The sequence below is a fragment of the Rhizobium sp. RHZ02 genome (assembly GCF_014851575.1).
Classification (GTDB): Bacteria; Pseudomonadota; Alphaproteobacteria; order Rhizobiales; family Rhizobiaceae; genus Rhizobium; species Rhizobium altiplani.
Genome location: NZ_JACUZX010000005.1, coordinates 1 through 228488 on the forward strand (window position 1 = coordinate 1; position 228488 = coordinate 228488).

Below are 228488 nucleotides of genomic sequence, written 5' to 3' on the forward strand. Positions count from 1 at the left end.
ACGCCTTGAACTCGCCGAAGTACTTCGTGATCGCTGCCGTCAGAGACGTCTTGCCGTGGTCAACGTGGCCGATCGTGCCGATGTTAACGTGCGGCTTGTTGCGCTCAAACTTACTCTTTGCCATTTGAATGCTTCCTGTGAACGAAATGGATGACCCCGGCGAACCGGTTTAGTGCCGCCGTTTAAGGCTTTCGGGGAAATTGCGCAAGACCTATTTGCGGACCGTATTCCTAGCCTGCGGGCGCATATGGGAAGGAAGCGCCCGATCGGCAATATCCACCGGAGATGGCAGCGAAGATATATTCGCGAAGAACGGGCGCGACGGCGCCAAGGATATGATAGTACATCGTTTGCAGCCCTTACGCGGAAGCACTGCTCGGAGACACCGCAATGGAACCAAAGGAAATTGCAAAACGATCCGCAGGCAACTTTCTGATCTTTGCCGCTTGCGCATTCATATTGTGGGTTCTTGCCGCTGCGATCGACTGGGTCGCGCAGCTTGCACGCCTCTCCTCGCCCGAGCGGCTCCCGGCTCTGGCGACATCGATCGTCAGCTCTTCGACGCTGCAAGCGATCGTCGCAATATGGCTGCTCACAGCGGCATTTGCCATCGCCTTCCCAAAGATGCTGACGCCACTTTCGGCCACCACGACGCTGATGTTCGACGTGGGATACGGTATTCTCGGCGCCCTCACCGGCTTCGGCATCGCGATCGGTCTCTTCGGTGGCGGCTGGTCGATCCTGTTGCGCGCCGTGATCTACAGCGCCCTCATCGCCATCGGCTTCGTTGCTGTCCGCATATGGCTGTCGAGAGAGGATCTCAGCACCAACACCCAAAAGCGATGGACGATCGCCGGCATCATCGCGCTGGCCTCGCCTTTCGTGCTGCTCTGGGGCTAGAGGTACGCATAGCGACCCGGCTCGCGCAAAGCGTTACAGCAACAACAGGACACTGCGAAAATTTGGAGCGGGTAGCGGGAATCGAACCCGCGTATTCAGCTTGGAAGGCTGCTGCTCTACCATTGAGCTATACCCGCGGGGTGGTATCCGATCCAATGACGAATGGTGGAGAGAGTTGGATTTGAACCAACGTAGGCTGAGCCAACGGATTTACAGTCCGTCCCCTTTAACCACTCGGGCATCTCTCCAGTCTTTTCGTCCGGATCGTGAGACCAAGCTCGTCAGACTTTCGAAGCGTTGCCGCCCCTCGGTCTGCGCCGCGTATATGACCGGACGATTTACGCATGTCAACACGATGACGACGGAAAAAATGTGAAAAATTTCATCGACCGTGGAAAGCCGGGGTCCTGAAAGAAATCCTATGCGGAAAGAAGCACGCTCGCTATAAAGCCGCATGAGCAAAGACAAGAAAACCGGTGGCAAGCCCACTGACGAAAAATCCGCCAAGGACACGCATTACGCAACCCTGCGCCGCGCGCATCGTGATAGCAAACGCGAACGCGGTGAGATTCCGACACCGCCGCCACAGAAGCGCCGGCGCGGTGCCGAGGACTGGAAGCCTCCTGCACTCGCGCCCGAGCAGGTCTATCTCTACGGCCTTCATACGGTTCGTGCCGCGCTTGACAACAAGGAGCGCCGGAACGTCAAGTTGTCGGTGACCCAGAACGCGCTTGCGCGTCTGGAGATCGCTGCCGACGCGCTCGGCATTCCGGTCGAAATCGTCGCTCCGCACGATATCGACAAGGTCCTCGGCCCGGATGCCATCCATCAGGGTGTCATGCTGGAAACGCGCCCCCTGCCCGTCCGCCGGCTGGAAGCACTGAAGGACAGCCCACTGCTTCTCGTGCTCGACCAGGTAACCGATCCGCACAATGTCGGCGCCATCATGCGTTCCGCCGTGGCCTTCAATGCAGGTGCCGTCATTACCACACAGCGCCACAGCCCGACCGAATCAGGCGTGCTGGCGAAATCAGCCTCAGGTGCACTGGAACTCATCCCCTATATCCAGATCACGAATCTTGCCGACGCTCTTGGAGAACTGCACAAGCTCGGCTTCTTCACGATCGGCCTCGATTCGGAAGGACCGGCGCCACTCGAGGGCACATTCTCGGGTGACAAGGTGGCGCTCGTGCTGGGTTCCGAAGGTAAGGGGCTACGCCAGAAGACGCGCGAAACTGTCAGCGCGCTTGCCAGGCTAGACATGCCGGGTGCGATCAAGTCACTCAATGTATCTAATGCTGCGGCGATCGCTCTTTATGCGGCGAGGCAGCATTTGAAAATTTGATGGAGTTGGGGGATCGCGGCGAAAGGCGCGATCTTGCTCTTCCATATGCGGGATGATAGCAGCGCCGCAAAGCAACTAGGAAGCCAGCAAACTGCTGCTCGTCTCGGTTTTGACTCTGCTCTTTTCCATGCTGCCCCGCATTCGAACAGGAGGAACATATTTCCATATGGCCATCCGCTCCCTCGTCATCGGCACTCTGTTCGTCGGCGTATTTGTTGCCATCATTCTCAGCATCGTCTGGATCGACAAGTCGCAGCCGATTCACGAACTCGCTCCGCTGGCGCCCGCCCCTGAACGCCCTATTCCAGCACCCGTACAGTAGATCGTGTAGCTATCATCAGGGGAACCGACGGTCGGCCCCGCGCGTTGGCTTCGCACGATTTAGGAGAGAAATGTGCGGGTAATGATCGCTATTATCGTTTTCATGGTTGCTTCGGTGCTGAGCATTGCAATCATGTCGCCGTTGGGTGCCGGAGAGACCGGTGACGCCTTGCAAACGAGCGTGCGGCAGACTGCGCCTCGGAACTAGCAAAGTCGGGTCTGCGGCGTTCGCAACGCAAACTCCGATGCAAGGTCGGACGAACGAAATCACGATCGCGCGGATTTCTTCTTTACAGGACGGCAGAATCTGGTACTTGGCAGGCATCGCCCTTGTAGCTCAGTTGGTAGAGCACCTGATTTGTAATCAGGGGGTCGCGGGTTCGAACCCTGCCGGGGGCACCACTAATTTTGCACGAAATCAGTGACTTGATAACTAATTCGCCTCAGTTGGCGCGTTTTTTTCATGTGACCTCAACCCGTCACGGCTCCCTCGTTCGCTGGTCGGACCAAGGCCGCAAACTTGGCGAGGACGCCGTGCCTGTAGCGCGGCGGAGGCTGGCTCCAAAGGCTTCGGCGTCTCGCAATCTCTTCATCTGGGACGTCGAGCTGCAGAAGTAGCTGATGGGCGTCGATGGTGATTTGGTCGCCGTCCTTGACAAGTGCGATTGCCCCCCCCTCGAAGGCTTCGGGCGTGACATGCCCGACCACCATACCCCATGTGCCGCCGGAGAACCGCCCATCTGTGATGAGACCGACGCTCTCTCCAAGGCCACGTCCGATGATAGCGGAGGTCGGGGCAAGCATTTCCGGCATTCCCGGACCACCCTTCGGCCCGAGGTAACGCAGGACCAGAATGTCGCCGGCCTTGATTTTGTCCGAGAGAATAGCATCCATTGCGGATTGCTCGTCTTCGAAGACGCGCGCCGGGCCAGCAATCACCGGGCTCTTGAGCCCGCTGATCTTTGCCACCGCCCCACCCTCTGCCAGATTGCCTGTGAGTATGGCGAGATGTCCCTCGCGATACAGTGGCGCTGAGAGCGACCGGATAACGTCCTGGTCCGCACGAGGCTCGTCGGGCACGGCCGAGAGTTCGTCAGCGATCGTCTTGCCGGTGATCGTGAGACAATCGCCGTGCAGAAGGCCCGCATTCAACAGTAGCTTTAGGACTTGAGGAATGCCGCCGGCAGCGTGGAGATCAACAGCCATATAACGGCCGGATGGCTTGAGATCGCAGATTACTGGTACCCTACGGCGTATCCGCTCGAAATCCTCCAGCGTCCATTCCACCTCGGCCGCATGCGCAATGGCGAGATAGTGCAGCACCGCATTCGTTGAACCTCCAGTGGCCATGATGAGCGCCACGGCATTTTCAATCGACTTCCGCGTGACGATGTCGCGTGGTCGAATGCCGGCCTTCACCGCTTCCACCAAAACGCGCGCGGACTCGACCGTGCTATCGATCTTTTCTCGGTCGGGATTGGCCATGTTGGAGGAGTAGAGCAGCGACATGCCGACCGCCTCGAAGGACGAACTCATGGTGTTCGCGGTGTACATGCCGCCGCAAGAGCCGGTCGTCGGGCAGGCATTGCGCTCAATGCCCTCGAAATCCTCAGCGCTCATCTTTCCGGCCATGTAAGCGCCGACGGCCTCGAACGCGGACACGATGGAGAGGCTCTCGCCCTTCCATCGACCCGGCTTGATGGTGCCGCCATAGACATAGACGGCCGGAACGTTAGCGCGGAGAATGCCGATCATACCGCCCGGCATGTTCTTGTCGCACCCGCCGAGCACTAGAACGCCATCCATCCATTGGCCCTGCACCGAGGTCTCCACACAATCGGCGATAACCTCGCGCGAGACGAGAGAATATTTCATGCCCTCCGTTCCCATGGCCATGCCGTCCGAGATGGTAGGCGTGCCGAATATCTGCGGATTGGCTCCGGCCGCCTTGATGGCGGCTATCGCCGCGTCGGCAAGCGGCTGGAGGCCGGCATTACATGGCGTGATCGTCGAGTGCCCGTTGGCGATGCCGATCATCGGCTTGTCGAAGTCCCCTTTGGTATAGCCCAACGCATAGTACATCGCGCGATTGGGCGAGCGAGCAATGCCTTGGGTGATATGCCGTGAACGGTCGTTGTGAGCCATAAGCGCCTCCCGCTAGCCAAACGGAACCATACTCTATTGGAAACCAAATACGCTGTGAAATATGCTTTTTGCCTCCAACTAAGTCGCCGCACATATCAAAGAATGCCGATGGAACTGAGACAGATCTGCCAAATTTGTCGCCGTCGACGAGAAGCTGCAATTTCCTCGGCGTCTTGGACTCGGTCAACAACCGCCGGTCTTCCGCTTCGCCAGAGTCGCCATCAGGTCCGCGTTCATCGCGCCAGGCGGTCCAGTTTCGTCACTAGCACCGTATCGCCCTCACGTGCATAGTAGAGGCACCTTCTCAGTTCCTTTCGCTTCCCGGTCAAGCCGGTTTCGTAAGTGAACGAGTGACGTCATGCGGCCGGATGCATGATGGTTCAGACCCACGAGGAGAGCGACATGGCATTCTTTGCTAAGGGAGTTTTGCTTGCTGCGGCGGGCGCCATCGCCTTCTGCCTTCTGGCGTGCGTTGCGCAGGCGGCATCGTGCGGCAAAAGCGCTGCCGGGTTTGAACAGTGGAAAGTAGAGTTTGCCGAGACGGCAAAGGCTGCAGGCGTCAAGGGGAAGGGTCTTGCAGCGCTTGCCGGTGCGAAATACGCCGTAGGAACCATTCAGGCCGACCGCTCCGTCAACAAGGCTTTCAGCGGCTCGGTCGCCGACTTTATGAGACGACGCGGTGGGTCCGCGATTATTTCCAAGGGCCGTTCGCTTAAGACGGCGAATGCAGCGCTCTTCGACAGCATCGAGCGCAACTACGGCGTGCCCGCCGGCGTGCTTCTCGCCATCTGGGGTATGGAGACCAACTTCGGCGCCTCTATGGGCAACCAGAACACAGTTTCGGCAATCGTCACGCTCGCGTACGATTGTCGCCGCCCGCAATTCTTCGCGCCCCATGCTATCGCGGCGCTCAAGCTAGTCGACAGCGGCGTGCTGAGTGCCGGCTCGGTCGGCGCCATGCACGGCGAGATCGGCCACACAGGGTTCCTGCCTGGGAATGTCCTGAAATACGGCGTCGGAAACAGGAACATGCGCGACAAGAGCACGGCGCTGATGTCCACGGCCAACTTCCTCAGGGCGCACGGCTGGGGCGCCGGCGGGGACTATCAGGGCAATATCGGCGCCATCGCCGGCTGGAACTCCGCGAGTGTGTATCAGCAGGCGATCGCCCGCATCGGCGAGGCGATCGACGGCGGTTAGATCCTGCCTCCAGTTACAAAGCCGCCATGCGCCGAGTCAGAATGTTATTTGCGTGGAAGGGGTGCGGAGGACGAGAATGCTCGGTGTGTGGCTAATCTCTCAGGCTACCAGCGACTCGGTTGGGCTCGTGTAATGGGCACGTGATCGCCGATACAGTCGATTGGCTTCCTCCGTCAAAGGGTGCGCAGACATTGCGGAAACCTCGAGGGCCGAGGCGTTGTCACTAAAGGGCCACGACCCGACCGGAGACATCGTCCGTGTAGATGCAGTAGAATAGGTGGGCAGATGCAGACGCAGTCGGTAGTTCGCGAGGCTCAAGCGAGCCGATCTCCCACCAGTCCAAGTGTCTCTGCAAAAGTGACCACGCGTGCAGGCGCTCCTCGTGCCAGACATCATCGTCCGGCAGTTCCTGGAAGTGGCCGTTCAGCACGACGCTCCTCCATCCGCCCTTCCCCCACTGCTCCTCCACCTGGAGACAGACTCTTGGATTCAGCCGCATCCACTCCACTTTTCGTCCTGGCATCGAAAAACTGTAGGCTACTCGTGATTGGAACGCAAAGTAGATTGGGACCACGTACGGCCGGCCTTCGTTACTGCAAGCCAGATGACCAAAATGCGCCCGTTCCAGCATTTCCAAGCATTCTACATGGCTCATACTCCTGAGTGTCGTTGACATGTCTGTCTCTCCCATTCCTCCGAGGAATACTCGACGGGCCGCAAAACGAGGACACCGCTTACATAAATCATCCTCCTTTTTTGCTGGATCTGCATTGTGCTGGATCAATTTCCAATCCTGAAACGTGTACGGATAGGGCAGAGGATATCGCTCGGCGCACTGCAAAACGGATGGTACCGAAACGCGTCTTCGACCGATGTTCTAAATGTGCGTTCTCCGGCGGACGGTTCGACCGATACTGCGTTAGACTGAGTCCGCGCGCCAATTAATTTCCTGTGTTCTTGACATTGATCAAAGTCACTTGCCCACCCGCGTGCTTTAATGACTGCGCTCGATGTCGAGCGAAACGCAATGATTAGATCCGGCTTCCGGACCTCTTGGCCAACAGGAGATGATCATGCCCGATATGTTCCCCATTAAGAAAGAACAGAAGACCACGACGCCGGCTCCCGGCGGGATGTGGTCTCCATTCGACTCACTTCGTACCGAAATCGACCGGCTGTTCGACGACTTCGGCCCTTCCTCATGGCGTCCGCTCTCAGGTCAGCTCCTCGGACGCACGACTTCTGCTGCCGACTGGGTCGTGTCTCCCGCGGTGGATGTCGTCGAGAAAGACAACGCATTCGAGATCACCGCGGAAGTTCCCGGCCTCGACGAGAGCAACATAGACATCAGGCTTTCGAACGGCGTGCTGACCATTCGGGGCGAAAAGACGGAGGAAAAGGAATCGAAGGACGAGGCCTACCACCTTTCGGAGCGCCGATACGGCTCCTTCCAGCGCTCGTTTCGGCTTCCTGACTACATCGAGGCAGATAAGATCGCCGCCGCTTTCGCGAAAGGCGTCCTGAAGGTCACGCTTCCAAAGGCTGCCAACACCGGGACGAACGACCGCAAGATCGAGGTCAAAGCCACATAGCCTTGGAGCGTGCGAAGGGGCGGCTGTCGACCCTGGGCGGCCCCTCTGGCGTATTTCTTCATCGTTTCGTCGATCAAGGCCATGGGAGGTTTGTCATGCTGTCGCCCGATAGAGATTTCAAACCCGGCGGTGAGCGTTTTGCCATTCCAACGCAGGGAGAAGTCGAAGGCAAGCTGCTGGTTTCAGAGATCGTAGCAGTGGCTTGTCTCCAGGAGCTCATGAAGCTCAAGAATACTGCCGCGATTGCAAGGGTTCACCGACGCGTCCTGCACGAACTCAAGGAGAAATGCCAAGTCCTGAAGTTATGTGTCACCGACGAAAGAGCCGTCGTCGAATATGCGGAGCAGGTGTTAAAGTGCGCTGTGGCAGAAGCAGGCGGCTGTCGCTAACGCCTCCAGATACGAGCCTCGATACATGCGTGGCACGCTACCGCAAAGAAGGGCGGTTATAGACGCCAACTTGGCATTGGAGCACGTTTCAAAACGTTCTGTATCCATTGTCACTACGAATGCCTCGGCAAGCCTGCGCGTACGGTCTCGCTATCGACGGAGAGTACGCAGTGCCGCCCCACGCCAGGATTGACGCCATCTGCCTTGTCGACGAAAGATGATCCGAGGCTTGCCCGGCTCGAGTTCCGGGCCTTCCACAGCATACGCCTGAAATCGAGCAGCGAAGAATTGACGATGGCTCCAGCCGGCGCTGCAGATGCACTTGACAAAATCGGCTTTTATTGGCGCCTAGACGCCAAGACTATGTTATCGTTCGTTGAATACGTAAAAGGAATTATATGGGCCGTTCGTTTCAGACGCTTTCCTTCCTTGCCTCCTCGGCGACAGAGGCGCTGGCGGCTCGGGAAGAGTTGATAGGCATTTATGGTGACGTGCCCCCTGAAGAGGCCGACGTGATCGTCGCCCTCGGCGGCGACGGTTTCATGCTGCAGACGCTGCATGGCACGATGAACTCGGGCAAGCTGGTCTACGGCATGAATCGCGGCTCCATCGGCTTCCTCATGAACGACTATCGAACGGAAGATCTGCAGGATCGAATCTGCACAGCAGTCGAAAATGCCTTTCACCCTTTGCAGATGACAACGGCGAATTCCGACGGCACGAATTCGACAGCACTTGCCATCAACGAAGTCTCGCTGTTCCGGCAATCCTATCAAGCCGCCAAACTGCGGGTCGAAGTGGACGGTGTCGTGCGACTCGACGAGCTTATCTGCGACGGCCTGATGGTGGCCACGCCCGCGGGTTCGACGGCCTATAACCTCTCCGCGCATGGACCGATCCTGCCGCTTGACGCCCCTCTGTTGGCGATGACTCCGGTCAGCGCGTTCCGGCCGCGGCGCTGGCGCGGCGCCCTGCTGCCCAACAAGGTGACGGTCGATATACACATACTCGAGGCGGAGAAGCGGCCGGTCAACGCGGTCGCTGACAACACGGAAGTGAAATCGGTGCTGCATATTCGCATCGCGCAATCGGAACTTACGACCGCGCGCATTCTCTCCGATCCCGATCGATCATGGTCCGATCGTATTCTTGCGGAGCAGTTCGAGGACTGAGACATGAGCTTGCGACGAACGACGCTTTGTACCTTGCTGCTAGCCGCGTCCACCCTCTGCGCGCGAGGCGTTGAGGCAGAAGACGCGATCCTACCGGCTTCAGTCATCTTCGCGACCAGCACCGGTTACTGGGAAGACGACGGTGCGGCGCCGGCCATTCAACGATCACCTTCGGCGCCCCAAACTGCGGCTGCCGTTCCCGCTCCCGCAAAACCGCGCCACGGCTACTACAAGCTGTTTGCCGTCAGGCAGGCGGACCGCACCGCCAAGATATATTTGCAGCAAATCGAGCAGAGCGACGCTGAGCCGTCCATCACCTCGACGGTGGAGTTGCAGGAACTCAGCGATCTGAAGCCGTATGTCACCGACATCAGGCCCGAAAACTCCTCCGGCATGCTCAAGGAGCCCGGCCTTTTTGCAATGGTCTACCTGAAGACCGATCCGGATGCGGAATCGGAGACTTGGACTGTCGTCATCGACGAATTTGGTGAGGTTACCGTCGGCAAAGCCAGCAACTAGTCGAAGCCGTTGATTTGTCGCTGGAGAACTTCCGGTTTTCCCGCTTGAATCGAAAAGGCCCCGTTCGGGGCCTTCTCTATGTTCATACGTTTGAGCGGTTACTCGACGTCGTCGACGACAGCGTCCGGCTTGCCGCTGATGCGGTGAGCGAGAGCGGCTTCCATGAACTCGTTGAGCTCGCCATCCAGCACGTCGCCCGGCGCCGTGCTCGCCACGCCCGTCCGCAGGTCCTTGACCAGCTGGTAGGGCTGCAGCACGTAGGAGCGAATCTGGTGACCCCAGCCGATGTCGGTCTTCGAGGCTGCCTCGGCGTTCGCCGCTTCTTCGCGCTTCTTCAACTCGGCTTCGTACATACGAGCACGCAGCATGTCCCAAGCCTTGGCCCGGTTCTTGTGCTGCGAGCGTTCCTGCTGGCAGGAAACCACGATGCCGGTCGGGATATGCGTGATGCGCACGGCCGAGTCGGTCGTGTTGATGTGCTGACCGCCCGCTCCCGAGGCGCGGTAGGTGTCGATGCGGCAGTCGCTCTCGTTGACCTCGATGTTGATCGAGTCGTCGACCACGGGATAGACCCAGATCGAGGAGAACGAGGTGTGGCGCCGCGCGTTGCTGTCGTAGGGCGAAATACGCACCAGGCGATGCACGCCCGACTCCGTCTTCAGCCAGCCATAGGCGTTGTGGCCTTTGACCAGCAGGGTTGCCGACTTGATGCCTGCTTCTTCACCATCGTGCACTTCAAGAAGCTCTACCTTGAAGCGCTGACGCTCCGCCCAGCGGGTATACATGCGCAGCAGCATGTTGGCCCAGTCCTGGCTTTCCGTTCCGCCTGCGCCGGAGTGGACTTCGAGATAGGTATCGTTGCTGTCGGCCTCGCCCGATAGCATCGCCTCCACCTGGCGGCGGGCGGCTTCAGCCTTCAGGCTCTTGAGCGCGTCTTCGGCGTCCTTGACGACACTCTCGTCGCCCTCTTCCTCGCCCATCTCGATCAGTTCGACGTTGTCGTTGAGCTGCTGCTCGAGCTGCTTCACGCCGTTGATGCCGTCATCTAGCTGCTGACGCTCGCGCATCAGCTTCTGTGCTTCCGAAGCATCGTTCCAGAGGGTCGGATCCTCTGCCTTGTTGTTCAACCAGTCCAGTCGTCTTATCGCCTGGTCCCAGTCAAAGATGCCTCCTCAGCAGGGTGATAGCCTGCTTGGTTTCATCGACTACGTTCTGGATTTCCGCTCGCATTTTCCTGCTTCTTCGCGTTGCTTGAAAAGTTGCCCGTCAAATAATTGTGGCGGCTGCGGATGTAAAGGGCCGCAACCGCCACAACGGGTCAGGGAAAAGGTTAGTAGAGGCCGCCGGCGCCGGACTGGACGGCCTGGTTGGCCTGCGGCGACGTCCGCAGAATTTCTTCGGGCGCCATCGCATTGTCCATGCCGATAACAGAGAGGCTGTCGGCAGGACCGGTACCTGGCTTGAAGGCCTCGATAATCGTGTTCGGGTCGCCCTGAACCGCAGCCATGCCGGTCTTGCGGTCGATCGGAATGAGGTTCATGCCCGCCGGAATGACAAACTTAGATTCCGGCATGTCCTTCACAGCAACCTGCATAAACTCGTTAAAGATCGGCGCAGAAAGCGAGCCGCCTGTGCCGCCGCGTCCAAGCGTCGACGGCGAGTCGAAGCCGATGTAAAGGCCGGCGACAAGATCTGGCGTGAAGCCGACGAACCACGCATCTTTTTCATCGTTGGTCGTACCCGTCTTGCCAGCAACGTCACGCCCGCCGAGATCGACCTTGCCGGCGGCCGTGCCGCGCTGGATGACCCCCTGCAGCATCGAGGTGATCTGGTAGGAGGTCATCGGGTCGAGAACGGTTTCGCGATTGTCGACGACGTTGGGCTCGTCCTGGTTATGCCAGTCGCTCGCATTGCAGCCCTCGCAGACGCGCTCCTCGTGCTTGAAGATCGTACGGCCATAGCGGTCCTGGATCCGGTCAACCAGGGTCGGCTTGATCTGCTTGCCGCCATTGGCGATGACCGAATAAGCCGATACCATGCGCAAGACCGTGGTTTCGCCGGAACCGAGCGACATGGCGAGAACCGGCATCATGTGATCGTAGATCCCGAAGCGTTCTGCATATTCGGCGACGACATTCATGCCGAGATCGTTGGCAAGGCGCACCGTCATGCGGTTGCGCGAGTGCTCGATCGCGAAGCGAAGCGTGTTGGCGCCACCACCCTCGCCTTCATAGTTATCCGGTGCCCATACCTGGCCATTGCCCGTCTGGATCGACAGCGGATCGTCGCTGACAACCGACGCCGGCGTATATCCATTGTCCATGGCCGCCGCATAGACGAACGGCTTGAAGGACGAACCCGGCTGGCGCATCGCCTGGGTCGCACGGTTGAATTCCGACTGCGCGTAGGAGAAGCCGCCGACCATCGCAAGCACGCGACCGGTCTTCGGGTCCATCGCGACGAGACCGCCTTCGACCTTCGGCGGCTGGCGAAGCCGGTAGGACTTGGAACCTTCGTCCCCCAACCGCTCGACGTAGACGACATCCCCGGCTGACAGAACGCCGTCGGGCGACTTTGCTGTCTTCCGGCCGGAAGCCGAGCGATATGCCCACTGCATATTCTTGGCCTCGATGGCTCCACGCTCGCGCTCGGAAGGGATCTTGCCCGCGCCATCCTTCGGGGGCTGCAGCCCGATGTCGACGCCGTCGGCCGATACGGCCAGCACGACAGCCAGTCGCCATTCTGGCACGTCCGTCAAAGCCGGAATATCGGCCAGCGCCTTGCCCCAGTCAGCAGCCGTGTCGATCTGCTTGATCGGACCGTGGAAGCCACGACGCTCATCGTAGTTGGTCAGACCATCCTGAAGGGCCTTGCGCGCAAAGACCTGCAACGCGGGGTCAAAAGAGGTACGAACGGACAATCCGCCTTCGTACAGCATCTTCTCGCCGTACTGGTCGATCAACTGACGGCGGACCGCCTCGGCGAAATAGCCGGATGCAAAAAGCGAGGGCCCGCTGCTGCGACCGGTGACACCGAGCGGCTGTTTCTTGGCCTCGGCACCATCGGACTGACTGACATAGCCATTCTCGACCATGCGATCGATGACCCAATTGCGGCGGGTGATCGCTGCTTCGGGATGGCGGAAGGGATGATAGTTGGCGGGACCCTTCGGCAGGGAGGCAAGATAGGCAGCGTCGGCGACCGTCAGTTCGTTCACCGACTTGTTGAAATAGGTGAGCGAGGCGCTCGCGATACCGTAGGAATTCAGGCCGAAGAAGATCTCGTTCAGGTACAGCTCAAGGATCTTGTCCTTGCTGTAGGCTTGTTCGATACGGAAGGAAAGGATCGCTTCCTTCGCCTTGCGCTCCATCGTCTGTTCGCTGGAAAGCAGGAAGTTCTTGGCAACCTGCTGCGTGATCGTCGAACCGCCCTGCGTCGGACCGCCGGTCAGATAAGCAACCAGTGCGCGCGCAAAGCCGGTAACATCGATGCCGGGGTGCTGATAAAAGTTCTTGTCTTCAGCAGACAGGAAGGCCGCCTTGACGCGGTCGGGAACAGCCTGGATCGGCAGGAAAAGTCTGCGTTCCTTTGCATACTCCGCCATTAGCGCACCGTTGCCTGCATGAACGCGGGTCGTCACCGGCGGCTCGTAGCTGTTCAGCACTGCGTAGTCCGGAAGGTCCTTCGTGACGGTTGCCAAGTAAACGGCAACAACAGCCGCCACGCCCAAGAACAGGACGCAAGCCACTCCGAAGAAATATCCAAGAAGTCTAATCATATTTAAGCTACCGGTATCTCAATCATCGATCAGCGCGATATAACAATCGCAGGATCGGGGCATCTTGCATGTTGGGCGACTTACTCCATGAGCGTTTTCGCCACAAGCCGATTCCGTTTCATCTATGGAAACACAAGGCTGAGTAACGGCGTGAATGTGAGTAAAATAGGGCCTTGAAGCGCTATTCCCACATTGCGATCGTGTTACACCAGAAAGTGTCACATCTGCGCCACGGCTGCAATCAGCCCCCATTTGCAACCATCGCCGTGCGGTAGTGCTTGACGGCCTCCGTCAGCAGGTCGGCCATCCTTCCCCGCCATCCGTCATCAAGCAGGAGCTTTTCGTCGTCCTTGTTGGAAAGGAAGCCCAGTTCCAACAGGATAGACGGCACATCCGGTGCCTGCAGAACGCGGAAGCCCGCATGGCGGTGTGGATTGTTGATCGTCCCTACCTGATCCTTGAAGGATGTAAGCACGCTTTCAGCAAGCGAAATAGAAAAAGCCTGCGTTTCGCGGCGCGTCAGGTCGAGCAGAATATCGGCGACTTCGGGAGGCTCAGCCACGGTCTCCTTGCCGGCAATCTGGTCGGAGAGGTTTTCGCGGTCGGCGAGATCGGCGGCGAGCTTGTCGGAGGCCCTGTCGGAAATCGTGTAGACTGTCGCGCCGCGAATATCCTTTTGCTTCAGGGTGTCCGCATGCATCGAAATGAAGAGGCCCGCATGGTTCTGGCGGGCAATCTCCACACGCTCGGAGAGCGACAGGAACGAGTCATCCTTTCGCGTCAGGAACGCCTTGATGCCGGACTCGCGGTTGAGGCGATCGGCGAGCGCCTTGGCGAAGGCGAGCGTTACGTCCTTCTCCTGCGTCTTGGTATCGACGCCGATCGCACCCGTGTCGATCCCGCCGTGACCAGCATCGACAGCGATGATGAAATCTCCATCAGCCGGTTTCTCCGGCGCAGGAATGGCGCTCGTCGTCTGTTGGGACGAAGGATCGCTCCAGGACTGGGCCTTGACCAGTTCGGCAAACTTCTCGTTGTCCGTCATTGCCGCATCCAGGACGAGACGGTGCCCCTTGCCGTCCTCATCTTCCTGGACCTTGGCGACTTCCATCTTCACCGGCTTCTTGGCGGTCAGCACGATACGGGCGCTGTCCTCGTCCATCTTGCCGTAGCGTATGTCCTTGAAGAGACCCCTCGCCGCGAGATCCGCAGCTGGGAAGCCGAAGGCTGTCGCAGGCAGGTCGACGACGATGCGTTCGGGATTGGCGATATAGTGGACGGAAAAATCGGGAGCCCGATCGAAGTCGATGACAATGCGCGTACGTGCATCGTCGCCGATGATTCGGGCGCTATAAGCGAGCAAGGGGTCGGCCTTCGCTGCTTCGTCTGCTCGCACCTCAGGAAGAAATGCAAAAGCCGTCGCGGCCGCGGCAACGGCCACCACGCCGGTAAACCTTATTTTCCGCCATCCGGATATCACCGTCGCGGGTCGTACCCTCTTAAACAATCGACCGCCACACCTTAAATATCATTCCGATCAACTTCTCCCGGCAAACGCGAGATCGCCGGTATCAGCGAGGTTCGCGGCCACGGAGCCGAATCGGCGCCCTTAATCCCCGACTTTGTATGCCTTCCAAAATCCATCAATATTATGGCACATTTGGCTTTTCCCTTGCTATTGTGACAGAGAAAACATACAAGGATTTTTAGGGTAGAAGTGCTGACGGGATAGAGTCGCCTGCACGGCAGCCAAACCGCAAGGGAACTGGCGCCACAACCGGCAATCGTCCGCCGTCTTATGTGTTTCCACTCGAAATTGGATCCTGAATTTTCCGGCGTATGCGGGAACTTCATCGGTGGATAGCCACCAACCGCTCTTTACAGAGAGAGCAAACTCATCGGACCTGAACAAGGTCTTAGTTTTGTCGATCTCGCTTGGTCTTTGATGGTGTCGCAGCAGGTTTTATCTGAAGTCTACAGGCCCCGGGAGAACATCTCCCCCGCTGCTGTCTGGCTGCTGCCTTCCACACCGCACCAATCGCGACTTTCATTATCCGGCGCTGCAACGACGAGCCGCCTCTCCTCTGTCTCTTCGACACAAGGGGATGCCGACGTTCGGCCGCGCCGAGGAGCACAGCTTACATGGCAGACAAGATGCTTATCGACGCGTCTCACGAGGAAGAGACGCGCGTTGTTGTCGTTCGCGGAAACCGCATAGAAGAATTTGACTTCGAGTCACAGCACAAGAAGCAGATCCGCGGCAACATCTACCTCGCAAAGGTAACGAGGGTTGAACCCTCGCTGCAGGCCGCGTTCGTTGATTACGGCGGCAACCGGCACGGCTTTTTGGCCTTTGCCGAAATTCACCCCGACTACTACCAGATCCCGCTTGCCGATCGTCAGGCCCTGCTTCGCGCCGAAGCTGAAGAGCATCGCCGCGACGACGACGTCGAACACGTCGAGACGGCGCCGGTCGATCTCTCCACCCAGGAACAGCCCGAGGTTGGCGTAGCCGCAACTGCCGAAGCGCCGGCAGCGGAAGCCGCTCCCGAAGAAGACGGTGCCGTAGCAACCGAAACGGTCGAGGCCGTTGCGGAAGTCGCCGAGGAAGCACCCGCCAAGAAGGCAAAGCCCCGCCGCAGCCGCAAGAAGGTGGCGCCGGCTGCTGAAGCGCCTGCCAGCGACGAGGCTGCCAGCGAAGCCACCGCCGACAACGACGATGAAGGCTCGTCGGGCAACGAGATGGCCGCAATGGTCGAGACCGACTCGATCTCCGAAGAGGTCGACGCCCGCCGCCGCAGCGATGACGACGATGACGACGATCACGACCACGAAGAGGAAGTGATCGAATCCGTCGGCGCCGAAGACGCCATGGAGGAGGTTCCCGATCGCGTCCAGCGCAAGCCGCGCAAGCAATATCGTATCCAGGAAGTCATCAAGCGCCGCCAGATCCTGCTGGTGCAGGTGGCAAAGGAAGAGCGTGGCAACAAGGGCGCTGCCCTGACGACCTATCTTTCGCTGGCCGGTCGCTACTCCGTCCTCATGCCGAACACGGCGCGTGGCGGCGGCATCTCCCGCAAGATCACCAATCCGCAGGACCGCAAGCGCCTGAAGGAAATCGCGCGTATGCTCGAAGTCCCGCAGGGCATGGGCGTCATCCTGCGCACCGCCGGCGCGAATCGAACCAAGGTCGAGGTCAAGCGCGACTTCGAATATCTGATGCGCCTGTGGGAGAACGTCCGCACGCTGACGCTGCAGTCGACCGCTCCCTGCCTCGTGTATGAGGAAGGCTCGCTCATCAAGCGCTCGATCCGTGACCTCTACAACAAGGATATCGGCGAGATCATCGTTGCCGGCGAGGAAGGCTATCGTGAAGCGAAAGACTTCATGAAGATGTTGATGCCGAGCCACGCCAAGGTGGTTCAGCCCTATCGCGACATCCACCCGATCTTCTCGCGCTCCGGCATTGAGGCTCAGCTCGACCGCATGCTGCAGCCGCAGGTAACGCTGAAGTCGGGCGGCTACCTGATCATGAACCAGACCGAAGCGCTGGTTTCGATTGACGTCAACTCCGGCCGCTCGACGCGCGAGCACTCGATCGAGGACACTGCTCTGCAGACCAACCTCGAAGCGGCGGAAGAAATCGCTCGCCAGCTTCGTCTGCGCGACCTTGCCGGCCTGATCGTCATCGACTTCATCGACATGGAAGAAAAGCGCAACAACCGCGCTGTCGAGAAGAAGCTGAAGGAATGCCTGAAGAACGATCGCGCGCGCATTCAGGTCGGCCGTATCTCGCATTTCGGTCTTCTGGAAATGTCGCGCCAGCGCATCCGCGCATCCGTTCTTGAATCGACGACGCAGGTCTGCTCGCATTGCGGCGGTACCGGCCACGTCCGTTCGCAGTCCTCCGTTGCTCTGCATGTCCTGCGCGGCATCGAGGAGTACCTGCTCAAGAACACCACGCACAACATCACGGTTCGCACGACGCCTGATATTGCGCTGTACCTGCTCAACCACAAGCGGCAGACGATCGTCGACTACGAAGCCCGCTTCGGTGTGTCGATCATTATCGACGCGGATGGCTCGGTCGGCTCGCAGCACTTTGCGATCGACCGCGGCGAGCCGGTCGAGAACCCGGTCAAGATCGAGACCCTGTTCAACTTTGCTGCCATCCCCGATGACGAAGACGACGATATCGTGGTCGAAGTCGACGAGGAGGAAGAAGAGGAACTGGGGGCCAAGCCGGCCGCAGCCGAACGTCCGGCTCAGCGCGCCGAAGGCGATGGCGAGGGCCGCAAGCGCAAGCGTCGCCGTCGTCGTCGCGGCCGCAACGGCAATGGCGAGGCGGTTGCTCCCGACAGCGTTTCGGCTGATGCGGTGGAAGGCGACCAGATCGACAGCGATGACGAGGAAGAAGGTGACGAAGGCGTTGCCGCCACCTCGGAAACGCGTGACGAAGGTGATGAGAGCCAGCGCCGCAAGCGCCGCCGTCGCGGCAAGCGCGGCGGCCGCCGCAACCGCGAGGAAGGCGGCGAGCAGGAGGCTTCTGCAGCGGAAGCGGCAGATGACGATGCCGAAGATGGTGAGACGGAAGTGACCACCGTCGAGGTGATCGAAGCCGCCGCCGAGGAAGCAGTCGAAGCTCAGCCGGCGATGGCCGCTGTTGAAACGGGCGCCTCGGTTACGGAAGACGTAAAGCCGAAGCGTGCACGTCGCAGCCGCAAGGCATCGCCGGTCGAAGAGCCTGTCGTCGAAGAAGCATCGACGGAGGCAGCACCGGCCGCGGAAGCCGAAGTCGAGGCTGTATCCGCAGACCTGGCTACGCCCGCAGTCGAAGAATCGAAGCCTGTGCGCGCCAACAGGGAGTCGAACATCTCCTCGTCTGAACCAACGGTTAAATCGACGCGCAGCGATGCTGCCGAGACCGAAGGTGACGGCAAGCCGAAAAAAGCTGGCTGGTGGCAGCGCCGCGGTTTTTTCTAAGACTGATTTTCGGCGATAAGTAACAGGATCCGACTGCGGTGACGCAGCCGGATTTTTTTATGCTTTTGGCGATGGCTGTTTCACCCGGATACGGAGCGGCTTGCCTTCGACAGTGTTCATGTCGAACCCGTTCGTCTTCTTGACGAGGTCGCTTAGCTTCCGGAAGCCATATGTCCGAGGATCGAAGTCCGACGCCAGATTTGCGAGCTGCGCTCCAACCGCACCGAGCGATACCCATCCATCTTCACTCTCCATCTGAGCGATGACCTTCTTGATGACGGGCGTCGCTGCGCTCGGCTGGCGTAGGGAGGGCGCTTGCGTAACCTCGCTGCCGTTTGATTTGACCGTGGGCACCAGGTTTTCGGTATAGATGAATCGACGGCATGCCTGCCGGAAACTCTCCGGTGTCTTCTGCTCGCCAAATCCGAAAACATCGATGCCCTGCTCACGGATTCGCGAGGCAAGTCGCGTAAAATCGCTGTCCGAGGATACAAGACAAAAGCCGTCGAAACGGCCACTGTGCAGCAGGTCCATGGCATCAATGACAAGAGTGATGTCGGAAGCATTCTTGCCGGTCGTGTACGCGAATTGCTGCTGAGGGACTATCGCGTGTCGCGCCAGCACGTCGTTCCATGCTTTTGAACAGGAACTGGTGAAGTCGCCATAAATGCGCCGAACGCTTGCCTCGCCGATCTTGGCTATCTCCTCGAATAAGCCAGCAGCGATTCTTGCGGAAGTGTTGTCAGCATCGATAAGTACGGCCAGTCGTGGCGAGCGGGGTTCGGGCATTCAACGGCTCCAGTCCCTCTTGATAGACCCAACGTCCACCATCAACGAACCGACCATTTCTTGCAACCAGTAGTAATAAAACCGGGATCGTGTCCACTGCAGTGGTGTAACTGGACGGCTCTGGTCCCATGCTCTCCGGCGTGAGCCGGACTGATCAACGTGCCACTGCCGGCAAGCTGATCAGAGGATCATCGCTCATCTGGCCGATGGTTTCTAGGGTCATGTAACGAGCCCGCTGCACGGCCCACTCGTCATTTTGTTCGAGCAGCAATGCGCCAACGAGGCGGACGATGGCGTCGTCGTTGGGGAAGATGCCGACGACCTCTGTGCGTCGCTTGATTTCGCCGTTGAGCCTCTCAAGGGAATTGATCGAATGGAGCTTGACGCGGTGCTCCTTTGGAAAGCTCATATAGGCGAGGACGTCGTGTTCGGCCTCATCCATGATGGCGGCGAGCTTCGGTACCTTCGGGCGGATTTGGTCGGCGACGGCGCGCCACTGCAGGCTTGCAGCCTCTGCCGTCTCCTGGGCAAAGGCGGTGGCGATGAATGCCGACACGACGCGGCGGCCACTCTTTCCGGCATGCGCCAGCACGTTGCGGGCAAAATGAACCCTGCAGCGCTGCCAGGTCGCGCTGAGAACCTTGGAGGTTGCCGCCTTGATCCCTTCGTGGGCATCGGAGACGACGAGCCTGACGCCGCGCAGGCCGCGCCTTGTCAGCTTGCGCAGGAACTCCGTCCAGATCGGCTCGGCTTCCGAGGTGCCGACCTCCATGCCCAGAACCTCGCGCCGACCATCGGTGTTGACGCCGACGGCGATGATGACTGCAACGGAAACGATCCGGCCGCCACGGCGCACCTTGAGGTAAGTCGCATCGACCCAGAGGTATGGCCAGTCGCCTTCGATCGGTCGGTCCAGGAAAGCCTTCACTTTGCCGTCGATCTCCTCACACAGTCGACTGACCTGGCTCTTGGAGACACCGCTCATGCCCATTGCCTTAACCAGGTCGTCGACCGAGCGGGTCGAGATGCCCTGGATGTAGGCCTCCTGAATGACGGCTGTCAGCGCCTTCTAGCCATGCGCCGTGGCTCCAGGAACGAAGGGTAATAGGTGCCCCTCCTGAGTTTGGGAATGCGCAGTTCGACGGTCCCGGCCCGCGTCTCCCAGTCCCGGTCGCGATACCCGTTGCGCTGGGCCATGCGCAACGGGTTCTTCTCGCCATAAGCGGCACCGGCGGAGGCCCCCACCTCCATCTCCATTAATCGCTCGGCGGCGAAGCCGATCATCTCCCGCAAAATATCGGCGGCGGGGGTCTTCTCTACGAGCGTGCGCAGGTTCATCATGACATCGGTCATCGGTGGTTCCTTCCAATCAGGTTGGTGTCAGCAACCCGACTTTACCGGAGAACTTCGATGACCGCCGCTCGCTCGCTACAGCGCTGATGAGGGCGCGCTCCCGAGCGGCTTCTCTACCGCCGAACTACACCACTCGGCGGGACACGACCAAAACCGGTAAACAACACGTCGACGGCCTCAAATGAGGCTGGCGGCATTTGCCATATGATGCTTGACGTTCGAACGGGACTTTCGCTGATCCCAGCGACGCGCCTTAGTCCCGCTCGGCAATCATGGTCTCGCGCGGATACTCTCCATAGAACCCCCGCCAATTGGCGATGGCGAAGCCAAAGACCACCAGCGCTCCCGCCTGATGCAGCAGCCCCCAATGAAGAGGGACCTGCAGCAGCAAGGTCGCGATACCAATCGCCGCCTGTATTGTCACCAGAACAAACAGGACGACGGCGCGCCGGGCATGCGTCGTGGAGGGCGCTGCAGTCAGAGCTATGATCATGTTGATCAGCGTCAGCGCAAAAAGGGTGTAGGCGCCCAGCCGATGAACGAACTGCACGGTCTTGGGGTTCTCGAAGAAATTGATCCAGGCCGGTTGCTGGATCAGCAGATCCGAGGGCACGACGGCGCCATCCATCAATGGCCAGGTATTATAGGTGAAGCCGGCGTCGAGGCCTGCGACGAGCGCTCCGAGGTAGATCTGGAAAAGCGCAAACGCCGCGATTGCGCCCGCCCAGACATGCGAGCCTTGTGTGGGCGCCTTGTCATCGGAGTGAGGGGAAAGCCCTCGCATGATCCACATGCAGGACGCGAAGATAAGACAGGCCATGATCAGGTGCGTTGCCAACCTGTATTGGCTGACGTCGGTTCGGACGGAGAGTCCTGACGACACCATCCACCAGCCGATCGCACCCTGCAGTCCACCCAGCATGAGAATTCCGAAGAGCGGCCAACGCAACCGTCTCTCCACCTTTCCCGCCAACCAGAAATAGAGCAGCGGCAGCGCGAAGATGACACCAATGCCACGTGCGATCAGGCGATGGGCCCATTCCCACCAAAAGATGCCCTTGAACTCGTCGACCGTCATTCCGCTGTTCATCTGCTGATATTCGGGAATGCGCTGATAGAGCCTGAACTCCTCGTCCCACTGCGCGGCGCTGAGAGGCGGAATGACACCATGGATCGGCTTCCATTCGGTGATCGAAAGCCCCGAATTCGTGAGCCGGGTGGCTCCGCCGATGATCACAAGACAGAACAGCGCCAGGAGCACAAAGCCCAGCCAGATGCGAACGGCCCGGCGATTGCCATCCTGCCGGCGTATCTCACGCAGTATTTGCTGTTCGGTGGTCAAGTTCGCGATCGCCATGGCTGCTCCTTACGTACGGTAGTTGATTTGCCTGAGCGGCTCATGCAAAACAAGCCCCGAACCTTTGCGGCATGCCGTCGCGGCAATCGGAACACCAGTTTGAAAGATATTTGATGCCTGTCCGCCTCCGCAAATTCATCGGTACGATCCTGATCGTCGTGCTCGTGCTCGCCTATGCGCTGCTCGCAAACACGATTGCGGTCGCCACGCTCGGTGACGCGCCATGGTGGGGCCAGCTGCTGTACTTTTTATTGACCGGCCTGCTGTGGGTGCTGCCCGCGATGGTCATCATCAAATGGATGGCCGGGCCGAAGCAGCAGTGATCCGTTAACGACGGGATAACCGTGATCGATGGAAAGCAAGGTTTAGCGCCGCTCATAAACCAAATGGACGTTCCGTTGGACTATTCTTCGCGCCTGCAAGTCAGTCCGGAGAAAATCAGTGCAGGCGCAGAAGCTTCCTGTTTCAGATAGGGCACACCATTCAACGGAACCCGACGCCGGTATTTCCGAATGGCTGGCGCCGGATGCGCAGCTTGGGGCGGCAGAACTCGACATCGCCGTCCTGGATAGCTTGGCGCCGCTGGAGACCGTTTGGCGCGCGCTCGATTGCGACAACCTGAATTCTCTTCACCAAGGCTATGACTGGTGCATGGCGTGGACCAAGGCCTTCGGACACCAACTGTCGATCGTCTGGGGCAGGATTGGCGGAGAGACTGCATTCATTCTACCGCTAGAGATAACCAGCTTTCATGGCTTCCGGACCGCCAGATTTATCGGCGCCGATCACAGCAACATCAACACCGGCCTCCTCTCAACGCGCTTCATTGAACTTGCCGACAATCTGGAGCCTCAAAAGCTTGCGATGTCTCTGCGCCGTGCTCTGGCCGGACGCGCCGATCTTCTGCTGCTGCAGAATGTTCCGTTGGAATGGCGCGGCCGACGCAATCCCCTGGCATTATTGCCGATGGTCCAGAACCAGAATCACGCCTACCAGCTTCCACTTCTCGACAAGATGGAGTCGACGCTTCAACAGGTGAATGCCAAGGGCCGACGCAAGAGGTTCCGGGCGCAGCTGCGGCGTTTTGAGGCGCTCGGTGGCTTCGACTACATCTCCAGCGGCACCCCGGATGAACAACACCAGTTGCTCGATCGCTTCTTCGAACAGAAACGTGAGCGTCTCAAGGCGCTCGGGTCGCCTGACGTATTTGCAGACCCGGAGACCAAAGCGTTCCTGCACGGCGCCATCGACATCCGCGACCGCGACCGCGACCGCGGGATGGTGGGACTGGAAATGCACGCAATCCGCCTGAAGGGCGAACATGACGGCCGCATCGCCGCGCTCGCCGGTCTTTCTCGCAAAGGCGACCACATCATCTGCCAGTTCACCGCCTTCGATGAAAGCGCGGCGCCGGAGACGAGCCCTGGCGAATTTCTGTTTTGGCAGATGGTAGCCGGCCAGCACGGCAAGGGCGTAAGACTGTTCGATTTCGGCCTTGGCGACCAGCGATACAAACGCTCATGGGCGCCTGTAGAGACTGAGCATCATGACGTCGTTCTGCCGCTTTCGCTCCGCGGCACCGTGGGTGCCGCAATGCACCGGGCCATCACGCGCGGCAAAGGCTTCATCAAGTCTCAACAGAGGCTCTACGCCGTGGCCCAGCGCCTGCGCCGCGTTATCGGCGTTTGATTACGCGGCACGCCGCGAGATTGGGTTCTCGATGGACTCGTTGCTATCGGACATCAGAACGACGCGTTCATAACCGGCGGCTTCGAACTCGGTCATGACAGTCACGAACTCCTGCTCGACGATCTCAGGCATCGAGAGAATGATCTCGACATCCTTGCTTTGGGTCAGCCTGGAAACGCCGGCCACGTCGGCGGCGCCGCATTCCACCATCACCAAATCATAGGCCGAGATCAAAGCGTCCAGCAGCAGAGACAAGCGATCGGCACCGCGCATTGCCCGGCGCGGATCGCTGATGCCCTGCGGAATGAAATGCGCGTCTGAGCGGCTGTCGCCGTGGATCGTATCGCCAAAGGCTGCATCGCCGCAGAGCAGATCGGTTATGCCGAGCATCTTGCGGTTCTCAGCCATGAGGTTTGTCGGCAGACCGGAACCGGTCATGTCGACCAGAATGACCCGCGAGCCGTCCTCAGCCAACTTGCGCACAAGGGACACGGTCGCCGCCGAGCCGTCGTCGCCGGTTGGAGAAATGGCGATAGCCAGAGGCGCCCTGCTACCTCGAAGGTAGTCCGAGACGGATGCAATCGAGAATTCGTTTGTTTCAACGATTTTCTCGTCCTCAGCCTGTTCGGCCACCGGCTCGTCGTCTGCGGGCGTGGCCAACAGGCTCGGTGTGCCCACGCGATTGACGGAGCCGGTGGTCGCTGATTGAGGTTCCCCATCCTCGCGCTCTTCCTCTTCGCTTAGCCCAACCGGGCGGAGCGCCCGGCCGCTGAAGAGTTCGGCGAGCATGATCACAATGGACGTCATGATGAAAGTTGCGAAGGCCGCAACGATGACGATCGGCAGAACCTTCGGGAAATAGGGATCGACGGGCTGTATGGCCTTCGACACGATGCGGGCGTCGGCCGGGCTTGAGTTCTTGTCGGCGCGCGAGGCGGCCTCCCGGTAGCGAGAGAGATAGGTCTCCAGAAGCTGGCGCTGCGCGGTCGCTTCACGCGTCAAGGCGTTGAGGCCAACCTCGTCCTCGCCGGCCTGGGCGCTGTTCGCCTTCAGACTGTCGACCTGCTGCTCCAGTTCCTTTTGGCGAACAGCAGCGACCTTCGCTTCGTTTTCGATGCTTGCAAGGATCTTCTGCGTCTCCTGGCGAATCTGGACCTTGATATCCGAAAGCTGCGCGCGGAGGCTTTTGAGGCGGGGATGGTTGTTGAGCAACGACGTCTGCAGGTCGGATATCTGCGACTGCAGCCCCGACTCCGTGCTCTTCAGTCGCTGGATCGACTGAGACGACATGATGTCCTGCAGCGTGTCGGACGGCTCACCTGACGAGAGAGCATTGCGGACGGACTGGGCACGCGCCTCGGCGTTTGCGCGATCTCCCCGGACCCGGGTGAGCTCAGCCGAAATGTCGTTCAATTGCTGTGTCGCGAAATTCGAGCCGCCGTTGGTCGGAAGCAGTCCGTGCTCAGCACGGTATTCCGCCACCTTCTGCTCGGCGTCATTGACCTTCTGGCGGAGGTTTTCGATCTCGGGCTCCAGCCAGCGCGTTGCCTCGGAATTCGAGTCCAGCTTGGCGCCGCTCTGCGTGGCGAGATAGACCGCCGCCATCGCGTTCGGGATTGTCGCCGCGAGCTTGGGATCCTTCGACGTAAAGGTAATGCCGATCACCCGCGATCCCGGCACCTGATAGACTTGCAGCCGCTCGGTGAAAGCGTCGATCACGCGCTCTTCGGGGGGATTTTCATATGGATTCTTCTTGAGGTGAAGGGCGACCAGGATGTCGGTGAGCGCCGAGCCATTCGCGGCAGCGTCGAATTCCGGCAAATCGTAGAGCTTCTGGCCGTTGATGACCTGCTTGATGAGATCCGCGGACTGCAGCAGCTGCACCTGGCTTGCAATGTTGAGCTCGTCCAGCAACGGACCAGCATTGGTGTCGTTCACCTGCGCATTGGCGAAAGCAGGAGCACGCGGCTCGATCAGGATGCGCGTTTCGCTTCGGTATTTGGGGGAGATCATCTTGGCGCCCGTGAAGGCGACCCCTGCCCCCAACGCAATAATCGCCAGAGCCTTTAGCCGGCGCGCCCAGACGGCGCGGACCAATTGTCCGAGATCGATGTCCACATCCTGATTACCCGATACGCCGGACATGCTGGTACTCCGAGAACAAACGTGGCCGCGAGGGTAAATGACTATAGTAACCCAACGGTTAATGCTTGCTCGGGCAATCCCGACGACATGTCGACTGGCCGAAGCCAAAAAAAATCGGCGCTTTTTACCGACCATTAACCCTAACGGATTGATAACGGCTGAGACCTATTTCGTTTTCCGATGAGCAGACGCGATGCCTTTCGCACAGCCCAAGTTCTTGATGGCTCTGAGCCTCGCCGCCATGACTGCGGGCGTGAGCGGCTGCAATAGCTACAAGCCTGCCCCCCAGGCTTTCAATCAGGCGACGATCCAGCCCTATTCGCTTGATAGCGGCGACCGGCTGCGCATCACCGTGTTCGACCAGCCAAGCATGACCAACACTTATACGATCGACCAGGCCGGCTATATCGCCTTCCCGCTCATCGGGCAGGTGCCGGCTCGTGGACGGACGCTGCAGCAGTTGTCGGGCCAGATCGCGCAGAAGCTGAGACAGGGCTACCTGCGGGACCCTGATGTCACGATCGATGTCGACCGCTATCGCTCGATCTTCGTCATGGGCGAAGTCGGTCAATCCGGCCAATACGCCTACGTTCCGGGAATGACGGTGCAGAATGCCGTTGCCATTGCCGGCGGCTTTACGTCGCGCGCCAACCAGGGCGCTGTCGACGTAACCCGGAAGGTCAATGGGCAAGTGATCACAGGTCGCGTCAACATCTCTTCGGCGATCGTCGCCGGCGACACGATCTACGTTCGCGAACGACTGTTCTGATCCTCGATGACCGAACAGCCCCCCCTCCGCATCCTCCATTGCTTCAGATCACCGGTCGGCGGAATTTTCCGCCATGTCCGCGATCTGGTGTTGGAGCACAGCAAGGCGGGGCACGAAGTCGGCATTCTTTGCGACAGCTCAACGGGCGGCGAGCATGAAGACCGCTTGTTCGACGAGATTCGTCCCTACCTGGCGATGGGATTGACCCGCATGCCCATGCGGCGGCACGTCAGCCTCTCCGACATCGGAGTGATCTGGGATACGTACAAGAATATTAAAAGTTTGCGGCCGGATGTGCTGCACGGTCACGGCGCCAAAGGCGGTGTGCTCGCGCGGCTTGCCGGCTCGGCCTTGCGGGTAAACAGGTATCGCGTAGCCCGCCTCTATACTGCGCATGGTGGAAGCCTGCATTATTCTCCGAGGTCGCTCGTAGGGCAATTCGTGCTCCGCATGGAGCGTCTGCAGGAGTACTTCACGGACGCCCTCGTCTTCATCTGCGAGTACGAGCGCGAAGCCTATACGAGGAAGGTCGGGCGGCCGCGAACGGAAACGCGGCTGATCTACAATGGCCTTGCGGAGCGCGATTTCGAGCTCATCCCAACGCGTTCGGATGCCGTGCATTACATCTACGTCGGCATGCTGCGGGACCTAAAGGGTCCCGATCTCTTTGTGGAGGCCTTCGCGAAGGCGGAGCGCATTCTCGGACGCCCACTTTCGGCCGTGATGGTCGGCGACGGGCCCGAGCGCGAAGCATGCTGATGCGCTTGCCCAAACCACGCTCGATTGCCGGCGATGCGCGTTCAGCAGGCGTTCGCGATGTCACAGAACCTGGTCGTTCCGTCGCGCGCTGAAGCCATGCCATACATCGTGCTCGAGGGTCTCGGCGCCGGGAAGACCATCATCGCAACTCGCGTCGGCGGAATTCCAGAGGCGCTGGGCAAAGACAGCCCTGCACAACCCCGAGGATACCGACGATCTCGCACGCGCCATGGCGGACGCGATCCGCATCCCAACGATGTCCTGAAATTGTACCACGACCTCCTGGATCCCCAATCGAAGCAAGCTATTGCTCTTGCTTCGTAAAAGTTTTCTTAGGGGCTTTCTGTTATTGCCGGCGTGATAACCAGCGGCGGTAGCCACATGAACAAGGCAGAGAAAAGCGAGCAGTTTGACCTGGAAGCGCTGCGGAAGCAGGTTTCCGACATCCATCGACGCGACGAAGGCGCGGATGGAACGGTTCAACCGGAGCCGATCAACGCCTATGCCCGTCAGATCGCCGAGCAATTCAGCACCGGAAACCGCTCGCCGGCCATCATTATCGGTCAGTTCCGACTTTTTGAATTCGCCTCACAGTTTCTCGTCGGGTTGCTTGCATTCCTCTTCTGGCCCGGGAGCGGGGGCGAAACCCTTGCAGGGCGGGCGATCGCTGCCACCGTTGTTGCGGCACTCCTCGTCAGTGCGCTCCAGACGGCCGACACCTACTCCATCCCAGCGCTCCGCGCCCGCATGCGCCTGCTGCCGCGAGTCCTTGCCGTGTGGGCATCCGTCTTCCTGATTGTCACGGCTGCAAGCGTACTCTCCGGCAACATCGGCCGGGCACAGCCGCAAGCACATTTTGCGTGGTTCATTGCCGGCGCAATCGTCCTCCTCGCCGCTCGCTTGTTGACGGCCTACGGTATCCGCAACTGGTCACGCAATGGCATCATGGAGCGCCGCGCGGTGATCGTCGGTGGCGGGGCACCGGCCAAGGAGTTGATCCGCATTCTCGAACAGCAACCCGACAACGACATCCGGATCTGTGGCATTTTCGACGACCGCGGCGAGAAACGGTCGCCGATCATGGTCGCCGGCTATCCGAAGCTCGGAACGGTCGCCGAACTGGTCGAGTTTGTACGCATTACCCGTATCGATATGCTGATCATTTCCCTGCCGCTTAGCGCGGAGGCCCGCATCCTGCAGCTGCTGAAGAAGCTTTGGGTGCTGCCGGTCGACATTCGCCTTGCCGCGCACGCAAATCGCCTGCGCTTTCGCCCGCGTGCCTATTCGCACATCGGGTCTGTCCCGATGCTCGATATCTTCAACAAGCCGATCAGGGACTGGGACTCGGTTGCCAAGCGCTGTTTCGACATTGTCTTTACGCTGCTCGCCCTGGCGCTCCTCTGGCCGATCATGCTTGCAACGGCAATCGCCATCAAGGTCACCTCGAAGGGGCCGGTCTTCTTCATGCAGAACCGTCATGGCTTCAACAACGAGATCATCAGGATCTTCAAGTTTCGCTCAATGTATGCCGACAAGGGTGACCCCACCGGACGTGCCGCGGTCACCAAAGGCGATCCACGCGTCACACCCGTCGGACGCTTCATCCGCAAGAGTTCGATCGATGAACTGCCGCAGCTTTTCAACGTGTTGAAGGGTGACATTTCGCTGGTTGGCCCGCGCCCACATGCCATTCTGGCCCAGGCGAAGGACCGCCTCTTCGGCGACGTCGTGGAAGGCTATTTCGCGCGTCACCGCGTGAAGCCCGGGGTGACGGGTTGGGCGCAGATCAACGGCTGGCGCGGCGAGGTCGATCACGACGACAAAATCAAGTTCCGGACCGCCTACGATCTCTACTATATCGAGAACTGGTCGCTCTGGTTCGATCTGAAAATCCTGTTCCTCACGCCCTTCCGGTTGTTCAATACGGAAAACGCCTATTGAACGCGGCCTCGGCGACACATCTTCGCGTTGCTCAACCGCAACGAGCAACGGTGCGGCTGATCGGTTCGGCGATGGTTGCCTTTGGTGTCTTTCTCTCCGGCTTCGTTATCGATGAGCCGGCGCCCTACGAGCTGTGGATGGCCGCCCTTCTCGGCATCTGGTTCATCCTCGGTCTCAGGATTTCACGCTTCACAGCGCCGCTGCTTGCCCTGCTGCTTGCCTTCAACATCGGCGGCATGCTCTCGCTGACCCAGATGACGGACCTCGGGACCGGGCCAATGTATGTCGCGGTCTCGACGTTCCTCGCATTGACTGCGATCTTCTATGCCGCGATCGTCGAGGACAGCCCTCGGCGCCTGCCGCTCATCTTCAATGCCTGGGCGTTCGCCGCCGTTATCACCTCCCTGCTCGGGATACTCGGCTATTTTCACGCCTTCCCCGGCGCAGAGGTCTTCACGCTCTACGATCGTGCCAAAGGCGCCTTCCAGGACCCGAACGTATTTGGCCCATTCCTGATCCCGCCATCGCTCTACCTTGTCCACGGCATTCTTGTCGGCAATCTGAGGACGTCGCCGATCAAAGCGGTAGCGCTCTTGATCCTGGCACTGGGCGTTTTCTTGTCGTTCTCGCGTGCGGCCTGGGGCCTCTTTGCCGCCGGGATTCTCCTGCTGATCTTCTGCATGCTACTCAAGGAACGCAGCGGCGCGTTTCGACTGCGCATCCTGATTCTGTCGCTTGCGGCGATCATGTTGCTGGTTGCGTCGCTGGTCGTCGCGTTGCAGTTCCCGAAGGTCAGTGCGCTCTTTTCGACGCGCGCCCAGCTCGTGCAGCAGTATGACGGTGAGCACCTCGGTCGCTTCGAGCGCCACCGCATCGGCTTCACGATGATGATGGAACGACCGCTCGGAATCGGTCCGCTGGTCTTCGGCACGATGTTTCCGGAGGATGAGCACAATGTCTGGCTGAAGTCGCTGACGAGCTACGGCTGGCTTGGCTTTGTCAGTTACGTCACCATGCTCTGCTGGACAATCTATCTCGGGTTCAGGAACCTGCTGAAGGATCGGCCTTGGCAGCCCTATCTGATGATCGCGTGGATCGGAGTGCTAGGGCATGTGGCAATCGGAAACGTCATCGACATCGATCACTGGCGACATGTCTATCTGCTTTTCGGTGTGGTCTGGGGCTGCGCCGCGCTGGAACAGCGCCATAGACGCAATGGCGCTTCACATCGGGCTTGCGAACGAGCGCCGACGCGCTAGTCTTTGATTCATGATCACAGCGACACAAATGCGCGGCGCCCGCGCGATGACCGGAATGAGCATCGAGCAACTGGCAACCGCCTCAGGTCTGCCCGCTGCCACCATCGAAATAATGGAGCGCGATGAGCGGGAAGGCGAGCCGCATGCGCTGCTCGCGGTCAAACAAGCGCTGGAGGCGGCGGGCATCATCTTCATCGCCAGCGGCAACCATGACGAAGGCGGACCGGGCGTCAGGCTGCGAGCACGTACCGGGATCGACGAAGGGATCCGCCCGGAAAATCTCAACGCGGCAAACGACGACTAGTCGGGCGCTCTTCAGGTTCCGAAATTACAAATAAGCCCTTGCGAGGGCGGCAAGCTTGCCCTTGTCCCTAACGCCCTGTCGGTAGAGCTGGATCAGGAGCGCGCCGATGACTTCGGCAGCCGGTGTATCGCGCGCAAGTCCCCTGTCCCGGCAGACATCGTCAAGTACTCCGGACAGGAGGTCTAGATCATCCGAGAAAAGTGGCAGGTCACGTGGAAGAACTGGGGATTTAAGCATCACGCCACAGGTTCCATGAGGGCTAATGACACCACTAGCATTGACGTCGACCGCCCATCCATAGCCGACGATGCGGGCACTATGCGCCCGAGCCGGTGATTTATCAACCGAACATTTCCAACGGAAACATATATGTGAACGGCGTGTTTCAGGCCGGTCTGATGGGCGACTTCCGCCTCAATTTTTCAGCCGCTCAAAGGCAAGCTGCGAATAGATTGAGTCCTCGATGATGACCGTTGCGCCGACCTTGACCAGATAGGTCTCGGCGAGGTCCGTCAGTGCCAGTGCGACTTCCTGTTCCGACCAGCCCGACGATATGGCCTTCTCGACCAGAGCCTCGAAGGACTCCGCCAGAGCTTCCCGGCATGTTTCGCTTGCCTCGCGGTTGGCCATAGGTCGTCCACCAACAGTTGTCGAACATATATTACATGAAACTAATAATTATTCGAGTGATTAAGAAATTTTTCTATCAGCGATATATCCGTGCTGCCCCGACATCAGAAACACTGACAGGAAAAGGGCAACTGCGTCGCAGTTGATTTTCGGCAAGGCTAGCCATGAGAGAGAGATCACCATCGGCTGCTGGGGGTGCCGAAGGTTACTATGTAAATGGTCGGGGCGACTGGACTCGAACCAGCGACCCCTTGACCCCCAGTCAAGTGCGCTACCGGGCTGCGCTACGCCCCGACCTGCCGAAACGGCCTGATCCTGTTAGTATTTTGGAATTTCCGGCGCAAGGGAAAAATCATGCATGAGGAATAAAAAGGAACGAAAGCCGGGGATAGGTGGGCTTGCAACAGAAGTTCCACGGCAGTTCCGCTGCCGTCCGTGAGACCTGCGTCTCACAGCAAATCAGGCCAGCGAGCGTCTTTTGCATGTCGGCAATCAAATATGTGCGGTCCCTCCGATAAAAGATGCGCGCACTCAGAGTGGCGATCGCAATCGAAACGCTTGCCGGCAGTGACGAAAGGCTTTGAACGCGAGGCTTGACTAGAGGCAAAGAGAGTCACAAACTTCTGAATTGTAAGTAGCCTGTTTCGGACCCCGGCTCATAGTTCCCATCGAGATACGTCGAAGTACTGGCTTGATTTAGCAACTGCTAGAAGAGATTTTCTTGGCGGGGGGCCTGTCGTTTGACGCCCTCATGGGGGAGCACATGAAGAGAATCATGATCGCCGGCCTTTTGTTGCTTAGTTCCTGCGGAAGCGTCACTCAGCAGACAATCCCGTATACCCTCTCGGAGGGCGAGGTTTCTGCCATTCAGAACACAGTTCGAAGCTACCTCAAAGATCCCTCCAGTGCGACGTTCAAGAGCATGATGGCGGCACAGAGACAGCCCGGGATCGTCTATGTTTGCGGCATAGTGGACTCCAAGAACAAGGGCGGTGCCTTCACTGGCGGAGAGCCCTTCGCCGGTGTTTTGAGAAACACAAGTGCGACGGGAAGAGCGGCCTTTTCGTTTACCCTGACGGCCCAAGGCAGCGCACAAACAAACTTCAACAATATGTGCCGGCAGAATGGGGTCGTCAGCTGACGCTTGTCCTCTGAGCGTCTCCTGACATCACCCAGCTGGCCAGCTCGTTGGAATCTACATTTCGGCTCGACATCGAAAATCGAGGCGTCATGCCCGTTTATGGTTGCCTGGATCGTTTGCTTTGTGTCTGCTCAGGCCCGCCAAAGGCGAATTCTTGCCAAGATGGAAAATCCGACAATGAAGACGCTACAGACAATAGCAATTGTGGTTCTGAGTTCGGCATGCATTAGCGCAGCGCAACCACCAACGATGACAGGCGATTTTGGCTCCCAGACGCTCGCTCTCATCAATTCGTATAGGGCGAGCCGTGGCCTGTCTCCCCTCGCCGCAAATCGCACTTTGAAAGCCCTGGCGCAGCAGCATAGCCGCTACCAGGCAGCTCGGCGAAGCATGAGCCACTATGGTTTCCGCCAGAGATCGGCTCAAGCCAGAGCCGCTGGGCTCAGTGTGGTATGTTCAGAGAATGTCGCGATGGGGTATACGACACCGCAGCAGCTTTTTGCTGGCTGGAGGCGCTCCTGGGGCCATAACACGAATCTGCTTCGACCTAATCTGCGATACGCGGGAGTGGCCACTGTCGGAGGCTACTCGACTTTCTTCGCTTGCCAGTAGCATCATCTCGATTTTGATTTTTGCCAACGCCGGGAAGTGTCAGTGCTCGGTCGTGGTCGAAAACGCTTGCTCGATCGGCCCTCCGCGAATAAGAAACCTCGGAAACGCGAGACTTTGGATAAGACCATGCAGATTGAGATCCCCTGCCCCAAATGCAGGAACACCCGAATGAAATTCGAGCGGCCCGAACCGCTCGACACCGATATCCTTACCTGCTTCACCTGCGGACATGAATTGGGAACGCTGGGTTCGGTAAAGGCAAAAATGATTGCTGCTTTCGAGCGCATGAAGAAGCAGGCGCAGCAACAGCGCAAGCACTAGCGCGCTATCTGACCAGCGCAACGCGCCCGTCTGGGCCGGTGTCGACACGCCACTCCCGATAGTCGGAGATCGAAAAGTGCGGCGTTGCGAACGGCGTCGTATGCGTCTCTGTGATGACTGTCACATCCGCGCCCGCCGCTTCGCCTGCGAGAATTCCGGCAACGGCATCTTCGAACACCAGGCATTTCGTCGGATCGACTCCGAGGCGCTTGGCCCCCAGCAGGTAGCACTCCGGGCTCGGTTTCCCGGCTACCACTTCTTCACCGCTCACCATCGCCACGGGCGTCGGAATGCCTGCGGCGGCCATGCGCCGCCGGGCGAGTTCGATCGGTGCCGAGGTTACGATCGCCCACTTTGCCGGTGGAATGCTGTTCAGGAAATCGATCGCGCCGGGGATCGAGACGATACCTCCAACGTCCTCCATCTCCTCCTTCAGTAGCTGCTTTGCCTCATACTCCGGATCGACGCCTGGCAACGCCAGCTGGCGAATGACGTCGGAGGCGCGAATGCCATGGATCGTCTTGAGGAAAACCTCTGGCTCGAGGCCATGCCGCATAGCCCATTCCGTCCAGACGCGTTCGACCACCGCGATCGAGTTCAAGAGCGTGCCATCCATATCGAACAGGAAGGCGTCATAGAATTTGCCGGGAACGGAATGAGACGCGGTCACGAAGGTTTCCTTGGTACTGACTGGGATTACGCTCGCCGCCGACTACGATGCGTTTGGCAGAGGCCGTCCGAACGCGCGGGCGATGCTTCACTAACTAAGCCATCGAGGCGCTCCGGTAAATTGGATCAGCGAACTTGATCCAACAGGCGCTTGCATTCGAGGAGATCGTAGAGTGCTTCCTGAAGCAGCGCTCGATCCTCCTTGCCGACGCTCGACTTGCCGATCGAGATTTCCGGGGATTCTTCATCGCCACCGCCGAAATTGAAGAAGCGGCGTGTGATCGGCGGCTTCGCGCGGCCAACCACCTGATCCTCCTCAGACATTCCGACCCGTGGCTCGGCCGCATCACCGCCCTCCGGCGGGCCGCCCGTCAGCGCCTGGACGCTGGCGAGATCGCCATGCCCGATGGAGATGACAAACTTGTTGCCGTTGGTCTTCAGAAGTTTCTGCACACCCTTGATGGTGTAGCCGTGATCATAGAGCAGGTGGCGAATGCCCTTCAGAAGATCAATATCCTCGGGCCTGTAGTAGCGGCGGCCGCCGCCGCGTTTCATCGGTTTGATCTGAGGAAACCGAGTCTCCCAGAAGCGCAGGACATGCTGTGGAAGGTCTAGGTCGTCCGCCACCTCGCTGATGGTGCGGAACGCATCGGGGCTCTTATCCAACATCCTTACTCCCTACGCGGTCTCGGGGTGCGCCGCGCGTCTGTTCGGCTGACAAGGCGCAGCTGTGTCTCACGAACGTCAGAACCGAGCCGCGACTCATCATATTTCAACGGTTTGACGCCGCGAATTCAAGTCACCTCTTGAATACCGCACAGATCGTTCAGGGAAGATTGCAGGTTGTTGTCGTCGAGCGAGAGGGACCTCCCTCTCCTCAGCCCAATCAGGAAGCCGGATTTGCGGCCTTCTGCTTGGTCTTGCGCAGAGTATGCGCCTTGAGGATCCGCGTCTTCAAGACATTGGAGGCCTTGAAGGTCATGACGCGTCGGGGAGAAATCGGTACTTCCTCGCCAGTCTTCGGATTGCGGCCGATGCGCTCATTCTTGTCGCGCACCTGGAACGTCGCAAAAGACGAGAGCTTGACGGTTTCGCCGCGAACAATCGCGTTACAAATCTCGTCAATGACAGTTTCCACGAGCTCAGCAGATTCGGTTCTTGAAAGACCGACCTTACGAAAAACTGATTCCGCCAGGTCTGCTCGCGTCACTGTCTTTCCGGTCATGGTTTCCCCGCCCATTTGCCAATTATATTATGAAAGCGGACAAAGAGTATTTGTCTTGCGCCTCACGGTCAAGCTCTTGTTCGTCGGTAGTTTTTTGGATTTTCGGGTTACCAGCGCAGGAGTGCTGCGCCCCAGGTGAAGCCGCCGCCCATCGCTTCCAACATCACCAGATCGCCTTCCTTGATCCGGCCGTCGCCAGCGGCCGTGGCCAGCGCGAGCGGAATCGACGCGGCAGACGTGTTGCCGTGGAGATCAACCGTAATGACTACTTTCTCAGGTGCAATATGCAACTTCTTGGCGGAACCGTCGATGATACGGCGATTGGCCTGGTGTGGCACGAGCCAGTCGAGATCGTCGGCGGTCGTTCCCGTGGCGTCGAAGGCGGCCTGAATGACGTCAGTGATCATGCCGACTGCATATTTGAAGACTTCGCGGCCCTCCATGCGCAGCTTCCCAACCGTGCCAGTCGTCGAGGGACCGCCATCCACATAGAGCTTCTCCTTGTGGGAGCCATCGGAACGCAGGTGCGCCGTCAGCACGCCACGATCAGCGGTCGTGCCCTTGCCCTCGGCAGCCTCCAGCACGATCGCCCCGGCGCCATCGCCAAAGAGGACACAGGTCGTGCGATCGTTCCAGTCGAGAATGCGCGAGAAGGTCTCGGCGCCGATTACCAGCACGCGCCTGGCGAGACCGCCCCTGATAAAGGCGTCGGCCGTTGTCACAGCATAGACGAAGCCTGTGCAGACGGCCTGTACGTCGAACGCAAAGCCATGGTGCATGCCCAGGCGGTTCTGGATATTGACGGCAGTCGCCGGGAATGTGTTGTCGGGCGTCGAGGTGGCACAGATGATAAGATCGATATCAGCTGGCGTCAGGCTTGCCTTGTCGAGCGCAGCACGCGCCGCAGCTTCGCCGAGCGACGATGTCGTCTCGCCCTCGCCCGCGATGTAGCGTTGGCGAATGCCCGTACGCTGGACAATCCATTCGTCCGATGTGTCCACGACATCTTCCATGTCGCGATTGGTCATAACGCGTTTCGGAAGTGCGGCTCCGAACCCGCGAACAACTGAACGGATCATATTGCTTAAACCCCGTCGCTCATGCGGCTTCCGGCCCGATCGGGGGCAGCCGCTTGGCATGATACTTTTGAAGATCGTTTTCTATTTTCTGATTGAGGCCATTCTTGGCCATGTCGTAGCCGACCTCGATGGCGGCAGCGATGCCTTCGGCATTGGCGCCGCCATGGCTCTTGATGACGACGCCGTTGAGGCCGAGGAAGACGCCGCCGTTCACACGGCTCGGATCCATCTTTTCGCGCAGCATGTCGAAGGCGCCCTTGGCGAAGAAGTAGCCGATCTTGGCAAGCAGCGTGCGCGACATTGCAGCGCGCAGATACTCACCGATCTGCCGCGCTGTACCTTCGGCCGCCTTCAAAGCAATATTGCCAGAGAAGCCTTCGGTCACGACGACGTCGACGGTACCCTTCCCCAGGTCGTTGCCTTCGACGAAGCCATAGTACTCGAGCGAGTCGATGTTAGCCTCACGGAGCAGGCGCCCCGCTTCCTTCACCTCTTCCTGGCCCTTGATCTCTTCGACCCCGACATTCAGCAGGCCAATCGACGGACGCTCGATCTCGAACAGCGCACGGGCCATTGCCCCGCCCATGAGCGCGAAATCCATCAACTGCTGCGAATCCGCGCCGATCGTCGCGCCCACGTCGAGAACGATGCTCTCGCCCTTCAAGGTGGGCCAGATGGCAGCGATCGCCGGCCGCTCGATATTGGCCATCGTACGCAGACAGAACTTGGCCATCGCCATGAGCGCGCCGGTATTGCCGGCCGACACCGCGACGTCGGCTTCCTTCGTCTTCACCGCTTCGATCGTCCGCCACATGGTGGAGATATAGCGACCGCGACGGAGCGCCTGGCTCGGCTTCTCGTCCATGCGGACGGCCAGCTCGCAGTCGTGGAAAACGGTCTTTTCCTTGAGCTTCGGAAACCTGTCGAGAACCGGCTCGCACTGTTCCTTCAATCCATACATCACGAAGAAAATATCGGGATGTCTTTCCAGTGCCTTGGCGGCGCCGGGGATGACAACCTGGGGACCAAAGTCGCCACCCATGAGGTCGATAGAAATTCTGATCACGCGTCCCTGATCCTTGTTTTTCGCCTCCGGCGGGCGAAATTTCGGCCAAAATACCGGTTTTCCCGTCGCTTACAACTGAATTGTGTCAAATCCCCAACGGGGTTCAGTCCTTTTTCCAATCCTTCAGCACGGCGAAGGCAGACGGCTTTTTATCGTTCTCTCCAGTGTCTTCTATGTGACCGGAGAACTCCACACCGGGCTTGCGCGGATAGGGATCGATCGCAAGAGCTGCGAATTCCGTAACCACCTCACCTGCGTCAATCGTATCGCCGGTGAAGCTTTCGGGAAGGTCCGGGCCATCGGGGTCCAGCACCATTTCGCCGGCATCATTGGCGGGCCGGCGCGCAAGCTTGGAATTCTCCGGCACGAAGATCTGCTCGAAGCTCTCGTCGATCTCCGATGGGACCGGATCGAGGGTCACGACGCAGGACTGGACGATGTTGGCACGCACCCTGCCCTTGATGCGCACACCATCCCGCTTCCACCGACCGATCTGGAGGTCAGCACCAAAGCTGTCCACCGATAGGACACTCCAACTGTCCGCAAGGGCCGCCAATTCGCGCTTGTCGGCCTCCAGATGCACCTCGACAGGATTGGCCGATATATGACCTACATTTACGAGGTAGGAGAACGGAACGTCGTCTCTTTTGTTTTTCATCGTCTCTTCCTCACGCTACCTTCGGAAGTGTCGCCGAGCCTGTCGCTATGACGTCCTCCGACTGAGACAAAAGATGGTCTTCGGCAACAAACATCCAGTCCGCGAGACCGCGCATATCCACCGGCTCATTCGCCTTCGGATGAATGTTTCGCACGAGCGCCGCAGCGAGTCCTTCGGCATCCCTGGTGTCCATCGCCTTGGCGTAGGCCTCCAGTCGGCCATAGAACATGCCGGCCAGCTTCTTCATGCGTTTGGGAACCGTGTTGTCACCGATCCCCAATTCACGGATGGAGTAGTCGATATCCTGGAAGAAGGCGTCGACGATTTCCTGCGCGATCTCCTGGCCGCTCGTCCCGGAGGTTCGTGTGCGCCGGAAGAAGAGGATCATCACCGCCGAAAGCATCTCGAAACGCCCCATCACCGTATCCGGGACATTCAAGCGCTCATAGAATTCCGGCATCCGTGCGGCCGACGTCAGTGCCTGATATTGCCGATCTACGATTACCTGGTTGTTGTTTTTCTTGCCAAAGAGCCCGAAGATCATCGTTTTTTCCGGAAAGGCCTCATTCTGAGCGCCAAGCGGCGTCCGGCCTTGTTGCATGATTTCGAAAGCTGGTTTACCGAAGCAGGCGCGAATTGCAATGCCGAAGGTGGCCACTTTCGGGACAGCACCCCTTCTGTCCGCATGAGCCAACGGGATGTCTCTCCCCGGAATGGCCACAATGGTTTTGCATCAGCGATCTGAGGCCGGTGGCTGCCATTCATAATTTTAGGGAGTAGATGTCGTTGACGAAACGGTATTTCAAGTCTGACAAAAAATTCCTCAGCAATGCCGCTATTGCCATCATGATCGCCTCCGCCGGACTTTCAGGCTGCCAGACACAAACCGTCCTCAACGGTGGATATGTCGCCGACGAGCAGTCGCTGAATCTCGTCCCAGTAGGATCGAGCCGCGAGCAGGTTCTCCTATCCCTCGGCACCCCGTCCACGACGGCGACGTTCGATGGCGAAGTCTTCTACTACATCTCGCAGCGCCGCGAGCGCTCCATGGCCTTCCAGAAGCTGAAGGTGGTCGATCAGAGCGTGCTGGCGATCTATTTCGACAAGGACGGCATCGTTACGCGCCGTGCGAACTACACCCTCAAGGACGGCAAGATTTTCGATACGATTACCCGCGTCACCCCGACGGGCGGCAAGGACTTCACCTTCCTACAACAGCTGCTATCGGGCGGCAGCGCGGCGAACGCTGCGAAGGGCCTCTTCGGTGGCGGCACCTCGCAGCCGGCCTCGCCGCAGAACCCGGCCAGCCTCCGCTAAAGCGGGAGCGAACTCTCAAAGAAAAACCCGCCGGATCGCTCCGGCGGGTTTTTTGTTTCGGCGATGTGCCTCAAGCCAGGACGGCGAGAAGCAGAAGAGCGACGATGTTGGTGATCTTGATAGCCGGGTTAACGGCAGGACCAGCCGTATCCTTGTAGGGGTCGCCGACCGTGTCGCCGGTCACCGATGCCTTATGCGCGTCGGAGCCCTTCATATGGCGAACGCCGTCCTTGTCGACGAAGCCGTCCTCGAAGGATTTCTTGGCATTGTCCCACGCGCCACCACCCGAGGTCATCGAGATCGCGACGAACAGGCCGTTGATAATAACACCGAGCAGCGATGCGCCCAGCGCCGCGAAAGCGGAAGCCTTCGAGCCCGAGATGATCAATACGCCAAAGTAGACGACGATCGGGGCAAGAACCGGCAGAAGCGAAGGAATGACCATCTCGCGGATGGCTGCCTTGGTCAGCAGGTCAACCGCCCTGCCATAGTCTGGACGCTCGGTCCCTGCCATAATGCCGGGCTTCTGCTTGAATTGACGGCGAACCTCTTCGACAATTGCGCCGGCCGCGCGGCCGACGGCGGTCATCGCGATGCCACCGAAGAGATAAGGAATGAGACCACCGAAGATCAGTCCGGCAACGACGTAAGGATTGGAAAGATCGAAGGAGATGTCGCCAATACCTGCAAAATACGGGTACTTGTCACCGTTGGCGGCAAAGTATTTTAGGTCGTAGGAATAGGCCGCAAACAGAACCAGGGCGCCGAGGCCAGCGGAACCGATCGCATAGCCCTTGGTAACGGCCTTCGTCGTATTGCCGACTGCGTCGAGCGCGTCGGTCGACTTGCGTACTTCCGGCGGCAGGTGGGACATTTCCGCAATGCCACCGGCATTGTCCGTCACCGGACCGAAAGCGTCGAGAGCAACGATCATGCCGGCAATGCCGAGCATGGCGGTAACCGCGATGCCGGTGCCGAAAAGGCCGCCGAGCTGATAAGTCGCCAGGATGCCACCGACGATGACAATCGCCGGGAGGGCTGTCGATTCCAGCGACACCGCAAGACCCTGGATGACGTTCGTGCCATGGCCGGTCACAGAGGCCTGGGCGATCGAATTGACTGGGCGCTTGTTGGTGCCGGTGTAATATTCGGTGATGACAACAATCAGCGCTGTGACGAGCAGGCCGATCAGACCGCAGACAAAGAGATGCGTGCCGGTAATGTCCTCGCCACCGACCGAGCCAATCGAACCCCAGCCGATGGTCAGTGATGTCGCTGCGCCAAGGCCGATGATCGACAGCAGGCCGGTGACGATGAGCCCCTTGTAAAGGGCGCCCATGATCGAGCCATTGCTGCCGAGCTTGACAAAGAACGTACCAATGATCGAGGTGATGATGCAGGCGCCGCAGATCGCAAGCGGGTAGAGCATCGCCGATTCAAGAACGGGTGCGCCGGCAAAGAAGATTGCGGCGAGAACCATGGTCGCGACGACGGATACGGCGTAGGTTTCGAAAAGGTCAGCTGCCATGCCAGCGCAATCTCCGACGTTGTCGCCGACGTTATCGGCAATTGTCGCGGGGTTGCGCGGATCATCTTCCGGGATACCCGCTTCGACCTTGCCGACGAGGTCACCGCCGACGTCAGCGCCCTTGGTGAAGATGCCACCGCCGAGACGGGCGAAGATCGAAATCAGCGACGCACCGAAGCCAAGCGCGACGAGGGAATCGATGACTTCGCGAGAGCTGCCTTCGTGCCCAAGCACGACAGTCAGCACGTAGTAGTAGATCGACACGCCAAGGAGCGCGAGACCGGCCACCAGAAGCCCGGTGATGGCACCCGACTTGAATGCAATCTCAAGTCCGGCGGCCAGGCTCTGGGATGCCGCCTGCGCCGTGCGAACATTGGCGCGCACCGAGACATGCATACCGATGAAGCCAGCAGCGCCAGACAGAACAGCGCCGATGAGGAAGCCGATTGCAGCCGTGCCGGAGAGCAGCAGCCAGGCTGCAATGAAAACGACGATGCCGACGATTGCGATGGTCTTATACTGGCGCGTCAGATAGGCCTGCGCACCCTCACGAATATAGCCTGCAATTTCCTGCATGCGCTTGTTACCCTGATCGGCGGCAAGCACCGACCGGGTTGCCCAGATGGCATAGACCACCGAGAGCAGACCGCATGCTATTACCCATAAAAGAATGCTCATTTCGCTCTTTCCTCCAAAAGAGCCGGAGCTCACTCCCTCTCCGGCTGCGAATACGCCGACTCGATTTCCTCCCACAGAAATGCTGCAACGCCGGGCGGAGATTGCGTGGAGGAAAACGGCGCGTCAAGCCCGTAAGAGCCAAAAGCCCTTGCAGCACAATGGGAACGGAGGATTCTTGGAGGTCGGGCCTGCCGACCCGGCAGAACGCTACTTCTTGGCTTCGCCGCGCACCTGCTTTGCGATGCGGTCAAGCACGGCGTTGACGAGCTTCGGCTCATCGTCGCTGAAGAAGGCCTGAGCGATTTCGACGTATTCCGTCACGATGACCGCAACGGGAACATCCTTGCGTTCGAGAATCTCGAAGACGCCGGCACGGAGGATCGCGCGGACCGTGCTATCGAGACGCGACAGCGCCCAGTCGTCCTGTAAGGCGGACGCAATCATTGGGTCAAGGCGACGCTGCTCCCGCACGACGCCTGATACGATCGAGCGGAACCAGGAGGGGTCGGCCTTCAAATAGGTCTCACCGTCAAGTTCCTGGCCCAGGCGATGCGCCTCGTATTCAGCCACGATCTCCAGCACGCCGGTGCCGCCAATATCCATCTGGTAGAGCGCCTGAACGGCAGCAAGGCGCGCAGCACCTCGCTGGTTTGCAGCCTTGACCGGACGCTCCGAGTTCTCGTTGTTCATTCGTTATGCACCCAACTTCTTCTTCAGCTCTATCATCGTAAGAGCTGCGCGGGCGGCAAATCCGCCCTTGTCCTTGTCCGAACGGCGGGCGCGAGCCCAGGCCTGATCGTCATTCTCAACAGTCAGAATGCCATTACCAATGGCAAGGGATTCGCTCACGGCCAGATCCATCAGCGCGCGAGAGGATTCGTTCGACACGATATCGAAATGGTAGGTCTCGCCGCGGATGACCATACCGAGGGCGACGTACCCATCATACTGCGTGCCCTCATTATCTGCTCCGTCGAGCGCCATGGCAATCGCCGCCGGAATCTCGAGAGCGCCCGGAACGGTGACGACCTCATAGGTCGCGCCCGCCTCTTTCAAGGCGAAGGTCGCGCCTTCAAGCAGGGCATCGGCCATGTCGTCGTAGAAGCGTGCTTCGACGATCAAAATGTGGGGAGCGGTTTCTCGCGCCATGCTTCACCTTCAGTAGCTAGAGGACTTCACCATTCGGCAGGCCGCGGTCAAAACACGCCGCGACCCGAATGGCAAGCAAATTCCGACCATGGTTGGATGCCGAATCCGGAATCCCGGCAACGGCGGAGCGGGCAATTCTTGCGTCATTTTGTGCCGGCGTCGGACCGGCGCCTCGAAGATGGCAAATGAAGGGCAATTCGCATGAACAATATGTGACTAAATTCCAGATACTTATGAATTGAAGGCGGATGATCCGATTACCAATTTCATCTGCGTAACGCTGACGATCCACTGCCGACGGTCGATCGTCAGAGCAGATGAAAGGATACCCCATGAATCGCGTTGCAGCCATCGCCTCCGCGGTCGCTACCCTTGCCTTTGCAGATGCCAGCCGTGCCGAAAGTCTCGACATGACGACCCCGTCGGGCATCGAACGAACGCTCCGCAGCTTCAGCGGCGCAAATCTCGATATTCGGCAGGTGGCCGACCACGGCAGTTCGAAAAATATCGGAGCGCCCAATTCATTTGCCGCACACAGTGTCCACGACATCCAAGTGATCCGTGCGGCCATTGCCGTCAACAAACCCCTTATGCATCAGCTCAACGCCAGAGGTGTGCTGCTCGGGAACATCGTCAACGCTGATCAGGCCGCGGACGGCGGTATCACGGTCTACTATCGATAAGGTCAAGGGCGACAGCGGAAGACTGTCGCCCGTCACGATGCTTTGCGGGTTGTATTTTCTCGCAGGATGATGCCTTTTCTCCGGAAACAGGAGAAGACAATGTCCGGCGTATCGAAGCCCGTCATCAACGTCGCTGATTTGAAGCTTGAGCACTGGAAGCAAGGGGATCTGTACGAAGGGACGGATGTCTCATTCGGCTCGCTTCTCGGCCTTGCAGGTCTCGGCATAAGCTACAACGAGGTCCCGCCCGGCAAATCCAGCTGTCCATTCCACAACCATCACGTGGAGGATGAGCTGTTTTTCGTCATCGAAGGCACCGGCGAATATCGTTTCGGTCCTGATCGCTATCCGATCCGGAAGGGTGACACGCTCGGCGCTCCAGCCGGGGGACAAGAGACCGCCCACCAGATCATCAACACTGGTTCGACGCCTCTGATCTACCTCGGCATTTCGACAATGGCGAAAACCGAGATTGTCGAATATCCCGATTCCGGAAAGTTTCTCGCCAAGACCAATCGCGACGAGGGACAAGCGAACCGGTTTCGCTTTATCGGCAGCGAGCATGGCAAGCTGGACTACTGGGACGGCGAGCCGGGTGCTTGACCTCCATCCGAGGGAACACTTCAAGATGACCAGCATTCCTACCATCGAGACAGCGCGACTGCTGCTACGTCCGCACACCGTTGACGATTTTTCTGACTATATGACGATGTGGAGCGACGAAGCGGTGGTGCGCTTCATCGGAGGTGTCCCCTCCACCCGCGAACAGGCCTGGGCGCGCATGCTGCGTGTCGCCGGCATGTGGCATCACATGGGTTTCGGATTTCTGGCGATCGAGGAAAAGCAGTCAGGGCGTTTCATCGGGGAAGCAGGCTTCCTCGACATGAAACGGGATATGCACCCCGCTTCCACGGAAGGCACTCTGGAGACCGGTTGGGGACTGATGCCCTTCGCGCAAGGGCACGGCTACGCCAGCGAAGCGCTCACGGCGCTGATCGCCTGGGCGGAAGAGCGGTTCCCCTCCAAGCCAATGACCTGCATTATCGACCCGGGGAACGACCCCTCGCTGCGCCTGGCGCACAAGCTCGGCTTTCGCGAAGTCCAGCGATGCAACTATAATGGAGAGGTTATTCTGCTTTCGCGGTCGGGAACTCCGCCAGCCTAGCGGCATAGCGCGCCATGGTATCGACTTCGAAATTGACGAAGTCGCCTGCCTTGCGTTCGCCCCAGGTCGTGACCTCAAGCGTGTGACGGATCAGCAGGACGTCGAAATCGGTACCGTCCACCGCGTTGACGGTGAGCGACGTGCCATCCAGAGCGATGGAGCCCTTAGGTGCAACGAACTTGGCGAGATGTTCAGGCGCACGCAGGCGAAAGCGCGTCGCATCGCCCTCTTCCGTCACCGAGAGGATCTCGGCCTTGCCATCAACATGACCGGAAACGATGTGGCCGCCGAGTTCGTCGCCGATCTTCAGCGAGCGCTCGAGATTGATGCGGGTACCTTCCTTCCACGTCCCGATCGTCGTCAGGCGCAGAGCCTCTTCCCAAGCTTCGACCTCGAACCAGCGGCCGTTGCTGCCCTCGCCGGGCAGGCCGGTCACCGTCAGGCAGATACCGGAGTGCGAGATCGAGGCGCCCATGTCGATGGTCGCCGGATCATAGGCAGTGGCGACACGCAGCTTGATGCCTTCCTTCAATGGGGAAACAGATTCGATCTTGCCGACGTCGGTGACAATTCCGGTAAACATCAAAGCTCTCTTTCGTATTCGTCCAGGCGATCGTCGCCAAACATGAAGGTGCCCCTGTGCAGGAAGCCCGATGGCATATCGGTCTTCTGGACCGGCGATTCAATACCGTCCTGCCCGATCACCGCAGGGCCTTGATAGAGGAGGATGCGGTCGATGTAACCGGCATCCAGGAAAAGCTTCGCCGTCCGCGCGCCGCCTTCGATGACAAGCGAAGAAATTCCGCGCGATGCTAGTGCAGGCAGCAGTTGGTCGGGCCGGTAGGGACTGCATTGGACCACTTCGACGCCAGCCTGATCCAAAGCGTCTCGTCGTGCGAGAAAGGCCTCGTCCTCGCTATTGTCGAAGCGGGGCGGTTCGGCCGCGACGACGATCAATGGCACCTGCTTGGCCGTAGCGACCAGCTTGCTGTCCAAGGGCAAAGAGAGATCTTCATCGAGCACGACACGAACCGGTGAGCGGGCCTCAAGTCCAGGCGTGCGAACGGTGAGCAAGGGATCATCGGCGATCGCAGTCCCGATCCCAACCAGAATCGCATCGGTTTCGGCGCGCAGCTTCTGCACCTCTACCCGTGCCGCAGGCCCAGTGATCGCAATTTGCCCCTCGCCCTTTTTTCCGATCATGCCGTCAGCGGAAACCGCAAGCTTGAGAGTCACATAGGGCCGGTTCTTCGTCTGCCGTGTGAGGTAAGCAGCAAGCGAACGCTTGCCTTCCTTTTCGAGAATTCCTGACTCGACCTCGATCCCCGCATCGCGCAGCATGGCAATGCCCCTGCCCGAGACACGCGGATCCGGATCGGTGACGCTTATCACCACACGACCAATGCCGTAGGCAATCAGCGCCTCCGCGCAGGGTGGTGTCTTGCCGTAATGCGAGCAGGGTTCGAGCGTGACATAGGCGGTGGCGCCGCGCGCCAGTTCGCCGGCTTCGGCCAGGGCCTGCGGTTCGGCATGGGGACGCCCGCCGACTGCCGTCACTGCACGGCCGACGATCTGACCGTCACGCACGATCACGCAGCCGACGGAAGGATTGGTAGATGTCTGGCCGAGATGCAGGAGACCCAGGCGGATCGCCTCTTCCATGAAACGCGCGTCGTCTTCCGAAGCGCTCATGAGCTAGTTGTCCAGGGGATCGCGGGCGATCTTGGCGTTGATCTCGGAAATGACTTTCTCGAAATCCTCGGCATGCGAAAAATCCCGATAGACAGAGGCATAGCGAACGAAGCCAACATCATCCAGGCTCTTCAATGCTTCCAACACCTGAAGGCCGATCTGCTCGGAGCTGATCTCGACTTCGCCGGAGCTTTCAAGCCGTCGAACGATGCCGGATACCGCACGTTCGATGCGGTCGCGGTCGACGGGACGCTTGCGCAGTGCGATCTCGAAAGATCGCACCAACTTGTCGCGGTCGAACGGTACCTTGCGGCCGGTCTTCTTCGACACCATCAGCTCGCGCAGCTGCACGCGCTCGAAGGTCGTGAAACGACCGCCGCAATCGGGACAAATACGCCTGCGGCGGATGGACGTATTGTCCTCCGCCGGGCGTGAATCCTTGACCTGTGTGTCTTCCGATCCGCAGAATGGGCAGCGCATGCGCTATCCTTAGCCCATGTAATCATACATTGGGAAGCGGTTGGTCAGCTCGACCACCTTGCCGCGAACGGCTGCTTCCACGGCTGCGTTCCCCTCGTCGGAGTTGGCGACCTTCAAGCCGTCGAGAACCTCAACGATGAGGTTGCCGATTTCCTTGAATTCCGCTTCCTTGAAGCCACGCGTCGTGCCGGCTGGCGCGCCGAGGCGCACACCCGAAGTGACGAATGGCTTCTCAGGGTCGAACGGGATGCCGTTCTTGTTGCAGGTGATGTAGGCGCGGCCGAGGGCTGCTTCGGCACGCTTGCCGGTCGCGTTCTTCTTGCGAAGATCGACGAGCATCAGGTGGTTGTCGGTGCCGCCGGAGACGACATCGAGGCCGCCGGCGATCAGGGTTTCCGCAAGCGCCTTGGCGTTCTTGACGACCTGCGCGGCGTAGTCCTTGAACTCCGGCTCCAGCGCTTCACCGAAGGCGACGGCCTTGGCGGCGATGATGTGCATCAGCGGACCACCCTGCAGACCGGGGAAGACGGCCGAGTTGAACTTCTTCGCCAGATCTTCGTCGTTCGTCAGGATCACGCCACCGCGGGGACCACGCAGCGATTTGTGGGTCGTCGTCGTGGCAACGTGGCAGTGCGGGAACGGCGACGGATGCTGGCCACCGGCGACGAGACCGGCGATGTGCGCCATGTCGACCATCAGGTAGGCGCCGACCGAGTCAGCGATCTCGCGGAAGCGCTTCCAGTCCCAGATGCGGGAGTAAGCGGTGCCGCCGGCGATGATCAGCTTCGGCTTATGCTCTTCGGCCTTGCGGGCAACTTCGTCCATGTCGAGCAGGTTGTCGCCTTCGCGCACGCCATAGGACACGACGTTGAACCACTTGCCGGACATGTTGACCGGGGAACCGTGCGTCAGGTGACCGCCCGAGTTGAGGTCGAGGCCCATGAAGGTGTCGCCCGGCTGCAGCAGTGCAAGGAACACGGCCTGGTTCATCTGCGAACCGGAGTTCGGCTGAACGTTGGCGAAGTTGACACCGAAGAGCTTCTTGGCGCGTTCGATCGCCAGTTCTTCAGCGATATCGACGAACTGGCAGCCGCCATAGTAGCGCTTGCCCGGATAGCCTTCGGCATACTTGTTCGTCATGATGGAGCCCTGGGCTTCCAGCACCGCGCGGGAAACGATGTTTTCCGAGGCGATGAGTTCGATCTCGTGCCGCTGGCGGCCGAGTTCCTTGCCAATCGCGCTGAAGATTTCCGGATCGGTATCGGCAAGCGAGCGATTGAAGAAGGTCTGGGTGGAGGCATTGGTCATGAGCGGGCTCCTCAACTGGAATGCGCGAAGGTATTAGCGCCCCGCCCTTTCAAGGGCAATACGGAGAACGACATTTGCTAGGCAATCTACGCGCCGCGCGTTCTATGCCCGACAGGACAACAAAAAACCGCGCCAGAGAGGCGCGGTTTCTTCAAAATCAAACGCGATCCAATTGACTTATTGAACCGGCTGCTCCGTGGTTGCGGTCGTGTCGAGCGCAAGCTCGGCGTTGCCGTCGAGCTGATAGATATCGTCGCGGAACTGCACGACGCCATCCGGCATGCCCCAGGCGGAAATGTAGACGAAGTAAACCGGCACTTCTTCGGCGAGCTTGATCGGCGTGTTGACGCGGGTCGTGATGACCTGCTCCATCTGCTGACGCGACCACGGCGGGGTCTCGCGCAGCAGCCACGTCGTCAGATCGCGAACGTTCTGGACGCGAACACAGCCCGAGGACTCAAAGCGCATCAGCTTGTTGAAGAGACCCTGCTGCGGCGTGTCATGCATATACTCGCCGTTCTTGTTGTAGAAGTTGATCTTCGTGGACGCCATGGCGTTGATCTTGCCCGGGTCCTGACGGAACATGAAATTCGGAGCCTTCTCGGCATTCCAGTCCACCGTTTCCGGCGCCACCTCGTTGCCCTTTCCGTCGATCAGGCGAATGGCATTCTTCTCGAGATAGGTCGGGTCCTTGCGCATCAGCGGTACGATGTCTTTTTCGACGATCGAGCGCGGTGCCGTCCAATAAGGATTGAGGATAACTTCGTAGATCTTCGAGTTGACGAGATGCGTCGGACGGCTGAGACGGCCAACGACCGCAGCGTGGCGCGTCGCAACGCTGCCGTCTTCCACGGCCTCGACGTAGGCGGCCGGAATGTTAACCATCACGTGGCGGCGTCCGAGCTCTTCCGGGAAGGTCTGGATGCGGATGAGGTTGGTGTTCAGCTGCTGCAGACGAACATCGGCCGGAATGTTCATGGCCTTCAAGGTGAACTCGCCGATGACGCCGTCGGCCGGAAGGCCGTGGCGCGCCTGGAAGCGCTTGACGGCGCCGTCGACATAGGAATCAAACGCCGAAGACATGCCAGCCTCGCGCGGTAGGTCGCCTGTGATGGCAAGACGCTGGCGAAGGCTCTGGACGGCCGGGTCGGTCACGCCGATCTGCAAGCGCTGCTGGCTTGGGCTGACTTCGGGCCAACCGCCAGCCGAAGCGATCTGCTGATACTGGGCGATTGCCTGCTGGATGCTCGGCACCGACTGCGGCCCGAGAATCGGCGTGTTGGAAACGACAGCCGTTGCGGTGCGGGACGCAGCCTTCGCATCGAACTGATCGTCCCAATCGCCGCGTTGTGGAGCATTAATGAGCGAGTCGATCGCCGATTGCGCGAGTGCGGGGGCCGCCAATGCGCCCGCGCCAACCATTGCCGCAGACGTCAGAAACGCCCGACGAGAGAAAGCTTCAGTACCGATTTTCTTCGACATTCATCCCAACCACTAAATTGCCGCCGCTTGAGAGACCGGCAGCCTTCGCTATCCCTGCGAGAACGCAGATCTCTCTATCAACCCGTCGCTACGGCGCATCGCACAATCTCTCTGCCGGCGATCACATGATTGCGAGCAGGGAGCGCGAGGTTGTCAGACCTCAATTTGGGAAGCGCCCTTTGCCGTGTATTTCCGCTGACATGCTAATATGGCCAATTCGTGTCGCCCTGCACCACGCTCAACCGTCGGTCGCGGGCGATGCGCAAAGAACCATATCCATCCACAGAAATGTGGCGGTTAATAGCGGCTAAAAAACGGCTTGAATACAGTCGATTATGCTTGCCTGCCATGCGTTGCAAAGATGTCACGACCTCGCAGACAAGGCGCGGATTACGCGCGTCCGGTCCGCCCACTGCCTGCAACAAATAGAGCTGACGTCGCGACGACGTCGCGTGATTCCCGGGAAACCCCAAGCCCGTCGCGGAGGTCATTGTCCAAGTCGGCGACCGAGTACGCAGCCCGGCAGCGAGACGCTGCTAACGGCGAAAAGGCGCTACGGAATACCGTTGCGCCCTTTCGTGCCTTGGAGGTCCGATAAGCCAGCAGGGAAGTTGGCTTACGAGATTACAGGCGATAGAGGATCTGGTCGTTCCAGAAGCGGTCCAGACGGGTAAGCAGCTTGTTCATCTGCGTGAATTCGTCGGAGCCGATGCCGCCAACCTTGTCGATCGAGCCGACGTGACGTTCATAGAGCTTGGCGACGGTTTCAGCGATGTCCTGACCCGCTTCCGTCAGGCTGATGCGGACCGAGCGACGGTCGATGCGCGAGCGCTGATGGTTGATGAAGCCGAGATCGACAAGCTTCTTGACGTTGTAGGAAACGTTGGAACCCAGGTAGTAACCGCGGGAGCGAAGTTCGCCGGCGGTGAGCTCGGAGTTGCCAATGTTGAAGAGAAGAAGTGCCTGGACGGCATTGACGTCGCTGCGACCCTGGCGGTCGAACTCGTCCTTGATGACGTCGAGGAGACGGCGGTGAAGACGTTCAACAAGATGAAGGGATTCCATGTAAAGATCACGGATGCCTTGTTCCTGCTGGTCACGGAAGTTCGATACCGCCTGCGGCTTGATTTTCGTGTTCATGATGACTGCCTCACTGTTTTGTTTGGCGGTGTTGGTTCTCTTCCCGCCTTGAGACAGACCCTATCGAATACAAATAAAATTCTACTTAAACCGCAGGCTTAACAGTGCCTTACCGGAAACCCTAGATGTATCAGGGTAAATCAACGCTTACCTGCTGGCGCCGCTTGCGCTTTTCGTACCAGAGCGCAACACGGAATCCCAGGTAGACCAGGACGACCGCGGCATGCAGCAAAACGATCAGCCGGTTGGACCCGAAAACCTCCGGCATGAAGCCGTACATGATGATCTGTCCGCCTGCCGCGAGCACCCAGATAACCGGCCCCCAGGAGACGGCCAGCCATAGACCGAGAGAGGCGACGGGGAAGAGAACGGCGAGGCTGGTGCTTGCGACCTTCCACGGAAGGCTGAGCAGATCGAAGCGCCCTGCCCCGACCAGCGAATAGCCGACGAGCATCGCCCAATACTGCAATCCGAACCAGAAGCAGGAAACGGCGACAAGCCGCAGGAACAGGATGAAGAGAACGCTGGTCAGCGTCCGCTTAGGTATCGTCGGAGAATCAGCGTCCATGTCTCAAACAATAGGGTTGCCGTTGCGACTTCGCCAGCGCCTCCTCCATTGCGGCCAATCGTCCGGTTTGGATTTCGGCCACGCCATGATAATGAGCGCTTCGACAATTGGAATGGCAGAAAGCTGGAAACCACCATGCAGGACAAGACCCATCTCGTCGACGAGATTACCGGCCATCGGCGCATGCGCCGCAATCGCAAGGCCGATTGGACGCGGCGCCTCGTGCAGGAGAACCGCCTGACGGTCGACGACCTGATCTGGCCGGTTTTCGTCGTTCCCGGCACGGGCATCGTCGAAGCGATCCCGGCGATGCCCGGCGTCAACCGCATGAGCGTGGATAGGCTGGTCGAAGCCACCAAGGAAGCGGCCGATCTCGGCATCCCTGCGATCGCGACCTTCCCGAACATCGAAATGGAACTGCGCGACGAAACAGGCTCGAACAGTCTTGAAACCAACAATCTGATCAACCAAGCGACAATCGCAATCAAGAAGGCGGTGCCCAATATCGGTGTCATCACCGACGTCGCGCTTGACCCCTTCACGAGCCATGGCCACGACGGGATCCTGCGACAGGGCGAGATCGTCAACGACGAGACGGTCGATCAGGTTGCGCGCGCGGCCGTCATGCAGGCCGATGCCGGCTCTGACATCATTTCGCCGTCGGAGATGATGGACGGCAGAATCGGCGCCATCCGCCGCGCCCTTGACGCTGCCGGGCACCAGAATGTTGGTATTATGAGCTACGCCACCAAATTCGCCTCGGCATTCTATGGCCCCTACCGCGAGGCGATCTCCACCGGCGGTCTGCTCAAGGGTGACAAGAAGACTTACTACATTGATCCGGCAAACGGCACCGAAGCCATCCGCGACGCCGCGCTTGACGTGGAGGAAGGTGCCGACATGCTGATGGTCAAGCCGGGCCTGCCCTATCTCGACATCTGCTGGCGCATGAAGGAAGCCTTCGGTCTGCCTACCTTCGCCTATCAGGTTTCGGGGGAGTACACGCAGATCAAGGCGGCCGCGATGAACGGCTGGATCGACGGCGAGCGCGCCATGCTGGAAACCCTGCTCTCGTTCAAGCGTGCGGGCTGCGACGGAGTCCTCACCTACTTTGCAGTCGAGGTGGCAAGAATCCTAGCCAGGCGCTGATTGCGCGCCAATATTGCATTTGAGGGAAGCGATACCATATCAGCGGCATCGCTTTCTCGAAAGGAGACCGTAACGATGACGCTCACGCCCAATCCGCTCTATGCTGCACCGGACGACTGGCGCGCCTATAGCGGCACGCTGAGCCGTCGTGTCTTCGCATTCATCCTCGACTACGTGATCATTCTGCTGCTCTGCATACCGGCGGCGGTCATTCTTTTCTTCCTGTCGATCGTCACACTGGGGCTCGGATTCTTTCTCTATCCGGCGCTGTTCGTGATCGTTGCAGGCCTGTATTTCGGCTTTACGGTGGGCGGTTCCCAGCAGGCCTCATTCGGCATGCGCGCAATGGGCATTGCCATTATCCGCGTCGACGGGCAGCCGATGGACTTCCTGACGGCCATCGTTCACCTGGCGCTTTTCTGGATCCTGAACTCAGTCCTGACGCCGCTGATTCTGCTGGTTGGCCTGTTCACCGAACGCAGCCGGTTGATCCACGATTTTCTGGTTGGCACCGTCACGGTACGCACCGCCTGATCAGGCTCGCCACAAGCTAAAATAAACGCTGCTCCCGACCTTTGCCGGGAGCCTCTCGACGCCATATCCAAAAGTATGACGCGCGACATCGGGCAGGAGAACGGCCCCGCTGTTGACGTTTTTTATTCTTAAGTCATCCTGTCAGATAAGCAGCGAACCAAAGGAAATCTCCGCAACAGATGAATACGCAGACGACGCCATCACCGCAGTTCTACCTGACTGCTCCGGCTGCGTGCCCCTATCTGGCCAACGAGATGGAACGTAAGGTCTTCACGCATCTCGTCGGTCCCCGCGCAGCGGAGATGAACGATATCCTGACACAGGGCGGCTTTCGCCGGTCGCAGAACATCGCCTATCGTCCGGCCTGCGAGGCCTGCCGCGCCTGCATTTCCGTGCGCATCCTCGCACAGGAATTCCTGCCGACGAAGTCGATGAAGCGCGTGCTGGCAACGAACGCCGACATCATCTCCACGGAATTCCCTGCCCAACCGTCCAGCGAACAATATTCGCTGTTCCGACGCTATCTCGATTTTCGCCACCAGCAGGGCGGAATGTCCGACATGACGGTGCTCGACTATGCCATCATGGTCGAAGACACCCATGTGAACACCAAAATCATCGAGTATCGGCTTCGAAAGGAAGGGACGGGCCTGGAAGAGCGCCCGACCGGCGAGCTCTTGGCCGCCGCCCTGACCGATACCATGAGCGATGGCCTGTCCATGGTTTATTCCTACTTCAACCCTGACATGGATCGCCGCTCCCTTGGCACGTTCATGATCCTTGATCACATCAGGCGCACAAAGGCCTTGGGTCTTCCACACGTCTACCTCGGCTACTGGGTTCAAGGGTCGAGGAAAATGGACTACAAGACTCGCTTCCAGCCGCAGGAGCATCTGACTTCGCGCGGCTGGGAACGCTTCGATCCCTCCGTATTGCCCGAAAGCCCGCGCTACTAAATGCTCCTCCCCTCCCTTTCCGATCATCGGAAAGGCCTGCTGCTGACGGCAATCGGCGGCTTGGCTCTTTCCATGGACATTCCACTGGTGCGGCTTGCTCACGGCGACATGTGGTCGATCCTGGGCATGCGCAGCATCACGACGGTCGCCGCCGCGCTGCTGGTGATCTGTCTTATCAGATACGCCAAGGGAGCATGGCCCGTGCTCGTGCCCGGCAGGCACGGCCTTGCGACGGGACTGCTCTACGGCTGCTCGACGCTGACCTTCCTGCTTGCCGTCTTCAACACGGCGACGGCCAATGTGGTTTTTATCGTCGCGTTCAATCCGATGTTCGGCGCTCTCTTGTCATGGATTTTTCTCAAGGAACGTCCCACGGCATCCACGCTCGTCACCATGGCGGTCATGGTGTTCGGTGTTGGCCTGATCGTGCATGATGGATTGGCCGGCGGCCATCTCTTCGGCGATGCCATGGCACTTCTCAGCGCCTTTATCCTCGCATCGGCGATAACCATTGCCCGGGCGTCGCGTCGGGAAATGGGCTTCGTGCCCTTGCTTGCCGCCGCCCTGCCGGCGGCCCTCGGCTTTGCAAAGGCCCTGCCGGTCGGGCTAGCCATAGAGCATCCAGCCTGGATCATCCTCAACGGTACGCTTCTGATGCCGGTCGCCTTTTGGTGCCTAGCTACCGGACCACGCTATCTCTCCGCGCCCGAAGTCGGCATGTTCTATCTGCTCGAAACCATCCTGGCTCCGATCTGGATATGGCTGATCTTCGCGGAAGCCCCACCGACGATGACGCTCGTCGGCGGCACGATCCTGGTCTGCGCGATTATGCTGCACTCGCTTTGGATGGTTCGGCGGAAGCCTGCGCGACAATCTCTGGCACACTGACCACCTGCATCGCATCGAGTTCGCGCTCGAGCCCCTGCATGACGTGGACCCAGCCCTTCCGCGTCTCTTCTTCGAACTGGCCCCATTGGGCGCACATTTCGTGCGAGAGCGTCAACCGCGTGCCTTCGGCGAGCGGTTCGATGTCGATCTGTATTCGATCCGCATTGTGATCATGCTCGGCTGCCGAGAAGCAGAAGACCATCCGCCGCGGTCGGCGCAATTCGAGAAATACGCCGTAATGCACCGCATCGCCTGTCGGACGTCGGTCGATGACGAGAAAATGTCCGCCGACCTTTGGATCGATGTCGGCTCGGATAACGCGTCCTTCGTCGCTTGCGAAAAGGAAGCGTTTGGCGATCTGAGGGTTCAGCCATGCGTCGTAGACGGCGCAGGGCGAGGCATTGAATATATGCGCAACGTTCAAGGTGATGGTATTGCAAGCACTCATCAACAATCCTCCGTGATCGGACATGGCACTCTCCAGGAGCACCACACTCGATCATTCCGTCCGCCTGCGGAATGACGTCTGTCCATGTTGTGATTACAGGCCAGAAGTAGAGGAGTTGCTCCGCTCGCCAAGAGCGAGGCGCAGAATTATTTTCGCTTAGCCGGCAAACTTGCCGCTGCGCGGGAAGCCTTTCGGAACGGTCCGACCAGCGGTGGCGCGATCGCCAAGCCATTCGGCAAGCTCGTCCTTGTTCTTCGTGAAGGTGCGGCCCGCGCTGTCTTCCCAGACGAGGCCGTCTGATATTGCGAAACAGCGTACGTCGGAAATGCCGCCATCCTTGTAGCGCTGCAGGCGGACGCCCTTGCCGCGACCCATTTCCGGGACCTGCGACAGCGGGAAGACGAGCAGTTTGCGATTGTCGCCGACGACAGCGACATAGTCGCCACTGACGGGAACGATCAGCTTCGTCTCATCAGGCATGGAGACATTCATGATCTGCTTGCCCTTGCGGGTATTGGCGACCATGTCGGTCTCGGCAACAACGAAGCCGTTGCCCGCCGTCGAGACGATCATCTGCTTGCGGGCAGGATCGTGAACGAAGGCGGTCAAGACGTCCTGATCGTTGTCCATATCGATCATGATGCGCAGCGGTTCGCCATGACCTCGACCGCCGGGCAGCTTGTCGCCGCCAAGTGTGTAGGCCTTGCCACCGGTGGTGATGATCAGGATCTTGTCGGTCGTCTGCGCAGGGAAGGCAACCTTCAGCGCGTCGCCTTCCTTGAAGGTCAGGGTCGCGGTGTCGGAGATGTGCCCCTTCAGAGCGCGTATCCAGCCCTTTTCGGAGACGACGACGGTGATCGGCTCCTTCTCGATCATCGCCTGCTGGATAGCCTGCTCGTCGGCTTCCGGCGCGTCGGCGAACTGGGTGCGGCGACGGCCGAGCTCGGTCGCCTTGGCGAACTTCTTCTTCACTTCGCCGATTTCCCAGGCGACGGTCTGCCACTGCTTTTCTTCCGATGCCAGCAGTGCCTCGATCTCGCCCTTCTCCTTGGTGAGTTCGTCGAACTCGGTGCGAATCTCGAACTCCTCGAGCTTGCGCAACGACCGCAGCCGCATGTTGAGGATCGCTTCGACCTGATTGTCGGTCAGGGACCAGCGCGCGATCATCACCGGCTTCGGCTCGTCCTCTTCGCGGATGATGCGAATGACCTCATCGATGTTGAGGTAGGCGATCAGCAAGCCGCCGAGGATTTCCAAGCGGCGGTCAATGGCCGCCAGGCGGAAGCGCGAGCGGCGCTGCAGCACTTCGCGGAGATGGTCGAGCCACTCCTTCAGGACCTCGTTCAACGCCATGACGCGCGGGATGCGGCCCATGGAGAGAACGTTCATGTTCAGCGGGAAGCGGCTTTCCAGTTCCGTCAGCTTGAACATCGATTCCATGAGGATCGTCGGATCGACCGTCCGGTTCTTCGGCACCAGCACGACGCGGACATCTTCGGCGGACTCGTCGCGAATGTCCTCGAGCAAGGGCAGCTTGCGCGCCAAGAGAAGTTCGGCGATCTTTTCGATCAGGCGGGACTTCTGTACCTGGAACGGGATTTCTGTGACGACGATCTGATAACCGCCGCGGCCAAGATCCTCGGTCTCCCACTTGGCGCGTGTACGGAAACCGCCACGGCCAGTCTTATAGGCCTCGATGATGCTTTCACGGCCATCGATGATGATGCCGCCGGTCGGGAAATCCGGACCGGGAATAAACTCGACCAGCTTCTCGACGGTAGCATCGGGATGCTTGATGAGATGGAGGGCCGCGTCGCAGAGTTCGTGGACATTGTGCGACGGAATGGACGTCGCCATGCCGACTGCAATGCCCGACGAGCCATTCGCCAGCAGGTTCGGAAAGGCGCCCGGCAGGACGACCGGTTCTTCGTCTTCCTCGTTGTAGGTCGGGCGGAAATCGACCGCGTCCTGATCGATACCCTCAAGCAAGAGGCCGGCCACATCCGTCATGCGCGCTTCGGTGTATCGATAGGCGGCAGCGCTGTCGCCGTCGATATTGCCGAAATTTCCCTGCCCGTCGACGACAGGGTAACGCTGTGAGAAATCCTGCGCGAGACGCACGAGCGCATCGTAGACAGACTGGTCGCCATGCGGATGGAACTTACCGATGACATCGCCGACGATACGAGCACATTTCTTGAACGCGGAATTGGGCCGAATGCCCATTTCGCTCATGGCGTGAATGATGCGGCGATGCACCGGCTTCAGGCCGTCGCGCACGTCAGGGAGCGCACGATGCATGATCGTCGATAGCGCATAGGCCAAGTAACGCTCTTCAAGCGCCGCCTTCAAATCGACCGGAAGGATACTGTCGTCGTCTCCGCCAGAGGGCGGCAAAATCTCTTGTCCCATATGTCCTGACTAGCCGAGATGGTTGTTTTGAGCAAGGAATCCGGGCATTCCGGCTGTGGATGAAGTCTTGGCGTACGAGAAAAGAATGACCCGAGACGCTTTGCCTGAATTTCGTCGTTGTTTCGTTTTCCCTTCAACACAAATTTAGAAATCCGCAAATATAAACCACGACCGAACCACAATAGACCGATGGCGAATTCTCGCTCGCCGCACAACGCCGCCACCAGAGGACCCAAATGACTTTTTACCGGACGACACGGCTGATGCTTTCGAGCGTCGCCTTTCTTTCTCTCGCCGGCTCGGCTTTCGCGCTCGACGGCCAGGATCTGCTGAAGAAGATCAACGCAGCCTATAGCCAGCAAGGCGGTACGATCGTTGCCGACGGCGTCGATGTCAACGGAACCACCGTGACGCTGAAGAAGGCAAGCTTCAAACCAAACAGCGGCGAAGCGGTGTCCATCGGCGACATCACCATGACCGGCGTAGAAGCAGACGAGGATGGCAGCTACTATGTCGAGGAAGCATCCTTCCCGAACGTCAGCGCCACGAGTGAAGGCTCCACCTTCACGGCATCCGACCTGACCCTGAGCGGCATATCGATCCCCGCGGATCCGAAGGGCGAAGGGCTCGACGCAATGCTCCTCTACGAAAATGCCCACAGCGGCCCCGTGAAGGTTGTCCAGAATGGAGAGGAATTGTTCTCTCTCGCCGAAAGCGACCTCAATCTGACGCTTCGCGAAGATGACTCCGGCTTCGATTTCGATGGTGCCTTCAAGGGCTTGAAGGCCGATCTCAGCAAGGCAAGCGACGCACAGAGCAAGGAAGCAATCGAGAAGCTTGCCCTCCAGCATATCCAGGGCGACATCACGATGAAGGGCGCCTGGGACCTGACGCCCGGCACGATCGACGTTTCCGAGTTCGCCTTCGACTTCAACAACGTCGGCAAGCTGAACCTGGCCTTCAAGATCTCCGGCTATACGATGCCCTTCGTGAAGTCTCTGCAGGAAGCCGCCAAGCAGGCCGAAGCGAACCAGAACAAGGAAGAGGCGCAGCAGGCCCTCGGTCTCTCGATGCTCGGGCTAATGCAGCAGCTGTCGTTCGAGAGCGCCCAGATCCGCTTCGACGACGCTTCCATCACCAAGCGTGCGCTCGACTACGCCGGTGGCCAGCAGAACATTTCCGGCCAGCAGATGGCTGACTCGCTGAAGGCAATGACGCCGATCATGCTGGCACAGCTCAACATTCCGGAGCTGCAGAACGCCATATCGGCAGCCGTCAACACCTTCCTCGACAACCCGAAGAGCCTGACGCTTGCCGCCGCACCGGCGAAGCCCGTTCCGTTCCCGATGATCATGGGCGCTGCCATGGGCGCACCGAACACGCTGCCGCAGGTGCTTGGGGTCAAGGTTTCGGCGAACGACTGATGCGCCGAGCTCGAGTTTTTGAAACCCGGCGTGCAGTTGCCCGCCGGGTTTCTTTGTTTTTGCAAGGTGGTCGCTGCCGGTTAGGCGGCGTAGCGGCGTAGCTCGTTCATAGCGTGCCCGACCATCTCCAGCAGTTCTGCAGTCGTGGCACCGTCACGCGCCTGTACCGACATGCCCTGGACGATCGCACCGAGGAAGCGCGCAAGCGATCCGGCGTTCGCATCCTGCCTGATATCCCCTTCCTTCATGCCGCGCTCGATGCGAGCGGTGAACAGGCCAAGCGTCTGCAATCGCAACGACGAGACGTGGTGCGCAATGTCCCCGCTCTCGGAAGCACAGTTCAGAACTGCAGTGGAGATCATGCACCCCTTGGGATGTTCCGGGGCGGTGAATAGGGCAGCCGATGTCTCGAGGAAGCGCCTGAACGTCGACACCGTATCGATCTTTTCTTCAAACGGATTGCCGGGATTCGGCCGCGGCATGCGCCGGTACTGATTCAACGCCTCGCGATAGAGTTCCGCCTTCGAGCGGAACGCCGCATAGAGGCTTTGCGGGGTGATCCCCATCGAGGCGGTCAGATCGGCAATCGAGCTGCCGTCATAGCCGTGCTCCCAGAAGACGTCGCGCGCGGCCGAAAGAACCGTTTCGCGATCGAAGGCGGGCGGGCGGCCGCGCTTTCTTTGTCCGCTATCTTGTGTGCCGTCATTATTTTTCACAATGGTCACTTTAGAAATATTTCTCGATCCGGTTTATTCAGGAACGGTCATTGTGATTATAGGAGGTTCGATCCGATGAGTCTTCCCCTTGAACCCCAGGATGCACAGCAGACAGTCGGCTTCGCGAACGCGCTCGATGCGGTGATCGACCGCACCATCGCCGCAAAGCGCCTCGTCGGTGCGGTGGTCCTGATCGCCCAAGACGGTGATATCGTCTATAGCCGCACCGCCGGCCTGGCCGACCGCGAAAGGGGACAGGCCATGGCCGAGGACACGATCTTCCGGCTCGCCTCGATCACCAAGCCGATCGTCACGATCGCCGCCATGCGGCTTGTCGAGGAAGGCCGCATCGGCCTCGACGACCCAGTGACGAAATGGCTGCCGGATTTCCGCCCGCGTCTTGCCGACGGCACGGAATCGGTCATTGTCATCCAGCATCTGCTCACCCATACATCCGGCCTCAGCTATGGCTTCACCGAGGAAGACGGCCCCTATGCCCGGGCCGGCATTTCCGACGGCCTCGATCAGCCCGGCCTGCCGATTGCCGAAAACCTGAAGCGGCTTGCGAGCGCCCCTCTTCTCTTCGCGCCCGGTTCGAACTGGCAATATTCGCTCGCCATCGATGTCATCGGCGGCGTCATCGAGAAAGAGACCGGCAGTTCGCTCGGCGAGGCGGTGGCAAGACTGGTGACCGAGCCACTCGGCCTGGCTGACACCGCCTTTGCGGTGCGCGACCGGGATCGGCTGGCCGCCGCCTATATGAGTGCCTCGCCGCAGCCGGAGCGGATGGGCAAGGAAGCGTCCGTGCGGGCGCTGACCGGTTTCGTGCGTTTCGCGCCGGACCGCATCTTCGATCCGAACTCCTATCATTCCGGCGGCGCCGGCATGGCGGGAACGGCAGGCGAGGTGTTGGCGGTTCTGGAGACGATCCGCAAGGGTGGCGCGCCGCTTCTCTCGTCCGAGACGGTCAAGACCATGATGGCGGATCAGGCGAACGGCGTGCGCCAGCCTCTCGATCCGGGCGTCGGCTTCGGCTTCGGCTGGGCGGTGGTGACCGATCCGGTCGCCGCACAGGTGCCGTGGTCGAAGGGGACGATCCGCTGGGGCGGCGCCTACGGCCACAGCTGGTTTGTCGATCCCACAAAGAACCTGAGTGTCGTGGCGCTGACGAATACGGCACTGGAGGGGATGTGGGGGCAGTTTACGGTGGATCTGCGCGACGCGATCTACACAGCGCTCTGAAGCCAGAAACAAAAGAAGCCCGACGCGCGCCGGGCTTCTTTTCAATCATGTACTCTGCCTCAGTCCTTCTTGACCGGCGGGATCGGGCGGATCGCAAGTTCGCGCAGCTGCGTCGGCGTTGCCGGGGTCGGCGCGCCCATCAGAAGGTCCTGCGCCTGCTGGTTCATCGGGAACAGCGAGATCTCGCGCAGGTTCTTGGCGCCGACGAGCAGCATGACGATGCGATCGATGCCGAAAGCGGCACCACCGTGCGGAGGCGCACCGTACTGGAAGGCGCGGTAGAGGCCGCCGAAACGATCTTCCACGTCCTGCTGGCTGAGGCCGATCTTTTCGAAGGCGGCGACCATAGTTTCCGGCGACTGGTTACGGATCGAGCCCGAAGCGATTTCGAAGCCGTTGCAGACCGCGTCGTACTGATAGGCCTTGATGCCAAGCGGATCCTGGTTCATCAGCGCGTCGAGGCCGCCCTGCGGCATCGAGAACGGGTTGTGGGCGAAGTCGATCTTCTTTTCTTCCTCGTTGTATTCGAAGAACGGGAAGTCGACGATCCAGCACAGCTCGAAGCGGTCGCGGTCGATGAGGTTCAGCTCGTCGGCGGCGCGGGTACGGGCTTCGCCTGCAAACTTGTAGAACTTGGACGGCTCGCCGGCGACGAAGAAGCAGGCGTCGCCCGCATCAAGGCCAAGCTGCGTGCGGATCGCTTCGGTGCGTTCCTCGCCGATGTTCTTGGCGAGCGGGCCGGAGCCGCCGATCTTACCGTCTTCTTCCTTCCAGAAGATGTAGCCAAGGCCGGGCTGGCCCTGGCTCTGCGCCCAGGCGTTCATGCGGTCGCAGAATGCGCGCGAGCCGCCGGTCTTTGCCGGGATCGCCCAGATCTCGACCTTCGGGTTCGAGGCGATCATGCCCGCGAAGACCTTGAAGCCAGAGCCGGCGAAGTGATCGGTGACGGCTTCCATGACGATCGGGTTGCGCAGATCCGGCTTGTCGGAACCGTACTTGCGGATCGCTTCGTCGTAAGGAATACGCGGCCATTCCTTGGTGACTGGCTTGCCTTCGGCAAATTCCTCGAAGATCGAGGTCATCATCGGACCCATGGTGTTCCAGATGTCTTCCTGCTCGACGAAGCTCATTTCGAGGTCGAGCTGGTAGAACTCGCCCGGCAGGCGGTCGGCGCGCGGGTCTTCGTCACGGAAGCACGGCGCGATCTGGAAGTAGCGGTCGAAGCCGGCAACCATCAGCAGCTGCTTGTACTGCTGCGGCGCCTGCGGCAGGGCATAGAAGGTGCCGGGATGAATGCGTGATGGCACCAAGAAGTCGCGCGCACCTTCCGGCGAGGAGGCCGTCAGGATCGGCGTCGTGTATTCGGTGAAGCCGATATTGCCCATCTCGCGACGCATGGCAGAGATCACCTGCGTGCGCTTGACGATGTTCTTGTGCAGCGTTTCGCGGCGCAGGTCGAGGAAACGGTACTTCAGGCGCACGTCTTCGGGATAATCAGGCTCGCCGAAAACGGGCAGCGGCAGTTCCTTGGCGGCGGAGAGAACTTCGATCTCCTGCGCATAGAGTTCGATCTCACCGGTTGCCATGTTCTTGTTGACGGTGTCTTCGGTGCGCGCCTTCACGAGACCGTCGATGCGGATGACCCACTCGCCACGAACCAGTTCAGCCTGCCTGAAGGCCGGAGAGTCCGGATCGGCGACGACCTGTGTAATGCCGTAGTGGTCGCGAAGATCGATGAAGAGAACGCCGCCATGGTCGCGAACACGATGGACCCAGCCGGAAATCCGGACGTTCGCGCCGACATCCGACTTGCGGAGGGCTGCACATGTGTGGCTGCGATAGCGATGCATAATCTCAATTCCCGGTATTTGGCTTAAGACGGCAGCAAGGGGCTCTGATGGCTCTCCCGTACCGACAAGAAAATCGGGCGGAAAAGCGCATGGACGGTCTGATTTGTCAAGGGTTGGCGCACCGAGCCTGCGCTTTGCGAGCGGTTATAGCGTGGTGCAACCCCGTGCTGGTGAACAGCCGTGCGGCAGTTTAGCAGCCTCGCACCATATTGCTGAAACTCTCGGTCAACTTTAAAGAGGAGCGATATCGTTCGTGTGGAGCCTCGAAATGCCTCTTCTCACTCGCCGCAATCTGCTGAAAACGTCTGCAGTCGCAGGTGCCTACGGCGTAGGGATCGGGATCGCGGGCAAGTTCGGGCTGGCGGAGGCTGCACCCGCGCCGCAGGTGCTGAAGGCCGTGAGGACGACCGCTGGTATCACCGACGCAGGCATCACGAAGGACATCCTGACCTGGGGCGATGGCGGCATGCCGCCCATCTTGCGAATGACGAAGGGGAAGCCTTTTGCTGCCAGGCTCACGAATACGCTCGACGAGCCGACTACGATCCACTGGCACGGTCTGAGAATCGCCAACAAGATGGACGGGGTGCCCTTCCTGACACAGCCCTACGTCTATACCGGCGACAGCTTCGACTACGCCTTCACCCCGCCGGATGCCGGCACCTTCTGGTACCACCCGCATTGCAACACGCTGACGCAAATGGGTCACGGCATGACAGGCCTTCTCGTGGTGGAGGATCCTGACGACCCCAAATTCGACGCAGAGGTCTTGCTCAACTTGCGCGACTGGCGCCTCGGCGGCGATGGCCAGTTCATTGCGGCTTTCCGCCCGCGCGACGCGGCAAAGAGCGGCACCTACGGCACTGTCAGGACAGCCAATTGGCGTCAGGAGCCCCAGTATGATGCGCCCGCCGGCGGCCTCGTTCGGCTGCGGATCGCCGCGACCGACGTCACCCGCATCTTTTCGTTGAGGATGCAAGGGGCCGAGGCGACGATCATCGCGATCGACGGCAATCCGGTGCCAAAACGTTTCTCGCTCGATCTGCTGCTGATCGGCCCCGGCCAGCGTCTCGATCTCGCCGTGCGGATGCCGGATAGCGAAGGCGCCATTGCCGCGCTTGAAGACATCCGCGGTACAACACCGAAGACGATCGCCAAGCTTCGAGCCGTCGGAACATCGCTGAAGCGCAATGTCGGCGATCTCGCCGCGCTCGGCGAGAACCCTGTGGCCAAAGCCGACCTGTCTTCCGCAGAGAAGATCCCGCTCGTCCTCAGCGCCACGGCAGAAAGCGGAGCGGCCGACAGCATCTGTGGCACGCTGGGCTACAACTTCTGGGCCATCAACAAAGTGCCGTGGCCGGGTGACGGGCCAGACCCGACTGCGCCCCTGGCAGAACTGAAACTTGGCAAAAGCTACATCCTGCAGCTCGAAAACGTGACGCCGCACACGCACCCCATCCACCTGCACGGCATGAGTTTTACGGTTCTGTCGTCATCGACGCGGGATGTCACGCCCCTTGTCAGCGACACTTATCTCGTCCAGCCTGACGAAAAGGTGCAGCTCGCCTTCGTGGCCGACAATCTCGGCGACTGGGTGCTGCATTGCCACATCATCGAACATCAAAAGACCGGTATGACCAGTTATGTTAGAGTTGTTTGATAGGTCTTTGCGGGTTCTAGTTGACATATCCGGCCGAAAGGAGAAGGAAGGTTCAACTATGTCTATCCTGCGAATGAATTGAGATGATCGAAACTACCGCCGATTTGGAGGCGGCCTGCAAAGAGCTGGCCAAGTCAGAATTCATTACCATCGACACCGAGTTTCTCCGAGAGACGACGTTCTGGCCGGAACTCTGCCTGATCCAGATGGCAAGCCCGACGACCGAGGTGCTGGTCGACCCGCTCGCCAAGGGTCTCGACCTCCGACCGTTCTTCGAGTTGATGGCCAATCCGGCCGTCCTAAAGGTCTTCCATGCCGCGCGCCAGGATATCGAAATCATCTACAACCGCGGCGGACTGATCCCGCATCCGATCTTCGATACGCAGGTTGCCGCGATGGTATGTGGCTTCGGCGACTCGGTCTCCTATGATCAGCTGGTCAGCCGCACCAAGGGCGTTCAGATCGACAAGTCTTCGCGCTTCACCGACTGGAGCCGCCGGCCGCTTTCTGAAAAGCAGCTGGACTATGCGCTTGCCGACGTGACGCATCTGCGCGACGTCTACCGCTATCTCAAAGCCGAGCTGGAACGCGAAGGCCGCTCCTCCTGGCTGCGGGAGGAGATGGATATCCTTGAGGCCCGCGAGACCTATGACATGCATCCTGATGATGCGTGGCAGCGCCTGAAAATGCGCCTGCGCAAGCCGCAGGAGCTTGCCATCCTGAAATATGTCGCCGCCTGGCGCGAGCGCGAGGCCCGCTCCCGCAACGTGCCGCGCTCACGCGTATTGAAGGATGACGCGATTTACGAGATCGCCCAGCAGCAGCCGAAGGACGCCGAAGGGCTCGGTCGCTTGCGAACGATCCCCAAGGGTTGGGAGCGATCGGCTGCCGGCGTAGCTGTCATCGACGCCGTCAATGCGGCCCTTGCCTTGCCAAAGGCCGACATGCCGCACGCCCCGCGGCAGACGCAGCAGCCGGAAGGTGCTGCCGCTGCCGCCGAACTTCTGAAGGTCCTTTTGAAGCTGATCTCGGAAAAACATGGCGTCGCGCCGAAGGTCATTGCCAACAGCGAGGATCTCGACAGGATCGCAGCGGAAGGCGAAATGGCAGAAGTCGCGGCGCTGCACGGCTGGCGCCGGGAGCTTTTCGGCGAGCCGGCGCTGCAGCTTATCCAGGGCCAGGTCGCTCTTCGCTTCGTCGGCAAGAAAGTGGAGACGGTGGCGCTCTAAGCGCCATCAAGCGGACTTTTTTCGCGCATAGTCATCGCCAGATCGATTTGATCCAAGAACGCCGGCTTGGCGCGCCTTTCGGAAGCGCAGTAGTGTTCCTATATGGCTTGAGCACCGCCGGCGAAGCGACCGCGAAAAGGACGACATGAGGGAAATATCTCCAGTTCAGAACTGGTTGTTGATCGCGCTTGTTATCGCTGCGAGCGGCGTTCTCTACGACATGCGCTTCTATGGCGGCCATCCCTTCGTGGGCGCAACCTTTGCGCTGTTCATCGGCATGCCGATCATGGCCTTTGAGCGCAAGGTGATCCTGCGTGGTCTTTACCGGCGCATGCAGGCGTTGCCGACGGTAACGTTCTTCCTCGCCAAGATCTTCGCCTACGAAATCCTGATGAGCATCGGGTTCGCGATCGCCGGCCTCTCCATGTGGTGGCTCGGCGTCTTTAGTCCGGCATCTTGGGTCAATGCCGTTGTCCTGCCTTTCGATGCCTTCCTCTATGCACTTGCGGTGTGTGCGCTTATCATCTTCGTGCTGCGCATCCGCGAATTGCTGGGCCGAGACATCTTCACGAGCATGCTTTTCAGCCGCTACAGGAAGCCAATCAGTGAGGAGCGGGTTTTCCTGTTCATCGACCTGGTGGATTCGACGTCCTTCGCCGAGAAGCATGGCGATCTCCGCGCGCAACAGATGCTGAGCTCGCTGTTTGCCACCTTTGCGGAGCCGGTGAGAAAGTACAGGGGCACCATCGACGACTACGTGGGCGACGCCGCCATCATCAGCTGGCCATTGGAGCGCGGGATCAAGTTCGCGCGATGCGTGAACTGCATCTTCGACATCATCGGATCGATAGAGGCGGATGCCGAGAACTGGCTGAAGACATACGGCCAAGTCCCTCGCCTGCGCGCCGCTCTCCACGGCGGTACGGTGATCACCGCCGAAATCGGGGTCGACCACCATAAGATCACCTATTTCGGCGACACCGTAAACACCGCCTCCCGACTTGAATCGCTCTCCAAGACGCTGAACCGATCAGTCCTGATCTCGAGCGACCTTGCCCAGCGGATCAAGATGCCGGAGACCGTCTCGGTCGAGGACCTTGGAAGCCACGCCGTCAAGGGCCGGGGCCAGAGCCTCGGTGTCATCGCGCTCGCCAAAGCGGACAACCACAAGACGTCACCAAAGCTTCATGCAAGCGTCAACGCACCGACATGAAAGCCTTGCTATTCGAGACCCGCATTCCAATCCCTGGGGGTTTCGATGAAAAATACTCTTCTTGCTTCTGTTTCATTTCTTTTTTTGATCGCCGGTTCAGCCGCCGCTGACCAGCAGGAATTTCCGGCAAAGCTTGCAAGCCAGGCCATCCTACCCGCCAACACGCTCGTGGCGGCTCCCGCCGATGCGCCAGAGTTCCTCAAGCATTCCGGCAAATTCACCACTGCTGACCGCAAGCGCACCGAAGCGCTCAACAGCGTTCCCGGCAAGGACGGCGCACGCGTCACCGATCTGAAACTGCCCTTCGATGGGCAGCCGATCCAGGGCTTCTCCGGCATCAAGAGCATGCCGGACGGCACGTTCTGGACGCTCTCGGATAACGGCTTCGGCGCCAAGGCCAACTCCAGCGACGCGATGCTCTCCCTGCATCAGGTCAAGTTCGACTGGCAGGCCGGCAAGGTCGATGTCGTCAAGAACCTCTTCCTCTCCGATCCGGACAAGAAGGCACCCTTCCCGATCGTGCTCGAAGGCGCCGAAAACCGCTATCTTACGGGTGCGGACTTCGACATCGAATCCGTGCAGCCCGTCGCAGACGGCTTCTGGATCGGCGAAGAATTCGGACCGTACCTTCTCAAGTTCGACACCGAAGGCCGCCTGACCGACGTTACTGCGACCACGGTCGATGGTAAGCCGGTCATGTCGCCCGACAATCCGGTGCTTTCCATCCAGGCAAACCCGACCGCGAAGACGCCGATCTTCAACCTGAAGCGCTCGGGCGGCTTTGAAGGTCTTGCTATGTCCAAGGACGGCAGCAAGCTCTATGGCCTGCTGGAAGGCGCGCTTTATCAGGACGACGGCAAGATGGAATCGGTTGACGGCCACACCGCCATCCGCGTCATCGAATTTGACACTGCTTCCAAAAGTTGGACCGGTCGTACGTGGTTCTACCCCTTCGAAGACAAGGGCGTTTCGATCGGCGACTTCAACATGCTCGATGGCTCGACCGCACTCGTGATCGAGCGCGACAACGGCGCCGGCACCAAGGACAAAGCCTGCGCCGATTCCAAGCAGCCGAAGCCGGATTGCTTTGAAGCCCCAGCCGAACTCAAGCGCATCTACAAGATCGAATTCAACGACGCCAACGTCGGCAAGGCTGTTCGCAAGATCGGCTACATCGACCTCCTGAACATCAAGGACCCCGACAACAAGAAGAAAGCTGGCAGCAAGGATGGCGTCTACGACATGCCGTTCGTGACGATTGAGAACGTCGATCGCGTCGATGCCACGCACATCATCGTCGGCAACGACAACAACCTGCCCTTCTCGGCCGGCCGCGCCGTCGATAAGGCCGACAACAACGAGTTCAGCCTGCTTGAAGTCGGCGAACTTCTGAACGCGAAGTAAGTCTCGGGCTTCGCCAAGAAGCCCCGCTCGGAAGAGCGGGGCTTCTTTGACTGGAATGCTCGATCTACGGACGTTCGAAAGTTCGGCTCAGCGCTCGGTCGCGCCCTTTCCGGCAATAATGTGATCGCGAAACTTCACAATGCGTGACGTGCGCGTAACGGACGTCTTCGCCCCGTTGAGATTGATCACGTAACTCTTCTGTCGCCCGGGCGTCAATTCGTGAAAGGCTTCTGCAAGTTCAGGGTCGGAGTCCAATGCCTCGACCAACTCGTCAGGCAATTCGAGTTCGCTTTCTTCCTTTGGCGGTTTAATGCCTGCCTCTGCATATCCCATCGCCTCCTTAAGGTAGGACAGGATGACAGGTTCCATCTTTGCCACTAGGGCGTTGTCCACAAAGCGGATCATGTCGGGATGCCGGGTATTCGGCCCCTGCTTCTCGAGAACGCCTTCGGAATCCTTCATGAGCGCTGCGTTGAAGAACGTGGCGCGAAAGTCGCTGCGAAAGGCACCGAGGATCACGATATTGCGGCCTTCGTGCATGTAGCAGGGATGCGCCCATTTCACCGTCTCGACGAGCCCGGCCTCGAGGCAAATTCGGCGAAGGTCGTTCAGGCCGTCGATCCATTGCCGCGTCGAACAGTCCGGAGTCGCAAAGCGCTCGCAGCGTCCGCATCCCTTCGTGAAGAAGTCCTCGATATCTGTGATCATGTCTCTGCCCGCATTTCGTTTGTGTCATTGGCCAGTTGAAGCATGTCAAACAGATACGTCAACCTCGCCGATAGCCGCCGGACTGCGCTACGCTGCATGCATCGGCAATATTGGCGGGCCAGGCATCGGGGCATGCGGTCTCCCGCTATCCGCAGCGCCAGCCTTCGGATCACCGGACGTCGATGGGCCATCCGTTGGTCGGCTTTCGCGGAACGTCAGTTCCGCGCCGAGTGCTATTCGAAGCGGAAAGCCAGACGCTTGTCCGCCAGCTTGGCAAGCTGCTGCAGCCGGCCATCGAGACGCTCACCTGCAAAGTCGTGATATTCCGCCGGCACTACGAACTCCAGGTCGAGATCGGGTTTGGACGATTTCTGGAAGGTGAGATTGCGCACGACGCCGGGCATCGATGCCGAAAAGAGATAGACGACACGCAGCAGGCCGCCGAGGAGCTTGGCGCGCTCGATAAATCGCGGCGTTGCGATCGTACCAAGAGGCCCCGTGGCGCCGTCGTCATAAGGCCCTTCGAACCTGTAGTAGTTCGTCAGCGCAATGAAGGCGCGGCCAGGATGGCTGATGCCGACAAAGGATGAGTGAGCGATAATGTTCAGCGCCTGCAGGCCGCGGTAATCGGGATGCGCGCGCCAGCTGATGTCGGCAAGCAGACACGCAGCCTGGCGATAGCGCGCCTCTTCTTCCGTCTCCGTGATGCCGAAATAGGGCATCATGCGGCCTGTCCAGTCCGCCAGCTCCCTGGCGTGTTCCGGCGAACGGGCGCGCAGAATGGCGAGTTCGCCAGCGGCCGCCAGCAGTGGATCGCTGCGGCGCTCGCTCTCGGAGAGCAATGAATAGAGGTAGCCTTCGCGCACGCCCTGCCCCGAGAACGAGATGACAGAGGGTTTCATCGCGCTCAGGACTTCCTTCATGGCAACCGCGCCGAAGGGAAGCAGCGCGCGGCGATGCTTCGAAACGGCCATCCACGCAGGATCCTTCGAGTCCTTGGCAATCTCCACCTGATCGAGGAATTGCATCATCGCATCGAACGGAACCTCATAACCCTGCATCATGTGCAGCGGATATTCCGTCATTTCCATGTGCAGCTTCGCGATGTTTCGCCAGGTACCGCCAACGGCATAGAAAGTGCGCCCAGCCCCCTTCGCCAGCAGCTTGGAACTTGTTTTCACATGCTTGCGAGCAAACGTCCTGGCCTTCTCCATCGAGCCGCCGGCATATTCGGACAGACGAAGCCCACCGAGCGGCAAGGTAACCCCCTTGCCGACTTCCTTGCCCTTGATGTCAATCAATTCCAACGAACCGCCGCCGAGGTCACCGGCAATACCGTCTGGCGCATAGAAGCCGCTGACAATGCCGAGGGCGGAGAATTTCGCCTCTTCCTCGCCGGAGAGAACGCGGACCTTGCGCTGAAGAATGGTCTCGGCCTGATGGATGAAGTCGGGGCCGTTCGATGCTTCGCGGGCAGCCGCGGTCGCGAGAACGTACATGGTGGCAGCGCGCGCCTGATCGGACAAAGCCTTGAACCGGTGCAAAGCCGCCAGAGCGCGCTCGACGCTTGCCTCGTCCATCTTTCCGGTCAGCGCGATGCCCCGTCCGAGGCCGCACAACACCTTTTCGTTGAAAAGGATCGTCGGCGATCGGGACATGCCTTCATAGATGACCACACGGATCGAGTTCGACCCGATGTCGACGACGGAGACCGGGGCAATACCGGGAAGGCGCCCCTGGGCTTCTGATTCAACCATGCAGGTCCAATATTACTTGTTGTTTCGGCCAGAAAGCAGACCGGCGATCAGCTTGGGTGCACTGGATTTCAAGGCTTCGCCACGGCCGGACAGGCTGGGGTTGGTCATGAAATACTGCTGCGCATTGAACGGCTCTTCGCCCTTGCGCACTTCCATGCGCCTTGACGTTCCGTCGGGCAATATCTCGTAGCTTTGCTGGTTGTCAATGATATTGCCGAGCATAATCTGTGACAGGACCTGCTCGTGAACCGTCGGATTCTTCAAGGGTACCAGAGTTTCGACCCGGCGATCGAGGTTACGCGGCATCATGTCGGCCGAGCCGATATAGACCAGCGCCTTGTCCGACGGCAGCCCGTGACCATTGCCGAAGCAGAAGATGCGGCTATGCTCCAGGAAACGGCCTACGATCGATTTCACGCGGATATTTTCAGAGAGACCGGCAACTTGTGGACGCAGGCAGCAGATGCCGCGGATCACGAGATCGATCTCAACGCCGGCGCGGCTTGCCGTGTAGAGCGCGTCGATGATCTCCGGGTCGACAAGCGAATTCATCTTCATCCAGATCGCCGCCGGCGCACCACCCTTGGCGTGTTTGATCTCCTCGTCGATGTGACGAAGGATTCGGGTGCGTAGCGTGTAAGGCGAGACCGCAAGCTTCATGCTTTCTTCCGGTTCGCCATAGCCGGTAATGAAGTTGAAGATGTTCGCCATGTCGTGGGCGACCACCGGATTGCACGTGAAGAACGACAGGTCGGTATAGATCTTCGCGGTGACCGGATGATAGTTACCGGTGCCGAGATGGCAGTAGCTGCGCAGCTTGCCCTCTTCCCGCCGGACGATCAGCGACATCTTGGCGTGGGTCTTGAGCTCGATGAAACCGAAAACGACCTGTACGCCGGCGCGCTCCAGATCGCGGGCCCAGCGAATATTTGCCTCTTCGTCGAACCGTGCCTTCAGCTCCACCAGAGCGGTGACAGACTTCCCGGATTCGGCCGCGTCGATCAGCGCACGCACAATCGGGCTGTCGTTCGACGTGCGGTAGAGCGTCTGCTTTATCGCCAGGACGTCAGGATCGCGCGCAGCCTGGAGCAGGAACTGGACCACCACGTCGAAAGACTCGTAGGGATGGTGAACCACCATGTCCTTTTCACGGATGGCAGCGAAGCAGTCGCCGGCGTGCTCGCGGACGCGTTCGGGAAATCGCGCATTGTAGGGGGGAAATCGAAGGTCGTCGCGCGGTGCCTTGGTGATCTCGGAGAGAGTGTTCAACGCAAGGAGGCCCGGCAAAACCGCGACGCGATTGTCGGGAACGTTCAGCGCCTGCACGACGAACTGGCGCAACGACGTCGGCATTTCGGAATCGGTCTCGATGCGGATCACCGATCCACGGCGGCGGCGCTTCAGCGCGGTTTCGAAGAAGCGCACGAGGTCTTCGGCCTCTTCCTCGACTTCGATATCGCTGTCGCGGATGATCCGGAACGTACCCGAGCCCTGCACTTCGTAGCCGGGATAGAGCCGGTGAATGAAGACGTTCGTCACGTCCTCAAGCGTGACGTAGCGGATCGTATTGCGATCATCCGGCAGGCGAACGAAGCGGTCGAGAGCCGGAGGCAGGCGCAGCAGCGCTGTCATCGGTTCGCGGCCGCTCTTGCTGACAAGCTGCAGGCCGATCGAGAAGCCGAGGTTCGGGATGAAGGGGAACGGATGCGCCGGGTCGATGGACAGCGGCGTCAACACCGGGAAGATCGCCTGCTCGAATTCTGTCGCGAGCCACGCGCGATCGGATTCGCTGAGAGCTCCCGGACGCACGATCAGGATGTCTTCCTTGGCGAGGTACTGCTGGAGCACGGCAAGCGATGCCTGCTGCTCCATCTGCAGATTGTCGATCTCCTGGAGGATAGCATCGAGCTGTTCGGCCGGCGTCTTGCCGTCCGGCGAGCGCATCATAATATTCTGACGTACCTGCCCTTCCAGACCGGCAACGCGCACCATGAAGAATTCGTCGAGGTTTGCGGCCGAGATCGACAGGAAGCGGACCCGCTCGAGCAGGGGATGCTCAGTGTTCAGCGTTTCCTCGAGAACACGGCGATTGAACTGCAACCATGAGAACTCGCGGTTGATGAAGCGCTCGGGGCTAGCCAGCAGTTCTTCTAGCGAAGGCGCAGTCTCATCGGTTTCCGGAGTGGGTTCGTGATGCTCCGTGACTGCGCTGTCCATGGTCTGATTGTCCCGTTTCATTCGGCCAAGCGAATTATATCAGTTTCACGACGGAACTGTGACAGTCAATCCGACGGTTCCGAATTACCCAATTCATTCAACACTTCAGCGGCCAGAGCTCGGGTAATCTTTGTGCCGCGAGAGAGGGCGAGCCGGTCCAGCCTGTCGACGATCGTCTGAGCCGTATTCAGCGATCGTTCCATCCTGACAACGATATAGAGGACCAGTTTGTCATCAATATAAAGCTGGCGGTCTGCAAACAACTTTACCATGACCTGCGACAGCAGTTCCTCGTCCGGCTCGCCAATCTCGACGACGGTCGCGGCCTTGAGGCGCGAGCGCAAATCCGGCAGCTCCACCGGCCACGACATGGGCCAGAGGCGGCTTGTCATCAGAAGGCTGTGGCCGTTCTCCCGCACGCTGTTGATGACATGGAAGAGTTCGTTGTCATCGAACCCTACCCGATCGACATCCTCGAAAAGCACGGGACCGTTCGCCGCATCAATAGCCGCGTTGGCGCCGGCCTTCGGATGGATCTCTACGGCGCCGCTATGGTCCTTCCAGATATTCGCGAGATGCGATTTTCCCGAGCCCACCGGACCGGCGAGGATCACCACGGGAGAAGGCCAATTCGGCCAGGCATCAACGATGGAGACCGCAGCGGCAAGCCGTTCCGAGATCAAGAGATCATCGCGCCCGGTCGCAGCATCGTGCGAAAAAGCCAAGGGAAGCTGCTCGACGGCGGTGCGCCTTGGACCAGCGTTTTTCACATCAGTCATTGGGATCAGCTTTTGTCTTGCCGACCTGGCCCTCTTTCGAGTGGCCGGCATAAAGATCGCTCTGAAGGTAGCGCGAAAGGGCAAAGCGGACAAGCACGCCAACGGCCGCTGCCGCCGGGACGGCAACCAGCAGACCGACAAAGCCGAACAGCGCACCAAAGGCAAACAGGGCGAACATCAGCCACACCGGATGCAGCCCGACACTGTGGCCTACCAGCTTCGGCTGCAGGATGTTGCCTTCCATGAATTGGCCACTGAAGAAGACCGCGAGCACCGCGCCGACCCAGATGTAGTCCGGCCAGAACTGAACGATGGCAACGCCGACGGCAAGAACAAGCCCCACCAAGGAGCCCACATAGGGAATGAAGCTGATCATGCCCGCAAACAGGCCGATCAACAGGCCGAAGTTCAAACCGACCAACGACAGGCCAACCGCATACCAGACGCCCAGGATCAGGCAGAGCGAGCCCTGCCCGCGGATGAACCCGGCGATCGCCTGATCGATTTCACGCATGATCTGGTGGACGTTCGCCACGTAGTCGCGGGGAATGTACTGATCGACCTTGGCGATCATGCGGTCCCAATCAAGCAGCATGTAGAAGGCCACGACGGGCGTAACGATCATCAGCGAGATCACGTTGACGACGGCAAGGCCGGAACTCCAGACCTGGCCGAAGAGACCGGTGAGCAATCCAAATCCCTGCGACAGGATTTCGGAGAAGTTGTTCTTGATCGTCCCGAGCTGGTTCCTCACCCAATCCGGCATGAGGGAGTTCTGCGAGTTCGTGATAAATGTCTGCAACTGCTCGATGTAGCCCGGCAGGCGACCGGCAAAGTCGCTGAACTGGCTCGCCAAGACCGGTATCAAAATCATCAGGGCCAGCACGATCATGATGATGAAGGCGATCAGTATGACGATCGTCGACATGAGGCGGCTCAGCCCAAGGCGTTCCAACCGGTCCGCGACCGGATCGAGGAAATAGGCCAGTGCCATCCCGGCCAGGAACGGCAACAAGATCGAGCTGAAGATGAAAAGGAAGCCGATGAAGAAGGCAAGAACGATCAGCCAGAAGATCACCTGGCGCTTCAGACCTGCCCCGCTAACCTGCTGTGGCATCACATTCCCCGCTGATCGACTGTCTCGATCTTTCGCATCATACAGATGCAACCTTTCGAGCACATAGGATGTGGCCGAGAGAATGGTCAACCCCGGCGCTAAAAATCCAGAGGGCCTGCGTCAAAAGAGCGGGAAATTGGGGCTTTTTCCATGCAATCCCTTGCATGTAGGCCCGTGTCATGCAATGGCGACCCAAATATTGAGGCGGTGACATTTCCCGCCCCCGCGCAGCCATCGGAGAGCAGTATGAGCCAGTCTGGAAAAAACGGCCTGACCTATAGCGACGCAGGCGTCGACATCGATGCCGGAAACCTTCTGGTGGAGAAGATCAAGCCGGCTGTGCGCTCGACGCGCCGTCCGGGCGCGGACGGCGAGATCGGCGGCTTCGGCGGTTTGTTCGACCTCAAGGCTGCCGGCTTCACGGATCCGGTTCTCGTTGCCGCCAATGACGGCGTCGGCACCAAGCTGAAGATCGCCATCGACGCCGATTATCATGATACCGTCGGCATCGATCTTGTCGCCATGTGCGTCAACGATCTTGTGGTCCAGGGCGCAGAGCCGCTGTTCTTCCTCGACTACTTTGCGACAGGCAAGCTCGATCCCGACCAGGGTGCGGCGATCGTCGAGGGCATTGCTGCCGGCTGCCGCGACGCGGGTTGCGCGTTGATCGGCGGCGAGACTGCCGAAATGCCGGGCATGTACTCCTCCGGCGACTACGACCTTGCAGGCTTTGCCGTCGGCGCTGCCGAGCGTGGCCAGCTGCTGCCGTCAGGCGACATCGCCGAAGGCGATGTGATCCTCGGCCTTGCCTCCTCAGGCGTTCACTCCAACGGCTTTTCGCTGGTGCGCAAGATCGTCGGGATTTCGGGCCTCGCCTGGGATGCCCCGGCTCCGTTCGCGGAAGACAAGAGCCTCGGCGAAGCGCTGCTGACGCCGACCCGCATCTATGTAAAGCCGCTGCTGAAGGCGATCCGCGAAACCAAGGCCATCAAGGCACTGGCGCACATCACCGGCGGCGGCTTCCCGGAGAATATTCCGCGCGTCCTGCCGAAGCACCTTGCAGCCGAGATCGACCTTACGGCCGTGAAAGTTCCGGCCGTCTTCTCCTGGCTGTCGAAGACCGGCGGCGTTGAAGCCAATGAAATGCTGCGCACCTTCAACTGCGGCGTCGGCATGATCGCAGTCGTTTCGGCTGAGAACGTCGCAACCGTCACTGCCGCTCTTGAAGCTGAAGGCGAGACGGTCGTAACGCTCGGCCGGATGATTGCCCGCGCCGAGGGCGCGGCCGGCACGCTCTACAAGGGTACGCTCGCCATATGACGACGTCACGCAAACGCGCCGTCGTCTTCATCTCCGGCGGCGGTTCCAACATGATGGCGCTGGTCACCGCTGCCAAGGCTGCCGACTATCCGGCGGAAATCGTCGGGGTGATCTCCGACAGGGCCGATGCCGGAGGGCTTGCCAAGGCGGCAGCCGAGGGCATTCCGAGCTTTGCCTTCGTTCGCAAGGATTATGCCAGCAAGGAAGCGCACGAAGGAGCGATCTTTGCCGCGCTCGATGAGCTATCGCCTGACATCCTCTGCCTTGCGGGATATATGCGGCTTCTGAGCGGCACCTTCATCCAGCGCTACGAGGGCCGGATGATAAATATCCACCCTTCCCTGCTGCCGCTGTTCACGGGTCTGCATACCCACCAGCGAGCGATCGACGCCGGCATGCGGATCGCCGGCTGCACCGTGCACTTCGTGACCGAAGGCATGGACGAGGGCCCGGTTATCGGCCAGGCCGCCGTTCCGATCCTCTCCAACGACAGTGCAGAAAGCTTGGCCGCCCGTGTGCTCACCGTGGAGCATCAACTCTACCCGCAAGCGCTGCGGCTCCTTGCCCACGGCAAGGTGAAGATGGAGGGCGGCAAGGCCGTCAGCACCGGCGCTGCGGCAGCGCCGGCGGAACGTAGCAGCGTTATCTCGCTGATCGGCGAAGGGGCCTAAAGCACGGCGCGATCTTTTGGTTTCGCTTGCCCTACCTTAGTTTTTTGCTTTCACGCATGTGTTTGTCCTGAAAGCGGTTCCCACTTTCGGAGACATGCTCTTGGCCTCAGGCGGCAAGCGCCCGAGGCTGGTGCAGGGTGCCGTCGCTGTAAACGAAACGGCCTTTGCGGAACGTCGCGCGGATGCGGTGCACGTCGCCGGCTTCAACAACCACGAGATCCGCCTGCTGCCCAACGGCGATCTCGCCGCGATCCAGAAGACCTGCGGAACGCGCCGCATTACGGGTCGCCATGGCAACGGCGTAAGGCAGGCTCGTGCGGTCGGCAATCTTGAAGATGCCGGGCACGAAGGCCGCGGGATGATAATCGGCAGCGATGACGGTCAGCAGGCCAGCGGCTGCTGCATCGATCGCACTGAGATTGCCGGACATGGACTGGCCGCGCAGGGCGTTCGGAGCCCCCATCAGCGTCCAGAGACCGCGATGCCGCGCTTCTTCCGCCGCCGGAAGCGTCACCGGAAATTCGCTGATCGTGACACCGAGATCGTGCATTTGCGCGACTTTCTCGGCGCTATCGTCATCGTGGGAGGCGAGCGACAGCTTGTGTTTCAGGGCGAGATCGACGACCTGTTTCAGCTTGATCTCGATCTCCGGATTGTTGCGCATCTCGATGCGCTTGGCGACCATCTCGGCGGCCATCTCCTCGGAAATGGCCCGGCGCTCGGCAATGCTCAGGATGTAGCTCTGGATGTTGTTATACTGCCCCTGCCCCGGTGTATGGTCGGTCAGCGAGACCATGTCGACGTGGCCGGCTTCAAGCAGCTTCTCGAGCGCCGGCGCGGCACCGAGGTTGGTGATCTCATAGCGCGCATGGACGCGGTGATCGATAAGCAAATCATCCTGGAGTCGGTTGATACCCTCGATGACGGCCGAGGTGGTCTCAAGCGAGCGGACATGGCCGTAGACGCTTTCCGTTGCGAAGGAGACGGCGGCAAACGCCGTCGTGACGCCTGCAGCGGCCAGCTTCTTATCCAGTTCATGGATGCTGAAATCGATCGGCATCGGCGCATTCGGGCGCGGCGCGATCTCGCGCTCCACCATGTCGCCGTGAAGGTCCACGAAGCCCGGCATCAGCAAGCGCCCACCACCATCGATTGCGGTGTTGGCGACCGGTTCCGGCCTGATTTCAGCGATTACGCCGTCCTCGACGCGCACCGAGCCGCGGCTCACGATCTCATCTGGAAGGACGAGAGTAAAATTGCTGAGCCACATCGGTTTTTCTCCAAGCGCGTATTTATGACAAGGCGGAGCGCATAGCGCTGATTCATGACATCGGTGTGAACGACGAACCGCGCATGATTGAACCTGCGGCTATCGCAGCGACCCGCGGTTCAATGTGGCCCATTGCAGCAACGCAATCGTCTTCAGATCAACAATTTCCCCACGCTCGATCATCGCCATCGCCTTGTCGAGCTGCACTTCCAGAACTTCGATATCTTCGTGCTCGTGAGCAAGGCCGCCGCCATCCGATACCCGATCGGTGGTGTCGAACGTCGCGGCGAAGAAATGCAGCAGTTCCATGCTCGAGCCCGGCGAACTGTAGGCCTTGAAAAGGAAGCGCACATCGCGGACGCGAAAGCCGGTTTCTTCTTCAGCTTCGCGGCGGATCGCCACTTCCGGGGCATCACCATCCAACAGCCCTGCCGGGGCTTCGATGACCCAGGCCGGCTCACCATGCAGGAAGACCGGCAGCCGGAACTGCCGCACGAGGACAACGGTGTCTCGCTTCGGATCGTATAGCAGGATCGTCGCCGCCGGCGTGCGATGGTAGACCTCGCGCTGCAACCGATGCGTCTCGCCGTCGGAATCCGTATAGTCGATCTGGAAGTCGCTCAGGCGCGTCCAGCCGTTCGAGAGCGTCTTTTCATTAACGATCTCGGCTTTTGCCTTGTCAAATTTCGTCATGCAACATCCCTGCGGAGCCAGACCTTGTTGTCGTGGACCGCCGCGCCGCCATAGGGCGCGACCGGATCGGCGCCGGTCAGCACGTTGATCCCTTCACCGTCGATATGCGCCTTGTTCGGCCAGAGGCCTTCGGCAATCAACACGCCCGGCTTGACCTCCTCGGTGACGCGCACATGGATCCGAAGGTCGCCACGGTTGTTTCCGATCCGCACGAGGTCGCCATGCTCGATGCCGCCTGCCGTCGCATCGGCGGGGTTCATCATCAGTTCCGGCCGCCCTTCCTTCTGGCGCGAGGTCTTCGTCTCGGAGAAGCTGGAATTCAGGAAGTTGCGCGCCGGCGACGTTGCCAAGCGGAACGGATGCTCGCTATCGGCAAGCTCGATAACATCGACCTGATCCGGAAACGCCGGCAGCTGCTTGTATGGTCCGAGAGCACCGACAGCGGCCGGCGGCTTGTTCGGCGCAGGGCCGTCGACCCAGTCCGGGCGGAAATGGAACTTGCCGTCAGGATGCGCGAAGCCCTTGAGGAAATGCGCATCCTCGAAATCCGGCTGACGGTCGAACCATTTGTGTTCGAGGAAATGGTCGTATCCCGGCAGGTTGCTGGCTTCGAGAAGCCGATCGATCATTTCGCGGGCCGTGAAACCGAAACCGGGGCGATCGGCGACACCGAGACGCTTTGCCAGTTCTTCGATCACGAACAGGTTCGTCCGGACGGTCTCCGGCGGCTCAACCAGCTTAGGGCCGAGCAAAATGTGGTTCTGGCCCCCGGCGCGATAGATATCGTCATGCTCGACGAACATCGTTGCTGGAATGACGATGTCGGCCATCTCGGCCGTCTCCGTCATGAACTGCTCGTGCACCGCGACGAAGAGGTCCTCGCGAGCGAAGCCGCGTTTCACCAGCCGTTGTTCGGGGGCGATGTTCACCGGATTGGTGTTCTGGATCAGCATTGCCGTCACCGGGCCGCGATGGCGGAGCGCCACGGCATCGCCAGTCAACGCGCGGCCGATCTGCGACTGGTCGATCATGCGGATATCCGCATCCTTCATCGCCTTGCCGGTCAGTTCCGCATTGTTCATGCGGAAGATATCGCTGTTGGAATGGAAGGCACCGCCGCCTTCGTATTGCCAGGAGCCGAGCACCGTCGCGATCGAGGCCGCCGCATGCATGGCAACCGCGCCATTGCGCTGGCGGGTAAAGCCGTAGCCGAGGCGGAAATAGGTCTTCTTCGTTATGCCGACGAGGCGCGCGAAGGCTTCGATCTCATCAACGGAAAGGCCGGTGATGGCGGCGGCCCACTCGGGCGTCTTCGTCCTCAGATGCGCTTCAAGGCCGGCAGGATCGTCGGCATACTTTGCCATGTACTCGCGATCGGCATAGCCGTCGCGGAAGGCGATGTGCATGACGGCGCATGCCAGCGCGGCATCCGTACCCGGCTTGACGATCAGCGCCATGTCGGCCTGCTTCATCGTCGGATTGTCGTAGATGTCGACCACGACGATCTTGGCGCCGCGCTCCTTGCGGGACTTGATCGCGTGGGTCATCACGTTGACCTGGGTGGACACCGCATTCGTGCCCCAGATCACGACGCAATCGGTGCCGCCCATCTCACGCGGGTCGGGTCCGCGCAGCGTTCCCGTCGCCATGGTGAAACCGGTCCAGGCCGGGTTGGTGCAGATCGACGAGAAGAAGCCGGAATAGCGCTTGGCGTGGCGCAGGCGCTCGATCGAGTCGCGCTGAACCCAGCCCATCGTTCCGGCGTAGAAATAGGGCCAGATCGCTTCGCTGCCGTCCCTGGCTTCCGCCTTGACGAAGGCTTCGGCGATTTCATCCAGCGCATCGTCCCAGGAAATCTGCTGCCACTGCCCTGCCCCCTTGGCGCCTGTTCGGCGCAGCGGGTGCATCAGCCGGTCCGGATGATAGAGGCGCTCGGCGTAGCGCGCGACCTTCGCGCAGATCACTCCCGAGGTGTAGCTGTGATTGTTTGCTCCGCGCACACGGCCCATGCGGCCATCGTCGCCGATCTCCACCTCCAGCGCGCAAGTGGAGGGACAGTCGTGCGGACAGGCGGTGTGACCGAGCCTAACATTCGACTTGGCGGATTTGGCGTGAATGGGGGTCGCAATGTTCATGGCTTTTCTATATTCGAACCGGAAACCGGCCAAAAGCCACAAATGTCGTCGATCAGGTGAATTCATCACGGGCATCAGCGAAAATGAACTACCGCCATATCTACCACGCGGGCAATTTTGCCGATGTGCTCAAGCACGCCGTCCTGGCGCGACTGATCCGCTACATGCAGAAGAAGGATGCGGCCTTTCGCGTGCTCGACACGCATGCCGGCATCGGGCTTTACGACCTCTCCTCCGAGGAGGCTCAAAAGACCGGTGAATGGAGCGAGGGCATCGGCAAGCTCCTGGACACAGAGCTTGCTCCACAGGTCGCCGAGTTGCTGGAGCCCTATCTATCCGCCGTGCGTGAGCTAAACGCGGAGGGCGGCATCCGCCTTTATCCCGGCTCTCCAAAGCTCGCCCGCATGCTGTTTCGACCGCAGGACCGGCTCTCCGCGATGGAATTGCATCCGGAGGACTTTGCCCGGCTGCATCGGCTTTTCGAGGGCGATCATCAGGTGCGGATCACCGAGCTCAACGGCTGGCTCTCGCTCGGCGCACACCTGCCGCCGAAGGAGAAACGCGGCATCGTCCTGGTCGATCCGCCGTTCGAGGAAGATGGCGAATACGAACGCCTTGTGGATGGTTTGGCGAAAGCCTATCGCCGCTTCCCCGGCGGCACCTATTGCCTGTGGTATCCGCTGAAGAAGGGGGCGCCGATCAAGGAATTCCACGAGGCGCTGCAGGCCCTCGACATTCCGAAGATTCTCTGCGCCGAGCTCATCGTCCGCAGCGACCGGGGGATCAACGGATTGACCGGCTCCGGCCTGATCATCGTCAATCCGCCCTTCACGCTGAAGGACGAGTTGCATGCGCTTCTACCCGCGCTCAAGGACCATCTTGCACAGGATCGCTACGCGTCGCATCGAGCGTTTTGGCTGCGCGGCGAAACCAAGGCGGCAAAGGACGATTGACCGACTCTAGCTGGCGCGAAATAGTCGCGCCAAGACATGACCGTATGGAAGAATGACCATGAAGATCCTTTGCGCACCGACGTCTCCCTATTCCAGCAAGGTGCGCATGGCGGCGCGCTATCTGGAGCTCGACGCCATCGAAATCCGAGTGGATACCAATGCCGGCCCGGCGATCCTGGTCGATAACAATCCGCTCGGCAAAATCCCGACACTGCTAACCGACGATGGGCTGTCAATCTTCGACAGCGTCGCGATCATGCACTTTTTCGACCGGCTGAAAGGCAAGAAGCTCTACCCTGCCAAGAACGGCAAGCGGACCGAGGCGGAAATCCTCGAGGCACTATGCGACGGTATCTGCGATTGCCTGCTGGCGATCGTTTATGAGCGGCGCTTCCGCGACGAGGAAAAGGTCCACCAGCCGTGGATCGACCGGCAGTGGAAGAAGGCCGTCAGCGGCTTGAACCATCTCAGTGTGCACCTGCCAAAGATCGGCAAGCGGCTGCACGGCGGCCACTTCGCGCTTGCCGCCACGCTCGGGTATCTCGATCTGCGCTTCAAGGAACAATGGGAAGCCGATCACGCCGAACTGATCGGCTGGGGCCGCGAATTCGAAAAGAAGTTTGCCGCCTACGGCGAACTGAAACCTCAGACCTGAGACGTTCCCTTGTCGGCCCTGACGAAATCGATGAAGGCCCGGAGCGCCGTCGGCAATTGCCGGCGGCTCGGATAATAGAGGAAGAAGCCCGGATAGAAAGGGCACCAATCTTCCAGCACGCGTATCAGCCTGCCCTCTGCGATCGCCGCTTGCGCCTGCTCTTCGAAAAGGTATCCGAGACCGCAACCGCGCAGCACGGCATCCTGGATAATGTCCTGATCGCCCAATGTCAGGGGACCACTGACTTCGATCTCCAGTTCGATGCCGCCGCGCTCGAACTCCCATCGATAGAAGGCGCCACCGGCAAAGCGGTAGCGCACGCATTCGTGGTCACGCAGATCGTGCGGCGTCAACGGACGGTTCCGGCTCTCGAAGTAGCTCGGCGCGGCAACTACCGCAAAACGGTGGCGCGGACCGATCGGCACCGCAATCATATCGGCCTCGATGCTTTCGCCAAAGCGCACACCGGCATCGAAGCCCGATGACACCATATCGATCAGTCCGTCATCGATGACAATCTCGACCTCGACGGATGGATAGGCCTTCAGGAAACGAGAGACGATCGGCAACAGCACAAGCTTGGTGGAGACCCGCGCCGCATTGATGCGCAGCTTGCCATGCGGTTGGCCGCGGAAGCTGTTGAGATCGTCGAGGGCTGCATCGATGTCGAGGAATGCCGGTCGGATGCGGTCGTACAGTCGCTCGCCGGCCTCGGTCAGAGCTACGCCACGGGTCGTCCGGTTGACGAGGCGGACTGCCAACCGTTCCTCGATTGCCCGCAGCGCGTGACTGAGGGCAGACGCCGTGACACCCAGTTCGACCGATGCCTTCCTGAAGCTTCGGTGGTTGGCGATCGCCAGGAAAATCGCAAGATCGGTCGAACGGACACGTTTCATTGATGAATTTTTCTCAGCACCCTATGAAACACAACGTAAATTCTCTCAGTTATGCCAATACGCTACCTTCACTCCGTAAGCAAATCGCAGCGCAACGGACAAAGGAGATCGTCATGCGTGTCTGGTTCATTACAGGGGCATCGCGTGGTTTCGGCGCCCTCATCGCCCAGGAAGCTCTCAATGCCGGCGACGCCGTTGTCGCTACGGCGCGTAACCCGAAGGGTCTTGAAGAGAAATTCGGCAATCATCCCAATCTGCTCGCCGTGTCGCTTGACGTGACGGACGAAGCCTCGGCGCACAAGGCAACTGAAGCAGCCGTCAAGCGCTTCGGCAAGATCGACATCCTGCTCAACAATGCCGGTTTCGGCCTGCTCGGCGCCGTGGAAGAAGCAACCACTGAGGAGATCGAAAAGCTCTACGCAACAAACGTCTTCGGCCTGCTGAAGGTCACCCGCGCGGTCCTGCCGCACATGCGTCGCCAGCGCTCGGGGCAGGTGCTGAATATCTCGTCCATCGGCGGCTACGAGTCGCATGCCGGCTGGGGTATCTATTGCTCGACCAAGTTCGCGGTCGAAGGTATCTCCGAGGCTCTCGCTGCTGAAGTGGCCCCACTCGGCATCAAGGTGACGGTCGTCGAGCCCGGCTTCTTCCGCACCGACTTCCTCGACGAGAGCTCACTGGCCGTTAGTCCCAGCTCGATTGCCGACTACAAGGAGACGCCGGTCGGCGCGATGCGCGAATTCGCAGCCGGCCATAACCACCAGCAGCCCGGCGACCCTGCTCGATTTGCCAAGGCGATGGTCACGCTGGCGCATTCGGACAATCCTCCGCTGCGCATGCCCTTCGGGAGCGATACCGTGGCGGTGATCGAAGCCAAGAACGCCCATGTCGCCAAAGAACTCGCTGCATGGCGTGAGCTTGCCGTCTCGACTGACTTTCCCAAATAGGCCGCAAGCAGTTCATCGCAGAAACAAAAAAGCCGGGATGGGAACCCGGCTTTTCCGCATTCGATGTTCGGCTTAGAACTTGACGCCGATACCGACCTTGACGCTGTGCTCGTCGTAGCCACGCGAAATGTTCGCGCCGCCGACGTGGAAGTCGCTGTCAGCGTAGTTGGTGTAGCGGTACTCGACACGGGCCGTGATGTTGTTGGTGACGAAGGTTTCCGCTCCTGCACCAACCGTGTAGCCGAGCGACGTGTCAGTGTCGGAGCCAGCGGCGTTGCTGAACTTGTTCTTGGTCGCAGCGAGACCGGCCGTGCCGTACAGCAGGAACGGATTCAGGTCGTAGCCGATACGGCCGCGGATCGAGCCGTTGACTTCGTTCTTGCCTTCGCCGCCGCCAGCAGCGCCGTCAGCACCGGAATAGCCGATGTCGGCTTCGGCACCGTAAACGATCTGGCCAGCCTGCCAGTTGTAGCCGGTGTAGACTTGGCCGCCGAGCGCACGCGCGTTGTACTTGTTGCCAAAGCCGCCCATGTTGTAGGTGCCGGCACCACCGAGGTAGAAGCCCTGCCAGTTGGCAGCGGGAGCCGGCTCATTCTGTGCAACCGGAGCTTCCGGGATCTGATCAACGGCATCGGCTGCATAAGCGGCGGAAAACCCACCAAGGGCAACGGTCGAAACCAACAGGCTAGCAATAAACGTACGCATACTCGTCTCCTTTCAGACCCGCGCCCCTTCGTCAACTGTCCTACAGCGAAGCATTCGCGGGTTATTACAAATGTCCCTTGCGGTTCGGAAGGGAAATTGATGCCCAATTGAGGATTTGAAAGAGCCAAATTGTGATTTGATTGTGGCGCGGGGGCGGCTGAAATTCGATGTTGCTTTGCCGCAACAGACTATTTGTTAACCATAATGAATAGTTAAATCATGAATACTTATTTTACGGAATTATATTCTTAAATAATACATACAGTAATTCCGGCAACATCGCAATGAAAACGGCTATTTATCTCATCTTCTCCCGCGCCTATATAAGCAGCGAACACAGTTGCGCGGCGAAAAGGCATTATTTTGAACAAGAAAAGACTTCGAACGGCGCTGGTGACGGGGGCGGCGAAAAGAATAGGCCGGGCAATCGCTGTGGATTTGGCTGCGAATGGCTTTGCGGTCGCAATCCATGCCAGCCGCTCGATTGAGGAGGCCGAGAATTTCGCGGCGGAATTGCGGCAAAACGGTTCCCGGGCGATTGCCGTAAGGGCAGACCTTACGGAAGTTGGCGAGACGAGCGACCTGATAAAAAGGGCATCGGAAGCGATCGGGCCAATCGATCTCCTCGTCAACAACGCCTCTGTTTTCCACGAGGACTCCGTCCGCCACATCGATGCCGACGCCTGGGACGAGCACTTCGCGGTCCATGTTCGCGCCCCCTCGATTCTGTCGGCCGGCTTTGCGGCGCAATTGCCCGACGAGACGGATGGTCTCGTCGTCAACATCATCGACCAGCGCGTTTGGGCGCTGCGGCCGAGCTTCTATTCCTACACACTGTCTAAGTCCGCCCTGTGGACGGCGACGCAGACCATGGCGCAGGCGCTCGCGCCGCGTATCCGTGTCAATGCGATCGGTCCCGGCCCCTCGATGCCGAGCGAGCGACAGTCGCAAGAAGACTTCCAAGCGCAGGTTTCAGCGCTTATCCTCAAACGAGGGCCGCAGCTCGGGGAATTCGGCAAAACGATTCGCTTCCTCTACGAAACGCCCTCGATCACCGGTCAAATGATTGCCCTGGATGGTGGCCAGCATCTTGCCTGGCAGACGCCCGATGTGGCGGAGATTACGGAATGAATTCAAGAAAGCTGCCGGATGGCGGCGTTCTTTACGACGAAACGGACGACGCAGACGACGAAATCGAAGTGGAGAGCGACGTCTCCGCTGCGCCCACCACGACTGCGATCGATTGGAACGAAGGCGGGGTGAACGAAACCGGCCTCGTCGGCGCCGACCTGATCGCCGAATTCGTCAAGCGACTGCCCAACAGCCCTGGCGTCTACCGCATGTTCAACGAAGCCGGCGACGTGCTTTACGTCGGCAAGGCCCGCAGCCTGAAGAAGCGCGTCAGCAACTACGCGCTCGGGCGCGTGCACTCCAACCGGATCGCCCAGATGGTACGGCTGACGGCGAACATGGAGTTCGTGACGACCCGCACCGAGACGGAAGCGCTGCTGCTTGAAGCGAATCTTATCAAGCGCTTGCGGCCTCGTTTTAATGTGCTCTTACGTGACGATAAGTCGTTTCCCTACATTCTGATCACGGGGGACCACCGCGCCCCGGCCATCTTCAAGCACCGCGGCGCCCGCGCTCGCAAGGGCGACTATTTCGGTCCCTTCGCGTCAGCCGGCGCCGTCGGTCGGACGATCAACTCGCTGCAGCGCGCCTTCCTCATCAGGACTTGTACCGACAGCGTCTTCGAGACGCGCACCCGCCCCTGCCTTCTCTACCAGATCAAGCGCTGTTCGGCGCCATGCACGCATGAGATCAGTGACGAGGGCTACGCCGAGCTCGTGCAGGAGGCCAAGGATTTCCTCTCCGGCAAGAGCCAGAAAATCAAGGAGCATATGGCCGAGGCGATGAATGTCGCTGCCGAGGATCTCGACTTCGAACGCGCCGCCGTCTACCGCGACCGCCTGGCTTCGCTGTCGCATGTTTCCAGTCACCAGGGCATCAACCCCGCGGGCGTGGAAGAGGCGGATGTCTTTGCGATCCATCATGAGGGCGGGATCTCCTGTATCCAGGTGTTCTTCTTCCGCACTGGGCAGAACTGGGGCAACCGCGCCTATTTCCCGAAGGCTGACCCGCAGCTCTCGGCTGCCGAGGTGTTGAACGCCTTCCTCGCGCAGTTCTACGACGACAAGCCGGTACCGAAGCAAATCCTGCTGTCGGAGACCGTCGAGGAACTCGAACTGCTCGCTGCCGCGCTCGGCGAAAAGGCCGGACACAAAGTATCGATCCTCATTCCGCAGCGCGGAGAGAAACGTGACCTCGTGGAGCACGTGATTGCCAATGCCCGCGAGGCGCATGGCCGCAAACTCGCTGAAACCGCGTCGCAATCGCGGTTGCTCGAGGGGTTCAAGGCGACCTTCAAGCTTCCCTATGTGCCACAGCGCGTCGAGATCTACGACAACTCGCACATCATGGGCACCAATGCGGTCGGCGGCATGGTCGTCGCGGGACAGGAAGGCTTCGTGAAGAGCCAGTACCGGAAGTTCAACATCAAATCGACCGACATCACGCCGGGCGACGACTTCGGCATGATGCGCGAGGTGATGACACGACGCTTCTCGCGTCTGCTGAAAGAAGAAGGCATTCCCGATCGCAGCCAACCGGCATCGCCGGCGGATGCCGCCGACATGCCCTTCCCCGCTTGGCCCGACGTCATCCTGATCGACGGCGGCCAGGGACAGATGACGGCCGTGCGTGCGATCCTTGAGGAATTGGGGATCACCGACAGTGTGATCGCCATCGGCGTTGCCAAGGGCGTCGACCGCGACGCCGGGCGCGAGCGCTTCTTCCCACCGGGACGCGAGAGCTTCACGCTGCCGCCGCGCGATCCCGTACTCTATTTTATCCAGCGCATGCGCGACGAAGCGCACCGCTTCGCCATCGGCTCGCATCGCGCCCGGCGCAAGAAGGAGATGGTCAAGAACCCGCTTGATGAGATCGGCGGGATCGGACCGTCGCGCAAGCGCGCCCTGTTGCAGCACTTCGGAACCGCGAAAGCGGTCTCCCGCGCCGCTTTGTCCGATCTGATGACCGTCGAAGGCATTTCGGAGACCGTCGCCAAGCAGGTTTATAATCATTTTCATGATGACGCCGCGAAATAGGTGGCGTCAGTCGCAAATTCCACGCAAAGGCAGCGAAAAAATAGAAAGAATGTTGACGCTTTACGCTCAAAGCCGTCATCTACGAGCACATAACTTCAGAGACATGTTTCATGGCATCGCGCGCATATAATATACCGAACCTGCTGACCTATGGCCGCATTCTGGCAGTACCGTTGATCGTGCTGTGCTTTTTCCTCGAAGGAAAGCTGGCGATCAGCAATACGGCACGATGGGTGGCGCTGTGGATCTTCATCATCGCGTCGATCACCGACTTTCTCGACGGCTATCTCGCCCGCATATGGAACCAGACGTCGAACATCGGCCGAATGCTCGATCCGATCGCCGACAAGCTGCTGGTCGCCTCCATTCTTCTCCTGGTAGCGGCCGACCAGACGATTGCCGGTTGGTCGATCTGGGCTGCAATCACCATTCTCTGCCGCGAGATCCTGGTCTCCGGTCTGCGCGAATATCTGGCGGCCCTGAAGGTCAGCGTGCCCGTGACACGGATTGCCAAGTGGAAGACGACGGTGCAGCTGGTTGCGATCGCGTTCCTGCTCGCTGGCCCTGCTGGCGACGAAATCTTCCCTTACACAACGAAGACCGGCATCGGCCTTCTCTGGATCGCAGCACTGCTGACGATCTATACCGGCTATGACTATTTCCGGGCGGGCCTCAAGCACATCGTGGATGATGAAGAATGACAAAGCTCGTCTATTTCGCCTGGGTGCGCGAACGGATCGGCAAGGCCGAAGAAGAAATGACCTTGCCCTCTTCCGTCGTTTCCGTTGCCGACCTTCTGAATCATTTGAAGACGATGGGCGAAGAATATGAGACCGCGCTTCAGTTTCCAGACGTCATCCGCGTCGCGGTCGACCAGGAGCACGTCGAGCATGACGAACCGATCGGCAACGCCAGGGAGATCGGCATCTTCCCGCCGATGACCGGAGGCTGAAGTGAGCAGCAAGGTCGAGCCTTATATTCGCGTCCAACGCGAGGACTTCGACCTTCAGGCGGAAGTCGATCGGCTCAGTACGCAAACCAGCGGCATCGGCGCGATCGTCACATTCTCGGGCCTGTGCCGTGACGAAGGCGGCAAGCTTGCAGCACTCGAACTCGAACACTATCCGGGCATGGCCGAGGCCGAGATGAGCCGGATCGCCAACCTTGCGATCGAGCGCTTCGGGCTCCTCGGGCTGACCGCCATCCACCGTTACGGCAAGATCGCCGCACGGGAGAATATCGTGCTTGTCATCGCCGCGGCGCCGCATCGGCAGGCCGCGTTCGATGGCGCGAACTTCGTGATGGACTATCTGAAGACAGCCGCTCCCTTCTGGAAGAAGGAGCACGGCAAGGATGGTTCGACGGGCGGATGGGTCGCGGCCAAGGATGCGGATGACGCTGCCCGCGACAAATGGAAATAGTCAGGGTATCGCCCGCTCCCTCCGGCTGAGGACGAGAAGAAGCACGAGCAGCGAGAACACCACAAGGTCACGCCAGAGATAAGGGCCGTAAGCGCTCCACATCGTCTCCGCGACACCGAGACCGGCGGCACCGCCGGCCGACTTCAACGGATCTGAATATCCGCCGACGGCTGCCACCATCAGCACCTTGAGGCCGAACATCAGGCCAGCACCGAAATCCATCGTGCCGTAATAGAAGGTCGCAAGAATGCCGCATGCCGTGGCGATCAGGGCAGCCGCCGCGTAGGCGACGAGAAAGACGCGATCGGCGCTGGTGCCACATAATTCTGCGGCCAGGGGATCGTCGGTCACGGCCCGCCAGACGCGGCCCCAGGAGGTCAGCCTCATGACGGCAACGCCGAGCGCGATCATGGCGCACATCAATGCGGTATTGATCAGCTGGATCTCAGTGAGCGTCACCTTAAACGCCCCGTCATTCCAGAAGACGACGACGCTGTTCAGGAACGGCGAAAGCCATAGGCTCTTGGTGTCGGATGCGAGCCTCGCCGTCTCCATCAGCACGATGGTGATGCCGAGCGCCGCGACGATCACGGTGTTCGACGACTGGCGAACCAGCGGCAGCATGATGGAACGGCCAATCCAGACCGCGGCCAGCATCGAATAGATGAGCGAGAACAGAGCCCCCAGCGCCAGCGCAGCCGGCAGGATCAACCAGAGCCTGTTGTAGCCAAGATCCGTGAAAAGCAGGAGAATCTGGCCCGAGAACGCGAAGATCGCGCCATAGGTGATGTCCGCACGCTTAGTGACCCCGAAGGCGACGGCGTAGCCAAAGGCAAGCGCACCATAGAGCGCAGCCAGCGGTACCGCGTTCGCCAATTGCTGCAGCAGATAGGCCATCAAAAGCTCCTGATTGCATAAATCATAACTAGCAAAACTTATTTTACCAGTTATATTTTCATCATGAGCTTTGCCTGGACCCCACACCGCTTTTCCGGAGGCGCATTGGCGCTGGATGTCGCCAACAGCGTCGTGCTTCGCCATGACGGGGCGCGACGGATCGACCGTTTCGAAGCACCCGCTCAACTGGAAGCCTTTCCGCAGGCAGCGGCGGAATTCTGCGCTGAGCGGGCGCTCTTCGGCGACATGGCCGCTCCGGCCCCACAGAACAAAAGAAACTTTCTGGAGTTGCGCGAGGCGACGGACAGGTATTTCCGGACTCGTGTTTCAGGCGAAACCGATGACCGGCTGCTCGCCGATCTTCTGGAAGCGCTGGCGCGCACGTTGCGTGGCGCCAATGGAGCAAACGGCCTTGATGCGGCAACAGCGCATTCGGTGTTGCGGCTGATCGCGATGCCGGATCCCGAGCGCATGAAGATCTGCCGCAACTGCGGCTGGCTCTTCATCGACCGGAGCAAGAACAGAAGTCGCGCCTGGTGCGACATGGCGGTGTGCGGCAATCGCGCCAAGGCGAGCCGCCACTATCGCCGCAGGAAAGAGGAGGAAGCGCCATGAAAGCGCTGTTGATGGCCGTTTCCGTTGCAGCCGCAATGCTGACGGGATGCCAGCGAGAGACCGACAAGCTGGTCGAGATCAGCGGTCGCGTCTTCGTTTTCAACTACAGGATCGCGGTCGCGACCTATGTCGTGACCCTGAACAAGAAGGCGCCGATACCGGAAGGCACCGTCGCCATCGCGGAGTTCGAGAACCCGGCGGGCGGTGACGTGCTGGTCACAAACGAAAAGATCTATCCGTTCTGGGACAAGATCACGCTGCAGAGCCCCGCACTTCATTGCGTCAAGAAGGATAAGCCTTACGCGGTGAACGTTCGCCTCGTCGATGCCAGGGGCGAAACCTTGCAGAGCCTGAAGACCGAGGTGATCTCCAGCCTCGATCAGTCGGTCATGCCCGGCAAGCCCCTCGTCGTTGGGCCGCTCTATACGAAGAACCCCGAGGTTTTCAAACCTGACGGCACCGTGGACTACGATACTGCCGCAACCTGTCCTTCAACGTAGAAAAGCCGGAGCAAAGCCCCGGCTTTCAGTCAATTCAAAAGCTTCAGCGGTTTCGCTGAGAGCCTGAATCAGCCGACGATTTCGGTGTCGGAGAACCAGTACTTGATTTCCTGGGCAGCGGTTTCCGGAGCGTCCGAGCCGTGAACCGAGTTTTCGCCGATCGAAAGGGCGTGAACCTTACGGATCGTGCCTTCGTCAGCGTTTGCCGGGTTGGTCGCACCCATGACTTCGCGGTTCTTGAGGATGGCACCTTCGCCTTCCAGAACCTGAACGACGGTCGGGCCGGAGGTCATGGTTTCAACGAGTTCGCCGAAGAACGGGCGTTCCTTGTGAACGGCGTAGAAGCCTTCAGCTTCCCGCTTGCTCATCCAGACGCGCTTGGAGGCGACGACACGCAGGCCGGCATCTTCGAGCATCTTGGTAATAGCGCCCGTCAGGTTGCGCTTCGTTGCGTCCGGCTTGATCATCGAGAAAGTGCGTTCAATCGCCATGGGTCAAATTCCTTTATTTCGTGGGAAAAGTGGGCGGTGTTTACCCGCCCGATAGCCTGAAAACAAGTGGGCATGGGCAATTTCACGCGCCTGTCATGTAACGATTGCCCCTCGTCGACTGATAGCGACGTCTCCAACACGCGCTTCGCCACACGATACCGGTTCCGCTACAACCAACATCCAACGTCCGCCAGGACAGTAAATGTCAGATGGATACGCTCCATTAACCGCGTTTCACTGTTCAGCACCACAATTCAACTACAAACGACCGAATTTAAGCTATTTTTAGCGCGGTAGTTGCATAGAGAAGCCAACCGCCGGCGCCACAGTCGGCACGAGGGGAACGTCATGCGAACTGCGCCAAACTCACAGGTACAACGAGAAGCCGCACCGCGCCCGCCCGCCGCCCCCACCGATATTCAGCGGATCGCCCAGCATATGACACGGCTCGCGATTGCCGGCCTGCCGCGCAACTACGAACTCCTGTACGAGGCGATCATCGGCCAGAATGCTGCCCTAGCACAGGACATCGCGGCGCTCGGGCCAAGCCCGCGGCAAGCCTCGCTCGATGAAATCGGCCTGAAGTATCGGCTCGTCAGCCATTGCGGTCTCTCAAGCGAAATCTCGCATGCAGAGACAAGCAGGATGCTGCGCGACGCGGCGGACCGACTTTCGGACAGCTTGCGCCAGAAGCAGGCATTCCTGCGCGCTGCAGAAACAGCATTGCAATCCATTGCAGGAAAACCTGACCAAAGCCTCGGCTCCTTCATGAGCGAGATGGAGTATCTGTCGACCTCCCTCTCAAACGTGCTCGCTTCGGAAAAGGAGATCGAGGCCCGGCTGGAGAGCGACGTCGAACGCCTTGAAGCAATCGAGCTTGGTATCGCTGCTGCTCATTCCGCGTCGGTCACCGACAAGCTCACAGGGATCCCCAACCGCATCGCCCTCAATAAGGCGATCGCCGATCTCTACGACCGGGAGGAAGGTGCTGCCGGCAGCGCCCTCATCATGGTCGACGTCGACGACTTCAAGGCATTCAACAGCCGCTACGGCACACAGATCGGCACGCGCCTCCTGAAGAAGCTCGCGGATCTCTTCCGCAAGTCGATCAAGAAGAACGATCTTGTTGCGCGCACCGATGGTGACGAGTTCGCCTTCCTGTTCGCCAATGTCGGGATGCAGGAAGCTCTGGCGATTGCCGATCGCCTCCGAGCGTCGGTAGAAGATCACATGACATTCGCGGCATCCGACAACGCTGCCCCCTCGGGCCTTACGATTTCGCTCGGCATTGCTCTAAGCGCCGACGCAACGACGGCATCGCAGCTGCAGGCAAATGCACGCGTTGCCCTTCACGCCGCTCAGTCAAATCGACGGCAGCCCGTGCAAGCCTTCGGTCGCTGAGCCGGAGGCTCTTGCGCTGATCGCGGCTTTCGGCCAAAACGCCGGCCATGATCACGATTTCCGATATCTCCGCACGTATTGCCGGCCGCCTGCTTCTCGATCACGCCAGCGTTTCGCTGCCAGCCGGCACGAAGGCCGGTCTTGTCGGTCGGAATGGCGCCGGCAAATCCACACTGTTTCGAGTGATCACCGGCGATGTAGCCGCGGAAAGCGGTTCCGTGTCGATCCCGAAGAATGCACGCATCGGACAGGTCGCTCAGGAAGCACCGGGAACGGAAGACGCGCTGATCGAAATCGTACTGGCAGCCGACAAGGAGCGCTCAGCCTTGCTGGCGGAGGCGGAAAGCGCCACCGATCCGCATCGCATCGCTGAAATCCAGATGCGGCTGGTGGATATCGACGCCCATTCCGCGGAAGCGCGTGCTGCCAGCATCCTCGCTGGCCTCGGTTTCGACCAGGAGGCGCAATCGCGTCCGGCGTCGTCCTTCTCGGGCGGCTGGCGGATGCGTGTTGCCCTCGCCGCGGTGCTGTTTTCCGAGCCCGACCTGCTGCTCCTCGACGAGCCGACCAACTACCTCGACCTCGAAGGCACACTGTGGCTCGAGGATTACGTGCGCCGATATCCGCACACCGTCATCGTCATCAGCCACGACCGCGACCTGCTGAACAACGCCGTCAACTCGATCGTCCATCTCGATCAGAAGAAGCTGACCTTCTATCGCGGCGGATACGACCAGTTTGAACGGCAGAAGGCCGAAGCGGACGAGTTGCAGACGAAGGCGCGAGCCAAGAACGAGGCGGCGCGCAAACACCTGCAGAGCTTCATCGACCGCTTCAAGGCAAAGGCCTCCAAGGCACGCCAGGCGCAGAGCCGCGTCAAGGCGTTGGAGCGCATGGGAACGGTGGCTGCCGTCATCGAAGACCACGTACAGCCGATCACCTTCCCCGAGCCGGAAAAGCAACCTGCCTCCCCGATCGTGGCTATCAGCGGCGGCGCTGTTGGCTACGAGCCCGGCAAACCTATCCTGAAGGGCCTTAATCTGCGGATCGACAATGACGATCGCATCGCGCTGCTCGGCTCCAATGGCAACGGCAAATCCACCTTCGCGAAATTCATTTCCGGTCGCATGTCGGCGGAGGCGGGCGAGGTCAAGCTCGCGCCTAACCTGAAGATCGGCTTTTTCGCGCAGCACCAGCTCGACGATCTGATTCCGGACCAGTCGCCGGTTGATCACGTGCGCCGTTTGATGCTCGACGCGCCGGAAGCGAAGGTGCGGGCGCGAGTCGCTCAGATGGGTCTTGCGACCGAAAAGATGTCCACCGCGGCCAAGGATCTTTCCGGCGGGGAGAAGGCGCGCCTGCTGATGGGGCTCGCGGCTTTCCACGCGCCCAACCTCCTGATCCTCGACGAACCGACCAACCACCTCGACATCGACAGCCGTCGGGCGCTCATCGAGGCGCTGAACGATTACGAGGGCGCGGTCATTCTCATTTCGCACGACCGCCACCTTATCGAGGCAACCGTCGATCGGCTGTGGCTCGTCAACAAGGGCACCGTCACGACCTTCGAAGGCGATATGGACGAGTACCGCGATCTCGTTGTCGCATCGGGCAAGAAGAAGGACGAGAAACCACAGCTTGCTGAAGAACCCGCCTCGAGGGCCGACCAGCGCAAGCTCAATGCCGAGAAGCGCGCTTCGCTGGCGCCGCTCAAGAAAAAGATCAACGAAATCGAATCCTTGACCGGCAAGCTGGAGAAATTGATCCAGGCGCTTGATGCAGAACTTGCGGATCCGCTGCTTTACGAAAAGGCGCCTGCGAAGGCTGCGGAAAAGGCCAAGCAACGTGGCGAGGCTGCAGCAAAGCTCACCGCCGCCGAGGAGCAGTGGCTGGAGCTTTCCTCCGAATACGAAGAAGCGATGGCAGGATAGCCACAAGTATGGCTGGAAGCTTGTCGGGTTGAGCACGATTCGACGCTTTCCGGGGCGATCGAAACCGATCGTTAACCATAATCATCAAGGTTGCCTCAACTTTCATTACTGATTTGTTGAGCCCTTTTATGCATCGCTTTGCCCTCATTTCCGGTGCCATCTTGAGCATGGCCCTGGCCGGCTGCCAATCCACCAGGCATCCTGCGCCTGACACCACAATGACCACCTCCTCCATCATCGCGCCTGAAGGCAGCCCGGCAACGGGGACCGATGCTGCCCTGCCCCAAATGTCGAGCGACAGCCGCCTGCATCACCTCGCCGGTCGAGCACTCATCGTCGCGTCCATTCATGACCTGCACCTCCAGGACTAGGAGGTCATCCTCAGCTTCGATGACGGTCCGATCCCCGGCCGCACGGACCGTGTCCTCGCGACACTGGACCACTTCGGCGTCAAGGGCGCCTTCATGATGGTCGGCGAATTGGCGGAACGACATCCGGAGCTTGCCCGCAAGATCGCGTCTGAAGGCAACGCGATCGGCAGCCACACCTACCAGCACGAGAACCTGGCGACGCTGACCTTCGACATGGCCATGAAGGAAATCACACGCGGCGAGGCCGCCGTGACCAAGGCGACCGGCGGCGACGTCAACTTCTTTCGCTTTCCATACCTTGCCGATAGCCGGAAGCTTCGTGGCGCCGTGGCAATGCGCGATATGGTGGTGATGGATGTGGACGTCGACAGCAAGGACTACTTCAATACATCGCCAGCCGCCGTCACCAAGCGGACGATGGACCTGCTGCACAAGCGGGGCCGCGGCATCATCCTCATGCACGACATCCACAATCGCACGGCGACAATGCTGCCGACGCTCCTTTCAACCCTTGAGGCCGAGGGGTATAAGGTCGTAACGGTGCAGTTCAAGAAGCCGACGGCACCGGCCGAAATGGCGTCCATCTGACGGGCCTATCGACCCTTGCCCCCCGGTTTCTTTCTGCTAAAACAGGCGCAAAATAAATCATACTTTTGAGCGAAACACCGAACGCGAGCACCAGCATGTCACCTATCAACCTCGCCATCGTTGGCGTCGGCAAGATCGTCCGCGACCAGCACCTCCCCTCGATTGCAAAGAATCCGGACTTCAAGCTCGTTGCAACGGCGAGTCGCCACGGCACCGTCGAAGGCATCCAGAGCTTCACGACGATCGATGCAATGCTCGACGCCGTTCCGGCGATCGATGCCGTTTCGCTCTGCATGCCGCCGCAGTATCGCTACGAGGCAGCGCACAAGGCGCTTTCCGCCGCCAAGCATGTGTTCCTCGAAAAGCCTCCGGGCGCGACTCTAAGCGAAGTGGCCGATCTCGAAAAGCTGGCGGCCAGCAAGGGCGTTTCGCTGTTTGCGAGCTGGCATTCCCGCTACGCAGCAGCTGTCGAAGCCACGAGGTCCTTCCTCGCGTCGACGACGATCAAGAGCGTTCATGTCATCTGGAAGGAAGACGTTCGCCACTGGCATCCGAACCAGGACTGGATCTGGCAAGCCGGCGGCCTTGGCGTCTTCGACCCGGGCATCAACGCCCTTTCGATCGTTACCCACATCCTCCCAAAGGCGATCTTCCTGACAGGCGCAACGCTCGAATTCCCGGAAAATCGCGATGCGCCGATCGCCGCGGATCTGCACTTCCAGAACGCTGACGGCGTGCCGGTTCATGCCGAATTCGACTGGCGTCAGACCGGCAAGCAGAGCTGGGACATTCTCGCGGAAACCGAAGCCGGCCATGTGGAGCTTGCGGAAGGCGGCTCCAAGCTGTCGATCAATGGCGAGCTGAAGTTTTCGGCGCCCGAGGAAGAGTACCCCGCGCTTTACCGGCGCTTTGCGGAAATTGTCAAAGCCGGCAAATCCGACGTCGATCTGGCGCCGCTTCGCCACGTTGCCGATGCTTTCATGCTCGGCAGGCGCAAGTTCGTCGACGCCTTCCACGATTGATTTCAAATGAAAAAGCCCGCTTGAAGCGGACCGCTTGAAGCGGGCTTTTTCATGCTTTTTTTTCCCAGCGCCCTTCCGGGGTCTGTTGCCAATAGGTGAGGTTATGTCCCTCGCCTTTCAGCTTCTTCCATTGCGCGCGAGCCCCTTCGAGCTGCGCCTGGTCGTAACCATCGAACATGAAGACGATGCGGCTATAAGGCTCGACCGGCGGCGGCTCAGCTCCATCGACGATAAATCGTACCGTCGCCGCGTTGGAATTCCCTTCGGAAACCGTAAGGAGAACCGGCTGATCTGCCGCCAGGTCCCCCTCATCCGTGCCATGCGGCAGGAAGCTATCTTCGCGAAATGTCCAGAGATGCTGATCGAGCAGGTCGCGTCGCGCAGCGTCTTTCAACTGCACCGCGACCCGCCAGCCGCGCTCGACGCTTTTCTCGAGCAACGGCGGGAGGGCATCCTCCAGCTTGGATTCCGTCAGATGGTAAAACAGAACTTCCGTCATGACTCGTAGTTGGCACGCACCAGCTCATCGAGCAGGCGTACGCCGTAACCGGAACCCCAGGACTGATTGATCTCATCCTGCGGCGAGCCCATTGCCGTTCCTGCGATGTCGAGGTGTGCCCAAGGCGTTTCCTGCACGAATCGCTTCAGGAAATGAGCGGCGGTGATCGATCCCGCATGACGGCCGCCGGAGTTCTTCATGTCGGCGAACTTGCTGTCGATCAGCTTGTCGTACTCCTTGCCGAGCGGCATGCGCCACAGCTTTTCGCTGCTTGTCAAGCCTGCAGCGGTCAGCTGCGCGGAGAGCTCATCGTCATTCGAGAACAGACCGGCGTGGACATTGCCGAGCGCAACAAGGATAGCGCCGGTCAATGTTGCCAGATTGATCATGAATTTCGGCTTGAAGCGATCGTTGCAATACCACAACGCGTCACACAGAACGAGCCGGCCTTCAGCATCGGTATTGATGATCTCGATCGTCTGGCCCGACATCGAGGTAACGATGTCGCCGGGACGCTGCGCGTTTCCGTCGGGCATATTTTCGACCAGACCGATGATGCCGACCGCGTTCACGGCTGCCTTGCGGGCAGCGAGGACATGCATCAGGCCGGTGACAGCGGCAGCACCGCCCATGTCACCCTTCATTTCTTCCATGCCGGCAGCGGGCTTGATCGAAATGCCGCCGGTATCAAAGACCACGCCCTTGCCGATGAAGGCGACCGGACTCTCGCCGCTCTTGCCGCCCTTCCACTGCATGACCGCCAGACGCGGGGGCCGGACCGAGCCTTGTGCCACGCCCAGCAGGGCGCCCATGCCAAGCTTTTGCATTTCCTTCTCGGTGAGGATTTCCACCTCGACCCCAAGTTTCTGCAATTCGCTTGCCTTGGCGGCAAACTCCACCGGACCCAGAACATTCGGCGGCTCGTTCACAAGATCGCGGGCCAGGTTAACGCCCGCAGCAACGGCTTCCGAGAGCTTGAAGGCTTCTGCCGCCTCTGTCGCTTTGGCGGTAACGATCTTGATCGGCACCTGCCCGTTCCGGCCATTGCCGTCCTCGTCCTTCTTCTTGGTCTTGTAGGTATCGAAGCTATAGGCGCGCAAAAGCATTCCAAGCGCAAAATCCGCCGCTTCCTTCGCTCCGACGCCGGCACCCGGCGCATCGACGAAGATTGCGACCTTTTCGGCCTTCTTAATCTTGGATGCGGCGACGCCGCCAGCCTTCAGCCAATCGTGAGCGGTCAGCTCTTCAGGTTTGCCGAGTCCTACAACGATAAGCCGCTCAGCTGCGGACCTCTCGGGCGCAACGAGATCCAGCACAGTCGTCGCCTTGGCGGAGAAGCCGGCGATCTTTGCGGCTCTCGCGATGACGCCAGCGGGATCCGCAAGCTTGCCCCCGGCGGCAAGATCCGCTCCGCTTGCCTGCAGGAGGACCGCGTAGCCACCGGCGATCTCGGTGGAGCTTGCAAATGAGATATCGAACTTGGCTGACATGTCTTCTCCAGTGGGATTGTCCTAAATCCGCTCTATCCGATCATTTCGGGTTTCACCCCCAAAAACAAGTCTTCGGGATGAGGCCGTGGCGGCCTGACTAACCGCCAACCCGTTAAAGGGATGTCATCTTCGGCGCATATTCCTCCCGCGGAATTGAGTCCACAGGAATTCCGAATTGCTTTCCCTTTTGATGCCTGCAGGGACGAGGACGTCTTGGCGCATACCAATGCCCGACAGCGATCCCGCACGTGTGTTTATAGGTCTTTTCTGTCTGTGGTGGCTGCTGCTTCTGCTGTTCAATGGCTTTCCGCAGATCGATGTCTACGCATCAGCGCATTTCTTTGTGCGCGAGGCATGCAGCACTCCAGCCACATTCGGAAAAAACTGCGGCTACTTTCCCTACCGGCACGAGGCTTATCTCGGGTTCCTGAGAACGCTGTTCTTCCGGCTTCCCTACCTCATCGCCATCGTCCTCTTGTGGAAACTTTTGGAGTGCTACGGGCACTGCGGATCCACTTTCAACCTCGCGCGCGCCCGCTCCTTCAAGATTGCGCTCACGTCGCTGATGATCGGCCCCGTGATCCTCGCCAATCTCATTCTCAAGACATACTGGGGTAGACCGCGACCGTCCCAAACGCTGGATTTTGGTGGCCACCTCGACTTCGTGCAGGCGGGCTCCATGATCGGAAAATGCGTATCGAACTGCTCTTTCATTTCCGGCGAAGCGGCAGGCGCCGGCTGGGTTTTCTGTCTGATTTTCCTGATACCACAGCCGGCGCGCTTCGCGCTTGCCCTCCCCCTCACAGCGATCGCCTTTCTGACACCTGCCATGCGTCTTGCATTTGGCGCGCACTACCTTTCAGACGTCATCCTGGGTTGGCTTTCGTCCGTTGTTGTCTTTGCAGGTCTTCTTGCGCTTACCGATTCGCCACAGGGCAAAAAAAAATCTGAAATTTGAATGAATTTTCGACTCCAGCTTGTCGCAAAAGAGACCCAAACAGCGTAGATGGATTTCGCTGCGTAGCGGCATTGGTTCGCAAATGGCGTTCAAGGGCATTAATGAAACTGCTTGAAACATACATACTCCGGCGCGTTGGCCAGATGTTTCTCGTTGCCCTGTTGCCGGTGCTCGCGATCATTTGGACGACTCAGGTCCTGCAGCGCGTCAATCTCGTAACCGACAGCGGCCAGTCGATGGGATCGTTCGCCAAGCTGGCAACGCTGATTCTACCGTCGATCATTCCGATCGTGCTGCCGTTCGCACTTGTCATCGGTGTGACGCAGACCCTGACGACGATGAACAACGATTCGGAGCTGACCGTCATCGACGCGGCTGGCGCCAAGCGCAGCATTATCCTGCGCCCGATCCTCATCCTCGCCGCCGTCATTAGCATCTTTTCGTTTCTGGTGGACAACGTCGTCGAGCCGAAGGCCAAGACGGGGGTTCGCCAGATGGTGGCCGCTGCCTATGCGGATCTGCTCTCGACGGTGATTGAAGAGAAGAACTTCCGCCGCATCGACACCGGCCTCTACGTACAGATATCCGAGAGATTGGCCGGACGCGTGCTCAAGGGCTTGTTCGTCGTCGATGAGCGCGACCCCGCATTCGAGCTTATCTACTACGCACGTGAAGGCGCCGTTGACGAGAAGGGCACGTCACTCATCATGCATGATGGCGAGGTTCACCGCAAAACGCAAACCGGTGAAGTCTCCGTCATTCGTTTCGATTCCTACTCCTTCGACCTGTCCGATCTGACCCAAAACCGCGGTCAGGCGACTCTTCGCGCATCCGACCGCGAGCTTGCGTTCCTCTTCAATCCGGATCCGAACGACAAGGATTACATCGCCAGACCCGGTAGTTATCGTGCCGAATTGCACCGCCGCATGACGGATTGGGTTCTTCCGATGGTGTTTGCGCTGATTTCGCTCGCGATCGCCGGTGATGCTCGCTCCCACCGCGAAGCACGGTTGCACCCCATGGTCGCGGCGCTCATCTTCGCGTTCGGTATTCGTTGGGCGTCGTTCTACGCCGCCAACCAGATCGACACGGATCCAGAGTATATCGGCGTGCTCTATGCGATTCCCGTGGTCGCCAGCCTTTTGGCAATCGCATCTCTGTCGCACCATAAGCGCCTGTCGGTCGTGTCCGCGATGAGCGACCGAATCTCCGCCTCTTGGCAGAGACTGTCGCGACGCTTTGGTCGGTCGGCAGATCCCTCCGCCGGAGGCAGCGCATGATTCTCGGGACACTCGGCCGTTACTTCTTCCGTCGATACCTGCTGACCACAATGTGGTTCTTTCTCGGCGTGATTGGCATCGTCTACCTCGTTGATTTCAGCGAGACCGCTGGCCGACTCTCCGGTCTTCCCGGCTACACCGTGACCGGCGGGCTCGCGATGACGGCGGTGCGTCTGCCGCTCATCTTGCAGCAGACCGTGCCCTTCATTGCCCTCTTTGTGGGCATGACCGTTCTAATCGGGCTCAACCGAAAATACGAACTGGTCGTGACGCGTGCTGCCGGCATCTCGGTTTGGCAGTTCATGTCTCCCTTCCTCGCAGGCGCCTTTTTGCTCGGCGTCCTGGTCATGACCGTCCTCAACCCGCTGGCAGCCTGGGGGCAACGTCAGGCTGCCGTCATCGAGAGCAACTGGCGTGGAGAAGTCTCAGGGTCGAACGCCGCGCCGCAAGTTCCGTGGATTCGCCAGATCAGCGGCGGGGACGACGTGATCATCGGAGCGAATACGATTCTCGAAAACGGCACGCTGCTTATGAACGCCGTGTTCGTGCATTTCGATTCGTCCGATCACATCATCCTGAGACAGGACGCCGCGTCGGCAAAATTGGAAGATGGTTACTGGCTTCTTAAGAACGTTGTCGAGCGTCGTCCGGGCGAAGTCGCCACACGGCTCGATGAGGTGCGCGTAAGCACCAATTTGAAACAGGATTTCATCCAGCAGAGGCTGACAGCCCCTGAAACTATTGGATTTTTTGATCTCTCGAGCCGAATTGACGCGGCGAGATCCTTCGGGATTCCGACCAAGGCGCTTGAGACCCAATTTCATTCGTTGTTGTCCCAACCACTGTTGCTTGTCGCAATGACTCTCATTGCTGCAACAGTGTCCCTAAAATTTAGCCGGTTCAACCAGTCGAGGTCGGTGATTCTGGGTGGAATCCTGTCGGGCTTCGTGCTTTATGTGGTCACCGTGCTTGTAAAAGCATTCGGAAGCAGTGGGGTTGTCCCGCCTTTCGTGGCAACGTGGATTCCGGTCATTGTTGCCTTGGCTTTGGGTGCAACAATTCTGCTTCATCAGGAGGATGGCTAGTGGCGGCAGGCGACCGCAAGACTCTTAGTAAACAGTTGGTTGCCCTGCTCCTAGGCGCGGCCCTGTCTACCTATTCGAATGGCTTTCCTGCTGCTTTCGCCCAGGATGCCCTGCAAGGCTTGAGGCCGAACGTGTCCGCCGACCAGAAGCTGATTCTGTCGGCAAACGAACTCGTCTACAACAAGGACGCGCAGATCGTTTCGGCCATCGGCGGTGTACAGATTAACTACGCCGGCTACAGATTGGTGGCGCAACGCGTCGAGTACAATCAGCAGACCCGCCGCCTGATGGCGCTCGGCAACGTGGAGTTGATCGCCCCCGACGGCAACCGCATGTACGGTGACAAGATTGACATCACCGACGATTTTGCCAACGGGTTCGTAAACGCGCTCCGAATTGAGACCCCCGACAATACGCGCCTGGTTGCCGAAACCGGCCAGCGTGTTGGGGGCACGCAAATGATCCTGAACAGGGGCGTCTATACCGCCTGTTTGCCTTGCGCTGAAAGACCGGAACGACCTCCCTTCTGGCAGGTAAAGGCTGAACGCGTCATTCAGGACGGCGTCAAGCATACGATTCGCCTTGAAAAGGCGCGCTTCGAGCTCCTTGGCCACCCGCTCGCCTACGTTCCGTGGATCGAGGTCCCCGACAATACCGTGAAGCGGAAGTCCGGCTTCCTTTTCCCGACCTTTAGCGCATCGCAGAATCTCGGCTTCGGCCTTTCTGTCCCGTACTATTACGTCATTTCGCCGAGCAGCGACGTCACGGTGACCGGCACGGGTTACACCACCCAGGGTTTCCTGGCGGACGCGGAATTCCGCCAGAGATTCGAGAACGGCACGCACACCTTGCGCGTGGCCGGTATCGACCAGCTCAGCCCGGGGACCTTTACGCCCGGCACCAGCGATGCCGAAAATGACTTCCGCGGTGTCGTAGCGTCGAAGGGGGCCTTCCAAATCAACCCGCGATGGGCGTTTGGTTGGGACGTGATGGTTCAGAGTGACAACAACTTCGCTCGCACCTATAACCTGAAGGGTCTGGACGAAAGTACACATACCAACCAAGTTTACCTGACGGGTCTCGGCAAGCGGAATTATTTCGATCTGCGCTCGTTCTATTTCGACGTTCAGAACGCCGATCCGAATGATATCGCCGAGAAGCAGCAGGCAATCGTTTACCCGGTGATGGACTATCACTTCGTGGCGCCGCAGCCGCTCGCCGGAGGTGAACTATCTGCCGATGTCAACTTCACGAACCTGTCGCGCACGCACGACGACTTTTATAGCGTCGCAGGCTTTGATCGGTTCCGCGGCCTTGAGGGCCAGACATCTCGCCTGACGGGCGAACTGGAATGGAAGCGGACCTTTGTCACGCCTCAGGGCTTCTTGATCACTCCGCTGCTTGCAGCCCGCGGCGATGCCTTGGCGTTGAACATGACGCCGCCGCCGACCTCCGGCACCTTTGTCTATGACGGCAATTACGACGACGGTAATGCAGCGACGCGTTCGATGTTTACCGCAGGGTTGGAAATGCGCTACCCGATCCTCGGTACGACCGCGAACAGCACACACCTGTTCGAACCGATTGTTCAGCTTTATGCACGGCCCGACGAACGGCTTGCCGGCTCTCTTCCGAACGAAGATGCGCAGAGCTTCGTGTTCGATGCGACCAATCTTTTCGAGCGTGATAAGTTCTCCGGCTACGACCGTATCGAAGGTGGCACGCGCGCCAATGTCGGCTTCCAGTACACCGGTACGTTCGACAACGGCTACAAGCTGCACGGTATCTTCGGCCAATCCTACCAGCTCGGCGGCCAAAACTCCTTTGACACGGCTGATCTGGTAAACGTCGGCGCCGACTCCGGCCTCGAAACGGACGTCTCCGACTTCGTCGGACTCGGCGGGATCGAAACGCCACAGGGCGTTGCCCTTGCAGCTTCCTATCGGCTTGACGACAAGGACCTGGATTTCCGTCGTGGCGATTTGACGGCCGGTTACCAGACCGACAATTTCCAAGGTCAGATGATCTACACGCATGTCTCAGCGCAGCCGGAATACGGCTTCGCCGAGGACAATGATGAGATCCAGGCCAAGGCTGCTGTTAAGTTCAAGGATTATTGGACGGTATTTGGCGGCGTCGCTTGGGACCTTCAGGACAACACTGTTGTCAGGAAGACAATCGGCCTTACCTATGAAGACGAATGCACCATCTTCACGATCGCATATATCGACAAGCGCGATACCACCGCGGAAACCGCGAGCGACTGGAGTATCGGGGCGAGGTTGACCTTCCGGACGCTGGGCGACATCAATCTCGGCACGCCCATAGATGCCAGCCCAACCATCTACCAGAATTAACTGTCAGTTCTGTAATACGGCGAAAGAAAGGGCCTTTCTTTCGCCGTAAGACTATGCAGGACATTGTCGCCAGTTGAGATCTAAGGCATATGCTGAATTTTCAATTTGCAGCGGTAATGCCCGTGTGTCTCGGGAAGGTATGCGCGCCGCGACGTGAGTGCGCGGCGTCAATGGGAAGGGTCGATAGATGATTGGCGCAAGAAGAACCGTAAGGACGATGATTGCCGGCGCGACTTTCGCGATGCTGGCGGCTTTTGCCTCGCCGCAGACCGGCTCAGCTTTTGCTGCAAGCGAAGTCAGAGTTGTCGTCAACGGAACAGCAATCACCAGCGGTGACATCGCCAAGCGCCAAGCATTCCTGCGCCTGCAGCATCAAAAGGCTGATGCGAAAGCAGCGGAAGAACAGCTGATCGAACAGACGCTGAAGCAGCAGGAAATTTCCCGCGTCCGCATGTCGGTTTCCAAGGACGACGTCAACGCATCGTTCGCGCGGTTCGCGAGCGGCAACAAGTTGACGACGGACCAGATGACGCAAATTCTCGAACGCGCCGGCGTCGGTGTTGATCATTTCAAGGCTTTCATTGCCGTGCAGATGAGCTGGCCGCGCCTTGTCAATGCCCGCTACGGTTCGAGCAATCGCATGTCGAATTCCGACCTTGTTGCCCGCATGATGGAGAACAAGCAGAAGCCGGAAACCACCGAATATATTCTGCAGCAGATGATCTTCGTCGTTCCCGCCAACAAGAAGGGCATCGTCGGCAAACGCAAGAGCGAAGCCGAGGCGTCTCGCGCGAAGTATCCGGGTTGTGACCAGGCAAAGGTCTTCGCAGCAACGATGCTTGACGTGTCAGTCCGTGACCTTGGTCGCGTTCTTGCACCGGAACTTCCGGCCGAATGGAAGCCGCTTGTCGAGCAGGCAAAGGGCAACACGACCGCCACGCGCGTGACCGACAGAGGTGTCGAATACATCGCCATCTGCAGCCAGCGCCAGGTTTCTGATGACCAAGCCGCCGAAATGGTGTTCCGCCAGGAAGACCTTGATAAGGCGAAGGCAGGGAAGAACGCCCCTCCGGAAAATCCGAACGCCCAGAAATATATGGAAGAGCTGCGCAAGAAGGCGCAGATCATGCGTCCCTGAGCAAGATGACACTCTCGCTCTCGCGCCCGCTTGCTCTCAGCCAGGGCGATCCGGCCGGCGTCGGCCCCGATGTCACACTTCTGGCCTGGATGCGGCGCAGGGAGCTGGGTCTGCCTCCGTTCGTGTTCATTGGCGACCCTGATGTGCTGGCATCGCGTGCCAAGCTCCTAGGCTTGACGATCGCCATTCGCGAGACCGATTGCACCAACGCCAATGATGTCTTTGCAGATGCCCTCCCCGTGCTCCCCATTGCCGCAGGTATCGACGTTGTAGCGGGTGAGCCGCATGTGGCGACGGCAAAGAGCACGATCGCCGCGATCGAAAGAGCTGTCTCGCTGACAATGAGTGGCGAAGCCCTCGGCGTCGTCACCAACCCGATCGCCAAGTCCGTTCTCTACGAATCCGGCTTTCCCTTCCCCGGACACACTGAGTTTCTGGCCGATCTCGCCGCACGTGCGACTGGACAGGCGGGGATGCCGGTGATGATGCTCGCGGGTCCGAAGCTCCGCACCATTCCTGTTACAATTCATATTCCGCTCAAGGATGTGCCTCAGGCACTGACGGCCGATCTCATCATCGAGACTTGCCGGATTGCTGATGCCGATCTCAGGCGTCGCTTCGGGATCGAGCAACCCCGGCTCGCGATAGCCGGTCTCAATCCACACGCCGGAGAAGACGGTGCGATCGGCAAAGAGGATGAAACGGTCATCAAACCGGCCATCCAATTCCTGAGATCCGAGGGGATAAACGCAATCGGTCCGCTGCCTGCCGATACGATGTTCCACGACGACGCCAGAGCGCGTTACGACGTTGCGATCTGCATGTATCACGACCAGGCCCTGATACCGGCCAAGGCACTTGGCTTCGACGACGCTGTCAACGTCACGCTGGGATTGCCCTTTGTGCGCACCTCGCCCGATCACGGCACCGCCTTCGGGATCGCCGGCAAGGGCCTTGCGCGTGAAAACAGTCTCGTCGCGGCGCTGAAGCTCGCCGGTCACCTCGGACGCACCACAGAAGGGCATCGTTGATGGCTGCCTTGGATGGGCTGCCGCCCCTTCGCGATGTCATTCAGCGCCATGGCCTCGATGCGCGCAAGGCGCTCGGCCAGAACTTCTTGCTCGATCTCAACCTGACGCAGAAGGTTGCTCGCACAGCCGGCTCCTTGGAAGGAGCCACGGTTTTTGAGGTCGGTCCGGGTCCCGGCGGCCTGACGCGCGCCATTCTGGCATTGGGTGCAAAGAAGGTGATCGCCGTCGAGCGTGATTCTCGCTGTTTACCCGCGCTTTCGGAAATCGCGGATCACTATCGGGGGAGGCTCGAGGTCATCGAAGGCGATGCGCTGAAGACGGACTTCGAAGCTCTGACGCCCGAGGGACCGGTGAAGATCATTGCCAACCTGCCCTACAATGTCGGCACGCAGCTGCTGGTCAATTGGATCCTGCCGAAGCAGTGGCCTCCTTTCTGGGACTCGCTGACGCTGATGTTTCAGAAGGAAGTGGGAGAGCGCGTCGTTGCGGCCGAAGACGACGACCACTATGGACGTCTTGGCGTGCTTTGCGGATGGCGTACGAACGCACGGATGGCGTTTGACATTCCGCCGCAAGCTTTCACGCCGCCGCCGAAAGTAACGTCGACTGTCGTTCATCTGACCCCAAAGCAAAGCCCGATCCCCTGCTCGGTCGCCGATCTGGAGAAGGTCACGCATGCCGCCTTCGGCCAGCGACGCAAGATGCTGCGGCAGAGCCTAAAGCCGCTGGGGGGCGAAGTCTTGTTGAAGAAGGCGGATATCGACCCGCAACGACGGGCCGAAACGCTTTCAGTCGAAGAGTTTGTTCGACTGGCGAATTGCCTCTAGCCAGCGTTCGCTTAGGGCACGCCGACTTTCCAGGATAGTGAATCGCGTGACAGCATATCGGCCCGGTCAGTTGATCTAGCCGCAAGCACCATTGCATCGACCGTGCAGGTCCTAAAGGTTCGGCTCTTCAGTCAGCAGCCCGTTGACGAAATCGAACAAGCCGTAACGCCGGTCGCGGCGGACGCGTTCGGCATTGACGATGCAGCTCACATTGCGAAAAGCCTCATCGAGATCGTCGTTGACGATGACATAGTCGTATTCGCGCCAGCGTTCGATCTCCGCGCGCGAATTCAAAAGCCGCGTACGAATGACCTCTTCCGAATCCTCGGCCCGGCGATGCAAGCGAGACTGCAGTTCGGTCATGGTGGGCGGCAGCACGAAGATCGAAACGATATCGGCCTTCATCTTGTCCTGAAGCTGCAAGGCACCCTGCCAGTCGATATCGAACAGCATGTCGCGACCTTCGGCCATGGCCGATTCCACGGGCTCGCGCGGCGTGCCGTAAAAGTTGCCGTGAACCTCCGCCCATTCGAGCAGATCGCCTGAGTCGCGCATCCTCTCGAACTGCGGTACAGTGATAAAGTGATAATGCTTGCCGGCAATCTCGCTCGGCCGCTTGGCCCTGGTCGTAACGCTGACAGAGATTTCGAGGCTGTGGTCGTCTCGGAGAAGGTTGCCAGCAATTGTCGACTTGCCTGCGCCCGAGGGCGAGGACAGGACAAGCATCAGCCCGCGCCGGGCGATTTTGGTGGGTGTGCTCGACTGGGCCGGGCTCATGTATCACTCCAGATTCTGGACCTGCTCGCGGAACTGGTCGATGACGACTTTCAGTTCGAGGCCGGCGGCGGTGATTGCCGCGGCATTCGACTTCGAGCAGATAGTATTCGATTCTCGGTTAAATTCCTGTGCAAGGAAATCCAGCTTACGCCCGACCGGGCCGCCCTTGCCGAGCAGGTCGCGAGCGGCAACCACATGCGCTTTCAGGCGATCGATCTCTTCACGGAGATCCGCCTTGGTGGCGAGCAGAGCAGCTTCCGCATGCAGCCGGTCGCGATCCAGCTTTCCCGATCCATCCATCAGCAATGCGACCTGCGCGGCCAATCTCGTCGAGATCTCCTGCGGAGAGCGGGAGGGGTCACGCTCGATCACCTCTGTCAATCCCTCGATGGTGGCCACATGGTCGAGAAGTACGCGCGACAGAGCGGCACCTTCCGTCTCGCGCATGTGCCGTAGGTCGGCGAGAGCTGCGATCAGGCCTTCCACAATATCGGAATCGCGGGCGGCGATCGCTTCATCACCGTCCTCGCTCTCGCGGAATTCGATGATACCCCGGATGGCGAGCAATGTATCCAGCTGCAACGGCGCGGGATCGATGATGCCGCCAAGCTGATCGCGCAAGGCGAGCACAGCGGAAAGCGCTTCCTGATTGAGGACGGTTTCAATGCGGCTCTCACCGGCAGAGACGGAAAGCGACGCCTGCATATTGCCTCGGCTGAAGCGCTCGCCGGCAAGGCGACGCACGTCGCTCTCCATACGCTCCAGCCCCGGCGGGAAGCGCAAGCGCAGGTCAAGGCCCTTGCCGTTGACCGAACGCAACTCCCAAGCCCAACGCCAACGGCCGCTCGTGCCTTCTCGCCGCGCAAAACCGGTCATGGACTGCAAAGCCATGCGAGCCTCCAAAAATCAGTTCGTCTTCTTTTTCTTTTGGGCAGCAGGCGCGGCAGGTGTGTCCGGCTGCGTCTGGCTCTCGGGCTGTCCGTCGACCGCAATATTAGGATCGGCTCCCTTGGCGGCTTCCAGTTGGCGCCAGCGCTTGACGTTCGCGTTATGCTCCTCAAGAGTGGCTGCAAAAACGTGCCCGCCGGAACCATCGGCGACGAAATACAGATCCTGCGTCTTCCACGGATTGGCGACAGCCTCCAGCGCATCACGGCCCGGATTGGCGATCGGCGTCGGGGGAAGCCCCTTGATCACGTAGGTGTTGTAGGGCGTTTCCTTCTTCAGGTCCGACTGATAGATCGGGCGATCCGTCGGCTTTCCGTCGCCGCCGAATAACCCGTAGATGATTGTCGGATCTGATTGAAGGCGCATCCCCTTGTCCAGCCGGTTAAGGAAGACGGAAGCCACGTGGGCACGCTCATCGGGAACGCCAGTCTCCTTCTCGACGATCGAGGCGAGGACGACCAGTTCGTCCTTTGACTTGAGTTGCAGCGACGGGTCGCGCTTGTCCCAAACCTGCTCGACCAGCTTCTGCTGGGCCGCAGCCATCTGCTCGATGATTTCGACCCGCTTCGTGCCGCGCGAGAACTTGTAGGTATCCGGGCGGAGGCTTCCCTCTGCGGGGACGACAGCCGGGAGATCGCCTTCCAGCACGGCATCCTCGTTCAGGCGATTGAACATCTGGCGGACGGTGAGGCCCTCGGGGAAGGCGACGGAATACAGGATCGACTTCCCGGATTTCAGCAGTTCCATGATGTCGTTCATGGAAGCATGTGCCTTGATTTCGTACTCACCCGCCTTGAGGCTCTCGCCATCATCAAGGTGGGTTGCCGTGAGGTAGCGGAAGATACGGGCATCCGAGACGATGTTGTTTCGTTCAAGGCTCGCGGCAATTTCAGCAACGCCGGCACCATTTCGCACGATGAAGTTCGTATTCGTTTCCAGCGGACCAGGATCTTGGTAGGCCGAGATCGCGTAGTAGAAGAGGAAGACAGCGGCTGCGCAGCCGAGGACGACCAGCGTCATCAGGAAGTTCAGGAAAATGATAACCTGGCTGCGCGCTTTCTTCGAGCGCTTCGGCGGCTCGGGCACGCGTTCCGGCCGCAGCGCCTCGCTTGGCGACTTGGGAATGATCGGCCCACTCTGCGTCTGCTGGCTCTCCTCGCCGATCGTCCCGTTGTTTTGGTTCGTATCGTTCACCGGCAATCCTCTAAACTTGGCCTCAAGTCCCGCTTCTTGCTAAGCAATGCGGCAAAATGCAGGTGGGGCCACGCCGCGCAAGGTGCAGCCCCACCGCCAGAACGTCAACGCCTGAACTCAGGCGACGTAGCGGCGCAGCACCAGCGAGGCATTCGTGCCGCCGAATCCGAAGGAATTCGACAGGGCGACGTTGATTTCCCGCTGCCTGGCCTTGTGCGGGACGAGGTCGATCGCGGTCTCGCGCTCAGGATTGTCGAGGTTGAGCGTCGGAGGCGCGACATTGTCCCGGATTGCAAGCGTTGCGAAGATGGCCTCGATCGCGCCGGCAGCACCGAGCAGATGACCGGTCGCGGACTTCGTCGACGACATCGAGATCTTGGAGGCTGCATTACCAACCAGACGCTCCACCGCGCCGAGCTCGATCGTGTCGGCCATCGTCGACGTGCCATGCGCGTTGATGTAGTCGATATCGGCAGCGGTCAAGCCGGCTCGCTTCAACGCCATCGTCATGCAGCGCTGCGCGCCTTCACCGTCCTCGGACGGAGCCGTGATGTGATAGGCATCGCCCGAGAGGCCATAGCCGACCACTTCGGCATAGATCTTGGCGCCGCGCGCCTTGGCATGTTCCAGCTCTTCGAGAACGACGATACCGGCCCCCTCACCCATGACGAACCCATCACGGTCCTTGTCATAGGGGCGCGACGCTTTGGTCGGATCGTCGTTGTGCTGGGTGGAGAGCGCCTTGCAGGCGGCAAAGCCGGCGAGCGAGATGCGGCTGACCGGGGACTCGGTGCCGCCAGCAACCATGACGTCCGCATCGCCGAACGCGATGAGACGGGCAGCGTCACCGATCGCGTGAGCGCCAGTCGAGCATGCCGTGACCACCGAGTGGTTCGGCCCGCGCAGCTTGTGGCGGATCGACACCTGTCCGGATACGAGGTTGATCAGACGGCCAGGAATGAAGAAGGGCGAAATGCGGCGCGGGCCTTTGTCGCGCAGCGTATAGCCTGCTTCGACAATGCCCTCGATGCCGCCAATGCCGGAGCCGATCAAGACGCCGGTCGCAACCTGGTCCTCATCGCTCTCGGGGTGCCAGTTCGCATCTTTAAGCGCCATATCAGCGGCGGCCATGCCGTAGATGATAAACGGATCAACCTTGCGCTGTTCCTTAGGCTCCATCCAGTCGTCGGCGTTGAAGGTGCCGTTGCTGCCGTCACCAACCGGAATGCGGCAGGCAATCTTTGCGGGCAGATCGTCGACTTCGAATTCAGTGACAAGGCGGGCGCCGTTCTGACCCGCAAGCAAGCGGGACCACGTCACTTCCGTTCCGCATCCCAAGGGTGATACCATGCCGGTACCTGTTATGACGACCCGTCTCATCGACTGCATTCCCCCGCCTTTTATGTTCTTGGAGAACCATGCCAGAAATAAAAAGGGCGGACTCCGGGTCCGCCCTTTTCTCAATCGCTCAGGATTAAGCCTGAGCCTTTTCGATAAACTTCACGGCATCGCCGACCGTCAGGATCGAGTCTGCAGCGTCGTCCGGAATCTCAACGCCGAATTCTTCTTCGAACGCCATGACCAGTTCGACGGTGTCGAGCGAGTCAGCGCCCAGATCGTCGATAAAGCTGGCGCTTTCAACAACCTTGTCGGCGTCGACGCCAAGATGATCAATAACAATTTTCTTTACGCGTTCTGCGATATCGCTCATGTCGGTTTCCTCGACCTTATATCCTGATCAGAATGCCTTGTGACATCCCTACCCTGTTTCAGCCTGCGGCGCCGTTAAGCCACCCTCGGCAAACTCTTTGAACCCGGCTACCAGAAATGTCCCAGGCTTGCACAAAAGCCCGCCGGTCCGTCTGCTTTCTCGGGAGACTGTTCACAGTCATGGCCCGCTTAACACGGTTTAAGTCTGCCGCAAAGCCAGAAAATCAACCCCATCGGGTTGCTCAACACGCTATTGCGGCGAAAACTGCCTCGAAACGCAGTTTCCCGTTTCAGATCATGGCCATGCCGCCGTTTACGTGCAGCGTCTGGCCTGTCATATAAGCAGCTTCCGACGAGGCGAGATAGGCAACCGCAGAGGCGACTTCCGCGCCGGTGCCCATGCGTTTCATCGGGATCGCTCCCATGATCGCTTCCTTCTGCTTGTCGTTCAGCTTGCCGGTCATGGCGGACTCGATGAAGCCAGGCGCCACGCAGTTGACCGTGACGTTGCGGGTTGCGATCTCCTGAGCCAGTGACTTCGTGAAGCCGATCATGCCCGCCTTGGAGGCGCAGTAATTGGCCTGGCCCGGATTGCCGGTCACGCCTACGACCGACGTGATGTTGATGATACGGCCATAGCGGCGGCGCATCATCGGATGGGTCATCTCGCGCGTCAGGCGGAACATCGCCGTCAGGTTCACTTCGATGACGCTATCCCAGTCCTCGTCGCTCATGCGCACAAACAGGCCGTCCTTGGTGATGCCGGCGTTGTTGACGAGGATGTCCACACCTTCGAGATCGGCTTCCGCCTTGACGCCGAGCGCCTTGACTTCGTCGCGGTCTGCGAAGTTGGCCGGGAAGATCTTGACGCGATCGCCGAGATCGTTGGCGAGCGCCTCAAGCTTCTCGACGCGGGTGCCATGAAGGCCGACGATTGCGCCCTGCTTATGCAAGATACGGGCGATTTCTTCGCCGATGCCGCCGGATGCGCCGGTAACCAGAGCCTTGCGGCCGGAAAGATCGAGCATGGGTAGTGTTCCTTGTAATCGTTAAATCTATCAGGCCATCAGGGCGGCAACGGCCGCGTCGATATCAGCAGGCGTGTTGACGGCGATGCCGTTCACCGTCTTGTCGATGCGGCGTGCAAGGCCGGTCAGGACCTTGCCGGAGCCGACCTCGTAAAGCGTCGTCGCGCCATTGGCCGCGAACCACTCGACAGTCTCGCGCCAGCGGACCTGGCCCGTCACCTGCTCCACCAGCAGCTTTGCAATCTCGTCGGCGTCGGTCACCGGCGCAGCGCGCACGTTGGCGATAAGAGGCACGACCGGGTTGGACTTCCTCACGCCGGCCAGCGCTTCGCGCATCGCTTCTGCAGCTGGGGCCATCAGCGAAGAATGGAAGGGAGCGGAGACCGGAAGCAGGATCGCGCGCTTGGCGCCCTTCTCGGTCGCAATCGCAGCGCCCTTTTCGACGGCCGCCTTCTCGCCTGATATGACGATCTGACCGCCGCCGTTGTCGTTGGCGATCTGGCAGGAGCCGACGGCCGAGGCTTCCTCGCAGACGGCGGCGACATCGGCATGTTCAAGGCCAATAATGGCCGCCATCGCGCCGACGCCGACCGGTACGGCGGCCTGCATGGCGTTGCCGCGGATGCGGAGCAACCGTGCAGTGTCGGCCAGCGAGAAGGTTCCTGCGGCGCAGAGCGCTGAGTATTCGCCTAGCGAATGACCGGCGACATAGGAGACCTTTGCCTTTAGGTCGACGCCGTTGGTTTCGAGGACCCGGATAACCGCCATCGACACCGCCATCAAGGCCGGCTGCGCATTGGCCGTCAGGGTCAGCGTATCTTCCGGCCCATTGAACATCGTCTCGGACAGCTTCTCGCCCAGCGCTTCGTCGACTTCTTGGAAGACGGCGCGTGCCTCGGCGAAGTTTTCAGCGAGATCCTTGCCCATGCCGACAGCCTGGCTGCCCTGCCCCGGAAATGTGAAAGCGATGGTCATCCTATGTCCTTTATAATTGGACCTCTGGTTATTTCGCCTCCAATTGACATTCTTTCCTGCAGAGTCAAGTGCCGGAGCCCCGCGCTCCAAGGCTTTTGCAGCTGCGAGAACGCAGCGTTTTGGCCCCTTGCGCTTACTCAATTACAGTCTAGATTTGCGCCGCCCCTCCAGACCATTTCTTTTTCAGATCACTTTCAAGGCTTTCAGATGAAATACAGGAAACTTGGCCGCACGGATATTTCCGTGTCCGAAATCTGCCTCGGCACCATGACGTGGGGCACGCAAAACACCGAGATCGAAGCGCACGAGCAGATGGACCATTCCGTCGAGAAGGGCGTCAACTTCTTCGACACGGCCGAGCTCTATCCGACTACGCCCGTTTCGGCGGAAACGCAGGGGCTGACCGAAGACTACATCGGCAGCTGGTTCCAGAAGACGGGCAAGCGCAAGGATATCGTGCTCGCGACGAAGGTCGCGGGCCCCGGCCGTTCCTACATCCGCAACGGCGACGGTGCCGACGCGAAGAATATTCGCCTGGCGATCGAGGCAAGCCTGAAGCGCCTGCGGACCGACTATGTCGACCTCTACCAGATTCATTGGCCGAGCCGCGGACATTTCCATTTCCGTCAGGCTTGGCACTACGATCCCTTCAAGCAGGACCACGCCAAGGCCGTCGCCAATATCACGGAGATATTGGAAACGATGGGTGCTCTTGTGAGCGAAGGCAAGGTTCGCGCCTTCGGCCTTTCCAACGAAACCACCTGGGGCACCCAGAAGTATCTGACGCTCGCCGAACAGCTCGGCCTGCCGCGCGTTGCCACGATCCAGAACGAATATAATCTGCTCTACCGCCACCACGACCTCGATCTGGCGGAGCTGTCGCATCACGAGGATGTCGGCCTGCTCGCCTATTCCCCCCTCGCCGGCGGCATCCTGAGCGGCAAGTATATCGACGGCGCCAAGCCGGAAGGCTCGCGCGGGGCGATCAATGGCGATCTCGGCGGTCGGCTGCAGCCTTTGCAGGAAGCACCGACGAAGGCTTATCTCGACATCGCTGCACGGCATGGGCTCGATCCTGCTGCGATGGCGCTCGCCTTCTGCCTGCATCGCCGCTTCATGGCTTCGGTGATTATCGGCGCGACGACGATGAAACAGCTCGAGACAGACCTGAGCTCCGTCAATCTCAAGCTGTCGCACGACCTTCTCGTGGAAATCGAGGCGGTTCATCGCCAGTACCCGATGCCGATCTAAGGCAACCGGACGATGCATCACGATCTGGCCGTCGACGGCCAGATCACTGCCCTGAAACCATTGCATCGGGGCCCGCCCCACGCAAGTCGCCACAACGACAAGTTTCGAGAACTTTGCCCGCGCGGCAATTTCCGCTTCTCCGTCCTGCGCAATTCAGCTACGTTTATAGGGCTCTGTGTAGGGCCGCGGGGAGCTCATTCCGTGGAACGGAAGCTCGCAGTAATCCTTGCCGGCGACGTGGCCGGTTACAGCCGCCTTGTTGCAGCCAACGAGGAGGATGCGCTTGCGACCCTGAGCGTCTACAGCACCACGATTGGTGACCTCGTTTGCGAGCATGGCGGGCGGATTTTCGGCAGCTCCGGAGACAGCGTGGTGGCGGAATTCCACAGCGCAGTGCAAGGCGTTCGCGCAGCGGTCGCCATCCAGCGCGCGCTCAATCGCCGAAACGCCGACTTGCCTGTGGATCGCCGAATGGAGTTTCGCCTCGGGCTCAATCTCGGGGACGTCGTGGTTTCCGGCGATAACCTGCTCGGCGACGGGGTGAATGTCGCCGCCCGCCTTCAGGAGGTGGCGCTACCTTCGGGTATCTGCATCTCTGGCGCCTTGCGCGAGCAGATCGAAGGGAAGCTGGACTTCCCTCTCGTGCCGATGGGCGATCGTACGCTGAAGAACATTCCGCGCCCGGTGCCTGTGCATAAGGTCGACTGGACCGGCGAGGACCCCGTGGAGGGCGGCGCGCTCGGGGGGCCGCTCCGACTGCCTGACAAACCCTCGATTGCGGTATTGCCCTTCGTCAACATGTCCGATGACCCAGAGCAGGAGTTCTTCGCCGATGGCTTGACCGAAGACATCATCACCGCGCTTTCGCTCTACCGCTGGTTTTTCGTCATCGCCCAGAATTCTTCCTTCGCCTATAAGGGGCGGGCCGTCGACGTGAAGCAGATTGGACGCGATCTCGGTGTCCGCTATCTCGTGGAGGGTAGTGTGCGCAGGTCCGGGACGCGGGTCCGCGTCACGGGGCAGCTGATCGAAGCGGAGAGCGGCGTTCACCTCTGGGCACAGCGCTACGACCGCGAAATCGCCGACATCTTCGCCATCCAGGACGAGCTCACCCAAAATGTCGTCGGCGCCATCGAGCCGGAAATCCTGATAGGCGAAAGCCGCCGGGCACTGCTTAGAACGACGGACAATCTTGATGCCTATGAAAGCCATATGCGCGGCACATGGCTCCACAATGCCCAGGATACCGCCGAACACTTCATCGAATCCATAGCCTGGCATCGCCGAGCCATCGAGCTCGACCCCGAATTCGCACGCGCTCACATGATGCTGGCTCGCTCGCTCTACGCGCGCTGTTTCCACGGCTTCAGCAGCGATGTCGACAGGGACAGCACGGAACTTCGGGCGGAGGCAGAGCGCGCAGTGGCGCTCGATCCGCGCGATCCCTATTCCCACTACGCCATGTGTCTTGGCCATTTCGTCGCTCACAACGCCCCGGCCGCAGTAGAAGAGGCACAGCAGGCGATCGATCTCAATCCCAATTTCGCGCTGGCGCATATGGGACTTGGGTGGGCCAGAATCTTCACTGGCCACTTTGCGGCAGCTTGCGATCCACTCCATATGGCCCTGCGGCTCAGCCCGCATGATCCCCTGGCCTACCTCATCCTCGACCGGCTGGCGCTGTCGAACTACCATCTCGGCAACTACGAGGAAGCGATCCACTATTCCGAGCGCGGCCTTTCCCTGCGACGCGCCTATTTCAATCGCGTCGTTCTTCTTGCAAGCCTGGGGCAATTGCAGCGGCGCGAGGAGGCACAGCGCCTGATCCCGGAAATTCTCGCGAATGTCCCCGCCGACCTGGAGCATTACTGGAAGATCCTGACGCCCTACGTCGACCCCGGTCACTACGACCATTTCGTCGACGGGCTGCGCAAGGCCGGGCTACCGTCGTTGAACTCGCAACGAGAACATTGCTGACTGTCCCTTGCGTTTCCGCCAAAAATCCGTATAAGCGCCCTGTTCGCAAACCCGGTCTTCTGGCTGGTGGCTGAACGGAGGGCCGGTTTCCTACGGGAAATCGTTCGGAACGGAAGCGTTCCAGCCTCCCGTGTCTCCGCTCTCGACCGTCTCGGAAACGCTTTTCTTGCCTGGGTCCGCCCATTCAGGAGCAGTCGTTGAGGCTTAGCCGCCGAATATCGGGTTGAATAAACGCAAGAAAGGCAAAGCTGTCATGGCTCTTTATGAACATGTATTCCTTGCCCGACAGGATATTTCCGCTCAGCAGGTTGATGCCCTCGTAGAACAGTACAAGGGTGTTATCGAAGCTAACGGCGGTAAGGTCGGGCGCGTAGAAAACTGGGGCCTCAAGTCCCTCACCTACCGTATCAAGAAGAACCGCAAGGCTCACTACGTTCTCGTCGACATCGACGCCCCGGCTGCTGCCGTGCAGGAAATGGAACGTCAGATGCGCATCAGCGAAGACGTCCTGCGCTACATGACGATCGCTGTTGAAAAGCACGAAGAAGGCCCGTCTGCCATGATGCAGAAGCGCGACCGCGACGACCGCGGCCCGCGTGAAGGCGGCGACCGTGGCCCGCGCCGCGAGTTCGGCGACCGTCCGCCGCGCCGGGATGGCGACTTCCAGCGTGGTCCGCGTCCGGACCGTGCTCCCCGCGAAGACCGTGCATAAGGAGATCTAAGAATGTCTGAAGCTTCCTCCGCTCCGGTTCGTCGCCCGTTCCACCGTCGTCGCAAGACTTGCCCGTTCTCCGGCGCAAACGCTCCGCGCATCGACTACAAGGACGTTCGTCTCCTGCAGCGCTACATTTCCGAGCGCGGCAAGATCGTTCCTTCCCGTATCACGGCTGTTTCCCAGAAGAAGCAGCGCGAACTCGCCCAGGCGATCAAGCGCGCTCGTTTCCTTGGCCTGCTGCCGTACGTCGTCGCTTAATCAGCCGACGAGACCAAATCGAGGGAAGGCAGCAGTGCCTTCCCTTCTCCCTTTCGCGATGGGCGCGGATCGGAACTCTTAAAACCCATGTTGAGGCTTTTCTGAAGCTGTTCAGAAGAACCCTCTAACTGCTCGATGAAGCAGGACAGCGACCGTGAACCGACTGAACACAAAAACGCTAAGCATTGGCGCACTCGCCGGAGTGACCGCAGCACTTCTGGTGCTCGGCGCGAGCCTGCAGCCGTCGTTCAGCGCGGTCCTCTACGCTGCTTCGGCACTTCCCATTCTTCTCGTCGGCCTCGGCTGGGGCAACATGGCGGCAATCTCTGCCGTCGTCGCAGCCGCTGTAGTCGGCGCGATCGCCATCTCGCCGTCCTTCGCGCTGATGATGACGCTGGTCACGCTGCTTCCGGCCGGGTGGCTCAGCCACCTTGCGAATCTTGCCCGTCCCGCCTCGGAGCTTGGCGGGCCTGAGCATCTGATGGCCTGGTATCCGCTTTCGGATATCCTGCTGCATCTCTGCGGCCTCGTCACCATCGCGGTGATCGTCGTTGGCGTGATGATCGGTTACGGTCCTGAGCTCATCGACCGGCTGGTCGATGTCCTGTTCGGCTCGCTTGCGCAGCAGCAGCCAGAGTTTTCGCCCGATCCGGCAGTGACGGCACAAACCAAATCGCTGGTCCTGCTCATGCTGCCTGCCATCCAGGGCGGCATGTGGGTGGTCATGCTGTTTTCCGCCTACCACATCGCAACCCGGATCGTCAGTGCATCCGGCCGTGGTCTGCGTCCGCGTGAGGACATTCCTTCGGCACTGCGCATGAACCGCAATTCAATCTTCGTTTTTCTCGTTGGGCTTGCCGCCACGTTCTTCGGCGGCATACCGGCGATGATCGGAGCAACCGTCGTCGGCACCTTCGGCGCCGGCTTCCTGCTTTCCGGCTTCGCCGCGCTGCACTTCCGCACGCGCGGCAAGGATTGGCGCCTGCCGGCACTCATCCTCTGCTACCTGGCATCGCTCGTCCTGATGGTGCCAGCCTTTTTCATCCTCGTGGTGGGACTGAGCGATACCCGCAAGGCGATCGCACTGACCCCGAACAAGGATGTCGATGCCCCCAAACAGACAGACACGAAAATCTAAAGACACGAAAGGAACACCAACATGGAAGTCATTCTTCTTGAACGCATCTCCAAGCTCGGCCAGATGGGCGAAACCGTAAAGGTTCGCGACGGCTTCGCTCGTAACTACCTCCTGCCGCTCGGCAAGGCTCTTCGCGCCAACGAAGCCAACAAGAAGCGTTTCGAATCCGAGCGCGCAACGCTCGAAGCTCGTAACCTCGAGCGCAAGTCGGAAGCACAGAAGGTTGCTGACGTTCTCGACGGCAAGTCCTTCATCGTCGTTCGCTCGGCTGGCGAAACCGGCCAGCTGTACGGCTCGGTTGCTGCTCGCGACGTCGTTGAAATCCTCGCTGCCGAAGGCTTCAACATCGGCCGCAACCAGGTTCACCTGAACACCCCGATCAAGTCGATCGGCCTGCACAAGGTTGAACTGCAGCTCCACGCTGAAGTCGAAATTCACGTCGAGCTCAACGTTGCGCGTTCGGCTGAAGAAGCTGGCCGTCAGGCGAAGGGCGAAACCCTCACCTCCGTCGATGCCATCTACGGCGTTGACGAAGACGCCCTGCGTCCGGAAGACTTCTTCGATCCGGAAGCCGACCTCGAAGGCGACGAAGCTTAATCTTCAGAGAAACCTCTCTGGAATGTACGAAAGCCCGGCTCACGCCGGGCTTTCTGCTTATTTGGATGCTGTGTTCTGTTGCGGCGCGGCACTTTTGTCGACATCGACGACGACCGAGAGACCCGGGCCCAAGTCCTTGACTGCCGGCTGGTCGGGATCGAAGCGGATGCGCACGCCGACACGCTGCGCGATCTTCACGAAATTGCCGGTCGCATTGTCAGCCTTGATGACCGCGAACTCCGATCCGGCGGCCGGCGAGAAGCGCTCGATGTACCCCCTCAGCTGCCGCCTGCCGAGCGCATCGACGGTGATGGTTACCGGCTGGCCGACCTGCATGCCGTAAAGCTGCGTTTCCTTGAAATTCGCGACGACCCAGACGTCCTCCGGCACGACCGCCATGAGCTGCGTGCCGGCCGTCACGTACTGCCCGATTCGAACCCCGACTTCGCCGAGGTGACCGTCGCGTGGCGCCAGGATCCTGGTGTTCTGGAGGTCGATTTCCGCCAGATGCACCACGGCTTCAGCGCTTGAGACGTTGGCTTCCAGCAGCGAACGGTTGACGATGATCGTCGCAAGGTTTTGCTTGGAAACCTCGAGTGCGGCCTTCGCCTGGTTCAGGGCGGCCTTTGCCTGGTCAAGCGTCGCCTGTGCGGCCTCTGTCTCGCTCTGCGATGCGATCCCGCGGTTGCTGAGGTTGTTTACGCGATCCCAGGCCTGCTGCGCGCGCGTCAACGCTGCGTTCGCGCTATCGATCTGCGCCTCGCTGGAGGCGATACTCGCCTTTGCCGCAAGCTCGGACTGGCGGGAATTCTCGAGCGACGCCTTCTGCCCGTCGAGCGCAGCACGCGCCTGGGCAAGCTTCTGGACGTAAATGCGGTCATCGATCTGGGCGAGCGTGTCGCCCTGCTTGACCTGCTGATAGTCCTTCACGGGCACATCGACGACATAGCCGCTCACCTGTGGACTCAAGATCGTGACGTAGCCTCGAACATAGGCATTGTCGGTCGTCTCCACTGACGTGACGAACGGCGGAAGGCGCCATGCATAGAGAACGAGCAGGACGCCGGCGATGCCGGCGAGCACTGCGATGATGGTCGAGGGGGACCGAAGAAATTTCAACATGCTGACGCCCTGAGATCACGATTGAGCGGGGATTGCATCGGACTGGCCTGTCCCTGACCACGGCAGCCGGCGCCACGCTTGATGCAGAAGAATGACGATCAGGCCGAAGACGGAGGAGTAGCCGATGACAAGGAACGTATCGTTGTAGGCGAGAATATAGGCCTCGCGGCTGACCTGCTGCGCGAGCAACATCAGGGCCTCCGCATTGAGCAGCGTCTTGTCGCCAAGCACTTTGCCGTAGGCCGCGCTCATCTGGGAGATGCGCTGCGCCACGATCGGATCTTGCAGCAGAATATGCTCGACGAGCACGTTCGAGTGGAACTTCTCCCGGATCGTCACGAAAGTCCCGAGCATCGCCGAGGCAAAGAGCGAGCCAATGCTCTGCGTGAAGACGAAGATCACCAGGAAATTCACGATATACTGCACGCCGCGGGAGATCGCCGCCTTGAAGCCATTCGCCATGACAGGCGGCAGGAACATCGCCGCACCGGCGGCGACCATCGCCTGGCTCAGATACATCTGAGGCGGACGCGTCAGGCTCGTCGACTGGCTGTCCATGAAGGCGCCGGCTGCAATAAGGGCGAGCGCCAGCACGTGGGCGGTCTCGACGTAACGGGTCGTCATCAGAAATGCGCAGAAAAGACCACCAACCAACGAGGCGAGGAGAATGATCGCGTAGAGCGTCACGGTCTGATCGTTCAGAAGCCCGAGCTGCTGATAGAAATTGGCAGCGGTTGACGACTGCTCGGAGGAGACGAAGCGGAAGAGCAGCAGGACGCCTGCCATCCGCAGGTTCGCGCCGGTGAACAGCCAGCGGAAATCGATCAGGGGACTGGCGCGTGGCAACTCCATGGCGAGCATGAGCGCAAGCGAGCCGACCGACACCGCCAGCAGCACGCCGATCCACGGCGCCTCGAACCACCAATAGAGCCGGCCAAGCGTCAATACGACGGCGAGACATCCGAAGCCGACCGCCAGCAGGAGATAGCTCACTATATCCTGCCGCTGGATGACATTGGCCCGCGGCGGTGCTGTGAGCGGCAGCAGATAGATGATTGGAAAGGCGACGAGCGCGAGCCCCATCTCGAACATATAGAGCGCCTGGTAGCCGCCGAAATGAAGCAGCGAGGGCGAGACGATGCGCGCCACCGGCGAAGCAAACAACGTACACATCAGCGCAAGGCTGATCCCCAGCGAGAGCTTCTTTTCCTGGGGGAAAGGCTCCAGCATGTAGAGGAAGCCGAGCGTCGACAGCGGTGCTGCAGCCATGCCGCTCAGCGTGCGCACGACGATTGCGGAATGCAGGTCGGTGATAAGAAGATTGAGCACCGCCGCAGCGACGAAGCAGATAATGCCGAGTTCAGCGAAACGGCGAAGGCCGTATTGGCTACGGATCTTGAAGAGTGCAATCGACATGCTGGCGTAAGGCGCCATGTAAGCCGCCGACAGCCAGGAGAGTTCAGTCGTGGTCGCCGAAAACGAACCCTGCAGCTGATAGATATTGGCGGTGAGCAGGTTCATGCCGAGGCCCTGCGTCAGAAAAAGCAGGACCGACGCCGCCATGTAGAGCGGCATTTTCCAGGCCGGCATCGGTACGCCCGCCGCTGGAGGCGGCGACGGCATCGGTTGCGTGTCCGGCTTCGCCTCCCCGGCTGGCCTTGGCGCCACATTGTCGTTGGCGGTCTGGGCGAGGCTCATCGGCAGGACCTCAAATTCCCCGAATGCCCTGCAGGTTGGCTTGCATGGCCCGTATCACGTCCAAAGTAGTCTTCAGATCGCTTTCGGGAATACCGGCAATGACCTGCGCCCGCACTTTTACTGCGATGTCTTCAATCTCACCCGCCACGACCTTGCCGGTCTCGGTGATGTAGATTTCCTTGGCACGGCGATCGGAGCCGGCCACGCGCCGCTGCACGAAGCCCTGCGCTTCCATCGCATCGAGGATCCTGACGAGCGTTGGCGTCTCCAGCTCCAGCCGTTCGGCAAGTTCGCGCTGATTGATCCCATCTTTCTTGTTGAGCGTGAAGAAGACCCGGGCGCGCGGCAACGTCATGCTGCGCTCCCGCACTATCTTGTCGAAGACGGCCCTAAGCTTGCGATTGAAGGCAGCAAGGTCTTCGATTAGCTCACGCCCAAGGGTGGGTTTTGCCATATATTTCAGCCCCATTTTGTTAGTGCACTAATTATATCCTTACTACCTATATTATTTTCCGTTGTTTTTCAAGTGCCGACGCGCCTGCTCGGATGCAAGTCTCCTCCGACAGGCCTAGACTACCAAATAAGGCACAATGGAAGTGAGTCGTTTTGGCCGTGTTCCGCAGGTGACACTTTCGGTATTTTTGCATTAACCGCAAGTGAGACTGTGGAGAAGTCGAACAATGGGCAAAGCTCCCCTGTATCGACGGCGGCATTGGCGTCTTCTCTCTTCCGCACTTGATTTTGTCGCGCGCGCGCGCCACACCCGAAGCTGAACAAGACAGAACGGATCAAGATGAACGACGTCGCTCGAAAGATTGCCGCCGTTGCTCCCGCGGAGCAGCACTACCGGGAAGCCCCGAACAATATCGAGGCCGAACAGGCGCTTCTCGGCGCGATCCTGATGAACAACGACGCCTATTATCGGGTGTCGGACTTCCTGAAGCCGATCCATCTCTACGAACCGCTGCATCGCAAGATTTTCGAAGTCGCGGGCGACATCATCCGCATGGGCAAGATCGCCAATCCGGTGACGATCAAGACCTTCCTCAAGGCTGAGGAAAAGGTCGGTGACATGACGGTCTCCGAATATCTGGCGCGTCTTGCCCGCGAAGCCGTCACCATCATCAATGCCGAGGACTATGGTCGCGCGATCTACGATCTGGCGCTGCGTCGCGCGCTGATCACCATCGGCGAAGACGTCGTCAACATCGCCTATGACGCCCCGCTCGACATGCCGCCGCAGACACAGATCGAAGATACGGAACGTCGTCTGTTCGAACTCGCCGAGAACGGCCGCTACGATGGCGGCTTCCAGTCCTTCAACGATGCCGTGGCGCTTGCGATCGACATGGCAGCCGTCGCCAAGGAGCGCGACGGGGGTCTGTCCGGCATCTCCACCGGCATCCATTCGCTTGACGGCAAAATGGGCGGTTTGCAGCGTTCTGACTTGATCGTGCTTGCCGGTCGTCCGGGTATGGGCAAGACTTCGCTAGCGACCAACATCGCCTACAATATCGCGGCTGCCTATGAAGGCGAAGTGCAGCCCGATGGCAGCTACAAGGCCAAGAACGGCGGCGTCGTCGGCTTCTACTCGCTCGAAATGTCCTCCGAACAGCTGGCCACCCGTATCATCTCGGAACAGACGGAAGTCTCCTCCTCGAAGATCCGCCGCGGCGACATCAACGATGCCGACTTCGAAAAGCTCGTTGCCTGCTCGATGATGATGCAGAAGGTGCCGCTCTATATCGACCAGACCGGTGGTATCTCGATCGCGCAGCTTTCCGCCCGCGCCCGCCGCCTGAAGCGCCAGCGCGGCCTCGATTGCCTGGTCGTCGACTACATCCAGCTGATGACCGGCTCGGGCAAATCAGGCGAAAACCGCGTGCAGGAAATCACCCAGATCACGACGGGCCTGAAGGCGCTCGGTAAGGAACTCAACGTTCCGATCATTGCACTCTCCCAGCTGTCGCGTCAGGTCGAAAGCCGCGACGACAAGCGCCCGCAGCTTTCCGACCTTCGTGAATCCGGCTCGATCGAGCAGGACGCCGACGTCGTGCTCTTCGTGTTCCGTGAGGAATACTACGTCAAGAACCTCGAGCCGCGCGATCCGAACGATCCGAAGTATGCCGAATGGGAAGCGCTGTTCGACAAGGTGAAGGGTACGGCCGACGTCATCATTGCCAAGCAGCGCCACGGGCCGACCGGTACGGTGAAGCTCGCCTTCCAATCGGAATTCACCCGCTTCGCCGACCTCGCCGATCCCTCCTTCATTCAGTACGAAGAGCACTGACGGGACCCTTTCCGTCAGCACACTGCTCGATCTACAAGCCGGCAGTTCGCAGGATGGCAACGGTCGCCACACCGACGGCAACACTTGCGAGCATCGGCAGCCGCCGCGCTGCGAGCGCCGTCACCAGGGAGGCCGCCGTTTCGGCCCAGCCTGTCGCAAAGGCGGTGGGCGCGATGACAGCCATCAGAACCGCTGGCGGTATCGCCTCGATGGCCGTGCGAGTCTGTTCCGTCATCTCGACATGGCGAAGGAGAAACAGGCCGCTCATGCGGGTCAGCACCGTTGCAGCCGCCATGGCGAGGATCGCAAGAAGCGTATGTAAGTCCAGGGTCATGCCGTGACTGCCTTTGTCTTGCCTGTCCAAAGCGCCGCGGCAAGTCCAGCGAGGGCCCCAGCTGCGATGTACCAAACGCCGGGCACGAATTGGTGCACCAGAACAGCGGCCAGCGCACTGGCGGCGAGCACCGAGCCCGTCGCGCGTCCCTTCCAGAAACCCATTGTCAGCACGACGAAGACTGCCGGAAAGGCGAAGTCGAGCCCGATCGCGGCAGGGTTGCCAAGGAAGGCCCCGAGCGATGCGCCAACCAGGGTCGACCCGACCCAGGCTGCATAGAACGGCGCCGCGACGCCCGCAAACCATGATGGCGTCAGTCGCGCTACGCCCACACGGAACTCTGCGATCGCCCATATCTCATCGGCGAGGAACAGCATGGCGGCATACTTCCGCAAGCCCGAGAAGGCCTGCATCTTCGTGCCGATCGATGCGCTCATCAGGACATGGCGGATATTGACAAGCAGGGCGGCAAATCCGACGCCCGCCCAACTGGCGGGGTGCGTCCAGATATCCATAGCGACAAACTGCGAGCCACCGGCAAAGACGAGTGCGCTCATCAGAGTGGCTTCGAGAGCAGACAGCCCTTTCGTGGCCGAAACCGCGCCAAAGACAAGACCGATCGGAATGACGGCGACGACGAGCGGCAGGATTGCCTTTGCCCCGGCAAGAAAATCGTCTGTCCGTCGCCTTTGAGTGAACATTGAAACCTCCAGAACTGCGAAAGTTCGGAGGGTGTTAAGCCGTTGCACGGCGATGGTCTTGAACGAAAGTGATCAACCCATGCGATACTGCCCCGGCGTGACGCCCGTGCGTGCCTTGAAATGGCGGGTGAAGTGCGCCTGGTCGGCGAAACCGCACTGGATCGCCACATCGGCGGGCGCTTGCCCTGCCCGCAACAGCTTGCGCGCCTCGCGCACCCGCTTGTCGGTCAGGAAGGCATGCGGAGTGATGTGATATTCGCGCCGGAATGCCCGGATGAGATGCGCGCGACTCAGACCCGCGACGTTAGCCAATTCGTCCAGCCCGACGTCGCTGTCGAAATTGTCGGTCAGATAGTCTCGCGCGCGGCCGACTGCGGTGCGCTCCTTGGTGTCCACCGGCACGACGATCGTGCTGCCGTAACGCTGGAAGATCGCGGCAAGCACGCGAAACATCGCCTCCTCGGATTCCAACGCTCCGGCGCCGCTCTCCAAGACGCGATGGGCGGCGTGGAAGGTGGCGGCCATCTCGGGATCGCTGAGAAGCTCCTTGGGGAAGGATGGGGTGGCGTTGAAGGCCTTGCCGGTCACGTCTTCGAGGATATCGACGAAGAGTTTGGTGTCCGGATAGATCATTCGGTAGCGATAGCCATCGCCACCCGGCACACCGTCATGCACGACGCCCGGGTCGATGAGATAGAGATCGCCTGCGCCGGTTTCCTCCCGGACGCCCTTCATCGTCGCGATCTGCGTGCCGCTTTCGATCGCGCCGATCGAGAAGGTGTCATGGGCATGCGGCGCATATTCATGCGTCACGAAGCTCGCGCTCAGGCACTCCATGTTACGGAAACGCCGGTCGCGCCAGAACCGTGCCCGCTCCATGCCTGCCAGCGGCATCGCGTCGGCCGCCTCTTTCTGCGATACGTTCTCCATCGAACCAAACTACTGCAGGCGCGCCCCTGCGTCTTGAACAAAAGTGATTGCAAGATGGATATCTCCTTGGCTTGCTTCCACTTTGCCTTATTGATCTCTAGACTGCGACCCGACTAGCACTCTCCCTATTTTTGTGAAGCACGATGACTGATTTTGTTGATAGTTTCGAAGATGAAGACCCATTCGACTCCGCTGGCCTGCGCCTGACCGTCGATCTGACGGCGCTGACGGAAAACTGGAAGGACATGGCGCGGCGCTCCGGCAAGGCGCGAGCCTCCGCGGTCGTGAAGGCGGATGCCTACGGCACCGGGATCGAAGACGCAGGCGAGGCGCTTTTTATGGCCGGCGCACGCGATTTCTTCGTGGCGACCGTCGATGAGGGCGTGACGCTTCGGCCTTATGCGCCCGACGCCCGCATTTTTGTCCTGTCCGGCGTCTGGCCTGGTACAGAGCGGCGGCTCTTCGAAAACGACCTCGTCCCGGTCATCTCATCGGAGGAGCAACTCGCCTTTTGGATGGCGGTTCTTGCCGACTACGGCGACTACCCCTGCGCGCTCAATGTCGATACGGGCTTCAACAGGCTGGGCCTTTCCATGGAAGAGGCAATGGCGCTCGCTGACGACGTTTCACGCCCGGCAAGTTTTGCGCCGGTGCTCGTCATGAGCCATCTCGCATGCAGTGACGACCATTCCTCGGAGATGAACAAGCAACAGCTTGAATCATTTCGGCAGGTTAGCGCGGCGTATGAAGGCATCGATTCAAGTCTTGCGGCGTCGGGCGGCATTTTGCTCGGCAGCGACTATCACTTCGATCTCACGCGCCCCGGCATAGCACTCTATGGCGGCGAAGCGGTCAACGGCCTGGCGAACCCGATGCGACCGGTGGTGACCGCCGAGGCGCGGATCATTCAGGTGCGCACGGCCAAGGCAGGCGAGTTCGTCGGCTACGGCCGTGCCTTGCAACTGACCCGCGACAGCAGGCTCGCCGTCGTGTCGGCGGGCTATGCCGATGGCTACCTGCGTAGCCAGTCGAGCGGTGGCGTGCCACTGCGACAGGTAGTGCCCGAGGGAGGCTATGGCTTCCTGGCTGGCCGGAAGATTCCCATTGCCGGCCGAATCACCATGGACCTGACGATTTTCGACGTCACTGACCTTCCGGAAAACGCAGTGCGCGCAGGCGATTACGTGGAATTGTTCGGAAAGAACGTGCTGGTCGACGACGTCGCTAGGTCGGCGGGTACGATCGGCTACGAAATCCTGACCAGCATCGGCCTTCGGCACGAGCGGCGTTACCTGTACGAGGAAGACTAAGGACCTAGCGCGTCGTTAGCGCCAATCGCACGCCCAGTGCCACCAGCAGCGCGCCAAGGCCGCGATCGAGCCAGAGGCCGATACTCTTTCTGCGTTTGATGAGATCGGCGAGGCGCCCTCCCGCCAGGATGAGCGGCGGCTCAATGAAGGCTGCAACGACAATGATGAAGACGCCATGGACCGCCAGCTGCAGCCACGTCGGTCCGGCACCCTCCACCACGAACTGTGGGAGGAAGGCGAGGAAGAAGACCGCGACTTTCGGGTTCAGCAGCGAAACGAGGATGCCCTCCTTGTAGACGCGGCTCCAGGGCAGGACATCCTTCGCCGCATTGACCAGGCCTCCTCCGCCCTTCGAGCGCAATGCCTGAATGCCGAGCCAGACGAGGTAGATCGCGCCGACCCACTTCACCACCGAGAAGGCCAGCGCGGAGGCGGCGAGGATCGCCGAAAGACCAAATGCCGCCATCGCCACATGCAGGCCGGCGCCCGTCCAGATGCCGAACAGCGCGGCGAAGCCGGTCCTCGTGCCGCTTTTGACGGTGTGGCCGAGAATGAAAGCCATGTCCGGACCGGGCGACAGATTGAGCAGGACCGCCGCGGTCAAGAACGCGATCCAATGCGCAAGCGAGTAATCCAGCATCGTCGTGGCCTCCAAGACAGTGGAGAACAGGTGCCACCGCAGCCCCTGATAGGGAAATCATTAGTTTTGATCGGTGCCGGGAATGATTATTTGAGCCATCAAAGTGATTCGATGCGACGCGTTGCGGCCATCCAACCGAAAGCATGATTGATGGCGAAGGCCAGGACACATTTCATCTGCCAGAGCTGCGGCGCGGTCCACAACCGCTGGGCGGGCAAATGCGATAACTGCGGCGAGTGGAATACCATCGTCGAAGAAGACCCGATGGGCGGCATCGGCGGCGGCCCGGCGAAGACGCCGAAGAAGGGCCGGCCGGTCACCCTGACGACGCTGTCAGGCGAAATCGAGGAAGCTCCACGCATCCACACAGGCATTTCCGAACTCGATCGGGCTCTCGGCGGCGGCTTCGTGCGCGGCTCGGCCGTGCTGATAGGCGGCGATCCCGGCATCGGCAAATCGACGCTGCTGATGCAGGGGGCGGCAGCTCTATCGCGCCATGGCCACCGCGTCATCTACGTATCGGGTGAAGAGGCGGTCGCCCAGGTACGGCTGCGGGCGCAGCGCCTGCAGGCTGCCGACACCGATGTGCTGCTCGCCGCGGAAACCAATGTGGAGGACATTCTGGCGACGGTCGCCGAAGGCAAGCGGCCCGATCTCGTGATCATCGACTCGATCCAGACGCTTTGGAGCGAACTGGCCGAGTCCGCGCCCGGAACCGTAACGCAGGTACGCACCGGCGTTCAGTCGATGATCCGCTTCGCGAAACAGACCGGTGCAGCCATGGTTCTTGTCGGTCACGTCACCAAGGACGGACAGATCGCGGGGCCGCGTGTCGTTGAGCATATGGTCGATGCCGTGCTCTACTTCGAAGGCGATCGCGGTCACCACTATCGCATCCTGCGAACGGTCAAGAACCGCTTTGGGCCGACGGACGAGATCGGTGTCTTCGAGATGTCGGACAAGGGATTGCGCGAGGTTGCCAATCCATCCGAGCTATTCCTTGGCGAGCGCAACGAGAAATCACCGGGAGCGGCCGTCTTTGCCGGCATGGAGGGCACGCGCCCGATCCTGGTCGAAGTGCAGGCGCTCGTTGCCCCGACATCGCTCGGCACCCCGCGCCGCGCAGTGGTCGGCTGGGACTCGGCGCGCCTGTCGATGATCCTTGCCGTACTCGAGGCGCATTGCGGCGTTCGGCTCGGTCAGCACGACGTCTATCTGAACATTGCAGGCGGTTACCGCATCTCGGAACCGGCGGCCGATCTCGCCGTGGCCTCGGCCTTGGTTTCATCGCTCGCCGGTATTGCCCTGCCGGCCAATTGTGTCTATTTCGGCGAAGTCAGCCTGTCGGGCGCCGTCCGGCCGGTTTCACAGACGTCCCAGCGCCTCAAAGAAGCCGAGAAGCTGGGCTTTTCTGCCGCGCTGCTTCCCTCGGCGTCAGCCGACCTGCCAAAGGGTTCCGGCGGTCGCTGGAGCGAGATCGAGAGCCTTCCGGACCTGGTTGCACGCATTGCCGGTTCGAAAGGCACACTGCGACGTGTGGAAGAAGAGGTTTGATCCTTTCATCGCCTACACCGGTGATGTTATAGGAAGCACGCAATGAGGCGCGACCAAGCCGTATATAAACGGCGGTCCTGGAGTTGAATTTATATGCCCATTACGATTTTCGACGGTATTGTCATCGGCGTCGTTCTTTTCTCCGCCGTACTTGCAATGGTCCGCGGCTTCTCCCGCGAAGTTCTTTCTATCGCAAGCTGGGGCGGCTCTGCAGCCGCCGCATACTATTTCTATCCCTACCTCGTCCCCTACGCGAAGAAGTACACCGACGACGACCGCATCGCGCTCGTCGGTTCGGCAGCTGTCGTGTTCCTGATCGCGCTGATCGTGATCTCCTTCATCACCATGAAGATCGCGGACTTCATCATCGACAGCCGGATCGGGGCGCTGGACCGCACTTTGGGCTTTCTCTTCGGCGCGGCTAGGGGCATACTTCTTCTCGTCGTCGCCGTCGCCTTCTGGAACTGGCTCGTGGACGCGGATCACCGCCCGGCCTGGGTGAACAACGCCAAGTCGAAGCCGTTCCTGGACTCGATGGTCGTCAAGTTGCAGTCCGTACTGCCGGCGGAATTCGCGCAAATGGTACGGGCGAGCGTGATGGACAAAATTCAGCCGCAGGGCGGCAATACTGACAGCGGCAACGCGCCGGCATCCGACCAGGCGGCGCCAGCCGAAGATGCAGCTCCTGTCCCTGCAACCGGCGCACAGCAGCCGTCTAATTGACGCAGTGTTCAACAGCTTGACCCGCCGCCTGGCAATTGCCATCTGAGCGGAACGTGAATAAAGGTCCGGCCGGGCATCCGCTCTGCCGGGCCTCAGCCGTTTAAAACGCATGATCACGGCGTCATGCTATGGAAAGCCGATCCATTCTTGTGAGAGCAAAGGCCCGCATCGATGAACCAGTCCCATTCCTTGACGCTTAATGACGAATTCGATGGAGACACCCTCCACGAAGAATGTGGCGTCTTCGGCATTCTTGGCCATGACGATGCGTCTACCCTGACCGCGCTCGGCCTGCATGCACTTCAGCATCGCGGGCAGGAAGCAGCCGGCATTGTCTCGTTCGATGGACTGCGCTTTTATTCCGAACGTCACATGGGTCTCGTCGGCGACCATTATACCAATCCGACCACGCTTGCTCGCCTGCCCGGAAACATCTCCATCGGCCACAACCGCTATTCAACGACCGGGGAAGTCGCCCTCCGCAACGTGCAGCCGCTCTTCGCCGAACTTGAAGTCGGCGGCATCGCTATCGCCCACAACGGCAACTTCACAAATGGCCTGACCCTTCGTCGCCAGTTGATCGCCGGTGGCGCCATCTGTCAGTCGACCTCCGATACGGAAGTGGTTCTCCACCTCATCGCCCGCTCGCGCTACACCTCCACGGCCGACCGCTTCATTGATGCTATTCGCCAGATGGAAGGCGGCTATTCGATGCTCGCCATGACACGCACGAAGCTCATCGCGGCACGCGACCCCACGGGTATCCGCCCGCTGGTTATGGGCGAACTCGACGGCAAGCCGATCTTCGCTTCCGAGACCTGTGCACTCGATATCATCGGCGCGAAATTCATCCGCGACGTCGAGAACGGCGAAGTCATCATCTGCGAGATCCAGCCTGATGGTTCAATCTCGATCGACGCGCGCAAGGCCGGTAACGGCCAGCCGGAACGCCTCTGCCTGTTCGAATATGTCTATTTCGCCCGCCCTGACTCGGTGGTCGGCGGTCGCAGCGTCTATGTCGCGCGCAAGAACATGGGCATCAATCTTGCAAAAGAAGCCCCGGTTGACGCCGACGTCGTCGTTCCGGTTCCGGATGGCGGCACGCCGGCTGCACTCGGCTATGCTCAGGAAAGCGGCATCCCCTTCGAATACGGTATCATCCGCAACCACTATGTCGGCCGCACCTTCATCGAACCGACGCAGCAGATCCGCGCCTTTGGCGTCAAACTGAAGCATTCCGCCAACCGGGCGATGATCGAAGGCAAGCGCGTCGTGCTCGTCGACGATTCGGTCGTGCGCGGCACGACGTCGCTGAAGATCGTGCAGATGATCCGCGATGCCGGTGCCAAGGAAGTGCACCTGCGCGTCGCAAGTCCGATGATCTATTATCCTGATTTCTACGGCATCGACACGCCTGATCGCGAGAAGCTTCTCGCCAACCAGTACGACAGCCTAGAGGCCATGTGCAAATATATCGGCGCGGACTCGCTGGAATTCCTGTCGATCAACGGCCTTTATCGCGCCGTCGGCGGCGAGGATCGCAATGACGCCCGTCCGCAGTTTACCGACCACTACTTCACCGGTGACTATCCGACCCGCCTCCTCGACAAGGAAGGCGAAACGATGGGCCGCAAGGTTTCCCTGCTCGCGACCAACGGCTGACAGCCATTGGCTTTGACATTTGATTAAGGGGCGCTTATTGCGCCCCTTAATTCTTCAGCGACGCAGGACCGGGGCACAATGACTATCAACCTTGAAGGCAAGATCGCGCTCGTTACCGGCGCATCCCGAGGTATCGGCTATTTCACGGCGCTGGAGCTGGCAAAGGCCGGAGCGCATGTGATTGCCTGCGCCCGCACGGTCGGCGGCCTCGAGGATCTCGATGATGCGATCAAGGCCGCTGGTGGCTCCGCCGCTACCCTCGTCCCGTTCGACCTCGCCGACATGAACGCCATCGATGCGCTCGGTGCCTCGATCTTCGAGCGCTGGGGCAAGCTCGACATTCTCGTCGCCAACGCAGGTGTGCTCGGCGTGATTTCGCCAATCGGACATGTCGAGGCAAAGACCTTCGAGAAGGTGATGAACATCAACGTCACCGCGACATGGCGGCTGATCCGCTCGGTCGATCCGCTGCTTTCGCGCTCCGACGCCGGCCGCGCCGTCATTCTCTCATCGGGTGCTGCGCACAAGTGTCGTCCGTTCTGGGGCCCCTACTCCGCTTCCAAGGCAGCCGTCGAAGCACTGGCGCGCACGTGGGCTGGCGAAACGCAGCGCACGCCGCTTCGGATCACCAGTGTCGATCCGGGTGCGACCCGCACTGCTATGCGTGCCCAGGCTGTCCCGGGAGAAGATCCCGAGACGTTGCCGCATCCCTCCGAGGTCGCCAAGGCGATCCTGCCGCTGGTCGGCCCTGATGTGACCGAAACCGGTAAGCTCTTCATCGTCCGCGAGAACAAGCTCGTCGACTACCGCCTACCGGAATAAGCACGCTTCACTTGGCGGCCAGAGCCGGGAACAGGTGCGCGAAACCTGTTTCCGATGGGCAGAGCGCGTTAAGGTCGACCGAACCCTTAATGCCATCCAGCCCGCCGTTGTCAGCGAATTGCCAGATCGACCAACCGCCGCAGTCCTCCCGTTTCGGCGCTTGGCCGATGCTGCGTAGCCAGAGATAGTGATCAGGAAAACGTGCCTCGTTGCCCTTCAGGTACTGATCGAAGAATTGCTGGTTCAGGTAGAAGATCGGTTTGCCGGGATAGGCACCGTTCAGCTCATCAAAGAACGCGCTGATCTCGGCGCTCAACTCCTCGAGCGTCGGCACCTTGCCGCAGTTTCCGGTAAATTCGAGGTCGATCGCGATCGGCATCGCATCCATTTCGACCGGGACGGTTCCCATGACATTGCGCGCCTGTTCGCGGCCGGGGCGGCAGAAGGTGAAAAAGTGATAGGCGCCACGCACGATGCCGGCGTCCCTCGCCGCCTTCCAGTTTTCGGCAAAACGCTTGTCGCGGTGGTCGCCCCCCTCGGTCGCCTTCATGATCGCGAAACGGACGTTCGGCTGGCGTGCCAGCGCTTGCCAATCTATGGCACCCTGATGGTGGCTGATGTCGACGCCCTGTATGGGATAGTCCGCAAGCGTCGGAGGTGTGAACGGTGCCATGGCGCGATCGTATGCCAGATACGATGCGACCGCGACAGCTAGAATCACCACCGCGAGGACTGTTCGATAGAGGGTTTTCATCACTCCAATGGTCTTTCCTTTTCCCTGACGCGTTGTAGCAGAATTTCGTGAGGTCGCGGCGGATGGCATCAGCCCGGCCCTGCGCTTGCGCTTCGGGCGTTCGGCGCTGCAATCGATTCACTGGATCGATTGCTCCGGTTAGGGGCCGGACCGCTTCTCACCCCCCTTGACCAAACCGGGTTAGCGCGCCATAAAACCCGCCATGAAAACGGTTATCTGCATTATCTGCCGGAAGATTATTCGCTAGCGCGCTCGCTGGCCTGGCCGTTTTCGTCTCCTGAAAAGTCCAAGATGAGAAACGCCCCGGCCCGCCGGGTAGCAGCATTTTTTTCGGATCATTGCATTTGGGAGAGTAGACATGGCCGGCGCGCCAGACACAAAGAAGCCGGAACTGAAGCTTTACAACACGCTGACGCGCGAAAAGACGGCCTTTGCGCCGATCGATCCGCAGAACGTGCGCATGTATGTCTGCGGCCCTACCGTCTATGACTACGCCCATATCGGCAATGCGCGCCCGGCCATTGTCTTCGACATTCTGTTCCGCCTGCTCCGGCACGTCTATGGCGCCGAGCACGTCACCTATGCGCGCAATATCACTGATGTCGATGACAAGATCAATGCAAGGGCTCTGCGGGACCATCCCGGTTTGCCGCTGAACGAGGCGATCCGCCTGGTCACCGAAAAGACCGAGACGCAATATCTCGAAGATGCAAAGGCGCTCGGCTGCCTCGACCCGACGATCCAGCCCCGGGCGACAGAAAACATCGCCCAGATGATCGAGATCATCGAGAAGCTGATCGCCAAGGGCCATGCCTATCAAGCGGCCGGCGAAGTGCTGTTCGACACGAAATCGATGGTCGACTATGGCCAGCTTTCGAAGCGCAATCTCGATGAACAGCAGGCCGGAGCCCGCATCGCCGTCGATGCGCACAAAAAGAACCCCGGCGACTTCGTGCTCTGGAAACTCTCGAGCGAGAGCGAGCCAGGCTGGGAGAGCCCCTGGGGCCGTGGCCGCCCCGGCTGGCATATCGAATGCTCGGCCATGAGCGAGCGCTATCTCGGCGAGGTCTTCGACATCCACGGCGGCGGTCTCGACCTGATTTTCCCGCACCATGAGAACGAGATCGCACAGTCGCGTTGCGCCCATGGCACCAAGGTCATGGCGAATGTCTGGATGCACAACGGCTTCCTGCAAGTCGAAGGCCGCAAGATGTCGAAGTCCGAAGGCAACTTCGTCACCATCTATGAACTGCTGCATACTCAGAAGTTCGGCGGTCGGCAGTGGCCAGGCGACGTGCTGCGCCTTGCAATGCTGATGACTCATTATCGCGAGCCGATCGATTTTTCCGTCAAGCGGCTGGAAGAAGCCGAGCGCCTTCTCGCCAAATGGCCAGCAGCCGATGCCGCGGGCGCAGAGCCCGATGCCACGGTGGTCAGGGCCTTGGCCGACGACCTCAACACGGTGGCGGCGATCCAGGCGCTGCATACGCTTGCCCAGTCCGGCGATCACGCAACGTTCGCCGCGAGTGCCGCGCTGCTCGGCGTCCTTCCTGAGATGGCCGAGATCGACGAGGCGGTTGCGATCGAAATCGACCGGCGCGTGAAGGTACGGCTCGAATTGCTGAAGGCGAAGAACTTCGCCGAGGCCGACAAGATCCGCGAGACGCTGCTTGCCGAAGGCATCCAGCTCAAGGACGGCAAGGATCCGGCTACTGGCGAGCGGGTAACGACATGGGAGGTGAAGAGATGAACACCTATACCGGCGGATGCCAGTGCGGAGCAATCCGCTTCCGGGTTCGCGGAACCTTGAAGGATTCATCCATCTGCCATTGTCGCATGTGCCAGAAGGCGTTTGGCGCCTACTACGCACCTCTGGTTTCCGTCCGTGGCGCAGAGTTCGAGTGGACGCGCGGCGAGCGCAAGCGCTTCCGCTCGTCGAACCTGGTCGAGCGCGGCTTCTGCGCCGATTGCGGTACGCCACTGACATACGAGGCGCCGGATGGCATGGCGATCGCGGCTGGCGCCTTCGACGATCCCTCGGCGCTTCCGCCGGTCATTCAGTTCGGCACGGAGCGCAAGATCGGCTTCGTCGATCACCTGCATGAGTTGCCCGCGCGCGAGACCGAAGAGGACGTTGAGGCTGCGCCCTTCGTGCTCGACATCGTTTCCTACCAGCATCCGGATCACGACACGACCACCTGGCCCGAGGAGAGGAACCCGTGACAACAGCTGCGGCTCTGAGCGGAGGTTGCCAATGCGGCGCGGTTCGCTACCAGGTCGTGGGTGAACTCGGCTATCCGCACCTTTGCCACTGCCGCATGTGCCAGAAGGCGGCTGGAAACTACTTCATGCCGCTCGCCGCCGCCAAGCGAAGGGTTTTTGCGCTGACGCGTGGCGAACCGAAGTGGTTTCACTCGTCCGATATCGTCCGCCGCGGCTTTCGTGCCGACTGCGGGACGCCGCTTTTCTATGATGTTCCGGATGCGGATTTCGTCAACATCGTGCTCGGCTCCTTGGACGATCCCGATAGCGTCAAGCCGGTGATGCAATCGAACACCGGACGCAAGATGAGCTGGTTTCATGAGCTCGACGTACTGCCCATCGAGCCCGAAGCGGAAACGCCCGAGAGCGAAAACGCGATTGCCGCCAGCAATCACCAGCACCCCGACCACGACACAGCACATTGGCCAACCGGAGCGTCAGCATGAGCGAACCCATTCGTACCGGCGGCTGCCAATGCGGCGCGGTCAGATTCCGCACCAGCGGCAAGCTTGGCCGCCCCTCGATCTGCCATTGCCGCATGTGTCAGAAGCAGTTCGGCGGCCTCTTTTCCGCCCTTGTGACCGCGCCTGACGAGGGGATGGAGTGGACACGCGGCGAACCCAGCTATTTCCAGTCGTCGGTCAATATCGAGCGCGGCTTTTGCAGGAACTGCGGCACGCCGATGACCTACCGCCACCCGGGCGGCCTCGAACTGGCGATCGGCACGTTCGACGAGCGCAGCGACCTGGCCCCGCAGATCCAAGTCAACTACGACGCCCGCATTCCCTGGGTCGAGACTATCTTCGACCAACGCATTCACAAAGAACCCGATTTTTATGCACGGCAGGAGGCGATCATCTCCTTCCAGCATCCCGATTACGATACTGCAATCTGGCCAACCGAAGGCGTAGAACATGACTGAAGTGCTCCGTACCCTCTATCCCGAAATCGAACCCTATGCCTCAGGGCATCTCGACGTCGGCGATGGCCACAAGATCTATTGGGAACGTTCGGGCACAGCGGGTGCAAAGCCGGCAGTCTTCTTGCACGGCGGACCGGGCGGCGGCTTCTCTCCGAGCCACCGCCGCCTGTTCGATCCCGCACTCTACGATGTGCTGCTGTTCGACCAGCGCGGATGCGGCAAGTCCACGCCGTATGCCGATCTCAATGCCAACACCACCTGGCATCTCGTCGCCGATATCGAGCGACTGCGTGAAATGGCAGGCGTCGAGAAGTGGCAGGTGTTCGGCGGTTCGTGGGGCTCGACGCTGGCGCTCGCTTATGCCGAGACGTACCCGGAACGCGTTTCCGAACTGGTCGTGCGCGGTATCTATACGCTGACCAAAGCCGAGCTCGACTGGTACTATCAGTTCGGCGTGTCGGAAATGTTCCCCGACAAGTGGGAGCGCTTCATCGCGCCGATCCCGCCCGAAGAGCGCCACGAGATGATGCTGGCCTACAATCGCCGGCTCACTGGTGCGGACCGGTCCGTTGCCCTTGAGGCCGCTCAAGCCTGGAGCATCTGGGAAGGCGAGACAATCACGCTGCTGCCGGAAAAATCGACCAGCGGCAAGTTCGAGGATGCCGACTTCGCCTACGCCTTTTCCCGGATCGAAAACCACTTCTTCGTCAATGCCGGCTGGATGGACGAAGGCCAACTGCTGCGCGATGCCTACAAGCTGAAGGATATTCCAGGCGTCATCGTGCATGGCCGCTACGACATGCCCTGCCCGGCAAAATACGCCTGGCTGCTGCACAAGGCGTGGCCGCAGGCTGAGTTCCATCTGATCGAAGGCGCCGGACACGCTTATTCGGAGCCCGGCATCCTCGACCAGTTGATCCGGGCTACGGACAAGTTCGCCGGAAAGCAATAACGAGGCACAAGGCCGACAGGACGACCATCATGACACGCGAAAAGATCTACCTCTTCGACACGACGCTCCGCGACGGGCAGCAGACGCCCGGCATCGACTTCTCCGTCGAGGACAAGATTGCGATCGCGAGCATGCTGGATGAGTTCGGCCTTGATTATGTCGAAGGCGGATATCCCGGCGCCAATCCGACGGACTCCGCCTTCTTCAGCGAGAAGCGCACGACACGGGCCCGCTTCGTCGCCTTCGGAATGACGAAGCGAGCCGGCATCTCGGCCTCAAATGATCCGGGCCTCGCAGCCCTCCTGCAGGCTGAGAGCGACGCGATCTGTTTCGTTGCCAAGAGCTGGGACTACCATGTGAAGGTCGCGCTCGGCTGCACCAACGAGGAAAATCTCGAAAGCATCGCCGAGAGCGTCAAGACCGCCGTTGCCGCCGGTAAGGAGGCAATGGTCGACTGCGAACATTTCTTCGACGGCTACAAGGCAAACCCCGCCTATGCCATCGCCTGTGCAAAGACGGCCTATGACTCCGGCGCGCGCTGGGTCGTTCTCTGCGACACCAACGGCGGCACGCAGCCGCCGGAAATCCGCGCGATCGTCGAGGCGCTGATCGTGGCGGGCGTTCCCGGGCACTGTCTCGGGATCCATGCGCATAACGATACCGGTCAGGCGGTGGCCAATTCGCTCGCAGCCGTGGAGGCAGGCGTTCGCCAGATCCAGGGCACCTTGAACGGGATCGGCGAGCGCTGCGGCAATGCCAATCTCGTGACGCTGATCCCGACACTGGCGCTGAAGGAAACCTATTCCCATCGCTTCGAGACGGCGATCGACAGTGAACAGCTGACCAACCTGACGCGCCTGTCGCATGCATTTGACGAACTTCTGAACCGCTCGCCGGACCACCAGATGCCCTATGTCGGCGCTTCGGCCTTCGCGACCAAGGCCGGCATCCATGCCTCCGCGCTGCTCAAGGATCCCCGCACCTACGAGCACGTGACGCCTGATAGCGTCGGCAATTTCCGCAAGGTCATGGTCTCCGACCAGGGCGGCAAGGCGAATTTCATCAACGCGTTGAAGCGCCGCGGCATCGAGGTCGGCAAGGATGATCCGAAACTCGACCGCCTGATTGCGCTGGTCAAGGAGCGGGAGGCTTCCGGTTACGCCTACGAGGGCGCCGACGCGAGCTTCGAACTATTGGCGCGCCGCACCCTCGGAACCATCCCGGAATTCTTCTCGATCGAGGGCTTCCGCGTCATGGTTGAGCGCCGCTTCGATTCCCATGGCCGCGTGAAGATCGTCTCGGAAGCGGTCGTGAAGATCGTCATCGAGGGGCAGACGATCATGTCGGTTGCCGAAGGCGACGGCCCGGTCAACGCGCTCGACCTCGCGCTGCGCAAGGATTTCGGGAAGTATCAGCATGAGATCGACGATCTGGTGCTGGCCGACTTCAAGGTGCGTATTCTCAATGGCGGCACCGAGGCCATCACCCGCGTTCTCATCGAATCCACCGATAGCGACGGCGTGCGCTGGTGGACGGTCGGCGTGTCCGAGAACATCATCGATGCGTCGTTCCAAGCGCTTGTTGACTCGGTCATCTACAAGCTGATGAAGAACCGGCAATTGGCGGGCAAGATCGCGGCGGAGTAGCCGTCAAGCGGCTGTAGACAAGGCCCCAATCCTTCTCCGAATACCATTCGTCGCCCTGTCGCTCGGTTTTCCAGCGCAGGGCGCAAACATGTTGCATCCCGCCGCGGCCGAACGAGGCTTCAAGCCGTCTGTAGCTGTCAAATCCGCCGGATACGGCCTCCGCCCAAACGAAAGCCACCGGGCACAGAAACTCCACCGCGTAAGCATCGTCTTCACGGCGAAAAAGGAAAAAGCCGGCATAGGAAGCCAATCCCGTCGGCCCCGTGGCATCGACGTCGGGAACGCCGAGCGGAAAGATTAGCCGACCACCGATCGACAGGTGCTCCACCCAGGGATCGGCGGGACGGTGAACCGCAAAATTGACGTAGACGGCATTGGTCGGTTCGCGTGGCCACTCCACCCCGTTGCCATGGACGACCTTCACATTTGGATAGTCCCGAAGATTGGCCTCAGCGCGCGCCGCCAGTTCCCCGTCGAACTCCACGGCAATCACGCAACCCTCGGCGCCAACGAGCAGGGACATGATCGCTGTATAATAGCCGCTGCCGGCGCCCACATGACAGACCATGTCGCCGCGCCGGAGCGCCAGCTTGTGTATTCCCCGGGCGTGTAGGCTCGGGCTGCCGTTGTTGACGTGCCGCTTGTGCTGAAGCGCAAACAACGCATCCTGATAGACGACGGAGGCATCGCCCGAGGGAACATCGACGTAGCCGTACCAACCTGCCATCCTCCACGGTGGCGGCCCCAGAAAGCGCTCGCGCGGGACAGTCGCGTAGGCCTGCAACAACGCATCGTCGTCCTGAATGCCTTCCTTCGTAAGCACCCGTGATGCATATGCTCTGCGACACTGCGCAAGAGCTTCGTCGTCCATATCCTTCACCATCGCGATGGCCGGCAATATTCACCGAAATGAATTGGCCTATTCACGTCCGTTAAGTTAAGCGGCTCATAACGAGAACAAATATGGAAACACTCGATGTCTGCTAATGCAAGCGCCGCGATTGCCAAAAACGAAGACAGTCCCCGTGGCTTCGCCTTTGCGCTGGTAGCCTATCTTCTGTGGGGTTTCCTACCGATCTACATGAAGGCCGTCGCTCATATCTCGCCGGCCGAGGTCATTGCTCATCGAATTCTCTGGTCCTTGCCCCTGGCAGGTCTGGTGCTCATCGTTCTCGGCCGCACCCAGGATATCCGGATAGCCCTGCGGTCACCGCGGATGCTGGCCATGGCAGCGCTCACGGCAGCGCTGATCACCGTCAACTGGGGTACCTATGTCTGGGCGATCGGCGCCGGCCATTCGCTCGATGCGGCGCTCGGCTATTTCATCAACCCGCTATTCAGCATCCTACTCGGCTCCGTGCTATTGAAGGAGCGGCTGCACCCCATTCAGATCGGAGCGATTGCGTTGGCTGGACTTGCAGTCGTCGTGCTGGCGCTCGATAGCGGCGGTGTTCCATGGGTGTCGCTGACGCTGACGATTTCCTGGGGGCTTTACGCTCTGTTTCGCAAGACGTTGCCGCTCGGCCCGAACCAGGGTTTCTTTCTCGAAGTGCTGATCCTCAGCATCCCGGCGTTTTTCTACATTCTCTATCTCGAACTCGGCAGCGGGGAAGGACACTTCTTTCGCACCGGCGGGGCCGATACGGCCCTGCTGCTCGGTTGCGGCGTCGTTACCGCCGTACCGCTGATGATCTACGCCAACGGCGCCAAGCTGCTGCGGCTTTCGACCATCGGCATCATGCAATACATCGCGCCGACGATGATCTTCCTGATTGCGATCTTCGTGTTCCACGAACCTCTCGGCACCGCACGCATGATCGCCTTCCCACTGATCTGGGCGGGACTCTTCCTCTACAGCTGGGCGATGATCAAAGGGAACCGGGAGCGCTAACTCCCGGCCCTACATCTTCGAAATAACGGCGTCCTCGCCGTCACTGTCGACCGAAGCAATTTCAGCCGCCTGCGCCATGATGCCAGGGATGATCTCGGATATGTCGTCGATGACGAGCGGCTGAACGCGATGGGCGGTGTGGACGAAGCCTTCGTCCGTCATGTGGCGCATGAGCTCCATCATCGGGTCCCAGAAGCCGTTGACGTTGGCAAAGACCATCGGCTTCTCGTGACGGCCGAGCTGCGCCCAGGTCATGATCTCGACGATTTCTTCGAGCGTGCCGATGCCGCCCGGCAGCGCGACGAACGCATCAGAGCGCTCGAACATCGCATGTTTGCGGGTATGCATGTTAGGCGTTACAATCAGTTCATTGAGCTGGCCGAGGGAATGGCGAGTAGCCTCCATGTCGATCAGGAACTCGGGAATGATCCCGGTCACCTGGCCCCCGTTCGAAAGCACGCCGCTCGCCACAGCCCCCATGATGCCCTTGGTGCCTCCGCCATAGACGAGGCGCAGGCCGTAGTCCGCGATTTCCTTACCCAGCGCACGGCCGGCCGCCATATGGCGAGGATCGCTGCCCGGTCGCGAGCCGCAGTAAACACAAATGGAGCGAATGGAATGAGATTGATCTGTCATAGGGGCAAACAACTATTCTCTCTGCCTCCAGTCAAGAAAAATGACGGAAAAGCTGCGTCGTACTATTGCCTTACCGCTTTGACTGCTTGTGCAAAGCAGCGGGAATCGCTAGCAATTTTAGTAAGTCCGGCAAGATTGCCGCCTGGGGAGACGTGATGATGAGAAACCGTGCCGGCTTGCTGGCCCTTGCAGTGCTTGTAATCGCAATTCTATTGATGGTCTTTTTTGTCATGCCCCGCATCGGCGGAGACGCCGCCAAAGTTGGTGATGCAATTAACCAGGCCGGCTCCGAAGTAAAGAAAACAGTCACCGAAACCGCCAAGACATCGCGCCCTTCAGTTCCCGACGATGCAGAGACCACGCAGAAAGTCGGTCGGCTTGCTTCGGAGGCGGGCCAATCCATCTCCGAACTTAAGGCGCTCTTTGCAGACGGCAAGGGTCCGACACAGGAAGTTTTCGAGACAGCCAAGTCGAAGGCGACGACCTCACTGCAGGCACTTGCGGACTTTGCGATTCCTGATGGCACGAACCCGGTCACGGCTGCCGCCGCCACCAAGGCAAAAGACGATGCAGCCAAGGCGCTGACGATCGTCAAGGCGCTACCGGAGAATATTGCCGATGCGGCAACGGCGATCGCAAAAGCCGAAGCGGCGCTGACAGGCTCCCCGGAGCCGGCCAGCGAACCGTCGGTCGCGGCCTCGCCTGCGGAAAACACCAACAAGCTCCCCACTTTCGACGTGCTGCGCGTAGAACCGGACGGCTCTACGGTCATCGCCGGTTCGGCAGTACCGAACAGCAAGCTTGAAATCCTGGATGGGGACAAGGTCGTAACGACGACGGACGTCGGCCCGACTGGCGATTTCGTTGCGGTGCTCGATAATCCGCTCTCCGCCGGCGACCACCAGCTCGTCCTGCGAGCCACCGGCAAGGATGGCAAAGCTTCGACATCGGAAGAAGTTGCGACCGTATCCGTTCCCACGGATGGCAAGAACTCCGAACTGCTGGCGATGGTCTCCAAGCCGGGCACCGCCAGCCGCGTCATAACCGCGCCCAAGCCGGATACTCAGGTCGCCTCCAATGGCAGTACTGCTCCGAGTTCGTCGGATGCCGCGAGCGCGCCGGCTGGTGCAGGTCCGACGACGGCTAACGATGTCATGGTCAGCGCCGTCGAGATCGAAGGCGACAAGATCTTTGTCGCAGGCATGGCGAAGGCCTCGGCGAACGTCGTCGCCTATGCCGACGACCAGCTGATCGGCAAGGCGAAGGCCGGTCCCGACGGTCATTTTGTTGTCGATGGCGTGATGCCGCTTTCGGTCGGCGATCACAAGATTCGCGTCGATGTTCTCAATGACGCCGGTAAGGTCGCCGTTCGCGCGTCGGTGAATTTCAACCGCCCGGAAGGAAATCAGGTCACTGTTGCCGCGCAGAGCGTGAAGCCTAACGGCGGAAGCGCGGCGGGGACCGTGCCACTGGATGAAAGTACGCTCGGAAAGCTGAAGAATGATGCCGCCAAGGCCTTCTCCCTGCTCAACGGGCTCTTCGCCGACGGCAAGATACCGGGAGTGGAAGAGCTCGCGGCTGCCCGCTCTGCCACCGAGTTCGCCCTGCGTGCCATCGTGGAATTCCGCACCGCGGCCGATGCCACAGCCGACGTCAGGCAGCAGGCTTCGACCACAGCCCAGGCCGCAGCCGATGCCCTGAGCATGCTGCAGGCTCTGCCAAAGGATGCGAAATCCGTCGGCGATGCGCTGGGCAAGCTCGGCGCCGGCATCGCCCAGCTGACCGCTCCTTCCACTGCACCGGCCGCGCCGAATGCACCTGCGACCAACGAGATCGCTGGAGACCAGGGCGGTCCGACGACGATCGAGCAGGCGCCGCTCGCACCGAGCAACGAGACGGTCATTATCCGCCGCGGCGATACGCTCTGGCAGATATCGCGGCGCGTCTATGGTGCGGGCGTTCGCTACACGACGATCTATGTCGCCAACGAGGACAAGATCACAAACCCGGACCGCATCTTGCCGGGACAGATCTTCGGCCTTCCCAAGGATGCCCTGCCGAACGCGGAAGAGCTTCACCGCAAGCGGCTGTCGGGCGAACACTTCTAAGGCGATCCTATCTTGATAGAGCGGCCGGACGGATATCACGTCCGGCCGCTCTTTTCCTGCGGCACCCATTTGTTGTATTGGTCCCGCCAACCCCTGTGTGGCGGTGACGACGATCATGTCCGGCGAGCCTCTTTCGGCATTTCCGCGGCTCCCAAATTTGTCGGCAACGCAGCGCCATCAGCGCCTTTCGGCGGGAGATTCGCATGGCAAACGACAAGACAGTCTCTGATTCCAACCTCCTGCGGACGCTGTTCAATCTGTGGCCCTACATGTGGCCAACAGGTCGCCCGGATCTCAAGATGCGGGTCGTCTGGGCTTCGGTTTACCTCCTCGTTTCCAAGTTCGTACTGCTGCTCGTCCCCTATTTCTTCAAGTGGTCGACCGATGCGCTGAACGGGAAGATGGACCTCGCCGGCAAGCTGCCGGACCTGCTTGTCGGCGCGACGGCGTTGGTCATTGCCTACAACCTCACCCGCCTCATCCAGCTCGGTCTGAACCAGTTGCGCGACGCGCTCTTTGCCAGCGTCGGGCAGCATGCTGTCCGGCAATTGGCCTACAAGACCTTCGTGCACATGCATGAACTGTCGTTGCGCTTTCATCTCGAACGCAAGACGGGTGGACTTTCGCGTGTCATCGAGCGTGGCACCAAAGGGATCGAGACCATCGTGCGGTTTACGATCCTCAACTCCGTGCCGACGCTGATCGAATTTTTGCTGACGGCCATCATCTTCTGGTGGGGCTACGGCTTTTCCTATCTCGCCGTCACCGCGTTCACCGTCTGGGCCTATATCTGGTTCACGATCCGCGCCAGCGACTGGCGCATCGCGATCCGCAGGGCGATGAACGACAGCGATACCGACGCCAATACCAAGGCTATCGACTCCCTCCTCAACTTCGAGACGGTCAAGTATTTCGGCAACGAGGAGATGGAGGCCCGGCGCTTCGACAGGTCGATGGAACGCTACGAGAAGGCGGCCACGGATGTCTGGACCTCGCTCGGCTGGCTCAACTTCGGCCAGGGCGTGATTTTTGGCCTGGGCACGACGGTGATGCTCATCCTGTCGGCCCTTGCCGTCCAACGTGGCGAGCAGACGGTCGGCGACTTCGTCTTCGTCAACGCCATGCTGCTGCAGCTTTCCGTTCCCTTGAACTTCATCGGCTTTGTCTATCGTGAAATTCGCCAGGGGTTGACGGATATCGAGCAGATGTTCGATCTCCTCGAAGTCAAGGCTGAAGTGATGGATGCGCCCGAGGCGGCGCCTTTGGATATCAGGCAAGGTGCCATCTCCTTCAAGGATGTGCACTTTTCCTATGACCCTGCCCGTCCGATCCTAAAAGGTATCTCCTTCGAAGTGCCTGCGGGCAAGACGGTCGCCGTGGTTGGTCCGTCGGGCGCCGGTAAATCGACCTTGTCGCGCTTGCTCTATCGTTTCTATGACATTCAAAGCGGTTCGGTCTCGGTCGATGGCCAGGACATCCGGACAGTGACCCAGAAGAGCCTGCGATCGGTCATCGGGATGGTCCCGCAAGACACCGTCCTTTTCAACGATACGGTTGCCTACAACATCCGCTACGGGCGTCCATCGGCTACTGATGCAGAGGTCAAGGCAGCAGCCGAGATCGCCCAGATCGCTCACTTCATCGATCTGTTGCCCGAGGGCTTTGATACCAAGGTTGGCGAGCGTGGCCTGAAACTCTCCGGCGGTGAGAAACAGCGCGTTGCGATCGCCCGAACGGTCCTAAAGGCGCCGCCGATTCTGATCCTCGACGAGGCAACATCGGCCCTCGACACCACCACCGAGCGCGATATCCAGACCGCACTCGATGTCGTATCCAAGAACCGCACAACGCTCGTCATCGCCCACCGGCTGTCAACGGTTATCGGCGCGGACGAAATCATCGTTCTGAAAAGCGGCGAGATTGCTGAACGCGGCACCCACACCGCACTTCTCCAGAAAAATGGCCTATATGCCTCGATGTGGAACCGCCAGCGCGAGGCCACGCAGGCCGAAGAGCATCTGAAGCAGGTCCGCGAGAGCGATGACATGGGGGTTGTGAACAGGCTTGCTCCGGCGAGCTAGCCTGAATGGACGGCATTTGAGCTGCTTTGCTGTTCAGAAGCCCGTCATAGATGTGTGGTCAAGGAGCCGCAGCATTGCCCCAGCTGCGGTTTCCCTGTAACCAGCGATGAGAAAAGAGCGTCAAAGCACAACGCGATCTTTCAGATTCGCTTGTTGCGCTTTAGTTCTTTGTTTTCACGCATGTCTTTGGCCCGAAACCGGTTGCCGCTTTCGGGAGACATGCTTTAGGAGCGCGGCATAAATGAGCTTGTTCAATACGGTACGCAACACGATCGTTCCGGTGCACAAGGAAGGTTATCCCTTCATCGCCGCCTTCTTCGTCGCCTCGCTCATTCTGGGCTGGATCTTCAAGCCGCTGTTCTGGATCGGGCTGATCCTGACGCTGTGGTGCGCCTATTTCTTCCGTGATCCCGAGAGAATGACGCCGCAGGATGACGATCTCGTCATCTCGCCGGCCGATGGCAAAGTGTCGTCGGTCCAGATGGTCGTACCGCCCGCCGAACTGAATCTCGGCAGCGAGCCGATGCTGCGCATCTCGGTGTTCATGAACGTCTTCAACTGCCATGTGAACCGCTCCCCGGTGCGCGGGCGGATCGTCAGCGTCAACTACCGGTCGGGCAGCTTCGTGAATGCCGAACTCGACAAGGCAAGCGAAGACAACGAACGCAACGGTCTTGTCATCGAAACCTCGCACGGCCAGATCGGGGTCGTTCAGATCGCCGGCCTCGTTGCTCGGCGTATCCTTTGCTGGGCCAATACCGGCGAGCCTCTGGATGCCGGCGAACGCTTCGGCCTGATTCGCTTCGGTTCGCGCCTTGATGTATTTCTCCCGGCCGGCGCAGCGCCCCGGGTGACGCTCGGCCAGACGGCAATTGCCGGAGAAACCGTGCTGGCCGAATTCGGCTCCACCAAGGGCCCGGTCGTCAGCCGTCGAAGCTAGACTGGAGCGCGACATGGAAACGCCCTTCCCGCCTTTCGAGCCCAACGGTCCGCCTGACGATTCGGGCCGCGGACCACGGCTTCGCGAGATCCCGCTTCGCCTTATCATTCCAAATCTCATCACGATCCTGGCGATCTGTGCCGGCCTCACCGGCATCCGCCTTGCATTCGAGAACCGGTACGAGCTTGCGGTCGGCATGGTGCTTCTCGCCGCATTCCTCGATGGGATCGACGGCCGCGTTGCCCGCCTGATGAAGGCGACGTCGAAGTTCGGCGCGCAGATGGATTCGCTGGCTGATATCGTGAATTTCGGCGTCGCGCCCGCGCTTGTCGTCTATGTCTTTGCACTGGATCAGGCTCGCTCCATCGGCTGGATCGCCGCCCTGATCTACTCCATTGCGGCGGGCCTTCGTCTGGCTCGCTTCAACGTCATGGCCGAGCGCGAGAACAAGGCAACCTGGCAGTCGGAGTATTTCGTCGGCGTGCCCGCGCCAGCCGGAGCAATGCTGGTGCTGCTCCCTGTCTATCTCGGCTTCCTTGGGCTGACGACCGATCGCACTTTCGCTTATTTTTCATCCGTTTATACGGTTCTGATCGCGTTCCTGCTCATTAGCCGCCTTCCTGTCTGGTCGGGCAAGTCCGAGGGCAGCAGGCTGCGGCGTGATCTGGTGCTGCCGGTCATGCTCGGGGTCGTTCTCTACGTGGCGCTACTGTCGAGCTTCACATGGGAAGTCATGGTCGTGACCGCCGTCATCTACCTGCTGACGTTGCCGTTCGGCGCGCGCAAGTGGAAGCGGAAATACGGCACGCTGACCATCGAGGAACCGGGTGTCGGCGAGGACGATATCGGCCGTCACATCTGACATTTTTCAACTCTCCTTTGCCGAAGAATGCCTGACTCAAGCCTCGCGAAATATGCATCGGATACACAATTCCTGATAAGCGGCGCCTCGATTTTGTCGCTATTACACGCAAAAGAGCAATAAATATAAGAGTCTAGGGACAGCACACGTGAGGAGAGTATTGTGACCCCGAAGAAGACAAGCGTCGAACAGCCGGCGAAGTCCGACCTCAGCGCCAACTACCGCCCGCTCGGCCTGAAGGCCGTTCTTGCGGCCGCCCTGATGCTCAAGAGCAAGCCACCGCTCGTCAAGAAGATTGCCTAGGGCGAGGCAAATGCCGCGCTGTCGATGGGACCGACAGCGCCAAGACCAGGCTCTTGCCTCCATGCTTCATTGAAAATCCAACGCGCGTCCTTATCCCGCGCGACGTGGTTGAACCGAGCTGCTAGGATGTCCATAGGCCAGTTCGGAGGCGATATGACCGACGTCCAGACAAATCGCAAGCTCAGTGCGATCCTTGTCGCTGATGTCGTTGGCTATTCGCGGATGATGGCAAAGGATGAGGCAGGCACGCTTGCCGCGTTGAAGCATCACCGGCTGTCTGTCTTCAATCCTGAGGTCGAGAATCACAACGGCCGCGTCATCAAGCTTGTTGGCGACGGCGCTCTCGTCGAGTTTGGCAGCGCCGTTGATGCGGTCAAGTTCGCGCTTTCGGTGCAACGCACCGCCGCCGCTTCGGGCAACGACGCCTCCCATCCAGGAATCACGCTGCGCATCGGGATCAATCTCGGCGATGTCGTTATCGATGGTGACGATATTTATGGTGACGGCGTAAACATTGCCGCGCGTCTGGAACCGCTGGCGGAACCCGGCGGTGTCTGCATCGCATCGAGCGTCAGGGAGAACATCGTAGGCCGCGTCGACGCGGAATTCGAGGACGGTGGCGACGTCCAACTCAGGAACATCGATCGGCCAGTCCGGATCTGGAAATGGCAGCCGGACGCTCACCCAAGCCCTACCAGTGCTCTCTTGCAAAAGGCAAAAGACAACCTCCGGCCGTCGCTGGCCGTGCTTCCCTTCCAGAATATGAGCGGCGATGTCCAGCAGGAGTATTTCGCCGATGGCGTTGTCGAAGACATGATCACGGCGCTCAGTCGTTTCCGCTCCTTCGCGGTGATCGCCCGCAACTCCTCCTTTATCTACAAGGGCCGCGCGATCGATGTGCGCCAGGTCGCTCGCGAGCTTGGCGTACGCTACGTGCTGGAAGGCAGCGTGCGGCGCGCCGGTAACCGCTTGCGCATTACCGCACAGCTCGTCGAAGGCGCGACCGGTGCGCACCTGTGGGCAGAGCACTACGATGGCTCTGCGGAAGAAATTTTTGATTTCCAGGATCGCATCACTGAGAGCGTCGTCTCGATTGTTGAGCCCCAGATCAAGTCTGCCGAGATCGCGCTTTCACGAAGGGAGCGGCCAGAGAGCATTGAAGCCTATGATTTCTACCTTCAGACCATGGGAAGCTTCTACTCCGACATGCCAGAGCGGAACGACGCCTCCCTCGCCCTGATCAACAAGGCAATCGCCCTCGAGCCTAACAACGCGACCTATCTTGCGACGGCAGTCGGGTTGCTCATGCAACGCGGCACTCTGGGCTGGAAGCTGCCGGGGGTCGAGGATCAGCGAGCACTCTGCGAGAACTACATCGAGCGGGCGCTTGTGCATGGCCACGGCGACGCGTCCGTCGTGGGGATCTGCGGCAATACTCTGATGCAGTACCTGAAGCAGTACGATCGAGGTTTCGAGTTGGTCTGCCAGGCCGTTGCCTTCAACCCCAACAACCTCGACGTCGTCAATTATGCGGGCGTCGCGAACCTCCATTGCGGCAGTCTCGATGAGGCCGTCACATATTTCCTGCGCGCCGAACGACTGAGTCCAAACAGCCTTGGTGCTCATTGGAACCTTACCGGGCTGGCTCATGTCGAAATGGTCCGCGGGAACTATGAAGAGGCTCTGGCCTGGGGGCGCAAATCCATGGCGGCGAATGCCTATTACGGTCCGTGCTTCTGGATGATGATTGCGGCCAATGCAAAACTCGGACGCATGGACGAAGCGCGGCGGCACCTTGCGGGTCTGCTTGCATTCTCGCCCGGCGTCACAGTCGCCCGCATCCGCGCCGGCCAAGCCGCCAAGAACCCTAACCGGATCGAACCGATCCTCACAGGGTTGGCGCTCGCCGGCATGCCGGAAGCCTAGGCCGGGTGGAAGAAGCGGACCAGCAGACTGATCGCCAGCAGCCCCATGACAATGCCGATGATGACATCGAGAACCCGCCAGGCTGCGGGTTTTGCAAAAACCGGCTGCAACAGGCGAGCGCCGTAGCCTAGGCCGAAAAACCAGATGAACGACGCCGTCGCGGCACCGACACCGTAGGCGATGCGGTCTGCACCGCTATAGGGCGCGGACAGGCTGCCAATCAGAACGACCATGTCCAGGTAGACGTGCGGGTTCAGAAAGGTAAAGGCTAGGCAAGACGCGACGGCAGCCTTCAGGCCCAGTGTCTGCGGAGAACCCGCCTGCATCGCGCCGGGATGAAGAGCGCGACGGAATGCCAGAACGGCATACGAACCGAGAAAAATTGCCCCACCTAGCGTCACAGCCGAAAGGAGCGTCGGCGACTGGGCAACGAGCGTACCCAGCCCGGCAACGCCGGCTGCGATCAGCACAGCATCCGATAGGGCACAGATCAGGCAGAGGATGAAGACGTGCGAGCGCAGCAGGCCCTGGCGCAGAATGAACGCATTCTGTGCACCGATGGCGATAATGAGCGAAGCACCAAGGAAGAAGCCGGAAAGCGCGGCCGAAATCGAGATCATGTGATTTTCCGGAAGAATTATGCGGTGGGATTATCGGATTAGAAGAAGCTGAGCTGGCCGTCATCCGGCCTTTTCTTTTCAGGCAGCGACGGCGGCTTATCAACAGCCACCCTGTCCTGGAGATCGGCCCCCATATTGGTCACTTTGTTGACCTTGTCGGAGACGGGGATCGCCTCGAAGAAATCTTCTTCGACCGGCTTCATCAGGTCGGCGACGTCGCGTGGCTCCTGTGTCTTGCAATCCAGCCAGCGCGAAAAGTCTTCCGGCTTGATGACGACGGGCATGCGGTCATGGACCGGAGCGATGGCAGCATTTGCCGCGGTCGTCAGGATCGCGCCGGTGTCGACTTCCGAACCGTCTGCGGACGACCATGTTTCCATCAGGCCGGCGAACGCCACAATGCCGCCGCGGCGCGGCCTGATCCAATAGGGCTGGGACTTCTCGCCCCTCTCCCTGCCGGGGCGATGCCATTCATAGAAGCCGGAGGCTGGCACGAGCACGCGCCGATGGCGCATCGCCGCACGAAACGACGCCTTGCCGATCGCCGTTTCGGCGCGGGCGTTGATCAACAGCGGAAATTGCTTGGGACCCTTCACCCATCCCGGCGTAAAGCCCCATCGTACGAGCACCGCGCGCCGCTCCGGGAGGTTGCTGCCTTTCTCCCGCGTTTCATCCGAAACGACGACGAGGATGGGCTGGGTCGGCGCAATGTTGTAACGCGCGGGAAAGTCCTCGAGATCCATGATCCCCAGAACTTCCTTCAATTCCTCCGGGGATATTGTCAGGGCATAACGTCCACACATTCGGATGTCTTTGCACTCCGTCCGGCGACGGTCAAGGCTAGCCGCCTCAGCCGCGCGGTGCGAGTAGGATGATTGCTGAGCCGCAAAGGCAGACGAGCGCGCCACCAATGTCCCAGCGGTCGGGCACACGGTTCTCGACGATCCACAGCCACATCAGAGAAGCCACGATATAGATGCCGCCATACGCAGCGAAGGTGCGGCCGGCGGCCTCACTCGGCACGAAAGTGAGGAGCCATGCAAATAGCGCGAGGGACACCATGCCGGGTGCCAGCCACCAGACGGGCTTTGCCATTCTCAGCCAGGCCCAGAAGGTGAAGCAACCGGCAATCTCGAAAACAGCTGCTGCAGCATAGATGATATAAGTCACGAGAGCTCCATCGAATCGCCGCGTTCAATATCCGGCGGAACGGCGGCGGCGCCAAGCACAGCCAACAGAGACCAACGCGGCATCCCCATGAGTTCCATTCCGAAGGCGGCCTCCTCCGCCATCCTCCAGCGCGGCAACCGGTTCCTCCTCGTGCTTCGGCGCAATCCGCCGGCCGCCGACATGTATGCATTTCCTGGGGGACGGGCCGAAACGGGCGAAACGCCAGAGGAAACGGCGTTGCGCGAGTTCGAGGAGGAGACCGGGATCAAAGCTCGCAGCCCTCACCTCTTCGCGACATACGATTTGAAGACGCACGCCCCTGACGGCGCGGTCGTCAACCACTTCTTTCTTTCCGTATTTCGGGTCGAGGCCGACGAGACGGCTATCGGTCTTGCGGCCGACGACGCCGCCGATATCGGTTGGTTCACCGTTGAGGAGATCCGCCGTCTGCCGGTGCCTCAAAGCGTGCTTGAATGTGCCGAGCGCCTGGCGTCCGGCAGCGAATAAGCAGGTGGAAACTCAAGCAAGCGCCTTGTTCCCGTCACTGTCAGGGTATCAACTATCAACATGATTCCCGTTCGACGCGCGTTCCTGTTTCTTGCATTGTGCGCAAGCGCCGCCCTACCCGCCCCTGTATGGGCACAGGGTACAACGCCGCCAGTGTTGCCAGAGCAGAGTGCGCCAAAAGCGGTCACCGTGCCATACGACGAAAAGCTATCGCGGCTTGCCGAAGTGCTGGGCTCGGTTCACTACCTGAGGACCTTGTGCAAAGCGGAAAACAGTGGCGAATGGCGAGGGCGCATGCAGCAACTGCTTGATTCAGAAGCCAAGGACGAGCCGCAGCGCAAGGAACAGCTGACCGCAGCCTTCAATCGCGGATACCGCGCTTTCGCGTCGGTTTACACGGATTGCACGCAGGCAGCCATCGTGGCAGAAGAGCGATACCGTGCCGAAGGTGCAACACTCGCCACAGAAATAACATCAAGGTTCGGAAATTAACGGTTAATTAACCTCTTTTCACTGGCGGCCGTGTCGTTTTGGGAAAAGGCTGATAAGGTCGTTAACTAGGCAGTAAGGCATGCAGTTTGAGGAAATGACAATGGAACCAAGCCTCAATGACATCGACGACATGATCGTTCATGAGAAGACTCAGGCGGCTTTGGAGTACCATAACGAAGCCTGGGCTGATGGCATGGCAGACGGAATCGAACCCGAGATCATCGCCGATACAGCAATCATCCACGCGCTACGGGAAACTATTCGCCTCCATGGCGAGAATAGTGCCGAAGCGCTTCTGGATTCCTTGCGCGAGCGCATGCTTGCCGGCGAGTTTTCTCCGAACCGCACCCTGCAATAACGATCACAGAGAGTTTGATGCATTCCGCTAGGGACAATGCTTCGCGGCCCGCGATCGCGCCGCTTTTGCTTGCAATCGGCCTTAGCGCCAGTAGCTTTCTGACCGGGACTTCGGCCCTGGCACTCTCAGAGCTGCAGAAGACCCCAGGACAGGTTGAACAAAGCGCTCCTGGCCAAGGCGGCGACAAGCCAGCCCCCTCCCCAACCTCACCCGGCGTTCCGATGCCCGACCCGCTGGTCAATTCGCAGGCCGGCCAAAGCAACGACAAGACGCCCGGCGCCGAGGACAGCTCGAAGCCAGTCGAAGTCATCTACGATATCAGCAAGGTCCCCGAGCCCGTTCGAAAGATGCGGGAGCAGATCGTCGAGGCTGCCGCTTCGGGCGATCTCGAGCGGCTGCGCCCCCTGCTCGGCACCGGCGCCACTCAGACACAGGTGACGGTCGGAGAGCCGACGGACGACCCCATCAGCGCGCTCAAGGATCTTTCGGGCGATCCGGAGGGCGATGAGATCCTGGCGATCCTGCTCGATGTCATTTCCACCGGCTTCGTTCATGTCGGCCAGGGCACACCGGACGAAATGTTTGTGTGGCCCTACTTCGCCGAAAAGGACCTGAAGGCTCTGACTCCCCCCGAGCGAGTGGAATTGTTGCGCATCGTTACGGCCGGCGACCTGTCCGACATGCAGGAGTTCGGCGGTTATAATTTCTATCGATTGGGCATCACCCCCGACGGCAAATGGAAGTACTTCACCGCCGGCGACTGAGGCTTGCGATCCCCTCACCGAAGACATACTTCTGAGCGATAACCAACGCGACAGGTGAGCCATGCCAGCCGTATTTCTGAAGAACCGCTCGCTTATACAGGTGAGCGGTCCGGAGGCCCAATCCTTTCTGCAGAACCTGATCACGACCGATCTTGCCGCGCTCGCGGCGGATGAAGCACGGCCGGGCGCCCTGTTGACGCCGCAGGGCAAAATCCTGTTCGACTTCATTATCTGGCAGGACGGCGACGGGTTCATCATCGAGACGGACGATGATCAGCGGGATGCGCTGCTTAAGCGACTGACGATGTACAAGCTCAGAGCCGCCGTCGACCTCTCGCCTGCCGGCGAGGGCGTCACCGTTTCTTGGGACGGCGCAAATACGGGTCCAGCCGACAGCCGCTTTGCCAAAGCTGGCGTAGTGCTCGTTCGCCAAGCGGGGCAGCAAGGTACCGATGACCGCGAAATCTATGACGCATTGCGCATCGCGAGCGGCGTTGCCGTATCCGGGCAGGACTATGCGCTGCAGGATGCCTTCCCGCACGATGTCCTGATGGACTTCAACGGCGGCCTCTCCTTCAAGAAGGGCTGCTATGTCGGCCAGGAGGTGGTCTCACGCATGCAGCATCGCGGCACGGCGCGCCGCCGTGTCGTCACCGTGAAGGCCGAGACGGCGCTGCCGCCCTCCGGGACGCAGATCACCGCCGGGGGCAAGCCGGTCGGCACGCTCGGATCGGTCGTCGGAAAAGGCGGCCTCGCGATCGTTCGCATCGACCGTGCCGGTGAGGCCATTGCGACAGCTACGCCTCTATTGGCAGGCGAGACGGCGGTCATTCTGGAACTACCCGCCTGGACAGGGCTGACGTTCCCGACGACGGCGGACGAGGCCAGCGCGTGACGACAAAGGCGCCGCGCGCGTGGCAGCGCATGCTCTCGGGCCGCCGGCTTGATCTGCTCGACCCCTCTCCTCTCGACGTCGAGCTGAGCGATATTGCGCATGGGCTTGCGCGCGTTGCCCGCTGGAACGGACAAACCTCGGGAGATCACGCCTTCTCCGTCGCCCAACATTGCCTTATCGTGGAGGATATTTTCCGCCACCTCAACGATGCAACCGCCGATCAGCGCCTGATGGCGCTACTGCATGATGCGCCGGAATATGTCATCGGCGACATGATCTCGCCGTTCAAGTCGGTCGTCGGTGGCGGATACAAGGCCGTCGAAAAGCGGCTGGAAGCGGCCGTCCACCTTCGGTTTGGCCTGCCGCCCCACCCTACGCGCGAACTCAAGGAGAAGATCAAGAAGGCTGACACCATCGCTGCGTATTTCGAGGCAACACAGCTTGCCGGGTTTACGTCGACTGAGGCGCAGAAATTCTTCGGCCAGCCGCGCGGAATCACAAAAGACATGCTGCTGATGACGCCACTGCCGGCAGTCGAGGCGCAGCGCCTCTTTTGCGAGCGCTTCGAGACAATCGAGGCCATGCGGAGCAGCAAAGCATGACTGTCATCATTGTCGCGCCGCTTGCCCGGATCGCCGAAATGGCAGTCCGGCATGGCGCCCGTGAGATGATCAGCCTGATGGCGAAGGAACAGGCTTTCCACCGGCCTGCCGTGATCCAGGCGCACCGGCATCTTCTCCTCCATATGAACGACATCGCATTCAAGGGAACGGGCAACCTTGTAGCGCCGGATGAGACGCATGTGTGGGAGATCATCGGTTTTGCCCGCGAGTGGGATCGCGCTGCGCCACTCTTAATCCACTGTTGGATGGGCGTCTCCCGGTCGCCGGCGGCGGCCTTGATCGCCGCCCTTTCCGTGTCGCCGGAGCAAGAGGATGCGGCGCTCGTTCGCCGGCTGCGCACTGCATCGCCTTTTGCCACGCCGAATGCGCGGCTGATCCAGATCGGCGATGACCTGCTCGGCCGCGGAGGGCGGCTGGTCGATGCGGTTCGAACCATCGGTCGTGGCGCGGACGCGGATGGGAACGCGCCTTTCACACTGACTTTGGACCAGCCGACCGCTGGAACGTTTTGAGTCGATACCGGTTATCCCCTAGAAGAGGTTAATCGATGTCGCTGCAGAACTATCGCGATACGTTTGTGCGATGCTTGGCTACACTCAGGAGCCTGACAAGCGCGCGCGACGAATATGCGTGGTTCCGGTGGCAAGCGATCTATCTTACGCGTGATCGATTTTCCTACTTCTTTCGCGGCGATCTGGATGGCATCAAAGCCAGCTTCCTCGGCCAGCAGATAGATTTGACCACCGGCGCCACCAGCTCGGTTCCGATACGTTCGATTGCGCTGTACGGGGCAACATTCGGCCTGAATGAGGCAATCACTGCTTATCGTGGGCCACAGAAGTCTGTAATCGACATTGCGCATGCCTTCAGCGAGAAAGGCGCTGCAGATTACGAGGCCGAGTTCTTCTATGTCAGGATGAGGCTGCTCTACTCGGCAGATGACAGCCGCACGGGTTTCGGCACGGATCCCAGACTGCGTGAAAACACGAATATCATATTCGTCGGGCTGGAAGATCACGCGACGGCCGACCTGCTCGAAACAAGTCGCGTCGGGCAATGGGTCGCGACGGATAGGCCGGTTGCATCAAGCGAGTGGTATGCGGAGCGATACTACTATCACTGACCGGAAGACTGCCTACTTGATGACACCGCAGGCAAGGCGCTCACCTGCGTCGCCTGCAGGTTGGCTGCGATAATCATCTGAATTGGCATGAACGATCAGCGCTCGGCCGCGGACCCCGTCAGTCTTGCCGTCGAGGGTGACCATGCCGTCAAACACCTGCGCTCGCAGAACGCCATCCTGATCAACATACTGGTTGGGCATGTCGCCGGCATGGGGTCCCTTTGCGGACAGCAGGCCGTGCTCGGCATTGGTCGGGTTGAAGTGCTTTCCGGCTGACTCGTGATGGCCGGCTGCATCGCAACTGCCGGTCTCGTGGACATGGAATGCGACCCATTTATTGGCGGGCAGCCCAGCCACTTCGACTTCGATCAATACGCCGCCATTTGCCGCCGCCGTCAGCGTGGCCCGACCGCTTTCCTTTCCGTCACGCCCGATAAAGTCCGCCGTGGCCGTTTGCTTGTCCTGAGCCATCGCAGCGGAGGAAACGGCCAAGAGCGTCAGAGCCGCGAACGAGAGGATTGTTTTCATTGGAGCTTCCTTTGCATCGTCGTTTCCCAACGTGCGAGGCACGAAGCAGTTCCCAAAACGGCGGCAAAGAAAAAGCCGGCTCTGAGGTCGGCTTCGCAAATTCAGCGCACCACGTGATCAGGCGACGGTGTCGAGATCGTACTGACCGTATGTGCTCTTATACAGATCGTAAGAAGCGTTCTGCTGGGACTGCGGATAGAAATTACGGCTTCCCGTCTCACTTGCAGCCATCATGAAGGCAAGCACGCCATCCGAGAGCTTTGGTGCAAAGTCCTGAGCATTGCTCTCTTCTGAGCCCAACTGCTTCAGAATGCCCGGCTTGTCATCAGCCGCCCGCTCGCCACGGCTCAGCACGCCGTCGCCATTTGTGTCCAATCGCGACAGCGTCGCGAGATACGCGTAGGATGTATCACTAACAGATGAAACTTGGCTCATACAAACCTCCATTCACCGCTGTTTCGGTGATGTTTGTACGCAATACGAAATGGAAAAATCTAAGACTAAGCGGTCGTTAAACTGATTTGCGCACTGCGTCAATAAGCTGTTAACACGCCATTAACCATGATTGACAAAGTGTGATTTCAGCGCATCAGCCGCGCGCGGTCTCGGCTCGATTGCCCACATTTCCAAGCAGTTCGTGACCAGCAGTCAAATATAGTGCCAGCAATATATTCGTTTGCGTTGCAATAGAATTTTAATGCGACCGATGGATTATCTTCGCCACGTCAGCATAGGGGCCGGTCGAATTTGAGATTGCCTAGACGATAATTTTGGATTGTTTCAGAAGGTCTTTTCATGTCTGGCGCGCCGCGTCGAAACTGCAGGCTGGCAGCACGCTCACTGGGCTCCGCTCACCCTCCCCTCGCTCCCGAAACAACGATTGCCGAAAATGGACGCTGAAGCCCTTTTCCGGCAACAGTGCACGACCGCCCTCAATGAGGATGGCTCTGCCAACGCTGAACGCCTGATGAATCTTGTCGTCGAGACATATCGACTGCAGGCAGGAAAGAAGCGCGCCGCGGAAGACCATTCTCACCTGCTGAGCGAAGAAAACACCACGCTTAAAGGCAGCCTCGTTGCCACGAAAGAAGGTCTCGCGGAACAGCAACGCCTGTTCGGGATCGTTCTCGACAACCTGCCGCAGGGTCTGAGTGTCTTCGATGCTGAGCAGCGATTGATCGTCTGCAACACGCGCTTCCGACAAGTTTTCGGCTTCGGCGTCGAAGCTGCCTTTCCCGGCGCCTCGCTGAAAACACTCATCTCGATGATCCGCGGCACCGAGCGGATCGAGAAAAAGGTCTCCCGTCTGCGCGCCGCCCCAGAAGGTGGACACATCCGTCACCGCGAATGGATCATGGAAGACGGGCGCACCATCCAGAGCGTCATCACCGTCCTCCCCGATGGCAGCAACATTTCCATTCATGCGGACGTTACCGAAGACCGAAAGGCGGCCGAGCGCATAGCTTATCTCGCTCATCACGACCCGCTGACCGGACTGCCGAACCGCATCAGCCTCAGGGAGCGCATCGACGCAGCGCTGGCCGCCTGTAAGCCGGACGAGCAGATTGCCCTTGTGCACCTTAATCTTGACCGCTTCAAATCGATCAACAACACCCTCGGCGTTTCGGCCGGTGACAAGATCCTGCGGCAGGTGGCTGAGCGCATCCGCATGTCGGCAGGCGGTAATGTGCTGGCGCGCCTCGGCTCGGACGAATTCGCGATTCTTCAATCCGGACGGCAGCAGCCATGGAACGTCACGGCTCTGGCCGACCAGATTCGCCGCGAACTCTCGGAGCCGTTCTTTCGTGGAGACAAGGCCGTTGAACTCAGCGTGTCGATGGGGATCGCAATCAGTCCGCAGGACGGAATTGAAACGGACACCCTGCTGAAACACGCCGGCGTCGCACTGTCGCATGCCAAGAGCAGCGGCGGAAAGGGCGAACGCTTCTTCACGGCCGAAATGGAAGCGCAGATCGAAGCACGGCATACACTGGAAGCGGATTTGCGCAAGGCGATCGAAGGCGAGGAGTTCGAGCTTCACTATCAACCGCTCTATGACCTCGGCCAACAGAAGATCTGCGGTTTCGAGGCGCTTCTGCGATGGAACCACCCAACGCGCGGACGGGTGCCGCCGATGGAGTTCATCCCCCTTGCCGAGGAGGTTGGCCTCGTGGTCGATATCGGACGCTGGGTCCTGCGCCGCGCCTGCCGCGATGCCATGGATTGGCCAGACGATATCAAGGTTGCGGTCAATGTATCGGCGATCCAGTTCACGAACAGTGATTTGCCGAGCGATGTCGCCGCGTCGCTGGCCGAAGCGGGGCTGCCGGCTGACCGTTTAGAAATCGAGATCACCGAAAGCGTGCTGATGGAAAATCTCGATGAGGCCCTGCCTGTACTGCACGCGCTCAAGCAGAGCGGCATCCGGATCGGCATGGACGACTTCGGCACCGGCTATTCGTCGCTGAGCTATCTCCGGCGGTTCCCCTTCGACAAAATCAAGATCGACAAGTCGTTCGTCAACGGTATCGTCGAAGACAAAGAAGCCTTTGCGATCATGCGTGCCATCATCCTTCTCGGCGATGCGCTCGGCATGCGCGTGACCGTGGAAGGCGTCGAAACGGCCGAGCAGTTGGCCCTGCTCCAGCGCGAAGCCTGCGATGAAATCCAGGGTTACCATATCAGCCCGCCACGGCCGGCCGCGGACGTACCTTACCTGTTGGCTTGGCCGCAGGAGCAACCAAGCGCCCGCGCCAGCTAGTGCGCTCTTCGTTGCGACTCGTGGTTCCTGCGTTTATGGAAGGACACCCTCTTCCCACGCGGTGATCCCATGTTCCAGGCGAAGGCCTTCGCTCCATTTGAAAAGCTTGCCGCCGCGCTCGTGCCGCATTCGTCGGAAGGCGATGACGGCTCGCATGACGTGGCGCATGTCTTGCGCGTTTTCAAGAACGCCATGCGCATTCAGGCTGTCGAGGGTGGCGATGCCAGGATCCTTGCGGCTTCCGTCCTCCTGCACGATTGCGTCGCCGTGGAGAAGAACTCCCCCATGCGCTCAAGGGCGTCCGCTTTGGCAGCAGCGAAGGCCTCGGCCGTTCTCGCGAAGCTTGGCTGGGCAAGTGACGACATCACCGCCGTTGCGCATGCGATTGTCGCGCATAGCTTTTCCGCCAATGTTACGCCCGAGACCCTGGAGGCAAGGATCTTGCAGGATGCCGATCGCCTGGATGCGATCGGCATGGTCGGCGCGGGACGCTGCTTCTACATTGGCGGCCGAATGTCCTCCGCGCTCTACGATCCGTTCGATCCGGCAGGCAGCAACCGCGAGCTTGACGACAAGCGCTATGTCATTGACCACTTCCAGACAAAATTGTTCAAACTCGCGGACGGCTTTCAGACGAAGGCCGGGCGGGCGCTCGCGGCCACACGCGACCAGCGCCTGCGCGACTTCCTTGCGGCTTTCATGGACGAAATCTAGGAGCACCTGATGCGTATTACAGGCCTTTTCATCTATCCGCTCAAAAGTGCTCGGGGTATCGCGCTGCAGTCCTCGGAGATCGATGCATTCGGGTTGCCGGGCGACCGGCGCGCCATGATCACCGATCGGGACGGACACTTCATCACCCAGCGGGAGTTGCCCGATCTCGCTCGCATCGCCGTTCAGGCGGGACCGTCGGGCCTCCATCTCACCATGGGCGACAAGAAGATTGACGCGCAGATTCGAACGGCCTCAAAACGGATGGACGTCTCGATTTGGAATTCCATCGTCAATGCGGCGGTTGCCGATGATGCTGCGAATGCTGAACTTTCGGCCTGGCTCGGGCGAGAGGTGAGACTGGTGTTCTTCGATCAGGATACCAAGCGTTCCGCCAGTGCGGAATGGGCCGGCGAAGGCACACCGGTCACATTCGCCGATGGCTACCAGATCCTTGTCACCACGACAGGCTCCCTGCGGGCACTGAATGCCGATCTCGAGGCGCACGACGAAGGGCAAGTTGGCATGGAGCGGTTCCGGCCCAATATCATCCTTGATACCGAGCAAGGTTGGCAGGAAGACCGGTGGGCTGCGATTGAGATCGGCGGCATTCGTTTCGATCTCGTCAAACCTTGCGCACGTTGCATCATGACCACCCAGGACCAATCGACCGGATCGCGCGACGTTCCTAGTCCGATGCCCGCCATGGGGCGCATTCGGATGTCTGCGGACCGGCGTGTACCCGGTCCGCTCTTCGGCTGGAATGTCACGCCTCGCGGGACCGGTCGGATTGCGGTCGGCGATACAGCCAAAGTCATCGAGGAGAGGCCCGAAGGCTGGGCCTTCAAGGTCCGCAACCGCGGCTAGGCGCGAAGCTGCACGAGTGCCTCATCGATTTCATCCGTGATAGCCGGCGATAACGGGCCTTTGGCCAGCGCGCCGGCGTTTTCTTCAACCTGGGCAACGGTGCGAAAGCCCGGGATCGGCAGGGTTCGGGGCGAGCGCGCCCACAGCCACGCCAGGGCGCCTTGTGTGATAGTTCGACCATCGGACTTCAGCAACTCGCGAACCGCTTCCAATCGCGCTGCAAATTCCGGCGCGATCCGGCCGTCCTTGAAGTAGACCATCCAGTCAAGGCTCGCGCCGCGAACATCCTTGTCACCGATTTTCGTGTCGGCGCGGAATTTTCCGCTGAGCAAGCCCATCGCGAGCGGCCCGCGGTTGATCGAAATCAGGCCATGCCGTTCGATCACCGAGATCATGTCAGGCACCGGCTCGAAGACGTTCATCGTGTGCTGGACGGAAACAAAACCAGGGCGGCCGGCATGTCGCGCGGCACGATCGGGATAATCCGTGCTCCAACCGAAGGCGTCGATCTTCCCCTCGTCACGGAGCGTCTCAAGGATTTCGAAAACCTCGTCCGACTGTTCAAGCGGAAAGTCGTTCAGATGAAATTGAAGCAGATCGAGGCGATCCCGTTTCAACCTGCGCAGCGACGTCTCGGCCGAGCGGCGAATGAAGACAGCATCGGCGAAGGCGCCGGTTGCCTGCTTCGTATACGGATCGGTGGCAAAGCCGAACTTGGTCGCGATGACAATGTCGCTGCGACTACCGATCGCACGCCCGAGAACTTCCTCTGAATGCCCGGCCCCATAGTTCGAAGCCGTATCGAAGAAACGGATGCCGAGTTCGATCGCGCGATGAATGGCGGCGACGGACTCGTCGTCATCGACCTCGCCCCAGCCGAGCGGCGTGTCGCCGGCATAGAAGGGACCGCCGATCGCCCAGCAGCCCATACCCAACCGGGGCATTTCATAATCGTTCCAGAGATTTATCGTCGTCATCGCATCCGGTTTGGTCAGCATCGCATTCCTCCAATCGCTGGGTTGCATGCGATCGAAATAGGAAGATGCGTGAGACACGTAAAGCGCCTGATCCGAATGATGTTTTTCGCCAATGAAAAACGGTCGGTCAGGCGGACAATTCGTCCTGCGGTGCGGCCGCCTTGAGTGCTTTCAGAGCTGCCTGTACGAAGCCCTCGCGCGCAGCTGCCGCTTCCACGCCGCGCGGCTCATAGACATGGCGATGGAGAAAGAATGCCGTCAGGCGGAACGCGGCGCTGAGGCCGTCGATATCAGCCGCGCGGTTTTCCTCACTGTTCAGGAATGGTGGCAGGAGCAACATCTTGTCCGCCCAGGGAGCACCCGCAGTCCGGCTGACCGCCCTGCCCGACCTCGGCGACACATAAGCAAGGTCGGAACGACTGCCCGTCGCGGCGCACTCGGTCAAATCGAGACCAAAGCCGAGGTCGTTCAGAACGGCAAGCTCGAAACGGACGAAGAGCTCACCGGCATCCGCCGGATTGTGGAGATTGTCGAGGATGACTTCGAGCGCTTCGAAGAGATGTGGATGCGGATCGCGCTCCGGCAGCAAGCGCAGCAGTGCGCCCATCGCCTGCACGCCATAGACGGCAGTCGCCGTTTCCATCAGCCGCGCGGCCCGTAACGTCAATGGCTCTATACGGAATTCGCCAAGGTGCTCGTCTAGGCGCGCACGCCACGTAACCTCGACCTCGTTGCCGGGTTGAAGAACCGGTTGCATGGCACGAGACCGACCAGAGCGGACCATGCCAAGATGGCGGCCGCGCTCGCGCGTCATCACCTCGGCGATGACGCTGGTCTCGCCATGGCGCTTGACGCCCAAGATGATTGCCCGGTCATGCCACTGCATCGGAAGCGAACCCTAAACTTACGATTCGATCCTAACGCAAGACCGTTGCCCTGTCATAAAAAGGCATTCAGGCGCTGGCTGGGAACAGTTTCTGGAGGAAGTCGCGCATCGCCGATTCTCCAAACGGCTTGACGAGCAGCGGCACGTTCCGAAGGTCTTCGGGGAAGTCCTTTGTATCGGAATAACCGCTCACAAACCCAAAGGGGATGTTGCTGTTCGCCAGATGACGGGCAAAGTCGAAGCTCATGACTTCGCCAAGATTGACGTCCAGCAGCGCGAAATCGAAGGTCGCGGTCTTGGTCGCCTCCATCGCCTGTTCAAGGCTGCTGACGATTCCAATCGTTTCCACGCCCACCTGGCGGAGAATATCCTCCGCCTCCATCGCGATGATCAAACTGTCCTCGAGGACAAGAACACGGTTTGCCTTCATACCCAATACGCCCCTCGCTGAGTATCAACTAAGATGCTCGGCACCTGCATTTCCCGGATTTCAACCTCTGACGCCCCATGGCTCATTGGCGACGACTATATACCGCTTAGCTTGCATAGCCGCTTTTTCGTTTCGGGTCGATAAAAAGCAGGGCAGGAAGAAAGATGGCAGGGTGACCTTACGGGCGTGCCGCTCAGAAGGCATTTAAATAAGACATGTCGCTTACAGCTATTATATGAACGGACGGCCCCTCTCTCCAAGCCCCTCCCAACCGGCAGCAGCCTTGAGCCCCTCCCCATCAAGCACCTCGCAGGCACGCTCCTGCCAGCGGATGAGGTTGCGATTGGCGAGCTTTTTCAATGTCTTGTTTGTATGCACGATCGAAAGTCCCAATGTATCCGCAACGTGTTGCTGCGTGATTGGAATCGATGCGTGGCCGTTGAAGAGCTTCAGCTGCCTGCCGCGCTCGAACAGGAAAGCGATGAGATAGGCGGCGCGCTCGAGCGCTGTCCGGCGACCAATGCTCAATAGGTGTTCGTCAAGGATACGTTCTTCCTGGGCGGCAATCCAGGTGATGTCGAAGGCCAGGGACGAATGCTTGTTGTAGAGGGTCATCAGCTTGTCGCGCTCGAAAACGCAAAGCGATACAGGCGACAATGCCTCGACGGAGTGCTGCATCTCCCCCATAATCGTTCCCTGAAGACCGATCAGATCACCCGGCATCACGTAGTTCAGGATTTGCCGGCGTCCGTCCTCCAGCGTCTTGTAACGAAAACCCCAGCCGGAAAGGACGGTGAACAGGTGAGCGCTGTGCGCACCCTCGACTATGATCGTGGCACCAGCATCCGCGGCCAGCTCGCCTCTCTTGAATTTCGAAACGAAGTCGAGTTCATCGGCGGTGAACTCCCGGAAGACCCGGTTGGCACGCAGCGGACAGTGCTCGCAGGGCGTTTTGAACGAGTGGGTGGGACGCGCGGTCGGCATACAGGCCCTTGTGCTCGAATGAAGGACGCTGCCGGAATTGGCAGCGCTTCCTACGAGAACACGCAAATGGCAAGGGTTGTTCCACCCGCGCGGGAATTTTTAACGCAGAAACAACGCGGTAGAAGCCGTCAACTTACGTCGGAAAATCCAGACCCATTTCGCGGAAGCGCTCGGGGTCATCGCCCCAATTTTCACGAACCTTCACGAACAAGAAGAGATGAACCGGCTGCTCGAGGATTTCGGAGAGCTCTCGTCGGGACGCCGACGAAATCGCCTTGATCGTTTCGCCACCCTTGCCGAGCGCGATCTTCTTCTGGCTATCCCGTTCGACGTAGATTACCTGCTCGATTCGAACCGAGCCGTCCTTGCGTTCTTCCCACTTTTCCGTCTCGACATGCGACGAATATGGAAGCTCTTGATGCAGACGCAGGAACAGCTTCTCGCGGGTGATCTCCGCAGCCAGCTGGCGCATCGGAAGGTCGGAGATCTGGTCTTCGGGATAGTACCAGGGGCCTTCTGGCAGCGTCTTTGCCAGATAATCCATGACGTCGTCACAGCCGGAGCCGTTCTCGGCCGAGATCATGAAGGTATGCGTGAAGTCGATCTTCTGGTTGGCCGCCGCCGCAAGCGCCAGCAGATCTTCGCGTTTGACCCGATCGATCTTGTTCAAGACGAGAATCTTTGGCTGATGTACCTCCTTGAGGCCCTCAAGAATGGCTTGCGCATCGCCGCGCAGACCACGTTCGCTGTCGATCAGCAGCATGATCAGGTCAGCATCCTTTGCGCCGCCCCAGGCTGATGTCACCATCGCGCGGTCGAGCCGCCGACGCGGCTTGAAAATGCCGGGCGTATCCATGAACACGACCTGCGCATTGTTGTGGATCGCGATGCCGCGCACGATGGCACGCGTCGTCTGCACCTTATGGCTGACAATCGAAACCTTGGCGCCGACGAGGCGATTGACCAGCGTGGACTTGCCGGCGTTGGTCGCTCCAATCAACGCGACAAAGCCTGACCGTGTGGCACCCGCAGTTTCAGGGGCGTCGTCCGCCATATCGTGTTCTTCCGTCATTTGTCCCGTCAGTTTCCGGCAGAGGACTTCTGCCAAATGCCTTCGCGTTCCAGCATTCGCGTGGCTGCGACCTGTTCCGCGGCCCGCTTTGAGCGTTCGATGCCCGTTTCGGGCTTAACACCTGTGACCTCTACCGTCACCGTGAAACGCGGATCATGATCCGGTCCGGTGCGTTCTTCAACCCGGTAGATCGGCGTGATGCCGAATTTGGCGTGCGACCACTCCTGCAATTCGGTCTTCGCGTCGCGCCGCGCGCCGTCGGCGCGCGCTGCCCGCTTTTCCCAGAACTTCAGGATGAAACGCCGGGCGACCTCCAGGCCGCCATCGAGGTAGATCGCCGCAATAAGGCTTTCGACGACGTCGGCTCGCACGTTCATCATACGCTTGCCGGTCAGCTTCTTGACGTCGGCGCCAGTCCGGATGAAGAGATGCAGGCCGAGTTCATCAGCGACCTCAGCACAGGTGTCGGCACTGACGAGCTGATTGAGGCGCACCGAAAGTTCGCCCTCGGTCGCCGTACCGAACGTCCGGAAGAGCAGTTCGGCAACGCAGAGGCCGAGGACTCGGTCACCGAGGAACTCCAGCCTCTCGTAGTTGCCGCCCTTCTGCGTGCGGGCACTTGCATGCGTCAGTGCCCGATCCAGCCGCTCCTTTTCGGCGAACTCGTGACCGATCAGGGCTTCAAGCCGTGTTCGATCCGCCGCCGAAAGCGTCTGTGACTTGCTCATTCAACGCCCTTGAACAGACGATCCCACCGCATGTTCGTCGGCCACTTCCAGATCTCGCGGAACGAGGTGTCGTTGCCGAGCGAGAAGAAGATGACGCTGGCGCGACCGACCAGATTTTCCGCAGGCACAAAGCCAACGTCGAAGCGGCTGTCGAGCGAATTATCGCGATTATCGCCCATCATGAAGTAATGGCCTTCCGGAACGATAAACTCGCGGGTGTTGTCGCCACGCGAAACCGGGGACTGATCCAGCGTGTCAAAGCTGACGCCGTTATCCAGCGTCTCGCGATACACCGGCACATCCTGGCCCGGATCCTGCGCGTAGTCGGAATTGAACGTGCCATTCGGCACCCTCGGAACCGCCGTGCCGTTCACGTAGAGGACGCCTTCCTTGACCTGAATGCGATCACCGGGAAGACCAACCAGCCGCTTGATGTAATCAACGTCGGGGTTCGGCGGGAACCGGAAGACAACGATGTCACCGCGCTTCGGCTCGCTCTCGAAAATGCGACCGCTGAAGAGGTTCGGCGAGAACGGCAGCGAGAACCTCGAATAGCCGTAGGCAAACTTGTTGACGAAGATGTAGTCACCGACAAGCAGTGTCGGCATCATGGAGCCGGACGGAATGGTGAACGGCTGAAAAAGCACCGTTCGGATAACCATCGCCAAAATCAGCGCCTGGGCGATGACCTTGATGTTTTCCCATAGGGCGTTCGGCTTGGTTTCGACTTTTTCGGACACGCAGTCTTGTTCCTTCAATGCACCGCCAGGGCGCAACTCTTGTTTGCTTCTCTCTAGCGGCTTCGACCGATTGCGGCAATGGCGCCAACATTAAAAGCGACTCTACGTCGCTGCTCAGACATCTTCCGGCAGGGTCTCAATGATGACGAACGCCTGCGCCAAGGGATAATCATCCGTTATCGTCAAATGAATGGCAGCCTTGTGGCCAGCCGGCAGCAGCGACTTCAGCACATCGGCCGCGCCGCCCGTCAGCCGCATCGTCGGCTTGCCGCTCGGCAGGTTCACAACGCCGAGATCCTTCCAGAACACACCTTGCGCCATGCCCGTCCCGAGAGCCTTGGAGCAGGCTTCCTTGGCGGCGAAACGCTTGGCATAGGAGGCGGCGCGATTGGCGCGCCGATCGGACTTTGCCCGCTCAATCTCGGTGAAGCAGCGATTGGTGAAGCGGTCGCCGAAGCGTTCGAGGGATTTCTCGACGCGCCTGATATCAATGAGATCGCTGCCGATACCGATGATCATACGGTTTCCTGCACTGGATTGGACAGCCGCACGCGGGCACGCGTCATAAGGCGTTCGCGGCGGCGCGTCTGAAAGCCCTTCACGGCATAAAAGGTTCCGAAATAAACGATGACGGAGGTCAAGAGCGCCGGCGGGATGGAGCCGACAAGCATCGGTTCGAGCACCGGTTGCCAGAGTTCGCTGAAATGCAGCTCATGAAACAGCGCCCCAAGGTCGATCGAATGCCCTTGCATCGTATCCTGACGCGCAAGCAGCAGGTGACCGATCTCCCAGGTCGCGCCCCAGATGAACGGATAGGTCAGCGGATTGCCGAAGGCCGCACAGCCAAGAGCAGCGGCGACCATATTGCCCGCGAATAGATAGCTGAGTACGAAGGCCATGATAAAATGAACGCCGATAAAGGGCGTCCAGGACACGAAGATCCCTGCGGCTACGCCCATGGCGACGGCGTGCGGCGACGCCGTCAAGCGCAGAACACGCATCGTGAGATAGCGGAGCGGCCGCAAGAATCCCTTGCGAGGCCACAACAACTCGCGCATCTTTTCACGAAATCCGGCAGGTTTTCGACGTCTGAACAGCATGGCGCGTATGTAGTGCAACTCGCACCAGCGTTACAAGAGCGTCAAACTATCTCAGTCATTATTTGATCACTGCAGACTGAGCACCACCAGGGGCGCGATATGCAATACGCCCCTTTCATTCTTCAAGTATAGAACCGATATTAACGGGTGCGAAACATACCGCGGTCAACCTGACGCTGACGATATTCAAGATCGATACGGTCAAACGAGCCGTTCAGATAGTCCATTTCGCGTTCTTCAGCGGTCGGAGCGCGCAATGCGCGGGCAATCTTCTTGATCGGTTTAAACATTTCTTTGCCTCATCTTCTGTTCGTTTCCTGATGACTGGAAGATAGGCGCTCGCAGCAGCAATTACCAACGCTCTAACAAGGGCACAGCTATGCAATTGACGCATACCTAGCCTTATATCAGTGCGTTTTCCGTCATGAAGCGATCACAAAATGTGCAAATGCCAAGGGGCGGTTGCCGACTTACTCGTAAAGCCGGCGAACCGTCGCGACGCATTCGAGGTCCTTCAGCTGGGCAAGCAGCTGGTTCAACTGCCGAAGGTCCCACACTTCGACGTCGAGCGTCATTTCGGTGAAGTCGGTTGCGACGCGCACCGTATTGAACACCCGAATATTGACGTCGACGCCGGCAACGGTCTGGGCAAGCTTTGCCAACGTACCGGGCTCATTCAACGCATTGACCATGATGCGCGCCATGAAACGCGACTTGTTGGCCTCGTCGAGATCCCAGCGAACATCAATCCAGCGGTCCGGCTGATCGTCGAAACGTTGCAGCGTCGGTGACTGGATCGGATAGATCGTAATGCCGTTGCCTTTTTCCGTCGTATTCATGATCCCGACGATGCGGTCACCGGGTACGGCGCCCGTCGGCGCAAACTGCACATCAACATTGCTCGAAATGCCGCGGATCGGCACCGTGTCCATTTCCAGAGCACTGAGATCTGCACCATCGATGCCGGACTTCGGCTTGCCCGGGATCTTGAAGATCATGCCGGAGGCGCTGCGAACGTTGAACCAACCGTCGTCACCGCTCGGCTTGGCCGTCACGCGTTCTTCGAGATGATCCGGATAGACGGCGCGCAATACGTCGAGCGACGACATTTCACCGCGACCGACCGCAGCGATGGCGTCTTCCACATCCTTCTGGCCAAGGCGATGGAGCGCGGGCTTCATCGCTTCACGGGAGAAGATCTTGCCGGCTCGCTCGAAGGTGCGCTCCAGGATGCGATGGCCGAGACCGGCATATTGTTTGCGGATTGCAAGTCGGGTGGCCCGGCGGATCGCCGCACGCGCCTTGCCCGTTACCACGATCTCTTCCCAGGCAGCAGGCGGCACCTGCACGCCGGAGCGAATGATCTCGACCTCGTCGCCATTCGCCAGTCGTGTTACGAGAGGCATGATGCGCCCGTTGATCTTGGCGCCCACGGTCGTGTCGCCGATATTGGTGTGAACGGCATAGGCAAAGTCGATCGGCGTCGCACCCCGTGGCAGCGCGATCAGCTTGCCCTTCGGCGTGAAGCAGAAGACCTGATCCTGGAACAACTCAAGCTTCGTGTGCTCCAGGAATTCTTCAGGACTGTCCCCTTCCGCCAGCGCCTCGATCGTGTGCCGCAGCCATGAGTAGGCGTTGGACTCGCGCGAGAGGATATCGTTGTCGGACGTCGAAGCCCCGTCCTTGTAGAGCGTATGGGCGGCAATACCGAATTCCGCGATCTCGTGCATGCGCTTGGTGCGGATCTGCAGCTCGATACGCTGCCTGGATGGGCCGACGATCGTCGTGTGCAGCGAACGGTAGTCGTTCTGCTTCGGCGTCGAGATATAGTCCTTGAAGCGCCCGGGAACGACGCGCCAGCGGGTGTGGACGATGCCGAGAGCCCTATAGCAGGCCGAGATATCTTCAACGATGATACGGAAACCGTAGACGTCAGAGAGCTGTTCGAAGGACAGCGACTTCGACTGCATCTTGCGGAACACGGAGTAAGGCTTTTTCTGGCGTCCCTTGACGATGGCGCCCGTCAGCCCGTTCGTAACCAGCAGATCGCCCAATTCGGTCTCGATCTTCTTGACCAGACCCTCGTTGCGCTTGGAAAGCTCCTCGAGCCGCCTGGTTACGGTCTCATAGGCTTCGGGGTTGATGTGGCGGAAGGAAAGGTCTTCCAGCTCCTCGCGCATGTCCTGCATACCCATGCGCCCGGCCAGCGGCGCATAGATGTCCATCGTCTCCTCGGAAATGCGCGCGCGCTTTTCCGGCGACATGTGGTCGAGGGTGCGCATGTTGTGCAGGCGATCTGCCAGCTTGACGAGCAGCACGCGTACGTCGTCGGAGATGGCAAGCAGCAGCTTGCGCAGGTTTTCTGCCTGTTTCGCCTTCTTGGTGACGAGGTCGAGCTTCTTGATCTTCGTCAGCCCTTCGACCAGCCGACCAATATCCTCGCCAAAGAGCTCATCGATTTCGGCGCGGGTGGCCGTCGTGTCCTCAATGGTGTCGTGAAGCAGCGCGACGGCGATCGTCGACTCATCGAGATGCATGTCCGTCAGAATGGCGGCGACTTCCAGCGGATGCGAGATATAGGGATCGCCGCTGGCACGCTTCTGTTGCCCATGCTTTTGCATTGCATAGACATAGGCTTTGTTCAGCAGGGCTTCGTTGGCGTCGGGCTTATATTTCTGAACCCGCTCCACGAGCTCGTACTGCCGCATCATCCCGAAACCACTCCATTACAAACGAAAAGCGCGCCAATCACGGATTGGCGCACATGATATGCGATAATATGCCGAAGCTATAATCGTGCAAGGTTGACGATTAGTAATCGTCGCTCTTTTCCGGTGGCACCAGGCCTTCGATGCCAGCCAAAAGCTCCTCTTCCGACATCTGGTCGAAGGTGATCGTTTCCGGCAGGTCTTCCTGCTCTTCGCTGTCGGCCGCAGCGACGCCGCCGGCTGCGATGAGGCTCGCCGGATCGGGCTCGGGCTCGTCGATTTCGACATGCTTCTGCAGCGAGTGGATCAGGTCTTCCTTGAGATCGTCCGGCGACAGCATCTCGTCCGCGATCTCGCGCAACGCCACGACCGGGTTCTTGTCGTTGTCGCGATCGATCGTGATCGAGGCGCCCTGGGAAATCAACCGGGCACGGTGGCTGGCAAGCAGAACCAGCTCGAAGCGGTTCTCAACTTTATCAATGCAGTCTTCTACGGTGACACGGGCCATTGCCTGTCCTTTACGTCGTGATCTCGGGATTAACACGCCCGATACAATTAAAACCGGGCAAATTCAAGTTTTCATTGCACGACGCCTCTGCGGGCGAATGTGACGAATTTTGGAACGAAAGCGGATTTCGACCAGAAGTTGCTTGGAATATCACGAATCGTGCCCTAAATCTTTCTTATATGAAAAGTTCATAAAGTACGATTTGTTCCAGGCGGCCTCATAACTCATTGTTTTGTTGGGTTTTTGACGGAAGCACGACGATTTCTCACATTGGATTGGTACGGGATGTTTGATCCACGCGAAAAAATTGCTCTTTTTATCGATGGCGCCAATCTCTACGCTGCGTCCAAAAGTTTGGGTTTCGATATCGACTACCGCAAGCTGTTGAAGGCGTTCCAGAAACGTGGCTATCTCCTGCGCGCCTACTACTATACGGCCCTCATCGAGGACCAGGAATACTCCTCCATTCGCCCGCTGATCGACTGGCTGGATTACAATGGCTACAAGGTCGTGACGAAGCCGGCAAAGGAATTCACGGATTCGATGGGTCGCCGCAAGATCAAGGGCAACATGGATATCGAGCTTGCGATCGATGCCATGGAGCAGTCGGAAACCGTCGATCATCTCGTCATCTTCTCCGGCGACGGAGATTTCACGACGCTCGTCGAGGCGCTGCAGCGGCGGGGCCGAAAGGTCTCGGTCATCTCAACGATGGCAACACAACCTCCAATGATTGCCGACGATCTGCGTCGCCAGGCAGATCACTTCATCGACCTTCTATCGCTGAAGAGCGAAATCGGGCGTGATCCTTCAGAGCGACCACCGCGGCCAACCGAAACGGCAACGCCAACCGATCTGGAAGCTTGAAGCCAGCAATTCACCGCCGGCTATGCCTTTGACTAGCCGTTATCCTTGAGAAGACGGCTCTTCTGCCGGTTCCAATCGCGTTCCTTCTCGGATTCGCGCTTGTCGTGCAGCTTCTTGCCCTTGGCGAGCGCCAGTTCCATTTTGGCGCGGCCGCGATCGTTGAAATAGATCTTCAGCGGTATCAGGGTCATGCCTTCGCGATTGATCCCCGCTCGCAGACGGTTGATCTCGCGGCCGGAAAGCAGGAGCTTGCGGCGGCGGCGCGGCTCATGATTGAAACGGTTCGCCTGCAGATATTCAGGCAGATAGGAATTGATCAGCCAGATCTCACCATCCTCATCCGAGGCATAGGATTCTGCGATATTGGCCTTGCCCTCGCGCAACGACTTGACCTCGGTGCCCTTGAGCACGAGTCCAGCTTCGTAGGTATCGATGATCTCGTAGTTGAAGCGCGCCTTGCGGTTTTCCGCCACGATCTTCTTGACCACGCGCTCGCTGCCTTTGGGGGCCATGACACATTCCAAATGCTTAGGGGCGCGACGACCGCGCCCTTCTCTCTTCTCCCCTATGTAGGGGAACATCGACCGCCTGTGAAGGCGGGCCGAATGGCTTGCCTCAGTTCAGCAGGCCGGCATGGCGCATGGCTGCGTCAATCGCCGCTTCCGTCGCAGGTTCCAGTGTCGAAATCAGCGGCGAACGCACGTTGCGGCTCATCCGCCCAAGCTTCGACAAGCCATACTTCGCTCCGCAGAGGCCGGGCTCCATGAAGATGGCCTTGTGTAGCGGCATCAAGCGGTCCTGATATTCCAGCGCCTTCGCATAGTCACCTGCAAGCGTCGCAGCCTGGAACTCGGCGCAAAGGCGCGGCGCCACGTTGGCGGTCACCGAGATGCACCCGACGCCACCGTGGGCATTAAACCCGAGTGCCGTGGCATCTTCACCCGACAACTGCTTGAATTCCTTGCCGCAGGTAAGACGCTGCTCGGACACGCGCTCGATCTTGCCCGTCGCATCCTTGACGCCGACGATATTCGAGTGCGCCTTGGCAAGCGCGCCCATCGTCTCCGGCGTCATGTCGATAGCGGAGCGACCCGGGATGTTGTAGATGTAAATCGGCAGCTTCACTGCCTCGGCGATCGCGGAGAAATGCGCGACCAGCCCCTTCTGGGTGGGCTTGTTGTAATAGGGCGTGACCACGAGGACCGCATCTGCCCCGGCCCTCTCGGCGTGCTGAGCAAGTTCGATTGCTTCACGCGTGTTGTTCGAGCCGGCGCCGGCCATGACAGGCACGCGCTTGGCTGCGGCTTCAATGCAGAGTTCCACAACCCGCTTATGCTCGGCATGCGACAGCGTCGGAGATTCGCCGGTCGTCCCAACCGGAACGAGACCGCTGCTGCCTTCCTTGATCTGCCAGTCGACGTGGTTCGCGAACGAAGTTTCATCCACTTGGCCGGCATCGGTGAAGGGAGTGACGAGAGCGGGAATGGATCCCTGGAACATGCAGAACTCCTCATGGCCAAATCCACGCTTCGGCCGCATTCCTTGAATATTGGTGGGGCACCATAGTGCGGTGAAATCGCCGCGACAAGCACGCATGGATCGGTTTAGGGCAAATTCCGATAGCAAATGTGAACGAAGTTTACTGACGTTAGTAAGCTTTCGTTAAGATGGCTCCCGCCAAATGGTCGGGCGTGTTTTCGTTGTGAGTGTCCCATGAAGAGAGCAGTCCTGATCGTGTCCGCCCTCGGCTTTACAGTCGCCGCGTGGAGCAGCGCCGCGTCGTCGCTTCCGAATGAGGGCGCGCCCGTTCCGGACGTGAAGCCGATTGGTTTCGTCCCCCAGACGACAATACCGGAATCGATCGTTACCGGCTCAATTCCGCGCGGCCAGGCAATTGCACCCGTTAACAGTGATTTGAAATCCGGCCTGGACGCGCTTTCCGACAACAATCCCCTGCAAGCGCTATCCATTCGCGACGGCATGGGACGTGGGACGCTTGACCGGCATATCCTGACCTGGGCGATTGCGGTCTCGGGGCAGAAGGGCATTCCCTCGACAGAGATCGCGGCTGCGGCGCAGGAGTTGCAGGGATGGCCCGGGCTCGCAAAGCTGCGGGCTTATTCGGAGCGGGCACTTTACGATGAAAACCCTAACCCGACCGCTGTCTTGGCGGCCTTCGGCCAGACCGTGCCGGAGACCACGCCGGGCGCGATGATCCTTTCGCGTGCGCTTGTCGCGACGGGTAAACAGAGCCAGGCGGCGAAGACCATTCGCAAGGTCTGGCGCGGCGAGATGCTGGACAAACCGACCGAAGACAAGATTTTGGCTGAGTTCTCCGGCTTGCTGACCTCGGCTGATCACAAGGCGCGAATGGACTACCTGATGTACCGCAATCGCACTGAGCAGGCCAAGCGCTTTGGCGACATGGGTCAGGCCCAATCCCTCTACAAGGCATGGGCCGCTGTGATGAGCAAGGCACCCAACGCCGGGGCGCTTCTTGCCGCGGTCGATGGCCAGTGGAAAGGCGATGCCGGTTACCTCTTTGCGCGCATCGAACATCTGCGAAAACAGGACAAGTATACGGAAGCCGCCAAGTTGCTGCGGCAGGCCCCGCGCAATCGGGATGAACTGGTCAATGCCGGCGAGTGGTGGAACGAGCAGCGGATCGTGAGCCGCGGCCTCGTCGATCAAGGGGAATTCAAGGCGGCCTACGGAATCGTTGCCAATTATGCTGCGACGACGCCGACCGACATCGTCGAGGCCGAATTCCACGCAGGCTGGTACGCGCTGCGCGGGCTGCAGGATCCTGCGGCGGCACAGGCCCATTTCCGGAAGATTCTCGATTTCTCCAATGGGCCGATATCCGTATCGCGCGCCTGGTACTGGATGGGTCGATCTGCCGAGGCGGGTGGGCCTGGCAAGGCCTCGGAATTTTACGCCAAGGCCGCAAGCTATCCGACCACCTTCTATGGGCAGCTCGCCAGCGACAAGCTCGGCCGCAAGACACTGAACGTGGCGTACCCGTCTCCGACTGCTGCGGATCGCCAGCGCTATCTGGCGCGTGAGGCCGTGCAGGCCATCGCCCGTCTCGACGCGGCCGGGCATGGCTGGCGGGCCAATAGCCTCTACCTCGCGCTCGCCGAGCAACTGCAAAGCCCTGGAGAACTTGCGGTTCTGAGCGCGCAGGCCGAACGGTCCGGCGACCACCATCTGTCGCTGCAGATCGGTAAGATTGCTTACTCCCACGGCGTGGATGTCGCGGCGCTGGCCTTCCCACTCGGCGTCATTCCGACGAACGCCAACATCTCCGGCTCCGGGAAGGCCCTCGCCTACGCGATTGCCCGGCAAGAGAGCGCCTTCAATCCCGCGGCCGTTTCGGCAGCCGATGCTCGCGGATTGCTGCAGATATTGCCGGGCACGGCAAAGGCCGTCGCCAAGCGTCACAACATCGCCTATTCGAAGGAACGACTGACCGCCGACGCCGGCTATAACGCGACCCTTGGGGCGCATTATCTCGGCGAACAGATCGACGCCTTTGGCGGCTCCTACATCATGACCTTCATTGCCTATAATGCCGGTCCCAAGCGGGTGCCCGAATGGATCGGCCGCTATGGCGACCCGCGCGGCCAATCGATCGACGCCATCGTCGACTGGATTGAGCGCATCCCCTTCCCCGAGACGCGCAACTATGTTCAGCGGGTGATGGAAAACTACGAAGTCTACAAGGCACGGCTGGGTCAGCCGAGCGACATCGTTCGCGACCTGACGGGCGGCCGCTCCTCCTGATCACCATTTGCGTCTATTGCCGGTCTCGCTAATCTGTTCCCATGCAACGGGGGACGACGAAGCGTGGATGAAGCAAGAGACGATGGTTTTCGCGCGACAACCTATCAGAGCGATGACGGGCTCAGGCTCCATGCGCGAGACTACGGTGGCCCTGACATCGCCGACCGGCTGCCGATCATCTGTTTGCCGGGATTGACGAGGAACTCGCGTGACTTCCACCAACTGGCGCTGCTCCTGTCGACCGATCGAGCGATTCCGAGACGCGTCATCACGCTCGACTATCGCGGGCGAGGCCTGTCCGATTGGGACGCCAACAAGGCGAACTACAATCCCGGCGTCGAGACGCGGGATGTCATTTCGGCCTGCCGGCATTTCGCCATTGAACGCGCCATCTTCATCGGCACCTCGCGGGGCGGGCTGATTCTTCATCTGCTGGCTGAGATGAGGCCGGATCTGATCGCCGCCGCCATTCTCAACGACATCGGACCGAAGATTGAACCCAGCGGCCTCAAGCGCATCCGCGACTATCTCAATTCTGCCGCGCCGCCGCGCAACTGGCCGGAAGCAGTCGCATTTCTCAAGGCCTGCCATGGCCCCTCCTTCACCGCCCTTGACGAGCGCGACTGGCAGGAGATGGCTGCGGCGATCTATCGGGATATCGACGGGAACCCGATCGCGGACTTCGATCCCGCCATTGCCGCTCAATTACAGATGATCGACTTCGATCAGCCGCTGCCTGATCTCTGGCACTATTACGACAGGCTCGCGACGATGCCTCTCATGGTCGTCAAGGGCGAGAACTCCGATCTGATCTCCGACAAGACGCTTGCGAAGATGCGCGCGCGGTGCCCAACAATCGTGATTCTGGAGGCATACGGCCAGGGACACGCACCGCTGCTGCATGTGCAGCCACTGCTCCAGCGTATCAGGCGGTTCATAGCGGAGGCGTGAACGCTCTCCAAGCCACTCGCCCTTGCTGCATCGCCCAACACAACAAAAAAAGCCCGGCTCGAAAGCCGGGCTCTCCTGATTGACCGAAGTCAGATCAGATTAGAATGCACGCTGCAGGCGGAAGTAGCCGGTCGTGACGTCGTCGATGTTGTCGCCATCGAGGTACTGAACCGAAGCCTTGGCGTAGAAGTTTTCTACGATCTGGTAGTCAACCGTCAGACCAACCTTCCAAGCGTCGTCGTTGGAGAAGTCGTTGGAGGCTTCGTCTTCCATGTAGTTGAAGAAGTACTGAGCGCCGGGGGTGATCTTCAGCTTGTCGGTGGCCTGGATGGCGTACTCAGCTGCGATCGTCCATTCGGATTCGTCGTAGTAGGAGTTCGTGCCAGATGCCCAGACAGCTGCGAGGCCGAGCGTGCCCGGACCAACGGCAACCGTACCCATAGCGCGGATCGCACCTTCTTCGTTGTCGGTGTCATAGCCACCGATAACCTGGTAGGTGAACGCGCCAGCCTTGCCGCCGAGGCCGAGGGCAACGCCAACGTTGTTCGGCTGTTCGCCATCCTTGAAGGCACCGTCTTCCAGCTCGTCGACCGAGATACCAGCATAGAAGTCGCCAGACTCATACTGATAACGGAGGGAGTTGTGCAGCGTTTCGTGGCTTGCGAGAACGTCGGTTTCACCCGAGAGGCCATCGTCCCACCAGCTGTAGAACAGACCGGCGCGGAAGCCAGCGATGTCGATGTAAGCCGAGTCGAGGACCGCGTTCTGGTAAGCAGCGGAGTCGCCATTGTGCTGCAGGACGATCACGCCGGTGAGCGGGCCGTATTCGGTGTCGCTCTTGGCCGTGAACTGAACCTGACCGCGGGTGGTCGCATCCCAGTCAGACGTGCCACCGATGAAACCGCTGGCACCCTTGTTGACCTGGTCCGGACCAACATCAACCTGGAAACGGATGTAACCTTCGATCTTCAGGCAGGTTTCCGTGCCCGGGATGTAGAAGTAGCCGGTGCCGTAAGCGTCGCAGACGCGGACGTATTCAACCGGTTCCGGCTCAGCAGCAACGATAGCGTCAGCAGCCTGAGCACCGGAAACTACTGCGAGAGCAGCAGCGGAGCCGAGAAGAAGGCTCTTGATGTTCATATTGACCTCCAATTCAAAGTTTCGATCGGGTCTGGGTTTTTCGCCGTTAGAGCAGCGTTCCCTGCCCCATCCCCATGTTTCAAGAAGTCGGACGATCAACCGCCCTTGCTTCCGAGGTTGAAAATACAAGACCGGGACTGTCACGCAATCACCAACTTGCCCGTTTGGGGTGTTTGCGACAGCCTTCCGCATACGCTGTTGCTGAAAGGTCACAAATGCGGCATCCGCCCCTCTCGTTTCTTTATACTTTATTAAGAAACCCCTGATTTTGCGGGAGTTTGCCGCCGCTGAGCTGGGGTGTGCGGCTGTGGATTGTGCCACATTGGAACCAGTTTCCCGCCGGATTCGCGTCTTTTGCAGGAGATGAGAGAGACAGCGTGTGGGCGCCTGCCCTCGGCCTCATGTTCAATCGCAGCAGAATCAGTTTCGCTGACGAAGGATGATTCTCGGTTCGATTCTGCTGACGCGAGATTCGGGACGCCAAACGCGGAGGTCGTGGACAGCGCGCCGAAACACGACGCACTTGAAGAGCGGTCATTCGTCGAAACAGATTGTGCCATGTGCCCAACCTGAGAGATAGGTGACAGAACGTACCGGAGACATGGGTTACATTTTTCGATTTTGGTCGGGAGGTGTGGTTGCCGTGGAGAGAGACTTCGGTCATGGATGAGCGTCTTCGATTTGTCGCCCGTTTGCTGGAGGGCGAAGGTATGAGCGAGGTGTGTCGGTCGTTCGGGATCTCGCGCAAGACCGGCTACAAGATCTTCAATCGCTGCAAGGAGGACGGGCTGGAGGCCCTGACGGACCGGTCCCGGCGGCCGGTGCGCTATGCCAACCAGTTGCCCGAACCGGTCGAGGCGATGATCGTTCGTTGCAAACAGGAGAAGCCGCACTGGGGGGCGCGCAAGATCCGCGAGCTTCTGGTGCGCCGTCTGGCCGGCGACGTGCGCATCCCGGCGAGAAGCACGGTGCATGCGGTGCTCGACCGGTACGGCCTTGTGAGCCAGGCCCGTAAGAGGAACCGGGCGAACAAGGCCATGGGCACGGCGCTGTCGGCGGCCCCAACGATCTGTGGTGCGCCGACTTCAAGAGCGAGTTCAAGCTGGGCGACGGCCGATATTGTTACCCCCTGACGATCACCGACCAGGCATCGCGCTATCTCCTGTGCTGCGAGGCCTTCGAGACGACCCGTGAAGGCGGCGTCTTCGATGCCTTCGCGCGGGTGTTTGCCGAACGCGGATTGCCGCTTGCCATCCGCTCCGACAACGGCCTGCCCTTCGCCAGCCCGAACGGGCTCTACAATCTCTCGAAGCTGTCGGTCTGGTGGCTGAGGCTCGGCATCGTCTTCGAGCGCATCCGCCCCGGCCATCCGCAGGAGAACGGCCGCCATGAGCGCATGCATCTGACGCTGAAGAAGGAAGCCACCCGCCCGCCGGGACGCAATATCCTGCAGCAGCAGATGCGCTTCGACGCATTCATCAGCGAATTCAACACGGAAAGACCGCACGAGGCCCTGTCGATGAAGGTGCCGGCCGAAGTCTACCAGACCTCGGCGCGCGCCTATGAAGGGCTGCCCGAGATCAGCTACCCCTTCCACGACCGCGATGCCATCGTCACCAATTGCGGCCGTCTGTGCATCCATCGCAAGAAGATCAACATCTCAACCGTCATGGCCGGCCAGAAGCTCGGCCTCAAGGAAGTCGACGACGGCATTTGGCTCGTCAGCTTCCTGCGCTATGATCTCGGATATATCGACCTCGAACAGAGGACATTGCAAACAATCGACAACCCGTTCGGCACGAGGTTGTCACCGATGTCTTAGGTACCGATTGTGACCTATGTGTCCGGGTCGTACAATGATCATGGTGGCGGAGAGGAAGGGATTCGAACCCTCGATACGCTTTTGACGTATACTCCCTTAGCAGGGGAGCGCCTTCGACCACTCGGCCACCTCTCCGGTGGGAGCCTGATAGAGTCATTCGACAGGTGACGCAAGCGCTTTTTCGGCTTTTTCACCTGATGCCGAGGCCGCCGGCCTCAGCTCAGCAGTTGCTTGAGATCGGTAGATGCGTCCGCAATGATCGCCCTATCGGGATTGATCCCGGATTCCAGCATCTTCTTGCCGCTGACGTAGGCCCTGGCGTCATTGATGGCATCCACGGCGATGAACGCCCCATTCTTGAAATACCAGATCGAGTGGGCGCCGTCGCGCGAGCCTGGACGCAGGACTGTATCGTCATAGCCCATGTTGAAGCCGGCGATCTGCAGCTTCACGTCATACTGATCCGACCAGAACCAAGGCTTGGGATCGTATGCTTCGTTGCCGCCGGCGATGATGGCGGCGACGGCTTCTGCCTGGTCGACGGCGTTCTGCACCGATTCGAGACGGATGCGTCCGCCTTGCCACGGCAGGGCCGCACAGTCACCCGCGGCAAAAATCGACGGATCGGACGTGCGGGCGAATTCATCCACGATGATTCCGTTGGCGACCTCGAGACCCGCCTCCTTGGCGAGTTGATCGTTCGGGACGACGCCGATGCCGACAATGACGAAATCGACCTCGATCGTGGATCCGTCGGAGAGTTCGGCAGCGACAACCCTGCCTTCATGGCCGACAAGATGCTTGAGCCCGGTCTTCTCCCGGATGACAACGTCATGTGTCTCATGAATCACCCGCATGATGTCGGCCGTCTCCCTGGCAGCGACGCGCTGCAGGATTCGGTCAGCCATCTCGATCACGGTAACCTCGAGACCGCGGTGACGGGCGACAGCAGCTGCCTCAAGTCCGATATAGCCACCACCAATAATGAGGACCCGGCGACCGGGCCGCATTTCATCGGCAAGCAGATCAGCGTCACGTTTGTCACGCGCCACATAAACGCCCTCGAGATCCCCGCCGATCGACGCAGGCAGTGCGCGCGGCGTGGAGCCGGTCGTCAACGCCAGCGTGCCGTAGTCGAGCGCTGAACCGTCCTGTAGCAGGACCTGCTTCTTGTCACGCACGATCTGCTCCGCCCACGTGGAAAGCCTGATCTCGACATTGTTGTCGGGGTACCAGTGTTCCGGCCGGAACAGCAGTCGATCGAAGGTCATCTCGCCAAGCAGGTACTTCTTCGTGAGTGGCGGCCGCTGGTAGGGCAGCGCGTCTTCCGCACCGATGATGGTGATTGGGCGCATATCCTTGAGCGCACGCAGTTTCGCGGCCAATGCAAAGCCCGCCTGCCCCGCGCCGATGATCACCAGTCTGTCCGTCACGTTTTCACTCCCAGCATGCAGCCGCGCGTTCCAGGAAAGGGGTATCCCCTGCCTCCAGCGCCGTCAACCGGAAGCGGACAGACCTCAATCGATCTCGATCCAGCGGCGCTCGTGGAATGACTGTGCCATGGCGTGAACGGACTTCTCTATCCTAAGACCGTCTTCGAATGTCACGATCGACGACGGCTCACCGGAAATTGCGCGGATCAGTTCGCGGCATTCGATGATTTTCAGATCGTTGAAGCCGAGCCCGTGGCCAGGCGCCGGGATGAAGCGATCGTAGGGCAGATGCGCCGGGCCGGCGAGTATCTTGCGGAAGCCCTGCTCCGAGCCGCGCCCTTCGGCCTGATAGAGTTCTAATTCGTTCATGCGCTCTTGATCGTAAGTAATGGCGCCATTCGAGCCGAAGATCTGCAGCGCGATTCGCCCTTTCCGCCCCCAAGCGGCGCGGTTTGCCATCAGCACCGCAGAGATCCCACCGCCAAGTCGCATCAGGACATTGGCCGCATCGTGATTCTCGACATCGCGGCGACCGCCTTCCTTCAACGGCCGGCTGGCGTAGGGCTTTACCATGTCGGTGATGACAGCCTCAACGTGACCGAACAGATACCAGAGCAGCGACAGCGGGTGCACGGCGAAATCATCAAGCGCGCCGTAGCCGGCGGAAAGCTCGCTCTTCCAATAGAAGAAGACATCGGGATCGGCCATGAAGTCCTCGTCCATCTCGACGCGGATGTGATTGACCGCACCGATCGCCCCCTCCTCGATCAGTGCCTTGATATGCCGCATGACGGGGTTCTGGATATAATTGTAGCCGAGAACGGCGATCTTGCCCGAGGCCTTTGCCGTCTTCAGCATGCGTTCGGCATCGGCATAAGCCGGTGCCATCGGCTTTTCGCACCAGACGTGCTTCCCCGCTTCGAGCGCTGCAATCGCCATCTCGGCGTGGAACTGGTTCGGCGTGGTGACGGAAACGACATCAACTTCGGGATCGGCGATCAGCCTGCGCCAATCGGCGGTTGCCTTTTCGATGCCGAACTCGGAGGCGCGCTTCTCGGCAAGCTCGGCATTGGCTTCGGCCAGATGGACCAGGCGCGGGCGTTCGACGTCGCCGAATACGGTCTTGACCGCATTCCATGCGAGTGCGTGGCACTTGCCCATATAGCCAGTGCCGATCAGGCCGATTCCCAGTGCTTTCATTGTATCTCCTCCAGATGTCGGGCGGATTTTTGGAATATTTAGATCATTTTGACAAGCGGCCTTTCTCGCGTACTTTTGCCGCCGCGAGGCCTAAAACTGTTCAAAACACTTGGATTTCAATACAATAAAAACAATTGGGCTCCCGAATGAAAATCATCTATGCTCATAAATATGGAATGTTTATTTCGTTCAATGGACAGCGCGCATGGACAGTGACAGCAAAACGCCCGCCAGGGTTCCTCGCGACTTCGAGAGCCTGCGCAGCATCATCATCGAACGGAAAGCAAACATGCCGAAGCGGCTTGCGCAGGTCGCAGCTTTCGCACTCGGCAACCCGGACGAAATCGCCTTCGGCACGACGGCAAGCATCGCTGCGGCATCCGACGTGCAACCGTCGACCCTGGTGCGTCTGGCCCATCATCTTGGCTACGAGGGCTTTTCGGACCTGCAGAGCATCTTTCGCGAACGCCTGCGTGACCGAACGCTGACATATGAAGAGCGACTGGTGACGCTGGAGCAGGCAAGCGGCGAGGACGAGGACGCCAACCTGCTTTCCGGTTTCATTTCGGCTGCGAGCCAATCGGTCAACAGGCTGGCGGCTACCGTCCAGACGGATACCTTTACCAAGGCAGTCGATATCCTCGCGGCTGCCGAGACGATTTACCTGATCGCCAAGCGACGCTCCTATCCGCTGACGGCGCATATGACCTACGCCTTCTCGAAGCTGAACATTCGGCACCAGATCGTCGCATCGCCAAATGGCGTCGATCCGGAAATGGTGCAGTTCGCGACGGGGAAGGATGCAGCAATCGCAGCGAGCTTCTCTCCCTATGCCGCCGACAGCCTCAGCCAGGCGGAAGCGTTGGCGGATCGTGGCGTGCCTGTCGTTGCCATCACCGATTCGGCCTTTTCGCCCCTCGCCGCCCGCGCCACCTGCTGGTTCGAGGTGGCGGAGGCAGACTTTGCCGGCTTCCGCTCGCTTTCCGCTTCGATGGCCCTGACAATGGCAATTCCGGTGGCGATCGCCGAGCGGCGGCGCAAGCGAGCCCACGCAAAATCGACTAAATGAAAAATGGAACAAACATTCCGAATTGACAAAAATACGGAACCGATGTTTCATTGCTCGCAATCAGCAGGCGTCAAGCCGTAGCCAAAAATCTAGCGGGAGGACATCATGGCACAACCGAACCCGGGCTCGCAGCCAGAACCGTCGCTTGACGTGATCACGATCGGGCGTTCCTCGGTCGACCTCTATGGGCAACAGATCGGCTCGCGCCTTGAGGATATCGGTTCTTTTGCCAAGTCTGTCGGCGGTTGCCCTGCGAACATCGCCATCGGGACAGCCCGTCTCGGGCTCAAGTCGGGCCTGATCACCCGCGTCGGCGACGAACAGATGGGCCGGTTCATCATTGAGCAATCTGCGCGCGAAGGGGTCGAGACGAAAGGCATCAAGACCGACAAGGAGCGCCTGACGGCGCTGGTGCTCCTCGCCGTCGAAGCCGAAGGCGTATCGCCGATGATCTTCTATCGCGCGGACTGTGCCGACATGGCGCTCGATGAAGGTGATATCGACGATAGCTTCATCAAGTCGTCGCGCGCCGTGCTGGTGTCGGGCACGCATTTTTCCCGGCCGAACACGGAAGCCGCACAGCGCAAGGCCATCCGCATCGCCAAGGCCAATGGCCGAAAGGTAATCTTCGACATCGATTATCGGCCGAATCTCTGGGGCCTCGCAGGCCATGCCGAGGGCTTTGAGCGCTATGTGAAGTCGGACCATGTCTCCTCCAAGATGAAGGAAACGCTTCCAGACTGCGACCTGATTGTCGGAACGGAAGAGGAAATCCTGATTGCGTCAGGCGCCGACGACGTCCTTGGCGCACTCAAGGAAATTCGCCGCCTGTCGCCGGCAACGATCGTTCTCAAGCGCGGTGCGATGGGTTGCATCGTCTATGACGGTCCGATCAGCGACAATCTGGAAGACGGCATCGTCGGCGAAGGCTTCCCCATCGAGGTGTTCAACGTGCTCGGCGCCGGCGACGCCTTCATGTCAGGCCTGCTGCGCGGCTGGCTGAAGAACGAGCCGCTGAAGACCTGCGCCACCTGGGCCAACGCCTGCGGCGCCTTCGCCGTCTCCCGCCTGCTCTGCTCGCCGGAATATCCGACCTGGGCGGAGCTCGACTACTTTCTGAAGCACGGCAGCAAGCATCGCGCGCTGCGCAAGGACGAAGCGATCAATCACATTCACTGGGCCTCGACGCGCAAGGGCGACATTCCGCTTCTCATGGCGCTTGCCATCGACCACCGGTCGCAGCTCACCAGCGTCTGCGACGAACTCGGCGTGGATTACAAGAAGATCGTCGCCTTCAAGCGCCTTGCGGTAGAAGCCGCCGCCCGTGTCGCGGATGGCCGCAACGGTTACGGCATGCTGATCGACGAGCGCTTCGGACGCGACGCCTTCTTCGATGCGGCAACCAAGAACTTCGCATGGATCGGTCGCCCGGTGGAATTGCCGGGTTCCAAACCGCTTCGCTTCGAGTTCAGCCAGGACATCGGCTCGCAGCTTGCGGAATGGCCTCTCGATCATTGCATCAAGTGCCTGTGCTTCTACCATCCGGACGATCCGGCAGCCCTGAAGACCGAACAGCAGGAAAAGCTGCGGACGCTCTTTGAAGCCGCCCGCAAGGTTGGCCGCGAATTGCTCGTCGAAATCATCGCAAGCAAGAACGGACCGCTGACCGATGATACGATCTCGACGGCGCTGGAAGAACTCTATGCGCTCGGCATCAAACCGGATTGGTGGAAGCTCGAGCCTCAAGCTTCGACGGCCGCCTGGAAGAAAATCGATGCTGTGATCGCCAAGAACGATCCCTGGTGCCGTGGCATCGTGTTGCTCGGCCTTGAAGCGCCGGCCAACGAGCTGGTGAAAGGCTTCGAGGCGACGCTGGCAGCTCCTTCCGTGAAGGGATTCGCCGTCGGCCGCACGATTTTTGCCGAGGCAGCCCGCGGCTGGCTTTCCGGCAAGTTGAATGATGAAGAAGCGATCGCAGATATGGCCGGACGCTTCCGCCAATTGACCGAGGCCTGGTTGAAAACCCGCGGCCTACATTAATTAGAGCATTTGGGAGGTGCCCCATGGGCAAGACTGTACGATTGACGATGGCGCAGGCCGTTGCGCATTTTCTCAAGAAGCAGATGACAGTAGTCGACGGGAAGAAGGTGCCGATCTTCGGCGGCGTCTGGGCGATCTTCGGGCACGGCAACGTCGCCGGCATCGGCGAGGCCCTGTACCAAGTGCGTGGCGAATTGCCGACCTATCGCGCCCATAACGAACAGGGCATGGCCCATGCGGCGATTGCCTATGCCAAGGCGAATTTCCGCCAACGCTTCATGGCCTGCACGACCTCGATCGGCCCCGGTGCACTCAACATGGTGACGGCCGCCGGTGTCGCCCACGTCAACCGCATTCCGGTTCTCTTCCTGCCGGGCGACGTCTTTGCCAACCGTGCACCGGATCCGGTGCTGCAGCAGATCGAGGATTTTGGCGACGGCACCGTTTCAGCCAACGACGCTTTCCGCCCGGTCTCCCGCTATTTCGATCGCATCACGCGCCCCGAGCAGATCATCTCGGCGCTGAAGCGTGCCATGCAGGTGCTGACTGATCCGCTCGATTGCGGCCCAGTTACGCTGTCGCTGTGCCAGGACGTGCAGGCGGAAGCCTTCGATTATCCCGAAAGCTTCTTCCAGGAGCGCGTCTGGACCATGCGCCGTCCGCGTCCGGATGCCGATGAGTTGGCGAACGCTATCGCTCTCATCAAGAAATCCGAAAAGCCGGTCATCATCGCGGGCGGTGGCGTGCTTTACTCCCAAGCAACCAAGCAACTGACGGCATTTGCGGAGGAACACCGGATCCCCGTCGTGGTCACGCAGGCCGGAAAGTCGGCGATCGACGAGCGGCACCCGCTGGCGCTTGGCTCGGTCGGTGTCACAGGGACATCGGCGGCCAATGCGATTGCAACGGAAACAGATCTGATCATCGCTGTCGGCACTCGCTGCCAGGATTTCACGACCGGCTCCTGGGCACTGTTTCAGAACGAGAAGCTGAAAATTCTCGGCGTGAACATTGCCGCCTACGATGCCGCAAAGCACGACGGCCAGACATTGGTGGCCGATGCGCGCGAAGGTCTGAAGGCAGTCTCGAGCGGGCTTACCGGCTGGAAAGCACCGACCGTGCTGGCGGAAAAGGCCGAACGGGAAAAGAAGGTCTGGGTGGAGGCGGCCGCCAAGGCGATGGCGAGCACCAATGCCGCCCTGCCCTCCGACGCCCAGGTGATCGGCGCCGTTACGCGCACGATCGACCTCGATAAGGCAATCGGCCTTTGCGCCGCCGGCGGTCTGCCGGGCGAGATGCATAAGCTCTGGCCGGCGACGGCACCCGGCAGCTACCACATGGAATACGGCTTCTCCTGCATGGGCTACGAGATCGCCGGCGGCCTTGGCGCCAAGATGGCGCAGCCCGAGAAGGAAGTCTTCGTCCTCGTCGGCGACGGCTCCTACATGATGCTGAATTCCGAGCTCGCGACGTCGGTCATGCTCGGCCTGAAGCTCAACATCGTCGTGCTCGACAACCGTGGCTACGGCTGCATCAACCGGCTGCAGATGGCGACCGGTGGCGCGAACTTCAACAACCTGCTGAGGGACGCGCACTACGAGGTGATGCCCGAGATCGACTTCCGGGCGCATGCCGAGAGTATGGGCGCCGTCGCGGTGAAAGTCGCATCGATCGCCGAGCTCGAGAAGGCGATCGCGGACGCAAAGAAGAACGACCGTACGTCGGTTTTCGTCATCGACACTGATCCGCTGATCACGACGGAAGCTGGGGGCTATTGGTGGGACGTTGCTGTCCCTGAAGTCAGCCCGCGTGAACAGGTCAACAAGGCGCATGCGGCTTACGTCAAGGCGCGCGCCGACCAGCGTATCGCCTAACCGGCTGTTTTAATTTTCGGAAGAGCGGTCCCGCTCTTCCAGCAATGCCTTTGAGGAGACTATTGATGAAGGCCAAACTTGGCATGTCGCCGATCGCCTGGTGGAACGACGATCTTCCTGAGCTCAGCGACGACGTATCCCTGGAAGAATGCCTGCGCCAGTCGCGCAGCGCCGGCTTCACCGGCATGGAACAGGGCCGCCGCTTTCCGAACAATCCGGCCGAGATGCTGCCGATCCTGCGCGCCGCCGACGTGACGCTCTGCGGCGGCTGGTTCTCCGGCACGCTTGTCGACGAGGACCTTTCCGCCAACAAGGAGCGCATTGCGCCGATGATCGAGCTGTTCAAAGCCGTCAACGCGCCTTGCATCGTCTATGGCGAGGTTGGCCGTTCAATTCAGGGGGACCGCTCCAAGCCGCTTGCCACCAAGCCGCGCCTCTCCGACGACGAGATGAAGGCTTATGCCCGCAAGGTCACGCAGTTTGGCGAATGGTGCGCCGAGCAGGGCATGCCGCTTTCCTATCACCACCACATGGCGGCCGTCGTCGAGACCCAGCCGGAGCTCGATGCCTTCATGCGCAATTCGGGCGAAGGCATTCCCCTTCTGCTCGACGCCGGGCACCTGGCTTTCGCCGGCGGCGACGTCTTGCGCGCCATCGATAACCACCACGCCCGCATCAACCACGTCCACGTCAAGGACATCCGCAAAGCCGTTGTCGACGGGCTCGACCGCAGCAAGCAGTCATTCCTCGATGCGGTAGCGCTCGGCGCCTTCACGGTACCCGGCGATGGCTCGCTTGATTTCGGCGCCATTGTCAAGCGGTTCGCCGGTTACGGGTATGAGGGATGGTTCGTCGTCGAGGCAGAACAGGATCCGCGCAAGGCGCCGCCGCAGAAGATGGCGGAGATCGGTCACGCCGAACTGATGCGGGTGATGACGGCCGCTGGCTACACGGTGGAAACCGAAGGATTTCCGAAGGGATAACACGCCCGTTGAAGCGCATTGATGTGGAATGAAGGACAAACGTTCATGCCGAACCTTCTCGTAAAGCCCAAGGGTGACAGCGGTCGCGTCACCCACGTCACGCCCGACACCGCCGGCTGGACTTATGTCGGCTTCGACATGCATCGGCTGAAGCCGGGTGAGACCGTCTCCGGCGCCGCAAGCGACCGTGAAGTCTGCCTCGTCTGGGTGGCCGGCAAAGGCAAGGCGACCGCCGCTGGAGAGGATTTCGGTTCGGTCGGCGGGCGCATGAGCCCATTCGAGGGTGCGCCGCACTCGCTCTATGTTCCGGCGGGTACAAGCTGGTCGGTGACGGCGGAAACCGATCTCGAACTTGCCGTCTGCTCGGCGCCTGGCGGCGGCGATTACAAGGCGAAGCTCATCCCGCCCGGCGTGCACCCGCAATTCCAGCGCGGCAAGGGCTCGAATGTTCGCCTCGTGACCAACATCATGCCCGAGGACGACAACTCCGCTCATTCGCTGCTGGTTGTCGAGGTCATCACGCCGAACGGCAATACATCCTCCTACCCTTCTCACAAGCATGATCAGGACAATCTGCCGAACGAGAGCCTGCTGGAGGAGACCTATTACCACCGCATGAACCCGCCGCAGGGCTTCGCCTTCCAACGCGTCTATACCGATGATCGGTCGCTCGATGAGGCGATGGCGGTGGAGAATGGCGACGTGACGCTGGTGCCGAAGGGTTACCACCCGTGCGCCACCGTCCACGGCTATGATCTCTACTATCTCAACGTCATGGCCGGCCCGAAGCGGGTATGGAAGTTTCACAACCAGCCAGAGCACGAATGGCTGCTGAAGGCGTAGGCGAAATCACGATCGGCAAATAGCCTGACAGCGCGGCAGCGTGTTGATGGTCCAATCCTCCATCAACTGCCGCCAACACTGCGCACACTAGGTGGCCCCTTAAATCTCAAGCACGAGATGTGGGACGCCGTTCGAGGTCTTGCGCGGAGATACGCCATTGCTGTCGACCTGCGCGTTGATGCGCTGCCGGAAGGCGGAGAAGCTCTCGAAGGTCACCACATCCACCGGTTCGTCGAAGTGGATGGTGATCTTGTGGAGCCCGCCGCCGGGTTGACCGGCAAGCGCCAGCACCTTGCCGGTGAACGGCTGGTTCAAATAGCGGCCGCGCACCAGGGAGCCCACGGAGATGGCGGCGATCGGTTCCTCGTTCGGCCGGGTGGCGAGTGCGGAGAGCGTGTTCCAATCACGCACGCCATGCTGCTGGGCAATGAGTTCCAGCGCGGCACCATGAGAGATCGCGGTGCCGCGCGCTTCCATGGCCTGGCGGAGGCGCTTGGCTTGCGATTTCAATTCTTCGATTGTCGGATATGCGGTGGTCACGGATTCAGCCTTTCGGAAGGCATGCCATTTCGACCTGTACAAGGGAGCTCGCATTGCCTGCAGTCAGCATGCACCAGATTGGCTGTGACTGATCCTATCGAGACTTCACCATGGACTTGTCGTCCGCGAGCGGCAGGCGCCTCGAGCCAAGTTCGATATGCTTGAACGGCGGCGAACTGTCAAGCGATGCCACGGAGGCCCATCCCTGTCTAATAACGAGCCATTTTGATCTCCAGACAGGCATAAGCTTCGGATTGTAGGGAGATCATTCAGAAGTTGTCAGCAATCTTGCGCTAATCTCGAAGCGTACAACAAGCGGAGGCTACCATGGCCTTTCAGATGCACCTCGACACAGAGCAGCCCGAGCAGGCTTACCGGGAGTTTTCGCTCGACCGCCCCGGAAAGATCATCTTCGTTGGGCATCACCTCAGCACGGGAACGCAGGTCCGCTGTCTGATCCGCACGATCACGCTTGCCGGCGCGGTGCTGGAGGTCAATCCGAGCCTCGAGGTCCCGAACCACTTCTTCCTCGAAATCCTCGGCATCCACGACGAGATCGGCTCGACGGTGGTCAAGCGCGAGGGCGACCTCGTGACGATCAGCTTCAACATGCTGATCAACCCGGAATTCCTGCATCACGTCTTGAGGCTGAATTTCGAATCTTAGCCTCGATGTCATTGCTCATGCATCTTGTCTGCAAAACCGCCGCTTCCCTGCCGGCGGTGCGCCGGGGCCGTAGGATGTGGCGTCAAGAAGCGAGGTGCCGCTCTATTTGGTCGACTGGCAGATTGATGTAATCCTTCGGCACCTCAGCCGAAACTGCAGCCTGAACATCGGCCGATAGGTTGGCTCGCAGCGTACCGAGCGCCTTTGGCGGCGCAACCAAAATGATGCGACGCGCGTTTTTTTCACGCACCAGCACCTCCATCTTTGCGGCTACCAGCTTCAGGAACTCTGCCTCGGCCTGCTCGTGCCAGTCCGTCTGCTCAACGGCACTGGCACTCTGCCCATCGGCCGCGTGCGTTCGACCCGGTTTGTCTGCGCCTATTTCGCGGTCCGGTTCGTTGGGCTGACTCAGGGTTTCTTCAACCTTGAGGTTCATCAATTCCGCATCGCCTGCGTTCCGCAGGATCAATGCCTTGGCACCATCGCAAACGACGACCCACGACTTCGACGGAACTCTGACATCAACCATTGTGATTTCCTCGCTCTGCAATTTTGAAGCGCTGTGCGCCGCCGACAATGAGGCAAACGTGCAAATCGACAAAGAGTTCGATGACATTTCGCGACAACTACGGTCCGGCGATCCATTCGCTACTCGACGCGAGAAGATGTTCGCCCCAGCTGGCCGAGCGGGCGGAAATGGCCGCATCGCTAAAATTGTATTTTCCTCGTTCACAATTGTGCAAGGCATTCGTGTGAGGCTTCAATTGAAGAGGACCGGGATTACCTTGGTTCAGGGAAACGCGGAATGTCGATGCTTCGTGCCACACACCTTGCAACCGTGAAATCCGCGGTTTACGAGACGCGCTGGGAAAAATTCAACGTAAGGCGCCCTGCCCGGATCGTTGCGGTTCGGCCCTGTCTTACCGGCATCTCCGTCCGGAGTGCGGAGATCGTCGATATCTCGCAGGGTGGCGCTACGTTTGTCGTGTCATCCACCGCGGGCCTGCCAAAGCACTACTACCTTAACATTCTCGGCCTTGCCTATCGGATCGGTTGTGCGGAAACCTATCGCAACAACGAACGTATCGGCGTCCGCTTCATCAATACGATCGAGCCCGACGTGCTGCGCCGCGTTTTGCGCGCCGACTTCATGATTGGCAACATGGAAGCGATCGAAGCCCGCGGAATCGTGCGGATGTAGATCGCGAATACCGGGGAATAATGTTTCTTGCCTTGGCGGCAGCAGGGCCTATTGTCGGTCCGACTTTTCACAGCATCCAGGAAATTGCCCCAGCATGTCCGCCTTCTCGCGCTTCACGCCGCTTGCTAGCGCCCTTCCCTCCACCGTTCCGTTCGTCGGCCCAGAAGCGATCGAGCGTCAGCGCGGCCTTCCGGTCAAGGCGCGTATCGGGGCCAACGAGAATGGCTTTGGCCCTGCCCCATCCGTACTCGCAGCCATGCGCGACCAGGCTGGCGAGATATGGAAGTACAACGATCCTGAAAACTACGAGCTCCGGGAGGCCCTTGCCAACCATCTCGGTGTCGGAATCGAGTCGATCGCGATAGGCGGGGGCATCGACGAACTGCTCGGCCAGATCGTACGGCTCGTCATCGAGCCGGGCGCACCTGTCGTGACATCGCTCGGTGGCTATCCAACGTTCAATTTCCACGTTGCCGGCTTCGGCGGGCGGCTCGTGACCGTGCCCTATGCCAGCGATCGTGAAGATCTCGACGGCCTCCTGGCAGCCGTCAAACGCGAGAACGCGCCGCTGGTCTATTTCGCCAATCCGGACAATCCGATGGGAAGCTGGTGGGATGCCGACAGTATCGTCGCCTTTGCCCGTGCGCTACCGGAAACCACGATGCTCATTCTCGACGAGGCCTACAGCGAAACCGGCCCGGCGGGATCGCTGCCCCCCATCAGCGCGCTGATCGACTTGCCGAACGTTGTGCGCACGCGCACCTTCTCGAAAGCCTATGGCCTGGCCGGCGCCAGGGTCGGCTATGTTATCTCGACTTCAGGTACGGCGCGCGCATTCGACAAGATCCGCAATCATTTCGGCATGAATCGGCTGGCCACGGTCGCTGCACTGGCGGCACTCAAGGACCAAGCCTATCTCGCCGAAGTCGTGGCCAGCATCCACGGCGCGCGCGACCGGATCGCCGCCATCGCCAAGGCCAACAACCTCGTTCCGCTTGTCTCGGCAACGAATTTCGTTGCGATCGACGCCGGACGTGACGGCACCTATGCCCGCGCCATTGTCGATGGCCTGATGCAGCACGGCGTCTTCATTCGCATGCCCGGCGTTGCCCCGCTCAACCGCTGCATCCGCGTCAGCGTTGGACCGGAAGCTGACATGGCGCTTCTCGAGGATGCCCTGCCGCAGGTACTCAAAACATTGGGTTAAACGCAAGGAACCGCGCCGGCCTTGTTCCTGCCGGTCGCGGTTGATGTCCTGGCATTGGCCCGTCCGAGCACCGCGCCAGCCCCCTTTTGAGGTTGTTATCGATCTTGCCCGCGCCTTTGTGGGCAAACGGTTCTCAGTGGATCGTCATCCATTCGCGGGCGGCGCGCAGCGCTTCCACGATCTGCATCTTGTTCATGCTTGCGGCAACGTCGGCCCGAAGCTCGGCGGCACGGTCGTTGCCTTTGATCGCCGCGATGTTCAGCCACTTGTGAGCGGCGACCAGATCGACAGCGCAGCCGCGGCCGGTCGCATATATCAGACCCATTTCGCAGAAGATGTCGGCGTTGTTCTCGCCACCCATGGTGGCCATTTCAGCATTGTGCATTTCAAAACGTGCCATCGGTTTATCCCTGTTTTGCCTGTTATCGACTTGCCCTGTTTTACCTCCGGAGACCTGCCGTCTATCGCGGTTCTAAGTACCCTTCGGTTCGGCGGGTTTGCCCCGCTCGTTTGATGGATCCACTATGCCGATGCGCTTTCAAAAAACGCCTAAAATGCATGATTAATTTGAGACAAACAAAGTGCAAACGCTTGGTAAAATTGGATTTTTGTTAAACATCGGATCCCTTGCGGATTAAGGATTTTCGACACAATTTTACGGAATATTCAGATCTGAAAATCAACCTTCCGTTCACCACGAAATCAGCATCAAATGCCCAGAACGGAAGATTTCGCCGCTGTCGGTCTGCAAAAACGCTCGCCTGAAGCAGTGAAAAACACATTTACGTTTACGTTCGCGTCATATATTTTCGCGCCTGGACATTAGGGAGGAACGAATGATCCGAACACTTATTCTCTCTGGCGCATTGATGTTTGCCGCCGGGGCAGCTTCTGCTGACGAACCGATCGTCGGCAACTGGAAGACAGCTGCGGGCGATACGGCCCAGATTGCATCTTGCGGCGGCAGCTACTGCATCGTGCTGAAATCCGGCAAGTATGCCGGCAAGAAGATCGGCATTCTCGCAGGAAGCGGTGTTACCTATACCGGCCAGATCACCGATCCAGCCAACGACAAAACCTATAGCGGATCCGGCAATATTTTCGGAAATTCACTGAAGATGAAAGGCTGCGTCCTCAACGTGCTCTGCAAATCGCAGACCTGGACACGCCTGTAAGAAACGGCTTTCCAAAAGGAAGCGCCCGGAAAGCCGGGCGCTTTTCTGCGTCAATTGTCAGCGGGCGCGCTGCTTGAAAAGGATCTTCTGCGCTTCCTTGTCATCGGCAAGATTGCTGCGTTCGCGCTCTTCCTTGCCGATTGCCGTGCCACGGACCACGGCCGGGCGCGCCATCATCGTCTCGAACCAGCGCTTGAGGTTGGGAAACTCGTTGAGGTCCTGTCCCTGCTTCTCGTATGGAACGACCCAGCCGATGCAAGCCATGTCGGCAATCGAGTAGTCCCCGGCGAGATATTCGCGCTCTGCCAACAGCTTGTTCATCACGCCGTATAAGCGGTTCACTTCATTGGTATAGCGGTTGATGCCGTATTCGATCTTCTCCGGTGCATAACCGCGGAAGTGATGCGCCTGTCCAGCCATGGGGCCCAAGCCACCCACCTGCCAAAAGAGCCATTCCTCGATCTGGACGCGTGTGCGCTCGTCCGTCGAATAGAACTTCCCGAACTTGCGACCGAGATATTGGAGGATGGCGCCGGACTCAAACACCGAGATCGGTTCGCCGCCGGGGCCATCCGGATCGACAATTGCCGGCATACGGTTGTTCGGGGCGATCTTCAGGAATTCCGACGTGAACTGCTCCCCCTTGCCGATATTGATATACTTGACCTCGTAGGGAACGCCGAGTTCCTCGAGCATGATGCTGATCTTCCAGCCGTTGGGGGTGGGCCAGTAATAAAGCTCAATCGGTGCCGTCATGAAAATCTCCTTTGCGGGACCAAAGAGATAAGCAGCAGCCGCGCTTCAAGCTGCCCGGCTTCCTGAACGCCTGATGAACCATGATCTCAGCACCGGTTCAGCCACAACGTGGCAAAACTGTCTCAACGCTAAGGCGATACCGGGGCAAAGGCATGGATATGCTCATTTTGGCAAGACGTTTCACCATCATCACGCTGTTTGCAGCAGTCTTCGCCATCAGCTTTTCGGTTGCGGTCAACCGCAATGCCGGTGGCGGTGCGCAGTCACACTTCGGGGCCAACTATACGTGCTTCGACGCCAGCCGCCCGTTCTGCAGAACAAGCAACTGACTGGCTGCGGCGGCACATCGCTGCCCCAAAAATCTCTGCAATCCCTTTAGACGCGTCGTTTGCTTGTTAGGAACAACACCCTATAATGCCGCATGAACAAACGAATCTCTTCCCCTCTCGACATTTCGTCTCCGTCACCTTTCGCGCCGCAAACCTTTGACGATCCTGTCGAGGCAGTCGACGCGCTGACAGAACTCTACGAACGCAACACCCATTTCCTGGTTGAGAGCTTCGCAACGCTAGCCAAGGGCGCGCCAATTACATCGCGCTATCGTGCCTTCTACCCACAAGTTAGCATCGAGACGACGAGTTACGGCCACATCGATACTCGTCTGTCCTACGGGCACGTTACCGCTCCCGGCATTTACACGACGACGATTACTCGGCCGCAGCTGTTTCGGCACTATCTGAAGCAGCAGCTTGGCCTGTTGATAAGAAATCATAACGTGCCGGTCGTCGTTTCAGAATCGACGACGCCTATTCCACTGCACTTTGCGTTCGGTGAGGGTGCCCATGTCGAGGCATCCGCCGCGGCGTTCATGGACATTCCGATGCGTGATCTGTTTGACACGCCGGACCTGAACACAACGGACGACGAGATTGCCAACGGCGAATACATTCCGCCGCCAGGTGAACCTTCGCCGCTTGCCGCCTTTACGGCTCAGCGCATCGACTACTCGCTTGCCCGTCTTGCCCATTACACCGCGACCGGCGCGCAGCATTTTCAGAACTTCGTGCTGTTTACGAACTACCAATTCTACATCGACGAATTCTGCATCTGGGCACGCAAGCTGATGGCGGAAGGCGGAGATGGCTACACGGCCTTTGTCGAGCCGGGCAATATCATCACGCATGCCGGCTCCAATCAGCCCGAGACCGACGTTACGCTTTCGCGCCTCCCGCAGATGCCGGCCTACCATCTGAAAAAGAAAGGGCATGCCGGGATCACCATGATCAATATCGGCGTCGGCCCATCCAATGCCAAGACGATCACCGACCACGTGGCCGTCCTTCGCCCGCATGCCTGGCTGATGCTCGGCCACTGCGCCGGCCTGCGCAACAGCCAGCGCCTGGGTGATTATGTCCTTGCTCACGCGTACATGCGCGAAGACCACGTCCTTGACGACGATCTGCCTGTCTGGGTGCCGATCCCGGCACTGGCGGAAGTGCAGGTCGCCCTGGAGGGCGCCGTGGCAGAGATCACCGGCTACGAAGGCTTCGAGCTGAAGCGCATCATGCGCACCGGCACAGTCGGCACGATCGACAACAGGAACTGGGAGTTGCGCGACCAACGCGGCCCGGTCAAACGTCTGTCCCAGGCTCGTGCCATCGCGCTCGACATGGAATCGGCGACGATCGCCGCAAACGGCTTCCGCTTCCGCGTGCCCTACGGCACCCTGCTCTGCGTATCGGACAAGCCGTTGCATGGCGAATTGAAGCTGCCCGGCATGGCGACCGCCTTTTACAGGACGCAGGTCAACCAGCATCTGCAAATTGGTATCCGTGCGATCCAGAAACTCGCAGCAATGCCGCCGGAAGCACTGCATTCGCGCAAGCTCAGAAGCTTCTTCGAAACGGCCTTCCAATAGCCGTTTCCCTTATTGGCGAGTGGCTGCGACCGCGCTAGTCGCAAGTTGGCGCTCATAGTGCTCGCCCGCGGCATCCAGCACCACAATCGTAACCGCAAAAAGGGCTGCGACGGCAACGAGGCGTGCGATTGTGGCCCGCATCATTGGCAGTTCCGTATCAGCCTGATAGGGCTGTTTGTTCTGTTGGCGACTTGCGCGGATGGCGTTCGCCAGCACGATCTCGAAAGAACCCATCGTCGTCACTCCATATTGTTGACGACACTTGGTCGAAGCCAGTGTGCTCGTTTCGACCCAAATTTCCGTAAAAAGATTTTTTCGCTTCCTGTCGAAATCACCCTAGGCTGAGCGTCCAATGATCGTGACAGCCAGGGAGAGCGAACGATGAAATATCTCTGCCAGGTCTGGTTCGAGCCGGCGACGCTTGAAGCCATGACCGAGGAGGAAAAAAGGAACCTCGACAGAGCGTCCCTCGCTTACGACGATGATCTGATCGCCAGCGGGCACATGATCGCCGCGCAGGCGCTGCAATCGCCAAAGAATGCCGTGACCGTCCGCGTTCGAAATGATGAAATGTCAGTGACGGACGGCCCTTTTGCAGAAACAAAAGAACAACTCGGCGGCTTCATTCTTATCGACGCAAAAGATCTGAACGATGCCATTCGCGTTGCGGCCGGTATCCCGCTTGCAAGACTAGGGTCAATCGAAGTCCGGCCGATCTACGATATTCCGGTTTATAGTTGAGGGAGACGTCATGAAATATCTCTGCCAGGTCTGGTTCGACACCGAGAAGAGCAAGCTCGTCCCGCAGGAAGAGTGGGATGTGGTCACGCAGGAATGCATCGCAAGCGACGATCACTGGCATGACCGCGGCGTCCTGCAAGTCGCTCTTGCGCTGCACGAGCCCGAATCTGCAGTTACTCTTCGAGTGAGGCAGGGCGTCACGACGGCAACCGACGGTCCCTTCGCCGAAATCAAGGAACATCTTGGTGGTTTCGTATTGATCGACGCCGCCGACATGGAAGAAGCCGAGAGGATCGCCTCGACGTTCCCCATATTGAAATACGCTTCGATCGAGATACGGCCGGCCTATTCCATCAAAGACGGGAGATAATGCGATGCGCTATGTTTGCCTGATCTACAATTCGGCCGATGTCGACGGTCGTCAGGCCCCTGCAGAAACCGAAGCTGTCGTTCGCGCGCATTTCGGCTTCGACGAAGGGTTGCGCGAACGGGGCACGCTGATTCATGCCGATGCGCTCGAAACGCCCGATAAGGCTGTCGTCCTGCGGGTGCGCAACAACGAGCTTAGCATGACTGATGGCCCTTACGTCGAGACGAAGGAGCATCTGGCCGGCCTGTATGTTATCGATGCCTCCGATATGGATGAGGCAAAGGCAATCGCCGCTGGAATTCCATGTGCGCGAATTGGCGCTGTGGAAATCCGCCCGGTGCGGATCCTGACATTGCCGGAGTAGACCTTGGAACGTCTGATCGAGGATATCTACCGATCGCAGTCTCGCCGGGTGCTTGCGACACTCATCCGTCTCCTTGGAGACTTCGACAGGGCCGAAGAAGCCCTGCACGACGCGTTTGCAGCCGCCGCGCGGACGTGGCCCCGCGATGGTGTTCCGGCAAACCCGTTCGGCTGGCTCGTTTCCGCCGGGCGATTTCGCGCGATCGACCACATCAGGCGCCGGTCGCGTTTCGATATGTCGGCGAAGGATATCGAGGAAAGTCTATACGGGTCTTTCGATGAAACGGAGATTGGCGACGTGGACCTGATCCAAGACGACATGCTCCGGTTGATCTTCACCTGCTGTCATCCGATCATACCCGCCGACGCGCAAATGGCGATGGCGCTTAGAGAGATATGCGGACTTACGACTGAAGAGATCGCCCATGCATTTCTAGTCCCCGCCCCAACTGTGGCACAGCGCATCGTACGCGCGAAGAACAAGATCCGCACAGCGAAGATTCCCTACGAGGTCCCTGAGCGCGACCAATTGCCGGAGCGGCTCGACCGGGTGCTGCATGTGATCTATCTGGTCTTCAACGAGGGATACTCCGCTTCGTCCGGCGAGGAGGTCGTCCGAGCGGATCTCACTTCGGAGGCCATCCGCCTGACACGGCTGCTCGCGCGCCTTCTGCCGCACCCCGATGTCTCGGGGCTGCTTGCACTCCTACTCCTTCAGGATTCGCGTCGCGCCGCCAGGCGGAGTTCGCAGGGAGGTCTCATTCTCCTGGCCGATCAGGATCGCGGGCTTTGGGACCGTGAAAAGATTCGCGAAGGTCTCGGGCGCCTCGACGGCGCCCTGCGGAATGGCGAGGTCGGTATCTACACGCTGCAGGCGGCCATCGCTGCGGAGCACGCGCGAGCCGAGACGCCTGAGAGTACGGATTGGCGCCGCATCGTCAGCTTCTATGATCTCCTGCTGTCGGCCCAGTGGTCGCCGATTGCCGAACTCAACAGGGCCGTCGCCGTGGCGATGGTGGAGGGAGCAGAAAGAGGTTTGCAGCTCGTTGACGCCATCCTGCAGGCAGGAGAATTGGAGAGCTATCATCTTGCGCATTCGGCCCGTGCCGATTTTCTGAGGCAATTGGGACAGAAGGCCGAGGCGATTGCAGCCTACGAGACAGCCTTGAGGCTGTGTCAACAGGCGCCAGAGCAGACATTCCTGAGAGAACGGATTTCAGAGCTTACGGCTGCGGCCGAGCGGCAGTGATATCGCAGTGCCCGTCAGTGCCGAGACGATGATCAGCAAATGCGCATTGATGCTTGCTTGCGCCAAGGCAGCAAGGGCCGTCTTCTCGCTGGATGCGCCTAGGGCAACGGCGCCGGCAGTGATCCCGGCCGGATAAGTGCCGACGCCACCCGGCGCGTGCACCGGAAGCACAGAGGAGAGCTCGCCGCCAAGCGCCCCGCCGAAACTTGCGGCCATCGGCAATACGCCCATCAGGTTGAGGGCCCAGGCGAGCACCAGAACCTTGACGAGCCAGTTGATGACGGTCATCGCCCAGGCGCGCGTGAAAGCGGCGGCATCGACCGGAAGTCCCCTCTCAACCTCAACCACCAGCTTCTGCGCTTTTACCGGCAGCATCGTGCCGGCAAGCCGCAACGAGGGTCGCCTTAGAGCAAAAGCGACTACCGGAAGTGACAGGAAGGACACCCAGACGATCCATGCAACGATGTTGTGTGGTGACGCGATCGCGAAGCCTATGCCGGCGGCAGCCAGCAAGGCGTGCAGATCAAGCAGGCGCATGACGAACAGCGCCGACGTGCCGCGCGCAAGCGGAATACCGAACTCGGTGCGCATCAACACCGGAAAGCTTGTCTCCCCCGTTCGAAACGGCAGCATGATATTCAGGAGATTGTGAATCTGCGTGACGCGAAAAAGCACCTTGAAGCGGCCCGCAGTTTCTCTCGGAAAATAATCGTAGATGCGCCAGGTCCTGAGAAAGTAGGTGCTGGTCAGAAGTGCGAGAGCGGCGATAATCGGGATAGCACCGACCTCGGCCCATTGTCCGAGAATGACCGGCCAGCCCCAAAACCACTGGATGAAAAGCGCGTAAGTCGCCACGATCACAATCGTCAGCAGCGTCATCCGATTGCGGATAAACCAGGATTGTCGGCTGGCAACAACCGGAAACTTCATATAGTAGGCTTTCCTGACTATCGCGGCGAATGCCGCTTTTGGCCGTGCGCCTTGTAGGAGAATTCAAACGTGCAGACAACAGTAGACCCACGTCAGGGCCTCGTGGAAGCGATGCGGCCGGTCGAATTGTCGCTCGTTGTGCCTGTCTTCAACGAGGAAGAGAGCGTCGGCCCGCTTGTCGATCGCATCTGCTTGGCCATGGCCGGCTACTCCGATCGCTGGGAGCTTATCCTGATCGACGATGGCAGCACCGATGCCACGCTGGTAAATGCGCGCAAGCACATCGGCCGCGAGGGCCTTACGCTGAGGATCGTCGAACTGCAGCGCAATTTCGGCCAGACGGCCGCGATGCAGGCAGGCATCGACGCCGCGACCGGCCGGTTGATCGCCACAATGGATGGCGATCTGCAGAACGACCCGAAAGACATTCCGTCCATGGTCGGCGAACTGGAGCGGCGTGAGCTCGATCTTTTGGTTGGCTGGCGCAGGAACCGCCAAGACGGTCTCCTGCTACGCAAGATTCCCTCATGGTGTGCCAATTACTTGATCGGGCGCATTACCGGCGTGAAGCTGCACGACTATGGCTGCAGCCTGAAGATCTACCGCGCCTCGATCATCAAGCAGGTGAAGCTGATGGGCGAAATGCACCGCTTCATCCCCGCCTGGGTCGCCGGCGTCGTGCCAAGCTCGCGCATCGGCGAAATGGTCGTGACCCACCATGCCCGCCAGCACGGACAGTCCAAGTATGGCATCTCGCGTACTTTTCGCGTGATCCTCGACCTGCTTTCCGTCATGTTCTTCATGCGCTACAAGGCACGGCCAGGCCATTTCTTCGGCTCACTGGGCCTCGGACTGGGTGGGATCTCCGCTCTGGTGATGCTCTATCTGTTCGTCGACAAGTTCGTCTTGGGCAATGACATCGGCACCCGCCCGATGCTGATGGTCGGCATCGTTTTCATGCTGTCCTCCGTGCAGTTGATCACGACCGGCATTCTTGCCGAGATGATTGCCCGTACCTATTATCGCGACGACACCTCGCCGAACTACATCGTCCGCCAGGTCTTCGACGGAAGTGAGAATGCGTAATCTGCTGGCTCGCAAGCCGGACGCGGTTGTCCTGCTGCTGGCGGCATATTTTGTCGTCAGCTTTGTCGTTCGCCTCCTCGTGCCAAACGGCCTGCGGGTCGATGAGTCCCAGCAGGCGTTCTTCTCGCAATGGCTTGTGGCCGGCTACGACACCCAGCCGCCGCTCTACAACTGGCTGCAGGCGATGGTGGTGTCCGGCTTCGGATTGTCGATCGCAACGATTGCCGCAACCAAGAACCTGGTGCTTTTTCTTCTTTTCCTGAGCTACTACAAGCTGGCCAAACTGGTGCTCGATGATCGCCTGTTTGCTGCCATCGCGACGCTTTCGCTGTTCACGATTCCACAGGTTTTCTGGCAGGCACAAAGGGACCTGACCCATACAGTCGCCCAGATGCTGATGATAAACCTCTTCATCTACAGCATCATCAAAACGCTGAAGGCCCCATCCCTGTTCTCCTACGCGGCAATCGGCGTCACGCTGGGACTGGGCATGCTGTCGAAGTACAACTTCACTCTCGTCGTGTTTGCAGCGCTCATTGCAGTGTTTCTGCATCCGGAGGGACAGAAGCGCCTGTTCGACCGTCGCTTCTTGCTTTCACTGGCTATCGCGGTCCTCATCTTCGCGCCGCACGGCCTTTGGCTCCTTAACAATATCGGCCTGGCCGCAACCCGCACGCTGAATACCATGGCGCAGGAAGCGCCGACCAGCGTACTCGCGAAACTGATCAAGGGGCCGACCGAGTTCTTCGGTCAGGTGCTCGTGATCATGGCGCCTCTTGTTGCGGTTTTTGCAATCGTTTTCGGCAAGAAGTTCCTCCGCAGTCTGCGACCGACGACCATCTGGGCTCACTTTTTCGACACGATATTTCTGGCGATTGGCGTGCAGGTTCTCGTGCTGGTTTTCGCCATCGGCATAACATCCATGCGCGACCGATGGGTGCTGCCCCTCCTGTTCCTGATGCCGATTGCGTTTTGCCTGAAGATACAGGCCCGAGGCATTCAACCGCAGGATTTTGCGCGGCGCTTCTTTATCGCACCTCTCGCGGTCATTATCATCGTCCCGTCGCTGAGTCTGGTTCTCGCGCACGCTCCGTCACTCTTCGGCCGGCCTGAGGCCTACAACGCGCCTTACGAGGAGTTTGCCGGCAAGATGATTGCTGAGGAAGGCAAGCGTCCCGGGCTGGTGCTCACCGACAGCTGGCCGGCGTCGGGAAATATGCATATGCAGTTGCCTGATGTTCCAACGATGTCCACGTTTTTCGGCAATCTGGCTATCGATTACGATTGGACCGCGGAGAAGCCGATCCTGGTGGTTTGGCTCCCCTCCAAGGACCGAACGGCGCTACCGCCGGTGCTGGTTAACTGGATTGAACAGAACCTCGGCCCGCAATACTCCGCAGTGGCGACCAAGTACACAAGCATCGGTTACATCAGCGGGCGACCGGAGGATCAACGGCTCTTCGGCTACGCCTGGATATATCCGCGCTAGCTCCGGCGTCCCCCTCAGCTCGTCCGACCGATCCAGAGCGATTTCTGGGATGCGCGCCACCAGCAGGAGCTGCTAGGGAGCGACTTCGCGCCGCTCCGCTTCGTCAACTTGCGCTGCAAGTCCTTGCTGGACCAATACCTTGAGTTCGCCTGGATGCAATTTCAATGCAACGTCTCGCTCCAGGGGACGCAGCTCGCCATCCATCACGCAATTCGCCTTTGACGGCAGCTTTGGAAAGTGCAGATGCACTTCTGCCGGATGCATGATCATCACGTCCGCATTCTCCCTCACCTTGCCTCGCAAGAGATCGATCGCCAGACGCGCGACGCCGAGCGGCTTTAGTGGATTGGCGGTATAGAAGCCTAGTTCGCCACCTGTGAGGCTGTCTGCATAAAGCAAGGCATTCTGGCCGAAAGGGTTGTTTGAAACCGAGACCGCGGAGACCCGGCGCCTCTCATAAACTCCCCCCGCTTCGAACTCGACCTCGAATTCGGGTGGGTTCAACACGACACCAAATGCGGCCCGCGCGCTTGCCCCCATCTTTCCAAGTCGGGAGCGGTACGAGTAGGAATTTCGATAGCGCACCATGCGCGCATGCAGCCCGGCCGAGAATTGGTGAATGAACGGCCTGCCGTTGGCGCTGGCAATATCGACACGATCGACTTCGCCAAAGGCCAGCGTTTCAAGCGCTTGCCAGATATCGAGTGGAACGCGCAAGGAACGGGCGAAAAGGTTCATTGTACCGGCCGGCACAACGCCAAGTGCGACGCCGTTTCTCCAGGCTATGGACGCTGCCGCCGATATCGTCCCGTCGCCACCGCCGGCGACGATGCCATCGATGTTTCCCCAGCGGGCCGCCCGCTCCATCGCGGGTACAATCTCCTTGCCGGAAAAGACGATTGCATCGAAATCGTGACCCGCTTCCCTGAAGATCGCCTCGGCCCGCCTTTCATAGGCTTCCATGTCGGTGGTCCTGAACGTTCCACCATCTCGATTGAAAAAGCCAACTAGTTTCATCAGGCTCCCGTTGATCCATCCCGACAGGCAAAGTCTGTTGGCGCTGCAAAGCAGATGGTTCCCGCAGCGGCAATTTCAAGCTGAAGCGCGTCTCACGGCCGCCGCGAGCGGCGACAGAGCCCCCAAATTTGCAAGGGACGTATGCAAATCGGGGGACGCTGCACTGCAGAAAACGCACTCGACCTGCAGCAATCTATCGTTGATAGATGGGATATTGGAACATCGTCTTCATCTCCCTTCATCTCCGGCCCACCGGTCACCGGCGCATCTTGCGTCCCGTCCCGTATGTCACCTATCGAATGCCAAGGAGTGCCTCTTGAGCCAGGTCGCCGTAAACGATTCCATAGATACGATGGCGGCAGAAGAGGCCACGTCTCCGGCGGCAATTGCGCTCGTACAACTGGCGCTTGCCTGCGGCGGCTTCGGGATAGGCACCGGCGAATTCGCTATCATGGGTCTTTTGCCTAAGGTCGCCGACACCTTCTCGGTGACGACGCCGCAGGCCGGCTACGTGATCAGCGCCTATGCGCTCGGCGTCGTTATCGGTGCTCCAATCATCGCGGTTCTCGCCGCAAAGATGGCGCGCCGCTCGCTGCTTCTCCTCGTCATGGGCATCTTTGCCGTCGGCAACCTGTTGAGCGCGATGGCACCGACCTTCGAGAGCTTCACGTTGATGCGCTTCATCACGGGGTTGCCGCATGGCGCCTACTTCGGCGTTGCCGCGATCGTCGCGGCATCCATGGTGCCGATGCACAAGCGCGCTCGCGCCGTCGGCCGCGTGATGCTCGGGTTGACGGTTGCGACCCTCCTGGGAACCCCGCTCGCCACCGTTTTCGGGCAGTCTCTCAACTGGCGGCTTGCCTTTACGATCGTTGGAATTATCGGCCTGCTGACGGTCGCCCTGATCTGGTACTACGTGCCACGCGACCGAGTTGCCGAGGGCGCAAGCTTCAAGCGCGAACTCGGCGCCTTCAAGCGTCCGCAGGTCCTGTTGACGCTCGCCACGGCATCCGTCGGCTTCGGTGGAATGTTCGCCATGTTCAGCTACATCGCGCCAACCACGACCGAGGTTGCAATGCTGCCGGAAAGTATGGTGGCCGTGATGCTGATCATCTTCGGCATCGGCATGAACGTCGGCAATGTCGTCGGCTCCTGGTTTGCCGACAAATCGCTGATGGGAACGATCGGCGGTTGCCTTGTGTTCAACATCGTCGTGCTGACACTGTTCTCCCTCACGGCTGCCAATCCGTTCATGCTGGCGCTTTGCGTATTCTGCATCGGTTGCGGCTTTGCTGCCGGTCCCGCTGTCCAGACCCGATTGATGGATGTCGGGGCGGACGCGCAGACGCTTGCTGCGGCATCTCACCACTCGGCATTCAATATTGCGAATGCGCTGGGCGCCTGGCTCGGCGGCCTGGTTATCGCACAGGGCTATGGCTTCGCCGCCACCGGCTATGTCGGCGCCATCCTGTCGTTTATCGGCATCTTTGTGTTCGTGGCATCTCTAAGCCTCGATCGCCGTGGCCGGAGCGCCTGACGCGGCCGCCCCCGGCGTCAACGCATAGTCGACAGCGGCCGCAAATTCGAAAGAACGCTGCTCGAACGATATGCCGCGCCGGAAGGTGCGGCATTCTGGCATCAAGCACCTCAAGCGCTTGACTTTTTTGACAATTGAGACCACCTAGAGCCTTACGCGGATCACCTCCATTTTCCGCGGATATCAACGGAGCCATCATCACGATGCCAAGCGACAGTAGCAGTCGATTGCCTTTGCCGTACGCGGCCCTCGTGCGCTGACCTGACTCCGTCGGGCTCGCCCGTCGGACGCTACGGCGGATCGACGGAAAGGCGAGCCTATGAACATCAATCGCTTCCCACTGCGGGCGGGCCATGCCGCTCGTTTCTTCAGCAGCGACCACCTCGGCCCGATCACCACGGCCGAGCGCGTCGAACAGCTGAACACACTTGAAATATCCGAAGCCGCAGCAATCCTGGTTACGCTGCCGCAGCAAAAGGCCGTGCGCATTCTCGGACGTCCCGAGTTGCATCACGCCGCCGCGATCCTTGCAGACATGCCGGTCGAGCATGCCGCACGGCTGTTGAACGCCGTGGCAAACGACCGTGTCGCCGACCTCTTTCAGGAAATGAACGAGGAGGTTCGTGCACACCTCTTCTCGCGGCTGGACCGCACGACCTGTCTCGCCGTCCAGCACCTGATGGGGTATCCGCCCCGCACGGCCGGCAGCATCATGACGACCGAATTCGTCAGCGTGCCCGACACCTGGACTGTTGAACAGACGCTGGAGCACGTGCGCAAAGTCGAGCGTTCGCGCGAGACGGTCTATGCGATCTACGTCCTCGATGCGGTCAGCCGCGCGCTGACGAGCGTCGTCACACTCCGCCGCCTCATCACCGGCGAGCCCGGCGAATCGGTCCTGACCGTTGCGCAGAAGGAAGGGGTTGTGCGTGCCGATCCGCTGATGACGCAGGAAGATGTCGCCCGGCTGATCCGCAAGCATAATCTGCTCGCCCTGCCCGTCGTCAGCGAGGACGGCCACATGCTCGGCATCGTCACGGTCGACGACGTCATCGACACGATGATCGCCGACCAGACCGAAGACGCCCAGAAATTCGGTGGTATGGAAGCCCTCGGCAAGCCCTACACCAAGATCAGCTTTGCCGGCATGATCCACAAGCGTGCTGGTTGGCTGTGCGCCCTCTTCCTCGGCGAAATGCTGACGGCAAGCGCCATGCAGCATTTCGAAGGCGAGCTTGAGAAGGCGATCGTGCTGACGCTGTTCGTGCCGCTGATCATGAGCTCTGGCGGCAACAGCGGGTCGCAGGCGACATCGCTGATCATCCGGGCGCTGGCGCTCGGCGAGCTCAAGCTCTCCGACTGGTGGCGCGTGCTGATGCGCGAGCTGCCGACGGGTATCGTGCTCGGCACGATCCTGGGATTGGTCGGTTTCGCCCGCATCGTGCTCTGGCAAAAAATCGGGCTCTATGACTACGGCGAGCACTGGGTCCTGGTCGGCGTCACGATCTTTACCGCACTGATCGGCATTGTCACGTTTGGTTCGCTGGCGGGCTCCATGCTGCCGTTCATCCTGCAGAGGCTGCGGCTTGATCCGGCAAGCGCCTCCGCCCCGTTGGTCGCCACGCTCGTCGATGTGAGCGGGCTGGTGATCTACTTCTCGGTCGCGCTGCTGATCCTCAGTGGCACGCTGCTCTAAGCAAGAAAACGGGGCCGATTGGCCCCGTTTCTATTTCAGTTCCGGCAGCTTCAGCGCTCCGTGGGTTTTCATGCTGCGAATGGCAAAGTTCGAGCGGATATCGCTGACATTCGGCAGGGTCAGCAGCGTGTCCGTCAGCAGCCGCTCATAGGCTGCGAGATCCTCGACCACCACCTCCGCAAGAAAGTCGGCCGTTCCCGATATTAGAAAACACGACACCACCTCGGGAATGGCGAGCAATGCCGCCTCCTGCGCCTGCGCGTTCTCGCGGCTGTGATGGGCGACCTTGAGCTCGACGAAAACCGTCAGGCCGAGACCGACTTCCTTGCGGTCGATATCGGCGCGGTAGCCGCGGATTACGCCGGTCTTTTCCAGATTGCGGATACGCCGCAGACAGGGGGACGGCGACAAATTGACCTTTTCGGCAATCTCCACGTTGGTCGCCCGGGCATCCTCCTGGAGGCATTCCAATATCGCCAGATCGAATTTATCAAGATTTGGCATGTTCGATAAAATCCTTTGGCGTGATTGGCAGATAATTGCTCATACCAGTATTTTGGCGGCATAGATAGCAAGGACATGCCTCGCCGTTTCCGCTTATTCTTCTCTCAACCGGACAGCAATCCGGACGATCACGAGAGGAGAGATCGATGAGCGCCGTTACCTTCACGAACAATGAAAAGTCCACGTCGACATCTGTCGGATATGCCGGCGCCGTCGTCACCGTCCTCATTTGGGCAGCGTGGATCCTGGCGACGCGTCACAGCGCGGCGACGCAGCTTGGCACGATCGATATCGGCCTGATCCGCTACGGTATTCCGATGCTTGTTCTGGCGCCCGTCTGGCTGAAGACTGGATTGCTGCCGAAAGGCGTGCCGCTCCGCCTGCTTGCCACGATGGTCGCGGGCGCTGGCGCCGTTTTCTTCCAGCTGACCACGTCGGCCATTCACTCGACCCCGGCATCCGCCGCCGGTATTCTGCTCGGGGGGTCCATGCCGCTTGCCACTGCGCTGATCGGCGTCATCGTCTTCCGGGAACGACCGGACTTCATGCGCGTGCTCGGTCTTGCCGCGATCGTCGGCGGCGTTGCCATCCTACTGGTCCGCAGTCTCGCCGGTGCGGCACTACCCTGGACCAGCTTTGTTCTGCTACCGATGGGAGCGATCCTATGGGCAAGCTACACGCATGCCTTTCGCCGCTCCGGCCTGACGGCTCTGCAGGCCAGCGCGCTCATCGCCATCTGGTCATTTCTCATCCACATCGGTCTGGCCGTCGCCTTCGGTACGTCGATTGCCAGCGCACCACTTGGTGAGGTCGGCTTGCAGGTACTGAGCCAAGGCGTGCTGTCCGGCCTTGCTGCCACGGTCGCCTACGGCCATGCGGTTCATGCGCTGGGCGGCACCCAGGCAGCTGCCTTCACGGCAATCACGCCGGTGCTGGCAACGATCGGCGGCGGCCTATTGCTTGGGGAGGAAATCGGCATCGCCGAGATCGCCGCCGCTGTTATCACCGGGCTCGGCGTAGCACTCTCGACCGGCATCGCCTCACGCCGATAGCAACTCCGCAGTTCGGGCCGGCGGCCAATCCGCCGGCTCACTCTATTGTTCCATGCCGCTATCGCTTCAGCGTAAGAACCATCGCAACCCGTCGTTCCGGATCCATCCCAACCGCGATTTTGTGATCCAGCTTTTTCTTCAGGAAATGCGGAACGGCTTCGACACTCGGCAGCACAAAGCCGAGGGAGGCGTAGAAGGGCGCGTTGAACGGAACGTAGCGATCCGTTGTCAGCGTCAGTGCCGATAGCCGACGCTGCTGCGCCATCTCGATTGCAGCCGACATCAGACGCCGCCCGACACCCCTGCGCTGCCAATCCGGGCAAACATCCAGTTCGATCACATAGAGCGTGCCTTCGATTTCCTCGACCGCGAGAAAGCCGACCGGACAGTCGCCGTCATCGGCGGCAACGAGCAGCAGGCCCGCATCGAGCGACCCCCGCAACAAATCGTGTGGCAGCGCGTGCGCTTCCCTGATAACGCCGAGCGCCTCCGCCAGCGTCGCGAAGGCATCGAGCTCGATCTCAGTCAGGCGCGGCAGCTCATCGAGACGCGCCTGCCGTATGGCGCAGGCGTTGCTCATGACTGCTTCTTACATATTCGGATAGACCGGTCCCTCGCCGCCCTGCGGCGGCACCCAGTTGATGTTCTGGTTGGGGTCCTTGATGTCGCAGGTCTTGCAGTGGACGCAGTTCTGGGCGTTGATGACAAAGGTCTCTTGCCCATCCTTCTCCACCCATTCGTAAACGCCGGCCGGACAGTAGCGCGTCGAAGGACCGGCATAGATGTCGTGCTCGGACGACTTCTGCAGCGCCATGTCCTTCACCTGCAGATGCACCGGCTGGTCTTCCTCGTGGTTGGTGTTCGACAGGAACACCGAGGACAGACGGTCGAAGGTGAGAACGCCGTCGGGCTTCGGGTAGGCGATCGGCTTGTGCTTGGCGGCCGGCTCCAGCGAGGCCGCATCGGTCTTGCCGTGCCTGAGCGTACCGAAGATCGAAAGGCCGAAGAGCTGGTTCGTCCACATGTCGAAACCGCCGAGCGCCACGCCGATTGCCGTGCCGAACTTCGACCACAGCGGCTTGACGTTTCGCACCCTCTTCAGGTCCTTACCGATGTCGCTTGAGCGCCAGTCGTTCTCGATCTCGACCACCTCGTCATTGGCGCGACCGGCTGCAATCGCCGCGGCAATCCGGTCCGCTGCCATCATGCCCGACAGCACCGCGTTGTGGCTGCCCTTGATGCGCGGCACGTTGACGAAGCCCGCCGAACAGCCAATCAGGGCACCGCCGGGGAAGGATAACTTCGGTACAGACTGATAGCCGCCCTCGGTGATCGCACGCGCACCATAGGACAGCCGTTTGCCGCCCTCGAAGGTCGTGCGGATCGCCGGATGCGTCTTGAAGCGCTGGAACTCCTCGAAGGGATACAGGTAAGGGTTCTTGTAGTTCAGGTGGACGACGAAGCCGACGGCAACGAGATTGTCTTCGAGGTGGTAAAGGAAGGAGCCGCCGCCGGTCTTCATGCCGAGCGGCCAGCCGAACGAGTGCTGCACGAGACCTCGGCTGTGGTGCTCGGGCTTCACCTGCCAGAGTTCCTTGATGCCGATACCGAACTTTTGCGGCTGGCGATCCCTCGACAGATCGAACTTGGCGATCAACTGCTTGGCAAGCGAACCGCGGACCCCCTCGCCGATCAGCACATACTTGCCTGTTAGCGCCATGCCGCGGGTGTAGTTCGGGCCGGGCTCGCCGTTCTTCTCGATGCCCATGTCGCCGGTGGCCACGCCAATGACGGCCCCCTCGTCGTTGTAGAGCACCTCGGTCGCGGCAAAACCCGGATAGATCTCGACGCCGAGTTCTTCCGCCTTTGTGGCGAGCCAGCGACAGACGTTGCCAAGCGAAACGATGTAGTTGCCGTGGTTGCTCATCAGCGGCGGCATCATGAAATTCGGCAGGCGCACCGAGCCCGCCGGGCCGAGCACCAGGAAGTGGTCGTCGGTCACTTCGGTCTTGAACGGATGATCAGCCTCTTGGCGCCAGCCAGGCAGCAGACGGTCGATGCCGATGGGATCGACGACGGCACCTGACAGGATGTGCGCGCCGACCTCAGCCCCCTTCTCGAGCACGACGACCGACAGTGCCGGATTGACCTGTTTCAGGCGGATCGCAGCCGACAATCCCGCAGGGCCGCCACCGACGATCACAACGTCGAATTCCATGCTTTCGCGCTCGGGCAGTTCAGTCGTATCGGTCATGCATCATCTCCGCTCGGCCGACATCGCGGCCACATTCCCCGTGATGGGGTTATCTCTTGGCAAAACAGAGCTCTATTGTCGAGCCGGGAAACGACAGCGAATCCCCCAATTCGCGCAACAGCATTTCTAGCGCCAGATAAATATATGCAGCTTACGTAAACGTCAAATTATAAACAATGCCAGACGCCGCTTTCGTCTCCCGTCGGCGCGCCGTATAGAAAGACGGACAAATGGAGAAATTGACATGGATCTGGGCATCAAGGGCAAGCGCGCACTCGTTCTGGCATCGTCGCGCGGATTGGGGCATGGCATCGCCGTGGCTTTGGCACGTGAGGGCGCGAACGTTCTTCTCTGCGGCCGCAGCGGCGAGACGCTGGAGGCAAAGTGCCGCGCCATCAACGCCGAAGGAAGTGGCAAGGCGGATTGGATCTGGGCCGATCTCTCGGACGAGAATTTCGTCGAGACCGTGACCGCCGCCGTGCATGAAAAGCTTGGTGGCATCGATATCCTGGTCAACAATACCGGCGGCCCCACGCCAGGAACGACGCAGGACATGACGCCCGAGAAACTGGAGACCTATTTCTTCTCCATGGTGCTGCGGGTGATCGCGCTCACCAACGCATTGTTGCCATCCATGAAGGAACAAGGCTGGGGGCGCATTCTCACTGTCGCGTCGTCGGGCGTCATCGAACCGATCACCAACCTCGCTCTTTCGAACACGCTGCGCCCCGCCCTCGCCGGTTGGAGCAAGACGCTGGCAACGGAGATCGGACGCTTTGGGGTCACGTCAAACCTTCTGCTTCCCGGGAGCATTCTGACCGGCCGCACCGACGAGGTAGATGGGGCGGCCGACAAGCGCACCGGCAAGAGCCTCGATGAAATCCGCTCTGCCAAGGAGGCCGCAATCCCCGTCGGTCGCTATGGGACGGTCGAAGAGTTCGCTGCAACCGCCGCCTTTCTTTGCAGCCAGCCCGCGAGCTACATCACGGGCAGTCTTGTACGCTGCGACGGCGGAGCGGCGCGATCCGTCTGATTGAAAAGGGGAAATTGGGAAAGTGTCGGCTACGGCGGATCGCCGATGCCCAACAAATGGTATTTCAGCTCATTCTTTCATTACAAAAATTTAAGCCATTATAACCACTTAGTGATGGTCGGTTCGGCAATTGTGTCTTTTTTGCGCCGTAATAGACGTGGTTCAATAGAGCCTTGACTTTCGCGCAACTCGCCCAAACCGGTCTCGCATATGAAGAAACTTTTGATCACGGCCTGCATTATAGCTGCTGCCAGCGTTGGCGCTTGGCAATACAGGGAACGAATCCCGTATCTTTCGCAATTTTTGCCCCACGCTCAGCCGCAGGCCGATGCCGCCGACGGCGGCCACCAAACGGCGGGCGATGCATCGCAGAAATCCGGTGATCAGAAGGGCGGCAGCAAGGGTCGCAACCGCAACGGCGGACCAACGCTGGTCAAGACTGTCGCAGCAGTGAAGACTGTTTTGCCCCGGGACGTCACAGCTTCGGGCTGGGCAGATGCGGACGACAACACCACGATCGCGGCCCAGGAACAGGGGATCGTTACGCAGATCCTCGCCTCGGACGGCGCCACCGTCAAACAGGGAGATCTGATCGCCAAACTCGATGCCCGCACCGCACAGGCAACGGTCGACAAGGACAGCGCCATGGTCGTCCGCGACCAGGCAACCCTGGCGGAGTCCGAAACGGCGCTGGCACGCGCCAATGACCTTTTGAGCTCAAAGGCCGGCACACAGCAAAGCTACGATCAGGCAAAGGCGGCCCGCGATACGGCAGCCGCGACCGTGGAGGCCGATAAGGCCGCGCTTGCCGCCGATCAGGTCCTGCTTGAGCATACCGATATTCGCGCGCCCTTCGACGGACGCCTTGGCGATATCGCCGTGAGCCCAGGCGCCTTTGTGAACGCCGGCTCCGCGATCGTGACGATCGCAAAGTACGATCCGATCTACGTGAAATTCCACCTGCAGGAACGCGACCTCCGGCAGTTGAAGCTTGCACTTGCCGCAGGCCCGGTGGACGTCAGCACCGTTCCTCAATCCGACAAGGCCAAGCCACGTCAGGGCCATATCAGCTTTTACGACAACACCGTCGATCCTGCGTCCGGCACAATTCTCGCGAAGGCGAAGTTTGAGAACGCGTCCGGCGCTTTATGGCCCGGGCAATCGGTCAACATCGTTGTCCACTTCAACAACAATGAACAGCAGGTCGTGGTCCCGACCGTTGCTGTCAGTCCCGGCGCCGACGGCTTCTTCGCCATTGTCGCGCGCGACGGCAAGGCTCATGTGACACCCGTCACCGTGGCGCGCGCGAACGGTGGTTTCACCGCCGTCTCGCAAGGCCTGTCCGAGGGCGATCACGTCATCATCGAGGGACAGGCGCAGCTGGTCGACCAGCAGCCGGTCAAGGAACAGTTCGACGACAAGGCATTGAATGTCGCCTCGGTTGACCAAACCGCAGGCAAAACCGAAATCATCACAGCGGGCACGGAAGAATGATACCGAATTTCTGTATCCGACGTCCTGTTGCAACGACGCTGCTTGCCATCGGCGTCGTGCTTGCCGGCCTTGCCGGCTACCAACTCGTGCCGGTGGCAGCCCTGCCGCAGGTCGACTTCCCGACGATCAACGTCTCGGCCGCGCTGACCGGCGCCTCACCGCAGACGATGGCGACTTCGGTCTCCACGCCGCTGATCAAGCAGTTCCAGACCATTCCCGGCATCAGCGAAATCAGCGCCACGAACTCGCTCGGCAACACCAGCATCGTTCTGCAGTTCGATCTCAATCGCAACATCGATGCGGCAGCAGCCGATGTTCAGGCAGCGATCTCGCATGCCACGCGGCAATTGCCCGACAACATGACGACGCCGCCAAGCTATCGCAAGACGAACCCCGCCGATGCGCCGGTCATGCTGCTTGCCGTGCAAAGCGACACCATGCCCCGCAGCAAGCTCGACGAGATCGCCGAGGACATCATCTCGCCGTCCCTTTCAACACTTCCCGGCGTGGCTGAGGTTTCGGTATTCGGTGCGCAGACCTACGCGGTCCGGGTCGAGGTCGATCCCAACAAGCTTCTCAACCGCGGCATCGGTATCGATACCGTCAACCAGGCGCTGGTCGCTGCCAACAGCCAGGTTCCCGTCGGCTCCCTGCAGAACGACTCGCAAAGCATGACAATCAATGCGGACACTCAGCGGACCAATGCCGACGAGTTCCGTACGCTTGTCATTGCCAATCCCAACGGCGCACCGATCCACCTCGGCGACGTCGCCGACGTGCAGGACAGCGTTCAGAACCAGAATACCGGCAGCTGGTACGACGGCAACCGCAGCATCATTCTTGCCATTCAACGCCAGCCCGATGCCAATACCGTCGAGGTCGTCGACGCAATCAGGGCGAAGCTGCCGGGTCTGCACGCCGAAATCCCCGCCTCTGTTTCGACAAAGGTCATGAACGACTCTGCGCAGCCGATCAAGGACGCGATCACGGACGTGAAGTTTACGCTGCTCCTGACGATCGGCCTCGTCGTCCTGGTCATCTACCTCTTTACCGGTCACCTGACGGCGACGATCATTCCGGGCCTTGCCGTGCCGCTGTCGCTGATTACCACCTTCGGCATGATGTACGTGCTCGGATACAGCATCGACAACATCTCGCTGCTCGGAATGACGCTCGCAGTCGGCCTTGTCGTCGATGACGCGATCGTCATGCTGGAAAACATTCTCCGGCATGTCGAGGAAGGGATGCCGGTTCTCGATGCGGCGATCAAAGGCGCCGGCGAAGTCAGCTACACCATCATTTCCATGTCCGTGTCGCTGATTGCCGTCTTCATTCCGATCCTGTTGATGGGCGGCGTCGTCGGCCGCATCTTCAACGAGTTCGGCATGGTCGTTGCGATCGCGATCGTCGCCTCCGCGATTGTCTCGCTCACAGTGACGCCGATGCTGGCATCAAGGCTCGGCAGTGGCCACGACCGCCCGCCCTTCTTCATCCGTTGGTTCGATGCCGGTTTCGAGCGGACACTCAGAGGATACGAAAAATCGGTCGGCTGGTGCCTGAAGCATCGTCCAGCCGTCCTCGCCCTGTTCGTGGCGTCGGTTGGCCTGACTGTCTATCTCTTCATGACGCTGCCATCCAGCTTCTTCCCCACCGAAGATATTGGACGCCTCAACATCTCGACGCGCGCACGCCAGGACATCTCCTATCCGGCGATGCAAGCGTTGCAGAACCAGGCAGCGGAACTCGTGAAGCAGAATCCCGCCGTCAATCACGTGATGTCGATTGTCGGCGGCAACGCACGCAGTCCGTTGAACAACGGCACGATGTTTGTCGAACTCAAGGACAAGGATCAGCGTCCACCGCTTGAGCAGACGTTACGGGAATTGCGGGCGAGCATCGGCAAGATTCCTGGGCTGCAGGCCTACATCACGCCGCAACAGAGCCTCCGCTTCGGCGGCCGTCAGACGGCGAGCCAATACCAGCTCGTCGTTCAGGCGCTGAGCGCCGATCAGACAAACGTCTGGGCAGACAAGATTCAGCAGGCCATGCGTTCCGATCCGCGTTTCACCGACGTCGCCTCAGATGCGCAGAACAATGCCCTGCAGGCCAATATCGTCGTCGACACGGAGAAGGCGGCAGCCTTCGGGATTACCGACGGACAGCTGCGGACGACCCTGCAGGAAGCCTTTGGCGGATACACCGCCGCCCAGATCCAGTCGACCGGCGACAGCTATGACGTGATCGTCGAGTACGATACGAGCAAGCCCTGGGACGACCAGAAGCTTCAGGAAATCCGCGTCGCTTCAAGCAACGGCGCCCTCGTTCCCTTGTCCAACTTCGCAAGGGTAGAACGCACGACGGGGCCGGTGACGATCAACCAGACCGGTCAGCTTGTCTCGACGACAGTCTCCTTCAACCTGCCGGCCGGCGAAGCGCTTGGCGATGCCACGGCGGCGATCGACCAGATCAAGAAAGACATCAACATGCCAGCGGACGTTTTCACGTCCTACGGTGGCACGGCGCAGATATTTGAGCAGTCCCAGGGCAACACGCCGCTGTTGATCCTGGCGGCAGTGCTGACGATCTACGTCGTGCTGGGTGTCCTCTACGAAAGCTTCATTCATCCGCTGACGATCCTTTCCGGCTTGCCGGCCGCGGCACTCGGTGCCCTGCTGGCGTTGAAAGTGATGGGCTTCGATCTTTCGATCATCGCGCTCATCGGCCTGCTGATGCTGATCGGTATCGTCAAGAAGAATGCGATCATGATGATCGACGTGGCGCTGGAGAACCTGCGCTCCGGCAACGGCATGTCGCCGTCGGAGGCGATTCATGAAGCCTGCGTTCGACGCTTCCGCCCGATCATGATGACGACCTTCTGCGCCCTCCTCGGCGCGCTTCCCATCGCTCTCGGGACCGGTGCAAGCTCGGAACTGCGCCAGCCGCTCGGCATTGCCGTCGTTGGCGGTCTCGTCGTGTCGCAAGCATTGACGCTTTTCATCACCCCGGTGATCTTCGTCGAAATGGGCAGGCTTAGCGATTGGCTCCTCAGCTTTGGACGGAAGAAGAAGACCGAGCACGATGAGGAGATACCTCAGGCATTGGCCGCCGAGTAGGGAACAAGCGGGCGCCATTGGCGCCCGCTGCATTTTTCACTTCAAGCCTTGAACAACGGCGGCCTCTGTGGCATCACGCGCCCTCCTTGGGCGCGTTGTTTCGCGCCTTAGCGGAGCTTGGCCTCCGTTCCCAAAAAACAATCGACTTGATGAGGTGCGGGCATGGCTCAGGCGCTGGGATTCGACTTCGGCACGACGAACACGGTCTTGGCCACGGCTGACGGGCCGACAACGCATTCAATGGCCTTTACGAGTGCGGCCGGAACTGCCGACAGCATGCGTACTGCCCTTTCCTTCATGAAGGATCCGCAACTCGGCACGTCCGCCCTGAAGGTCGAGGCCGGCCACGCGGCAATCCGGCAATTCATCGATAACCCCGGGGACTGCCGTTTCCTGCAGTCGATCAAGACCTTTGCGGCAAGCGCGCTCTTTCAGGGCACCCTCGTCTACGCGAAGCGCCACAGTTTCGAGGACCTGATGGAGGTCTTTATCAGGCGCCTCCGGAACTATGCCGGCGACAACTGGCCGTCCGACGTCAAGCGTATCGTCACCGGCCGCCCCGTGCATTTTGCCGGCGCGAACCCTGACCCTGCGCTGGCGACCCAGCGCTATAACGAGGCGCTGTCCCGCTTCGGCTTTCCGGAGGTTCACTACGTCTACGAACCGGTGGCCGCCGCGTTCTACTTCGCGCAGAACCTGAAATCCGATGCGACGGTTCTCGTCGCCGACTTCGGCGGCGGTACGACCGACTATTCGCTTATCCGGTTTGAAACGGTGGCCGGCAAACTGACGGCGACCCCGATCGGTCATTCGGGTGTCGGGATCGCCGGCGATCACTTTGACTATCGCATGATCGACAACATCGTCGCCCCTCAGATCGGCAAGGGGAGTCATTTCAAGAGTTTCGACAAAATCCTTGAAGTCCCGACGAACTACTACTCGAGCTTCGGTCGCTGGAACCAGCTCTCCATCTTCAAGACGTCGCGCGAATTCGAGGATCTCAAGAAGCTTGTGCGCACGGCGCTCGAGCCCGAGAAGCTCGAGACCTTCATCGATCTCGTCGACCACGATGAAGGTTACCCGCTCTATCAGGCTGTATCCGCGACGAAGATGGCGCTCTCCGCTTCGGACGAAGCAGCATTCGACTTCGCGCCCCTCGGCCGCGGAGGCCACCTGACGATTCGCCGGGCCGATTTCGAAAGCTGGATTGCAGATGATCTCGTACGGATCGAAGGCGCACTCGATGACGTGCTGGAAAGGACGAACACGACATCCGGCATGATCGACAAGGTGTTCCTCACCGGAGGCACGTCGTTTGTCCCGGCTGTGCGCCGCATCTTCACCGAGCGCTTCGATAAGGACCGCATCGAGACCGGCGGCGAACTGCTTTCCATCGCCCACGGCTTGGCGTTGATTGGCGAACGTGAGGACATCACGCAATGGACGGTGCAATAGGTCGTCTCCCGCCTATCGTGCTCTTTCATTGACGTCTCGGCTTCGCTAAGGTCACCGTTATGATCTCCGTCAGCGAACTCTCTCCGGGCGAACTCGCCGCGCTTCTGCATTTCCATGCCGAAGCCGGCGTGGAATGGCTGCTCGAGGAGGAAGCTGTCGATCGCTTTGCTGAGTTCGAGGCAATGAAAGCGGCAAGGCGAAGCACGGTCCCTTCGCCGCAGACTGCTGACGTTCGGGAGTCCACGGCCCGCCCGGCGGCTCAGACCACACAAAGGAACGCTCCCGCCCCCGAGCGTGCAGCCCAGCGGCCGCAGCCTTCGATCCCGGATGGCGAGGCCGTGCAGCAGGCACGCTTCGCCGCCGAGAGCGCCCGTTCGCTTCAGGAACTGAAAACGGCGCTCGAGGCATTCAACGGATGCAATCTCAAGCACAGCGCACGCTCGACGATCTTCGCCAGCGGTGATGCGGCCAGCGGGATCATGGTGATCGGTTCGGCGCCAGGGGCGGACGATGATCGTGAAGGCCAGCCCTTCTCCGGACGGCCTGGCCAACTGCTCGACAAGATGCTCGGGGCAATCGGTCTGCAGCGCGACGCCATATTGCTGACGCAGGTCATTCCCTGGCGACCACCGGGCAATCGCATTGCGTCGACCGCCGAAATGGATATTTGCCGTCCTTTCATCGAGCGGCAGATTGCTCTTGCCGAGCCGAAGGCGATTCTCGTACTCGGCAACTTTGCCGCCAGGGTCTTTTTTGGCGAAACCGATACGATTCACGGGTTGCGCGGGCAATGGCGAGAGATTGCGGTCGGAAACCGCATTATTCCTGCGATTGCGACATTGCACCCTCAGGATCTATTGACGGCACCAGTCAACAAACGATTGGCCTGGAACGATCTTTTGGCTTTTCAGGCCAAACTGGCAGCGCTCTGACGTGCCCTGAAAATAGGCAAATACAAATCTTTTGTGAAAACACCTATGCGTTTTTCGCATATCTGCCGTTTATTCTAATGCATTGAAAAGTTCATGTTGCAGTGCAATATATTGCTGTGTCTTGGGAGGAATCAACAGGAACCAAGGCAATGACTGCACGTTTTCGTCCTATACACTGTGGGTTTGAAACCCTTCGCCTTGCTAGCGAGCAAGGCCGCACAACGCAAAGCTACAGCCGCATTGGCTTCGCCACGAACGAGCAAATGGTTGCTCGCGGGACTGGCGCCAGCGGGCGCATCGCGCGTCCCGCCATGATCTTTGCGGACTTTCAGCAATACTGAGGCCGAGGCTGGCATTTGCTGGCCTCTTGTCGCGTTGCCTGCCTGAGCAATTCTCACCGACCTGGATCCTCGAGGGGCCGCGCGCCTCGTGGGAATCACGCCTCGCAGCGGAACGCGTCGTCCACATAGGCGAACTTGATCGCTTGCCACCGACTGTATTGCTCGACAAACGAACGCGACATCCAGAGCACGGGTTTCTTGTCGATCGTATCCCAACCAATGCATCCTTGCTGCGCCGCCTTGGCGAAAAGCCGCTGCAAGTGTGTACGCGATATCATGAAATCCGCCGCCAGTGCGCGACTGTCAACATGACCGACCACGACGCGCTCGGGATCGTCGCCGTCCAGATCGATCCGCGAGACAAGATGATCGACGATCAGTCCGCCAGCGTCGTTCCACTGGAAGAGCGCCACATGCTCTGGGGGCTCTCTCCACTGGGGATCCTGGAGGCAATTGAGTGCAATTCGCGGCTGCATGACGCGGACCAGTTCCGGGTGAGCCTCAACATGGGCAACCCGGCTTCCGCCGTCCAACAGATCGAGAGCGCCCAGATTGGAGACCAACCAGCCAAACATCGCCTGATGACTGATTTCCGTCGGCTCGAACTGGCGGGGACGTCGGCGCTCGGCTCCTGGTGCATAGGCGATGAAGCGGTAGGTGACGAGTTCGTCGATAAAGCTCAACACCGTGTTGCGGCTGGCCACCTTGTGCGATGTGATCTCGCGCGTCAGCCGAACCGCCGTGAAGCCCGACGTGGAATCTGCGGGATCGCGCTCCATGGCAAGCGCATAGGCAGTCTGCGTCAGCAACCAGCGTTGTTGTGAAGCAAGCAAACGCGCCAATCGCGGGCCGGTGTTGAACATGCCGCGCATGCGCCCCGCATGGAAGCGGAGGGCCAGGATGAACTTCGGGTTCGCAACCAAGTCTTCGGCACTAAGAGGCATTTTTCTCCCGACGCACGTATCCGGCGTCGGCACTGCCCAGGCACCAGGACGTCCGACCGGCCCATAACATGCGCATTTGCGAATAAATGATGCTTCGTCAAGTTCATAAGACGCAAGAACTGTTCGGATGTCGTTCACTATTTCGTTTGAATTTCTCCCGCAAAACGCGAGAACTTCCGTTGCGTCGCCACAAAGCTGCGATTGCAGGCGGCCTTCAGGATCCGGCCTGCCGTGCCCCACGGCGCTCCAGATCCAACTGGTGCTCGCGGTAGATGATAAATATTCCGGCCGCCACGACAATTGCTGTCCCCAGGAGTGTGGCCCCGCTTGGGATATCGCCGAACACGAAATACGCGATGACACCGCCGATGACGATCGATGTGTATTCGAACGGCGCAACCGTCGAGACATCAGCGTGCCGGTAGCTCTCCGTCAACAGGATCTGCGCCACGCCCCCACAGAAGCCGGCCAAGATGAGAAACAATTGCGGCGCCAGATCAAGGACCTGCCAGCCGAACGGCACTGTCACGAGTGAGAACACCGTGGCGGTGATCGAAAAATAGAGGACGATCGTGGCGGTCTTCTCTTCCTCGACCAATCGTCGCACCTGAATCATCGCCATGCCGCCGAGCACCGAAGCCAGCAACACCGTTAGCGCGCCAATCGCCTGCTCGGCATGGATCCCGCCCTCACGGAAAAGGGTCAGTTTCGGCCACGATATGATGGCCACGCCGACAATCCCGAAAAGTACGGCGCTCCAGCGGTAGATTCGGACAGTTTCCCCGAGAAACACAGCTGCGAAGATCACGGCGACAAGCGGCATCGCGTAGCCAAGTGCAATGGCTTCCGGCAACGGCAGGTGCAGCAGCCCATAGAAGCCGAGCCCCATTGATATGATGCCGAGCGTTCCCCGCTTCAGATGACCGATCGGATTGGCCGTATAGAATGCCGATCGCAACTGGCCGCGATAGGCAAGGTAAGCCATGATGGGAAACAGTGCGAAGAAGGAGCGGCAGAACGTCACCTGCCCCGGCTGGATGTCACTGCCGGCGAGCTTGATGAAGGTCTGCATTGCCAGGAAAACAACCACCGAGCCAACCTTGAACGCAATACCCCTCATCGGGTTTCCCGTAGCCGACCGCATGTCTTGAACTCTTGGATTGCTGTTTGGAGGCAGGAGGACGCGCCAGACTCGGCACATCTCGACTGTGACAGTCGCCGGGCCGAATGAACAGATCGAAAATCGGAAAATTTCGATGCTCAATCAATCGGATCGCACAAATTTTCATCAAATCTGAGATGTGCCCAAAAATGTTCATCCGATGAGTGTCCGCCTTAACGCTTCGGAAACCATAGAATCGCATTGATTGGCCGATATTTCAGTCCTCTTTCTCTCAGCTTGCATCGCTATCGGGGCAATTTCCATGACGCAGCTCAAATCCAGGGACAACGATCAGCAACGGTTGACCGCCACACCGCGGCTGATGCGTGCGGTAACGGAGGGAATCGGCACCGATCTTGAAAGTTTCAGCGCCGCGAACTCGCATGTGGTCAAGCAGATCAAGCTTCTTGCAATCAATGCGTTGATCGAAGCCGCCCGCGCCGGCGAGGCCGGGAAAGGCTTTGCTGTCGTTGCCAACGAGGTGCAGCGGCTGGCACAGGTCGCAAGCGACATTTCAGGGAAATTCGAAGGCAACGTCATTGGGCGTATCGGGCATTCCCGCGTCATGGCGGAAGCGCTCGTGAACGAGATGGAGGGCGTAAGGCTTACCGATCTCGCCCAAACTCTCGTGCAACTGATCGTCCGCAATCTCTTCGAGCGAACCGCCGACGTGCGGTGGTGGGCGACCGATGCCGCGCTTTGGCAGGCGCTGCAGGAGCCGACAAAGGAAAGGGCGACCTTCGCTGCCCAACGACTTGGGGTCATCAATCGCTTCTACACCGTCTATCTCGACCTCGTTTTGACAGATGCCTCAGGTCAGGTGATCGCCTCGGCAAACCCTGAATTTGAGCGCAAGACCGCCGGAAGATCGCTTGCAGGCGACGGCTGGTTCCAAGCATCCGTACGCTGCGCGTCGGGAGACGACTACATCGTCGACGATGTCCGCGACAGCCATCTGCATGGCAACCGCACCGCCCTTGTCTATGCAACGGCAGTGCGCGAGGGTGGCACGCTCCACGGCAAAACTCTCGGAACACTGGGTGTGTATTTTGACTGGCAGAAGCAGGGACAGGCGATCGTCGAAACCGAAGCCAACCTGCCTCCGCAGATAGCAGAGAAAACGACCGTGATGTTGCTCGATGGATCAAACAGGATCATCGCCTCCAGCAATCCCAACCTTCTCTTCAGCCATTTTGCGCTTCAGAACCAGGCAGGTACGGCCCGCGGTAGCTACTATGACAACAACGGCTCAATTGTCGCTTTCGCCCGGACACTCGGCTACGAGGATTACGATGGCTTGGGCTGGCATGGCGTCGTCGTTCAGCGGACTGAAGACGATGAGGCGATAAGGGCAACCCTCAACCTAAAATCCTAGTCACGGACCGCCTAGATTTGGCCGTTCCGAGATCCTCCAAATCTGCCGTTGCCGCGATTTCGCTTTAACTTTGGTTCAGACTTTGGTGTAAAGATGCCCGTCAAAATTTGTGGCGGAGTGCCTACTCTGCGTACGAAGCACTCATCCGCTCAAGGTCTTCAGGGAACACCATGCGTACAGATACCGGCCAGGTCATCAATCTGGCAGACTACCAGCCCACCGAATTCGTTCTGGAACGCGTGGATCTGACCTTCGAGCTCGATCCCACTGAAACCAAGGTTGAAGCACGACTGATTTTCCATCGCCGCGAGGGTGTCGATCCCAAGGCTCCGCTGATGCTCGACGGCGATGAACTGACGCTTTCCGGCCTGCTGTTCGATCAGTTGGAAATGCCGGCCGACCAATACACGGCAACGCCGGAAAGCCTGACGGTCCGCGATCTACCCGCATCAGAACCGTTCGAGCTGACGATCACTACGATCATCAACCCCGAAGCCAATACGAAACTGATGGGCCTTTACCGCACCGGCGGTATCTATTGCACGCAGTGCGAGGCTGAAGGCTTCCGGCGGATCACCTATTTCCAGGACCGCCCCGATGTTCTGGCGCCTTACACCGTCAACATCATTGCCGAGAAGGCCGCCAACCCGCTGCTGCTGTCGAACGGCAATTTCCTCGGGGGTGCTGGCTATGGCGAAGGCAAGCACTTCGCCGCCTGGTTCGATCCGCATCCTAAGCCGAGCTATCTCTTTGCGCTGGTCGCCGGCGATCTCGGCGTCATCGAAGATACGTTCACGACGATGTCCGGACGCGAGGTCGCCCTGAAGATCTATGTCGAGCACGGCAAAGAGCCGCGCGCCGCTTACGCGATGGACGCACTGAAGCGTTCGATGAAGTGGGACGAAGAGGTCTTCGGGCGCGAATATGATCTCGACATCTTCATGATCGTCGCCGTCTCCGACTTCAACATGGGCGCGATGGAGAACAAGGGCCTCAACGTCTTCAACGACAAGTACGTCCTTGCCGATCCGGAAACGGCCACGGATAGCGACTACGCCAACATCGAAGCGATCATCGCCCACGAGTACTTCCACAACTGGACCGGCAACCGCATCACTTGCCGCGACTGGTTCCAGCTGTGCCTGAAGGAAGGCCTGACCGTCTTTCGTGATCACGAGTTCTCGGCCGACCAGCGCTCGCGCCCGGTCAAGCGCATCGCCGAGGTCCGCCACCTGAAATCCGAGCAGTTCCCAGAGGATGCGGGCCCGCTCGCACATCCTGTTCGACCGACAAAATACCGTGAAATCAATAACTTCTATACGACAACCGTCTACGAGAAGGGCAGCGAAGTCACGCGAATGATCGCGACGCTGCTTGGCAAGAAGACGTTCAAGAAGGGCATGGACCTCTACTTCGACCGTCATGATGGCCAGGCTGTCACGATCGAGGACTTTGTGAAATGCTTCGAGGACGCCAGCGGGCGCGATCTCACACAATTCTCACTGTGGTACCATCAGGCCGGCACGCCGCTGGTTACGGCTTCCGGCTGTTACGATGCTGCCGCAAAAGCCTTCAGCCTCGCGCTCGAGCAAATGATCCCTGCAACCCCGGGTCAGTCCGACAAGCAGCCGATGCACATTCCGCTGAACCTGCAACTTTTTGCGGAGGATGGAGCAGCCATAGCGCCGACTTCCGTTGAAAGTGCGGAATATACCGGCGCCATTCTGCATCTCACAGAGCGCACCCAAACGGCAGTATTCCACGGGATCCAGACGCGACCGGTGGTCTCGATCAATCGCAGCTTCTCGGCTCCCATCAATCTCCATTTCGACCAGTCGCCTGCCGACCTGGCGCTGCTCGCCCGCCATGAGACGGACCATTTCGCGCGCTGGCAGGCCCTGACGGACCTTGCACTTCCGAACCTTTTGAAGGCGGCTCGCGATGCACGGGAAGGAAACCCCGTCGGTTGTGAGACAACCTTCGTCGACAGCCTCATCGCCGCGGCGGCTGACGAGAGTCTGGAACCCGCCTTCCGCGCCCAGGCCCTGGCGCTGCCCAGCGAAGCCGATATTGCCCGCGAACTCGGGGGCAATAACGATCCGGACGCAATCCACGCCGGCCGCCAGGCAGTCATGAAACAGGTTGCCGACGCCGGACGCGACACGTTCGCTGCACTCTATGACTCGATGACGACGCCCGGCACCTTCAGCCCGGACGCAACGAGCGCGGGTCGCCGCGCCCTGCGCAACGCCGCGCTGACCTACCTCTCCTATGCCGAGAATTCGCCGGTACGCGCCAAGGCTGCCTTCGATGCCGCCAACAACATGACCGACCTGTTGCATGCGCTCTCGGTCCTTGCGCACCGTTTCCCAGACAGCGCGGAAGCTGCCGAAGCGTTGTCGACCTTCCGGGATCGGTTCTCCGAGAACGCCCTGGTCATCGACAAATGGTTTTCGGTGCAGGCAACGATACCAGGCGGCGGCACGCTCGATCGGGTGCTGAAGCTCATGGAGAACCCTCTGTTCACGAGGACTAACCCCAATCGCGTCCGTTCATTGGTCGGCGCCTACGCTTTTGCCAATCCGACAGGCTTCGGTCGGGCCGATGGAGAGGGCTACCGCTTCCTCGCACGCGAGATTCTCGACATCGACCGGCGCAACCCTCAGTTGGCCGCGCGCATTCTGACGTCGATGCGTTCCTGGCGCTCCCTGGAGCCGGTTCGACAGGACCATGCCCGCGCTGCCCTGCTGGAAATCGAACGCGCCGCGGAGCTCTCGACCGACGTCCGTGACATCGTGGAACGCACCCTGAAAGGGTGATTTGCTGTCGAAGGCCGCTGCGCTGGTCGCAGCGACCTTCTGACCGCCAAAGAAAATTCAGCATCTAGAATCGGTTAACAGATTTTTACCTTTTCCTCTGGACAAGGCGAATCACCAATGATTCATTGAGTTAGGTTCGGGCGAGCGGCGCTGCGAATCACACGAGGGATCAAGGCTGAAGAGATGATGAACGTGCGGCGGGCAACCGCAGCCGAGGGACGGCTGCGTGTCGATTTCGACGGCCTCCTGGCCTGGCGGGACAGCTTTTCAGTCCGCCGCTCCGCCATGACTTCATCGTCTTCGCGCAGCCTGTCGCAGGTCGAAATCGTCCTGAAGCGAATTATTCCGATCCTGATCGTAGCCTTCCTTACGGTTGTAGCCGCGTCACACGTCTTTGGAATGGTCTCCGAATACGGGCGGACAGAAGCCGCTGCCCGTCACTCCACCGCGCTTGCCGCCGCGACCGCCGCCGCGGCCTTCGCCGATGCCAACCGGATCTTCGAAACCGCGGATGCCGCGCAGGCGCAGGCTAGGCTGGCGCGCTTCCTTCCGCAG

219 protein-coding genes, 5 tRNA genes and 5 pseudogenes (1 of these 229 running past the window's edge) are annotated in these 228488 nt (G+C 59.9%); 126 read left to right on the forward strand and 103 right to left on the reverse strand.

The features are described from left to right. Positions 1-124, reverse strand: a 124-nt coding sequence (locus IB244_RS09915; protein WP_003578655.1) for a GTP-binding protein, incomplete at its 3' end; no start/stop codon positions are given. A 266-nt stretch (positions 125-390) separates the two neighbouring features. On the opposite strand from IB244_RS09915, the gene IB244_RS09920 reads away from it, so the two are divergent. Next, positions 391-900 (forward strand): hypothetical protein, encoded by a 510-nt coding sequence (locus IB244_RS09920; RefSeq protein ID WP_192241828.1) that lies wholly within the window; start codon positions 391-393, stop codon positions 898-900. 63 nt (positions 901-963) lie between these two features. Here the strand turns inward: IB244_RS09920 and IB244_RS09925 are convergent. Together IB244_RS09925 and IB244_RS09930 are read right to left on the reverse strand one after the other, a co-directional pair. Then, positions 964-1037: transfer RNA gene (locus IB244_RS09925), tRNA-Gly, on the reverse strand. A gap of 26 nt (positions 1038-1063) precedes the next feature. Beyond that, positions 1064-1148, reverse strand: a tRNA-Tyr gene (locus tag IB244_RS09930). A 206-nt stretch (positions 1149-1354) separates the two neighbouring features. Between IB244_RS09930 and rlmB the strand changes: the two genes are divergently transcribed. The 3 genes from rlmB (at position 1355) to IB244_RS09945 (ending at position 2968) form a co-directional block, all read left to right on the forward strand. Continuing rightward, a complete protein-coding gene (gene rlmB, locus IB244_RS09935; RefSeq protein WP_018859847.1) occupies positions 1355-2245 on the forward strand; it encodes a 23S rRNA (guanosine(2251)-2'-O)-methyltransferase RlmB in 891 nt (296 codons plus the stop codon). 166 nt (positions 2246-2411) lie between these two features. After that, positions 2412-2567, forward strand: coding sequence for a hypothetical protein (locus IB244_RS09940; RefSeq protein WP_018859846.1), 156 nt, complete (start codon positions 2412-2414; stop codon positions 2565-2567). A gap of 325 nt (positions 2568-2892) precedes the next feature. Continuing rightward, positions 2893-2968, forward strand: a tRNA-Thr gene (locus IB244_RS09945). A gap of 69 nt (positions 2969-3037) precedes the next feature. Here IB244_RS09945 and ilvD read toward each other — a convergent pair. Further along, on the reverse strand, positions 3038-4711 hold the full coding sequence (ilvD, locus tag IB244_RS09950; protein WP_192304098.1) for a dihydroxy-acid dehydratase: 1674 nt from the start codon (positions 4709-4711) through the stop codon (positions 3038-3040). Positions 4712-4947: 236 nt separating this feature from the next. After that, a pseudogene (locus IB244_RS09955) lies at positions 4948-5043 on the reverse strand (recombinase family protein); the annotation flags it as partial. Between the two features lie 70 nt (positions 5044-5113). On the opposite strand from IB244_RS09955, the gene IB244_RS09960 reads away from it, so the two are divergent. Continuing rightward, the gene (locus IB244_RS09960) at positions 5114-5911 is read left to right on the forward strand and encodes a lytic transglycosylase domain-containing protein (protein WP_192241826.1); all 798 of its coding nucleotides are present in this window, start codon (positions 5114-5116) and stop codon (positions 5909-5911) included. A gap of 223 nt (positions 5912-6134) precedes the next feature. On the opposite strand, the gene IB244_RS09965 is transcribed toward IB244_RS09960, so the two are convergent. Further along, positions 6135-6587 carry a pyridoxamine 5'-phosphate oxidase family protein gene (locus IB244_RS09965; RefSeq protein ID WP_029792832.1) on the reverse strand — a complete coding sequence of 151 codons (453 nt, stop codon included), beginning with the start codon at positions 6585-6587 and terminating at the stop codon, positions 6135-6137. Between the two features lie 397 nt (positions 6588-6984). Between IB244_RS09965 and IB244_RS09970 the strand changes: the two genes are divergently transcribed. The 4 genes from IB244_RS09970 (at position 6985) to IB244_RS09985 (ending at position 9583) form a co-directional block, all read left to right on the forward strand. Then, positions 6985-7503, forward strand: coding sequence for an Hsp20/alpha crystallin family protein (locus IB244_RS09970; protein ID WP_029792831.1), 519 nt, complete (start codon positions 6985-6987; stop codon positions 7501-7503). 95 nt (positions 7504-7598) lie between these two features. Continuing rightward, positions 7599-7892, forward strand: a complete 294-nt coding sequence (locus IB244_RS09975; RefSeq protein ID WP_018859840.1) for a hypothetical protein — start codon at positions 7599-7601, stop codon at positions 7890-7892. Between the two features lie 398 nt (positions 7893-8290). Beyond that, complete coding sequence (locus IB244_RS09980) at positions 8291-9064, forward strand: NAD kinase (protein WP_018859839.1); 774 nt, start codon at positions 8291-8293, stop codon at positions 9062-9064. 3 nt (positions 9065-9067) lie between these two features. Then, positions 9068-9583, forward strand: a complete 516-nt coding sequence (locus tag IB244_RS09985) for a hypothetical protein (RefSeq protein WP_025661208.1) — start codon at positions 9068-9070, stop codon at positions 9581-9583. 98 nt (positions 9584-9681) lie between these two features. On the opposite strand, the gene prfB is transcribed toward IB244_RS09985, so the two are convergent. The 3 genes from prfB to IB244_RS10000 all read right to left on the reverse strand — a co-directional run bounded on the left by prfB (position 9682) and on the right by IB244_RS10000 (position 14757). Then, positions 9682-10813 (reverse strand): peptide chain release factor 2 gene (gene prfB, locus IB244_RS09990; protein ID WP_100248113.1). Its coding sequence is split into 2 segments (ribosomal slippage): positions 9682-10743 and positions 10745-10813, totalling 1131 coding nucleotides; the frame shifts between segments, so codons are not numbered across the junction. 100 nt (positions 10814-10913) lie between these two features. Beyond that, positions 10914-13361, reverse strand: coding sequence for a penicillin-binding protein 1A (locus IB244_RS09995; RefSeq protein WP_018859836.1), 2448 nt, complete (start codon positions 13359-13361; stop codon positions 10914-10916). A 241-nt stretch (positions 13362-13602) separates the two neighbouring features. Then, positions 13603-14757: an N-acetylmuramoyl-L-alanine amidase gene (locus IB244_RS10000; RefSeq protein ID WP_312867218.1), complete on the reverse strand. Its 1155-nt coding sequence runs from the start codon at positions 14755-14757 to the stop codon at positions 13603-13605. A gap of 746 nt (positions 14758-15503) precedes the next feature. Here IB244_RS10000 and IB244_RS10005 point away from each other — a divergent pair. Continuing rightward, the gene (locus IB244_RS10005; protein WP_192304100.1) at positions 15504-18344 is read left to right on the forward strand and encodes a ribonuclease E/G; all 2841 of its coding nucleotides are present in this window, start codon (positions 15504-15506) and stop codon (positions 18342-18344) included. Positions 18345-18401: 57 nt separating this feature from the next. On the opposite strand, the gene IB244_RS10010 is transcribed toward IB244_RS10005, so the two are convergent. The 3 genes and pseudogenes from IB244_RS10010 to IB244_RS10020 all read right to left on the reverse strand — a co-directional run bounded on the left by IB244_RS10010 (position 18402) and on the right by IB244_RS10020 (position 21843). Beyond that, positions 18402-19133 (reverse strand): NYN domain-containing protein, encoded by a 732-nt coding sequence (locus IB244_RS10010; RefSeq protein ID WP_192304102.1) that lies wholly within the window; start codon positions 19131-19133, stop codon positions 18402-18404. Between the two features lie 154 nt (positions 19134-19287). Next, positions 19288-20486, reverse strand: a pseudogene (locus tag IB244_RS10015) (IS256 family transposase). 253 nt (positions 20487-20739) lie between these two features. After that, the gene (locus IB244_RS10020) at positions 20740-21843 is read right to left on the reverse strand and encodes a COX15/CtaA family protein (protein WP_192304104.1); all 1104 of its coding nucleotides are present in this window, start codon (positions 21841-21843) and stop codon (positions 20740-20742) included. Positions 21844-21956: 113 nt separating this feature from the next. Between IB244_RS10020 and IB244_RS10025 the strand changes: the two genes are divergently transcribed. Both IB244_RS10025 and IB244_RS10030 read left to right on the forward strand, forming a co-directional pair. After that, complete coding sequence (locus IB244_RS10025) at positions 21957-22166, forward strand: DUF2842 domain-containing protein (protein ID WP_018859831.1); 210 nt, start codon at positions 21957-21959, stop codon at positions 22164-22166. Between the two features lie 118 nt (positions 22167-22284). Further along, on the forward strand, positions 22285-23532 hold the full coding sequence (locus IB244_RS10030) for a GNAT family N-acetyltransferase (protein WP_192304106.1): 1248 nt from the start codon (positions 22285-22287) through the stop codon (positions 23530-23532). On the opposite strand, the gene IB244_RS10035 is transcribed toward IB244_RS10030, so the two are convergent. Beyond that, positions 23533-25677: a GumC family protein gene (locus IB244_RS10035; RefSeq protein ID WP_192304108.1), complete on the reverse strand. Its 2145-nt coding sequence runs from the start codon at positions 25675-25677 to the stop codon at positions 23533-23535. It abuts the gene before it with no gap. A 193-nt stretch (positions 25678-25870) separates the two neighbouring features. Here IB244_RS10035 and IB244_RS10040 point away from each other — a divergent pair, with 193 nt between their 5' ends. From IB244_RS10040 to IB244_RS10060, 5 genes and pseudogenes are all read left to right on the forward strand, one after another. Continuing rightward, positions 25871-26446 (forward strand): polysaccharide biosynthesis/export family protein, encoded by a 576-nt coding sequence (locus IB244_RS10040; protein WP_192304110.1) that lies wholly within the window; start codon positions 25871-25873, stop codon positions 26444-26446. A gap of 6 nt (positions 26447-26452) precedes the next feature. After that, positions 26453-27437 (forward strand): annotated as a pseudogene (locus IB244_RS10045) (glycosyltransferase); the annotation flags it as partial. Positions 27438-27586: 149 nt separating this feature from the next. After that, positions 27587-29146, forward strand: a complete 1560-nt coding sequence (locus tag IB244_RS10050; RefSeq protein WP_192304112.1) for an undecaprenyl-phosphate glucose phosphotransferase — start codon at positions 27587-27589, stop codon at positions 29144-29146. Then, positions 29143-30405 (forward strand): O-antigen ligase family protein, encoded by a 1263-nt coding sequence (locus tag IB244_RS10055; protein ID WP_192304114.1) that lies wholly within the window; start codon positions 29143-29145, stop codon positions 30403-30405. The genes IB244_RS10050 and IB244_RS10055 overlap by 4 nt, the downstream gene beginning before the upstream one ends. Positions 30406-30415: 10 nt before the next feature. After that, positions 30416-30709, forward strand: coding sequence for a DNA-binding protein (locus IB244_RS10060; protein WP_018116340.1), 294 nt, complete (start codon positions 30416-30418; stop codon positions 30707-30709). 24 nt (positions 30710-30733) lie between these two features. Here the strand turns inward: IB244_RS10060 and IB244_RS10065 are convergent, their stop codons facing one another. The 3 genes from IB244_RS10065 to IB244_RS10075 all read right to left on the reverse strand — a co-directional run bounded on the left by IB244_RS10065 (position 30734) and on the right by IB244_RS10075 (position 31633). Next, on the reverse strand, positions 30734-30946 hold the full coding sequence (locus IB244_RS10065) for a hypothetical protein (protein WP_018859824.1): 213 nt from the start codon (positions 30944-30946) through the stop codon (positions 30734-30736). A gap of 177 nt (positions 30947-31123) precedes the next feature. Next, complete coding sequence (locus tag IB244_RS10070; RefSeq protein WP_029792597.1) at positions 31124-31339, reverse strand: hypothetical protein; 216 nt, start codon at positions 31337-31339, stop codon at positions 31124-31126. A gap of 217 nt (positions 31340-31556) precedes the next feature. After that, positions 31557-31633, reverse strand: a tRNA-Pro gene (locus IB244_RS10075). 469 nt (positions 31634-32102) lie between these two features. On the opposite strand from IB244_RS10075, the gene IB244_RS10080 reads away from it, so the two are divergent. From IB244_RS10080 to IB244_RS10090, 3 genes are all read left to right on the forward strand, one after another. Next, on the forward strand, positions 32103-32480 hold the full coding sequence (locus IB244_RS10080) for a hypothetical protein (protein ID WP_037090569.1): 378 nt from the start codon (positions 32103-32105) through the stop codon (positions 32478-32480). A gap of 249 nt (positions 32481-32729) precedes the next feature. Further along, a complete protein-coding gene (locus IB244_RS10085) occupies positions 32730-33092 on the forward strand; it encodes a CAP domain-containing protein (protein WP_246734398.1) in 363 nt (120 codons plus the stop codon). Between the two features lie 168 nt (positions 33093-33260). Further along, entirely contained in the window at positions 33261-33413 is a 153-nt protein-coding gene (locus tag IB244_RS10090; RefSeq protein ID WP_018116344.1) for a hypothetical protein, read from the forward strand. A 4-nt stretch (positions 33414-33417) separates the two neighbouring features. Here IB244_RS10090 and IB244_RS10095 read toward each other — a convergent pair whose 3' ends face one another. The 7 genes from IB244_RS10095 to IB244_RS10125 form a co-directional block, all read right to left on the reverse strand. After that, positions 33418-34083, reverse strand: a complete 666-nt coding sequence (locus IB244_RS10095) for an HAD family hydrolase (RefSeq protein WP_018859821.1) — start codon at positions 34081-34083, stop codon at positions 33418-33420. A gap of 125 nt (positions 34084-34208) precedes the next feature. After that, positions 34209-34751, reverse strand: coding sequence for a MerR family transcriptional regulator (locus IB244_RS10100; RefSeq protein ID WP_018859820.1), 543 nt, complete (start codon positions 34749-34751; stop codon positions 34209-34211). Between the two features lie 217 nt (positions 34752-34968). Next, positions 34969-35307, reverse strand: coding sequence for an integration host factor subunit alpha (locus IB244_RS10105; RefSeq protein ID WP_007531489.1), 339 nt, complete (start codon positions 35305-35307; stop codon positions 34969-34971). A gap of 107 nt (positions 35308-35414) precedes the next feature. Next, positions 35415-36386, reverse strand: coding sequence for a beta-ketoacyl-ACP synthase III (locus IB244_RS10110; RefSeq protein WP_026372141.1), 972 nt, complete (start codon positions 36384-36386; stop codon positions 35415-35417). Positions 36387-36405: 19 nt separating this feature from the next. Next, positions 36406-37452 (reverse strand): phosphate acyltransferase PlsX, encoded by a 1047-nt coding sequence (gene plsX, locus IB244_RS10115; RefSeq protein WP_025661225.1) that lies wholly within the window; start codon positions 37450-37452, stop codon positions 36406-36408. Between the two features lie 103 nt (positions 37453-37555). After that, the gene (locus IB244_RS10120) at positions 37556-38110 is read right to left on the reverse strand and encodes a YceD family protein (protein ID WP_018116898.1); all 555 of its coding nucleotides are present in this window, start codon (positions 38108-38110) and stop codon (positions 37556-37558) included. Between the two features lie 10 nt (positions 38111-38120). Continuing rightward, positions 38121-38711, reverse strand: a complete 591-nt coding sequence (locus tag IB244_RS10125; protein WP_192304347.1) for a ubiquinol-cytochrome C chaperone family protein — start codon at positions 38709-38711, stop codon at positions 38121-38123. Positions 38712-38890: 179 nt separating this feature from the next. On the opposite strand from IB244_RS10125, the gene IB244_RS10130 reads away from it, so the two are divergent. Next, positions 38891-39427, forward strand: coding sequence for an outer membrane protein assembly factor BamE (locus IB244_RS10130; protein WP_018116900.1), 537 nt, complete (start codon positions 38891-38893; stop codon positions 39425-39427). Positions 39428-39497: 70 nt separating this feature from the next. On the opposite strand, the gene IB244_RS10135 is transcribed toward IB244_RS10130, so the two are convergent. The 3 genes from IB244_RS10135 to IB244_RS10145 form a co-directional block, all read right to left on the reverse strand. Next, positions 39498-41633, reverse strand: a complete 2136-nt coding sequence (locus IB244_RS10135) for a sodium-translocating pyrophosphatase (RefSeq protein ID WP_018859200.1) — start codon at positions 41631-41633, stop codon at positions 39498-39500. Between the two features lie 207 nt (positions 41634-41840). Next, a complete protein-coding gene (gene nusB, locus IB244_RS10140) occupies positions 41841-42323 on the reverse strand; it encodes a transcription antitermination factor NusB (RefSeq protein WP_018116902.1) in 483 nt (160 codons plus the stop codon). Between the two features lie 3 nt (positions 42324-42326). Further along, positions 42327-42782 (reverse strand): 6,7-dimethyl-8-ribityllumazine synthase, encoded by a 456-nt coding sequence (locus tag IB244_RS10145; protein ID WP_016553506.1) that lies wholly within the window; start codon positions 42780-42782, stop codon positions 42327-42329. A gap of 332 nt (positions 42783-43114) precedes the next feature. Between IB244_RS10145 and IB244_RS10150 the strand changes: the two genes are divergently transcribed. From IB244_RS10150 to IB244_RS10160, 3 genes are all read left to right on the forward strand, one after another. Next, the gene (locus IB244_RS10150) at positions 43115-43465 is read left to right on the forward strand and encodes a hypothetical protein (protein WP_018859198.1); all 351 of its coding nucleotides are present in this window, start codon (positions 43115-43117) and stop codon (positions 43463-43465) included. Positions 43466-43564: 99 nt separating this feature from the next. Then, the gene (locus tag IB244_RS10155; protein WP_018859197.1) at positions 43565-44068 is read left to right on the forward strand and encodes a cupin domain-containing protein; all 504 of its coding nucleotides are present in this window, start codon (positions 43565-43567) and stop codon (positions 44066-44068) included. A 25-nt stretch (positions 44069-44093) separates the two neighbouring features. Then, on the forward strand, positions 44094-44630 hold the full coding sequence (locus tag IB244_RS10160) for a GNAT family N-acetyltransferase (protein ID WP_192304118.1): 537 nt from the start codon (positions 44094-44096) through the stop codon (positions 44628-44630). Here the strand turns inward: IB244_RS10160 and IB244_RS10165 are convergent. The 7 genes from IB244_RS10165 to IB244_RS10195 form a co-directional block, all read right to left on the reverse strand. Then, positions 44593-45213, reverse strand: a complete 621-nt coding sequence (locus IB244_RS10165; RefSeq protein WP_018859195.1) for a riboflavin synthase — start codon at positions 45211-45213, stop codon at positions 44593-44595. The two genes, IB244_RS10160 and IB244_RS10165, sit on opposite strands and share 38 nt — an antisense overlap. Next, positions 45213-46322, reverse strand: coding sequence for a bifunctional diaminohydroxyphosphoribosylaminopyrimidine deaminase/5-amino-6-(5-phosphoribosylamino)uracil reductase RibD (ribD, locus tag IB244_RS10170; protein WP_113470733.1), 1110 nt, complete (start codon positions 46320-46322; stop codon positions 45213-45215). Before ribD ends, IB244_RS10165 begins: the two co-directional genes overlap by 1 nt. A gap of 3 nt (positions 46323-46325) precedes the next feature. Then, positions 46326-46802, reverse strand: a complete 477-nt coding sequence (nrdR, locus tag IB244_RS10175) for a transcriptional regulator NrdR (RefSeq protein ID WP_007531462.1) — start codon at positions 46800-46802, stop codon at positions 46326-46328. Between the two features lie 9 nt (positions 46803-46811). Then, positions 46812-48110, reverse strand: coding sequence for a serine hydroxymethyltransferase (glyA, locus tag IB244_RS10180; protein ID WP_018859193.1), 1299 nt, complete (start codon positions 48108-48110; stop codon positions 46812-46814). A 177-nt stretch (positions 48111-48287) separates the two neighbouring features. After that, positions 48288-49592 carry a murein L,D-transpeptidase gene (locus IB244_RS10185; RefSeq protein ID WP_018859192.1) on the reverse strand — a complete coding sequence of 435 codons (1305 nt, stop codon included), beginning with the start codon at positions 49590-49592 and terminating at the stop codon, positions 48288-48290. 624 nt (positions 49593-50216) lie between these two features. Next, entirely contained in the window at positions 50217-50732 is a 516-nt protein-coding gene (gene ldtR, locus IB244_RS10190) for a transcriptional regulator LdtR (RefSeq protein ID WP_018116896.1), read from the reverse strand. A gap of 130 nt (positions 50733-50862) precedes the next feature. After that, the gene (locus IB244_RS10195; RefSeq protein ID WP_018116895.1) at positions 50863-51300 is read right to left on the reverse strand and encodes a DUF6163 family protein; all 438 of its coding nucleotides are present in this window, start codon (positions 51298-51300) and stop codon (positions 50863-50865) included. A 135-nt stretch (positions 51301-51435) separates the two neighbouring features. Here IB244_RS10195 and hemB point away from each other — a divergent pair, with 135 nt between their 5' ends. The 4 genes from hemB (at position 51436) to IB244_RS10215 (ending at position 54827) form a co-directional block, all read left to right on the forward strand. Then, entirely contained in the window at positions 51436-52449 is a 1014-nt protein-coding gene (gene hemB / locus IB244_RS10200; protein ID WP_018116894.1) for a porphobilinogen synthase, read from the forward strand. Positions 52450-52524: 75 nt separating this feature from the next. Beyond that, positions 52525-52983 carry an RDD family protein gene (locus IB244_RS10205; protein ID WP_018116893.1) on the forward strand — a complete coding sequence of 153 codons (459 nt, stop codon included), beginning with the start codon at positions 52525-52527 and terminating at the stop codon, positions 52981-52983. Positions 52984-53162: 179 nt separating this feature from the next. Beyond that, entirely contained in the window at positions 53163-53939 is a 777-nt protein-coding gene (locus tag IB244_RS10210; protein WP_018116892.1) for an arginyltransferase, read from the forward strand. Further along, positions 53940-54827 carry a DMT family transporter gene (locus tag IB244_RS10215; RefSeq protein WP_018859191.1) on the forward strand — a complete coding sequence of 296 codons (888 nt, stop codon included), beginning with the start codon at positions 53940-53942 and terminating at the stop codon, positions 54825-54827. On the opposite strand, the gene IB244_RS10220 is transcribed toward IB244_RS10215, so the two are convergent. Both IB244_RS10220 and parC read right to left on the reverse strand, forming a co-directional pair. Continuing rightward, positions 54766-55299 carry an SRPBCC domain-containing protein gene (locus tag IB244_RS10220; RefSeq protein ID WP_192304120.1) on the reverse strand — a complete coding sequence of 178 codons (534 nt, stop codon included), beginning with the start codon at positions 55297-55299 and terminating at the stop codon, positions 54766-54768. The genes IB244_RS10215 and IB244_RS10220 overlap by 62 nt on opposite strands. Positions 55300-55431: 132 nt before the next feature. Beyond that, the gene (gene parC, locus IB244_RS10225; RefSeq protein WP_192304122.1) at positions 55432-57687 is read right to left on the reverse strand and encodes a DNA topoisomerase IV subunit A; all 2256 of its coding nucleotides are present in this window, start codon (positions 57685-57687) and stop codon (positions 55432-55434) included. Between the two features lie 236 nt (positions 57688-57923). Between parC and IB244_RS10230 the strand changes: the two genes are divergently transcribed. Continuing rightward, complete coding sequence (locus tag IB244_RS10230; protein ID WP_192304124.1) at positions 57924-59111, forward strand: hypothetical protein; 1188 nt, start codon at positions 57924-57926, stop codon at positions 59109-59111. An 80-nt stretch (positions 59112-59191) separates the two neighbouring features. Here IB244_RS10230 and IB244_RS10235 read toward each other — a convergent pair whose 3' ends face one another. After that, entirely contained in the window at positions 59192-59836 is a 645-nt protein-coding gene (locus IB244_RS10235) for a TetR/AcrR family transcriptional regulator (RefSeq protein WP_018859187.1), read from the reverse strand. Positions 59837-59902: 66 nt separating this feature from the next. Here IB244_RS10235 and IB244_RS10240 point away from each other — a divergent pair, with 66 nt between their 5' ends. Further along, positions 59903-61069, forward strand: coding sequence for a serine hydrolase domain-containing protein (locus tag IB244_RS10240; RefSeq protein WP_169681044.1), 1167 nt, complete (start codon positions 59903-59905; stop codon positions 61067-61069). A gap of 59 nt (positions 61070-61128) precedes the next feature. On the opposite strand, the gene aspS is transcribed toward IB244_RS10240, so the two are convergent. After that, positions 61129-62919: an aspartate--tRNA ligase gene (gene aspS, locus IB244_RS10245; RefSeq protein ID WP_113470731.1), complete on the reverse strand. Its 1791-nt coding sequence runs from the start codon at positions 62917-62919 to the stop codon at positions 61129-61131. 268 nt (positions 62920-63187) lie between these two features. Between aspS and IB244_RS10250 the strand changes: the two genes are divergently transcribed. The 4 genes from IB244_RS10250 (at position 63188) to IB244_RS10265 (ending at position 68425) form a co-directional block, all read left to right on the forward strand. Then, positions 63188-64579: a multicopper oxidase family protein gene (locus IB244_RS10250; protein ID WP_169681046.1), complete on the forward strand. Its 1392-nt coding sequence runs from the start codon at positions 63188-63190 to the stop codon at positions 64577-64579. Between the two features lie 83 nt (positions 64580-64662). Beyond that, on the forward strand, positions 64663-65808 hold the full coding sequence (rnd, locus tag IB244_RS10255; RefSeq protein WP_113470730.1) for a ribonuclease D: 1146 nt from the start codon (positions 64663-64665) through the stop codon (positions 65806-65808). Between the two features lie 145 nt (positions 65809-65953). Next, the gene (locus IB244_RS10260; protein WP_026372048.1) at positions 65954-67021 is read left to right on the forward strand and encodes an adenylate/guanylate cyclase domain-containing protein; all 1068 of its coding nucleotides are present in this window, start codon (positions 65954-65956) and stop codon (positions 67019-67021) included. Between the two features lie 45 nt (positions 67022-67066). After that, positions 67067-68425, forward strand: coding sequence for an esterase-like activity of phytase family protein (locus IB244_RS10265; RefSeq protein WP_113470729.1), 1359 nt, complete (start codon positions 67067-67069; stop codon positions 68423-68425). Positions 68426-68512: 87 nt separating this feature from the next. On the opposite strand, the gene IB244_RS10270 is transcribed toward IB244_RS10265, so the two are convergent. The 5 genes from IB244_RS10270 to IB244_RS10290 all read right to left on the reverse strand — a co-directional run bounded on the left by IB244_RS10270 (position 68513) and on the right by IB244_RS10290 (position 75003). Then, positions 68513-69133: a YdeI/OmpD-associated family protein gene (locus IB244_RS10270; RefSeq protein ID WP_018859180.1), complete on the reverse strand. Its 621-nt coding sequence runs from the start codon at positions 69131-69133 to the stop codon at positions 68513-68515. Between the two features lie 233 nt (positions 69134-69366). After that, positions 69367-70890, reverse strand: a complete 1524-nt coding sequence (gene ppx, locus IB244_RS10275) for an exopolyphosphatase (RefSeq protein ID WP_018116879.1) — start codon at positions 70888-70890, stop codon at positions 69367-69369. Positions 70891-70902: 12 nt separating this feature from the next. Beyond that, positions 70903-73107, reverse strand: coding sequence for an RNA degradosome polyphosphate kinase (locus tag IB244_RS10280; protein ID WP_192304126.1), 2205 nt, complete (start codon positions 73105-73107; stop codon positions 70903-70905). A gap of 65 nt (positions 73108-73172) precedes the next feature. Further along, complete coding sequence (gene hdaA / locus IB244_RS10285; protein ID WP_018859178.1) at positions 73173-73886, reverse strand: DnaA regulatory inactivator HdaA; 714 nt, start codon at positions 73884-73886, stop codon at positions 73173-73175. Then, positions 73879-75003 carry an AI-2E family transporter gene (locus IB244_RS10290; protein WP_018859177.1) on the reverse strand — a complete coding sequence of 375 codons (1125 nt, stop codon included), beginning with the start codon at positions 75001-75003 and terminating at the stop codon, positions 73879-73881. The genes hdaA and IB244_RS10290 overlap by 8 nt, the downstream gene beginning before the upstream one ends. A gap of 246 nt (positions 75004-75249) precedes the next feature. Between IB244_RS10290 and purM the strand changes: the two genes are divergently transcribed. Then, positions 75250-76323, forward strand: coding sequence for a phosphoribosylformylglycinamidine cyclo-ligase (gene purM, locus IB244_RS10295; RefSeq protein WP_018116875.1), 1074 nt, complete (start codon positions 75250-75252; stop codon positions 76321-76323). Further along, positions 76320-76994, forward strand: a complete 675-nt coding sequence (purN, locus tag IB244_RS10300; protein ID WP_169681050.1) for a phosphoribosylglycinamide formyltransferase — start codon at positions 76320-76322, stop codon at positions 76992-76994. The genes purM and purN overlap by 4 nt, the downstream gene beginning before the upstream one ends. Positions 76995-77100: 106 nt before the next feature. Here the strand turns inward: purN and IB244_RS10305 are convergent, their stop codons facing one another. From IB244_RS10305 to IB244_RS10315, 3 genes are all read right to left on the reverse strand, one after another. Beyond that, the gene (locus IB244_RS10305; RefSeq protein WP_169681052.1) at positions 77101-78264 is read right to left on the reverse strand and encodes an alpha-D-ribose 1-methylphosphonate 5-triphosphate diphosphatase; all 1164 of its coding nucleotides are present in this window, start codon (positions 78262-78264) and stop codon (positions 77101-77103) included. Positions 78265-78363: 99 nt separating this feature from the next. Then, the gene (locus IB244_RS10310) at positions 78364-78957 is read right to left on the reverse strand and encodes an NUDIX domain-containing protein (protein ID WP_169681054.1); all 594 of its coding nucleotides are present in this window, start codon (positions 78955-78957) and stop codon (positions 78364-78366) included. Continuing rightward, positions 78954-81092, reverse strand: coding sequence for a molybdopterin-dependent oxidoreductase (locus IB244_RS10315; protein ID WP_169681056.1), 2139 nt, complete (start codon positions 81090-81092; stop codon positions 78954-78956). Before IB244_RS10315 ends, IB244_RS10310 begins: the two co-directional genes overlap by 4 nt. An 83-nt stretch (positions 81093-81175) precedes the next feature. On the opposite strand from IB244_RS10315, the gene IB244_RS10320 reads away from it, so the two are divergent. Together IB244_RS10320 and IB244_RS10325 are read left to right on the forward strand one after the other, a co-directional pair. Next, entirely contained in the window at positions 81176-82045 is an 870-nt protein-coding gene (locus tag IB244_RS10320; protein WP_113470724.1) for a 23S rRNA (adenine(2030)-N(6))-methyltransferase RlmJ, read from the forward strand. 58 nt (positions 82046-82103) lie between these two features. Then, positions 82104-82700 carry a glutathione S-transferase gene (locus IB244_RS10325; protein ID WP_192304128.1) on the forward strand — a complete coding sequence of 199 codons (597 nt, stop codon included), beginning with the start codon at positions 82104-82106 and terminating at the stop codon, positions 82698-82700. Here the strand turns inward: IB244_RS10325 and IB244_RS10330 are convergent. After that, positions 82691-83596: a LysR family transcriptional regulator gene (locus IB244_RS10330; protein ID WP_029792504.1), complete on the reverse strand. Its 906-nt coding sequence runs from the start codon at positions 83594-83596 to the stop codon at positions 82691-82693. The two genes, IB244_RS10325 and IB244_RS10330, sit on opposite strands and share 10 nt — an antisense overlap. Positions 83597-83709: 113 nt before the next feature. Between IB244_RS10330 and IB244_RS10335 the strand changes: the two genes are divergently transcribed. Continuing rightward, a complete protein-coding gene (locus IB244_RS10335) occupies positions 83710-84543 on the forward strand; it encodes an oxidoreductase (protein WP_018859169.1) in 834 nt (277 codons plus the stop codon). Positions 84544-84615: 72 nt separating this feature from the next. On the opposite strand, the gene IB244_RS10340 is transcribed toward IB244_RS10335, so the two are convergent. Continuing rightward, positions 84616-85248 carry an outer membrane protein gene (locus IB244_RS10340; RefSeq protein ID WP_018116866.1) on the reverse strand — a complete coding sequence of 211 codons (633 nt, stop codon included), beginning with the start codon at positions 85246-85248 and terminating at the stop codon, positions 84616-84618. A 363-nt stretch (positions 85249-85611) separates the two neighbouring features. Here IB244_RS10340 and IB244_RS10345 point away from each other — a divergent pair, with 363 nt between their 5' ends. From IB244_RS10345 to IB244_RS10365, 5 genes are all read left to right on the forward strand, one after another. Continuing rightward, complete coding sequence (locus IB244_RS10345; protein ID WP_025659805.1) at positions 85612-86379, forward strand: SDR family oxidoreductase; 768 nt, start codon at positions 85612-85614, stop codon at positions 86377-86379. Further along, positions 86376-88415: an excinuclease ABC subunit UvrC gene (gene uvrC / locus IB244_RS10350; protein ID WP_029792502.1), complete on the forward strand. Its 2040-nt coding sequence runs from the start codon at positions 86376-86378 to the stop codon at positions 88413-88415. The genes IB244_RS10345 and uvrC overlap by 4 nt, the downstream gene beginning before the upstream one ends. Before the next feature lie 110 nt (positions 88416-88525). Next, positions 88526-89116, forward strand: a complete 591-nt coding sequence (gene pgsA, locus IB244_RS10355) for a CDP-diacylglycerol--glycerol-3-phosphate 3-phosphatidyltransferase (protein WP_018116863.1) — start codon at positions 88526-88528, stop codon at positions 89114-89116. Continuing rightward, positions 89113-89367: a molybdopterin converting factor subunit 1 gene (gene moaD / locus IB244_RS10360; RefSeq protein ID WP_018116862.1), complete on the forward strand. Its 255-nt coding sequence runs from the start codon at positions 89113-89115 to the stop codon at positions 89365-89367. Before pgsA ends, moaD begins: the two co-directional genes overlap by 4 nt. Position 89368: 1 nt before the next feature. Then, positions 89369-89836 (forward strand): molybdenum cofactor biosynthesis protein MoaE, encoded by a 468-nt coding sequence (locus IB244_RS10365; RefSeq protein ID WP_018859166.1) that lies wholly within the window; start codon positions 89369-89371, stop codon positions 89834-89836. Here IB244_RS10365 and IB244_RS10370 read toward each other — a convergent pair whose 3' ends face one another. Continuing rightward, a complete protein-coding gene (locus IB244_RS10370) occupies positions 89837-90733 on the reverse strand; it encodes a branched-chain amino acid ABC transporter permease (RefSeq protein ID WP_029792500.1) in 897 nt (298 codons plus the stop codon). 63 nt (positions 90734-90796) lie between these two features. Here IB244_RS10370 and IB244_RS10375 point away from each other — a divergent pair, with 63 nt between their 5' ends. Both IB244_RS10375 and IB244_RS10380 read left to right on the forward strand, forming a co-directional pair. Continuing rightward, entirely contained in the window at positions 90797-91348 is a 552-nt protein-coding gene (locus IB244_RS10375; RefSeq protein ID WP_029792498.1) for a CGNR zinc finger domain-containing protein, read from the forward strand. Further along, positions 91345-91848, forward strand: a complete 504-nt coding sequence (locus tag IB244_RS10380) for a hypothetical protein (RefSeq protein WP_018859163.1) — start codon at positions 91345-91347, stop codon at positions 91846-91848. The genes IB244_RS10375 and IB244_RS10380 overlap by 4 nt, the downstream gene beginning before the upstream one ends. Positions 91849-91916: 68 nt before the next feature. Here the strand turns inward: IB244_RS10380 and ndk are convergent, their stop codons facing one another. After that, positions 91917-92339, reverse strand: coding sequence for a nucleoside-diphosphate kinase (gene ndk / locus IB244_RS10385; RefSeq protein WP_018116857.1), 423 nt, complete (start codon positions 92337-92339; stop codon positions 91917-91919). 348 nt (positions 92340-92687) lie between these two features. On the opposite strand from ndk, the gene IB244_RS10390 reads away from it, so the two are divergent. The 4 genes and pseudogenes from IB244_RS10390 to IB244_RS10405 all read left to right on the forward strand — a co-directional run bounded on the left by IB244_RS10390 (position 92688) and on the right by IB244_RS10405 (position 97652). After that, positions 92688-93740 (forward strand): sensor domain-containing diguanylate cyclase, encoded by a 1053-nt coding sequence (locus IB244_RS10390; RefSeq protein WP_192304130.1) that lies wholly within the window; start codon positions 92688-92690, stop codon positions 93738-93740. A gap of 47 nt (positions 93741-93787) precedes the next feature. Beyond that, positions 93788-95671, forward strand: coding sequence for an ABC-F family ATP-binding cassette domain-containing protein (locus tag IB244_RS10395; protein ID WP_029792495.1), 1884 nt, complete (start codon positions 93788-93790; stop codon positions 95669-95671). A 128-nt stretch (positions 95672-95799) separates the two neighbouring features. Further along, positions 95800-96630 (forward strand): annotated as a pseudogene (locus IB244_RS10400) (polysaccharide deacetylase family protein). A 95-nt stretch (positions 96631-96725) separates the two neighbouring features. After that, on the forward strand, positions 96726-97652 hold the full coding sequence (locus tag IB244_RS10405; RefSeq protein ID WP_029792493.1) for a Gfo/Idh/MocA family protein: 927 nt from the start codon (positions 96726-96728) through the stop codon (positions 97650-97652). Between the two features lie 49 nt (positions 97653-97701). Here the strand turns inward: IB244_RS10405 and IB244_RS10410 are convergent, their stop codons facing one another. Both IB244_RS10410 and IB244_RS10415 read right to left on the reverse strand, forming a co-directional pair. After that, a complete protein-coding gene (locus tag IB244_RS10410; RefSeq protein ID WP_018857362.1) occupies positions 97702-98151 on the reverse strand; it encodes a DNA polymerase III subunit chi in 450 nt (149 codons plus the stop codon). Further along, positions 98148-99641: a leucyl aminopeptidase gene (locus IB244_RS10415; protein WP_029792492.1), complete on the reverse strand. Its 1494-nt coding sequence runs from the start codon at positions 99639-99641 to the stop codon at positions 98148-98150. The genes IB244_RS10410 and IB244_RS10415 overlap by 4 nt, the downstream gene beginning before the upstream one ends. A 226-nt stretch (positions 99642-99867) precedes the next feature. Between IB244_RS10415 and IB244_RS10420 the strand changes: the two genes are divergently transcribed. The 7 genes from IB244_RS10420 (at position 99868) to rsmA (ending at position 108317) form a co-directional block, all read left to right on the forward strand. After that, on the forward strand, positions 99868-100599 hold the full coding sequence (locus IB244_RS10420) for a phosphatase PAP2 family protein (RefSeq protein ID WP_018857364.1): 732 nt from the start codon (positions 99868-99870) through the stop codon (positions 100597-100599). Positions 100600-100700: 101 nt separating this feature from the next. After that, positions 100701-101879 (forward strand): LPS export ABC transporter permease LptF, encoded by a 1179-nt coding sequence (gene lptF, locus IB244_RS10425; RefSeq protein WP_025659817.1) that lies wholly within the window; start codon positions 100701-100703, stop codon positions 101877-101879. Further along, complete coding sequence (gene lptG, locus IB244_RS10430) at positions 101876-102964, forward strand: LPS export ABC transporter permease LptG (RefSeq protein WP_018116849.1); 1089 nt, start codon at positions 101876-101878, stop codon at positions 102962-102964. Before lptF ends, lptG begins: the two co-directional genes overlap by 4 nt. Next, the gene (locus IB244_RS10435; protein ID WP_018857366.1) at positions 102964-105321 is read left to right on the forward strand and encodes an LPS-assembly protein LptD; all 2358 of its coding nucleotides are present in this window, start codon (positions 102964-102966) and stop codon (positions 105319-105321) included. Before lptG ends, IB244_RS10435 begins: the two co-directional genes overlap by 1 nt. Before the next feature lie 187 nt (positions 105322-105508). Further along, entirely contained in the window at positions 105509-106459 is a 951-nt protein-coding gene (locus IB244_RS10440; protein ID WP_025659820.1) for a peptidylprolyl isomerase, read from the forward strand. A gap of 5 nt (positions 106460-106464) precedes the next feature. Then, positions 106465-107490: a 4-hydroxythreonine-4-phosphate dehydrogenase PdxA gene (gene pdxA / locus IB244_RS10445; protein ID WP_192304132.1), complete on the forward strand. Its 1026-nt coding sequence runs from the start codon at positions 106465-106467 to the stop codon at positions 107488-107490. Then, positions 107490-108317: a 16S rRNA (adenine(1518)-N(6)/adenine(1519)-N(6))-dimethyltransferase RsmA gene (gene rsmA / locus IB244_RS10450; protein WP_192304134.1), complete on the forward strand. Its 828-nt coding sequence runs from the start codon at positions 107490-107492 to the stop codon at positions 108315-108317. Before pdxA ends, rsmA begins: the two co-directional genes overlap by 1 nt. Positions 108318-108428: 111 nt before the next feature. On the opposite strand, the gene gmk is transcribed toward rsmA, so the two are convergent. The 7 genes from gmk to fabD all read right to left on the reverse strand — a co-directional run bounded on the left by gmk (position 108429) and on the right by fabD (position 114949). Beyond that, positions 108429-109094, reverse strand: coding sequence for a guanylate kinase (gene gmk / locus IB244_RS10455; protein WP_018116250.1), 666 nt, complete (start codon positions 109092-109094; stop codon positions 108429-108431). Between the two features lie 3 nt (positions 109095-109097). Further along, a complete protein-coding gene (locus IB244_RS10460; RefSeq protein ID WP_192304136.1) occupies positions 109098-109985 on the reverse strand; it encodes a YicC/YloC family endoribonuclease in 888 nt (295 codons plus the stop codon). Positions 109986-110000: 15 nt separating this feature from the next. Then, the gene (gene mltG / locus IB244_RS10465) at positions 110001-111242 is read right to left on the reverse strand and encodes an endolytic transglycosylase MltG (RefSeq protein ID WP_210258208.1); all 1242 of its coding nucleotides are present in this window, start codon (positions 111240-111242) and stop codon (positions 110001-110003) included. A gap of 111 nt (positions 111243-111353) precedes the next feature. Then, on the reverse strand, positions 111354-112616 hold the full coding sequence (gene fabF, locus IB244_RS10470) for a beta-ketoacyl-ACP synthase II (protein WP_026371806.1): 1263 nt from the start codon (positions 112614-112616) through the stop codon (positions 111354-111356). A gap of 94 nt (positions 112617-112710) precedes the next feature. Further along, positions 112711-112947, reverse strand: coding sequence for an acyl carrier protein (locus IB244_RS10475; protein ID WP_003547058.1), 237 nt, complete (start codon positions 112945-112947; stop codon positions 112711-112713). 289 nt (positions 112948-113236) lie between these two features. Continuing rightward, the gene (fabG, locus tag IB244_RS10480; protein WP_192304138.1) at positions 113237-113974 is read right to left on the reverse strand and encodes a 3-oxoacyl-[acyl-carrier-protein] reductase; all 738 of its coding nucleotides are present in this window, start codon (positions 113972-113974) and stop codon (positions 113237-113239) included. A gap of 30 nt (positions 113975-114004) precedes the next feature. Then, positions 114005-114949 carry an ACP S-malonyltransferase gene (fabD, locus tag IB244_RS10485; RefSeq protein WP_018857374.1) on the reverse strand — a complete coding sequence of 315 codons (945 nt, stop codon included), beginning with the start codon at positions 114947-114949 and terminating at the stop codon, positions 114005-114007. 207 nt (positions 114950-115156) lie between these two features. On the opposite strand from fabD, the gene IB244_RS10490 reads away from it, so the two are divergent. From IB244_RS10490 to rplI, 6 genes are all read left to right on the forward strand, one after another. Further along, a complete protein-coding gene (locus IB244_RS10490; protein WP_192304140.1) occupies positions 115157-116200 on the forward strand; it encodes an aldo/keto reductase in 1044 nt (347 codons plus the stop codon). Between the two features lie 201 nt (positions 116201-116401). Then, positions 116402-118177 (forward strand): adenylate/guanylate cyclase domain-containing protein, encoded by a 1776-nt coding sequence (locus IB244_RS10495; protein WP_169681069.1) that lies wholly within the window; start codon positions 116402-116404, stop codon positions 118175-118177. A 253-nt stretch (positions 118178-118430) separates the two neighbouring features. After that, positions 118431-118889, forward strand: coding sequence for a 30S ribosomal protein S6 (gene rpsF / locus IB244_RS10500; protein ID WP_018857377.1), 459 nt, complete (start codon positions 118431-118433; stop codon positions 118887-118889). A 12-nt stretch (positions 118890-118901) separates the two neighbouring features. Continuing rightward, positions 118902-119150: a 30S ribosomal protein S18 gene (rpsR, locus tag IB244_RS10505; RefSeq protein WP_004680498.1), complete on the forward strand. Its 249-nt coding sequence runs from the start codon at positions 118902-118904 to the stop codon at positions 119148-119150. A 154-nt stretch (positions 119151-119304) separates the two neighbouring features. After that, on the forward strand, positions 119305-120288 hold the full coding sequence (locus IB244_RS10510) for a DUF2232 domain-containing protein (protein WP_018857378.1): 984 nt from the start codon (positions 119305-119307) through the stop codon (positions 120286-120288). Between the two features lie 21 nt (positions 120289-120309). Next, positions 120310-120885 carry a 50S ribosomal protein L9 gene (gene rplI, locus IB244_RS10515; RefSeq protein WP_025659829.1) on the forward strand — a complete coding sequence of 192 codons (576 nt, stop codon included), beginning with the start codon at positions 120310-120312 and terminating at the stop codon, positions 120883-120885. A gap of 57 nt (positions 120886-120942) precedes the next feature. Here the strand turns inward: rplI and IB244_RS10520 are convergent, their stop codons facing one another. Genes IB244_RS10520 through IB244_RS10530 form a run of 3 tightly spaced genes read right to left on the reverse strand, consistent with a single transcriptional unit; the run spans position 120943 to position 124159 of the window. Next, on the reverse strand, positions 120943-122007 hold the full coding sequence (locus tag IB244_RS10520; RefSeq protein WP_018857380.1) for an HlyD family secretion protein: 1065 nt from the start codon (positions 122005-122007) through the stop codon (positions 120943-120945). Positions 122008-122022: 15 nt separating this feature from the next. Then, positions 122023-123705, reverse strand: a complete 1683-nt coding sequence (locus tag IB244_RS10525; RefSeq protein WP_169681071.1) for an MFS transporter — start codon at positions 123703-123705, stop codon at positions 122023-122025. Positions 123706-123715: 10 nt separating this feature from the next. Then, positions 123716-124159, reverse strand: coding sequence for a MarR family winged helix-turn-helix transcriptional regulator (locus tag IB244_RS10530; RefSeq protein ID WP_018116191.1), 444 nt, complete (start codon positions 124157-124159; stop codon positions 123716-123718). A 339-nt stretch (positions 124160-124498) separates the two neighbouring features. On the opposite strand from IB244_RS10530, the gene IB244_RS10535 reads away from it, so the two are divergent. Next, entirely contained in the window at positions 124499-125995 is a 1497-nt protein-coding gene (locus IB244_RS10535; protein WP_018857382.1) for a replicative DNA helicase, read from the forward strand. A gap of 31 nt (positions 125996-126026) precedes the next feature. On the opposite strand, the gene IB244_RS10540 is transcribed toward IB244_RS10535, so the two are convergent. The 3 genes from IB244_RS10540 to IB244_RS10550 all read right to left on the reverse strand — a co-directional run bounded on the left by IB244_RS10540 (position 126027) and on the right by IB244_RS10550 (position 127924). After that, a complete protein-coding gene (locus tag IB244_RS10540) occupies positions 126027-126329 on the reverse strand; it encodes an AzlD family protein (protein ID WP_018857383.1) in 303 nt (100 codons plus the stop codon). Continuing rightward, the gene (locus IB244_RS10545) at positions 126326-127030 is read right to left on the reverse strand and encodes an AzlC family ABC transporter permease (protein ID WP_018857384.1); all 705 of its coding nucleotides are present in this window, start codon (positions 127028-127030) and stop codon (positions 126326-126328) included. Before IB244_RS10545 ends, IB244_RS10540 begins: the two co-directional genes overlap by 4 nt. A 72-nt stretch (positions 127031-127102) precedes the next feature. Continuing rightward, complete coding sequence (locus IB244_RS10550; RefSeq protein WP_192304349.1) at positions 127103-127924, reverse strand: AraC family transcriptional regulator; 822 nt, start codon at positions 127922-127924, stop codon at positions 127103-127105. A gap of 179 nt (positions 127925-128103) precedes the next feature. Between IB244_RS10550 and alr the strand changes: the two genes are divergently transcribed. Beyond that, positions 128104-129270 (forward strand): alanine racemase, encoded by a 1167-nt coding sequence (gene alr, locus IB244_RS10555; protein WP_192304142.1) that lies wholly within the window; start codon positions 128104-128106, stop codon positions 129268-129270. A gap of 4 nt (positions 129271-129274) precedes the next feature. On the opposite strand, the gene IB244_RS10560 is transcribed toward alr, so the two are convergent. After that, a complete protein-coding gene (locus IB244_RS10560) occupies positions 129275-129910 on the reverse strand; it encodes a LysE family translocator (protein ID WP_113470709.1) in 636 nt (211 codons plus the stop codon). A gap of 150 nt (positions 129911-130060) precedes the next feature. On the opposite strand from IB244_RS10560, the gene radA reads away from it, so the two are divergent. From radA to IB244_RS10580, 4 genes are all read left to right on the forward strand, one after another. Continuing rightward, on the forward strand, positions 130061-131464 hold the full coding sequence (radA, locus tag IB244_RS10565) for a DNA repair protein RadA (protein WP_192304144.1): 1404 nt from the start codon (positions 130061-130063) through the stop codon (positions 131462-131464). Between the two features lie 93 nt (positions 131465-131557). After that, positions 131558-132187 carry a CvpA family protein gene (locus IB244_RS10570; protein ID WP_169681077.1) on the forward strand — a complete coding sequence of 210 codons (630 nt, stop codon included), beginning with the start codon at positions 131558-131560 and terminating at the stop codon, positions 132185-132187. A 171-nt stretch (positions 132188-132358) separates the two neighbouring features. Further along, the gene (gene purF, locus IB244_RS10575; protein ID WP_018857390.1) at positions 132359-133849 is read left to right on the forward strand and encodes an amidophosphoribosyltransferase; all 1491 of its coding nucleotides are present in this window, start codon (positions 132359-132361) and stop codon (positions 133847-133849) included. Positions 133850-133927: 78 nt separating this feature from the next. Next, the gene (locus IB244_RS10580; protein WP_062369333.1) at positions 133928-134671 is read left to right on the forward strand and encodes an SDR family NAD(P)-dependent oxidoreductase; all 744 of its coding nucleotides are present in this window, start codon (positions 133928-133930) and stop codon (positions 134669-134671) included. Positions 134672-134678: 7 nt separating this feature from the next. Here the strand turns inward: IB244_RS10580 and IB244_RS10585 are convergent, their stop codons facing one another. After that, complete coding sequence (locus IB244_RS10585; RefSeq protein WP_112666415.1) at positions 134679-135425, reverse strand: GH25 family lysozyme; 747 nt, start codon at positions 135423-135425, stop codon at positions 134679-134681. Positions 135426-135783: 358 nt separating this feature from the next. Here IB244_RS10585 and cysS point away from each other — a divergent pair, with 358 nt between their 5' ends. From cysS to cimA, 6 genes are read left to right on the forward strand one after another with little or no spacing between them, the layout of a single operon-like run. After that, positions 135784-137175, forward strand: coding sequence for a cysteine--tRNA ligase (cysS, locus tag IB244_RS10590; RefSeq protein ID WP_025659838.1), 1392 nt, complete (start codon positions 135784-135786; stop codon positions 137173-137175). After that, entirely contained in the window at positions 137172-137648 is a 477-nt protein-coding gene (locus IB244_RS10595; protein WP_018857394.1) for a GFA family protein, read from the forward strand. The genes cysS and IB244_RS10595 overlap by 4 nt, the downstream gene beginning before the upstream one ends. After that, positions 137645-138133, forward strand: a complete 489-nt coding sequence (locus IB244_RS10600) for a GFA family protein (protein WP_192304146.1) — start codon at positions 137645-137647, stop codon at positions 138131-138133. The genes IB244_RS10595 and IB244_RS10600 overlap by 4 nt, the downstream gene beginning before the upstream one ends. Beyond that, on the forward strand, positions 138130-138609 hold the full coding sequence (locus IB244_RS10605; protein WP_192304148.1) for a GFA family protein: 480 nt from the start codon (positions 138130-138132) through the stop codon (positions 138607-138609). The genes IB244_RS10600 and IB244_RS10605 overlap by 4 nt, the downstream gene beginning before the upstream one ends. Beyond that, the gene (gene pip, locus IB244_RS10610) at positions 138602-139561 is read left to right on the forward strand and encodes a prolyl aminopeptidase (protein WP_169681082.1); all 960 of its coding nucleotides are present in this window, start codon (positions 138602-138604) and stop codon (positions 139559-139561) included. Before IB244_RS10605 ends, pip begins: the two co-directional genes overlap by 8 nt. A gap of 29 nt (positions 139562-139590) precedes the next feature. Then, positions 139591-141207 (forward strand): citramalate synthase, encoded by a 1617-nt coding sequence (gene cimA, locus IB244_RS10615; protein ID WP_192304150.1) that lies wholly within the window; start codon positions 139591-139593, stop codon positions 141205-141207. On the opposite strand, the gene IB244_RS10620 is transcribed toward cimA, so the two are convergent. Then, a complete protein-coding gene (locus IB244_RS10620; protein WP_192304152.1) occupies positions 141152-142078 on the reverse strand; it encodes a protein-L-isoaspartate O-methyltransferase family protein in 927 nt (308 codons plus the stop codon). The two genes, cimA and IB244_RS10620, sit on opposite strands and share 56 nt — an antisense overlap. Before the next feature lie 105 nt (positions 142079-142183). On the opposite strand from IB244_RS10620, the gene rarD reads away from it, so the two are divergent. Then, positions 142184-143098 carry an EamA family transporter RarD gene (rarD, locus tag IB244_RS10625; protein ID WP_025659843.1) on the forward strand — a complete coding sequence of 305 codons (915 nt, stop codon included), beginning with the start codon at positions 142184-142186 and terminating at the stop codon, positions 143096-143098. Positions 143099-143107: 9 nt separating this feature from the next. Here the strand turns inward: rarD and IB244_RS10630 are convergent, their stop codons facing one another. Further along, positions 143108-143734 carry a TIGR00730 family Rossman fold protein gene (locus tag IB244_RS10630; protein ID WP_026371809.1) on the reverse strand — a complete coding sequence of 209 codons (627 nt, stop codon included), beginning with the start codon at positions 143732-143734 and terminating at the stop codon, positions 143108-143110. A gap of 155 nt (positions 143735-143889) precedes the next feature. On the opposite strand from IB244_RS10630, the gene IB244_RS10635 reads away from it, so the two are divergent. The 6 genes from IB244_RS10635 (at position 143890) to IB244_RS10660 (ending at position 151954) form a co-directional block, all read left to right on the forward strand. Continuing rightward, positions 143890-145842 (forward strand): LysM peptidoglycan-binding domain-containing protein, encoded by a 1953-nt coding sequence (locus IB244_RS10635; RefSeq protein ID WP_192304154.1) that lies wholly within the window; start codon positions 143890-143892, stop codon positions 145840-145842. A 203-nt stretch (positions 145843-146045) separates the two neighbouring features. Then, positions 146046-147923: an ABCB family ABC transporter ATP-binding protein/permease gene (locus tag IB244_RS10640; protein WP_018857403.1), complete on the forward strand. Its 1878-nt coding sequence runs from the start codon at positions 146046-146048 to the stop codon at positions 147921-147923. 241 nt (positions 147924-148164) lie between these two features. Next, positions 148165-148863: a phosphatidylserine decarboxylase gene (locus IB244_RS10645; protein ID WP_025659847.1), complete on the forward strand. Its 699-nt coding sequence runs from the start codon at positions 148165-148167 to the stop codon at positions 148861-148863. 13 nt (positions 148864-148876) lie between these two features. Beyond that, positions 148877-149725 carry a CDP-diacylglycerol--serine O-phosphatidyltransferase gene (gene pssA, locus IB244_RS10650; protein WP_018857405.1) on the forward strand — a complete coding sequence of 283 codons (849 nt, stop codon included), beginning with the start codon at positions 148877-148879 and terminating at the stop codon, positions 149723-149725. 162 nt (positions 149726-149887) lie between these two features. Further along, complete coding sequence (locus IB244_RS10655) at positions 149888-150028, forward strand: hypothetical protein (RefSeq protein WP_007531226.1); 141 nt, start codon at positions 149888-149890, stop codon at positions 150026-150028. 153 nt (positions 150029-150181) lie between these two features. Further along, the gene (locus IB244_RS10660) at positions 150182-151954 is read left to right on the forward strand and encodes an adenylate/guanylate cyclase domain-containing protein (RefSeq protein ID WP_192304155.1); all 1773 of its coding nucleotides are present in this window, start codon (positions 150182-150184) and stop codon (positions 151952-151954) included. Here IB244_RS10660 and IB244_RS10665 read toward each other — a convergent pair. The 3 genes from IB244_RS10665 to IB244_RS10675 are packed head-to-tail and all read right to left on the reverse strand — an operon-like array spanning position 151951 to position 153744. Beyond that, on the reverse strand, positions 151951-152574 hold the full coding sequence (locus IB244_RS10665) for a LysE/ArgO family amino acid transporter (protein ID WP_192304157.1): 624 nt from the start codon (positions 152572-152574) through the stop codon (positions 151951-151953). The genes IB244_RS10660 and IB244_RS10665 overlap by 4 nt on opposite strands. A gap of 38 nt (positions 152575-152612) precedes the next feature. Next, positions 152613-153377 (reverse strand): SOS response-associated peptidase, encoded by a 765-nt coding sequence (locus tag IB244_RS10670; protein WP_192304159.1) that lies wholly within the window; start codon positions 153375-153377, stop codon positions 152613-152615. Between the two features lie 46 nt (positions 153378-153423). Further along, positions 153424-153744 (reverse strand): YnfA family protein, encoded by a 321-nt coding sequence (locus IB244_RS10675; protein WP_025659850.1) that lies wholly within the window; start codon positions 153742-153744, stop codon positions 153424-153426. A gap of 87 nt (positions 153745-153831) precedes the next feature. Here IB244_RS10675 and IB244_RS10680 point away from each other — a divergent pair, with 87 nt between their 5' ends. The 8 genes from IB244_RS10680 (at position 153832) to IB244_RS10715 (ending at position 158506) form a co-directional block, all read left to right on the forward strand. After that, positions 153832-154251: an NUDIX hydrolase gene (locus tag IB244_RS10680; RefSeq protein WP_192304161.1), complete on the forward strand. Its 420-nt coding sequence runs from the start codon at positions 153832-153834 to the stop codon at positions 154249-154251. Between the two features lie 60 nt (positions 154252-154311). Beyond that, on the forward strand, positions 154312-154743 hold the full coding sequence (locus tag IB244_RS10685; RefSeq protein ID WP_112656045.1) for a TIGR02301 family protein: 432 nt from the start codon (positions 154312-154314) through the stop codon (positions 154741-154743). 100 nt (positions 154744-154843) lie between these two features. Beyond that, positions 154844-155101, forward strand: coding sequence for a hypothetical protein (locus tag IB244_RS10690; protein ID WP_018857413.1), 258 nt, complete (start codon positions 154844-154846; stop codon positions 155099-155101). 17 nt (positions 155102-155118) lie between these two features. Next, complete coding sequence (locus IB244_RS10695; protein WP_018857414.1) at positions 155119-155865, forward strand: hypothetical protein; 747 nt, start codon at positions 155119-155121, stop codon at positions 155863-155865. Positions 155866-155926: 61 nt separating this feature from the next. Beyond that, positions 155927-156760 carry a YgfZ/GcvT domain-containing protein gene (locus tag IB244_RS10700; protein ID WP_192304163.1) on the forward strand — a complete coding sequence of 278 codons (834 nt, stop codon included), beginning with the start codon at positions 155927-155929 and terminating at the stop codon, positions 156758-156760. Beyond that, positions 156757-157362, forward strand: coding sequence for a YfbR-like 5'-deoxynucleotidase (locus IB244_RS10705; protein ID WP_112656039.1), 606 nt, complete (start codon positions 156757-156759; stop codon positions 157360-157362). The genes IB244_RS10700 and IB244_RS10705 overlap by 4 nt, the downstream gene beginning before the upstream one ends. Next, positions 157359-157895 carry a tyrosine phosphatase family protein gene (locus tag IB244_RS10710; RefSeq protein WP_112656037.1) on the forward strand — a complete coding sequence of 179 codons (537 nt, stop codon included), beginning with the start codon at positions 157359-157361 and terminating at the stop codon, positions 157893-157895. Before IB244_RS10705 ends, IB244_RS10710 begins: the two co-directional genes overlap by 4 nt. Before the next feature lie 35 nt (positions 157896-157930). Then, positions 157931-158506 (forward strand): hypothetical protein, encoded by a 576-nt coding sequence (locus IB244_RS10715; protein ID WP_192304165.1) that lies wholly within the window; start codon positions 157931-157933, stop codon positions 158504-158506. A 12-nt stretch (positions 158507-158518) separates the two neighbouring features. On the opposite strand, the gene IB244_RS10720 is transcribed toward IB244_RS10715, so the two are convergent. Both IB244_RS10720 and IB244_RS10725 read right to left on the reverse strand, forming a co-directional pair. Further along, positions 158519-159034, reverse strand: a complete 516-nt coding sequence (locus IB244_RS10720) for a superoxide dismutase family protein (protein ID WP_112656033.1) — start codon at positions 159032-159034, stop codon at positions 158519-158521. A 117-nt stretch (positions 159035-159151) separates the two neighbouring features. After that, positions 159152-159469: a hypothetical protein gene (locus IB244_RS10725; protein WP_192304167.1), complete on the reverse strand. Its 318-nt coding sequence runs from the start codon at positions 159467-159469 to the stop codon at positions 159152-159154. 454 nt (positions 159470-159923) lie between these two features. On the opposite strand from IB244_RS10725, the gene IB244_RS10730 reads away from it, so the two are divergent. From IB244_RS10730 to IB244_RS10740, 3 genes are all read left to right on the forward strand, one after another. Then, positions 159924-161795, forward strand: a complete 1872-nt coding sequence (locus tag IB244_RS10730) for a putative bifunctional diguanylate cyclase/phosphodiesterase (protein WP_192304169.1) — start codon at positions 159924-159926, stop codon at positions 161793-161795. 69 nt (positions 161796-161864) lie between these two features. Next, positions 161865-162509 (forward strand): HD domain-containing protein, encoded by a 645-nt coding sequence (locus IB244_RS10735; RefSeq protein WP_192304171.1) that lies wholly within the window; start codon positions 161865-161867, stop codon positions 162507-162509. A gap of 9 nt (positions 162510-162518) precedes the next feature. After that, positions 162519-163373: an MOSC domain-containing protein gene (locus IB244_RS10740; RefSeq protein WP_192304172.1), complete on the forward strand. Its 855-nt coding sequence runs from the start codon at positions 162519-162521 to the stop codon at positions 163371-163373. Here the strand turns inward: IB244_RS10740 and IB244_RS10745 are convergent. The 12 genes from IB244_RS10745 to rpoZ all read right to left on the reverse strand — a co-directional run bounded on the left by IB244_RS10745 (position 163370) and on the right by rpoZ (position 173506). After that, the gene (locus IB244_RS10745) at positions 163370-164371 is read right to left on the reverse strand and encodes an aldo/keto reductase (protein ID WP_192304174.1); all 1002 of its coding nucleotides are present in this window, start codon (positions 164369-164371) and stop codon (positions 163370-163372) included. The genes IB244_RS10740 and IB244_RS10745 overlap by 4 nt on opposite strands. A 106-nt stretch (positions 164372-164477) precedes the next feature. Next, entirely contained in the window at positions 164478-165236 is a 759-nt protein-coding gene (recO, locus tag IB244_RS10750) for a DNA repair protein RecO (RefSeq protein WP_113470687.1), read from the reverse strand. Positions 165237-165303: 67 nt separating this feature from the next. Continuing rightward, positions 165304-165666 carry a response regulator gene (locus IB244_RS10755; RefSeq protein ID WP_018857426.1) on the reverse strand — a complete coding sequence of 121 codons (363 nt, stop codon included), beginning with the start codon at positions 165664-165666 and terminating at the stop codon, positions 165304-165306. 231 nt (positions 165667-165897) lie between these two features. Continuing rightward, on the reverse strand, positions 165898-166650 hold the full coding sequence (locus IB244_RS10760; protein WP_018857427.1) for a Crp/Fnr family transcriptional regulator: 753 nt from the start codon (positions 166648-166650) through the stop codon (positions 165898-165900). A gap of 133 nt (positions 166651-166783) precedes the next feature. Continuing rightward, entirely contained in the window at positions 166784-167722 is a 939-nt protein-coding gene (gene era / locus IB244_RS10765) for a GTPase Era (RefSeq protein ID WP_113470685.1), read from the reverse strand. Positions 167723-167730: 8 nt separating this feature from the next. Beyond that, a complete protein-coding gene (rnc, locus tag IB244_RS10770) occupies positions 167731-168450 on the reverse strand; it encodes a ribonuclease III (RefSeq protein ID WP_112642791.1) in 720 nt (239 codons plus the stop codon). Further along, positions 168447-169190 carry a signal peptidase I gene (gene lepB / locus IB244_RS10775; RefSeq protein WP_018857430.1) on the reverse strand — a complete coding sequence of 248 codons (744 nt, stop codon included), beginning with the start codon at positions 169188-169190 and terminating at the stop codon, positions 168447-168449. The genes rnc and lepB overlap by 4 nt, the downstream gene beginning before the upstream one ends. Positions 169191-169304: 114 nt before the next feature. Continuing rightward, positions 169305-169709: a holo-ACP synthase gene (acpS, locus tag IB244_RS10780; RefSeq protein ID WP_113470683.1), complete on the reverse strand. Its 405-nt coding sequence runs from the start codon at positions 169707-169709 to the stop codon at positions 169305-169307. Continuing rightward, positions 169706-170290: a DUF2062 domain-containing protein gene (locus tag IB244_RS10785; RefSeq protein WP_025659865.1), complete on the reverse strand. Its 585-nt coding sequence runs from the start codon at positions 170288-170290 to the stop codon at positions 169706-169708. Before IB244_RS10785 ends, acpS begins: the two co-directional genes overlap by 4 nt. Before the next feature lie 140 nt (positions 170291-170430). After that, positions 170431-170580, reverse strand: a complete 150-nt coding sequence (locus IB244_RS10790; RefSeq protein ID WP_018857433.1) for a hypothetical protein — start codon at positions 170578-170580, stop codon at positions 170431-170433. Between the two features lie 180 nt (positions 170581-170760). Continuing rightward, positions 170761-173001 (reverse strand): RelA/SpoT family protein, encoded by a 2241-nt coding sequence (locus tag IB244_RS10795; RefSeq protein WP_018857434.1) that lies wholly within the window; start codon positions 172999-173001, stop codon positions 170761-170763. A 100-nt stretch (positions 173002-173101) separates the two neighbouring features. Next, a complete protein-coding gene (gene rpoZ / locus IB244_RS10800; RefSeq protein WP_018857435.1) occupies positions 173102-173506 on the reverse strand; it encodes a DNA-directed RNA polymerase subunit omega in 405 nt (134 codons plus the stop codon). Between the two features lie 285 nt (positions 173507-173791). Here rpoZ and IB244_RS10805 point away from each other — a divergent pair, with 285 nt between their 5' ends. Further along, entirely contained in the window at positions 173792-174373 is a 582-nt protein-coding gene (locus IB244_RS10805; RefSeq protein ID WP_018857436.1) for an NYN domain-containing protein, read from the forward strand. A 32-nt stretch (positions 174374-174405) separates the two neighbouring features. On the opposite strand, the gene smpB is transcribed toward IB244_RS10805, so the two are convergent. Further along, a complete protein-coding gene (gene smpB, locus IB244_RS10810) occupies positions 174406-174885 on the reverse strand; it encodes an SsrA-binding protein SmpB (RefSeq protein ID WP_025659866.1) in 480 nt (159 codons plus the stop codon). Between the two features lie 103 nt (positions 174886-174988). Further along, positions 174989-175873, reverse strand: coding sequence for a 4-hydroxy-tetrahydrodipicolinate synthase (gene dapA, locus IB244_RS10815; RefSeq protein ID WP_113470682.1), 885 nt, complete (start codon positions 175871-175873; stop codon positions 174989-174991). 213 nt (positions 175874-176086) lie between these two features. On the opposite strand from dapA, the gene IB244_RS10820 reads away from it, so the two are divergent. Both IB244_RS10820 and IB244_RS10825 read left to right on the forward strand, forming a co-directional pair. Further along, complete coding sequence (locus IB244_RS10820; protein WP_113470681.1) at positions 176087-178159, forward strand: lytic transglycosylase domain-containing protein; 2073 nt, start codon at positions 176087-176089, stop codon at positions 178157-178159. A gap of 63 nt (positions 178160-178222) precedes the next feature. After that, entirely contained in the window at positions 178223-179110 is an 888-nt protein-coding gene (locus IB244_RS10825) for an alpha/beta fold hydrolase (protein WP_113470680.1), read from the forward strand. A gap of 99 nt (positions 179111-179209) precedes the next feature. Here the strand turns inward: IB244_RS10825 and IB244_RS10830 are convergent, their stop codons facing one another. Next, the gene (locus IB244_RS10830; RefSeq protein WP_113470679.1) at positions 179210-180250 is read right to left on the reverse strand and encodes a porin; all 1041 of its coding nucleotides are present in this window, start codon (positions 180248-180250) and stop codon (positions 179210-179212) included. A 638-nt stretch (positions 180251-180888) separates the two neighbouring features. Between IB244_RS10830 and IB244_RS10835 the strand changes: the two are divergent. After that, positions 180889-182072, forward strand: a pseudogene (locus tag IB244_RS10835) (helix-turn-helix domain-containing protein). Between the two features lie 44 nt (positions 182073-182116). Here IB244_RS10835 and IB244_RS10840 read toward each other — a convergent pair. The 3 genes from IB244_RS10840 to IB244_RS10850 all read right to left on the reverse strand — a co-directional run bounded on the left by IB244_RS10840 (position 182117) and on the right by IB244_RS10850 (position 184705). Further along, positions 182117-182207: transfer RNA gene (locus tag IB244_RS10840), tRNA-Ser, on the reverse strand. 80 nt (positions 182208-182287) lie between these two features. Next, positions 182288-183505, reverse strand: a complete 1218-nt coding sequence (locus tag IB244_RS10845; RefSeq protein WP_192304176.1) for an NAD(P)/FAD-dependent oxidoreductase — start codon at positions 183503-183505, stop codon at positions 182288-182290. Positions 183506-183589: 84 nt separating this feature from the next. Next, positions 183590-184705, reverse strand: a complete 1116-nt coding sequence (locus tag IB244_RS10850; RefSeq protein WP_192304178.1) for a Gfo/Idh/MocA family protein — start codon at positions 184703-184705, stop codon at positions 183590-183592. A 205-nt stretch (positions 184706-184910) separates the two neighbouring features. Here IB244_RS10850 and IB244_RS10855 point away from each other — a divergent pair, with 205 nt between their 5' ends. From IB244_RS10855 to iolB, 5 genes are all read left to right on the forward strand, one after another. Continuing rightward, positions 184911-185774, forward strand: coding sequence for a MurR/RpiR family transcriptional regulator (locus IB244_RS10855; protein WP_018857444.1), 864 nt, complete (start codon positions 184911-184913; stop codon positions 185772-185774). 105 nt (positions 185775-185879) lie between these two features. After that, complete coding sequence (iolC, locus tag IB244_RS10860; RefSeq protein WP_192304180.1) at positions 185880-187814, forward strand: bifunctional 5-dehydro-2-deoxygluconokinase/5-dehydro-2-deoxyphosphogluconate aldolase; 1935 nt, start codon at positions 185880-185882, stop codon at positions 187812-187814. Between the two features lie 23 nt (positions 187815-187837). Beyond that, positions 187838-189688: a 3D-(3,5/4)-trihydroxycyclohexane-1,2-dione acylhydrolase (decyclizing) gene (gene iolD / locus IB244_RS10865; RefSeq protein WP_192304182.1), complete on the forward strand. Its 1851-nt coding sequence runs from the start codon at positions 187838-187840 to the stop codon at positions 189686-189688. Between the two features lie 65 nt (positions 189689-189753). Next, positions 189754-190671, forward strand: coding sequence for a myo-inosose-2 dehydratase (gene iolE, locus IB244_RS10870; protein WP_192304184.1), 918 nt, complete (start codon positions 189754-189756; stop codon positions 190669-190671). Between the two features lie 45 nt (positions 190672-190716). After that, entirely contained in the window at positions 190717-191514 is a 798-nt protein-coding gene (iolB, locus tag IB244_RS10875; protein ID WP_112666441.1) for a 5-deoxy-glucuronate isomerase, read from the forward strand. 99 nt (positions 191515-191613) lie between these two features. Here iolB and IB244_RS10880 read toward each other — a convergent pair whose 3' ends face one another. Continuing rightward, the gene (locus IB244_RS10880; protein ID WP_112655989.1) at positions 191614-192054 is read right to left on the reverse strand and encodes a glyoxalase superfamily protein; all 441 of its coding nucleotides are present in this window, start codon (positions 192052-192054) and stop codon (positions 191614-191616) included. Between the two features lie 339 nt (positions 192055-192393). On the opposite strand from IB244_RS10880, the gene IB244_RS10885 reads away from it, so the two are divergent. Next, the gene (locus IB244_RS10885; protein WP_062374651.1) at positions 192394-192720 is read left to right on the forward strand and encodes a hypothetical protein; all 327 of its coding nucleotides are present in this window, start codon (positions 192394-192396) and stop codon (positions 192718-192720) included. Between the two features lie 82 nt (positions 192721-192802). On the opposite strand, the gene IB244_RS10890 is transcribed toward IB244_RS10885, so the two are convergent. Further along, positions 192803-193249: a host attachment protein gene (locus IB244_RS10890; protein ID WP_018857452.1), complete on the reverse strand. Its 447-nt coding sequence runs from the start codon at positions 193247-193249 to the stop codon at positions 192803-192805. Between the two features lie 276 nt (positions 193250-193525). On the opposite strand from IB244_RS10890, the gene IB244_RS10895 reads away from it, so the two are divergent. Both IB244_RS10895 and IB244_RS10900 read left to right on the forward strand, forming a co-directional pair. Further along, on the forward strand, positions 193526-193921 hold the full coding sequence (locus IB244_RS10895; RefSeq protein WP_018116335.1) for a hypothetical protein: 396 nt from the start codon (positions 193526-193528) through the stop codon (positions 193919-193921). Positions 193922-194015: 94 nt separating this feature from the next. Next, entirely contained in the window at positions 194016-195128 is a 1113-nt protein-coding gene (locus tag IB244_RS10900) for a pyridoxal phosphate-dependent aminotransferase (protein WP_192304186.1), read from the forward strand. Positions 195129-195261: 133 nt separating this feature from the next. Here the strand turns inward: IB244_RS10900 and IB244_RS10905 are convergent, their stop codons facing one another. Then, positions 195262-195528: a sel1 repeat family protein gene (locus IB244_RS10905; protein ID WP_192304188.1), complete on the reverse strand. Its 267-nt coding sequence runs from the start codon at positions 195526-195528 to the stop codon at positions 195262-195264. Positions 195529-195964: 436 nt separating this feature from the next. On the opposite strand from IB244_RS10905, the gene IB244_RS10910 reads away from it, so the two are divergent. Continuing rightward, positions 195965-196303: a DUF2147 domain-containing protein gene (locus IB244_RS10910; RefSeq protein WP_018116338.1), complete on the forward strand. Its 339-nt coding sequence runs from the start codon at positions 195965-195967 to the stop codon at positions 196301-196303. Positions 196304-196360: 57 nt separating this feature from the next. Here IB244_RS10910 and IB244_RS10915 read toward each other — a convergent pair whose 3' ends face one another. Further along, positions 196361-197059, reverse strand: coding sequence for a glutathione S-transferase N-terminal domain-containing protein (locus IB244_RS10915; protein ID WP_192304190.1), 699 nt, complete (start codon positions 197057-197059; stop codon positions 196361-196363). Positions 197060-197211: 152 nt separating this feature from the next. Between IB244_RS10915 and IB244_RS10920 the strand changes: the two genes are divergently transcribed. Both IB244_RS10920 and IB244_RS10925 read left to right on the forward strand, forming a co-directional pair. Then, positions 197212-197388: a hypothetical protein gene (locus IB244_RS10920; protein ID WP_192304192.1), complete on the forward strand. Its 177-nt coding sequence runs from the start codon at positions 197212-197214 to the stop codon at positions 197386-197388. Positions 197389-197480: 92 nt separating this feature from the next. Then, positions 197481-198977: an AMP nucleosidase gene (locus IB244_RS10925; protein WP_192304195.1), complete on the forward strand. Its 1497-nt coding sequence runs from the start codon at positions 197481-197483 to the stop codon at positions 198975-198977. A 9-nt stretch (positions 198978-198986) separates the two neighbouring features. Here IB244_RS10925 and IB244_RS10930 read toward each other — a convergent pair whose 3' ends face one another. Further along, positions 198987-199211: a hypothetical protein gene (locus tag IB244_RS10930; protein ID WP_192304197.1), complete on the reverse strand. Its 225-nt coding sequence runs from the start codon at positions 199209-199211 to the stop codon at positions 198987-198989. A gap of 147 nt (positions 199212-199358) precedes the next feature. Here IB244_RS10930 and IB244_RS10935 point away from each other — a divergent pair, with 147 nt between their 5' ends. The 4 genes from IB244_RS10935 to IB244_RS10950 are packed head-to-tail and all read left to right on the forward strand — an operon-like array spanning position 199359 to position 201700. Next, positions 199359-199718, forward strand: a complete 360-nt coding sequence (locus IB244_RS10935) for a YciI family protein (protein WP_018857458.1) — start codon at positions 199359-199361, stop codon at positions 199716-199718. A gap of 10 nt (positions 199719-199728) precedes the next feature. Beyond that, positions 199729-200088 (forward strand): YciI family protein, encoded by a 360-nt coding sequence (locus IB244_RS10940; RefSeq protein ID WP_018857459.1) that lies wholly within the window; start codon positions 199729-199731, stop codon positions 200086-200088. Positions 200089-200092: 4 nt separating this feature from the next. Beyond that, positions 200093-200452 carry a YciI family protein gene (locus tag IB244_RS10945; RefSeq protein ID WP_018116256.1) on the forward strand — a complete coding sequence of 120 codons (360 nt, stop codon included), beginning with the start codon at positions 200093-200095 and terminating at the stop codon, positions 200450-200452. Between the two features lie 3 nt (positions 200453-200455). Further along, positions 200456-201700: an RNA polymerase sigma factor gene (locus IB244_RS10950; protein WP_192304199.1), complete on the forward strand. Its 1245-nt coding sequence runs from the start codon at positions 200456-200458 to the stop codon at positions 201698-201700. On the opposite strand, the gene IB244_RS10955 is transcribed toward IB244_RS10950, so the two are convergent. After that, positions 201668-202630, reverse strand: coding sequence for a lysylphosphatidylglycerol synthase domain-containing protein (locus IB244_RS10955; protein ID WP_113471047.1), 963 nt, complete (start codon positions 202628-202630; stop codon positions 201668-201670). The genes IB244_RS10950 and IB244_RS10955 overlap by 33 nt on opposite strands. A 69-nt stretch (positions 202631-202699) precedes the next feature. Between IB244_RS10955 and IB244_RS10960 the strand changes: the two genes are divergently transcribed. Next, the gene (locus IB244_RS10960) at positions 202700-203716 is read left to right on the forward strand and encodes a glycosyltransferase family 2 protein (protein ID WP_192304201.1); all 1017 of its coding nucleotides are present in this window, start codon (positions 202700-202702) and stop codon (positions 203714-203716) included. Further along, positions 203709-205205, forward strand: coding sequence for a glycosyltransferase family 39 protein (locus IB244_RS10965; RefSeq protein ID WP_192304203.1), 1497 nt, complete (start codon positions 203709-203711; stop codon positions 205203-205205). The genes IB244_RS10960 and IB244_RS10965 overlap by 8 nt, the downstream gene beginning before the upstream one ends. 72 nt (positions 205206-205277) lie before the next feature. Here the strand turns inward: IB244_RS10965 and IB244_RS10970 are convergent, their stop codons facing one another. Continuing rightward, positions 205278-206222 (reverse strand): diacylglycerol/lipid kinase family protein, encoded by a 945-nt coding sequence (locus IB244_RS10970; RefSeq protein WP_113471044.1) that lies wholly within the window; start codon positions 206220-206222, stop codon positions 205278-205280. Between the two features lie 316 nt (positions 206223-206538). Here IB244_RS10970 and IB244_RS10975 point away from each other — a divergent pair, with 316 nt between their 5' ends. After that, positions 206539-207759 (forward strand): MFS transporter, encoded by a 1221-nt coding sequence (locus IB244_RS10975; protein ID WP_113471043.1) that lies wholly within the window; start codon positions 206539-206541, stop codon positions 207757-207759. A gap of 319 nt (positions 207760-208078) precedes the next feature. Continuing rightward, positions 208079-209455, forward strand: a complete 1377-nt coding sequence (gene mgtE, locus IB244_RS10980) for a magnesium transporter (protein ID WP_113471042.1) — start codon at positions 208079-208081, stop codon at positions 209453-209455. Positions 209456-209485: 30 nt separating this feature from the next. On the opposite strand, the gene IB244_RS10985 is transcribed toward mgtE, so the two are convergent. Then, positions 209486-209959 (reverse strand): Lrp/AsnC family transcriptional regulator, encoded by a 474-nt coding sequence (locus IB244_RS10985; protein ID WP_018857467.1) that lies wholly within the window; start codon positions 209957-209959, stop codon positions 209486-209488. A gap of 146 nt (positions 209960-210105) precedes the next feature. Between IB244_RS10985 and IB244_RS10990 the strand changes: the two genes are divergently transcribed. Next, positions 210106-211011: a DMT family transporter gene (locus tag IB244_RS10990; RefSeq protein WP_192304204.1), complete on the forward strand. Its 906-nt coding sequence runs from the start codon at positions 210106-210108 to the stop codon at positions 211009-211011. Between the two features lie 58 nt (positions 211012-211069). Here IB244_RS10990 and IB244_RS10995 read toward each other — a convergent pair whose 3' ends face one another. Together IB244_RS10995 and IB244_RS11000 are read right to left on the reverse strand one after the other, a co-directional pair. After that, a complete protein-coding gene (locus IB244_RS10995; protein WP_192304206.1) occupies positions 211070-211591 on the reverse strand; it encodes a GNAT family N-acetyltransferase in 522 nt (173 codons plus the stop codon). Between the two features lie 9 nt (positions 211592-211600). After that, on the reverse strand, positions 211601-213265 hold the full coding sequence (locus tag IB244_RS11000; protein ID WP_113471587.1) for an electron transfer flavoprotein-ubiquinone oxidoreductase: 1665 nt from the start codon (positions 213263-213265) through the stop codon (positions 211601-211603). Between the two features lie 244 nt (positions 213266-213509). Between IB244_RS11000 and IB244_RS11005 the strand changes: the two genes are divergently transcribed. The 6 genes from IB244_RS11005 (at position 213510) to IB244_RS32100 (ending at position 221633) form a co-directional block, all read left to right on the forward strand. Next, positions 213510-214298 (forward strand): SDR family oxidoreductase, encoded by a 789-nt coding sequence (locus tag IB244_RS11005; RefSeq protein WP_192304208.1) that lies wholly within the window; start codon positions 213510-213512, stop codon positions 214296-214298. Positions 214299-214508: 210 nt separating this feature from the next. Continuing rightward, the gene (locus IB244_RS11010) at positions 214509-215792 is read left to right on the forward strand and encodes an efflux RND transporter periplasmic adaptor subunit (protein ID WP_113471589.1); all 1284 of its coding nucleotides are present in this window, start codon (positions 214509-214511) and stop codon (positions 215790-215792) included. Continuing rightward, positions 215789-218905 (forward strand): efflux RND transporter permease subunit, encoded by a 3117-nt coding sequence (locus IB244_RS11015; RefSeq protein ID WP_192304210.1) that lies wholly within the window; start codon positions 215789-215791, stop codon positions 218903-218905. The genes IB244_RS11010 and IB244_RS11015 overlap by 4 nt, the downstream gene beginning before the upstream one ends. A 162-nt stretch (positions 218906-219067) precedes the next feature. Then, positions 219068-220360: an Hsp70 family protein gene (locus tag IB244_RS11020; protein ID WP_018857474.1), complete on the forward strand. Its 1293-nt coding sequence runs from the start codon at positions 219068-219070 to the stop codon at positions 220358-220360. 59 nt (positions 220361-220419) lie between these two features. Then, positions 220420-221292, forward strand: a complete 873-nt coding sequence (locus IB244_RS11025; RefSeq protein ID WP_018857475.1) for a uracil-DNA glycosylase — start codon at positions 220420-220422, stop codon at positions 221290-221292. Positions 221293-221441: 149 nt separating this feature from the next. Continuing rightward, positions 221442-221633: a hypothetical protein gene (locus IB244_RS32100; RefSeq protein ID WP_018857476.1), complete on the forward strand. Its 192-nt coding sequence runs from the start codon at positions 221442-221444 to the stop codon at positions 221631-221633. Between the two features lie 95 nt (positions 221634-221728). Here IB244_RS32100 and IB244_RS11030 read toward each other — a convergent pair whose 3' ends face one another. After that, positions 221729-222577, reverse strand: coding sequence for a hypothetical protein (locus IB244_RS11030; protein WP_192304212.1), 849 nt, complete (start codon positions 222575-222577; stop codon positions 221729-221731). A 214-nt stretch (positions 222578-222791) separates the two neighbouring features. Continuing rightward, positions 222792-223721 (reverse strand): DMT family transporter, encoded by a 930-nt coding sequence (locus IB244_RS11035; RefSeq protein ID WP_026371817.1) that lies wholly within the window; start codon positions 223719-223721, stop codon positions 222792-222794. A gap of 280 nt (positions 223722-224001) precedes the next feature. Here IB244_RS11035 and IB244_RS32755 point away from each other — a divergent pair, with 280 nt between their 5' ends. From IB244_RS32755 to IB244_RS11050, 3 genes are all read left to right on the forward strand, one after another. Next, positions 224002-225114: a methyl-accepting chemotaxis protein gene (locus IB244_RS32755; RefSeq protein ID WP_113471593.1), complete on the forward strand. Its 1113-nt coding sequence runs from the start codon at positions 224002-224004 to the stop codon at positions 225112-225114. A 170-nt stretch (positions 225115-225284) separates the two neighbouring features. Further along, positions 225285-227933, forward strand: a complete 2649-nt coding sequence (gene pepN, locus IB244_RS11045) for an aminopeptidase N (RefSeq protein ID WP_192304214.1) — start codon at positions 225285-225287, stop codon at positions 227931-227933. A 183-nt stretch (positions 227934-228116) separates the two neighbouring features. After that, on the forward strand, positions 228117-228488 hold the start of the coding sequence (locus IB244_RS11050; RefSeq protein ID WP_192304216.1) for a PAS domain-containing sensor histidine kinase. The gene runs 1947 nt beyond the window's last position; 372 of the gene's 2319 nt are visible here — the first part of the coding sequence; the start codon lies at positions 228117-228119; its stop codon lies beyond the right edge, outside the window.

Coding starts and splice junctions, on each gene's coding strand:
- IB244_RS10740 (WP_192304172.1), top strand. CDS start 162,519: ATGCGTATTACAGGCCTTTTCATCTATCCGCTCAAAAGTGCTCGGGGT.
- rnc (WP_112642791.1), bottom strand. CDS start 168,450: ATGAGCAAGTCACAGACGCTTTCGGCGGCGGATCGAACACGGCTTGAA.
- IB244_RS10940 (WP_018857459.1), top strand. CDS start 199,729: ATGAAATATCTCTGCCAGGTCTGGTTCGACACCGAGAAGAGCAAGCTC.
- IB244_RS10260 (WP_026372048.1), top strand. CDS start 65,954: ATGAGGGAAATATCTCCAGTTCAGAACTGGTTGTTGATCGCGCTTGTT.
- uvrC (WP_029792502.1), top strand. CDS start 86,376: ATGAATTCAAGAAAGCTGCCGGATGGCGGCGTTCTTTACGACGAAACG.
- rpoZ (WP_018857435.1), bottom strand. CDS start 173,506: ATGGCCCGTGTCACCGTAGAAGACTGCATTGATAAAGTTGAGAACCGC.
- IB244_RS10945 (WP_018116256.1), top strand. CDS start 200,093: ATGCGCTATGTTTGCCTGATCTACAATTCGGCCGATGTCGACGGTCGT.
- rpsR (WP_004680498.1), top strand. CDS start 118,902: ATGTCTGAAGCTTCCTCCGCTCCGGTTCGTCGCCCGTTCCACCGTCGT.
- lptG (WP_018116849.1), top strand. CDS start 101,876: ATGATTCTCGGGACACTCGGCCGTTACTTCTTCCGTCGATACCTGCTG.
- IB244_RS10025 (WP_018859831.1), top strand. CDS start 21,957: ATGCCTGTCCGCCTCCGCAAATTCATCGGTACGATCCTGATCGTCGTG.
- IB244_RS10050 (WP_192304112.1), top strand. CDS start 27,587: ATGAACAAGGCAGAGAAAAGCGAGCAGTTTGACCTGGAAGCGCTGCGG.
- fabG (WP_192304138.1), bottom strand. CDS start 113,974: ATGCTCGATCTTTCCGGCCGCAAGGCTCTGGTTACCGGCGCATCCGGC.
- IB244_RS10100 (WP_018859820.1), bottom strand. CDS start 34,751: ATGTTGGATAAGAGCCCCGATGCGTTCCGCACCATCAGCGAGGTGGCG.
- smpB (WP_025659866.1), bottom strand. CDS start 174,885: ATGGCCCCCAAAGGCAGCGAGCGCGTGGTCAAGAAGATCGTGGCGGAA.
- IB244_RS10150 (WP_018859198.1), top strand. CDS start 43,115: ATGAATCGCGTTGCAGCCATCGCCTCCGCGGTCGCTACCCTTGCCTTT.
- IB244_RS10080 (WP_037090569.1), top strand. CDS start 32,103: ATGAAGAGAATCATGATCGCCGGCCTTTTGTTGCTTAGTTCCTGCGGA.
- IB244_RS10390 (WP_192304130.1), top strand. CDS start 92,688: ATGCGAACTGCGCCAAACTCACAGGTACAACGAGAAGCCGCACCGCGC.
- IB244_RS10915 (WP_192304190.1), bottom strand. CDS start 197,059: ATGACGGCACCGATTGAGCTTTATTACTGGCCCACCCCCAACGGCTGG.
- IB244_RS10635 (WP_192304154.1), top strand. CDS start 143,890: ATGATGAGAAACCGTGCCGGCTTGCTGGCCCTTGCAGTGCTTGTAATC.
- IB244_RS11030 (WP_192304212.1), bottom strand. CDS start 222,577: ATGCCTCTTAGTGCCGAAGACTTGGTTGCGAACCCGAAGTTCATCCTG.
- IB244_RS10735 (WP_192304171.1), top strand. CDS start 161,865: ATGTTCCAGGCGAAGGCCTTCGCTCCATTTGAAAAGCTTGCCGCCGCG.
- IB244_RS10305 (WP_169681052.1), bottom strand. CDS start 78,264: ATGTGGCTCAGCAATTTTACTCTCGTCCTTCCAGATGAGATCGTGAGC.
- IB244_RS10995 (WP_192304206.1), bottom strand. CDS start 211,591: ATGAGCAACGCCTGCGCCATACGGCAGGCGCGTCTCGATGAGCTGCCG.
- IB244_RS10820 (WP_113470681.1), top strand. CDS start 176,087: ATGAAGAGAGCAGTCCTGATCGTGTCCGCCCTCGGCTTTACAGTCGCC.
- hemB (WP_018116894.1), top strand. CDS start 51,436: ATGCAGGACAAGACCCATCTCGTCGACGAGATTACCGGCCATCGGCGC.
- IB244_RS10905 (WP_192304188.1), bottom strand. CDS start 195,528: ATGGCACGTTTTGAAATGCACAATGCTGAAATGGCCACCATGGGTGGC.
- rlmB (WP_018859847.1), top strand. CDS start 1,355: ATGAGCAAAGACAAGAAAACCGGTGGCAAGCCCACTGACGAAAAATCC.
- IB244_RS10090 (WP_018116344.1), top strand. CDS start 33,261: ATGAAATTCGAGCGGCCCGAACCGCTCGACACCGATATCCTTACCTGC.
- IB244_RS10065 (WP_018859824.1), bottom strand. CDS start 30,946: ATGCTTAAATCCCCAGTTCTTCCACGTGACCTGCCACTTTTCTCGGAT.
- IB244_RS10620 (WP_192304152.1), bottom strand. CDS start 142,078: ATGGACGACGAAGCTCTTGCGCAGTGTCGCAGAGCATATGCATCACGG.
- IB244_RS10725 (WP_192304167.1), bottom strand. CDS start 159,469: ATGAGCCAAGTTTCATCTGTTAGTGATACATCCTACGCGTATCTCGCG.
- cysS (WP_025659838.1), top strand. CDS start 135,784: ATGGCCGGCGCGCCAGACACAAAGAAGCCGGAACTGAAGCTTTACAAC.
- IB244_RS10570 (WP_169681077.1), top strand. CDS start 131,558: ATGCCCATTACGATTTTCGACGGTATTGTCATCGGCGTCGTTCTTTTC.
- aspS (WP_113470731.1), bottom strand. CDS start 62,919: ATGCATCGCTATCGCAGCCACACATGTGCAGCCCTCCGCAAGTCGGAT.
- IB244_RS10310 (WP_169681054.1), bottom strand. CDS start 78,957: ATGACGAAATTTGACAAGGCAAAAGCCGAGATCGTTAATGAAAAGACG.
- IB244_RS10830 (WP_113470679.1), bottom strand. CDS start 180,250: ATGAACATCAAGAGCCTTCTTCTCGGCTCCGCTGCTGCTCTCGCAGTA.
- IB244_RS10670 (WP_192304159.1), bottom strand. CDS start 153,377: ATGTGTGGACGTTATGCCCTGACAATATCCCCGGAGGAATTGAAGGAA.
- IB244_RS09965 (WP_029792832.1), bottom strand. CDS start 6,587: ATGTCAACGACACTCAGGAGTATGAGCCATGTAGAATGCTTGGAAATG.
- IB244_RS10105 (WP_007531489.1), bottom strand. CDS start 35,307: ATGACCGGAAAGACAGTGACGCGAGCAGACCTGGCGGAATCAGTTTTT.
- IB244_RS10795 (WP_018857434.1), bottom strand. CDS start 173,001: ATGATGCGGCAGTACGAGCTCGTGGAGCGGGTTCAGAAATATAAGCCC.
- IB244_RS32755 (WP_113471593.1), top strand. CDS start 224,002: ATGACGCAGCTCAAATCCAGGGACAACGATCAGCAACGGTTGACCGCC.
- IB244_RS11010 (WP_113471589.1), top strand. CDS start 214,509: ATGAAGAAACTTTTGATCACGGCCTGCATTATAGCTGCTGCCAGCGTT.
- IB244_RS09960 (WP_192241826.1), top strand. CDS start 5,114: ATGGCATTCTTTGCTAAGGGAGTTTTGCTTGCTGCGGCGGGCGCCATC.
- IB244_RS10375 (WP_029792498.1), top strand. CDS start 90,797: ATGAGCTTTGCCTGGACCCCACACCGCTTTTCCGGAGGCGCATTGGCG.
- IB244_RS10925 (WP_192304195.1), top strand. CDS start 197,481: ATGAACAAACGAATCTCTTCCCCTCTCGACATTTCGTCTCCGTCACCT.
- IB244_RS10145 (WP_016553506.1), bottom strand. CDS start 42,782: ATGGCGCGAGAAACCGCTCCCCACATTTTGATCGTCGAAGCACGCTTC.
- IB244_RS11005 (WP_192304208.1), top strand. CDS start 213,510: ATGGATCTGGGCATCAAGGGCAAGCGCGCACTCGTTCTGGCATCGTCG.
- IB244_RS10020 (WP_192304104.1), bottom strand. CDS start 21,843: ATGGCGATCGCGAACTTGACCACCGAACAGCAAATACTGCGTGAGATA.
- IB244_RS10070 (WP_029792597.1), bottom strand. CDS start 31,339: ATGGCCAACCGCGAGGCAAGCGAAACATGCCGGGAAGCTCTGGCGGAG.
- IB244_RS10540 (WP_018857383.1), bottom strand. CDS start 126,329: ATGACCCTGGACTTACATACGCTTCTTGCGATCCTCGCCATGGCGGCT.
- nusB (WP_018116902.1), bottom strand. CDS start 42,323: ATGAACAACGAGAACTCGGAGCGTCCGGTCAAGGCTGCAAACCAGCGA.
- IB244_RS10930 (WP_192304197.1), bottom strand. CDS start 199,211: ATGGGTTCTTTCGAGATCGTGCTGGCGAACGCCATCCGCGCAAGTCGC.
- IB244_RS10895 (WP_018116335.1), top strand. CDS start 193,526: ATGTCGATGCTTCGTGCCACACACCTTGCAACCGTGAAATCCGCGGTT.
- IB244_RS10660 (WP_192304155.1), top strand. CDS start 150,182: ATGACCGACGTCCAGACAAATCGCAAGCTCAGTGCGATCCTTGTCGCT.
- IB244_RS10520 (WP_018857380.1), bottom strand. CDS start 122,007: ATGTTGAAATTTCTTCGGTCCCCCTCGACCATCATCGCAGTGCTCGCC.
- IB244_RS11025 (WP_018857475.1), top strand. CDS start 220,420: ATGATCTCCGTCAGCGAACTCTCTCCGGGCGAACTCGCCGCGCTTCTG.
- IB244_RS10395 (WP_029792495.1), top strand. CDS start 93,788: ATGATCACGATTTCCGATATCTCCGCACGTATTGCCGGCCGCCTGCTT.
- rsmA (WP_192304134.1), top strand. CDS start 107,490: ATGGCTGCCTTGGATGGGCTGCCGCCCCTTCGCGATGTCATTCAGCGC.
- IB244_RS10060 (WP_018116340.1), top strand. CDS start 30,416: ATGATCACAGCGACACAAATGCGCGGCGCCCGCGCGATGACCGGAATG.
- IB244_RS09970 (WP_029792831.1), top strand. CDS start 6,985: ATGCCCGATATGTTCCCCATTAAGAAAGAACAGAAGACCACGACGCCG.
- IB244_RS10330 (WP_029792504.1), bottom strand. CDS start 83,596: ATGAAACGTGTCCGTTCGACCGATCTTGCGATTTTCCTGGCGATCGCC.
- glyA (WP_018859193.1), bottom strand. CDS start 48,110: ATGACCAATGCCTCCACCCAGACCTTCTTCAATCGCTCGCTTGCCGAT.
- IB244_RS09985 (WP_025661208.1), top strand. CDS start 9,068: ATGAGCTTGCGACGAACGACGCTTTGTACCTTGCTGCTAGCCGCGTCC.
- IB244_RS10340 (WP_018116866.1), bottom strand. CDS start 85,248: ATGCGTACGTTTATTGCTAGCCTGTTGGTTTCGACCGTTGCCCTTGGT.
- IB244_RS10885 (WP_062374651.1), top strand. CDS start 192,394: ATGCACCTCGACACAGAGCAGCCCGAGCAGGCTTACCGGGAGTTTTCG.
- IB244_RS10135 (WP_018859200.1), bottom strand. CDS start 41,633: ATGAGCATTCTTTTATGGGTAATAGCATGCGGTCTGCTCTCGGTGGTC.
- IB244_RS10580 (WP_062369333.1), top strand. CDS start 133,928: ATGACTATCAACCTTGAAGGCAAGATCGCGCTCGTTACCGGCGCATCC.
- IB244_RS10990 (WP_192304204.1), top strand. CDS start 210,106: ATGAGCGCCGTTACCTTCACGAACAATGAAAAGTCCACGTCGACATCT.
- IB244_RS10760 (WP_018857427.1), bottom strand. CDS start 166,650: ATGCCGACCGCGCGTCCCACCCACTCGTTCAAAACGCCCTGCGAGCAC.
- pgsA (WP_018116863.1), top strand. CDS start 88,526: ATGGCATCGCGCGCATATAATATACCGAACCTGCTGACCTATGGCCGC.
- rpsF (WP_018857377.1), top strand. CDS start 118,431: ATGGCTCTTTATGAACATGTATTCCTTGCCCGACAGGATATTTCCGCT.
- nrdR (WP_007531462.1), bottom strand. CDS start 46,802: ATGCGCTGCCCATTCTGCGGATCGGAAGACACACAGGTCAAGGATTCA.
- IB244_RS10165 (WP_018859195.1), bottom strand. CDS start 45,213: ATGTTTACCGGAATTGTCACCGACGTCGGCAAGATCGAATCTGTTTCC.
- IB244_RS10535 (WP_018857382.1), top strand. CDS start 124,499: ATGAACGACGTCGCTCGAAAGATTGCCGCCGTTGCTCCCGCGGAGCAG.
- IB244_RS10630 (WP_026371809.1), bottom strand. CDS start 143,734: ATGACAGATCAATCTCATTCCATTCGCTCCATTTGTGTTTACTGCGGC.
- IB244_RS10120 (WP_018116898.1), bottom strand. CDS start 38,110: ATGAAAAACAAAAGAGACGACGTTCCGTTCTCCTACCTCGTAAATGTA.
- pssA (WP_018857405.1), top strand. CDS start 148,877: ATGGAAACGCCCTTCCCGCCTTTCGAGCCCAACGGTCCGCCTGACGAT.
- IB244_RS10380 (WP_018859163.1), top strand. CDS start 91,345: ATGAAAGCGCTGTTGATGGCCGTTTCCGTTGCAGCCGCAATGCTGACG.
- IB244_RS10415 (WP_029792492.1), bottom strand. CDS start 99,641: ATGTCAGCCAAGTTCGATATCTCATTTGCAAGCTCCACCGAGATCGCC.
- IB244_RS10730 (WP_192304169.1), top strand. CDS start 159,924: ATGGACGCTGAAGCCCTTTTCCGGCAACAGTGCACGACCGCCCTCAAT.
- IB244_RS11020 (WP_018857474.1), top strand. CDS start 219,068: ATGGCTCAGGCGCTGGGATTCGACTTCGGCACGACGAACACGGTCTTG.
- IB244_RS10785 (WP_025659865.1), bottom strand. CDS start 170,290: ATGCTGTTCAGACGTCGAAAACCTGCCGGATTTCGTGAAAAGATGCGC.
- IB244_RS10290 (WP_018859177.1), bottom strand. CDS start 75,003: ATGCCACAGCAGGTTAGCGGGGCAGGTCTGAAGCGCCAGGTGATCTTC.
- IB244_RS10985 (WP_018857467.1), bottom strand. CDS start 209,959: ATGCCAAATCTTGATAAATTCGATCTGGCGATATTGGAATGCCTCCAG.
- lptF (WP_025659817.1), top strand. CDS start 100,701: ATGAAACTGCTTGAAACATACATACTCCGGCGCGTTGGCCAGATGTTT.
- IB244_RS10680 (WP_192304161.1), top strand. CDS start 153,832: ATGAGTTCCATTCCGAAGGCGGCCTCCTCCGCCATCCTCCAGCGCGGC.
- IB244_RS10910 (WP_018116338.1), top strand. CDS start 195,965: ATGATCCGAACACTTATTCTCTCTGGCGCATTGATGTTTGCCGCCGGG.
- acpS (WP_113470683.1), bottom strand. CDS start 169,709: ATGATCATCGGTATCGGCAGCGATCTCATTGATATCAGGCGCGTCGAG.
- IB244_RS09995 (WP_018859836.1), bottom strand. CDS start 13,361: ATGATTAGACTTCTTGGATATTTCTTCGGAGTGGCTTGCGTCCTGTTC.
- IB244_RS10920 (WP_192304192.1), top strand. CDS start 197,212: ATGGATATGCTCATTTTGGCAAGACGTTTCACCATCATCACGCTGTTT.
- IB244_RS10595 (WP_018857394.1), top strand. CDS start 137,172: ATGAACACCTATACCGGCGGATGCCAGTGCGGAGCAATCCGCTTCCGG.
- IB244_RS09975 (WP_018859840.1), top strand. CDS start 7,599: ATGCTGTCGCCCGATAGAGATTTCAAACCCGGCGGTGAGCGTTTTGCC.
- IB244_RS10645 (WP_025659847.1), top strand. CDS start 148,165: ATGAGCTTGTTCAATACGGTACGCAACACGATCGTTCCGGTGCACAAG.
- rplI (WP_025659829.1), top strand. CDS start 120,310: ATGGAAGTCATTCTTCTTGAACGCATCTCCAAGCTCGGCCAGATGGGC.
- era (WP_113470685.1), bottom strand. CDS start 167,722: ATGACGGAAGAACACGATATGGCGGACGACGCCCCTGAAACTGCGGGT.
- IB244_RS10890 (WP_018857452.1), bottom strand. CDS start 193,249: ATGGTTGATGTCAGAGTTCCGTCGAAGTCGTGGGTCGTCGTTTGCGAT.
- IB244_RS10215 (WP_018859191.1), top strand. CDS start 53,940: ATGCTCCTCCCCTCCCTTTCCGATCATCGGAAAGGCCTGCTGCTGACG.
- IB244_RS10040 (WP_192304110.1), top strand. CDS start 25,871: ATGCCTTTCGCACAGCCCAAGTTCTTGATGGCTCTGAGCCTCGCCGCC.
- IB244_RS10005 (WP_192304100.1), top strand. CDS start 15,504: ATGGCAGACAAGATGCTTATCGACGCGTCTCACGAGGAAGAGACGCGC.
- rnd (WP_113470730.1), top strand. CDS start 64,663: ATGATCGAAACTACCGCCGATTTGGAGGCGGCCTGCAAAGAGCTGGCC.
- IB244_RS10720 (WP_112656033.1), bottom strand. CDS start 159,034: ATGAAAACAATCCTCTCGTTCGCGGCTCTGACGCTCTTGGCCGTTTCC.
- IB244_RS10420 (WP_018857364.1), top strand. CDS start 99,868: ATGCCCGACAGCGATCCCGCACGTGTGTTTATAGGTCTTTTCTGTCTG.
- IB244_RS10935 (WP_018857458.1), top strand. CDS start 199,359: ATGAAATATCTCTGCCAGGTCTGGTTCGAGCCGGCGACGCTTGAAGCC.
- ribD (WP_113470733.1), bottom strand. CDS start 46,322: ATGAGCGCTTCGGAAGACGACGCGCGTTTCATGGAAGAGGCGATCCGC.
- parC (WP_192304122.1), bottom strand. CDS start 57,687: ATGGGACAAGAGATTTTGCCGCCCTCTGGCGGAGACGACGACAGTATC.
- iolC (WP_192304180.1), top strand. CDS start 185,880: ATGGCACAACCGAACCCGGGCTCGCAGCCAGAACCGTCGCTTGACGTG.
- IB244_RS10130 (WP_018116900.1), top strand. CDS start 38,891: ATGTCGTTGACGAAACGGTATTTCAAGTCTGACAAAAAATTCCTCAGC.
- pip (WP_169681082.1), top strand. CDS start 138,602: ATGACTGAAGTGCTCCGTACCCTCTATCCCGAAATCGAACCCTATGCC.
- IB244_RS10440 (WP_025659820.1), top strand. CDS start 105,509: ATGATTGGCGCAAGAAGAACCGTAAGGACGATGATTGCCGGCGCGACT.
- IB244_RS10240 (WP_169681044.1), top strand. CDS start 59,903: ATGAGTCTTCCCCTTGAACCCCAGGATGCACAGCAGACAGTCGGCTTC.
- pdxA (WP_192304132.1), top strand. CDS start 106,465: ATGACACTCTCGCTCTCGCGCCCGCTTGCTCTCAGCCAGGGCGATCCG.
- purN (WP_169681050.1), top strand. CDS start 76,320: ATGACGACGTCACGCAAACGCGCCGTCGTCTTCATCTCCGGCGGCGGT.
- IB244_RS10335 (WP_018859169.1), top strand. CDS start 83,710: ATGCGTGTCTGGTTCATTACAGGGGCATCGCGTGGTTTCGGCGCCCTC.
- IB244_RS10195 (WP_018116895.1), bottom strand. CDS start 51,300: ATGGACGCTGATTCTCCGACGATACCTAAGCGGACGCTGACCAGCGTT.
- moaD (WP_018116862.1), top strand. CDS start 89,113: ATGACAAAGCTCGTCTATTTCGCCTGGGTGCGCGAACGGATCGGCAAG.
- IB244_RS10855 (WP_018857444.1), top strand. CDS start 184,911: ATGGACAGTGACAGCAAAACGCCCGCCAGGGTTCCTCGCGACTTCGAG.
- IB244_RS10475 (WP_003547058.1), bottom strand. CDS start 112,947: ATGAGCGATATCGCAGAACGCGTAAAGAAAATTGTTATTGATCATCTT.
- IB244_RS09980 (WP_018859839.1), top strand. CDS start 8,291: ATGGGCCGTTCGTTTCAGACGCTTTCCTTCCTTGCCTCCTCGGCGACA.
- IB244_RS10700 (WP_192304163.1), top strand. CDS start 155,927: ATGCCAGCCGTATTTCTGAAGAACCGCTCGCTTATACAGGTGAGCGGT.
- recO (WP_113470687.1), bottom strand. CDS start 165,236: ATGCAGTGGCATGACCGGGCAATCATCTTGGGCGTCAAGCGCCATGGC.
- IB244_RS10585 (WP_112666415.1), bottom strand. CDS start 135,425: ATGAAAACCCTCTATCGAACAGTCCTCGCGGTGGTGATTCTAGCTGTC.
- IB244_RS10665 (WP_192304157.1), bottom strand. CDS start 152,574: ATGATCTCGATTTCGGCCGCGCTTTCCGGCTTCTTCCTTGGTGCTTCG.
- IB244_RS10850 (WP_192304178.1), bottom strand. CDS start 184,705: ATGAAAGCACTGGGAATCGGCCTGATCGGCACTGGCTATATGGGCAAG.
- IB244_RS09940 (WP_018859846.1), top strand. CDS start 2,412: ATGGCCATCCGCTCCCTCGTCATCGGCACTCTGTTCGTCGGCGTATTT.
- iolD (WP_192304182.1), top strand. CDS start 187,838: ATGGGCAAGACTGTACGATTGACGATGGCGCAGGCCGTTGCGCATTTT.
- IB244_RS09920 (WP_192241828.1), top strand. CDS start 391: ATGGAACCAAAGGAAATTGCAAAACGATCCGCAGGCAACTTTCTGATC.
- IB244_RS10160 (WP_192304118.1), top strand. CDS start 44,094: ATGACCAGCATTCCTACCATCGAGACAGCGCGACTGCTGCTACGTCCG.
- ndk (WP_018116857.1), bottom strand. CDS start 92,339: ATGGCGATTGAACGCACTTTCTCGATGATCAAGCCGGACGCAACGAAG.
- IB244_RS10125 (WP_192304347.1), bottom strand. CDS start 38,711: ATGCAACAAGGCCGGACGCCGCTTGGCGCTCAGAATGAGGCCTTTCCG.
- IB244_RS10560 (WP_113470709.1), bottom strand. CDS start 129,910: ATGCTGGATTACTCGCTTGCGCATTGGATCGCGTTCTTGACCGCGGCG.
- IB244_RS10530 (WP_018116191.1), bottom strand. CDS start 124,159: ATGGCAAAACCCACCCTTGGGCGTGAGCTAATCGAAGACCTTGCTGCC.
- radA (WP_192304144.1), top strand. CDS start 130,061: ATGGCGAAGGCCAGGACACATTTCATCTGCCAGAGCTGCGGCGCGGTC.
- IB244_RS10280 (WP_192304126.1), bottom strand. CDS start 73,107: ATGGACAGCGCAGTCACGGAGCATCACGAACCCACTCCGGAAACCGAT.
- ppx (WP_018116879.1), bottom strand. CDS start 70,890: ATGGTTGAATCAGAAGCCCAGGGGCGCCTTCCCGGTATTGCCCCGGTC.
- iolB (WP_112666441.1), top strand. CDS start 190,717: ATGCCGAACCTTCTCGTAAAGCCCAAGGGTGACAGCGGTCGCGTCACC.
- IB244_RS10010 (WP_192304102.1), bottom strand. CDS start 19,133: ATGCCCGAACCCCGCTCGCCACGACTGGCCGTACTTATCGATGCTGAC.
- dapA (WP_113470682.1), bottom strand. CDS start 175,873: ATGTTCCAGGGATCCATTCCCGCTCTCGTCACTCCCTTCACCGATGCC.
- IB244_RS10035 (WP_192304108.1), bottom strand. CDS start 25,677: ATGTCCGGCGTATCGGGTAATCAGGATGTGGACATCGATCTCGGACAA.
- IB244_RS10185 (WP_018859192.1), bottom strand. CDS start 49,592: ATGTCGAAGAAAATCGGTACTGAAGCTTTCTCTCGTCGGGCGTTTCTG.
- hdaA (WP_018859178.1), bottom strand. CDS start 73,886: ATGACTGATGTGAAAAACGCTGGTCCAAGGCGCACCGCCGTCGAGCAG.
- IB244_RS10405 (WP_029792493.1), top strand. CDS start 96,726: ATGTCACCTATCAACCTCGCCATCGTTGGCGTCGGCAAGATCGTCCGC.
- IB244_RS10325 (WP_192304128.1), top strand. CDS start 82,104: ATGAAGATCCTTTGCGCACCGACGTCTCCCTATTCCAGCAAGGTGCGC.
- pepN (WP_192304214.1), top strand. CDS start 225,285: ATGCGTACAGATACCGGCCAGGTCATCAATCTGGCAGACTACCAGCCC.
- IB244_RS10410 (WP_018857362.1), bottom strand. CDS start 98,151: ATGACGGAAGTTCTGTTTTACCATCTGACGGAATCCAAGCTGGAGGAT.
- IB244_RS10205 (WP_018116893.1), top strand. CDS start 52,525: ATGACGCTCACGCCCAATCCGCTCTATGCTGCACCGGACGACTGGCGC.
- IB244_RS10085 (WP_246734398.1), top strand. CDS start 32,730: ATGACAGGCGATTTTGGCTCCCAGACGCTCGCTCTCATCAATTCGTAT.
- IB244_RS11015 (WP_192304210.1), top strand. CDS start 215,789: ATGATACCGAATTTCTGTATCCGACGTCCTGTTGCAACGACGCTGCTT.
- IB244_RS10745 (WP_192304174.1), bottom strand. CDS start 164,371: ATGCTGACCAAACCGGATGCGATGACGACGATAAATCTCTGGAACGAT.
- IB244_RS10805 (WP_018857436.1), top strand. CDS start 173,792: ATGTTTGATCCACGCGAAAAAATTGCTCTTTTTATCGATGGCGCCAAT.
- IB244_RS10640 (WP_018857403.1), top strand. CDS start 146,046: ATGGCAAACGACAAGACAGTCTCTGATTCCAACCTCCTGCGGACGCTG.
- rarD (WP_025659843.1), top strand. CDS start 142,184: ATGTCTGCTAATGCAAGCGCCGCGATTGCCAAAAACGAAGACAGTCCC.
- IB244_RS10460 (WP_192304136.1), bottom strand. CDS start 109,985: ATGGCTTTGCAGTCCATGACCGGTTTTGCGCGGCGAGAAGGCACGAGC.
- IB244_RS10545 (WP_018857384.1), bottom strand. CDS start 127,030: ATGTTCACTCAAAGGCGACGGACAGACGATTTTCTTGCCGGGGCAAAG.
- IB244_RS10695 (WP_018857414.1), top strand. CDS start 155,119: ATGCATTCCGCTAGGGACAATGCTTCGCGGCCCGCGATCGCGCCGCTT.
- IB244_RS10525 (WP_169681071.1), bottom strand. CDS start 123,705: ATGAGCCTCGCCCAGACCGCCAACGACAATGTGGCGCCAAGGCCAGCC.
- IB244_RS10230 (WP_192304124.1), top strand. CDS start 57,924: ATGACTTTTTACCGGACGACACGGCTGATGCTTTCGAGCGTCGCCTTT.
- IB244_RS10715 (WP_192304165.1), top strand. CDS start 157,931: ATGTCGCTGCAGAACTATCGCGATACGTTTGTGCGATGCTTGGCTACA.
- IB244_RS10955 (WP_113471047.1), bottom strand. CDS start 202,630: ATGAAGTTTCCGGTTGTTGCCAGCCGACAATCCTGGTTTATCCGCAAT.
- IB244_RS10490 (WP_192304140.1), top strand. CDS start 115,157: ATGAAATACAGGAAACTTGGCCGCACGGATATTTCCGTGTCCGAAATC.
- purF (WP_018857390.1), top strand. CDS start 132,359: ATGAACCAGTCCCATTCCTTGACGCTTAATGACGAATTCGATGGAGAC.
- IB244_RS10550 (WP_192304349.1), bottom strand. CDS start 127,924: ATGCCGCTGGCAGGCATGGAGCGGGCACGGTTCTGGCGCGACCGGCGT.
- IB244_RS10685 (WP_112656045.1), top strand. CDS start 154,312: ATGATTCCCGTTCGACGCGCGTTCCTGTTTCTTGCATTGTGCGCAAGC.
- IB244_RS10370 (WP_029792500.1), bottom strand. CDS start 90,733: ATGGCCTATCTGCTGCAGCAATTGGCGAACGCGGTACCGCTGGCTGCG.
- IB244_RS10755 (WP_018857426.1), bottom strand. CDS start 165,666: ATGAAGGCAAACCGTGTTCTTGTCCTCGAGGACAGTTTGATCATCGCG.
- IB244_RS10270 (WP_018859180.1), bottom strand. CDS start 69,133: ATGATCACAGATATCGAGGACTTCTTCACGAAGGGATGCGGACGCTGC.
- IB244_RS10710 (WP_112656037.1), top strand. CDS start 157,359: ATGACTGTCATCATTGTCGCGCCGCTTGCCCGGATCGCCGAAATGGCA.
- IB244_RS10315 (WP_169681056.1), bottom strand. CDS start 81,092: ATGAACATTGCGACCCCCATTCACGCCAAATCCGCCAAGTCGAATGTT.
- gmk (WP_018116250.1), bottom strand. CDS start 109,094: ATGAGCCCGGCCCAGTCGAGCACACCCACCAAAATCGCCCGGCGCGGG.
- IB244_RS10900 (WP_192304186.1), top strand. CDS start 194,016: ATGTCCGCCTTCTCGCGCTTCACGCCGCTTGCTAGCGCCCTTCCCTCC.
- IB244_RS32100 (WP_018857476.1), top strand. CDS start 221,442: ATGACTGCACGTTTTCGTCCTATACACTGTGGGTTTGAAACCCTTCGC.
- mgtE (WP_113471042.1), top strand. CDS start 208,079: ATGAACATCAATCGCTTCCCACTGCGGGCGGGCCATGCCGCTCGTTTC.
- IB244_RS10965 (WP_192304203.1), top strand. CDS start 203,709: ATGCGTAATCTGCTGGCTCGCAAGCCGGACGCGGTTGTCCTGCTGCTG.
- IB244_RS10110 (WP_026372141.1), bottom strand. CDS start 36,386: ATGATCCGTTCAGTTGTTCGCGGGTTCGGAGCCGCACTTCCGAAACGC.
- IB244_RS10265 (WP_113470729.1), top strand. CDS start 67,067: ATGAAAAATACTCTTCTTGCTTCTGTTTCATTTCTTTTTTTGATCGCC.
- IB244_RS11000 (WP_113471587.1), bottom strand. CDS start 213,265: ATGACCGATACGACTGAACTGCCCGAGCGCGAAAGCATGGAATTCGAC.
- ldtR (WP_018116896.1), bottom strand. CDS start 50,732: ATGAACACGAAAATCAAGCCGCAGGCGGTATCGAACTTCCGTGACCAG.
- IB244_RS10970 (WP_113471044.1), bottom strand. CDS start 206,222: ATGAAACTAGTTGGCTTTTTCAATCGAGATGGTGGAACGTTCAGGACC.
- ilvD (WP_192304098.1), bottom strand. CDS start 4,711: ATGGCTCACAACGACCGTTCACGGCATATCACCCAAGGCATTGCTCGC.
- IB244_RS11035 (WP_026371817.1), bottom strand. CDS start 223,721: ATGCGGTCGGCTACGGGAAACCCGATGAGGGGTATTGCGTTCAAGGTT.
- IB244_RS10155 (WP_018859197.1), top strand. CDS start 43,565: ATGTCCGGCGTATCGAAGCCCGTCATCAACGTCGCTGATTTGAAGCTT.
- fabD (WP_018857374.1), bottom strand. CDS start 114,949: ATGACCATCGCTTTCACATTTCCGGGGCAGGGCAGCCAGGCTGTCGGC.
- IB244_RS10320 (WP_113470724.1), top strand. CDS start 81,176: ATGAACTACCGCCATATCTACCACGCGGGCAATTTTGCCGATGTGCTC.
- alr (WP_192304142.1), top strand. CDS start 128,104: ATGACTGATTTTGTTGATAGTTTCGAAGATGAAGACCCATTCGACTCC.
- purM (WP_018116875.1), top strand. CDS start 75,250: ATGAGCCAGTCTGGAAAAAACGGCCTGACCTATAGCGACGCAGGCGTC.
- IB244_RS10605 (WP_192304148.1), top strand. CDS start 138,130: ATGAGCGAACCCATTCGTACCGGCGGCTGCCAATGCGGCGCGGTCAGA.
- cimA (WP_192304150.1), top strand. CDS start 139,591: ATGACACGCGAAAAGATCTACCTCTTCGACACGACGCTCCGCGACGGG.
- IB244_RS10210 (WP_018116892.1), top strand. CDS start 53,163: ATGAATACGCAGACGACGCCATCACCGCAGTTCTACCTGACTGCTCCG.
- iolE (WP_192304184.1), top strand. CDS start 189,754: ATGAAGGCCAAACTTGGCATGTCGCCGATCGCCTGGTGGAACGACGAT.
- fabF (WP_026371806.1), bottom strand. CDS start 112,616: ATGAGACGGGTCGTCATAACAGGTACCGGCATGGTATCACCCTTGGGA.
- IB244_RS10790 (WP_018857433.1), bottom strand. CDS start 170,580: ATGTTTAAACCGATCAAGAAGATTGCCCGCGCATTGCGCGCTCCGACC.
- IB244_RS10220 (WP_192304120.1), bottom strand. CDS start 55,299: ATGTCCGATCACGGAGGATTGTTGATGAGTGCTTGCAATACCATCACC.
- IB244_RS10690 (WP_018857413.1), top strand. CDS start 154,844: ATGGAACCAAGCCTCAATGACATCGACGACATGATCGTTCATGAGAAG.
- IB244_RS10250 (WP_169681046.1), top strand. CDS start 63,188: ATGCCTCTTCTCACTCGCCGCAATCTGCTGAAAACGTCTGCAGTCGCA.